Annotated in this window: 198 protein-coding genes, 3 pseudogenes and 1 riboswitch (1 of these 202 only partly in view); of the genes and pseudogenes, 107 read left to right on the top strand and 94 right to left on the bottom strand. The window is 67.2% G+C overall.

The features are described 5' to 3' along the window. The first annotated feature begins 527 nt into the window (after nucleotides 1-527). A complete protein-coding gene (locus tag ACYJP6_RS07295) occupies nucleotides 528-2,207 on the top strand; it encodes an ArnT family glycosyltransferase (protein WP_459474378.1) in 1,680 nt (559 codons plus the stop codon). A gap of 400 nt (nucleotides 2,208-2,607) precedes the next feature. On the opposite strand, the gene ACYJP6_RS07300 is transcribed toward ACYJP6_RS07295, so the two are convergent. The 12 genes from ACYJP6_RS07300 to rutA all read right to left on the bottom strand — a co-directional run bounded on the left by ACYJP6_RS07300 (nucleotide 2,608) and on the right by rutA (nucleotide 13,403). Continuing rightward, nucleotides 2,608-3,300, bottom strand: coding sequence for a cysteine hydrolase family protein (locus tag ACYJP6_RS07300; protein ID WP_459474379.1), 693 nt, complete (start codon nucleotides 3,298-3,300; stop codon nucleotides 2,608-2,610). Further along, nucleotides 3,297-4,223, bottom strand: coding sequence for an ABC transporter permease (locus ACYJP6_RS07305; RefSeq protein ID WP_459474380.1), 927 nt, complete (start codon nucleotides 4,221-4,223; stop codon nucleotides 3,297-3,299). The genes ACYJP6_RS07300 and ACYJP6_RS07305 overlap by 4 nt, the downstream gene beginning before the upstream one ends. Then, nucleotides 4,220-5,344 carry an ABC transporter permease gene (locus tag ACYJP6_RS07310; RefSeq protein ID WP_459474381.1) on the bottom strand — a complete coding sequence of 375 codons (1,125 nt, stop codon included), beginning with the start codon at nucleotides 5,342-5,344 and terminating at the stop codon, nucleotides 4,220-4,222. The genes ACYJP6_RS07305 and ACYJP6_RS07310 overlap by 4 nt, the downstream gene beginning before the upstream one ends. After that, nucleotides 5,337-6,851 carry an ABC transporter ATP-binding protein gene (locus ACYJP6_RS07315; protein ID WP_459474382.1) on the bottom strand — a complete coding sequence of 505 codons (1,515 nt, stop codon included), beginning with the start codon at nucleotides 6,849-6,851 and terminating at the stop codon, nucleotides 5,337-5,339. The genes ACYJP6_RS07310 and ACYJP6_RS07315 overlap by 8 nt, the downstream gene beginning before the upstream one ends. Nucleotides 6,852-6,927: 76 nt before the next feature. Further along, complete coding sequence (locus ACYJP6_RS07320; protein WP_459474383.1) at nucleotides 6,928-8,019, bottom strand: BMP family ABC transporter substrate-binding protein; 1,092 nt, start codon at nucleotides 8,017-8,019, stop codon at nucleotides 6,928-6,930. A 20-nt stretch (nucleotides 8,020-8,039) separates the two neighbouring features. Further along, entirely contained in the window at nucleotides 8,040-8,426 is a 387-nt protein-coding gene (locus ACYJP6_RS07325) for a VOC family protein (protein ID WP_459474384.1), read from the bottom strand. Then, complete coding sequence (locus ACYJP6_RS07330; RefSeq protein WP_459474385.1) at nucleotides 8,426-9,445, bottom strand: isopenicillin N synthase family dioxygenase; 1,020 nt, start codon at nucleotides 9,443-9,445, stop codon at nucleotides 8,426-8,428. Before ACYJP6_RS07330 ends, ACYJP6_RS07325 begins: the two co-directional genes overlap by 1 nt. Nucleotides 9,446-9,798: 353 nt before the next feature. Further along, nucleotides 9,799-10,323: a flavin reductase gene (locus ACYJP6_RS07335; protein WP_459474386.1), complete on the bottom strand. Its 525-nt coding sequence runs from the start codon at nucleotides 10,321-10,323 to the stop codon at nucleotides 9,799-9,801. Nucleotides 10,324-10,326: 3 nt separating this feature from the next. Continuing rightward, nucleotides 10,327-11,112: a pyrimidine utilization protein D gene (gene rutD / locus ACYJP6_RS07340; protein ID WP_459474387.1), complete on the bottom strand. Its 786-nt coding sequence runs from the start codon at nucleotides 11,110-11,112 to the stop codon at nucleotides 10,327-10,329. Between the two features lie 84 nt (nucleotides 11,113-11,196). Beyond that, nucleotides 11,197-11,580 carry a pyrimidine utilization protein C gene (rutC, locus tag ACYJP6_RS07345; RefSeq protein WP_145006548.1) on the bottom strand — a complete coding sequence of 128 codons (384 nt, stop codon included), beginning with the start codon at nucleotides 11,578-11,580 and terminating at the stop codon, nucleotides 11,197-11,199. 6 nt (nucleotides 11,581-11,586) lie between these two features. After that, nucleotides 11,587-12,315, bottom strand: coding sequence for a pyrimidine utilization protein B (gene rutB / locus ACYJP6_RS07350; RefSeq protein WP_459474388.1), 729 nt, complete (start codon nucleotides 12,313-12,315; stop codon nucleotides 11,587-11,589). Beyond that, the gene (gene rutA / locus ACYJP6_RS07355; protein WP_459474389.1) at nucleotides 12,315-13,403 is read right to left on the bottom strand and encodes a pyrimidine utilization protein A; all 1,089 of its coding nucleotides are present in this window, start codon (nucleotides 13,401-13,403) and stop codon (nucleotides 12,315-12,317) included. Before rutA ends, rutB begins: the two co-directional genes overlap by 1 nt. Before the next feature lie 363 nt (nucleotides 13,404-13,766). On the opposite strand from rutA, the gene rutR reads away from it, so the two are divergent. Continuing rightward, nucleotides 13,767-14,447 carry an HTH-type transcriptional regulator RutR gene (gene rutR / locus ACYJP6_RS07360; RefSeq protein ID WP_459474390.1) on the top strand — a complete coding sequence of 227 codons (681 nt, stop codon included), beginning with the start codon at nucleotides 13,767-13,769 and terminating at the stop codon, nucleotides 14,445-14,447. 8 nt (nucleotides 14,448-14,455) lie between these two features. On the opposite strand, the gene ACYJP6_RS07365 is transcribed toward rutR, so the two are convergent. Continuing rightward, nucleotides 14,456-15,361, bottom strand: coding sequence for an alpha/beta fold hydrolase (locus ACYJP6_RS07365; RefSeq protein ID WP_459474391.1), 906 nt, complete (start codon nucleotides 15,359-15,361; stop codon nucleotides 14,456-14,458). Between the two features lie 123 nt (nucleotides 15,362-15,484). On the opposite strand from ACYJP6_RS07365, the gene ACYJP6_RS07370 reads away from it, so the two are divergent. Both ACYJP6_RS07370 and ACYJP6_RS07375 read left to right on the top strand, forming a co-directional pair. Next, nucleotides 15,485-15,913 (top strand): GNAT family N-acetyltransferase, encoded by a 429-nt coding sequence (locus ACYJP6_RS07370; protein WP_459474392.1) that lies wholly within the window; start codon nucleotides 15,485-15,487, stop codon nucleotides 15,911-15,913. Continuing rightward, the gene (locus ACYJP6_RS07375; protein ID WP_459474393.1) at nucleotides 15,910-16,461 is read left to right on the top strand and encodes an ankyrin repeat domain-containing protein; all 552 of its coding nucleotides are present in this window, start codon (nucleotides 15,910-15,912) and stop codon (nucleotides 16,459-16,461) included. The genes ACYJP6_RS07370 and ACYJP6_RS07375 overlap by 4 nt, the downstream gene beginning before the upstream one ends. Before the next feature lie 5 nt (nucleotides 16,462-16,466). On the opposite strand, the gene eutC is transcribed toward ACYJP6_RS07375, so the two are convergent. The 3 genes from eutC to eat all read right to left on the bottom strand — a co-directional run bounded on the left by eutC (nucleotide 16,467) and on the right by eat (nucleotide 20,251). Beyond that, complete coding sequence (eutC, locus tag ACYJP6_RS07380) at nucleotides 16,467-17,282, bottom strand: ethanolamine ammonia-lyase subunit EutC (RefSeq protein ID WP_459474394.1); 816 nt, start codon at nucleotides 17,280-17,282, stop codon at nucleotides 16,467-16,469. Nucleotides 17,283-17,471: 189 nt separating this feature from the next. Next, nucleotides 17,472-18,863, bottom strand: coding sequence for an ethanolamine ammonia-lyase subunit EutB (locus tag ACYJP6_RS07385; protein WP_459474395.1), 1,392 nt, complete (start codon nucleotides 18,861-18,863; stop codon nucleotides 17,472-17,474). Between the two features lie 23 nt (nucleotides 18,864-18,886). Further along, a complete protein-coding gene (eat, locus tag ACYJP6_RS07390; protein WP_459474396.1) occupies nucleotides 18,887-20,251 on the bottom strand; it encodes an ethanolamine permease in 1,365 nt (454 codons plus the stop codon). A 340-nt stretch (nucleotides 20,252-20,591) separates the two neighbouring features. Between eat and qhpR the strand changes: the two genes are divergently transcribed. The 7 genes from qhpR to ACYJP6_RS07425 all read left to right on the top strand — a co-directional run bounded on the left by qhpR (nucleotide 20,592) and on the right by ACYJP6_RS07425 (nucleotide 27,355). Continuing rightward, nucleotides 20,592-21,635, top strand: coding sequence for an AraC-like transcriptional regulator QhpR (qhpR, locus tag ACYJP6_RS07395; protein WP_459474397.1), 1,044 nt, complete (start codon nucleotides 20,592-20,594; stop codon nucleotides 21,633-21,635). A 1,030-nt stretch (nucleotides 21,636-22,665) separates the two neighbouring features. After that, a complete protein-coding gene (locus ACYJP6_RS07400) occupies nucleotides 22,666-23,505 on the top strand; it encodes an urease accessory protein UreD (RefSeq protein WP_459474398.1) in 840 nt (279 codons plus the stop codon). A gap of 84 nt (nucleotides 23,506-23,589) precedes the next feature. Beyond that, the gene (ureA, locus tag ACYJP6_RS07405; RefSeq protein ID WP_007162996.1) at nucleotides 23,590-23,892 is read left to right on the top strand and encodes an urease subunit gamma; all 303 of its coding nucleotides are present in this window, start codon (nucleotides 23,590-23,592) and stop codon (nucleotides 23,890-23,892) included. 10 nt (nucleotides 23,893-23,902) lie between these two features. Then, nucleotides 23,903-24,412: an N-acetyltransferase family protein gene (locus tag ACYJP6_RS07410; protein WP_459474399.1), complete on the top strand. Its 510-nt coding sequence runs from the start codon at nucleotides 23,903-23,905 to the stop codon at nucleotides 24,410-24,412. Further along, a complete protein-coding gene (locus tag ACYJP6_RS07415; RefSeq protein ID WP_137279113.1) occupies nucleotides 24,409-24,714 on the top strand; it encodes an urease subunit beta in 306 nt (101 codons plus the stop codon). The genes ACYJP6_RS07410 and ACYJP6_RS07415 overlap by 4 nt, the downstream gene beginning before the upstream one ends. A 165-nt stretch (nucleotides 24,715-24,879) precedes the next feature. Continuing rightward, a complete protein-coding gene (ureC, locus tag ACYJP6_RS07420; protein WP_459474400.1) occupies nucleotides 24,880-26,580 on the top strand; it encodes an urease subunit alpha in 1,701 nt (566 codons plus the stop codon). Between the two features lie 244 nt (nucleotides 26,581-26,824). Further along, nucleotides 26,825-27,355 (top strand): REP-associated tyrosine transposase, encoded by a 531-nt coding sequence (locus ACYJP6_RS07425; RefSeq protein ID WP_459474809.1) that lies wholly within the window; start codon nucleotides 26,825-26,827, stop codon nucleotides 27,353-27,355. 161 nt (nucleotides 27,356-27,516) lie between these two features. On the opposite strand, the gene ACYJP6_RS07430 is transcribed toward ACYJP6_RS07425, so the two are convergent. After that, entirely contained in the window at nucleotides 27,517-28,923 is a 1,407-nt protein-coding gene (locus ACYJP6_RS07430) for an L-cystine transporter (RefSeq protein WP_459474401.1), read from the bottom strand. Between the two features lie 220 nt (nucleotides 28,924-29,143). Here ACYJP6_RS07430 and ACYJP6_RS07435 point away from each other — a divergent pair, with 220 nt between their 5' ends. Both ACYJP6_RS07435 and ACYJP6_RS07440 read left to right on the top strand, forming a co-directional pair. Beyond that, on the top strand, nucleotides 29,144-29,473 hold the full coding sequence (locus tag ACYJP6_RS07435) for a hypothetical protein (RefSeq protein WP_459474402.1): 330 nt from the start codon (nucleotides 29,144-29,146) through the stop codon (nucleotides 29,471-29,473). A gap of 80 nt (nucleotides 29,474-29,553) precedes the next feature. Next, nucleotides 29,554-30,102, top strand: a complete 549-nt coding sequence (locus tag ACYJP6_RS07440; protein ID WP_459474403.1) for a glutathione peroxidase — start codon at nucleotides 29,554-29,556, stop codon at nucleotides 30,100-30,102. 902 nt (nucleotides 30,103-31,004) lie between these two features. Here ACYJP6_RS07440 and azu read toward each other — a convergent pair. Beyond that, nucleotides 31,005-31,454, bottom strand: a complete 450-nt coding sequence (azu, locus tag ACYJP6_RS07445) for an azurin (RefSeq protein WP_459474404.1) — start codon at nucleotides 31,452-31,454, stop codon at nucleotides 31,005-31,007. A 332-nt stretch (nucleotides 31,455-31,786) separates the two neighbouring features. Here azu and ACYJP6_RS07450 point away from each other — a divergent pair, with 332 nt between their 5' ends. The 4 genes from ACYJP6_RS07450 to ACYJP6_RS07465 all read left to right on the top strand — a co-directional run bounded on the left by ACYJP6_RS07450 (nucleotide 31,787) and on the right by ACYJP6_RS07465 (nucleotide 35,319). Further along, complete coding sequence (locus ACYJP6_RS07450) at nucleotides 31,787-32,374, top strand: LOG family protein (protein ID WP_459474405.1); 588 nt, start codon at nucleotides 31,787-31,789, stop codon at nucleotides 32,372-32,374. Between the two features lie 88 nt (nucleotides 32,375-32,462). Then, nucleotides 32,463-33,320 carry an SDR family oxidoreductase gene (locus tag ACYJP6_RS07455; RefSeq protein WP_459474406.1) on the top strand — a complete coding sequence of 286 codons (858 nt, stop codon included), beginning with the start codon at nucleotides 32,463-32,465 and terminating at the stop codon, nucleotides 33,318-33,320. A gap of 51 nt (nucleotides 33,321-33,371) precedes the next feature. After that, nucleotides 33,372-34,445 (top strand): class I mannose-6-phosphate isomerase, encoded by a 1,074-nt coding sequence (locus ACYJP6_RS07460; protein WP_459474408.1) that lies wholly within the window; start codon nucleotides 33,372-33,374, stop codon nucleotides 34,443-34,445. Between the two features lie 16 nt (nucleotides 34,446-34,461). After that, entirely contained in the window at nucleotides 34,462-35,319 is an 858-nt protein-coding gene (locus tag ACYJP6_RS07465) for a glucose 1-dehydrogenase (RefSeq protein WP_459474409.1), read from the top strand. Nucleotides 35,320-35,632: 313 nt separating this feature from the next. On the opposite strand, the gene ACYJP6_RS07470 is transcribed toward ACYJP6_RS07465, so the two are convergent. Further along, nucleotides 35,633-36,289 carry a TetR family transcriptional regulator gene (locus ACYJP6_RS07470; RefSeq protein ID WP_459474410.1) on the bottom strand — a complete coding sequence of 219 codons (657 nt, stop codon included), beginning with the start codon at nucleotides 36,287-36,289 and terminating at the stop codon, nucleotides 35,633-35,635. Between the two features lie 80 nt (nucleotides 36,290-36,369). Beyond that, nucleotides 36,370-38,271 (bottom strand): 3-dehydroshikimate dehydratase QuiC, encoded by a 1,902-nt coding sequence (gene quiC, locus ACYJP6_RS07475; protein ID WP_459474411.1) that lies wholly within the window; start codon nucleotides 38,269-38,271, stop codon nucleotides 36,370-36,372. Nucleotides 38,272-38,722: 451 nt separating this feature from the next. Between quiC and ACYJP6_RS07480 the strand changes: the two genes are divergently transcribed. The 4 genes from ACYJP6_RS07480 (at nucleotide 38,723) to ACYJP6_RS07495 (ending at nucleotide 45,507) form a co-directional block, all read left to right on the top strand. Further along, the gene (locus tag ACYJP6_RS07480; RefSeq protein ID WP_459474412.1) at nucleotides 38,723-40,120 is read left to right on the top strand and encodes an MFS transporter; all 1,398 of its coding nucleotides are present in this window, start codon (nucleotides 38,723-38,725) and stop codon (nucleotides 40,118-40,120) included. Between the two features lie 255 nt (nucleotides 40,121-40,375). Further along, entirely contained in the window at nucleotides 40,376-41,644 is a 1,269-nt protein-coding gene (locus tag ACYJP6_RS07485) for an OprD family porin (RefSeq protein WP_459474413.1), read from the top strand. A 148-nt stretch (nucleotides 41,645-41,792) separates the two neighbouring features. Continuing rightward, nucleotides 41,793-42,857: a PA0069 family radical SAM protein gene (locus ACYJP6_RS07490; protein WP_459474414.1), complete on the top strand. Its 1,065-nt coding sequence runs from the start codon at nucleotides 41,793-41,795 to the stop codon at nucleotides 42,855-42,857. Between the two features lie 832 nt (nucleotides 42,858-43,689). Further along, entirely contained in the window at nucleotides 43,690-45,507 is a 1,818-nt protein-coding gene (locus tag ACYJP6_RS07495; protein WP_459474415.1) for an alpha/beta hydrolase family protein, read from the top strand. Here the strand turns inward: ACYJP6_RS07495 and aroD are convergent. After that, on the bottom strand, nucleotides 45,502-46,365 hold the full coding sequence (gene aroD, locus ACYJP6_RS07500; protein WP_459474416.1) for a type I 3-dehydroquinate dehydratase: 864 nt from the start codon (nucleotides 46,363-46,365) through the stop codon (nucleotides 45,502-45,504). The two genes, ACYJP6_RS07495 and aroD, sit on opposite strands and share 6 nt — an antisense overlap. A 134-nt stretch (nucleotides 46,366-46,499) precedes the next feature. On the opposite strand from aroD, the gene ACYJP6_RS07505 reads away from it, so the two are divergent. Then, nucleotides 46,500-47,246, top strand: a complete 747-nt coding sequence (locus ACYJP6_RS07505; protein ID WP_459474417.1) for a DUF502 domain-containing protein — start codon at nucleotides 46,500-46,502, stop codon at nucleotides 47,244-47,246. A gap of 168 nt (nucleotides 47,247-47,414) precedes the next feature. Further along, on the top strand, nucleotides 47,415-47,840 hold the full coding sequence (locus ACYJP6_RS07510; protein ID WP_459474418.1) for a VirK family protein: 426 nt from the start codon (nucleotides 47,415-47,417) through the stop codon (nucleotides 47,838-47,840). A gap of 12 nt (nucleotides 47,841-47,852) precedes the next feature. On the opposite strand, the gene ACYJP6_RS07515 is transcribed toward ACYJP6_RS07510, so the two are convergent. Beyond that, nucleotides 47,853-48,650, bottom strand: coding sequence for an SDR family NAD(P)-dependent oxidoreductase (locus ACYJP6_RS07515; RefSeq protein WP_459474419.1), 798 nt, complete (start codon nucleotides 48,648-48,650; stop codon nucleotides 47,853-47,855). 153 nt (nucleotides 48,651-48,803) lie between these two features. Here ACYJP6_RS07515 and ACYJP6_RS07520 point away from each other — a divergent pair, with 153 nt between their 5' ends. After that, the gene (locus ACYJP6_RS07520) at nucleotides 48,804-49,241 is read left to right on the top strand and encodes a thiol-disulfide oxidoreductase DCC family protein (RefSeq protein ID WP_459474420.1); all 438 of its coding nucleotides are present in this window, start codon (nucleotides 48,804-48,806) and stop codon (nucleotides 49,239-49,241) included. 134 nt (nucleotides 49,242-49,375) lie between these two features. Next, nucleotides 49,376-50,638, top strand: coding sequence for an Hsp70 family protein (locus ACYJP6_RS07525; RefSeq protein WP_459474421.1), 1,263 nt, complete (start codon nucleotides 49,376-49,378; stop codon nucleotides 50,636-50,638). 195 nt (nucleotides 50,639-50,833) lie between these two features. Here the strand turns inward: ACYJP6_RS07525 and ACYJP6_RS07530 are convergent, their stop codons facing one another. After that, nucleotides 50,834-51,664 carry an oxidoreductase gene (locus ACYJP6_RS07530; RefSeq protein ID WP_459474422.1) on the bottom strand — a complete coding sequence of 277 codons (831 nt, stop codon included), beginning with the start codon at nucleotides 51,662-51,664 and terminating at the stop codon, nucleotides 50,834-50,836. Nucleotides 51,665-51,695: 31 nt separating this feature from the next. Beyond that, nucleotides 51,696-53,069, bottom strand: coding sequence for an MFS transporter (locus ACYJP6_RS07535; RefSeq protein WP_459474423.1), 1,374 nt, complete (start codon nucleotides 53,067-53,069; stop codon nucleotides 51,696-51,698). A 283-nt stretch (nucleotides 53,070-53,352) separates the two neighbouring features. Between ACYJP6_RS07535 and ACYJP6_RS07540 the strand changes: the two genes are divergently transcribed. Continuing rightward, complete coding sequence (locus tag ACYJP6_RS07540; RefSeq protein ID WP_459474424.1) at nucleotides 53,353-54,216, top strand: LysR family transcriptional regulator; 864 nt, start codon at nucleotides 53,353-53,355, stop codon at nucleotides 54,214-54,216. A 77-nt stretch (nucleotides 54,217-54,293) separates the two neighbouring features. Here the strand turns inward: ACYJP6_RS07540 and bdcA are convergent, their stop codons facing one another. Then, complete coding sequence (gene bdcA, locus ACYJP6_RS07545; RefSeq protein ID WP_459474425.1) at nucleotides 54,294-55,007, bottom strand: SDR family oxidoreductase; 714 nt, start codon at nucleotides 55,005-55,007, stop codon at nucleotides 54,294-54,296. Nucleotides 55,008-55,079: 72 nt separating this feature from the next. Here bdcA and ACYJP6_RS07550 point away from each other — a divergent pair, with 72 nt between their 5' ends. Continuing rightward, a complete protein-coding gene (locus ACYJP6_RS07550; RefSeq protein ID WP_459474426.1) occupies nucleotides 55,080-55,679 on the top strand; it encodes a TetR/AcrR family transcriptional regulator in 600 nt (199 codons plus the stop codon). A 14-nt stretch (nucleotides 55,680-55,693) separates the two neighbouring features. On the opposite strand, the gene fdhE is transcribed toward ACYJP6_RS07550, so the two are convergent. Genes fdhE through fdnG form a run of 4 tightly spaced genes read right to left on the bottom strand, consistent with a single transcriptional unit; the run spans nucleotide 55,694 to nucleotide 61,317 of the window. Further along, nucleotides 55,694-56,617, bottom strand: a complete 924-nt coding sequence (gene fdhE, locus ACYJP6_RS07555; protein ID WP_459474428.1) for a formate dehydrogenase accessory protein FdhE — start codon at nucleotides 56,615-56,617, stop codon at nucleotides 55,694-55,696. Further along, entirely contained in the window at nucleotides 56,617-57,324 is a 708-nt protein-coding gene (locus tag ACYJP6_RS07560) for a formate dehydrogenase subunit gamma (protein ID WP_459474429.1), read from the bottom strand. Before ACYJP6_RS07560 ends, fdhE begins: the two co-directional genes overlap by 1 nt. Continuing rightward, a complete protein-coding gene (gene fdxH, locus ACYJP6_RS07565; protein ID WP_007160996.1) occupies nucleotides 57,321-58,241 on the bottom strand; it encodes a formate dehydrogenase subunit beta in 921 nt (306 codons plus the stop codon). The genes ACYJP6_RS07560 and fdxH overlap by 4 nt, the downstream gene beginning before the upstream one ends. A gap of 10 nt (nucleotides 58,242-58,251) precedes the next feature. Further along, nucleotides 58,252-61,317 carry a formate dehydrogenase-N subunit alpha gene (fdnG, locus tag ACYJP6_RS07570; protein WP_459474810.1) on the bottom strand — a complete coding sequence of 1,022 codons (3,066 nt, stop codon included), beginning with the start codon at nucleotides 61,315-61,317 and terminating at the stop codon, nucleotides 58,252-58,254. Between the two features lie 265 nt (nucleotides 61,318-61,582). Between fdnG and ACYJP6_RS07575 the strand changes: the two genes are divergently transcribed. Further along, on the top strand, nucleotides 61,583-62,032 hold the full coding sequence (locus ACYJP6_RS07575; RefSeq protein ID WP_058784890.1) for a GyrI-like domain-containing protein: 450 nt from the start codon (nucleotides 61,583-61,585) through the stop codon (nucleotides 62,030-62,032). Nucleotides 62,033-62,325: 293 nt separating this feature from the next. After that, a complete protein-coding gene (locus ACYJP6_RS07580; protein WP_459474430.1) occupies nucleotides 62,326-63,231 on the top strand; it encodes an NAD-dependent protein deacetylase in 906 nt (301 codons plus the stop codon). On the opposite strand, the gene ACYJP6_RS07585 is transcribed toward ACYJP6_RS07580, so the two are convergent. From ACYJP6_RS07585 to ACYJP6_RS07595, 3 genes are all read right to left on the bottom strand, one after another. Next, a complete protein-coding gene (locus ACYJP6_RS07585) occupies nucleotides 63,158-64,303 on the bottom strand; it encodes an acyltransferase family protein (RefSeq protein ID WP_459474431.1) in 1,146 nt (381 codons plus the stop codon). The two genes, ACYJP6_RS07580 and ACYJP6_RS07585, sit on opposite strands and share 74 nt — an antisense overlap. A gap of 308 nt (nucleotides 64,304-64,611) precedes the next feature. Continuing rightward, nucleotides 64,612-67,044, bottom strand: a complete 2,433-nt coding sequence (locus ACYJP6_RS07590) for a glucan 1,4-alpha-glucosidase (protein ID WP_459474432.1) — start codon at nucleotides 67,042-67,044, stop codon at nucleotides 64,612-64,614. A gap of 100 nt (nucleotides 67,045-67,144) precedes the next feature. Then, nucleotides 67,145-69,376: an FUSC family protein gene (locus ACYJP6_RS07595; protein ID WP_459474433.1), complete on the bottom strand. Its 2,232-nt coding sequence runs from the start codon at nucleotides 69,374-69,376 to the stop codon at nucleotides 67,145-67,147. Nucleotides 69,377-69,542: 166 nt separating this feature from the next. On the opposite strand from ACYJP6_RS07595, the gene ACYJP6_RS07600 reads away from it, so the two are divergent. From ACYJP6_RS07600 to ACYJP6_RS07610, 3 genes are all read left to right on the top strand, one after another. After that, complete coding sequence (locus ACYJP6_RS07600) at nucleotides 69,543-70,475, top strand: LysR family transcriptional regulator (RefSeq protein WP_459474811.1); 933 nt, start codon at nucleotides 69,543-69,545, stop codon at nucleotides 70,473-70,475. Between the two features lie 430 nt (nucleotides 70,476-70,905). Next, the gene (locus ACYJP6_RS07605) at nucleotides 70,906-71,454 is read left to right on the top strand and encodes a DUF488 domain-containing protein (RefSeq protein WP_459474434.1); all 549 of its coding nucleotides are present in this window, start codon (nucleotides 70,906-70,908) and stop codon (nucleotides 71,452-71,454) included. 8 nt (nucleotides 71,455-71,462) lie between these two features. Beyond that, nucleotides 71,463-72,077, top strand: coding sequence for a dual OB domain-containing protein (locus tag ACYJP6_RS07610; RefSeq protein WP_459474435.1), 615 nt, complete (start codon nucleotides 71,463-71,465; stop codon nucleotides 72,075-72,077). A gap of 1,198 nt (nucleotides 72,078-73,275) precedes the next feature. On the opposite strand, the gene ACYJP6_RS07615 is transcribed toward ACYJP6_RS07610, so the two are convergent. The 7 genes and pseudogenes from ACYJP6_RS07615 to ACYJP6_RS07645 all read right to left on the bottom strand — a co-directional run. Further along, nucleotides 73,276-73,809, bottom strand: coding sequence for a cytochrome b (locus tag ACYJP6_RS07615; protein ID WP_459474436.1), 534 nt, complete (start codon nucleotides 73,807-73,809; stop codon nucleotides 73,276-73,278). Between the two features lie 221 nt (nucleotides 73,810-74,030). Continuing rightward, entirely contained in the window at nucleotides 74,031-75,299 is a 1,269-nt protein-coding gene (locus ACYJP6_RS07620; RefSeq protein ID WP_459474437.1) for an arsenic transporter, read from the bottom strand. A 49-nt stretch (nucleotides 75,300-75,348) separates the two neighbouring features. Continuing rightward, complete coding sequence (locus ACYJP6_RS07625) at nucleotides 75,349-76,452, bottom strand: metallophosphoesterase family protein (RefSeq protein ID WP_459474438.1); 1,104 nt, start codon at nucleotides 76,450-76,452, stop codon at nucleotides 75,349-75,351. Nucleotide 76,453: 1 nt separating this feature from the next. Continuing rightward, the gene (locus ACYJP6_RS07630; RefSeq protein WP_459474440.1) at nucleotides 76,454-77,758 is read right to left on the bottom strand and encodes an MFS transporter; all 1,305 of its coding nucleotides are present in this window, start codon (nucleotides 77,756-77,758) and stop codon (nucleotides 76,454-76,456) included. Nucleotides 77,759-78,018: 260 nt separating this feature from the next. After that, nucleotides 78,019-78,972 carry a bestrophin family protein gene (locus ACYJP6_RS07635; RefSeq protein WP_459474441.1) on the bottom strand — a complete coding sequence of 318 codons (954 nt, stop codon included), beginning with the start codon at nucleotides 78,970-78,972 and terminating at the stop codon, nucleotides 78,019-78,021. Nucleotides 78,973-79,267: 295 nt separating this feature from the next. Further along, nucleotides 79,268-79,981 carry a methyl-accepting chemotaxis protein gene (locus ACYJP6_RS07640; protein WP_459474812.1) on the bottom strand — a complete coding sequence of 238 codons (714 nt, stop codon included), beginning with the start codon at nucleotides 79,979-79,981 and terminating at the stop codon, nucleotides 79,268-79,270. A gap of 204 nt (nucleotides 79,982-80,185) precedes the next feature. After that, nucleotides 80,186-80,890: pseudogene (locus ACYJP6_RS07645) on the bottom strand (methyl-accepting chemotaxis protein); the annotation flags it as partial. Between the two features lie 220 nt (nucleotides 80,891-81,110). On the opposite strand from ACYJP6_RS07645, the gene ACYJP6_RS07650 reads away from it, so the two are divergent. Genes ACYJP6_RS07650 through ACYJP6_RS07660 form a run of 3 tightly spaced genes read left to right on the top strand, consistent with a single transcriptional unit; the run spans nucleotide 81,111 to nucleotide 84,560 of the window. Next, nucleotides 81,111-83,960 carry a DUF748 domain-containing protein gene (locus tag ACYJP6_RS07650; protein ID WP_459474442.1) on the top strand — a complete coding sequence of 950 codons (2,850 nt, stop codon included), beginning with the start codon at nucleotides 81,111-81,113 and terminating at the stop codon, nucleotides 83,958-83,960. Between the two features lie 19 nt (nucleotides 83,961-83,979). Further along, complete coding sequence (locus ACYJP6_RS07655; protein ID WP_145006396.1) at nucleotides 83,980-84,264, top strand: DUF2845 domain-containing protein; 285 nt, start codon at nucleotides 83,980-83,982, stop codon at nucleotides 84,262-84,264. Continuing rightward, nucleotides 84,261-84,560, top strand: a complete 300-nt coding sequence (locus tag ACYJP6_RS07660; protein ID WP_459474443.1) for a DUF2845 domain-containing protein — start codon at nucleotides 84,261-84,263, stop codon at nucleotides 84,558-84,560. The genes ACYJP6_RS07655 and ACYJP6_RS07660 overlap by 4 nt, the downstream gene beginning before the upstream one ends. 507 nt (nucleotides 84,561-85,067) lie before the next feature. Here the strand turns inward: ACYJP6_RS07660 and ACYJP6_RS07665 are convergent. Further along, entirely contained in the window at nucleotides 85,068-85,850 is a 783-nt protein-coding gene (locus ACYJP6_RS07665) for an NAD(P)H-dependent oxidoreductase (RefSeq protein WP_459474444.1), read from the bottom strand. 87 nt (nucleotides 85,851-85,937) lie between these two features. On the opposite strand from ACYJP6_RS07665, the gene ACYJP6_RS07670 reads away from it, so the two are divergent. Continuing rightward, nucleotides 85,938-86,837 carry a LysR family transcriptional regulator gene (locus ACYJP6_RS07670; RefSeq protein ID WP_459474445.1) on the top strand — a complete coding sequence of 300 codons (900 nt, stop codon included), beginning with the start codon at nucleotides 85,938-85,940 and terminating at the stop codon, nucleotides 86,835-86,837. Here ACYJP6_RS07670 and ACYJP6_RS07675 read toward each other — a convergent pair. Continuing rightward, nucleotides 86,830-87,342 (bottom strand): nucleoside 2-deoxyribosyltransferase, encoded by a 513-nt coding sequence (locus tag ACYJP6_RS07675; RefSeq protein WP_459474446.1) that lies wholly within the window; start codon nucleotides 87,340-87,342, stop codon nucleotides 86,830-86,832. The genes ACYJP6_RS07670 and ACYJP6_RS07675 overlap by 8 nt on opposite strands. A gap of 182 nt (nucleotides 87,343-87,524) precedes the next feature. Between ACYJP6_RS07675 and ACYJP6_RS07680 the strand changes: the two genes are divergently transcribed. Further along, entirely contained in the window at nucleotides 87,525-88,226 is a 702-nt protein-coding gene (locus tag ACYJP6_RS07680; RefSeq protein ID WP_459474447.1) for a glutathione S-transferase family protein, read from the top strand. A gap of 27 nt (nucleotides 88,227-88,253) precedes the next feature. Here the strand turns inward: ACYJP6_RS07680 and ACYJP6_RS07685 are convergent, their stop codons facing one another. Further along, on the bottom strand, nucleotides 88,254-89,303 hold the full coding sequence (locus ACYJP6_RS07685) for a glycoside hydrolase family 5 protein (RefSeq protein ID WP_459474448.1): 1,050 nt from the start codon (nucleotides 89,301-89,303) through the stop codon (nucleotides 88,254-88,256). A gap of 610 nt (nucleotides 89,304-89,913) precedes the next feature. Here ACYJP6_RS07685 and ACYJP6_RS07690 point away from each other — a divergent pair. Beyond that, the gene (locus ACYJP6_RS07690; RefSeq protein ID WP_459474449.1) at nucleotides 89,914-91,629 is read left to right on the top strand and encodes a GGDEF domain-containing protein; all 1,716 of its coding nucleotides are present in this window, start codon (nucleotides 89,914-89,916) and stop codon (nucleotides 91,627-91,629) included. Here the strand turns inward: ACYJP6_RS07690 and ACYJP6_RS07695 are convergent. After that, nucleotides 91,626-93,071, bottom strand: coding sequence for an aminotransferase-like domain-containing protein (locus ACYJP6_RS07695; protein ID WP_459474450.1), 1,446 nt, complete (start codon nucleotides 93,069-93,071; stop codon nucleotides 91,626-91,628). The genes ACYJP6_RS07690 and ACYJP6_RS07695 overlap by 4 nt on opposite strands. Nucleotides 93,072-93,238: 167 nt before the next feature. Here ACYJP6_RS07695 and ACYJP6_RS07700 point away from each other — a divergent pair. Further along, nucleotides 93,239-93,361 (top strand): annotated as a pseudogene (locus tag ACYJP6_RS07700) (hypothetical protein); the annotation flags it as partial. Nucleotides 93,362-93,432: 71 nt separating this feature from the next. On the opposite strand, the gene ACYJP6_RS07705 reads toward ACYJP6_RS07700, so the two are convergent. Both ACYJP6_RS07705 and ACYJP6_RS07710 read right to left on the bottom strand, forming a co-directional pair. Beyond that, nucleotides 93,433-94,479: a metal-dependent hydrolase gene (locus ACYJP6_RS07705; protein WP_459474451.1), complete on the bottom strand. Its 1,047-nt coding sequence runs from the start codon at nucleotides 94,477-94,479 to the stop codon at nucleotides 93,433-93,435. Nucleotides 94,480-94,482: 3 nt separating this feature from the next. Then, nucleotides 94,483-95,232: an alpha/beta fold hydrolase gene (locus ACYJP6_RS07710; protein ID WP_459474452.1), complete on the bottom strand. Its 750-nt coding sequence runs from the start codon at nucleotides 95,230-95,232 to the stop codon at nucleotides 94,483-94,485. A 141-nt stretch (nucleotides 95,233-95,373) separates the two neighbouring features. Between ACYJP6_RS07710 and ACYJP6_RS07715 the strand changes: the two genes are divergently transcribed. The 5 genes from ACYJP6_RS07715 (at nucleotide 95,374) to ACYJP6_RS07735 (ending at nucleotide 98,367) form a co-directional block, all read left to right on the top strand. Then, nucleotides 95,374-96,078, top strand: a complete 705-nt coding sequence (locus ACYJP6_RS07715; protein WP_459474453.1) for a glutathione S-transferase N-terminal domain-containing protein — start codon at nucleotides 95,374-95,376, stop codon at nucleotides 96,076-96,078. Continuing rightward, nucleotides 96,078-96,632: a GNAT family N-acetyltransferase gene (locus ACYJP6_RS07720; RefSeq protein ID WP_459474454.1), complete on the top strand. Its 555-nt coding sequence runs from the start codon at nucleotides 96,078-96,080 to the stop codon at nucleotides 96,630-96,632. Before ACYJP6_RS07715 ends, ACYJP6_RS07720 begins: the two co-directional genes overlap by 1 nt. A gap of 32 nt (nucleotides 96,633-96,664) precedes the next feature. Then, nucleotides 96,665-97,150 (top strand): hypothetical protein, encoded by a 486-nt coding sequence (locus ACYJP6_RS07725; protein WP_459474455.1) that lies wholly within the window; start codon nucleotides 96,665-96,667, stop codon nucleotides 97,148-97,150. Between the two features lie 81 nt (nucleotides 97,151-97,231). Further along, nucleotides 97,232-97,930 (top strand): helix-turn-helix transcriptional regulator, encoded by a 699-nt coding sequence (locus tag ACYJP6_RS07730; RefSeq protein WP_459474456.1) that lies wholly within the window; start codon nucleotides 97,232-97,234, stop codon nucleotides 97,928-97,930. Between the two features lie 65 nt (nucleotides 97,931-97,995). Then, entirely contained in the window at nucleotides 97,996-98,367 is a 372-nt protein-coding gene (locus ACYJP6_RS07735) for a VOC family protein (protein ID WP_459474457.1), read from the top strand. A gap of 157 nt (nucleotides 98,368-98,524) precedes the next feature. Here the strand turns inward: ACYJP6_RS07735 and ACYJP6_RS07740 are convergent, their stop codons facing one another. Continuing rightward, nucleotides 98,525-98,791, bottom strand: coding sequence for a DksA/TraR family C4-type zinc finger protein (locus ACYJP6_RS07740; protein WP_459474458.1), 267 nt, complete (start codon nucleotides 98,789-98,791; stop codon nucleotides 98,525-98,527). Nucleotides 98,792-98,837: 46 nt separating this feature from the next. Here ACYJP6_RS07740 and ACYJP6_RS07745 point away from each other — a divergent pair, with 46 nt between their 5' ends. The 5 genes from ACYJP6_RS07745 (at nucleotide 98,838) to ACYJP6_RS07765 (ending at nucleotide 102,444) form a co-directional block, all read left to right on the top strand. After that, nucleotides 98,838-99,626: a CDP-diacylglycerol diphosphatase gene (locus ACYJP6_RS07745; RefSeq protein ID WP_459474459.1), complete on the top strand. Its 789-nt coding sequence runs from the start codon at nucleotides 98,838-98,840 to the stop codon at nucleotides 99,624-99,626. Between the two features lie 22 nt (nucleotides 99,627-99,648). Next, the gene (locus tag ACYJP6_RS07750) at nucleotides 99,649-99,861 is read left to right on the top strand and encodes a hypothetical protein (protein WP_459474460.1); all 213 of its coding nucleotides are present in this window, start codon (nucleotides 99,649-99,651) and stop codon (nucleotides 99,859-99,861) included. 231 nt (nucleotides 99,862-100,092) lie between these two features. Next, nucleotides 100,093-100,734 carry a TIGR04211 family SH3 domain-containing protein gene (locus ACYJP6_RS07755; protein WP_459474461.1) on the top strand — a complete coding sequence of 214 codons (642 nt, stop codon included), beginning with the start codon at nucleotides 100,093-100,095 and terminating at the stop codon, nucleotides 100,732-100,734. Between the two features lie 246 nt (nucleotides 100,735-100,980). Beyond that, on the top strand, nucleotides 100,981-101,568 hold the full coding sequence (locus ACYJP6_RS07760) for an NUDIX domain-containing protein (protein WP_459474462.1): 588 nt from the start codon (nucleotides 100,981-100,983) through the stop codon (nucleotides 101,566-101,568). A 3-nt stretch (nucleotides 101,569-101,571) separates the two neighbouring features. Next, on the top strand, nucleotides 101,572-102,444 hold the full coding sequence (locus ACYJP6_RS07765) for an oxygenase MpaB family protein (protein ID WP_459474463.1): 873 nt from the start codon (nucleotides 101,572-101,574) through the stop codon (nucleotides 102,442-102,444). Nucleotides 102,445-102,754: 310 nt separating this feature from the next. Here ACYJP6_RS07765 and dbpA read toward each other — a convergent pair whose 3' ends face one another. Continuing rightward, nucleotides 102,755-104,128 carry an ATP-dependent RNA helicase DbpA gene (gene dbpA, locus ACYJP6_RS07770; RefSeq protein WP_459474465.1) on the bottom strand — a complete coding sequence of 458 codons (1,374 nt, stop codon included), beginning with the start codon at nucleotides 104,126-104,128 and terminating at the stop codon, nucleotides 102,755-102,757. Between the two features lie 127 nt (nucleotides 104,129-104,255). On the opposite strand from dbpA, the gene ACYJP6_RS07775 reads away from it, so the two are divergent. Further along, complete coding sequence (locus ACYJP6_RS07775; protein ID WP_459474466.1) at nucleotides 104,256-104,888, top strand: glutathione S-transferase family protein; 633 nt, start codon at nucleotides 104,256-104,258, stop codon at nucleotides 104,886-104,888. Nucleotides 104,889-104,895: 7 nt separating this feature from the next. Here ACYJP6_RS07775 and ACYJP6_RS07780 read toward each other — a convergent pair whose 3' ends face one another. Further along, on the bottom strand, nucleotides 104,896-105,996 hold the full coding sequence (locus tag ACYJP6_RS07780; protein ID WP_459474467.1) for a catalase family protein: 1,101 nt from the start codon (nucleotides 105,994-105,996) through the stop codon (nucleotides 104,896-104,898). A 186-nt stretch (nucleotides 105,997-106,182) separates the two neighbouring features. Between ACYJP6_RS07780 and ACYJP6_RS07785 the strand changes: the two genes are divergently transcribed. Together ACYJP6_RS07785 and ACYJP6_RS07790 are read left to right on the top strand one after the other, a co-directional pair. Continuing rightward, the gene (locus tag ACYJP6_RS07785; protein ID WP_459474468.1) at nucleotides 106,183-106,326 is read left to right on the top strand and encodes a hypothetical protein; all 144 of its coding nucleotides are present in this window, start codon (nucleotides 106,183-106,185) and stop codon (nucleotides 106,324-106,326) included. 129 nt (nucleotides 106,327-106,455) lie between these two features. Continuing rightward, nucleotides 106,456-107,295 (top strand): DUF6502 family protein, encoded by an 840-nt coding sequence (locus tag ACYJP6_RS07790; RefSeq protein WP_459474469.1) that lies wholly within the window; start codon nucleotides 106,456-106,458, stop codon nucleotides 107,293-107,295. Here the strand turns inward: ACYJP6_RS07790 and ACYJP6_RS07795 are convergent. From ACYJP6_RS07795 to ACYJP6_RS07820, 6 genes are read right to left on the bottom strand one after another with little or no spacing between them, the layout of a single operon-like run. Next, nucleotides 107,292-107,732 (bottom strand): type IV pilin protein, encoded by a 441-nt coding sequence (locus ACYJP6_RS07795; protein WP_459474470.1) that lies wholly within the window; start codon nucleotides 107,730-107,732, stop codon nucleotides 107,292-107,294. The genes ACYJP6_RS07790 and ACYJP6_RS07795 overlap by 4 nt on opposite strands. 19 nt (nucleotides 107,733-107,751) lie before the next feature. After that, entirely contained in the window at nucleotides 107,752-112,212 is a 4,461-nt protein-coding gene (locus ACYJP6_RS07800; RefSeq protein WP_459474471.1) for a pilus assembly protein, read from the bottom strand. Nucleotides 112,213-112,231: 19 nt separating this feature from the next. Continuing rightward, nucleotides 112,232-112,855, bottom strand: a complete 624-nt coding sequence (locus ACYJP6_RS07805) for a PilX N-terminal domain-containing pilus assembly protein (RefSeq protein WP_459474472.1) — start codon at nucleotides 112,853-112,855, stop codon at nucleotides 112,232-112,234. Then, nucleotides 112,852-113,763, bottom strand: coding sequence for a PilW family protein (locus tag ACYJP6_RS07810; RefSeq protein WP_459474474.1), 912 nt, complete (start codon nucleotides 113,761-113,763; stop codon nucleotides 112,852-112,854). Before ACYJP6_RS07810 ends, ACYJP6_RS07805 begins: the two co-directional genes overlap by 4 nt. Before the next feature lie 9 nt (nucleotides 113,764-113,772). Beyond that, nucleotides 113,773-114,300, bottom strand: coding sequence for a type IV pilus modification protein PilV (gene pilV, locus ACYJP6_RS07815; RefSeq protein ID WP_459474475.1), 528 nt, complete (start codon nucleotides 114,298-114,300; stop codon nucleotides 113,773-113,775). Then, nucleotides 114,297-114,794, bottom strand: coding sequence for a GspH/FimT family pseudopilin (locus ACYJP6_RS07820; protein WP_459474476.1), 498 nt, complete (start codon nucleotides 114,792-114,794; stop codon nucleotides 114,297-114,299). The genes pilV and ACYJP6_RS07820 overlap by 4 nt, the downstream gene beginning before the upstream one ends. 1,216 nt (nucleotides 114,795-116,010) lie before the next feature. On the opposite strand from ACYJP6_RS07820, the gene ACYJP6_RS07825 reads away from it, so the two are divergent. Further along, entirely contained in the window at nucleotides 116,011-116,694 is a 684-nt protein-coding gene (locus ACYJP6_RS07825) for a class I SAM-dependent methyltransferase (RefSeq protein ID WP_459474477.1), read from the top strand. Between the two features lie 13 nt (nucleotides 116,695-116,707). Here the strand turns inward: ACYJP6_RS07825 and ACYJP6_RS07830 are convergent, their stop codons facing one another. Together ACYJP6_RS07830 and ACYJP6_RS07835 are read right to left on the bottom strand one after the other, a co-directional pair. Further along, on the bottom strand, nucleotides 116,708-117,691 hold the full coding sequence (locus ACYJP6_RS07830; RefSeq protein ID WP_459474478.1) for a DUF6515 family protein: 984 nt from the start codon (nucleotides 117,689-117,691) through the stop codon (nucleotides 116,708-116,710). A gap of 78 nt (nucleotides 117,692-117,769) precedes the next feature. Beyond that, the gene (locus ACYJP6_RS07835; RefSeq protein WP_459474479.1) at nucleotides 117,770-118,846 is read right to left on the bottom strand and encodes an aldo/keto reductase; all 1,077 of its coding nucleotides are present in this window, start codon (nucleotides 118,844-118,846) and stop codon (nucleotides 117,770-117,772) included. Nucleotides 118,847-118,973: 127 nt separating this feature from the next. Here ACYJP6_RS07835 and proP point away from each other — a divergent pair, with 127 nt between their 5' ends. Both proP and ACYJP6_RS07845 read left to right on the top strand, forming a co-directional pair. Next, the gene (proP, locus tag ACYJP6_RS07840) at nucleotides 118,974-120,425 is read left to right on the top strand and encodes a glycine betaine/L-proline transporter ProP (RefSeq protein WP_459474480.1); all 1,452 of its coding nucleotides are present in this window, start codon (nucleotides 118,974-118,976) and stop codon (nucleotides 120,423-120,425) included. A gap of 628 nt (nucleotides 120,426-121,053) precedes the next feature. Further along, nucleotides 121,054-121,533 (top strand): Lrp/AsnC family transcriptional regulator, encoded by a 480-nt coding sequence (locus ACYJP6_RS07845; RefSeq protein WP_459474481.1) that lies wholly within the window; start codon nucleotides 121,054-121,056, stop codon nucleotides 121,531-121,533. On the opposite strand, the gene ACYJP6_RS07850 is transcribed toward ACYJP6_RS07845, so the two are convergent. Together ACYJP6_RS07850 and ACYJP6_RS07855 are read right to left on the bottom strand one after the other, a co-directional pair. Beyond that, complete coding sequence (locus ACYJP6_RS07850) at nucleotides 121,507-122,358, bottom strand: Brp/Blh family beta-carotene 15,15'-dioxygenase (RefSeq protein WP_459474482.1); 852 nt, start codon at nucleotides 122,356-122,358, stop codon at nucleotides 121,507-121,509. The two genes, ACYJP6_RS07845 and ACYJP6_RS07850, sit on opposite strands and share 27 nt — an antisense overlap. A 2-nt stretch (nucleotides 122,359-122,360) precedes the next feature. Beyond that, nucleotides 122,361-123,053 carry a bacteriorhodopsin gene (locus tag ACYJP6_RS07855; RefSeq protein ID WP_459474483.1) on the bottom strand — a complete coding sequence of 231 codons (693 nt, stop codon included), beginning with the start codon at nucleotides 123,051-123,053 and terminating at the stop codon, nucleotides 122,361-122,363. 219 nt (nucleotides 123,054-123,272) lie between these two features. Between ACYJP6_RS07855 and ACYJP6_RS07860 the strand changes: the two genes are divergently transcribed. The 3 genes from ACYJP6_RS07860 (at nucleotide 123,273) to ACYJP6_RS07870 (ending at nucleotide 128,045) form a co-directional block, all read left to right on the top strand. Beyond that, the gene (locus tag ACYJP6_RS07860) at nucleotides 123,273-123,665 is read left to right on the top strand and encodes a globin domain-containing protein (RefSeq protein ID WP_459474484.1); all 393 of its coding nucleotides are present in this window, start codon (nucleotides 123,273-123,275) and stop codon (nucleotides 123,663-123,665) included. 653 nt (nucleotides 123,666-124,318) lie between these two features. Beyond that, on the top strand, nucleotides 124,319-126,163 hold the full coding sequence (locus tag ACYJP6_RS07865) for a 3'-5' exonuclease (protein WP_459474486.1): 1,845 nt from the start codon (nucleotides 124,319-124,321) through the stop codon (nucleotides 126,161-126,163). Between the two features lie 28 nt (nucleotides 126,164-126,191). Continuing rightward, the gene (locus ACYJP6_RS07870) at nucleotides 126,192-128,045 is read left to right on the top strand and encodes an AAA family ATPase (protein ID WP_459474487.1); all 1,854 of its coding nucleotides are present in this window, start codon (nucleotides 126,192-126,194) and stop codon (nucleotides 128,043-128,045) included. Between the two features lie 39 nt (nucleotides 128,046-128,084). Here the strand turns inward: ACYJP6_RS07870 and ACYJP6_RS07875 are convergent, their stop codons facing one another. Continuing rightward, nucleotides 128,085-128,975, bottom strand: coding sequence for a LysR substrate-binding domain-containing protein (locus tag ACYJP6_RS07875; RefSeq protein WP_459474488.1), 891 nt, complete (start codon nucleotides 128,973-128,975; stop codon nucleotides 128,085-128,087). Between the two features lie 108 nt (nucleotides 128,976-129,083). On the opposite strand from ACYJP6_RS07875, the gene ACYJP6_RS07880 reads away from it, so the two are divergent. From ACYJP6_RS07880 to ACYJP6_RS07975, 20 genes are all read left to right on the top strand, one after another. After that, nucleotides 129,084-130,361 (top strand): MFS transporter, encoded by a 1,278-nt coding sequence (locus ACYJP6_RS07880; protein ID WP_459474489.1) that lies wholly within the window; start codon nucleotides 129,084-129,086, stop codon nucleotides 130,359-130,361. A gap of 903 nt (nucleotides 130,362-131,264) precedes the next feature. Continuing rightward, nucleotides 131,265-131,987: a beta-ketoacyl synthase chain length factor gene (locus ACYJP6_RS07885; RefSeq protein ID WP_459474490.1), complete on the top strand. Its 723-nt coding sequence runs from the start codon at nucleotides 131,265-131,267 to the stop codon at nucleotides 131,985-131,987. Next, nucleotides 131,984-132,751, top strand: a complete 768-nt coding sequence (locus ACYJP6_RS07890) for a lysophospholipid acyltransferase family protein (protein WP_459474491.1) — start codon at nucleotides 131,984-131,986, stop codon at nucleotides 132,749-132,751. The genes ACYJP6_RS07885 and ACYJP6_RS07890 overlap by 4 nt, the downstream gene beginning before the upstream one ends. Beyond that, nucleotides 132,744-133,004, top strand: coding sequence for a phosphopantetheine-binding protein (locus tag ACYJP6_RS07895; RefSeq protein WP_145006276.1), 261 nt, complete (start codon nucleotides 132,744-132,746; stop codon nucleotides 133,002-133,004). Before ACYJP6_RS07890 ends, ACYJP6_RS07895 begins: the two co-directional genes overlap by 8 nt. 10 nt (nucleotides 133,005-133,014) lie before the next feature. After that, nucleotides 133,015-133,269, top strand: coding sequence for an acyl carrier protein (locus ACYJP6_RS07900; protein WP_145006274.1), 255 nt, complete (start codon nucleotides 133,015-133,017; stop codon nucleotides 133,267-133,269). Nucleotides 133,270-133,279: 10 nt separating this feature from the next. After that, the gene (locus ACYJP6_RS07905; RefSeq protein WP_459474492.1) at nucleotides 133,280-133,852 is read left to right on the top strand and encodes a COG4648 family protein; all 573 of its coding nucleotides are present in this window, start codon (nucleotides 133,280-133,282) and stop codon (nucleotides 133,850-133,852) included. Further along, entirely contained in the window at nucleotides 133,849-135,495 is a 1,647-nt protein-coding gene (locus tag ACYJP6_RS07910) for an AMP-binding protein (RefSeq protein ID WP_459474493.1), read from the top strand. Before ACYJP6_RS07905 ends, ACYJP6_RS07910 begins: the two co-directional genes overlap by 4 nt. Next, nucleotides 135,492-136,229, top strand: coding sequence for a glycosyltransferase family 2 protein (locus ACYJP6_RS07915; RefSeq protein ID WP_459474494.1), 738 nt, complete (start codon nucleotides 135,492-135,494; stop codon nucleotides 136,227-136,229). Before ACYJP6_RS07910 ends, ACYJP6_RS07915 begins: the two co-directional genes overlap by 4 nt. Continuing rightward, on the top strand, nucleotides 136,226-137,146 hold the full coding sequence (locus ACYJP6_RS07920; protein WP_459474495.1) for an LpxL/LpxP family acyltransferase: 921 nt from the start codon (nucleotides 136,226-136,228) through the stop codon (nucleotides 137,144-137,146). Before ACYJP6_RS07915 ends, ACYJP6_RS07920 begins: the two co-directional genes overlap by 4 nt. A 29-nt stretch (nucleotides 137,147-137,175) precedes the next feature. Then, nucleotides 137,176-137,610: an acyl-CoA thioesterase gene (locus ACYJP6_RS07925; RefSeq protein ID WP_459474496.1), complete on the top strand. Its 435-nt coding sequence runs from the start codon at nucleotides 137,176-137,178 to the stop codon at nucleotides 137,608-137,610. After that, on the top strand, nucleotides 137,598-138,182 hold the full coding sequence (locus ACYJP6_RS07930; RefSeq protein ID WP_459474498.1) for an outer membrane lipoprotein carrier protein LolA: 585 nt from the start codon (nucleotides 137,598-137,600) through the stop codon (nucleotides 138,180-138,182). Before ACYJP6_RS07925 ends, ACYJP6_RS07930 begins: the two co-directional genes overlap by 13 nt. After that, a complete protein-coding gene (locus ACYJP6_RS07935) occupies nucleotides 138,179-140,503 on the top strand; it encodes an MMPL family transporter (RefSeq protein ID WP_459474499.1) in 2,325 nt (774 codons plus the stop codon). The genes ACYJP6_RS07930 and ACYJP6_RS07935 overlap by 4 nt, the downstream gene beginning before the upstream one ends. Beyond that, the gene (locus ACYJP6_RS07940; protein ID WP_459474501.1) at nucleotides 140,496-141,743 is read left to right on the top strand and encodes an NAD(P)/FAD-dependent oxidoreductase; all 1,248 of its coding nucleotides are present in this window, start codon (nucleotides 140,496-140,498) and stop codon (nucleotides 141,741-141,743) included. Before ACYJP6_RS07935 ends, ACYJP6_RS07940 begins: the two co-directional genes overlap by 8 nt. Further along, a complete protein-coding gene (locus ACYJP6_RS07945; protein ID WP_459474502.1) occupies nucleotides 141,740-142,240 on the top strand; it encodes a hypothetical protein in 501 nt (166 codons plus the stop codon). The genes ACYJP6_RS07940 and ACYJP6_RS07945 overlap by 4 nt, the downstream gene beginning before the upstream one ends. Further along, complete coding sequence (locus ACYJP6_RS07950; RefSeq protein ID WP_459474503.1) at nucleotides 142,237-143,421, top strand: beta-ketoacyl-[acyl-carrier-protein] synthase family protein; 1,185 nt, start codon at nucleotides 142,237-142,239, stop codon at nucleotides 143,419-143,421. Before ACYJP6_RS07945 ends, ACYJP6_RS07950 begins: the two co-directional genes overlap by 4 nt. After that, on the top strand, nucleotides 143,418-143,867 hold the full coding sequence (locus ACYJP6_RS07955; RefSeq protein ID WP_459474504.1) for an ApeP family dehydratase: 450 nt from the start codon (nucleotides 143,418-143,420) through the stop codon (nucleotides 143,865-143,867). The genes ACYJP6_RS07950 and ACYJP6_RS07955 overlap by 4 nt, the downstream gene beginning before the upstream one ends. Beyond that, nucleotides 143,864-144,601, top strand: a complete 738-nt coding sequence (gene fabG, locus ACYJP6_RS07960) for a 3-oxoacyl-ACP reductase FabG (protein WP_459474505.1) — start codon at nucleotides 143,864-143,866, stop codon at nucleotides 144,599-144,601. The genes ACYJP6_RS07955 and fabG overlap by 4 nt, the downstream gene beginning before the upstream one ends. Beyond that, nucleotides 144,601-145,833, top strand: coding sequence for a beta-ketoacyl-ACP synthase (locus ACYJP6_RS07965; protein WP_459474506.1), 1,233 nt, complete (start codon nucleotides 144,601-144,603; stop codon nucleotides 145,831-145,833). Before fabG ends, ACYJP6_RS07965 begins: the two co-directional genes overlap by 1 nt. Nucleotides 145,834-145,856: 23 nt before the next feature. Next, on the top strand, nucleotides 145,857-146,255 hold the full coding sequence (locus ACYJP6_RS07970) for a hypothetical protein (RefSeq protein ID WP_459474508.1): 399 nt from the start codon (nucleotides 145,857-145,859) through the stop codon (nucleotides 146,253-146,255). Nucleotides 146,256-146,360: 105 nt separating this feature from the next. Continuing rightward, the gene (locus ACYJP6_RS07975) at nucleotides 146,361-146,597 is read left to right on the top strand and encodes a hypothetical protein (protein ID WP_459474509.1); all 237 of its coding nucleotides are present in this window, start codon (nucleotides 146,361-146,363) and stop codon (nucleotides 146,595-146,597) included. A gap of 238 nt (nucleotides 146,598-146,835) precedes the next feature. Here the strand turns inward: ACYJP6_RS07975 and ilvA are convergent, their stop codons facing one another. Next, complete coding sequence (gene ilvA / locus ACYJP6_RS07980) at nucleotides 146,836-148,350, bottom strand: threonine ammonia-lyase, biosynthetic (RefSeq protein WP_459474510.1); 1,515 nt, start codon at nucleotides 148,348-148,350, stop codon at nucleotides 146,836-146,838. Nucleotides 148,351-148,478: 128 nt separating this feature from the next. On the opposite strand from ilvA, the gene rpiA reads away from it, so the two are divergent. Beyond that, the gene (gene rpiA / locus ACYJP6_RS07985) at nucleotides 148,479-149,153 is read left to right on the top strand and encodes a ribose-5-phosphate isomerase RpiA (protein ID WP_459474511.1); all 675 of its coding nucleotides are present in this window, start codon (nucleotides 148,479-148,481) and stop codon (nucleotides 149,151-149,153) included. A gap of 240 nt (nucleotides 149,154-149,393) precedes the next feature. Here rpiA and serA read toward each other — a convergent pair whose 3' ends face one another. Continuing rightward, on the bottom strand, nucleotides 149,394-150,623 hold the full coding sequence (gene serA, locus ACYJP6_RS07990; protein ID WP_459474512.1) for a phosphoglycerate dehydrogenase: 1,230 nt from the start codon (nucleotides 150,621-150,623) through the stop codon (nucleotides 149,394-149,396). A gap of 225 nt (nucleotides 150,624-150,848) precedes the next feature. On the opposite strand from serA, the gene ACYJP6_RS07995 reads away from it, so the two are divergent. From ACYJP6_RS07995 to ACYJP6_RS08005, 3 genes are all read left to right on the top strand, one after another. After that, nucleotides 150,849-151,514, top strand: coding sequence for a fumarylacetoacetate hydrolase family protein (locus ACYJP6_RS07995; RefSeq protein ID WP_459474513.1), 666 nt, complete (start codon nucleotides 150,849-150,851; stop codon nucleotides 151,512-151,514). Nucleotides 151,515-151,603: 89 nt separating this feature from the next. Then, a complete protein-coding gene (locus ACYJP6_RS08000; protein WP_459474514.1) occupies nucleotides 151,604-152,509 on the top strand; it encodes an SdiA-regulated domain-containing protein in 906 nt (301 codons plus the stop codon). A gap of 70 nt (nucleotides 152,510-152,579) precedes the next feature. Further along, nucleotides 152,580-153,503: an SdiA-regulated domain-containing protein gene (locus ACYJP6_RS08005; RefSeq protein WP_459474516.1), complete on the top strand. Its 924-nt coding sequence runs from the start codon at nucleotides 152,580-152,582 to the stop codon at nucleotides 153,501-153,503. Between the two features lie 743 nt (nucleotides 153,504-154,246). Here the strand turns inward: ACYJP6_RS08005 and ACYJP6_RS08010 are convergent. Next, nucleotides 154,247-154,771 (bottom strand): gamma carbonic anhydrase family protein, encoded by a 525-nt coding sequence (locus tag ACYJP6_RS08010; RefSeq protein WP_459474517.1) that lies wholly within the window; start codon nucleotides 154,769-154,771, stop codon nucleotides 154,247-154,249. Between the two features lie 340 nt (nucleotides 154,772-155,111). Between ACYJP6_RS08010 and ACYJP6_RS08015 the strand changes: the two genes are divergently transcribed. The 4 genes from ACYJP6_RS08015 to ACYJP6_RS08030 all read left to right on the top strand — a co-directional run bounded on the left by ACYJP6_RS08015 (nucleotide 155,112) and on the right by ACYJP6_RS08030 (nucleotide 160,713). Further along, nucleotides 155,112-156,563, top strand: coding sequence for an anion permease (locus ACYJP6_RS08015; protein ID WP_459474518.1), 1,452 nt, complete (start codon nucleotides 155,112-155,114; stop codon nucleotides 156,561-156,563). Nucleotides 156,564-157,595: 1,032 nt separating this feature from the next. Continuing rightward, complete coding sequence (locus tag ACYJP6_RS08020; protein WP_459474519.1) at nucleotides 157,596-159,131, top strand: acetyl-CoA hydrolase/transferase family protein; 1,536 nt, start codon at nucleotides 157,596-157,598, stop codon at nucleotides 159,129-159,131. 241 nt (nucleotides 159,132-159,372) lie between these two features. Next, a complete protein-coding gene (gene pbpG / locus ACYJP6_RS08025) occupies nucleotides 159,373-160,284 on the top strand; it encodes a D-alanyl-D-alanine endopeptidase (RefSeq protein ID WP_459474520.1) in 912 nt (303 codons plus the stop codon). A gap of 186 nt (nucleotides 160,285-160,470) precedes the next feature. Further along, nucleotides 160,471-160,713: a hypothetical protein gene (locus ACYJP6_RS08030; RefSeq protein ID WP_459474521.1), complete on the top strand. Its 243-nt coding sequence runs from the start codon at nucleotides 160,471-160,473 to the stop codon at nucleotides 160,711-160,713. On the opposite strand, the gene ACYJP6_RS08035 is transcribed toward ACYJP6_RS08030, so the two are convergent. From ACYJP6_RS08035 to ACYJP6_RS08065, 7 genes and pseudogenes are all read right to left on the bottom strand, one after another. After that, nucleotides 160,707-161,102, bottom strand: a complete 396-nt coding sequence (locus ACYJP6_RS08035) for an N-acetyltransferase family protein (RefSeq protein WP_459474522.1) — start codon at nucleotides 161,100-161,102, stop codon at nucleotides 160,707-160,709. The genes ACYJP6_RS08030 and ACYJP6_RS08035 overlap by 7 nt on opposite strands. Nucleotides 161,103-161,146: 44 nt before the next feature. Then, complete coding sequence (locus ACYJP6_RS08040) at nucleotides 161,147-162,157, bottom strand: AI-2E family transporter (RefSeq protein WP_459474523.1); 1,011 nt, start codon at nucleotides 162,155-162,157, stop codon at nucleotides 161,147-161,149. 118 nt (nucleotides 162,158-162,275) lie between these two features. Further along, nucleotides 162,276-163,217: a GGDEF domain-containing response regulator gene (locus ACYJP6_RS08045; protein WP_459474524.1), complete on the bottom strand. Its 942-nt coding sequence runs from the start codon at nucleotides 163,215-163,217 to the stop codon at nucleotides 162,276-162,278. Further along, a complete protein-coding gene (locus ACYJP6_RS08050) occupies nucleotides 163,214-168,067 on the bottom strand; it encodes a PAS domain S-box protein (protein WP_459474525.1) in 4,854 nt (1,617 codons plus the stop codon). The genes ACYJP6_RS08045 and ACYJP6_RS08050 overlap by 4 nt, the downstream gene beginning before the upstream one ends. Nucleotides 168,068-168,406: 339 nt before the next feature. Then, nucleotides 168,407-169,171: a methyl-accepting chemotaxis protein gene (locus ACYJP6_RS08055; RefSeq protein ID WP_430707824.1), complete on the bottom strand. Its 765-nt coding sequence runs from the start codon at nucleotides 169,169-169,171 to the stop codon at nucleotides 168,407-168,409. Nucleotides 169,172-169,264: 93 nt separating this feature from the next. Further along, nucleotides 169,265-170,299, bottom strand: a pseudogene (locus tag ACYJP6_RS08060) (HAMP domain-containing protein); the annotation flags it as partial. 179 nt (nucleotides 170,300-170,478) lie between these two features. Next, nucleotides 170,479-171,429 (bottom strand): AEC family transporter, encoded by a 951-nt coding sequence (locus ACYJP6_RS08065; RefSeq protein WP_459474527.1) that lies wholly within the window; start codon nucleotides 171,427-171,429, stop codon nucleotides 170,479-170,481. 326 nt (nucleotides 171,430-171,755) lie between these two features. On the opposite strand from ACYJP6_RS08065, the gene ACYJP6_RS08070 reads away from it, so the two are divergent. The 9 genes from ACYJP6_RS08070 to ACYJP6_RS08110 all read left to right on the top strand — a co-directional run bounded on the left by ACYJP6_RS08070 (nucleotide 171,756) and on the right by ACYJP6_RS08110 (nucleotide 182,807). Next, nucleotides 171,756-174,188, top strand: a complete 2,433-nt coding sequence (locus ACYJP6_RS08070) for a glucose/quinate/shikimate family membrane-bound PQQ-dependent dehydrogenase (protein WP_459474528.1) — start codon at nucleotides 171,756-171,758, stop codon at nucleotides 174,186-174,188. Between the two features lie 570 nt (nucleotides 174,189-174,758). After that, nucleotides 174,759-177,146: a pyrroloquinoline quinone biosynthesis protein PqqF gene (gene pqqF / locus ACYJP6_RS08075; RefSeq protein ID WP_459474530.1), complete on the top strand. Its 2,388-nt coding sequence runs from the start codon at nucleotides 174,759-174,761 to the stop codon at nucleotides 177,144-177,146. 181 nt (nucleotides 177,147-177,327) lie between these two features. After that, nucleotides 177,328-177,399 (top strand): pyrroloquinoline quinone precursor peptide PqqA, encoded by a 72-nt coding sequence (gene pqqA / locus ACYJP6_RS08080; RefSeq protein ID WP_003243383.1) that lies wholly within the window; start codon nucleotides 177,328-177,330, stop codon nucleotides 177,397-177,399. A gap of 55 nt (nucleotides 177,400-177,454) precedes the next feature. Beyond that, a complete protein-coding gene (pqqB, locus tag ACYJP6_RS08085; protein ID WP_459474532.1) occupies nucleotides 177,455-178,366 on the top strand; it encodes a pyrroloquinoline quinone biosynthesis protein PqqB in 912 nt (303 codons plus the stop codon). Between the two features lie 5 nt (nucleotides 178,367-178,371). Beyond that, the gene (pqqC, locus tag ACYJP6_RS08090; RefSeq protein ID WP_007161089.1) at nucleotides 178,372-179,121 is read left to right on the top strand and encodes a pyrroloquinoline-quinone synthase PqqC; all 750 of its coding nucleotides are present in this window, start codon (nucleotides 178,372-178,374) and stop codon (nucleotides 179,119-179,121) included. Further along, nucleotides 179,118-179,393, top strand: coding sequence for a pyrroloquinoline quinone biosynthesis peptide chaperone PqqD (gene pqqD, locus ACYJP6_RS08095; protein ID WP_058786443.1), 276 nt, complete (start codon nucleotides 179,118-179,120; stop codon nucleotides 179,391-179,393). The genes pqqC and pqqD overlap by 4 nt, the downstream gene beginning before the upstream one ends. A gap of 22 nt (nucleotides 179,394-179,415) precedes the next feature. Then, on the top strand, nucleotides 179,416-180,567 hold the full coding sequence (gene pqqE, locus ACYJP6_RS08100) for a pyrroloquinoline quinone biosynthesis protein PqqE (protein ID WP_459474814.1): 1,152 nt from the start codon (nucleotides 179,416-179,418) through the stop codon (nucleotides 180,565-180,567). A gap of 190 nt (nucleotides 180,568-180,757) precedes the next feature. After that, on the top strand, nucleotides 180,758-181,282 hold the full coding sequence (locus tag ACYJP6_RS08105) for a GNAT family N-acetyltransferase (RefSeq protein ID WP_459474535.1): 525 nt from the start codon (nucleotides 180,758-180,760) through the stop codon (nucleotides 181,280-181,282). 118 nt (nucleotides 181,283-181,400) lie between these two features. Then, on the top strand, nucleotides 181,401-182,807 hold the full coding sequence (locus ACYJP6_RS08110; protein ID WP_459474537.1) for an ATP-binding protein: 1,407 nt from the start codon (nucleotides 181,401-181,403) through the stop codon (nucleotides 182,805-182,807). A 910-nt stretch (nucleotides 182,808-183,717) separates the two neighbouring features. Here the strand turns inward: ACYJP6_RS08110 and pcaC are convergent. The 7 genes from pcaC to ACYJP6_RS08145 all read right to left on the bottom strand — a co-directional run bounded on the left by pcaC (nucleotide 183,718) and on the right by ACYJP6_RS08145 (nucleotide 190,674). Continuing rightward, on the bottom strand, nucleotides 183,718-184,113 hold the full coding sequence (gene pcaC, locus ACYJP6_RS08115; RefSeq protein WP_459474539.1) for a 4-carboxymuconolactone decarboxylase: 396 nt from the start codon (nucleotides 184,111-184,113) through the stop codon (nucleotides 183,718-183,720). 11 nt (nucleotides 184,114-184,124) lie between these two features. After that, nucleotides 184,125-184,913, bottom strand: a complete 789-nt coding sequence (gene pcaD, locus ACYJP6_RS08120; protein WP_459474540.1) for a 3-oxoadipate enol-lactonase — start codon at nucleotides 184,911-184,913, stop codon at nucleotides 184,125-184,127. Between the two features lie 16 nt (nucleotides 184,914-184,929). Continuing rightward, nucleotides 184,930-186,288: a 3-carboxy-cis,cis-muconate cycloisomerase gene (locus tag ACYJP6_RS08125; RefSeq protein ID WP_459474541.1), complete on the bottom strand. Its 1,359-nt coding sequence runs from the start codon at nucleotides 186,286-186,288 to the stop codon at nucleotides 184,930-184,932. 12 nt (nucleotides 186,289-186,300) lie between these two features. Beyond that, complete coding sequence (locus ACYJP6_RS08130) at nucleotides 186,301-187,593, bottom strand: MFS family transporter (protein WP_459474542.1); 1,293 nt, start codon at nucleotides 187,591-187,593, stop codon at nucleotides 186,301-186,303. A 232-nt stretch (nucleotides 187,594-187,825) separates the two neighbouring features. Next, nucleotides 187,826-189,040, bottom strand: coding sequence for a 3-oxoadipyl-CoA thiolase (pcaF, locus tag ACYJP6_RS08135; protein ID WP_459474544.1), 1,215 nt, complete (start codon nucleotides 189,038-189,040; stop codon nucleotides 187,826-187,828). Beyond that, nucleotides 189,037-189,822: a CoA-transferase subunit beta gene (locus ACYJP6_RS08140; protein ID WP_058784257.1), complete on the bottom strand. Its 786-nt coding sequence runs from the start codon at nucleotides 189,820-189,822 to the stop codon at nucleotides 189,037-189,039. Before ACYJP6_RS08140 ends, pcaF begins: the two co-directional genes overlap by 4 nt. A 3-nt stretch (nucleotides 189,823-189,825) precedes the next feature. Then, nucleotides 189,826-190,674, bottom strand: coding sequence for a CoA transferase subunit A (locus tag ACYJP6_RS08145; RefSeq protein WP_459474545.1), 849 nt, complete (start codon nucleotides 190,672-190,674; stop codon nucleotides 189,826-189,828). 206 nt (nucleotides 190,675-190,880) lie between these two features. Between ACYJP6_RS08145 and ACYJP6_RS08150 the strand changes: the two genes are divergently transcribed. Continuing rightward, complete coding sequence (locus ACYJP6_RS08150) at nucleotides 190,881-191,102, top strand: VF530 family protein (protein ID WP_459474547.1); 222 nt, start codon at nucleotides 190,881-190,883, stop codon at nucleotides 191,100-191,102. A gap of 409 nt (nucleotides 191,103-191,511) precedes the next feature. On the opposite strand, the gene ACYJP6_RS08155 is transcribed toward ACYJP6_RS08150, so the two are convergent. Beyond that, on the bottom strand, nucleotides 191,512-192,459 hold the full coding sequence (locus tag ACYJP6_RS08155; RefSeq protein ID WP_459474548.1) for a class I SAM-dependent methyltransferase: 948 nt from the start codon (nucleotides 192,457-192,459) through the stop codon (nucleotides 191,512-191,514). Nucleotides 192,460-192,676: 217 nt separating this feature from the next. On the opposite strand from ACYJP6_RS08155, the gene ACYJP6_RS08160 reads away from it, so the two are divergent. Next, entirely contained in the window at nucleotides 192,677-194,800 is a 2,124-nt protein-coding gene (locus ACYJP6_RS08160) for a TonB-dependent siderophore receptor (RefSeq protein WP_459474549.1), read from the top strand. Nucleotides 194,801-194,971: 171 nt separating this feature from the next. Here ACYJP6_RS08160 and ACYJP6_RS08165 read toward each other — a convergent pair whose 3' ends face one another. The 5 genes from ACYJP6_RS08165 to ACYJP6_RS08185 form a co-directional block, all read right to left on the bottom strand. Further along, nucleotides 194,972-195,769, bottom strand: a complete 798-nt coding sequence (locus tag ACYJP6_RS08165) for an ABC transporter ATP-binding protein (protein WP_459474551.1) — start codon at nucleotides 195,767-195,769, stop codon at nucleotides 194,972-194,974. Beyond that, the gene (locus ACYJP6_RS08170) at nucleotides 195,766-196,824 is read right to left on the bottom strand and encodes a FecCD family ABC transporter permease (RefSeq protein WP_459474553.1); all 1,059 of its coding nucleotides are present in this window, start codon (nucleotides 196,822-196,824) and stop codon (nucleotides 195,766-195,768) included. Before ACYJP6_RS08170 ends, ACYJP6_RS08165 begins: the two co-directional genes overlap by 4 nt. Then, nucleotides 196,821-197,819, bottom strand: a complete 999-nt coding sequence (locus tag ACYJP6_RS08175) for an ABC transporter substrate-binding protein (RefSeq protein WP_459474554.1) — start codon at nucleotides 197,817-197,819, stop codon at nucleotides 196,821-196,823. The genes ACYJP6_RS08170 and ACYJP6_RS08175 overlap by 4 nt, the downstream gene beginning before the upstream one ends. Before the next feature lie 245 nt (nucleotides 197,820-198,064). After that, nucleotides 198,065-199,444, bottom strand: coding sequence for an aromatic acid/H+ symport family MFS transporter (locus tag ACYJP6_RS08180; protein ID WP_459474555.1), 1,380 nt, complete (start codon nucleotides 199,442-199,444; stop codon nucleotides 198,065-198,067). 118 nt (nucleotides 199,445-199,562) lie between these two features. Further along, on the bottom strand, nucleotides 199,563-200,417 hold the full coding sequence (locus tag ACYJP6_RS08185) for an IclR family transcriptional regulator domain-containing protein (RefSeq protein ID WP_145011823.1): 855 nt from the start codon (nucleotides 200,415-200,417) through the stop codon (nucleotides 199,563-199,565). A 141-nt stretch (nucleotides 200,418-200,558) separates the two neighbouring features. Here ACYJP6_RS08185 and ACYJP6_RS08190 point away from each other — a divergent pair, with 141 nt between their 5' ends. Further along, complete coding sequence (locus tag ACYJP6_RS08190; RefSeq protein WP_459474557.1) at nucleotides 200,559-201,077, top strand: Mpo1 family 2-hydroxy fatty acid dioxygenase; 519 nt, start codon at nucleotides 200,559-200,561, stop codon at nucleotides 201,075-201,077. On the opposite strand, the gene ACYJP6_RS08195 is transcribed toward ACYJP6_RS08190, so the two are convergent. From ACYJP6_RS08195 to cobG, 7 genes are all read right to left on the bottom strand, one after another. After that, nucleotides 201,062-201,826: an ABC transporter ATP-binding protein gene (locus ACYJP6_RS08195; RefSeq protein ID WP_459474558.1), complete on the bottom strand. Its 765-nt coding sequence runs from the start codon at nucleotides 201,824-201,826 to the stop codon at nucleotides 201,062-201,064. The genes ACYJP6_RS08190 and ACYJP6_RS08195 overlap by 16 nt on opposite strands. Then, nucleotides 201,823-202,857 (bottom strand): FecCD family ABC transporter permease, encoded by a 1,035-nt coding sequence (locus ACYJP6_RS08200; protein WP_309759238.1) that lies wholly within the window; start codon nucleotides 202,855-202,857, stop codon nucleotides 201,823-201,825. The genes ACYJP6_RS08195 and ACYJP6_RS08200 overlap by 4 nt, the downstream gene beginning before the upstream one ends. After that, complete coding sequence (locus ACYJP6_RS08205; protein WP_459474559.1) at nucleotides 202,854-203,870, bottom strand: ABC transporter substrate-binding protein; 1,017 nt, start codon at nucleotides 203,868-203,870, stop codon at nucleotides 202,854-202,856. Before ACYJP6_RS08205 ends, ACYJP6_RS08200 begins: the two co-directional genes overlap by 4 nt. A 31-nt stretch (nucleotides 203,871-203,901) precedes the next feature. After that, nucleotides 203,902-204,041: riboswitch (cobalamin riboswitch) on the bottom strand. 68 nt (nucleotides 204,042-204,109) lie between these two features. Next, nucleotides 204,110-205,780: a precorrin-3B C(17)-methyltransferase gene (gene cobJ / locus ACYJP6_RS08210; protein ID WP_459474560.1), complete on the bottom strand. Its 1,671-nt coding sequence runs from the start codon at nucleotides 205,778-205,780 to the stop codon at nucleotides 204,110-204,112. Further along, on the bottom strand, nucleotides 205,768-206,508 hold the full coding sequence (locus ACYJP6_RS08215; RefSeq protein ID WP_459474561.1) for a precorrin-2 C(20)-methyltransferase: 741 nt from the start codon (nucleotides 206,506-206,508) through the stop codon (nucleotides 205,768-205,770). Before ACYJP6_RS08215 ends, cobJ begins: the two co-directional genes overlap by 13 nt. Continuing rightward, nucleotides 206,508-207,134, bottom strand: a complete 627-nt coding sequence (locus tag ACYJP6_RS08220) for a precorrin-8X methylmutase (protein ID WP_459474562.1) — start codon at nucleotides 207,132-207,134, stop codon at nucleotides 206,508-206,510. Before ACYJP6_RS08220 ends, ACYJP6_RS08215 begins: the two co-directional genes overlap by 1 nt. Beyond that, nucleotides 207,127-208,413 (bottom strand): precorrin-3B synthase, encoded by a 1,287-nt coding sequence (cobG, locus tag ACYJP6_RS08225; protein ID WP_459474563.1) that lies wholly within the window; start codon nucleotides 208,411-208,413, stop codon nucleotides 207,127-207,129. The genes ACYJP6_RS08220 and cobG overlap by 8 nt, the downstream gene beginning before the upstream one ends. 97 nt (nucleotides 208,414-208,510) lie before the next feature. On the opposite strand from cobG, the gene cbiE reads away from it, so the two are divergent. The 3 genes from cbiE to cobM all read left to right on the top strand — a co-directional run bounded on the left by cbiE (nucleotide 208,511) and on the right by cobM (nucleotide 211,507). Beyond that, the gene (gene cbiE, locus ACYJP6_RS08230; protein WP_459474564.1) at nucleotides 208,511-209,713 is read left to right on the top strand and encodes a precorrin-6y C5,15-methyltransferase (decarboxylating) subunit CbiE; all 1,203 of its coding nucleotides are present in this window, start codon (nucleotides 208,511-208,513) and stop codon (nucleotides 209,711-209,713) included. A gap of 343 nt (nucleotides 209,714-210,056) precedes the next feature. After that, on the top strand, nucleotides 210,057-210,779 hold the full coding sequence (locus ACYJP6_RS08235) for a cobalt-precorrin-6A reductase (RefSeq protein WP_459474565.1): 723 nt from the start codon (nucleotides 210,057-210,059) through the stop codon (nucleotides 210,777-210,779). Then, nucleotides 210,776-211,507 (top strand): precorrin-4 C(11)-methyltransferase, encoded by a 732-nt coding sequence (gene cobM, locus ACYJP6_RS08240; RefSeq protein WP_459474566.1) that lies wholly within the window; start codon nucleotides 210,776-210,778, stop codon nucleotides 211,505-211,507. Before ACYJP6_RS08235 ends, cobM begins: the two co-directional genes overlap by 4 nt. Before the next feature lie 110 nt (nucleotides 211,508-211,617). Here cobM and deoC read toward each other — a convergent pair whose 3' ends face one another. Then, nucleotides 211,618-212,295, bottom strand: a complete 678-nt coding sequence (gene deoC, locus ACYJP6_RS08245) for a deoxyribose-phosphate aldolase (protein ID WP_459474567.1) — start codon at nucleotides 212,293-212,295, stop codon at nucleotides 211,618-211,620. A gap of 73 nt (nucleotides 212,296-212,368) precedes the next feature. Continuing rightward, nucleotides 212,369-213,694: a DUF3100 domain-containing protein gene (locus ACYJP6_RS08250; RefSeq protein WP_459474568.1), complete on the bottom strand. Its 1,326-nt coding sequence runs from the start codon at nucleotides 213,692-213,694 to the stop codon at nucleotides 212,369-212,371. Nucleotides 213,695-214,021: 327 nt separating this feature from the next. Between ACYJP6_RS08250 and ACYJP6_RS08255 the strand changes: the two genes are divergently transcribed. After that, nucleotides 214,022-214,924: a LysR family transcriptional regulator gene (locus tag ACYJP6_RS08255; protein ID WP_145011860.1), complete on the top strand. Its 903-nt coding sequence runs from the start codon at nucleotides 214,022-214,024 to the stop codon at nucleotides 214,922-214,924. A 97-nt stretch (nucleotides 214,925-215,021) separates the two neighbouring features. Here ACYJP6_RS08255 and ACYJP6_RS08260 read toward each other — a convergent pair whose 3' ends face one another. The 3 genes from ACYJP6_RS08260 to ACYJP6_RS08270 are packed head-to-tail and all read right to left on the bottom strand — an operon-like array spanning nucleotide 215,022 to nucleotide 218,590. Continuing rightward, the gene (locus ACYJP6_RS08260) at nucleotides 215,022-216,176 is read right to left on the bottom strand and encodes a M20 aminoacylase family protein (RefSeq protein WP_459474569.1); all 1,155 of its coding nucleotides are present in this window, start codon (nucleotides 216,174-216,176) and stop codon (nucleotides 215,022-215,024) included. A 3-nt stretch (nucleotides 216,177-216,179) separates the two neighbouring features. Beyond that, complete coding sequence (locus tag ACYJP6_RS08265; protein WP_459474570.1) at nucleotides 216,180-217,697, bottom strand: aldehyde dehydrogenase family protein; 1,518 nt, start codon at nucleotides 217,695-217,697, stop codon at nucleotides 216,180-216,182. Between the two features lie 2 nt (nucleotides 217,698-217,699). Continuing rightward, a complete protein-coding gene (locus ACYJP6_RS08270) occupies nucleotides 217,700-218,590 on the bottom strand; it encodes an NAD(P)-dependent oxidoreductase (protein ID WP_459474571.1) in 891 nt (296 codons plus the stop codon). Between the two features lie 356 nt (nucleotides 218,591-218,946). On the opposite strand from ACYJP6_RS08270, the gene urtA reads away from it, so the two are divergent. From urtA to urtE, 5 genes are all read left to right on the top strand, one after another. Next, nucleotides 218,947-220,221 (top strand): urea ABC transporter substrate-binding protein, encoded by a 1,275-nt coding sequence (gene urtA / locus ACYJP6_RS08275; protein ID WP_459474573.1) that lies wholly within the window; start codon nucleotides 218,947-218,949, stop codon nucleotides 220,219-220,221. Between the two features lie 374 nt (nucleotides 220,222-220,595). Next, the gene (urtB, locus tag ACYJP6_RS08280) at nucleotides 220,596-222,164 is read left to right on the top strand and encodes an urea ABC transporter permease subunit UrtB (protein ID WP_459474576.1); all 1,569 of its coding nucleotides are present in this window, start codon (nucleotides 220,596-220,598) and stop codon (nucleotides 222,162-222,164) included. After that, nucleotides 222,161-223,240: an urea ABC transporter permease subunit UrtC gene (gene urtC, locus ACYJP6_RS08285; protein ID WP_459474577.1), complete on the top strand. Its 1,080-nt coding sequence runs from the start codon at nucleotides 222,161-222,163 to the stop codon at nucleotides 223,238-223,240. The genes urtB and urtC overlap by 4 nt, the downstream gene beginning before the upstream one ends. Continuing rightward, on the top strand, nucleotides 223,237-224,082 hold the full coding sequence (gene urtD / locus ACYJP6_RS08290; RefSeq protein ID WP_459474579.1) for an urea ABC transporter ATP-binding protein UrtD: 846 nt from the start codon (nucleotides 223,237-223,239) through the stop codon (nucleotides 224,080-224,082). The genes urtC and urtD overlap by 4 nt, the downstream gene beginning before the upstream one ends. Nucleotides 224,083-224,222: 140 nt before the next feature. Further along, nucleotides 224,223-224,552 carry the 5' end (the start) of an urea ABC transporter ATP-binding subunit UrtE gene (gene urtE, locus ACYJP6_RS08295; RefSeq protein WP_459474581.1) on the top strand. Its footprint extends 369 nt past the window's final position, so 330 of the gene's 699 nt are visible here — the first part of the coding sequence; it begins with the start codon at nucleotides 224,223-224,225; its stop codon lies beyond the right edge, outside the window.

Genomic DNA, 224,552 nt, shown 5'->3' on the forward strand with positions numbered 1-224,552 from the left:
TCAGGCTGGTGAATCGCCCCGTTCAGCAGGGCGAACGCCAGTGTCGTGGAGTGGGTCGAGCCGCAGGGATGCGGCGAGAGGTCCAGTGGGCCATGGACGGCCCATCTGGACCGACCCCGGAACGGCGCTGGCGTGAACGAAACGTAGCGCAGCGAAGTAACAGCCGCAGGCTGGCCCGAAGGGGGAGCGAAGCGAATCACCCGCAGCGAAGCGGAGGGCCGGATGGTGGGGCAAGCGTTTTTGGTTACTTTTGTTCGGGACGCGTAGTCCGGGGCGCGCAGCCGCGACTGGCAAAAGTGACTCGCCCGGGTGGGCGAAACCAAAACCATCAAAACACTCGATAAGCAGCCAAGGCACCAATACCAGCAATCGCGGCCATGGGCCGCTCCTACAAGCCCAATCCACCCCCGTAGGAGCGGCCGGGCCGACACCGGCCCTGACCCCTGCCAGTCATCCCCCGCTAACCTCTTAAGCCCCCTCTAAGCCAACTCCCGTATACCGGCAGGATTCCGCCAAGAGTCCCTGCCGTGCTCCCCTCTTCTTCCCCTGCCTCCCCAAGAGCCGCACAGCTGGAGCGGGCGCTGCTGTCCTTCTGTCTCGTGGCCTACCTGCTCGCCGGGCTGTTCGGTCGTGGCCTGTGGAAGGCCGATGAGCCCTATTCCTTTGGCATGGTGTGGAATTTCCTCACCACCCCGGACTGGCTGATCCCGCGGGTGGGCGATGCGCCCTTCATGGAAAAGCCGCCGCTGATGTACTGGAGCGGCGCCTTCACCGCCCGGCTGTTTTCCCCCTGGCTAGGCGAGCCGGACGGTGCGCGGCTGGCGGTGCTGGGCTGGATGCTGGTGACCCTCGCCGCCCTGGCCTGGCTCACCCGGCTGCTGCTGCCCGGGCGCGTGCGCCAGGCGCTGCTCGCCCTGCTGGGCATGCTCGGCGTGGTGCAGCACAGCCATCTGCTGATTGCCGACGTCCCCCAGCTGACGGGCGCCACCCTGGGCCTGGCCGGCCTCGCTGCCTATCTGCACGATGGCGAAAAACCCTGGCAGCGTGGGCTGCTGTTCGGCAGCGGCCTGGGTATCGCCTTCATGAGCAAAGGCCTGCTGGTGCCGGGGGTGCTGGGCCTCTGCGGGGGACTCTGCGCGGTCTGCTGGCCACAGCGCCTGGTCGAGCCGGCCACGCGGCGCTGGCTGCTCGCGGCCCTCGTCGCCGCCCTGCCCTGGCTGCTGATCTGGCCCCTGCTACTCTGGCACCAGGCACCCGAGCTCTTCCATACCTGGCTGTGGACCAACAACATCGGCCGCTTCTTCGGCCTGGAAGCGCGCAACAGCGACACCGATGGCCTGGTCTCCAGCCTGGCGGACCTGGCGGCGCTGTCCTTTCCCACCGGGTTGATCCTGCTCGGCGCCACCCTCTGGCAGCTCTATCGCCGTGGCGGTAGCCCGCTGAAGCGGCTGGGCCGGCATCCGGGACTGGCCACGGTGGTGCTTTACGTGATCGTCTGCCTGGGGGTGCTGCTCAAGTCGGCGGTCTTCCGCAGCCTCTATCTGCTGCCGCTGTTTCCCGCCCTGGCGCTGCTGGCGGCGCGGCTGGAGCCACCGCCGGCCATCGCCCGCCTCGGCCGCGATGCCAGCCTGGCGTTCTGGACACCGGTCATCGCCCTGCTGGCCCTGGGCGGTATCGGCCTGGCCTTGGGCTGGCCGCTGCCCTGGCCGCGCCTCGTCACCGACCATCTGCCGATAACGGAACGCCTGCCACTGAGCCCCCTCGCCTGGGCGGTCGCCCTGCTGGCCTTGCTCGGCTGGGGCGTAGCGCTCGGGCGGCGCACGCAGTTAGGCGCCGCCAGTACCTGGTTCGTCGGCCTGACCGTCGGCTGGACCCTGGCCAATACCCTGTGGCTCCCCTGGGTCGACCTGGGCAACAGCTACGCCCGGCCTTTCACCGAGCTGCAGCGGGTACTCCCGGCAGCGGATTGCGTGGCCAGCTACGGCCTGGGCGAATCGGAGCGTTCCATGCTGCACGTCTACAGCGGCTATCCACCCCAGGAACAAGCCAATCTGCGGCAGGTGCCCTGCCAGTTGCTGGTGGTGCAGGACGAATGGCACGAACCGGTGGCGGTGCCCGCGACCTGGCAGGAAATCTGGCGCGGCGCGCGGCCCGGCAACCTCAAGGAACGCTTTCGTGCCTTCCGCGTGGTACAGACAGGACCTTGAGCCGTTGGCTTCGCTGCGCTCAACCCAACCTACCGGAGCCCGTGTAGGTTGGGTTGAGACAGCTCCACCGTCGAAGCCCAACAGGCCGGGGTCGAGCCGGGCAAAGTTGGGCTTCGCTGACGCTCAACCCAACCTACCGGAGCCTACGTAGGTTGGGTTGAGACAGCTCCACCGTCGAAGCCCAACAGGCTGGGGTCGAGCCGGGCGATCTTGGGCTTCGCTGCGCTCAACCCAACCTACTAGAGCCCGCATAGGTTGGGTTGAGACAGCTTCACTGTCGAAGCCCAACAGGCGAGGTCGAGTTGGGCACTGTTGGGCTTCGCTGCGCTCAACCCAACCTACCAGAGCCCGCGTAGGTTGGGTTGAGACGGCTCCACCGTCGAAGCCCAACGAGCCGCCGTCAGGGGGCACCGCTATCGCCCCAAGCTACGAGCAGATCATGGGACTCCATCACCAGCCCCAGGTGCAGGGAGACCATGCTCAGCGCCGCCCCCTCCAGGCCCTCGTCGGTCCCTCGTACCAGGTCGCGCAAGACGATCACCCGGTAGGTGCGGTTGCTGGCGTCGAAGGCGGTGTTGAGCACGCAGCAGTCGGTGAAGCCACCGTCCAGCACCACGGTGGTGATGCGCTGGTTGCGCAGCAGGAAGTCCAGGTCGGTGGGATAGAAGGCCGACAGCCGTCGCTTGTTTTCCACCCGCAGATCCTCCGGCAGGACCTCGGTGAGCAACTCGGTCCAGGGCGAGCCCTCCAGAGCATGGGCGTCGGCGTTGGGGATCGGCCCGACATGCAGCGGAAAGGTCCGCCGCCAGGCCGAGGGAATACCGCCCAGGTCGTCGGCGCCATTGGCGCGCAGCACCGACTTCACGTGGACGATACGCACGCCCAGGGCGCGGGCCTGGCGATGGAAGGCGTCCACCGGTGCCACCAGATCGCGGGCGCGCGGTGCCGGGCAGGGGCAATCCGGCGAGGCGTCCAGATGGCCACGGTGCAGGTCGATGGACAGCACCGCGGTGGTGGCCGGGTCCAGGTAATCGGCGAAGTCCGCCCGCGTCAGCAGCCGGGGTTCCTCGTAGACGAAAGCACGCAGGCTCATCGGCGCTCCTCACGGACAAAGGCTTCGCCCAGGGCGCCGGGCTGGCTCAGGCGATCACGCCCGGCCAGGGCGACCCAGATCATCACGCCAAGGGTGACGGCATAGGGCGCCATCAGGATGAAGTATTGCGACAGCCGCACCCCGGCGGCGGCCAGTTGCGGGATCAGCGCCTCGATGCAGCCGAACAGCAGCGCCCCGGCCAGGGCGCGCCAAGGCGACCAGCGGGCGAAGATCACCAGGGCCACCGCGATCCAGCCGCGGCCGCCGGTCATCTCGGCGATCCACAACTTGGTGCTGAGCACGGCGATGTAGCCACCGGCCAGGCCCACCAGGGCCGCGCCGGCAAGGATCGCCAGCAAGCGGTAGCCGGCCACCGAGAGCCCCGCGGCATCCGCCGCCTGGGGATTCTCGCCCACCGCCCGCAGGCGCAGGCCGGGGGTGGTGCGCTCGAGCCAGGCGATGACGGCAAGAAAGATCAGCGGGGTCAGGTAGACCAGCAGGTTCTGCTGGAACAGCCGCCCCACCAGCGGAAGCTCGGACAGTGGCCAGAGCGCCAGCGCCGGCAGGCCCGCCACCGGCTGGTTGGTCCAGCCCCAGAGGGTACCGAGCAGGCCGGTGAGGCCCTGGCAGAAAAACACCAGGGTCAGGCCGGCGATCACCTGGTTGATGCGCAGCCAGATCACCATGACCGCGAACAGCAGCGAAACCAGCGCCGCCGCGCCCATGGCCGCCAGCAGCGCCAGGCCGGCATTGCCCAAGGCCAGTTGCGCCCCTACGCCGAACAGGGCACCGACCAGCATCAGCCCCTCGGCATGCAGGGCCAGCACCCCGGATCGCTCGGTGAGGATCAGCCCCAGCGCCGCCAGGGCGTAGGGTATGGCGAAGTCGGGGACGTTACCCAGCCAGCTGGCGAACAGGTTCAAGCGGCACCTCCCTGGCTACGTCTGAGCCGATGGCGGATGAAGAAATCCGAGGACGCCACGCAGATGACGATCAGCGCCTGGATCAGCTGCACCATGGCGAAGGGGATTTGGTAGAACACCTGCAGATTGCGTCCGGCGACGAACAGGGTCGCCACCAGGAAGGCCACCACGGCGGCGGCCAGCGGATTGTTGCGCGCCAGGAAGGCGATGAGGATCCCGGAGAAGCCATAGCCCTGGTAGAAGGACTGGGTCAGCCGCCCCTCCTGCCCCGCTGCCACCACGAAGCCGGCCAGCCCGGCCAGGGCGCCGGAGGCCAGCACCGTGGCGAGGATGGTGGCGCGCACCGGCACACCCACGGCGCCGGCCACCCGCGGATTGGCGTCGACGAATCTCAGATAGAGTCCGGCCCGGCTCAGGGCCACGAACCACCAGGCCAGCACCGCCACCAGGAGCGCCAAGGGCACCGCCAGGCTCAGCCCCGGCAGCAACTCGGGCAGCCGCTCGAAGGAGCGGAACAGCGGCGAATAGGGAAAGGCGACGCGCGGGTCCTTCCAGGGGCCGAACACCAGGTGCAGCAGGAAGTTGGCGGCGATGTAGTTGAGCATCAGCGAGGCGATGATCTCGTTCACCCCCAGGCGCAACTTGAGCAGCAAGGGCGCCAGCGCCCAGAGCAGGCCGCCGAGCAGGGCCGCCACCAGCATCAGCGGCAGGCGCAGGGCCTCCGGGCCGATCTCGAACAGCGACACCGCCGTGGCACCGATGGCGCCCCAGATCATCTGGCCTTCCAGGCCCAGGTTCCAGAAGCGCGCACGAAAGGCCAGGCAGCCAGCCAGACCCACCAGGATCACCGGCGCGGCCTGGAACAGGGTGGCCTGCAGGCTCTGGGCATCGAACAGGGTGGCGACCACGAATTCGTTGAGCAACTCGCCGGCGGGGACCCCGGCCAGGACCAGGATGGCGGCTGATAGCCCCAGGCCCAGCAGCAGCGCCAGGCCGAGGATCAGGGCTTGCCAGGGCCAGGCCAGTTGCTGGCGGATCTCCAGGGTGTAGCGGCGGCTGAACAGCGGCTGCCGCGGTCGCGGCTGGACCTCGGGCAGCGGAGCACTCAGGGGTTCAAGCATGATTCACCATGGCATGGCCGATCGCCTGGCGATCGGCGGGTCGCTGGAATTCGGCGACGAGGCGCCCGGCGCTCATCACCCCGATGCGGTCGGCGAGGGCCAGCACCTCGTCGAGGTCCTCGCTGATCAACAACACCGCGGCGCCGGCCTCGCGGGCGGCCAGCAGTCGCGCCTGCACCTCGGCGCCGGCGCGTACGTCCAGGCCACGGCTGGGGCTGTGGGCCAGCACCAGTCGCGGTTCCCGACCGAACTCTCGGGCGATCACCAGCTTCTGGGCGTTACCGCCGGAGAGCAGCGCCGCCTTCTGCCGCACCGAGCGCACGCCCTGGACATCGAACTGGGCGACCGCCGCCTGGGTCGCCACTTCCTGGGCGCTTCTATCCAGGCGGGCGAAACCACCGAAGCGACCGCTGTGTACCGCGCCGATGGCGAAGTTGTCGGCCACCGACAGGGACCCGGCCAGGGCGCTGCCATAGCGGTCGGCGGGAATGGCGGCGATACGCAGGTCGCGGCGTCCGGCGCTGGTGGTGGCGGCCAGGTCGCCGAAGCCCTCCAGTCGCACCTCGCCTTCATAGGGTTGCGGCAAGCCCATCAAGACATCGGCCAGCTCGCCCTGGCCGTTACCGCCGACGCCGGCGATACCGTAGATCTCGCCAGCGTGTAGTTGCAGATCGATGCCGTCCAGCGCGCGCCGACCACCGCGTTCGGGGGTGCGCAGGCCACGCACCGTCAGCAGCGGCGCCCCGGCCGCGCTGCGCGGGGTATCGGCCAGGGGTTGGGCGTCGCCCACGGTGAGGCGCACCAATTCGTCCACCGCTACCTCGGCGGGGTCCAGACTGCGCAGGGTGCGGCCACCGCGCATCACCGTGAGGCGGTCGGCATAGGTCAGGGCGTCCTGCATGCGGTGGGTCACCAGCACCACGGCCGCGCCCTCCGCCGCCAGGGCGCGCAGGGTCTGCAGCAGCCGCTCGCCCTCGCCATCGGTGAGCACCGCGGTGGGTTCGTCGAGGATGAGGATGCGCGCCCCGGCCAACAGCACCTTGAGGATCTCCACCCGTTGCTGTTCGGCGATGGACAGCTCCGCCACCCGCTGCTCCGGGCGGATGGCGAAGCCCAGGGCGGCGGCCTGCTGGCGGATGCGCTCGCTGATCTCGGCCAGACGTTGGCGATGGCTACCCGCCCCCGCTGGCAGGCCGAGCAGCACGTTCTCGGCGACGCTGAACGGCCGCACCAGCTTGAAGTGCTGATGGACCATGCCGATGCGCAACCGCGCGGCGTCCGCCGGACCGCGTAGCCGCACCGGATTGTCGTCCACCAGCAGCTCACCGGTCTCCGGCGCATAGAGGCCGGCGGCGATGTTCATCAGCGTCGACTTGCCCGCGCCGTTCTCGCCGAGCAGCGCATGCACCTCGCCCCAGCGCACCAGGAAATCCGCCTGCTGCAGCGCCTGGAAGCCATCGAAGGTCTTGCCGACGCCGCGCAGGTGCAGGGCGTTGTGTCTTTTCATGCTGGTCGGCCTTTGTTCAAGGATCGCCTCCGTGGAAAACGCTGCGCGGTTTTCCACCCTACGCAGGAGTGAACCGCTACTTCTGCGTCGTCACGCCCTGGACGAACCAGTCCATCTGCCACAGCGCGGGATCGGCCAGCACCTGGCCAGCGGCGACCCGCTCCTTGCCGTCGCGGTCGCTCAGGGGGCCGGCGTAGATCTGCTTGCCCTTGAGGATGGCGTCACGCTCGGCGAGGATCTTTTCCTGGGCCGCCTTGGGCACGCCGTCGCCGAAGCCGGCGATGTCGGTACCGCCGTCGGCCATGGAAACGAAGGCGCCGTAGGGTGCGGGTTTCCAATGGCCGGCGATGACGCGCTTGAGCTCCGGCACCAGGAAGCGATCCCAGACCCATACCGAGGAACAGAGGGTGGCCTTGGGCGCGAACTGGCGCATGTCGCGGTGATGCCCGGTGCCATAGACGCCGCGCTCCTGGGCGACGATCTGCGGCGTGGGGGTATCCACGTGCTGGCCGATGACGTCGGCGCCCTGGTCGATCAGCGCCGCTGCGGCGGCGCGCTCCTTGACCGGATCGTTCCAGCTGCCGGTGTAGATCACCGTCAGGGTGGCGTTGGGATTCATCTGCCGGGCGCCCAGCTCGTAGGCGTTGATGGTCCAGTTCACCACGCCGAAGGGGTTGGCGGCGACGAAGCCCAGCTTGCCGGTCTTGGACGCCGCGCCCGCGGCCATGCCGCAGAGGTACTGGCTCTCGTAGGTGCGGCCGTAGAAGGATTCCAGGTTGCGCCCGTTGGTGGTGCCCGAGGCGTTGAGGAAGGCCACCTCGGGGTACTGCTCGGCGAGTTGCTTGAAGGTGTCGGAATAACCGAAGGCGGTGCCGATGACGATTTTGGCGCCACGCTTGATGAAGCGCTCGGCGGCCGGGCGGATGGCCGAGGCGGTCTCCGGCACGTTCTCCACGAACTGGATCTTCATACCCAGTTCCTTCTCGATCTTCACCCGCGCCTCGTCCATGGCCTGGGTCCAGCCGCCGTCGTTCTTGGCGGTGAAATACAGCATGGCGATCTTCGGCTCGCCCTTGAGGGTGAAGCCCTCGTCATCCGCCCGCGCCACGGCGCCCAATCCCACCAGTGCCAGCACCCATACCGCTCTTCCCAGCCATCTGCTCAGCATCGTCTCGTCCTTAGCCTTGTCTACAACATGTGGTTGATACGGAACACATTGCCTTCCGGGTCCAGCAGCACCGCCTGGTACCAGTGGTAGTAGGTCTCGTAGGGCGCCTTCACCAAGCGGGCACCGGCGGCCTCGGCGACCGGCACCAGCCGGTCCACCTCGGCGCGGCTGTCCACTTCCAGGTTGAGCAGGAAGCGGCAGCCCTCGCTGCCGGCGAAGTCGCCCAGGCCGAGCAGGTCGTAGGCCTCCCGCGAGTTGAAGCCGATGGCGGTCTTGCCGGTGTCCAGGCCACGGAAGATCGGCGAGCGGATCGCCTCGATCTCCGGGAAGCCGAACACCCGCTGGTAGAAGCCGCTCAGGGCGACCACGTCCTGGGCGAAGACGTTGACGTAGGAAAGACTCGGCATCAGGCCACCCGCACGCCGGACTGGGTGCCGCCGAAGGTGGTCTGCTTGACGAACTTGGATCTCAGGTGGTCGCCCGAGGTGATGGGCGCGTGACGCGGCGGCATGCCGGGGGTGGCGCAACCGGGCAGGCACTCGATGAGGGCGTCGTAGTTGGGCTGGTGGAAGAACACCAGGGACTGGCGGCGGGTGTCGCAACCGGCATTCGCCGGCGGATTCACCACCCGGTGCAGGGTGGAGACCCAGCGGTCGTTGGTCCACTGCATCATCAGGTCACCGATGTTGACCACGAAGCCACCTGGCACCTTGGGTACGTCTACCCACTCGCCTTGGGCGTTGCGCACCTGCAGGCCGCCGGGGGCGTCGTCGGGACGAACGATGGTCAGGCTGCCGTAGTCGGTGTGGGCGCCGGCGCGCAACTGGCCGGGCAGCGCCGCTTCCTTCTGGTGGGGATAGCAGAGGGTGCGGAACATGCTGATGTGGCGGTCGATGCGGCTGTCGAAATAGGTCTCCGGCAGCTCCAGCCCCAAGGCGAAGAGCCGCATGAGCGTCCGCGCCAGATCGCTCATGGCGGCGAAGTACTCGGCATAGGCCTCGCGAAAACCGGGAATGGCCGTGGGCCAGACATTGGGCGCGAAGTGCGGCCCGGCTTCGGGGCCACGGTAGTAGGGCTCGTCCGGCACTGCCAGCGGCCCGATGGAGAAGGATTCCTTGAGATCTCCTGGCGCCGCCTCTTCCAGGCTGTAGGCCAGGCTTTCCTCGGCCACCGCGCTGTAGCCGCGCACCTGGTCCGGGCGCGGCCGATCGGCCTTGCGCTTCTCCGCCAAGGGCAATTCGAAGAAGGCTCGCGACAGCTGCGAGACCCGCTCGACCAATTCCTCAGGCACCTGGTGGTGGGTGATGACCAGGAAGCCGATGTCGCGGCAGGCCTGGTCGACAGCCTTGGCCACCGCCTGCTTGCCGGCGACCGTACCAGCGAAATAAGGGGCCAGATCGATGATGGGAACACTGGACAGCGGCATGACGGACCTCGCGAAGGTTGGACGGAAGGGGACAGCGCGACTCACGTTCACCGAGCAGGACGGCAGCAGGGAAAGTGCAACCGTTGTGCCAGCTTTGGACCATTTGGTAAAAACTAAAAAACCTAGCTAGAACAAGGCGTTGACTGAAGAATCCGATACCGGGAAAGGGCACGCTGCACCTTGAGCGGTCAGCGTGCACCGGGGTGGCGCCTAGCCCACGTTCGGTGCTGACAGCGAAGGCTTTGGGGTGTTGGATCGACCTGGCGACGTTGGGCTTCGCTGCGCTCAGCCCAACCTACAGTCGGCGTAGGTTGGGCTGAGACGGCTCCACCGTCGAAGCCCAACAATCCTGACTAACCCAGCTCGTGATAACGCCGGTCGAAGTACAGCAATCCGCCTTCGCCACCCGGCTCGGCCACGTCCAGCACCTCGCAGAGCAGCAGATCGTGGCTGCCCACCGCCTGCACCCCGGCGATCCGGCAATCGCAGGCCACCAGAGCGCCCTCCAGCACCGGCGCGCCGCTGGCCAGGCGCGTCCAGCGCGCCGCGGCGAAGCGCTCGCTCATGGCGGTCTTGCCGCCGAACAGATTGGCCAGCGCCTGCTGGCCAGCGGCCAGGACGTTGACGCAGAGCACCCCGTTGGTACTGAACGCCGGATGCACCGAGGCCCCGCGATTGAGGCAGACCAGCAGGGTCGGCGGGCTGTCGCTGACGCTGCACACCGCGGTGGCGGTGAAGCCGGCGGGCCCGGCCGGGCCGTCGGTGGTGACGATGTTGACCGCGGCGCCCAGGCGCGCCATGGCCCCGCGGAAGAGGTCGCGCTCGACCGGGGCGGCGGGCGTCGCGGTGGGCAGCGGCAAGGCATGGGCAACGGACATGGGCTACTCCTCGGAAGCTTGGCAGAGGTAGTCGAGGACCACCCGGTCGAAGGTGGCAGGATCGGTCACGCTGGAGGCGTGGCCGCCCCACTCCAGCAAGTGGAAGGTGGCCTGGGGCAGGCCTGCGGCCAGGCGCTGGGAAGAGGTCCAGGGCACCAGGACGTCGTCGCGGTTGGCCAGCACCAGGGTCGGCACCTCGATCCGCGCCAGCTCGGCCTCCACGTCGAAGGCCAGCAGGGCACCGATACGGCGCAGGACGTTGGCCTCGCCAGGGAAATGCGCCAGGGCGTGGGCTTCGTCGGCGGCCAGGCGCTCGCTGTGTTCGGCGATCCAGGTGGCCGGATAGAGGAAGATCGCCTGGGCCTGGACATAGGCGGCTGCGCCGCTGTCACGCAGCAGGCGCTGGCGCAGGGCGAAGCAGCGCCCGGTGTGGGGATTGGGTCGGCTCCAGGCATTGACCAGCACCTGGCGGCGGATCAGGCCTGGCCGCAACAGGTTGGCCTGCAGCCCGACCAGGCCGCCCAGGGCATGGCCCATGAACAGACAGTCGCGTAGTTCCAGGCGGTCGGCCAGGGCCAGCAGGTCCTCGGCCATCTGCTGGATGCGATAGTCGGCGGGTAGCTCAGCCGGACTCTTGCCGGTGCCGCTCTGGTCGTAGACCACCACCCGGAAATGTTCGCCCAGGGCCGCCAACTGCGGCGCCCAGAAGGCGCCGGCGCCACCCAGGCCGGAGCTGAGCAACAGGGTCGCGGCCGCCGGGTCCTGGCGGCCATGGAGTTCGAAGTGCATGGGCGGTCCTTAAAGGTTGGGTGGTTGAGGCGGCCCTCACCCCAGCCCTCTCCCAGGGGGAGAGGGAGCTAGACGGAGCGCGGCCTAGCCGATATGGGCGATGCTGGCGATCTCGATCAGGGCGTCGGGTTTCACCAGGCCGCACTGGATGCAGTAGCGCGCCGGCTTCTCGCCGGGGAAGAACTCGGCGTACACCGCGTTGATGGCGGCGTAGTTCGCCCAGTCGGTCAGCATGATCATGTTGAAGGTGACGTCGGCCATGCTGCCGCCCGCCGCCTCCACCACGCCCTGGATGGTGGTGAGCACGTGGCGCGCCTGGGCGGCGGCGTCGCCGACGTGGACCACATTGTTCTGCGCATCGAACGGCAGGGTGCCCGAGACGTAGAGCACCCCGTCGGCCAGGCTGCCGGGGACGAAGGGGGCGATGGGGATGCCGGTACCGGCGGGAATCACGGCTTGCTTGGGCATGGCGGCTCAGTCCTTGGCGAAGGTGGTGTGGAAATCGGCGCAGCTGGCGACCCAGCCGAAGAAGGTCTCGATGTTGAACAGCGCGGCGTCGTGGGCCGAACGGGGACCGGCCTGGTGACAGGCGTCGTGCAGGCAGATGCCGAAGTATTCGAGGAAGAAGCCATCCCTCAAGGTCGACTCCACGCAGACGTTAGTGGCGACGCCGACGAACACCAGGTTGCGGATGCCGCGGGCGCGCAGCAGGCTGTCCAGGTTGGTGTTGTAGAAGCCGCTGTAACGGGTCTTGGGCACCACCAGGTCGGCCGCGGCCGGTTGTAGCTGATCTACCAACGCGTAGTCCCAGCCACCCTTGGCCAGCAGTTGGCCGTGCAGCTCGGGTCGCTTGCGCATGGTCTTGAGCGCGTTGGACTTGTGCCAGTTGGGCGAACCGGGGCCGCCGGCCTCGCGGTACTCCGAGTCCCAGCCATTCTGGAACCAGATCACCTGCATGCCGGCGCCGCGCGCGGTCTCCACCACTCCGGCGATGTTCTCGATCACCGGCCCGGTGGCCGAGACGTCGAAGCCGGCCAGGTCCAGGTAGCCGCCCGGACTGGCATAGGCGTTCTGCATGTCCACCACGATCAACGCCGTCTCGCTGGCCTTGAGCCGCAGCGGCTCGGGCCGTGCCGGCAGGGTCAGGGCCTCGGCGTCGCCCGCAGGCAGGGCATAGCCCGCCAGGGTTTCCACAGCGTTCATCAGGCACTCTCCTTGAGCAGGTCGACATGGCGGCGGCTGTGCATCAGCGGCTGGATGCGCTCGCCGAAATCGGTGACGCCCTGGACGAAGTCGTCGAAGGTCAGCAGCACCCCGCTGGCCCCAGGCACCTCGGCGATCTCGTCGAGCATCCGCGCCACGCTGGCGAAGGAGCCCACCAGGGTGCCCATGTTGATGTTCACCGCCGAGGTCGGATCGGCCATCTGGCGCACGTTGGTGTCGCTGCCGGACTTGGTGTCGGCGGCGGCCTGGGCACCGAGCCAGGCGATGGCCTCCTCGTCGGCGCCAGCCTTGTAGTGCTCCCACTTGGCCCGGGCGGCCTCGTCGGTCTCGGCGGCGATGATCATGAACAGGGCGATGGAGCTGACGTCGCGGCCGGTCTTGGCGGTAGCCGCCTGCAGCCGTTCCACCGCCGGAGCGAAGGCCTTGGGCGTGTTGACCCCCTTGCCGAAGACGAAGCTGTAGTCGGCATGCTCGGCGGCGAAGGCCAGGCCGGCATCGCTCGCCCCGGCGCAGACGATCTCCATGGGCGCCTGGGGTTGGGGGCTCACCCGGCAGTCTTCCATCTGGAAGTGCGCACCCTTGAAGTCCGACTGCCCGGTACCCCAGAGATCGCGCAGCACCTGAGCATATTCACCGAGGTACTGGTAGCGGCTGGCGAAGAACTCATCGCCCGGCCAGAGGCCCATCTGGCTGTACTCGGGCTTCTGCCAGCCGGTGACCAGGTTGACGCCGAAGCGCCCGCCGGAAATGGAGTCGATGGTCGAAGCCATGCGCGCGACGATGGCCGGTGGCAGGGTCAGGGTCGCGGCGGTGGCGAACAGCTTGATGCGCGAGGTCACCGCGGCCAGCCCGGCCATCAGGGTGAAGGATTCCAGGTTGTGGTCCCAGAATTCGGTCTTTCCGCCGAAGCCGCGCAGCTTGATCATCGACAGGGCGAAGTCGAAGCCGTAGTGCTCGGCGCGCTGCACGATCTCGCGATTCAGTTCGAAGGTAGGCCGATACTGGGGCGCGTTTTCCGAGAGCAGCCAGCCGTTGTTGCCGATGGGAATGAAGACACCGATGTTCATCGTTCGAGCTCTCCCGCAGTCAGGATTCGGAGCGCACCCGGAGGCGCCGTGACCGCAGGATCAGAGCAGAAAGCTTGCCAATTCCCGAATATCCAAGCCAATCAATCACTTGGATAAAAGGCAGCAAATAAAACAGACCATTTGGTCCAAATAAGATCACCTGGTTTGGTGCGCCCTGCACGAATTCGGGGCATGCCCGCGTCCGGCGACATGCTAGAGTGGATCACGGGTCGGTGCCGCGGCGCTCGGCCTGCGGTTCGCCGACCAGGACGGTGCGAACCCGAACGACCGTGTCACCGGGGCAGCCTCCTTCCTGACTCCTAGCGCACGCGTCAGACGTTGATAAGGCCCAAGGAGCAGTTCGTGAGTCAGGCCAGCGATTCCCCACCCCGTAAGTCCCGTCAGCCCAGTCTGGCCGCCCAGCAGCGCCGGCTGCGCCAGATCGAAGCCAAGCGCGCCCAGATCCTCAGCGCCGCCCTCGACATCTTTTCCCGTTTCGGCCTGCACGGCGCCAGCCTGGATCAGGTCGCCTTGCAAGCGGACGTCTCCAAGACCAACCTGCTGTACTACTTCAGCAACAAGGAAGAGCTGTACCTGGCCGTCCTGCGCCAGCTGCTCACCACCTGGCTGAGCCCCCTGCGCACCTTCCGCGAAGACCAGGAGCCGCTCGACGCCCTGCGCGGCTACCTGCGGCAGAAGTTGGAGATGTCCCGCGACTATCCGGCCGAGTCCCGGCTGTTCTGCCTGGAAATGGTCCAGGGCGCCCCGCTGCTGCTCCCGGAACTCCAGGGCACCCTGCACGACCTGATGGACGAAAAGGCCCGGGTGATCCGCGCCTGGATCGCGGCGGGCAAGCTGGCCCCGGTGGATCCGCACCACCTGATCTTCAGCATCTGGGCCACCACCCAGCACTACGCGGACTTCCGCGTGCAGGTTCAGGCCGTCTGCGGCCGTAACCTGCTCGACCCGGATTTCTTCGACGAGGTGCTCAGGGGCCTCGAGACCCTGATCATCGAGGGGCTGAGACCCCGTCCCGGCGCCTGACGTCCCGCTCAGGGCGCGAGGAAGAAGTCGGCGAAGGTCGTGCTCAGGCGTGGCCAGAGCGCGGCAGGCAGGTCATGGGCCATCTCCGGTACGAGTTCGAAGCGCGCGCCGCGGATGGCGCGGGCCACGGCGCGACCACAGGCCGGGCGCAGCAGCGGATCGCAGGCGCCATGCACCACCAGGGTCGGCGCCTGGATGCGGCGGGCGAAGGGTCGCAGGTCACCACTGCCGAGCAGGGCGAACAGCTGGCGCTGCACCCCGTCCACGTCCACGCCGCGGGCCAGGATGCGCTGTACCAGGCGGTCGAGATCGGCTTCGCTCTGCCGATAGCAAGGGCTCTCGATAGCGCGCAGCAGCGCCTTCTGCCGGGCGAGCGCCTGGTCCGCCGGCAGGTCGGCCGGTGGCCGGCGCAGCAGGCTGCCGAGCAGCCGGACCGAGGGCAGCGGCAACAGCGGCTGGTTGGTGGACGAGAAGAGGATACCCAGGCGCGCCACTCGCTGCGGCCAGTCGGCGGCGAGGATCTGGGCGATCATGCCGCCCATGGAGCCGCCCAGCACATGGGCGCGTTCGAGGCCCAGGTGGTCGAGCAGACCCACGGCATCGGCGGCCATGGCCTCCAGGCGATAGGGTACCGCGCTGGTCTTGCCCAGGAGCCCCCGGCCCAGCACCGGCCACACTGACGGCGGTCGCCCGCCCGGCCAGCTCAACCGCGAGGATTGGCCGACGTCGCGGTTGTCGAAGCGGATCACCCGTAGTCCACGCCGCACCAGCGCCTCGCAGAAGCCTTCCGGCCAGAGCAGCAACTGGGCGCCGAAGCCCATGATCAGGAGCAGCGCCGGATCGGCGGGATCGCCCCAGTCTTCGTAGGCCAGTTCCAGCGCCCCGACGCGGGGGCGTCCCTCTCGTATGTCCATGCTTCACCACGACCGGGCAAAAGGTCATGCTACTGCAAGGAAGCGGCGGTCGAAGCAGCAGAACCCGGCAGTCACGGGGCAGCCGATCACGCTTTCGTCGATCACCTCGCCAAGAGAACCCCCATGACCCCAGCGCCCCTGGAATACCGGCTCACCGACGAGGCTCGGGAAGACCTGCGCCTCGCCATAGGCGCACCGCTCCGCCGCTATAACGAAGCCCAGGCCGGCCCGAGCGGTTACCGGCCGCTGGTGATCGCCCTGACCCGTGGCGACGAGGCCCTGGGCGGCCTCTGGGGCTACACCGGCTATGGTTGGCTCACCGTGCAACTGCTGGCGGTGGACGAAGGCGTCCGCGGCCAGGGCGCCGGCCGGGAACTGCTGCTGCGTGCCGAAGCCGAGGCGCTCAGCCGCGGTTGCCATGGTGCCTGGCTCGACACCCACGAATTCCAGGCCCGGGGTTTCTACGAGCGCCTGGGCTATGAGCTGTTCGGCGAATTGGCGGACTATCCGCCGGGCTTCGCGCGGTATTTCCTGCGCAAGGCGCTGGCTTGACCCCTCTGGCGGGTCAGCTAGACAATGAATTTCACGACATCCAGGGACGGATCATGGCGATTATCGCGGGCAGAACGCTGGGCACCCTGGCTCTCTGCCTAGGGCTAGGTACCAGCCAGGCTGAGCAGCCAGTGAAGGCCCTGGATGAGCGTGGCTGCCTGCTGAGCGTCAGTAACGGCAAGGAGACGCTGACTCAGTCCACCCTGGATTTCGTTGCCAGTCACTACGATGAGCCCGGCATACGTCGAGACGTGCTACTGCAGATAGCCCAGACCGCCCTAACAGCCGGTTGCCCGGCCGATGCCGACGCGGATGCCGCGGGCATGACGCCGCTCAACGCTGCTATCCTGTTCAACCGGCCAGAGCTGGTAGCGCTCCTGCTGACGTATGGCGCCGATCCAAAACGACCTATCGTCCGCCCTGGCAAGGCGTCGAACGGCTGGAACTCCTATCAACTCCAGGCCTTTCTCAAACGGCAACGCCCCGCTGATCGCAGCGCCATCGACCAGTTGCTGGACGACCATCGCTCGCGCCCCGCGCAGCGCTGAACGGGCTAGAACGCCGTCAGGAAATTCCCCACCCGCGCGTTCGCCTCACCGCCTTCCAGCAGCGGCACCTCGGCCTCGTCCTTGAGTTGCACGCCGGACAGCTTGCGTCGATCCGCTTCGCGCATCAGGTAGAGCAGCTTGTGCGCTGCCAGGCCGTAGGCGAGGCCTTCCAGGCGGACGTTGGAGATGCAGTTGCGATAGGCGTCGTTGAGACCGGGCTTGGGACCGTAGGTGAAGTAGAGGCCGAGGCTGTCGGGCGAACTCAACCCTGGGCGCTCGCCGATCAGCATCACCAGCAGGCGCGCCTTGAGCAGTCCGCCGATCTCGTCGCCGACCGCTACCCGCCCCTGCTCCACCAGGGTCACCGGCGCCCAGCGCCACCCCTCGGCCTGGGCCTGGTCGGCCAGGCGTTCGAGAAACGGCAGGGCATGGCGATGCACCGCCAGGGCGGAAAGACCGTCGGCGATCACCACGGCGACGTCGAAGCCCTCGGGATGCTCGGTGGCGTAGGCCTGGAGCTCACGCGCTGACTCTTCGGACAGCTTGCGGCCCAGGTCCGGGCGCTGCAGATAGGTGTGGCGATCCGGCGCGGCGCTCTTGAGCACCAGGGTCTCGCGGCCCTGGGCGGTCAGCCCTTCGCGCAATGCCTCATGGTCGAAGGCCAGGTGCACGGCATCGCGCGCCTGGGCATGGGCGGCCTGAAAGTCCAGCTGGGCCGCGGTGGGCAGGCTGGTACCGGCACGACCGAGGGCGATGCGCGCCGGGGTCAAACGTCGCAATTCGGCCCAGGGGTCGGGGCGGGCGGTGTCGTTGGGGTTCATGGCAGCAGTCCTCGGTAGGTTGGGCTGAGACGGCTTCATCGTCGAAGCCCAACGGGCACGGGTTGGGTCTGGCACTCGGCCTTTCGTAGGTTGGGTTGAGACAGCTCCACCGTCGAAGCCCAACAGGCACGAATCGGGCTTTGCACCGTTGGGCTTCGCTGACGCTCAACCCAACCTACGAAAAAACATTCAAATCTGCGCCAGCGCCCGCTGGAACGGCGCCGGCAAGCCTTCGCCGAGGCGGAAGCGGCCGTCCTCCAGGCGCAGGATGCCCAGGCGGTCGAGCCAGGCGGCGAATTCCGGTGCCGGCTGCAGGCCCAGCACCTGGCGCGCGTAGAGGGCATCGTGGAAGGAAGTGGTCTGGTAGTTGAGCATCACGTCGTCCGAGCCCGGGATGCCCATGATGAAGTTGATCCCAGCCGCGCCCAGCAGGGTCAGCAGCATGTCCATGTCGTCCTGGTCGGCCTCGGCATGGTTGGTGTAGCAGATATCGCAGCCCATGGGCACGCCGAGCAGCTTGCCGCAGAAGTGATCTTCGAGCCCCGCGCGGATGATCTGCTTGCCGTTGTAGAGGTACTCCGGGCCGATGAAACCGACCACGGTGTTCACCAGCAGCGGCTGGAATTTCCGCGCCACGGCATAGGCGCGCACCTCACAGGTCTGCTGGTCGACCCCGTGGTGGGCACCGGCCGACAGGGCACTGCCCTGCCCCGTCTCGAAGTACATGAGGTTGTCGCCCAGGGTGCCGCGGCGCTGCGACAGGCCGGCCTCGTAACCCTCCTGCAACAGCGCCAGGCTGATGCCGAAGCTTTCGTTGGCGCCCTGGGTACCGGCGATGGACTGGAACACCAGGTCCACCGGCGCGCCGCGCTCGATGGCGGCGATGCTGGTGGTGACATGGGTCAGCACGCAGGCCTGGGTGGGGATCTCGTAGCGCTGGATCACGGCGTCGAGCATCTTGAGCAATTCGCAGATGCCGCTGGTGCTGTCGGTGGCCGGGTTGATGCCGATCACCGCATCGCCGTTGCCGTAGAGCAGCCCATCGAGAACGCTGGCGGCGATGCCGGCCGGATCGTCGGTGGGGTGATTGGGCTGCAGGCGGGTCGACAGCCGCCCGCGCAGGCCGAGGGTGTTGCGGAAGCGGGTCACCACCCGGACCTTCTGGGCCACCAGGATCAGGTCCTGGATACGCATGATCTTGGACACCGCGGCGACCATCTCCGGGGTCAGCCCCGGCGCCAGGGCGGCAAGACTGGTCTCGTCCGCCGCCGGACCCAGCAGCCAGTCGCGAAAGCCACCCACGGTGAGATGGGCGACCGGGGCGAAAGCCTGGGCGTCGTGGCTGTCCAGGATCAGCCGGGTGACCTCGTCGGCTTCATAGGGGATCACCGCCTCGCTGAGGAAGTGCTTGAGCGGCAGCTCCGCCAGGGCCATCTGCGCCGCCACCCGCTCCACGTCGCTGGCGGCGGCGACCCCGGCCAGGACATCTCCGGACCGTGCCGGAGTAGCCTTGGCCAACAGCTCCTTGAGATCGGCGAAGCGCCAGGTCTGACCGCCCACGCTGTGCTGGAAACCGCTCATGCTACCTCCTGGGGGTACGCTGCTCAGGCTTCGCCGAAAGCGGCGTCGGGGGCGATGTCGCTTTGTCTACGGCTGAGACCGCAGACCAGCGCGCCTATTACCATCAGCACCACGAAGACGCTGGCGATCACCGGGTTGTACCAGACCATGGCGATCAGGCAGACCACCGCCAGCACCAGGGCGATGGCTGGCACCACCGGATAACCGGGGGCGCGGAAGGTACGCTCCAGGTTCGGCTCGCTGCGGCGCAGCTTGAACAGGCTGAGCATGCTCATGATGTACATGACGATGGCGCCGAACACGCTCATGGTGATCATGGCGGCGGTCAGGGTCATGCCCTGCAGGCTGATCACGCCGTCGCTGAAGATAGCGGCGATGCCCACTACGCCACCCGCCAGCACTGCCCGGTGCGGGGTCTGGAAGCGCGACAGCTTGGCCAGGCCATGGGGCAGGAAGCCGGCCCGGGCCAGGGCGAAGAACTGCCGCGAGTAGCCGAGGATGATGCCGTGGAAGCTGGCCACCAGGCCGAACAGGCCGATGCCCACCAGCAGGTGCAGCCACATCGAGCCGTCGCCGACCACGCCCTTCATGGCCTGGGGCAGCGGATCGTTGATGTTGGACAGGGCGCGCCAGTCACCGACACCGCCAGCGAAGATCATCACGCCGATGGCCAGGGTCACCAGGGTGAGGATGCCGGCGATGTAGGCCTTGGGAATGGTGCGCTTGGGGTCCTTGGCTTCCTCGGCGGCCATGGCCGCGCCCTCGATGGCGAGGAAGAACCAGATGGCGAAGGGAATGGCGGCGAACATGCCGCCCACCGCCGCCAGGGAGAACTGGTCCTGGCCGGCCCAGCCGCCGCTGGTGAAGTTGGCCAGGCTGAAGCCCGGCGCCACTACCCCCATGAAGATCAGCAGCTCGATCACCGCCAGTACCGTGACCACCAGCTCGAAGGTGGCGGCGATGCTCACCCCGAGGATGTTCAGGGTCATGAAGATGAAGTAGGCCGCCACCGCGCACAGCTTGGGATCCAGGGTGGGAAACTGCACGTTGAGGTAGGCACCGATGGCCATGGCGATGGCCGGCGGGGCGAAGACGAACTCGATCAGCGTGGCGATCCCGGCGACCGTACCGCCGACCGGACCGAAGGCCCGCCGGCTGTAGGCGAAGGGTCCTCCAGCATGGGGAATGGCGGTGGTCAGCTCGGTGAAGCTGAAGATGAAACAGGTGTACATCACCGCCACCACCAGCGCGGTGATCAGAAAGCCCAGGGTCCCGGCGACGCCCCAGCCGTAGCTCCAGCCGAAGTACTCCCCGGAGATCACCAGCCCCACGGCGATGCCCCAGAGGTGCAGGGTGCCGAGGGTCGGCTTGAGTTTCTCGTTGGTCATGACAGGCCACTCCCCTTGTAGCGACGTGATCCGAATGGGCGACCGCGATCCCGCGATGCCCGGCTTTTTCGAGCTTAACCAGCCCGGGTCCCCGCCGACTTGACCCTGCGGCCTGGTCGGCGCGGCCCGCGGTCAAGTCGGCGTTACCCCTCTTCCCAGGGTGCTACCCGAGACCGCACCAGAACGGTGCGACGCCGAGTCCAGCGCTCCACGAAGAGGCACGCCCAGACCCCCGATACCGTGAAGGCCTCGACGTTCCGGCCCCCGTTGCGGGTCGCTTGCAGCCCCGGGGCACAGCCTTTGCTTCATTCGTGCCGATAACCCTTACGGACGCCCCACCATGCTCCCGGCTGCCTCCGGCTTCGCCGCCCTGACCCCCGCGTCACGCAACCTCGGCGTGCTCTCCGCCGCCGCCAGTGGGCTGGATGCCGCCATCACCCGTCATGGCGGCGACGTGGACCGTATCTTCGGCACCGCCGGCATAGATCCCGAGCAATTGCAGCACCCCACCCTCAGCCTGGGTCTGGGCAACTACTGCCGGGTCCTGGAAGAGGCCGCCGCCCAATCCGGCTGCGACAATTTCGGGTTGCACTACGGCCAGCAATTCACCCCCCAGCGGCTCGGCCTGCTCGGTTACGTAGGGCTCTGCTCGCCCACCGCCGAGGCGGCGCTGCACAACTTCGCCGCCGCCTTTCCCTTCCACCAGCACAGCACCCTGATCCAGCTGGTGGACGCCGGTGACTGCTGGCGCTTCGACTATCAGGTGCGTCACGGCGCCATCGTCTCGCGCCGCCAGGACGCCGAGCTGACCCTGGGCATGCTGCTCAACTTGCTGCGCCACGTACTCGGCCCGACCTGGGCACCCCGCGCGGTGCACTTCGAACACCCGCGCCCGGAGGGCTGGCACGAACACCGTCGGCTGTTCGATGCCCCGGTCAGCTTCGGTCACCCCTGCAACGCCATGCTGGTGCCCAAGGCCGACCTGCGCGGCCGCGCCATGCCCGACCACGACCCGCTGCTCCTGTTGGTGGTGCAGGACGCCATCCGCCAACTCGGCCAGCGCCTGCCACAGGTGGAACTGCTCGAAGAAGTCCGCGCCTCGGTACGCCTGGCGCTGCCCCTGGGCGAGCCCAGCCTGGAGACCATCGCCCAGCACCTGGACCTGTCCACCAGCCAGCTGCAACGCCGCCTGCGCGACCAGGGTGCGAGCTTCTCGGCCCTGGTCGAGGGCGTCCGCCGCGATCTGGCGCAGCATTACCTGCGGCAGCGATTGCCGGTCACCGACCTGGCGCCACTGCTGGGATACTCGGAGACCAGCGCCTTTTCGCGCGCCTTTCGGCGGTGGTTTCAGGTGAGTCCGCGGCAATGGCGGCAGCTTTCTTGAAATGGGGTGGGGAAACGAGCCACGAACGTCAGCTGACGTAGGTTGGCGCTGAGCGCAGTGAAGCCCAACGAGCATAGGTTGGCCTATACGCCTTGATTTATCAGTGCTCCAGCTGCTTATCGAGGTCTGTTGATGGTTTTGTTTCGCCCACCCGGGCGACTCACTTTTTTCAATCGCGAAAAAAGTAAGCAAAAACGCTGTCCCCACGCTTCGGCCCTCCGCTGCGCTCCGGGTCCCCTCGCTCCGGTGCCGCTCCAGGGGCACGGCACGAAGGGGCATCCTGCCCCTCACGCCTTGCTCGGCGTCCTGCCTCGCATCCCCCTCCACGACACCTGCACTCGGCCTCACTGACGGGGACGGGGGCGCCAGCCTGAGACTACGGTGTTTACAGGCAAAGCCAGAGCGATTCGTAGCGTGGAAAACCGCGAAGCGTTTTCCACAGATGTACATGATCGCAGAGTGTGGAAAAGGCTCTGCCGTTGTCCACGGCTACGGGCTGTTCATGTCTCTTCAACCAACACTTTCAAGCTGGCGAATCGCCCCGTTCAGCAGGGCGAACGCCAGTGTCGTGGAGTGGGTCGAGCCGCAGGGATGCGGCGAGAGGCCTAACGGGCCACGGACGGCCCGTGTAGGCCGACCCCGGAACGGCGCTGGCGTGAGCGGACCCGCAGCGCAGCGTAGGGCCGGATGGTGGGGCAAGCGTTTTTGGTTACTTTTGCCGCGACTGGCAAAAGTGACTCGCCCGGGTGGGCGAAACAAGAGGTATCAGCAAAGCTCGGTAAACAGCTGAAAAACCAATAAAAGCAATTTTAAGCCATCGCAACATTGGGCTTCGCTCCGCTCAGCACCAACCTACCGAAGCGGTGAAGGTGATGCGCCTGGGTGGGCGAAATATAAGCCTCATCAAAACGCGATAATCAGCCAAACACCCCCACAATACCCAGCCGAAAGCCAACCTCTGTCCAACCGGTCAGATTCTTGCAAGGCCAACCGAAACCGCCCCAACCAGAACAACGAACCCACCCAAACGATGACCTCCGCCCTGCCCCCTGCCCTCTTCACCCCGGCCTGGCCGGCGCGCCTGGAGCTGGCCTATGCCCGCCAGGGCGACTGGACGCGCCCCACCACCCGCCGCCACCTCGGTCCCTTGCGCGTCCAGAAGCACCTCCACGCCGAAGGCCCCGAGGTCTGCCAGCACATCCTGGTGCATCCTCCAGGCGGCATCGCCGGTGGCGATCGGCTGGATATCGAGGTCAGCGTCGGCGAGACCGCCTGGGCCCAGCTCACCAGCCCCGGTGCGGCCAAGTGGTATCGCGCCGACAGCGCCGCGTACCAGCAGATTGACCTGCGCATCGCCGCCGGCGCCACCCTGGAGTGGCTGCCCCAGGAGACCATCGTCTTCTCCGGCGCCCAGGCCCATCTCGCCACCCGCATCGAGCTGGAGGGCGACGCCCGCCTCTGCTACTGGGACATCGTTGCCCTGGGTCGGCCGGCCAGTGCCGAGCGCTTCACCGAGGGCCTGTTCCAGGCGCACCTGGACGTCCGCCGCGATGGCCTCCCGCTGTGGTACGAACGCCAGCGTCTAATCGGTGCGGATCGCCTGCTGGACTCGCCCATCGGTCTGGCCGGCCAACCGGTGTTCGCCACCCTGCTGATCACCGGGACCCTGGACGCCGACACCCTGGAACGCTGCCGCGAGCTCAAGCTGCCGGTGCGGGGCGACCTCACCCAACTGCCCGGCCTGGTGGTCGCCCGCTGCCTGGCCGCTGAATCCTTGCAGGCCCGCGCCTGGCTGATCGAAGTCTGGCGCCTGCTGCGCCCGGCCCTGCTCGGCCGCGCCGCCGTCCCGCCCCGGATCTGGAGCACCTGAGGCCGCCGCGCTCTTGTAGGAGCGGCCCATGGCCGCGATGATCGACCGACTCCCCTTGACCGAACCTGCCAACCGGAACACCCCATGGACCTGACGCCCCGCGAAAAAGACAAGCTGCTCATCTTCACCGCCGGCCTGGTGGCCGAGCGCCGCCTGGCGCGCGGTGTGAAGCTCAACTACCCGGAAGCCATGGCGCTGATCTCCGCGGCCCTGCTCGAAGGCGCCCGCGACGGTCGTACCGTGGCCGAGCTGATGCACTACGGCACCACCCTGCTGACCCGCGACCAGGTCATGGAAGGCGTTCCGGAAATGATCCCGGAAATCCAGGTGGAAGCCACCTTCCCCGACGGCACCAAGCTGGTCACCGTCCACCAACCCATTGCCTAGGGAAGCCAGCATGAGCCTGATCGTCCGCGACGCCACCCCCGCCGACCTGTCGGCGGTCCTGGCCATCTACAACGATGCCGTGGCCAACACCACGGCGATCTGGAACGACAACCTCGTCGACCTGGCCAACCGCCAGGCCTGGTTCGACCTGCGCGCTGACCAGGGCTACCCGATCCTGGTGGCCGAGAACGCCAGCGGCGAGGTGGTCGGCTACTCGTCCTTCGGTGACTGGCGGCCCTTCGATGGCTTCCGCCATACCGTCGAGCACTCGGTCTACGTGCGCAACGACCAGCGCGGCCAGGGCATAGGGCCGCGCCTGATGACGGTGCTCATCGAGCGCGCCCGCGCCTGCGACAAGCACGTGATGGTGGCCGCCATCGAGAGCGGCAACCTGGCGTCCATTCGCCTGCACGAACGCCTGGGCTTCCTCACCACCGGGCAGATGCCCCAGGTCGGCACCAAGTTCGGTCGCTGGCTGGACCTCACCTTCATGCAACTCATGCTGGAGCAACGCCCATGATCCCCGGCGAATACCAGATCCAGGACGGCGAGATCGAACTCAACGCCGGCCGCCGTACCTTGAGTCTCACCGTCGCCAACAGCGGCGACCGGCCGATCCAGGTGGGCTCCCACTACCACTTCCACGAGACCAACGACGCCCTGGTGTTCGACCGCGCCCTGGCCCGCGGCATGCGCCTGAACATCGCCGCCGGCACCGCCGTGCGCTTCGAGCCGGGCCAGAGCCGCGAAGTGGAACTGGTCGAGCTGGCCGGTGCCCGCACCGTCTACGGCTTCGCCGGGCGGGTGATGGGCAAGTTGTAGGGTCGCTCGGGCTTCTCGCTTTTAACGCGCGCCCCTCACCCCAACCCTCTCCCCAGGGGAGAGGGGGCTCAAGAACAGACACCGAGCTCCCCCCTTCCCCCTCTCCCTCCGGGAGAGGGCCGGGGTGAGGGCAAACCGGACCACCTTTATTCGGGATCTACGCCTATGAAAATCTCCCGCCAAGCCTATGCCGACATGTTCGGCCCCACCACCGGCGACCGGGTGCGCCTGGCCGACACCGAGCTCTGGATCGAAGTCGAAGAAGACCACACCATCTATGGCGAAGAAGTGAAATTCGGCGGCGGCAAGGTCATCCGCGACGGCATGGGCCAGAGCCAGCTGCCTGCCGCCGAGGTGGTCGATACCGTCATCACCAACGCCCTGATAGTCGACCATTGGGGCATCGTCAAGGCCGACGTCGGCCTCAAGCACGGCCGCATCCATGCCATCGGCAAGGCCGGCAACCCGGACATCCAGCCCAACGTCACCGTCCCCATCGGCGCCGCCACCGAGGTCATCGCCGGCGAGGGCATGATCCTCACCGCCGGTGGTATCGACTCCCACATCCACTTCATCTGCCCGCAGCAGATCGAAGAGGCGCTCATGAGCGGCACTACCACCATGATCGGTGGCGGCACCGGCCCGGCCACCGGCACCTATGCCACCACCGTGACCCCCGGTCCCTGGCACATGGCGCAGATGCTCAAGGCCGCCGACGCCTTCCCGATGAACATCGGCTTCACCGGCAAGGGCAACGCCAGCCTGCCCGGGCCGCTGGAGGAGCAGGTGCGCGCCGGCGCCATCGGCCTCAAGCTGCACGAGGACTGGGGCACCACTCCCGCCGCCATCGACAACTGCCTGTCAGTGGCCGATCGCTTCGACATCCAGGTGGCCATCCACACCGATACCCTCAACGAGTCCGGCTTCGTCGAAACCACCCTGGGCGCCTTCAAGGGCCGCACCATCCACACCTACCACACCGAGGGCGCCGGTGGCGGCCACGCGCCGGACATCATCAAGGCCTGTGGCTTCCCCAACGTGCTGCCCAGCTCCACCAACCCGACGCGGCCCTTCACCAAGAACACCATCGACGAGCACCTGGACATGCTCATGGTCTGCCACCACCTGGACCCGAGCATCGCCGAGGACGTGGCCTTCGCCGAGAGCCGCATCCGCCGCGAAACCATCGCCGCCGAGGATATCCTCCACGACCTCGGCGCCTTCGCCATGATCAGCTCCGACAGCCAGGCCATGGGCCGCGTCGGCGAGGTCATCACCCGCACCTGGCAGACCGCCGACAAGATGAAGAAGCAGCGTGGCCCGCTGCCCGAGGACGGCGCCGGCAACGACAACTTCCGGGTCAAGCGCTACATCGCCAAGTACACCATCAACCCGGCCATCACCCACGGCATCAGCCACGAAGTGGGATCCATCGAGGTGGGCAAGTTCGCCGACCTGGTGCTCTGGCGTCCGGCCTTCTTTGGCGTGAAGCCGACGCTGATCCTCAAGGGCGGCGCCATCGCCGCGAGCCTGATGGGCGACGCCAACGCCTCCATCCCCACCCCGCAACCGGTGCACTACCGCCCCATGTTCGGCAGCTACGCCGGCATGCTCCACGACACCAGCCTGACCTTCATCAGCCAGGCCGCCTTCGACGCCGGGGTGCCGGAGCAACTGGGGCTGAAGAAGCGCATCGGCGTGGTCAAGGGCTGCCGCACTGCGCAGAAGAGCGACCTCATCCACAACGGCTACCTGCCGACCATCGAGGTCGATCCGCAGAACTACCAGGTCAAGGCCGACGGCCAGCTGCTCTGGTGCGAACCGGCCGAGGTGCTGCCGATGGCGCAGCGCTACTTTTTGTTCTAAAGGGGCCTGTTCTGACTCGGCACGACGCCCGGGCCATGTTGGGCTTCGCTGCGCTCAACCCAACCTACAGGGTGCAGTAGGTTGGGTTGAGACAGTTCCATCGTCGAAGCCCAACGACAAGGCCCGGTCGGGCACCCGTAGGTTGGTGTTGAGGCAGCTCCATCGCCGAAGCCCAACACGCACGAATCATCTACAAGCGCTGAAAAGGCTCTAAACTGCGACTTTCCACTCACCAAGGACGGTGATCTTGGACTATCGACGCAGCCGTGCGGCAGGCGGCACCTTCTTCTTCACGGTCAATCTCAACGACCGCACCGCCACCCTGCTCGTCGATCACATCGGCGCGCTGCGGCAAGCGATACGCCAGGTAAAGGCCCGGCATCCCTTCGACATCCTTGCCATGGTGGTCCTGCCCGATCATCTGCATGCCCTCTGGCGGCTGCCGGAGGACGACGGGAACTACCCGCTGCGCTGGAACCTGATCAAGGCCGGCTTCTCCCACCAGCTACCGCCGCTGGAGACGGTGCAACTGTCCCGCCGATTGAAGCGCGAGCGCGGCGTCTGGCAAAGGCGCTACTGGGAACACCAGATCCGTGACGAGCAGGACCTGCAGCGGCATCTCGACTACATCCACTTCAATCCGGTGAAGCACGGCCATGCGCGTAGCGCGGTGGAGTGGCCTTACTCGTCCATTCATCGCTTTATACGCGCGGGCATTTTGCCGGCGGATTGGACAGGTCAGGGTGACGAGGAATGGGCGGTAGGAGAACGCTGAAGGTAGGTCGTGTTGGGCTTCGCTTTCGCTCAGCACCAACCTACACAGGGCTCTCCCGTAAGTTGGGCTGAGGCGGCTCCATCGCCGAAGCCCAATGATCCGACGCAGGCATGGTCACCGTTGGGCTTCGCTGCGCTCAGCGCCAACCTACGCAAAGCTCCTCAACCGCGCCCCACCGGCGCCGCCGGCGCTTCCGCCCGGTCGTCACGGTCGTAGGCGGCCTTGTCCAACTGGCCCATCCAGCGTGCGGTCAGGGTGCCGGCGGTCATGGAGCCGTTGACGTTGAGAGCGGTGCGGCCCATGTCGATCAGCGGCTCGATGGACACCAGCAGCGCCACCAGGGTGACCGGCAGGCCGAGGGCCGGCAGCACGATCAGGGCGGCGAAGGTGGCACCGCCGCCCACACCGGCCACGCCCGCCGAACTCAGGGTGACGATGCCCACCAGGCTGGCGATCCACAACGGATCGAAGGGGTCGATGCCCAGCGTCGGGGCGACCATCACCGCCAGCATGGCCGGATAGAGGCCAGCGCAGCCATTCTGGCCGATGGTGGCGCCGAAGGAGGCGGCGAAGCTGGCGATGGCCGGCGGCACGCCCAGGCGCTCGGTCTGGGCCTCGATGTTCAGCGGGATGGTCGCGGCGCTGGAGCGGCTGGTGAAGGCGAAGCTCAGCACCGGCCAGACCTTGGGAAAGAAGCGCGCCGGCGACAGGCCGCTCAGGATCAGCAACAGCGCATGCACGCCGAACAGAATGGCCAGGCCCAGGTAGGAGGCGATCAGGAAGGTGCCCAGCTTGAGCACGTCCTGGGGACTGGCGGTGGCGACCATCTTGGTCATCAGCGCCAGCACGCCATAGGGGGTGAGTTGCAGCAGCAGGCGTACCAGCTTCATCACCCAGGCCTGGAGCACGTCGATGCCGGCCAGCACCTTCTCGCCGCGGACCGGATCGTCGCGCTGCAGGCGCAGGGCGGCGACGCCGAGGAAGGCGGCGAAGATCACCACGCTGATGATGGAGGTGGGATTGGCGCCGGAGAGATCGGCGAAGGGATTCTTCGGAATGAAGGACAGCAGCAGCTGCGGCACCGACAGGTCCGCCACCTTGCCGACATAGCTGTTCTGCAGCGCGGTCAGGCGCGCGGTCTCCTGGGCGCCCTGCACCAGCCCCTCGGCGCTGAGGCCGAACAGCCAGGTCACCAGCACCCCGACCAGGGCGGCGATGGCGGTGGTGAACAGCAGGGTGCCCAGGGTCAACAGGCTGATGCGGCCCATGGACGAGGCCTCGCGCAGTCGCGCCACGGCGGCCAGGATGGAAGCGAACACCAGCGGCATGATGCTCATCTGCAGCAGCTGCACATAGCCGTTGCCGACCAGGTTGAACCAGCCGATGGAGGTCTTGAGCACCGGGGCGTCATGCCCGTAGAGGAGTTGCAATACCAGGCCGAAGGCCACTCCCAGGGCGAGGCCGATGAAGACGCGCACGGCCAGGCTCCAGCCGGTGTTGCGAGTACGCGCCAACAGGCCGAGCAGCACGACGAAGGCGACGAGGTTGAGGACGAGGGGCAGATTCACACAGGGTCTCCAGAGCGGCGTCCGACACGGCCGCCGGACGAAAAGGCGGCGATGGTAGCAGCTCGGGCCGTCCGGGCTTAGATCGAGGTGCTATCACCTGATAACGAGAGGAACGGCCCTATCGCCGGGGTGAACGGCAGTCCGGTGCGGGCCTGCGCTGCTACAGTGCGCCCGTCGGGAAACGATGCCCGACGCTGCCAACCAGAAAAGGAGTCACCTCATGCAACGTTTCGCCAAGCTCGCCGCTTCCTTCGCCCTCGCCGCCGCCGTCGCTGGCTGCACCGGTACCGCGATGAAGACGCAGAACCTGGACCCGTCGCAGTACACCGTCGTCGGTCGCGGCGAAGGCAAGGCCACCGGCCTCATGATCCTGGGCTTCATCCCGGTCCAGCAGAATGACCGCTTCGTGCGCGCCCAGAACGCGGCCATCAAGTCCCGCGGTGGCGATGCCCTGATCAACGCCCAGGTGCAGGAAAACTGGTTCTGGGCCTATGTCCTGAACGGCTACACCACCACCGTTTCCGGCGACGTGGTCAAGCTCAAGCGCTAAGCCCGCCCGATCGACAGGCGCCGCCCACCCGGGCGGCGTTTTTGCGCTAGGCTGGTCGCTTCTCCCCGAGGAAGCCGACCATGACCGCGACCCTGATGAAACTGCCGCTACAATCCATCGACGGCGAAACCCTGACCCTGGAACGCTACCTGGGCAAGGTGCTGCTGGTGGTGAACGTCGCCTCCAAGTGCGGCCTGACCAACCAGTACGAAGGCCTGGAACGCCTCTACGAGGCCCAGCGCGAGCGTGGCCTGGAAGTACTCGGCTTTCCCGCCAACAACTTCAAGCAGCAGGAGCCCGGCAGCGACGCCGAGATCAAGGAATTCTGCACCCTCACCTACGGCGTGCAATTCCCGCTGTTCGCCAAGCTCAGCGTGGTGGGCGAAGACAAGCATCCGCTCTACGACGAACTCACCCGCGCCCAGCCCGACGCCACCGGCGACGGCCCCTTCCGCGAGCGCATGCTGAGCCGCGGCGGCAGCCCCAACCCCAAGCCCGAGGTGCTATGGAATTTCGAGAAATTCCTGATTGGGCGCAATGGTGAGGTAGTGGGGCGCTTCGCGCCGGATGTGACGGCGGATGATCCCCGGTTGGTGGAGGCCATCGAGGCGGAGTTGGCGAAGGGTTGAGGTCAGGGTGCCGGTAGGTTGGGTTGAGCGTTAGCGAAGCCCAACGTTTTGAAGCTGGTTGCCCTAGCTGTTTATCGGCCTTGCTGATGCCCCTATTTCGCCTAGCCGGCGACTTACTTTTCTTTGCTTGCGGATCACCGCCCGGTGCAAAGAAAAGTAAGCAAAAGAAAGTACACCCCAACCGTTCGGCCCTTCGCTACGCTACGGGTGATTCGCTTCGATCACCCTTCGGGCCAGCCTGCGGCTGTTACTCCGCTTCGCTACGTATCCCCCGCTCCGGCGCCGCTCCAGGGGCGCGGCACCCTGCCTCGCATCCCCTTCCGCGACACCTGCACTCGGCCTCACTGACGGGGACGGGACGCCAGCCTGAAATTTTGGGAGCGCTTGCAGGGGGCCATCGCGATTCGTAGCGTGGAAAACCGCGTAGCGTTTTCCACTGATGAGCTTGATCGTGAACAGTGGACAAGACTTCGCCGTTGTCCACGCTACGGGCCGTTCGGCTCTTCAATCGAAACTTTCAGGCTTGTGAATCGCCCCGTTCAGGAGGGCGAGCGCCAGTGTCGTGGAGTGGGTCGAGCCGCAGGGATGCGGCGAGAGGCCTAACGGGCCATGGACGGCCCGTGTAGGCCGACCCCGGAACGGCGCTGGCGTGAGCGGACCTGGAGCGAAGCGGAAGGCCGGATGATCGGGGCAAGCGTTTTTGGTTACTTTTTTGGCGAATGCAAAAAGTAACTCGCCCGGGTGGGCGAAACAAAAACTCTCCAAACACTCAATAAGCAGCCATGGCACCTACTAAACCAGCGTGAGGCCTTGCAACGTTGGGCTTCGCTAACGCTCAACCCAACCTACAGGAGTTTCCTGCTCAAAAAGTCGGATTGCCACGGTCGACCGCCACACCCTCCCTACCCCCGCTGCAACACCCCCCGCATAGACCCAAAGTGCCCCGGGAACGAGCAGAAGAAGGTGTATTCCTTACCCGCCTCCAAGGCGCTGGTATCGAAGGTCACCGAATCCTTCTCACCACCGCCTAGCATGCGGGTATGGGCGATGATGCGTTCGTCGCCCTCGGGCAGATAGCCCTTGGCCTCGCCCGCGTTCATGCCGGCGGCGTCGACGGCGGAGGCGTCGGTGGAGCGCGTCAGCACCCAATTGTGGCCCATCACGTTCTTGGGCAGGCTACCGCTGTGGATCAGCTCGACGGTGAAGGTCTTGCACGACGCCGGAACCTGGATGGAGGCGCGGCTGTAGGTCATCTGATCACCGGCTTCGATTTGCGTCGTACAGCTGTCGGCGGCCCAGGCGCCAGTACTTCCCAGTGCGAACAGCGCCGCAGCGAGCAACGTAGATTTCATGAACCCTCCGGATGCGTGAAAGTCGCCAGTCAGACCGATGCGAGGGTGGCGGGTTCCGGCAGACCTGGCAAGCGCGTGGCACGCTTCGCTCTATCGGCGCCATCGAAACCTTTGCCGGGTATTCAGGCCAGACGCCTGCGACCATGGTCTCACCTCCCGCCAGCCAAGGACGCCCGCCATGACCCTCACCGCCCTGCTGCACGAGCTATTCGCCAGCTACGCCCAGGCCGCCAGCGGCAATGCGCCGGAAGAGACTTTCCTCGCGCGATGACGATGCTTTGATCCGGCGGATCGGGCGGCTAGGCTAGGGGTTTGCCTGTCGAGGAGTCCCCATGTCGCTGAAAACCGTCTGCGTCTTCTGTGGTGCCAAGTCCGGTGCCTCGCCCGTTTTCCAAGAGGCGGCCGCGCAACTCGGTCGTACCTTGGCCGAGCGTGGCCTCACCCTGGTCTATGGCGGCGGCAAGGTCGGCCTGATGGGCGTGGTCGCCGATGCGGCCTTGGCGGCCGGGGGCGAGGTGATCGGCATCATTCCCCAAAGCCTCAAGACCGCCGAACTGGGCCACACCGGCTGCACCCGCCTGGAAGTGGTCGACGGCATGCACGCGCGCAAGGCGCGAATGGCGGAACTGGCCGATGCCTTCATCGCCTTGCCCGGTGGACTGGGTACCCTGGAAGAACTCTTCGAGGTCTGGACCTGGGGCCAGCTCGGCTACCACGCCAAGCCCATGGGCCTGCTGGAGGTCGACGGCTTCTATGCCCAGCTGGAAGGCTTCCTCGATCACCTGGTGGCCCAGGGCTTCGTCGCCGCGCCGCACCGCGCCATGCTGCAGGTGGAAGACTCGCCCAATGCCCTGCTAGACGCCCTCGTTGCCTGGCAGCCCACCGTACCGCCGCGCTGGGCGGAATCGGCCCCACGCTAGTTCGGCTGCACCGCCCGTCCCGGATCTAGAACCCTCGCCGCTTGTGGCCTGTCGGTACTGACAGGCACCTAGTTAAGAGGATTCTTTCATGACCGACTTCCCCAAAGCCCCCATGCCCGAACAGCAGCAGGAGGTTCCCGGCCTGCAGTCGCGCATGAATCCGCTGCCGGATTGCGGAGAGCAAAGCTACAAGGGCTCCGGCCGCCTGGCCGGCAAGAAGGCGCTGATCACCGGTGGCGACAGCGGCATCGGTCGCGCCGTGGCCATCGCCTTCGCCCGCGAGGGCGCCGATGTCGCCATCAGCTACCTGAACGAACACGAAGACGCCGAGGACACCGCCCGCCTGGTGCGCGAGGCCGGGCGCGAGGCGCTGCTGCTGCCGGGTTGCCTGTCCCAGCGCGAGCAGTGCCTGGCGGTGGTGGACAAGACCGTGGCCGCCTTCGGCCGCATCGATGTGCTGGTCAACAATGCCGCCTTCCAGATGACCCATGAGACCCTCGACGAGATTCCCGACGACGAGTGGGTCTACACCTTCGATGTGAACATCACCGCCATGTTTCGCATTACCCAGGCGGCGGTGAAGCACATGGGCAAAGGTGGCTCCATCATCAACACCACCTCGGTGAACTCGGACATGCCGCGGCCCACGCTGCTGGCCTATGCCACCACCAAGGGCGCCATCGCCAACTTCACCGCAGGTCTGGCCCAATTGCTCGGCGACAAGGGCATCCGCGCCAACAGCGTCGCCCCCGGCCCCATCTGGACCCCACTGATTCCCGCGACCATGCCGCCCGAGCAGGTCAAGGAATTCGGCGGCAACACCCCGCTGGGCCGCCCTGGTCAGCCGGTGGAGCTGGCGCCGGTGTACGTGATGCTGGCCTCCGACGAATCCAGCTACACCTCGGGCGCACGCATCGCCGTCACCGGCGGCAAGCCGATTCTCTGATGCCCTGGCCCCGGCGCCTGCCGGGGCTTTTTCTGCCGCTGGAGCCCCCTGATGCTCGGTCATCCCCTGCGTCTTTCCACTCGCTTGCGTACCCATGTGTTCGGCGGTCACGAGATCGCCGAGCGCCTCGGCAAACGCGGCCTGCCGCCCGGCCGCATCGCCGAGACCTGGGAGATCAGCGACGTACCGGGCAGCAGCGCCACGGTGCTCGACGGTCCCCTCGCTGGCCAGAGCCTGCACGAGGTCGTGCAGGCCTACCCCGACCAGTTGGTCGCGCCCGGCTGGCAGGGCCCCTGGTTCCCCCTGCTGACCAAGTTCATCGACGGCAGTGGTCGCCTGCCGGTGCACCTGCACGCCGACGACGCCACGGCGCAGCGCCTGGAGTGCCAGCCCAACGGCAAGACCGAGGCCTGGCACATCCTCTGGGCCGAACCGGGCGCCACGGCCCTGGTGGGCCTCAAGCCCGGCCAGACCCGCGACCGCGTGCGCGACGCCCTGCTGCGACAGGATTACGATGCCGTGATGCGACGCCTGCCGGTGCGCGCCGGCGAAACCTTCTTCGTCCCGGGCGGCACCCTGCACAGCTTCGGCCCTGGCACCCTGATCTACGAGATCGAACAGACCTCCGACATCCAGCAACAGGCCATGCCTTGGCGCATGACCGATGGCGAGCCGCTGCCCCACGCCGAGTGGCGCGAGGGTATCGAGGCGCTGCTGGACCAGCTGCACCTGGATGCCGAGCCACGGGTCACCCCTGGTCTGCGCCTGCCCCTGAAAGACGGTCACGACCGTCTGCTGTGCACCGCCTGCCAGCACTTCGCCCTGGAACGCTGGCGCCTGGCCGGCGCCGGAGCGCCGCCGCTGGACTATGGCTTCAGCAGCGCCCGCCTGTTGAGCAACGTCGGCCGACCGGTGCGCCTGGAGGCGCCCGGCTGGAGCGGCATGCTCGGCGCCGCCGAGTCCCTGCTGCTGCCGGCCGATTTGGGCGAGATCCGCCTCAGCGGCCCCGCCGACCTGCTGATCGGCTACGTACCCGACCTGCACCAGGACATCCAGGCGCCCCTGGCCGCCGCCGGCTATGGCCCGGCCGTCATGGCCGACCTGGGTATCGAATGTTCTTCCTGACCTCCAAGGAGTCCCCATGAGCGACTATCCCAAGCCCCCGCTGAAACCCCAACCCCAGACCTTTCCCGGTTCCGAAGCGCGCATGGATCCGCAACCCGACAGCGGCGCCGAGACCTATCGCGGCTCGGGTCGCCTCAAGGGTAAGGCGGCGCTGATCACCGGCGCCGACAGCGGCATCGGCCGCGCCGTGGCCATCGCCTTCGCCCGCGAGGGGGCCGACGTTGCCATCGCCTATCTCGATGAGCACGAGGACGCCCGCGAGACCGCCCGCCTGGTCACCGAGGCCGGGCGCCAGGCCGTCCTGCTGCCGGGTGACCTGTCCGAGCGCCAGACCTGCCTGGACGTGGTGCAGAAGACCGTGGAAGCCTTCGGCCGCATCGATGTGCTGGTCAACAACGCGGCCTTCCAGCAGGTACGCGACAGCCTCGACGAGATACCCGACGAGGAATGGGTCCATACCTTCAATGTGAACATCCACGCCATGTTCCGCATCACCCAGGCGGCGGTGAAGCACATGCCACGTGGCGGTTCCATCATCAACACCGCCTCGATCAACGCCGACATCGCCCCGCCGACCCTGCTGGCCTACTCGGCCACCAAGGGCGCCATCGCCAACTTCACCGCGGGCCTGGCCCAGTTGCTCGGCGACAAGGGCATCCGCGCCAACAGCGTGGCCCCCGGCCCGATCTGGACGCCGCTGATCGTCAGCACCATGAAGCCGGACGAGCCCGAGCAATTCGGCGGCAGCACCCCCCTGGGTCGCCCGGGTCAACCGGTGGAACTGGCACCGGCCTATGTGCTGCTGGCCTCCGATGAGGCGAGCTACATCTCCGGCGCCATGCTGCCGGTGACGGGCGGCATGCCGGTGCTCTGAGGGTTTTGGCTGGGGTGTCGGGGTTCGCCCTCACCCCGGCCCTCTCCCCGAGGGAGAGGGGGTAGATCCGTAGGTTGGTTGAGCGCAGCGAAGCCCAACACGGGGTATCCGGCAGCATTAGGCTTCGACGATGAAGCCGTCTCAACCCAACCTACAAGGCCTGCCCTCCCTCCGAGAGAAGATTGCTCGGGCATCCGCGGGGAAAACGCTGCGCGGTTTTCCACCCTACGAATCCATGCCGACAACCAAAAGCCTCGGTCAGGCGCCCCCCTCTCCCCCTGGGAGAGGGCCGGGGTGAGGGTCGCCCCACACCCTACGGCTGCAGAAAGCGCACCATGGCATCGCCGATCATGGCCTTGTGGCGCTGCAATACGGCCGGATCCTCCATGTCGATGTCGTGGATGCGACCGAAGGTGTGCCGGTTGGAGACGCGGTAGAAACAGAACGAACACATCAGCAGGTGCACGTCCACCACGTCCAGGCCGGCGCGGATCTCGCCGTTGGCTTCGCCCCGGGCCAGGATGCGGCGCAGCGCTTCCAATGCCGAGGAGTTGAGGCTGGAGATGGTCTCGGATTGCGCCAGGTGGCGACCGCGATGGATGTTCTCGATGCTCACCACGCGAATGAAATCGTCGTGGCTACGGTGATGCTCGAAGAGAAATTCCGCCAGGGTGCGGATCGCCTCCAGGGGCGCGAGCCGGTCCAGCGGCAGCTCCGCCTCATCGCCCCGCACATCGCTGTAGAGCTTTTCCAGCACCGTCAGGTAGAGCTGCTCCTTGCTGCCGAAGTAGTAGTAGATCATCCGCTTGGAGGTGTGGGTGCGCTCGGCGATGGCATCCACGCGGGCGCCGCTCAGGCCCACATCGGCGAATTCCGCCACGGCGGCGGCGAGGATGGCCTGGCGGGTCTTCTCGGGATTGTTCTTGCGCGGCGTACGGAGCGTGGGCGCGAGCGCCGGGGTGTCCTGCATCAGGTTTGACTCTTGTCGTAGGGGTGGCACCGGAGCACCACCGCTGGGGAGGTGCGAGTCCCTACAGGGACCCGCTTCGCTCAGAATTCCGCAGGCGCGGGTCGGCCCTGGCGGGCCTGCAGCATGGCCGCCAGGCGCACCGGACTGTTGGCCGCGCCGTAGCCACTGTAATCCTTGCGCTGCAGGATCTCGAAGAAGAATCGGTCGGCGAAGGACTCGGTATAGACGTGGAACAGCTCGCCGCCCTGGGCATCACGGTCGTAGAGCACATTGTAATAGGCCAGGCGACTGAGGAAGTCGTCATCGAAATCGAAGCGCGCCCCCAGGTCGTCGTAATAGTTCATGGGGATCTCCAGCAGCGGGACCCCGGCGGCCTTGGCCTGCTCCACCGCCTGGAAGATGTCCTGGCAGGCGAAGGCGATGTGGTGGACCCCGGACCCCCGGTAGCTGGACAGGGCGCGGGCGATGGCGGTGTTGCGGTTCTCCGAGATGTTCAGCGCCAGGCGCACGTTGCTCTCGCGATTCTTCAGCGCGCGGCTCTTCACCAGCCCATAGGGATCGGGGACCACCACCTCGTCGTCGGCGCTGAAGTCGAACAGGCTCTTGTAGAACAGCACCCAGCTGTCCAGGGCGTCGGCCGGCAGGGCGATGGCCACGTGGTCGACATGGGTCAGCCCGAGGCCGCCACTGGCGCCGGCGCTGACGTCGAAGTCGGTGTCGTAGAGGCTACGACCATCGGCGCCGCGGTCGGCCAGATAGATCAGGCTGCCATCCGGCGCCCGTACCGCCGGGATCTCGCGCTCGTTGGGCCCGACCAGGCCGCGATAGGGCTGCGCCCGGTATTGCTGGGCACGCTCCAGGGCGGCATGGCTGTCCGGCACCCGCAGGGCCATGGCGCACAGCGAGGGGCCGTGGGCTTCGAAGAAGTTGTGACCGAAGGAATAGGGCTCGGCATTGAGCACCAGGTTGATCTCGCCCTGGCGCAACAGCTTGACGTTCTTGGAGCGGTGCCGGCCGGCCTGGGCGAACCCCAGCTTGCCCAGCCAGCGGGCCAGCTCGGCGCCATGCACGTCGTCCACGGCGAACTCGAGGAATTCGGTGCCCTCCAGGCGCGGCGCATGGGGCGGGGCGAACAGCGGCGCCGTCACCGGGGTCTCCTCGCGCTGCAGGCGGGCGGCGGTCTGCTCTTCCAGATACAGCAGCGACCTCAGGCCGTCGGCGGCGGTGGCGCGGGTCTGGGCGGCGCGGAAGCCGTCGTTGAAGATCTCCAGCGACAGCGGGCCCTGGTAGCCGGTCTGCAGGATGGGCGCGAGGAATCCCGCCAGGTCGAATTCGCCCTGTCCCGGGAAGCAGCGGAAATGCCGGCTCCACTCCAGGACATCCATCTGCAGCAAGGGCGCGTCGGCCATCTGCACGAAGAAGATCTTGTCTCCGGGAATCTGCGCGATGCCCGCCGGGTCGCCGCCGATGGACAGGGTATGGAAGCTGTCCAGCAGCACGCCGAGATTGGGATGGTCGACCGCCTTCACCAGGCGCCAGACCTGTTGCCAGGTGTTGACGTGGCGGCCCCAGGCCAGCGCCTCGTAGCCGATGCGCAGGTTGCGTGGCGCGGCGCGTTCGGCCAGCAGTTGCAGGTCGTCGGCGATCAGGCGCTCGTCGCCGAGGCTGTCGGCGGCGGTGTTGCTGCACACCAGAACGAGGTCGGTGCCCAGCTCCTGCATGAGGTCGAACTTGCGCTCGGCGCGGTCGAGGTTGCGCTGCAGGCGCTCGCGGCGGCCGCCCTCGAAATCGCGGAACGGCTGGAACAGCGTGATGGCCAGGCCCAGGTCCTGGGTGCGCTGGCGAATCTCGCGGGGGCTGGCACCGGAATACAGCAGGTCGTTCTCGAAGATCTCCACGCCGTCGAAGCCCGCCGCGGCGATGGCTTCGAGCTTTTCGGTCAGGGTGCCACTGATGGATACGGTAGCGATGGAACGCTGCATGCCGGTGCTCCTGTATTGAACGGTCCTCTCCGTCGGATGACCGCCGCGGAGAAGATCTGGTTCGTCGGGTCTGCGGGCGATTATTCTCGGCCTCCAAGAACCCAACAATGGATTATGTACGAACCGGTTAGTTTCTGTTCGCTGATCGAACACTTGGGCGTTCAGCGAATTGACCAGCCAGGGCGACGCCTCGCACTATTGATTTCAGAGCCTTCTGCGCTCGTCGCTTCTGCCGCGTCGACCATAACAAGACAAACAAGAGTGTGCGCCCATGTCCCAGCTATCCACGCTATCCTTCGCCTCCCGTCTCGCCTGTCGCCCACCCGTGGCCAGTCGCCGACGGCCAGGCTAGTCCCGCATCCCGTTACCCGTTCGGCCCTGCGTCGCTCGATCCCGCTCGTGCGCGCCGCCGAATTTCATCCTGGCCTGACAATAATTCCGGAGACAACACATGGCCAATACCGCCTCCCCCACGACCGGCTCCCAAGCCAAGAAAGCCACCGCTAGCGGCTGGATCGGCTCGGCACTGGAATACTACGACTTCTTCATCTACGCCCAGGCCGCGGCGCTGATCTTCCCACAGATCTTCTTCCCCTCCACCGATCCCAAGATGGCCATCGTCGCCTCCCTCGCCACCTACGGCGTGGGCTACCTGGCGCGCCCGGTCGGTGCCTTCGTGCTCGGCCACTGGGGCGATACCCGTGGTCGCAAGAACGTCCTGCTGCTGTGCATGTTCCTCATGGGCATCGCCACCATGGCCGTGGGCCTGCTTCCCACCTACCACCAGATCGGCATCCTCGCGCCCATCCTGCTGGTGGTGCTGCGGCTGATCCAGGGCTTCGCCGTGGCCGGCGAGATCTCCGGGGCCAGCTCGATGGTGCTCGAACATGCGCCCTTCGGCCGGCGCGGCTATTACGCGAGCTTCACCCTGCAGGGCGTGCAGGCCGGCCAGGTGATGGCCGCCGCGGTGTTCCTGCCACTGGCCTACTTCATGCCCGCCGATGCCTTCAACAGCTGGGGCTGGCGCATTCCCTTCCTGCTCAGCGCCTTCGTGCTGCTGGCCGGCTTCATCATCCGCCGCGAGGTCCATGAGACCCCGGCTTTCGTCAAGGAAGAAGCCAAGGCCGGGACCAGCACCGTGGCCAGACGCTCGCCCATCGGCGAAGCCCTGAGCACCAGCTGGAAGTCCATGATCCTGGTCGCCATGATGGCGTTGATGAACGTGATCCCGGTGGTGGCCACCATCTTCGGCGCCGCCTACGCCGTACAACCCGCCTACGGCATCGGCTTCGACAAGAGCGTCTACCTCTGGATACCGGTGGTGGGCAACATCGTCGCGGTGCTGGTGATCCCCTTCGTCGGCAACCTCTCCGACCGCATCGGCCGGCGGCCGACCATGATCGCCGGTGCCCTGGGTTCGGGCCTGCTGGCCTTCGGTTACCTCTATGCCATCAGCATCCACAACCTGCCGCTGGCCTTCGTCATGTCGCTGGTGATGTGGGGCATGGTCTACCAGGGCTACAACGCGGTCTTCCCCAGTTTCTACCCGGAGCAGTTCCAGACCCGCTACCGCGTCTCGGCCATGGCCATCTCCCAGAACATCGGCACCATGTTCACCGCCATGCTGCCGGCGCTGTTCACCCTGGTCGCCCCTCCCGGTACCGACAACATCTGGCTGGTGGTCGGTGGCCTGGCCTTCGGTGTGACCTGCCTGTCGGCCCTGGCCGCCTATCTGTCGCCGGAAACCTACCGGGTGCCCATGAGCGAACTGGGCAAGCCAGGCGCCGTGCAGATGGACAAGGGCGCCTACGATACGGCCCGTCAGGACAGCCTCAAGGCCAGCGTCTGACCCCGCTGGAGCCTTCGCCCGGCGAAGGCTCCAGCCAGCTACCCTGATAGCCTTGCCGCAAGACATACGTTGTCATATAACTATAAGGCCGAGTCGCTCGGCCGCTGCTTTCCACTAATTCAAATAAGAAAGGAATCTCTCATGTCGCCCTCGCCTTCCTAGCCTCACCTCCGCTGCACCCCTTGCCCCGCCCTTTGCAGATGTCGGCCACCGCGCCGGCAGGGCACCCCTTACCGATAAGAACAAGGACTACCCATGAGCGCTCGACTCGCTTCCGGCCGGCTCGTCCGTGCCTGCGCCGCCTTCGTCACCCTGGCCAGTACCGCTCCCCTGTGGGCCGCCGACAGCGGCTTCATCGACGGCACCAAGGCCAACCTCAACCTGCGCAACTTCTACTTCAATCGCAACTTCGTCGATCCGGCCTACACCGCGCAGAATAAGGCCGAGGAATGGACCCAGAGCTTCATCTTCGGCCTGACCTCCGGCTACACCCAGGGGCCGGTGGGCTTCGGCGTCGACGCCCTCGGCCTCTATTCGGTCAAGCTCGACGGCGGTGCTGGCACCTATGGCACCCAACTGCTGCCGACCCATGCCGGTAACGAGCCGGCCAAGGACTTCGGCCGCCTGGCGGTGGCCGCCAAGGCCAAGGTCTCCAAGACCGATATCAAGGTCGGTGAGTGGTTCGCCGTGCTGCCGATCCTCAGGTCCGACGACGGCCGCTCGCTGCCACAGACCTTCCAGGGTGCGCAGATCCACTCCACCGAGATCCAGAACCTGGAACTCTGGGGCGGCCAGATGCGCCAGAACAGCCCGCGCAACGACGCCAGCATGGAAGACATGTTCATGCAGGGCCGCGCCAACGCCACCTCCGACCGCTTCAACTTCGTCGGCGGCGAATACACCTTCAACGAGAAGCGCACCCGAGTCGGCCTCTGGTACGCCCAGCTCGAAGACATCTACCACCAGAAGTTCATCAACCTGATCCACTACCAGCCCCTGGGCAAGTGGACCCTGGGCGCCAACCTCGGCTACTTCATCGGCGACGACGACGGCGCCGCCCGCGCCGGTGCCCTGGACAACCGTACCGCCTATGCGCTGCTCTCGGCCAAGCAGGGTGGCGGTACCTTCTACATCGGCCTGCAACGGGTCAGCGGCGACAGCGCCTGGATGAGGGTCAACGGCACCAGCGGCGGCACCCTGGCCAACGATAGCTATAACTCCAGCTACGACAACGCCCGGGAACGCTCCTGGCAGGTGCGCTACGACCACAACTTCGCCGCCTTCGGCGTACCGGGCCTGACCCTGATGAACCGCTACCTCAGCGGTGACAACGTGCACACCGGCAGCATCACCGACGGCAAGGAATGGGGCCGCGAATCCGAGGTGCAGTACGAGGTGCAGAGCGGCCCGCTGAAGAAACTGCTGATCCGCTGGCGCAACTCCAGCATGAGACGCGACTACAGTGCCAGCGGCTCCTTCGACGAGAACCGCATCATCCTCAACTACCCGATTTCGGTACTCTGAGGATGACACCCAGCGGCTACCCGGGTAGCCGCTGGGTGCCTTGGCGCGCGTAACCAGGAGTGGCCAAGGGCGGGAGCCAACCACGGCGCCCTTGTCCAGATCGAGCAGGTCTTATACTGTATGGAAATACAGTTTTCGAGATCGGGTCATGACCCAGCCCCAGCGTCCGCCACGCGGCCGTGGCACCGCCAGCAATCCGCACAATCGCTTCGCCGCGACCCGCAGCGAGGTTGAGCACGACGGCTGGTACGAAGAGGCGACGCCGCTGACCTTCACCACCAGCGTCCGCCAGGAAACGGCCAAGACCGTCATCAGCCGCAACCAGTCCCCGGATGTCGGCTTCGACCGTTCGGTGAATCCCTATCGCGGTTGCGAGCACGGCTGCATCTATTGCTTCGCCCGCCCCTCCCATGCCTACTGGGACCTGTCGCCGGGCATCGATTTCGAGACTCAGCTGATTGCCAAGACCAACCTGGCGGAGCGGCTGGAGGCGGAGCTGTGTAAGCCGGGCTATCAGCCGCAGCCCATCGCCTTGGGCATCAATACCGATGGCTACCAGCCCATCGAGCGGCAGTACCAGCTGACCCGCCAGGCGCTGGAGATCCTGCTGCGCTATCGCCATCCGGTCACCCTCATCACCAAGAGCGCGCTGATCCTGCGCGACCTGGATCTCTTCGTGCAGCTGGCCGAACGTAACCTGGTGCGGGTAGCCTTCAGCCTGACGACGCTGGACGACGACCTCAAGCGCATCCTCGAACCCCGCACCGCGGCGCCCCAGGCCCGGCTGCGCGCCATGCGCACCCTGCACGAGCACGGGGTGCCGGTGAGCGCCCTGCTGGCCCCCATGATCCCCATGATCAACGACCACGAACTGGAAGCCCTACTGGAGGCGGCGCGCGACCATGGCGCCCGCTCGGCCGGTTATGCGCTGCTGCGCCTGCCGCTGGAGATCGCCGGGCTGTTCGAGGAATGGCTGCAGACGCATTTTCCCGAGCGTGCCGCCCATGTGATGAGCCTGATCCGGCAATCGCGTGGCGGGAAGAATTACGACAGCCGCTTCGGCATCCGCATGAAGGGCGAAGGCCAGTTCGCCGAGCTGCTGGCCCAGCGCTTTCGCCTAGCCCGCCGCCGCTTCGGACTGGAACGGCGTGAGGGCGAAGGCCTGGACTGCAGTCAGTTCGCCCCGCCGGGGGAGCAATTGGGGTTGTTCTAGGGCAGGCGTCCGTAGGTGGGTGCTGAGCCCAACCACTCGAGCTACCCTCACCCCAACCCTCTCCCAGGGGGAGAGGGGGAAAAGCCTTGCACCCGTAGGTTGGGTTGAGCGCAGCGAAGCCCAACAGCCCATGCTTCCCTCACCCTGGCCCTCTCCCGGAGGGAGAAGGGGAAAAATAGTGCACGCCTTGTAGATTGGGTTGAGCGCAGCGAAGTCCGATAGCCCGAGCCACCTTCTCCTCGGCCCTCTTCCGGTGGGAGAAGGGGAAATAGTGCACGCCTGTAGTTCGGGTCGAGCGCAGCGAAGCCCAACGGCCCGAGCTGCCCTCACCCCGGCCCTCTCCCGGAGGGAGAGTGGGAAAACGGTGCACGCCTTGTAGGTTGGGTTGAGCGCAGCGAAGCCCAACGGCTCGCGCCACCCTCATCCCGGCCGTTTCCCGAAGGGAGGGAGAAAAGCGGTGCACGCCTGTAGGTCGGGTTGAACGCAGCGAAGCCCGACAGCCCGAGCCACCCTCTCCTCGGCCCTCTTCCGGTGGGAGAGGGGAAAATAGTGCACGCCTTGTAGGTTGGGTTGAGCGCAGCGAAGCCCAACGGCCCGAGCCACCCTCACCCCGGCCCTCTCCCGGAGGGAGATGGGAAAAATAGTGCACGCCTGTAGGTTGGGGTGAGCGCAGCGAAGCTCAACAGCACGCCCCCCAGCCTTCTCCCAGAGTGAGAAAGAGGAAAACCATTACCTACTCCCTCCACAGGCTAAGAAGCCGAAAAAGCCCTGTCCGTCTCGCTTCCCGTCACCAGCTGCTAGGCTAACGGCTGTTCTTCCTTCCGGAGTCGCCATGACCGTCCCTACTCCACTCACGCCGGCCCAGGCCGTTGCCGCCGGTATCGACTTCGCCGAACTCAAGGTCGATGCCAGTGGCCTCTACTGGAGTCAGTACGATCCCAGCGACGGCGCGACCCGGCTCTGGGTACGCCAAGGTGACGCCGCGCCGCGCTGCCTGACACCGGCCGGCTTCAGCCTGCGCAGCAAGGTCTATGAATACGGCGGTGGTGCCCTCTGCCTGGCCGACGCAGGACCGCTGTTCGTCAACGAGGCCGACCAGGCGGTCTATCGCCAACCGCGCGATGGCAGCGCGCCCGAACGGCTCGCCGGTGGCCAGCAGTGGCGTTACGGCGACCTCTACTGGGACGGCCACCAGCAGCGCGTGCTGGCGGTCGAGGAAGACCGCAGCGAACAACCACCACGCCATCGCCTGGTCGCCCTGGGCCAGGACGGCGAGCGGCAGGTGCTGGCCGAGGGCGCGGACTTCTATGCCGCGCCCCGTACCAGCGCCGATGGTCGCCGACTGGCCTGGATCGAGTGGGATAGGCCCCACCAGCCCTGGACCCGCACCCGGCTGCTGGCGGCGGAGCTGGACGCCAAGGGGCGCCCCGGCGCCCCCACCGTCGTCGCGGCCGATCCCGAGGAATCGCTGCAGCAGCCGCTCTTCGATGGGCAGCAACGGCTCTGGGCACTGAGCGATCGCCAGGGCTGGTGGCAACCCTGGTGCGAGACCGCGGACGGCTTCGCGCCCCAGGCGGCACCCGCCGCCGATCACGCCGCCGCGCCCTGGCAGCTGGGCGGCGCCAGTTGGCTGCCCACGGCGGAAGGCTGGCTGGCGACCTGGCAGGAGGAAGGCTTCGGCCTGCTCGGCGAACTCCGGGCGGACGGCCAGTTCCGGCGCCTGGCCCCCGACTTCACCCGCTTCCGCGGACTGGCCCTGGACGAGCGATACTGCTACTGCATCGCCGCAGCGCCGACGCGGCCCTCGGCGATCCTGGCCATCGACCGAGCAACCGGCGCGGTGGACATCGTCACCGGCGGCGTGGCGCCCCTGACGGAAGCCGCCATCGTCGCGCCGCAACCCCTGAGCTACCCCAGCGGCGATGGCCAGGCCCAGGGCTTTCTCTATCTGCCGGAACGCCATGGCGAGGGTCCACCGCCGCTGCTGGTCAGCATCCACGGCGGCCCGACCTCCTGTACCTATCCGGTGTTCGAGGCGCGCATCCAGTTCTGGGTACGCCAGGGCTTCGCCGTGGCCGATCTCAACTATCGTGGCAGCAGTGGCCATGGCCGTGCCTACCGCCAGGCGTTGCACCTGCGCTGGGGCGAGGTGGACGTGGAGGATGCCTGTGCGGTGGTCGAACACCTGGGTGCCCAGGGCCTGGTGGATCCGGCACGCGCCTTCATCCGTGGCGGCAGCGCCGGTGGCTACACGGTGCTCTGCGCCCTGGCCTTCCGTGACGTCTTCCGCGCCGGAGCCAGCCTCTATGGGGTCAGCGATCCCCTGGCGCTGGCCAAGGTCACCCACAAGTTCGAGGCCGACTACCTCGACTGGCTGATCGGCGACCCCATAGCCGACCGGGCCCGCTACGAGGCCCGTACCCCGCTGCTGCATGCCGCGGGTATCCAGGCGCCGGTGATCTTCCTCCAGGGCCTCAAGGACGCCGTGGTGGTACCCGCCCAGACCGACGCCATGGCCGCCGCCCTGGAGGCCCGCGGCGTGCCGGTGGTGGTGCGCCGCTACCCCGACGAAGGCCACGGCTTTCGCCAGGCCGCCAACCAGGCGGATGCCCTGGAGCAGGAAGCGGCCTTCTACCGCCGCTGGCTATGAGGAGGGCTGGCGCGCCCGGTGCAGCGCCTCCAGCGCCTGATGCAGGACGTCAGCCTCGATTTGCCCCGGGGCCGACGCCTGGCCCTGGCTGCCAAAGGTGAGGGCGCTGCCGAAGGTTTCGCCCGCCAGGCGGGAGACGCTGCCGGTACCACCCATGGCCATGATGAGCAGTGGCCGGGGGCTGCGCTCGTGCATCTTCCAGGTCACCTGCAGCAGGCGGGCGACGTCGCCGCCGTCGTGGGGCATCACCGCCAGCTTGAGGATGTCGGCGCCCAGTGCCTGCTGGCGTTGCAGGCGCTTCGTCATCTCGGCATTGCTCGGGGTGCCCTGGAAGTCATGGCTGGAGAGGATCACCTTGGCTCCGGTCTTGTGCGCCTCGACCACCAGCGCCTTGACCCTGCGCTCGTCGCGCCGCATTTCCACGTCAATCAGGTCGGCGAAGCCCGCCTGCAGCAACTTGCCGTAGAGCGCCGCGTAGGCCGCGTCATCCAGCTCGCCGGCGCCGCCTTCGCGCCTGGACCTGAAGGTCAGCAGCAGCGGCTTGCCGCCCAGCGCCTGCACCAGTTGCCGCCCCAGGGCGGCGACCTGGTCGGCGTCCGTGGCGAAGCCCAGGAGGTCGAGGCGCAATTCCAGGATGTCGACCGCCGCGGACCCGGCGGCGGCGCGGCCCTGCTCCAGCACCTGCTCGGCGGTCTTGCCGGAGGTGGAGACGATGACCTTGGGGCGCCCTGTGCCGATGGGCAGGTCGCGGACCTGCACCACCTGGGTGGCGGCCTGCGCGGGGGTGGCCAGCGCCCAGCCGGCGCACAGGGCAAGGGGTAGCGCTGCAAGGAGCAGCGGGCGAAGCTTGAGGGGCATGGCAGGACTCCAGAAACGCGAGGGGATTGTCTTCCAGACCAGCGAATCCGCCGCCGAGTGCCCGTCGGCGAGGGTGTGACGGGCGCTGAGCGCACGGCTCGCGTAGACTGGTGCTTTAGCCGTCGAGTCCTTGCATGCCCTTCGTTCGTCGCGGTTTCGAAAGCATCGTGTCCACCTGGCTGGCCGGGCTGCTATTGCTCCTGCCGCTGGTGCTGACCCTGGCCCTGATCGGCTGGATCGTCAGCTTCCTCAATGGGCTGATCGGACCGAACACCACCCTGGGCCAGCTGTTCGTGGCGGTCGGGCACCCCTTCGTCGGTAACTCCCTGGCGGCCTATGGCATCGGCACCCTGGTGCTGCTGGTGCTGCTCTATCCGCTGGGCATCGCGGTCAAGCTGGGCCTGCGCCGGCCGCTGGCCTGGTTCGCCAACCTGACCTTCCGGCGCATACCGGTATTCGGCAAGCTCTATGGCCTGGCCGAACGCTTCGTCGAGTTGCTCGACCGCAAGGAAGGCGGAGCGGACATCCGCGCCATGAGCCCCGTGTGGTGCTTCTTCGGTGGCCAGGGCGTGGCGGTGCTGGCCCTGCTGCCCAATCCGGCGGTGGTGGACATCGACGGTCGCCACTATCACGCCGTGCTGGTGCCCTCGGCGCCCGTGCCGGTGGGCGGTGGCCTGCTCTATGTACCAGTGGACTGGGTGAAACCGGCCGACATGGGCGTCGACATGTTCACCAGCATCTACGTGTCCATGGGCATTACCCTGCCGCCGGTGGTCAAGGATCGCCAGGTGAAGTTCATCCCCTTGGAAGAGGCGGTGCGGCGTCAGCAGAGCGAACCGGACTCGGCACCATCCTCGTCCGACCAAGGGCAACCCGACTAGGTATCCGCATCACGGGGCCGGGGTGCCGCGGCAGCCAGGCGGGCCAGTAGATGAGGCCTGGGGCTGAGGGCTGAAACCCGCGTCCCAGAGCAAAGCGTGACCCGGCGCAGCGATCGCACCGCTACGCCTGACTAAGCTAGAGCGCTCCTGATGCCATGGAGCCTGACCATGACCTCGCGTTTGCTGCCCCTCTTCTCCGGCCTGTTCGTCCTCGGTGCCCAGGCCGCTACTCCCCTGCCAGACCAGCCAGCGCTACGTACCGCGCTGCTGCAGGGCGCCGCGGTCCACCTGGTACTGGACCTCGGCGCCTGCCAACCGGCCCTGCCCTCTGCCAAGCCCAGCCAGGCCCGCGGCGGTTTGCGGCTGGATGCCTTCCGCATCACCCCTGACCAGGTGCTGGCCTTCGCCGACGAACATGTCAGCGTCGCGGCGGATGGCCAGCCGCTGGTACAGATCCTGCGCTACCGGGTGAAACCCGACGACTCCGCCGAGTTCAGCATGGAGGCGTTCGACCTGCCCTCCTACCGCCCGCATGGCGACAAGGTCGCCTATCGTTGCGCGGTCAATCGCGGCCTGACCTTCTACCGCGATTGAGCGGGGGCGAACCTAGTTCTGCACGGCCTGGACCGAACCGCCATCCACGCGCAGGTTGCTGCCGTTGATGAAGGAGGCCCGCTCCGACACCAGCAGGGCGATGGCCGCGGCCACCTCTTCCACCTTGCCGCGGCGCTTCTGCACGATGCCGGGTCGCTCTTCGTCGAGGAAGCTTTCGATGGCTTCCTCGAAGGAGACACCCAGTTCCTTGGCGCGCTTTTCCATCATGCCGTCGGTCATGCCGGTCTCGATGAAGGCCGGCGAGACGGTGTTGCAGAGTACGCCGTGGGCCGCTTCCTTGTAGGAGAGGTTCTTGATGAAGGCCGCCAGGGCCGCCTTGGCCACGTTGTAGACGGCCTCTTCCCAATAGGGCTGGACGGCGTTTTCCGAGGTGATGCAGACGAAGCGGCCCCAGCCACGCTTACGCATGCGCGGAATGGCGGCGCGGGCGACGCGGACGGCGGAGAAGAAATCGGTGGCCCAGGCCTCCTCGTAGTCGGTATCGGCCAGTTCCAGCGGATCGCCCTTGGCGCCCGTGACGCCGGCGGTATGCACCACGATGTCGATCTGGCCGAAACGGGCTTCGCCCTGCTCCACCAGCCTGTTCACAGCCGCCTGGTCGGTCATGTCGGCGGCGATCAGCAGCGGCTCGCCTGGCAGGCTCTTGGCCGCCTCTGCCAGCTTGCCTTGCTCCAGGTCGGACAGCACCAGCTTGACGCCTTCCTCGGCCAACAGCTTGGCCGTGGCCAGCCCCATGCCACCGCTGGCGCCCGTGATGAGGGCGACGCGCCCCTTGATTCCCAGATCCATAGCGACCTCGTTCGTTGTTTAGCTGCAATGCCGTCATCCGGCGTCTCCAATTCCGACTCGCCAAGGCGCGCCGTTGCGCTTACCGTTCGGCGGAAAGCGCAACGGCAGCCCCAACGGTCGGTCCAGATAGGCAAGACCCAGAGGAAGATCCCGATGCACGCCCCCCGCCTGCCCCTGACCCTCTACCACGACGGTGCCTGCCCGCTCTGCGCCCGCGAGATCGCCTGGCTGCGGCGGCACGCCGATCCGAGCCGGCTGCACCTGGTCGACCTGGCCGCGCCGGATTACCAGGCGCCGGCCGATGCCCCGCCGCGCCAGGCCATGCTCGACCTGCTGCATGCCCGGGATGCCGAGGGCCACTGGTTCCGCGGCCTGGATGCCACCTACTGGAGCTGGCGTACCGCCGGCCTCGGCCACTGGGCCCGACCGCTGGCCTGGCGCCCGCTGCGGCCCCTGCTGGAACTGGGTTATCGCCTGTTCCTGAAGCTGCGTCCGGGCCTGACCTGGCTGCCGCATCCGGACGGCGGGCGCCGCTGTCGAGATGACACCTGCAGCCTCGACCAGCGCCGTGAGGAAGGGCCCAGGCCCTAGCCCCGTCGCGCACCACCCGCTATTGCCGAAGCCCCGGCGAGACGTCTGCAACCACCCTGCTGGCATCCGGCCAGGGTTCGTTTGCGCGCCGGTCTGGGCTAAACTGCGCGGCTGTTCGCGTTACGGATCCTGACATGTCTGCGTTACCCGCCCGGGCCCTGGGCCTCGACTTCGGTACCTCCAACTCCACCGCCGGCTGGCTGCGGCCTTCGGGTGAGGTCCTGCTGCCCCTCGAGGAAGGCAAGGCCACCCTGCCCTCGGTGATCTTCTTCAACGCCGAGGAGCGGCGCCCGGCCTATGGTCGCCAGGCGCTGCACGAATACCTGGAAGGCTACGAAGGCCGGCTGCTGAGATCGCTCAAGAGCCTGCTCGGCTCCAGCCTGCTCAAGGGCGAGACCAGCATCCTCGGCAGCGCCCTGCCCTTCACCGAGGTACTCGGCCTGTTCCTCGGCACCCTCAAGCAGCGCGCCGAGGCGCAGGCCGACCGCGCCTTCGACGCCGTGGTGCTGGGTCGTCCGGTGCACTTCGTCGATGACGATCCGCTCGCCGACCAGGAGGCCGAGGACACCCTGGCCGCCGTGGCGCGCCAGGTAGGCTTCAAGGATATTTCTTTCCAATTCGAACCCCTCGCCGCCGCCTTCGACTACGAGCGCAGCATCAAGCGCGAAGAGCTGGTGCTGATCGTCGACATCGGCGGTGGTACCTCGGACTTTTCCCTGGTGCGCCTGGCCCCGGAGCGCCGCGCGCTGGCCGACCGCGCCGGTGACATCCTCGCCACTGGCGGCGTGCACGTCGGCGGCACCGACTTCGACCGCCAGCTGAGCCTGGAAGGGGTGATGCCGCTGCTAGGTTACGGCAGCGCCATGAAGAGCGGCGCCACCATGCCCACCAGCCACTACATCAACCTGGCGACCTGGCACACCATCAACGCCGTCTACGCCAAGAAGAGCGTGCTGGGCCTGCGCGACATGAGATACGACGCCCAGGACACCCGCTGCATGGATCGCCTGTTCAAGCTCATCGAACAGCGTGCCGGCCACTGGCTGGCCATGCAGGTGGAAGACGCCAAGATCGCCCTGACCGATGACTGGCGTCGCACCCTGCGCCTGGATCGCATCGAGACCGGCCTGGCCGCCGATCTGGAACGCCCCTTGTTCGACGCCGCCATCGCCCTGCAACTGGAACGCCTGAGCCGCGGTGTGGATGACCTGCTGGCCCGCGCCGACCTCGACCCGGCGCGGGTCGACAGCCTGTTCTTCACCGGTGGCTCCAGCGGCATCCCGGCCCTGCGCCAGGCCTTGTCCAAGCGCTTCCCCGGCGCCCGCCTGGTGGACGGCGACCGCTTCGGCAACATCGGCAACGGCCTGGCCATCGAGGCGTTCAAGCGCTACGGCTGAGAACCGCGGACGCCCCCGGGACGCCGCCACGCGTGGTGCCCAGGGTGCGCCGATCCTGCTGGATAGCCAGAGCCGCAGCGCCTGCGCAGAGATCGCCGCCGACACCGACCGAATGGAAAAGGGTCGACCGGCAGCCCGGGCCGCACGGCGTGTTCGCTGAACGGGCCAGGGCTCCGCGCCGCTGCTTCGCGCCAGTCAGTCATAGTCGGTATGCAGGGCGATAGCACGCCAGGCGTCCATATCCGCCCGCAGCGAACTCAGCTTGTGTTCGACGATGTCGTAGGCGACCGGTCCCAGCGGCAGATGCAGCGGCGGATTCGCCGCTTCCACCGCCTGCACGATCACCGCGGCAGCCTTTTGCGGATCTCCCGCCTGCCGGCCGTCGTTGCTGTCGCGATAGGCACGACGTCGCCCGGCGGTGTCGGCATAGGCGTCGATCACCTGCTTCGCCAGCGCGATGGAGCGTCCGAGGAAGTCGGTTCTGAAGGGGCCGGGCTCCACGATGATCACCCGCAGGCCAAGGGGTTCGACTTCCCTGGCCAGGGACTCGGAAAAGCCCTCGACGGCGAACTTGCTGGCGCTGTAGTAACCCGAGCCGGGACCTCCCGAGAGCCCGGCCCCGGACGACAGATTGACGATGCGGCCCGCGCCGCTCTCGCGCAGCACGGGCAACGCCAGGCGGGTCATCTCGATCAGGCCGAAGACATTCACCTCGAACAGCGGCCGGTATTCACTGGGCTCGGCCTCTTCGACCGCCCCTATGAAGCCGACCCCGGCATTGTTCACCAAGACATCGAGGCCGCCGAATGCCTGCTGTGCGAGGGCGATAGCGGCGGCTGCGGAGCTGGCGTCCGTGACATCCAGGCGCACTGCCTTGAGGTTATCCGGGAACCTCTGGGTCAGCGATTGCAATACGGCCGGATCGCGGGCGGTGGCCACGACGTTGTCGCCGCGCGCAGCGGCGGCCACGGCGATGTGCTGGCCGAGGCCAGAGGAGCAGCCGGTGATAAGCCAGGTCTTTTTCATGCGGGTTTCCCCTTGATGGTTTTGGGCAAGGTCAGTGGGTACTGGATCCAACGGAGGTCTGGACAGCGCCCGCCGGCGTTCTCCGCCAACTCAATCCCGCCGCCAACGCCAAGGCGCCGGCAATCGCCAGGGACGTCAACGCAAAGGCGAAGCGAACCGTCGCGGCAGGGGCGCCCTCGGGGGCGAGCTGGAAGAACAGGCCACCCATGAGCGCGACCGACAGGGCAGCGCTGATCTGCAAGGTGGCATTCGTCAGGCCGGCCGCCAGACCAGCCAAGCTCGGCGCCACCTGATCCGCGTTCAACCTGACCAGGGCGGGCAGCGCGATACCCTGCCCCAGGCCGATCAATAGCAGCGGAACGGGTAGCCAGGCGGGTGAGCCCGCCAGGGCGGCGACCAGCACCAGCCCTGCTACCTCCAGGGCCATGCCCAGGGAGGCGGTGCGGGCGCCCAGGCGCTGGGCGATGCGCGGACTGCACAGGGGACCGCACAGAAATCCGACTCCCAGGGGCAGAATCGCCCAACCCGCCGCCAGGGCGCCGTGGCCCAGGCCCGCCTGCTGGTAGACGGCGAAGATGAGGAAGAAAGGGGCAAGGGCGTAGAACAGGAAGGTCGCCAGCAGGCTGCGGCGCAGTCTGGCTTCCGCCAGCAGGGAGGGCAGCACCAAGGGCATTTCGCCCGCCCCTTCCTTGCGCTGCTCGTAGCGCCAGAACAGCCGCAGCACCACCCCACTCAAGAGCAGCAGGGGGACGGACCACCAGGGCCACGCGAGTCGCGGCCCCTCGACGAGGGGGACGACCAGCGCCAATAGCCCTGCGGCGAGCAGGCAGGCGCCGATGACGTCCAGCCGCGCTCCCTGATTCGCCCGACTCTCGCGCAGCCAGGCCAACGCGGCAGGCAAGGCGCAGAGGATGACGGGAAGGTTGATGAGAAAGATGCTGCGCCAGCCGAGTCCGAAGGGACTGGCTTCGATCAGCACGCCACCCAGCACCTGGCCGCTGACCGAGGCGAGGCCGAAGGTGGCGCCGTAGAGGCCGAGCGCCCGATTCTTCTCCTCCGCCGGGAAGGTGGCATGGATCAAGGCTAGGGACTGGGGTGCCATGACGGCGGCGGCTATGCCTTGCAGCAGCCGCCCGGCGATGAGTGCCTCGGGCGAGGGCGCCAGTCCGCACAGCGCCGAGGCCAGACCGAAGCCGACCATGCCGCCTAGATAGACGCGCTTGCGACCGTAGAGATCGCCTAGCCGCCCACCCAGGATCAGGGTGACCGCATAGGCGGTCGCATAGACCGACACCACCAGTTGGGCGAGATCCGAAGAGGCCTGGAAGTCGCTACGGATCACCGGCAGCGCCACATTGACGATGAAGAAGTCGAGCGGCGGCAACAGGGTGCCGAGCAACAACACCCCCAGGGCGAACCAGCGGCGGCTGTCGGGTTGTGCCCTGGCACCGTCCGCTGCTCGCGGGTGGGCGACGCCCGCCTCTGGGCCCTTGCAGGCGCCCGTTAACTTAGCTGCCCTCTCTCGCAATCTGCTCATAGCTGATCACCCATGCAGAGCCAGTTCCAACCTCACTGGCAGGGGTCCGACGGACCGGGATTGACGTGAGCCGTCATGGTCTCCCCTACGTTATTGTTTGGGGACTGCCCTTCCTGCATATTGAATGTTCATTTTTGAACGAGAGTTCGCCATGGAATGGGGCGATGTGCGGATCTTCCTGGCGGTTGCCCGCGGCGGGTCCTATGGCTCGGCGGCGCGGGCGCTGGACATCAGCCACCCGACCGTGGGTCGAAGGATCAAGGTGCTCGAGGAAGAAGCCGGGCAAGCGCTGTTCCGCCGCACCGGTGACGGTCTGATCCTCACCAATTCAGGCGATGCGGTCTTCGCCCTGGCCGAGTCCATGGAAGCCTCGGCCCTGGCCATGGAGCGGCGCCTGGCCGGTAACCATGAACGCCTGGAGGGACTCTTGCGGATTTCCTCGGCGGATTGGTTTGCCGGCTATGTGCTGGCGCCGGTCCTGGCCGAGCTGAGCCGTCGCCACCCCGCCGTGGTGCCCGAGGTCATCGCCAGCTATCGCCTGCTGGATCTCTCCCGGCGCGATGCGGACGTGGCCTTTCGCCTGGTGCCCTTCAGCGAACCGGATATCGTGCAGCGGCGTTTCCTGACCCTGCCCTATGGGCTCTATGGCTCGGCCGCCACCGCGCTGGCCCTGCAGGAAGACCCGGCCTCGGTCGGCCTGATCCTGATGAACACCGCGCAAGCGCACTTTCCCGATGTCGCCTGGTTGATCGAGCGGCTACCGGAGTCACGACGCGCTTTCACCAGCACCAGTCGGACGGTCCAGGCGCAGCTGTGCCGGCGCGGCCTGGGAGTCGCCGTCCTGCCCCGCCCGGTCGGCGATGCGACGGCAGGACTGCAACTGATCGAGATCTTCGGCCCGCCGCCGTCGCGGGAAATCTGGGTGGGCTACCACCAGGATCTGCGGCTCATGGATCGGCTGCGCGCGCTGCTGGATATTGCGGAGGAGTTGCTGGGTCCGGCAGGTGACGCCTGATCGACGACTGCTTTGGTCTTCGATCAGGCGTCACCTGGGCTCCTGTCACCTGGACGACAGGAGCAGGCGGGAGGCAATCAGGCGCCGAAGGCCCCGTCGATGGTATGCATGGCGCCCGTGACGAAGCCGGCCTCGGGTCCGGCCAGCCAGGCCACCATGCCGGCCACCTCCTCGACGCGGCCGTGGCGCTTGATCGCCAGGAAGCTGTGCATCATGTCCTTCATCGGCCCCTCGGCGGGGTTCATGTCGGTATCGATCGGCCCCGGTTGCACCACGTTGACGGTGATGCCGCGCGGCCCGAAATCCCGCGCCAGGCCGCGGGCCAGCCCCTGTAGCGCGGATTTGCTCACGGCGTAGGCGGCCAGGCCGGGAACCGGCAGGCGGTCGCCATTCACCGAGCCGATCACGATGATGCGGCCACCGGCCGGCATCTGCCGCGCGGCCTCCACGGCGGCGTGATAGGGCGCGTGCACATTGATGCGCAGCAGCCGGTCGACGGCATCCGGGTCCTGCTCCAGCGCGTCGCCGAAGAGGGCGACGCCGGAATTCACCACCAGCACGTCCAGCGAGCCGCTGTCGCGCACCCGGGCGATGACCGCGTCGCGGTCGGCGCTGTCGGTCGACTGGGCGGTGCTACCGGTTTCCGCAGCCAGCGCCTGGGCGGCCTCCTGGGAACTGGAATAGGTGAAGGTCACCCGGGCCCCCTCGGCGGCGAAGCGCCGCACGATGGCCGCGCCTATCCCGCGGCTGCCACCCAGTACCAGTACCGACTTGCCTGCAAAATTCGCCATGACCCTACCTTCTGATTAATGTAGTGAGTGTTACAATAAACTTCACACGCCACCTGTCAAAGTATTTTTGTAATGAACGCTACAAATAAATCCGCACCCCGTGGCCGTCCGCGCCGTTTCGATCCGGACCAGGCCGTCGCCCGCGCGCAGCGTCTGTTCCATGCACAGGGCTACGACGGGGTGAGCGTCGCCGACCTCACCCAGGCCCTCGGCATCAATCCACCCAGTTTCTATGCGGCCTTCGGCAGCAAGGCCGAGCTGTATCGGAAGGTGCTCGAACGCTACGCCCTGACCGACGCCCTGCCCCTGCGGCAGATCCTGGCCGCCGACCGGCCGCTGGCCATGGCGCTGGCGCAGCTACTGGAAGAGGCGGCGCGCCGCTACGCGGCCGATCCGGTCGCAACGGGCTGTCTGGTGCTGGAGGGTATGCATTGCGATGATCCCCAGGCGCGCGCGGCGGCCAACGTCTATCACCTGGCGGCTCAGGAGCTCATCCGCAGCAGCATCGCCGCGCGCTATCCAGAACAGGCGCAGCTGGTGGCCGATTTCGTCGCCACCAGCATGGCCGGCCTCTCCGCCAGTGCCCGGCACGGCCAGAGCCTGGAGCGCCTGCTGGCCAGCGCCCGCCTGGCCGGCCTGGCGGTGACCCAGACGCTGCCCGAAGACGCCTAAGCCGTCGCTGCGTCCTACTCGCCGGCGATGAATAGCGGATTGAAGCCGCTGCGGGCATAGCGCCCTTCTTCGGCCAGGGCGAAATCCAGCGGCAGGCTGGCGAGGTCGTCGGCGAGGGGATCGGCGCCGAGATTGAAGCTCTTGCTGACCAGCTTGAGGTAGCTGTTGCAGCTGTCGCAGGTCTCGGCCTGGGCGGCCAGGGGCGTTTTGCCGGCTTCGTCCTCAAGGGCCAGGTAGCGCACCTTGGCGCTGGCGTTGCAGCAGCTGCACTTGCTGCGTTCCAGGTGCCATTCGGTGGCGCAGAGACTGCAGTGCAGATAGCGCACATTGTCGCGATCGCGGTCGGCGTGGACGATGCTGGCCAGCGGCGGCGCCGCGCAGGTCGGGCACAGCACCCGGCTGGCGTCGCCCAGGCGCTGGGGCGGTTGCGGCAGATTCAGGGCCAGGCGTACCCAGGCGACCTGCAGGGCGGCGCCCACCAGGGGCAGCAGCGCGCGGGTCTCGGCGGCACCGGAATCCTGGACCAGCAGTTGTTCGGCGAGGCGATGGCGCTCGGCGGCGGGCAGCGCGGCCAGGCGATCGAGCACGGGTCGCTGGCGCTCGGCCACGCGCAGTTCCAGGTTGGCCAGCAGCGCCTGCAGATCGCCCTGCCAGTCCAGATCCCGCAGCAGGGCCTGCCCCTGCAGCGGCGGCATGCCGTGCTCCAAGGCCAGGCTGAAGGCATCCGGCGCCGGTTGCCAGCTGGGCTGGCGTTCCTGCAGGACGGCCTCCTGGGCCTGGACCAGCAGGGCCATGAAGCCGAGGAAATCGCCCAGCTCGGGGCTACGCTCGGCCAGTTCGCGCAGCCGGCGGGCGCGACGGGCGAACAGCTGGCGATCGGGCAGCACCACCGGTGGCGGATTGAGGATGCCGGTGGGCGAGGTGCCGTACTGATGCATCAGGGGGTCCCCTTGTCGGGCATGCGGTGTTCATCCAGGGGGCGCTCGCCCTGCTCGCCGCCTTCGCGGCGTTCCTGCTCGACGATCTCGTCGTACCACAGCCGGTGGTGGTGCTTGGCCCAGGCGCGGCTGACGCGGCCCTGGGTCATCGCGCGGAAGGAGCCCTTTACCCAGATCGCCGAATAGACGTGGATGATCAGGGTGACGATGGCGACGAAGGCGACATAGGCGTGCACCAGGCTGGAAAAGCGCAGCCAGCCGCGCGGCAGGATGTCGGCGAAGTACGGCCGCCAGATGAAGAAGCCGCTGAGCAGCAGCGCCGGCACCGACAGCAGCATCACCCAGTACACCAGCTTCTGCCCCGGGTTGTTGGCGCCGATGGGCGGCGCCAGCTCGTCGCGGTTGGCGAGGACGTCGCCGATGCGCCGCACCCAGGCCACGTCGTGGCGCTTGAACAGGTTGACCTTGAAGAAGCGCACCGCCATGACCACGAAGCCCAGGCTCATGGCCACCCCGATGAAGGGGTGCAGGATGCGCGTCATGGTCGGCCCGCCGAACAGCGCCGTGAGGTCGAAGAAGAACGGGTGGAAGAAGGCCAGGCCGCTCAGGGTCAGGCAGACGAAGGTGAAGGCGATGAACCAGTGGTTCAGCCGGCTGAAGGTGGTGTAGCGCAGGATGCCGCGCTTGTTGTCCGACGGCGTGGTCATGGCCGATCCTCCTCGCGCGCGGCATGGCGCTCTGCCTCGTCCGGGGATTCCTCGGGTTCTTCCTTGGGTCCCTTGGTCAGGTAGTGGGCGATACCGGCGATGGCGGTGACGCCCAGCAGCGCCGACATGATCGGCTTGGTCACGCCCTTCCACAGGCTGACCATGGGGCTGATCTGCGGATCGGCCGGCAGGTGGGTATAGAGTTCCGGCTTGTCGGCATGCTGCAGCACGTACATCACATGGGTGCCGCCCACCCCGGCCGGATCGTAGAGACCGGCGCCGGGAAAGCCACGGTCATGCAGCTGGCCGACGCGCATCTGGGCGTGTTCGGTCATGTCCTCCTTGGTACCGAACATGATCGCCCCGGTTGGGCAGGACTTGACGCAGGCCGGCTCCAGGCCGTGGTAGACGCGGTCGGAACAGAGGGTGCACTTGTAGGCCTTCTGGTCCTTCTTGGAGATGCGCGGCACGTCGAAGGGGCAGCCCGAGACGCAATAGCCGCAGCCGATGCAGTGCTCGGAATTGAAGTCGACGATGCCGTTGGCGTACTGCACGATGGCCCCCGGCGCCGGGCAGGCCTTGAGGCAGCCCGGCTCGGCGCAGTGCATGCAGTTATCCTTGCGGATCAGCCACTCCAGGTTGCCCTTCTCGTTGACGTATTCGTCGAATCTCATCACCTGGAAGGTTTCCGGGGTGAGGTCCGGCGGGTTGTTGTAGGTGCCGTTGCAATGCCCGACCTCGTCGCGCAGGTCGTTCCATTCCGAACAGGCCACCTGGCAGGCCTTGCAACCGATGCAGCGCGACACGTCGATCAGCTTGGCCACCGCCTCCACCCCGCCAATGCGGGTGTGGGGCGACTCCTCGGAGGTGGCCGAGCGTGCGACGATGTTCTGGAAGTTGACTTGATCGCCTCTCATAGAACCTCCCTCAGACCTTTTCCACGTTCACCAGGAACGACTTGAATTCCGGTGTCTGGGTGTTGGCGTCGCCCACGAAGGGGGTCAGGGTGTTGGTGAGGAATCCGGGGCGAGTGACGCCCTTGAAGCCCCAGTGGATGGGGATGCCGACGTGGTGCACGGTGCGCCCCTCCACCTGCAGCCCGTGCATGCGCTTGGTCACCACCGCCACCGCCTTGATGTAGCCGCGCTTGGAGCTGACCTTGACCCAGTCGCCGGCCTTGATGCCGAGCTCCGTCGCCAGGTCCTCGCCGATCTCGACGAACTTCTCCGGCTGGGCGATGGCGTTGAGCCGCGCATGGGTGGTCCAGAAGTGGAAGTGCTCCGTCAGGCGGTAGGTGGTGGCCGCATAGGGGAATTCCTCGCGGGTGCCCAGCCGCGCCCGGTCGCCGGGGAAGATCCGCGCCGCCGGGTTGTTCTTGGCGCGCGGGTTGTCCGGGTGCAGCGGATTGTGGTCCAGCGGCGACTCGAAGGGCTCGTAGTGCTCCGGGAAGGGCCCCTCGGCCAGCAGGCTGCCGCCGAAGAAATGCGCGACGCCCTCCTGGTTGAGGATGAAGGGCCCGGCCTTGGCCGAGGGTGGCGAGGTCCAGGGGAAGTCGGGGATGTCGGCCCCGGCCCAGCGTTCGCCGTTCCACCAGATCAGCCGCTTCTCCGGCGCCCAGGCCGTGCCGTCCGGCCGGGCGCCGGCGCGGTTGTAGAGGATGCGGCGGTTGAGCGGCCAGGACCAGGCCCAGCCCAGGGTCATGCCGATGTTGTAGGGATCGGCGTTGTCGCGCCGGTCCATGTTGTTGCCCTGGCGGTTGTAGGAGCCCGAGTAGATCCAGCAGCCGCAGGTGGTGCTGCCGTCGTCGGCGAGGAAGCCGAAGTCGTCGAGCAGTTCGCCGCGCTTGTGGGAAATGGTCCCGTTCGGCCCGGGCAGGTCGGCCAGGGCGCGACCGTTGTACTCCTGGGCGATGTCCTCGGGATTGGGCTCCTCCGGATTGCTGTAGGGCCAGGTGAGGTTGAGGATGGGATCGGGGAAGGCGCCGCCCTCGTCGCGATACATCCCCTGCAGACGATGGAACAGCCCGGCGAGGATGGCCACGTCCGGCCGCGACTCGCCCGGCGGCGGCGCGGCGCGCCAGTGCCACTGCAGCCAGCGCGAACTGTTGACGATGGCGCCGTTCTCCTCGGCGAAGCAGGTGGTGGGCAGGCGGAACACCTCGGTCTGGATCTGGCTCGGGTCGACGTCGTTGAGTTCGCCGTGGTTCTGCCAGAACTCGGCGGTCTCGATGGCCAGCGGATCCATCACCACCAGGTACTTGAGCTTGCTCAGCGCCTGGCTGACCTTGTTCTTGTCCGGGAAGGAGGCCAGCGGATTGAAGCCCTGGCAGAAGTAGCCAGTGATCTCGCCGTGGTGCATGCGCTCGAAGGTGTGCAGGACGTCGTAGAGCGGCTCGCTGAGCTTGGGCAGCCAGTCATAGCACCAGTCGTTGTCCTTGGTCGCCGCCTCGGAGAACCAGGCCTTCATCAGGCTGACGTGGAAGCGCTCGTAGTACTTCCAGTAGGAGACCTCGCCTTCGCGCAGCGGCTGCTTGGCCCGCCGCTTGATGTAGTCGCGGTACTCCTGCTCCTCGTGGGAGGCCAGGTAGAGATAGCCCGGCAACTGGTTTGAGAGCAGGCCCAGGTCGGTCAGCCCCTGGATGTTGGAGTGGCCGCGCAGGGCGTTGACCCCACCGCCGAGCATGCCGATGTTGCCCAGCAGCAGCTGCACCATGGAGGCGGTACGGATGATCTGGGCACCGACGGAGTGCTGGGTCCAGCCCAGGGCATAGAGGATGCTCATGGTGCGCTCGGGGCGCGCCGTCTCGGCGATCATGTCCCAGGTGGTCTGGATCTGCTCGCGCGGCATGCCGCAGACGCGCTCCACCAGCTCGATGGTGTAGCGGCTGTAGTGCGCCTTCATCAACTGGTAGACGCAGCGCGGGTGCTGCAGGGTCGGGTCTTCCTTCACCATGCCGCGCTCGTCGAACTCGTAGCTCCAGCTGGATTTCTCGTAGGCGCGGCGCTTGTCTTCGCCGAAACCGGAGAAGAGGCCGTCGTGGAAGCCGAAGTCTTCCTTCACGATGAGGGCGACGTCGGTGTAGGCCCTTACGTACTCATGCTGGATCTGGTCCGTGGTGAGCAGGAAATTGATCAAGCCGCCCAGGTAGACGATGTCGGTCCCGGTGCGGATATAGGCGTGGTAGTCCGCCACCGCCGAGGTCCGGGTGAAGCGCGGATCTATGGTGATCAGCTTGGCGTTGTTCTTTTCCTTGGCTTCCACCATCCAGCGAAAGCCCACCGGATGCGCCTCGGCCGAGTTGCCGCCCATGGACAGGATGAGATTGGCGTTGCGGATATCGACCCAGTGATTGGTCATGGCACCGCGGCCGAACGAAGGGGCAAGACCTGCCACCGTCGGTCCGTGTCACACGCGCGCCTGGTTGTCGATCGCCAGCATGCCGAGGCTGCGGATCACCTTCTGGGTAAGATACGCCGTCTCGTTGGAGCAGGCCGAGGCCGCCAGGAAGCCGGTGGTGGTCCAGTGGTTGACCAGATGGCCATCGGCGTCATGGGTGACGAAATTCTTGTCCCTGTCCTCCTTCATGTAGCGGGCGATGCGGTCCAGCGCCTCGTTCCAGCTGATGCGCTTCCACTCGTTGCTACCCGGCTCGCGGACCTCGGGATGGGAGAGGCGCGATTCGCTCTTGATGAAGTCCAGTACCCCGGCGCCCTTGGGGCAAAGGGAACCGCGACTGACCGGATGATCCGGATCGCCTTCGACGTGGTAGATGTCGCTGACGGTGTTGATGCCCCCATCTCCGCGGCTGTAGAGCAGCATGCCGCAACCCACCGAACAGTAGGTGCAGGTGTTGCGCGTCACCTTGGCGGCGGCGAGCTTGTAGTAGCGGATGGACGCCAGCGCGGGTTCCGGGGCGAAGCCGAGCAAAGCCATGCTCGAGGTGGCGACCCCCGCCGTACTGAGTTTGAGGAAGTTGCGGCGCGATACCTTGATCGACATTTTTCTGGGTAACTCCAGGCACATCACGGTAGGACTTCGTCCTGGCCGGGGCCTGGCAGTTCGAGCGAAGCGTCGCCTTTCTTCACCGAAAAACCGCGCAAAATCAGTATTTTAGCGAAGCGGTGGAAGAACTTCGCGGCGTCTGGGGCAGGCCCTGGCGGCAGCTGCGACCTTTCGTCCGACCGCTGCCCCGGCTGACCCCGGGTCGCCGCTGGAGTAAGGTGGCGGCCTTGTCATCATCTTTGAGAGAGCCCGTCCCATGTCGCTGGAAATCGTCGACCATCCCGCCCTGGAAGTGACCGGCCTGCTGTTCGAGCCCGGCCAGGGCGAAGACATCGCCGCCCTCTGGCGGCGCTTCGCCGACCGCGCGGGCGAGATCACCGGCCGCGAAGGCGACGCCGAATGGTACGGCCTGAGCTGGCGCCAGGCCGGCACCATGCACTACCTGGCTGCCGTGGCCACCGCACCGGGCGCCCCGCTGCCCACCGGCATGGTGCGCCAGGAACTGCCGGAAGGTCGCTATGCGCGTTACGTGCACCTGGGCACCGCGCCGAGCGTGGCCAAGAGCCTCGGCCGGCTGTTCGCCGAGCTGCTCCCCGCCCGCGGCCTGCAACCCCGCCCGGGCGCCTGCTTCGAGCACTACACCGAGGCCTTCACCGGGGTGGATGCCCAGGATTCGCAGATCTATATCTACGTGCCGGTCTACTAAGAAGCTGTCCACGATCTGCTGCGCGTCGGCCAAACTGCGTTGAAAATGCCCTGGAAGGCCAGCCCCGTCGGAATGCTCATTTACCACTCGTAAACTCGAGCGCGAGTCCGATCCGCTTCCTCAGGCGTTTTCGCGGGGCCGCCTAGGCCTTGTTTGTCTCTAGCTCGCGAGATCGTGAACAGCTTCTAAGAAAGCGGATGCCGCAGCGCGGACAGGACGTTCGTCAGCTGCGGCTTGCCTCGCGGCATAAGCCTTTCCAAGCTGGGGATATCGCCCGCAACCCCAGGTGCACGATGTCCCTGCCCGAGCTACAGTCCTTTATCGCCCGGCACGAGCGGATCTTTCTGCTCACCGGTGCCGGTTGCAGCACCGATTCCGGCATTCCCGACTACCGCGACCGCGACGGCGCCTGGAAGCGCCCGCAACCGGTCACCCTGCAGGCCTTCGTTGGCGACGAATTGTTGCGCCGCCGCTACTGGGCACGCAGCCTGATCGGCTGGCCGCGCTTCTGCCAGGCGCGACCCAACGCCACCCACCAGGCCCTGGCGGCGCTGGAGCGGCGCGGCCAGGTGGAGATGCTGCTGACGCAGAACGTCGACCGCCTGCACCAGGCCGCCGGTAGCGAGGCGGTGATCGACCTGCACGGGCGCCTCGACCAGATCCGCTGCCTGGGTTGCGAGCTGCGCCTGCCGCGCCAGGAATTCCAGCAGTGGCTGGGCGAGCTCAACGGCGACTGGCTGCAATTGGACGCGGCTACCGCCCCGGATGGCGATGCCGATCTGGAAGGCGTGGATTTCATGAGTTTCCGCGTGCCGGATTGCCCGCGCTGCGGCGCCCTGCTCAAGCCGGACGTGGTGTTCTTTGGCGAACACGTGCCCGGCGCGCGGGTGGAGCGCGCCTTCGCCCACCTGGGCCGCGCCGATGCGCTCTTGGTGGTGGGCTCGTCGCTGATGGTCTATTCGGGCTTTCGCTTCGCCCAGGCGGCCGCCCGCGCCGGCCTGCCCATCGCCGCCCTGGGCTATGGCCGCACCCGCGCGGACGACCTGCTGACACTCAAGGTGGAAGCCTCCTGCGCCGAGGGGCTGGCCTTTCTGCTGGAGCATCCCGGGGCGGTCGCGCCGGCTCTCAGGCGGGTACTTCCTGACGCCGCGGCGCCCGGCCCAGATGCATCAGCGGACGCTCGATCCAGCGGTAGCTGAGCATCGACAGCAGGCAGGCGAGCACCAGCACCGGCGGCAGCAGCGCCATGAAGCCGACCGTGCCCAGGACCTCGACCGAGCCCAGATTGAGCAGGGTGAAGAGGCCATAGAGCAGCAGGCCGTGGGTGAGATAGAGGCTATAGCTGATCTCGCCCAGCACCTTGAGCCCGCGACTGCGCAGCACACCGAAGAGGTCGTTGCCGGCGGCCATGGCGGCGAAGGGCAGCGCCAGCGCCAGCATCTGCTTGAGGCTGTAGTCCGGCTGGACCATGGCGTAAGCCACCAGCGCCAGCGACAGCGCCGCCACCAGGGGCGTGCGCAGCCGTGCCAGCAGCGCTGGCCGATGGGCCTTGAGGAACACCGGCAGGAAGCCCAGCAGGAACAGCAGGCCGAAGCGGGCACCCAGCACGTGATAGTGATAGCCGGCGGCGACCAGGCCACCCACCAGCAGCATCGAGATCAGCAGTGGCAGGCCGAAGCCACGGCGATTGAACAGCGCAGCGATGATCGGCAGCGCCAGGTAGAACAGTGCCTCGTAGCGCAGCGTCCAGTGGGCGCCGGCGGTCATCCAGCCGCTCTCCTCCAGGCCGTTGAGACTGAAGCCGGAAAACAGCTCCCAGCTGAACAGTTCGAGCATGAAGCGCTGACCGTCGGCGATGACGAAGTGGGTGCGGATCAGGGTGAAGAGCACCACCACCGCCACCACGCAGAGATACAGCGGCATCACCCGCAACACCCGCGATCTCAGCAGCTCGCCCCAGTCCGGCGTGCGGCGATAGACCTTTCCGAAGAACAGGTAGCCGGTGATCATGAAGAACAGCGAGACCGGCACCACGCCCAGGTTGTAGAGCAGGTCGCTGTCGGGTTCGCGCCACTGGCCCTCGGCCTTGAGGTGATAGGTCAGCACGAAATGCAGGCAGACCACGGCGGTGGCGAGGATGCCGCGCAGGGCATCCAGCGGCGAGGAACGCGCCAGGGTCTCCTGGGTGAGCAAGGGGCTGCGCCGCAGGGCGAAGGCCAGCAGCACCAGGGTGCTTAGGTAGAGCGCGATGGGGAGAGCGACGTCAGTCATATCCGTGACCTTTTCGACAGGAGCAGGCCGGCATCCGCAACCTGGCGACAGGAGCGGAGACCACAGCGAGCGAGAGAAAACGACGGCAGCCGGGCACGCTACCGCGCGGTACAGGACCGTGGGCAGAAGGACCGGAGCGGAGAGGGAAAGTGGCTAGCGGAAGGATCCGCTTGCCTCAGGAAAGCCTGAGAACGCCCATCAGACAAGTCTTGTTACAGGCGTTCCATAGCGCCAGACGTTTCGTTATAGGGACTCAACCGCCCTGGCACGCGGCCTTGCGACCGCATGCCGTTCGTCAGATTGTGTCCTCAGGGCGCCAATGCCCGCGCCACCACCGGGTAGTGATCCCACACCTGGCCGTCCGCCATGGAGCGCAGCAGCTTGACGTATTCGGCGTGGGACCAGGCCAGGGGCGTGGCGGAATCGGTGCCCTGCCCCTTGGTGTAGCCGTGGCGCCGGTTGTCGCCCACGCCGTCCCAGACCTGTTCGGGCAGCATCAGGCCGGCGTTGGCGAACAGTTCCAGGCCGCGGACATAGGTGTCGCGCAACTTGGCCAGCGCCGCCGGGTCCGGCTTGCCCTGCAGGACCAGGCGCGCCAGCTCGTAGTGGCCGCGTTCGCCGGTGAAGATCGGCCAGACCCGGCCACGCAGCCCCGAGTTGGGCACCGGCTGCTCGGTGGCCGGGAAGTTGCTGCCGGAGCTCTCGCTCTCGCCATAGCCATCGTTGCCGTAGCGCCGCCAGCCGGGGAAGTTGCCGGTCACCCCAGGATACTGGAAGCTGTACTTGACCCGCAGATTCTCCGGCAGGCCTTCGTCGTCCAGCACCGCCAGGCTCTTCTGCACCAGGGGATCGCTGGCGGGGCGCACGCCGTAGCGCACCAGTTCGAGGAAGCCGGCGTCCAGCACCTGGTCTTCCGGCAGGCCCGGACGGCTGTTGTTGTCCACCAGCTTGCCCTTGTCGTTCGGGTCGGGATTCTGGGTGATGCGCAGGTAGTAGTGGCCGGCGCCCAGGCTGCCCTGGGTGGTGGCCAGGGTCTGTTCCACCTGGCTGGAATAGCGGCGCGCGGTGTCACGATAGCGGCTGGCATTGGCCTCGTCGCCGGCATGGCGCGCCAGTTCGCTGGCCGTGGCGAGACCGGCGATCACCGCCGCGGTGGTGGACGGCGAATAGCCCCACTGCTCTTCCCAGCGTTCCTGCTGGGTCTGCGGCGGCTTGACCTGCCAAGTGTTCCAGCCCAGGTTGACCTGGCTGTCACGGGCGAGGAAATCCGCCGCGGGCCGGAGCATGTCGCGATACCAACGATCGATCTCGGCATCGCCCAGCAGGCCGCCCTGCCAGAGACGATAGCCGAGCATGATCGGCATGGCGGTCTGGTCGAGTTGCACCCCGACCCATTCGATGGTGCCGTCGACGTGGGTCTTCTGCAGGAACCAGCCGGTGGCGCCCGGGGCGCGGACCTCGTCGCCCTGCTTCTGCTGGTGGATGAAGGCGGAGCTGTCGGCCGGCTTGCGCGCGGTGTTGGCATCCACCTGCACCTGCTTGAGGTAGCTGAAGGCGACCTTGGGCGTCTGCCGATCGCCCAGCGCCAGCAGCGCCATGGCGCACTGGTAGAAGTCGCGCGGCCAGACCGCCTTGTAGCCGGTGGTGCCCTTGGCCGCCGGCACCGTTTCGCCCCAGGGGTTGGACAGCGAGGCGATCAGGGCGCCGGCGTGGGTCTTGTCCTCCTGGGCCTTGAGCACCAGGGCGCTGGCGTTGACCAGCTTGCCGCCGTCGCCGGCCTGGGCCTGCAGGCGCGGCAGCTGATCGAGGCTGGCGAGGTAGTCCTGCCAGCCGATGGCCTCGCCCTCGCCGTTGTAGTGGGCCAGCACCTTCTGATAGCCGCGGGCCAGGGTGGCATCCGCCGCCGCCTCGGCCTGGCGCGGATTGGCGCCAAAGCCCACCACCACGTCCAGGGTGGTCTCCGCGCCGGTGAGCGGCAGCTTGGCCAGCATGGCGACATTGCCGGCCTGGTCGCCGGTGCTGCTGTAGAGTTGGGTCAGCTTGCCGTTGCGGCGCAGGTCGTCGAGGCCGTCGGAGCTGCCGACGAAACCCACGGTGGGTGTCTGCAGCGGCTGGCTGGCCTTCACCACCAAGGCGTGCTGGCCTTCGCTGGCGTAGAGCACCGCGCCTTTCACCGCCGCGCGATCATGGCTGCCGCTGTTGGCCAGCGCCGGATCGACATAGAGATAGGGCTGGATGCGCGGGTCCTGGCTGCGAAAGATGACGCGCATTACCAGGGTGTCCTGGTCCGGGTCGGTGAAGACGTGCTTCTCGATCTCGTAGCGGCCCTGGCGGTCGCGATTGACGATCCGGTAGGCCAGGGAAGTCGGCCGGCCGGCGCTATCGGTGGCCAGGTATTCGATGCGGCTGTCGGTGTCGTCGCGCTCCAGGTGGGTGAAGTCGGGGCCGCGGATCACTAGTTGCATCTCGCGCAGCTGCGCCTCGTGGATGAGGCCCTGCATGGTCTCGGTGACCACGCCCTGGGCCAGGGAGAACCAGACCCGCGAGACGCGTCCGGTGCTGGCCTGGTCGCTGTAGGCGCCGTCGCGATAGGCCTCGTAGCTGGTGCCGATACCGGTCTTGCCGGAATAGGACCAGAAGGGTGCGGCGCCGGGTGCGCCGGGGGCGTCCAGGGCGAACGCCAAGGGGGTGAGGAAACAGCTAGCGGAACACAGCAGCGGACGGACGAAGCGTACGGGCATGGGCGGTCGGGCCTTGTTCTGGTTATGCCGAAAGGCGCATGGCAGAGGGTGGTTCGCCCTCCCCGTCCGTAAGCCTAGCCGGATTTTTCCAGGGCGCCGTTCAGCCCTCGTCCCGCGCGGGGTCCGGTGTCCGCGGTAGGTAGGTCGCAAGGGGCGAATCCGGTGCCAGCAGCGAGGTGCGGATGAAGTGCAGGTAGCTGGCGATGCGCCGCAGCGGCGAGCGGTCGAAGTCGCCCGGATTGGGCTCCAGGTGGCGCTGGGCCTGGTGCGCCAGCAGGATGGCCTGGTCCACCGCGCTCAGGGCGCGGGCCAGGTTGGCGGCGTTGGGCTGGCGGAACAGCCGCGCCAGCGCCCGGCCCAGGGCACGGATGGCCAGGCGCCAGGCACGCTGCTCGCGATACCAGGGCAAGGGCGGCAAGGCGGCCTGCTCCAGGCGCAGCTCGATGATGGCGTGGCCCAGTTCCAGGCTGAGGAAGGTCCAGCGTAGCAGGCGCCGCTGCACCCGCGGCTGGCCCACGGTCAGCACCTGCACCTGGTTGAGCAGATCGCGCAGGCCGCCATCGAAGCGGCTGCTCAGACCGGGCAGAGGTGCGCCTATGGCATGTACCAGCCGTTCGCGCAGGGCGTCTTCCAGGCGGCGCCAGACCCAGGGCTGGCTGGGCGGCAGCAGCACGCTGACGGCCACCGCAGCCACGCCGCAGGCCACCAGATAGGCCAGATAGGTGTTGCAGAAGACATCGGCATCGTAGCGCGGCAGATTGCCCGGCAGCGCCGCCGAGCAGAACCAGACCATCAAGCCGGTGCCGTAGCCCGCCAGCCGCGGGCGGGTGATCAGCCAGGCGCCGGCGGCGAATACCGGTGCCAGGGTCAGCAGCAACAGGGCGAAGCCGTCCACCCAGGGCAGCACCTGGAATTGCAGCAGGCCCCCGGCCAGGGCACCGACCAGGGTGCCACCGGCGAGTTGTAGGCAATAGCGGCGCGGATCTGCCGAGGTGGAGGCGAGCGCCGAGATCAGCCCCGCCGCCAGGGTGCAGGCCGCCCCGCTCGGCCAGGCGGTCTCGATCCAGAACAGGCCGACGCCGAGCACCACCAGGGCACTGCGCAGCCCGGCCATCCAGGCCACCGCGCGACTGGCCAGGGGCGTGAAGGTCTCGCGCCTCTTGGGCGCGGTGCCGGTCGGTACGTCCAACTCCAGCTGGGTGTTCAGCAGCAGGTGCAGATCCTCGGCGAAGCGATAGAGCAATTCGGCGGCGGTGTCGTAGTCGAGCCGGTCGGCCTCGGCCGCAGGCGCCGTGCGAGCCAGTTGCTGGCGACCGGCGCGGATCGCCGCCATCAAGGTTTCGCGCTCCGCGGCCAGGCGCTCGTTGAGCCGGCGCAGATCGCGCTCTTCCGGTAGCCGGCCCAGGCCTGGCGCCAGGGCGGCGGCGATCAGTTCGAGGGCGGGCGCCAAGGCCTGACGCACCGCCGGCGGCCGCTCGGCCAGGCGCTCCAGCAACTGGTAGAGGGCATGGAAGCGGGTGTTGAGCAGCATGAGCCGATTGCCCAGGGCGGCCAGGCGCCCGCTGCGGCGGCGCAGGTAGGGCTCCTCGAAGACGCTGGCGCTGCGCAGGCTCTCGAAGCCCACGGAATCGGCGGCGAAGCGGGCGCTGAGTGCGGCGAAGCGTTCGGCCTCGAGGCGGCCGAGCAGACCGTCATGGGCCATGGCCAGGAAGTCGCGCAGGCGCTGCGCCAGAGTGCGGCGCAGCACGCCGCGGGTGGTCTGCGGCAGGATGGCCACGCTCACCACGCCGGCGCAGCAGATGCCCAGGGCGATCTCCAGCAGACGCCAGATCGCCTGTAAGAAGGCGCCCTGGGGCTGGGCCACCGCCGGCAGCCCGACCAGGCAGGCGGTGTAGCCGGCGAGCAGGAAGGCATAGCTGCGAAAGTCCCGATAGCGCGCCGCGCCGCGGGTGCAATAGCCGATCCACAGCACCAGGGCGCCGAGCAGCAGGACCCGCTCCTGGGCGAACAGGGCGATGGCGACGACGGTGAAGGTCAGCCCGGCGAGACTGCCCAGGACCCGATAGAAACTCTTGGCCAGCACCTGTCCGCTCTGCGGCTGCAGGACGATGAAGACGGTGACCAGCACGGTGCTCGGTTGCGGCAGCTCCAGGCGATACGCCAGCCACAGCGCCAGGGCGGCGGCGAGCAAGGCCTTGGCGATGAAGGCCCAGGTCTGGCCGTCGGTGCGGGCCCATTCGCGGCCGGCGCGGCGCCAGGCATTCAGGCTGGGCCAGCGTTTGCGTGGAACGGAGCGGAACGGCCGCAGGGGCAACGGCGAAGCGAGGGGCATGCTGGGCAACGACGGGATCGACGGGAGGGGGGCGAGACACAGCGCCTCGGCGGCCATTCTAGGAAGCCGGGTCCACCCCGATTAAGCCGGGTGCGACAGCAAAGAGCGTTAACCAACGGGCGGGTAATGGCCCACAATGACTCTTTACCCGGCCCCGCCCTCGCCCATGGATCACCTCTTCAATCTGCGCGCCTTCGCCTGCGTGGCCCGCACCGGCAGTTTCACCGGTGCCGCCCGCCAGCTGGAACTCACCACCGCCTATGTCTCGCGAGCGGTGAGCCAGTTGGAGCAGCACCTGCAGACCCGGCTGCTGCACCGTACCACCCGTCAGTTGCGCCTGACCGAAGCCGGCGAGCGCTACCTGGTGCGCTGCGAGCGCATCCTCGCCGACCTCGACGAAGCCGACGCCGAGGCCCGTCACGCCCTGGCAGTACCCCGTGGGCGGTTGCGCATCCACACCATGACCGGACTCGGCCAGCACTACCTGATCCAAAGCCTGGCCAGCTATCGCGAGCGCTATCCCGAGGTCGATCTCGATCTGCAACTGACCAACACCTACACCGACATCCTCAAGGAAGGCTACGACCTATCGCTGATCCTGGCAGCGGGTCTCGCCGATTCGGCCTTCTGCTCGGCGCGCCTGGGCAGCACCCATAGCGTGCTCTGTGCGGCGCCCGGCTATCTCGAACGCCAGGGCCACCCGGCCACGCCGGCGGACCTCGCTGGGCACCGCTGCCTGCGCCTGGTCAACCGCGCCATGGCGCCGGATCGCTGGCTGCTGGAAGGCCCGGAAGGTAGCGCCGAGGTGGCGGTGGACCGGCCACCGTTCCAGGTCAACACCGCCGACGCCCTGGCCGAAGCCGTGGCCAGCGGCCTGGGCATAGGCGCCCTGCCGCTCTACGCGGCCGTCGCGGGCCTCGCCAGCGGGCGGTTGCAACGGGTGCTGCCCAGGCATCGTCTCTATGCGCTGGACATCCATGCGCTCTATCCGTCGCGGCCCTTTCTCGATGCCAAGATCCGCACCCTGGTGGATCACCTGCGCGAGACCCTGCCCGGCCTGCTGGAGCGTGATCGGCAGCGGGTAGAAGCTAGCGCCTAGTGCCGCTGCTCAACGCGTGCCAGATGCCGGAAAAGCGCTTGAGCTGCTTGAGCTGTAAGGAATTTAAGAGTCCCGTTCAACTTGGGTCCACGAGCTCCGAATCACTTAATTTATTGAAAGCAATCGATATTTCAGGACATGGTTGATAGATAGCCTATCTGTTGAGCTAAGCCACCTAAAACCGGGGCGCGATAGCAACGGTCAGCTTGGTCAATGGGATAAAAGAAGGATTGAAAAAAAGTATAACCTGACATCATTAGCCACTATGAAACGGCCTCCATGATCAATATGCGTATCGACGGATGTGATAGACTAGGAGAAGTGGTGTATTGAGCCCCAACGGCGGACTACCTTGAAGGCTTCTGCTACGTTTAGGACAGATCATGATTCAAGCGCAGAATTTCTTGGAAAACCACTTATGAAAGACACCATGAGTTACATCTACAGTATCGGTCATGGCAGCCGAAAAATTGAAGACTTCATACACCTTCTTAAAACCTATGAAATCAAATATGTGGTCGATGTTCGCTCTAAACCCAGATCAAGATTTCACCCCCAGTACAATCAAAAAGCATTACAAGAACTTCTGAAAGAAAGCAACATCGGCTATTTATTCCTAGGAAATCAACTAGGCGGACTACCAAACAACACCGCATGCTATGACGAAGAGGGCCGTGTTGTATACAAAAAAGTAGAAGCCATGAACTTCTATAAAGAGGGTTTAGCTAGACTGGTGTCAGCAAACGAGAAAAATATAAAAATAGCTTGTATGTGCAGTGAAATCGATCCATGTGACTGCCATAGAAGCAAGCTTATAGGCGTCTCACTTGAAAACCAAGAAATCCATATGCTTCACATCAACAGAAGCGGCGCTATTGAAACGCAGAGCGATGTAATCAAAGCTGTTATAAACGCGTCAAGTGGCAAAGATCTTTTTTCGGATGATAACTCCTTGAAATCAAGGAATTCTTATAGATAGGGAAAATCATGGCCATACGGAGTAATGTTGTCATTTTAAGTAAGACGCTTATGGCGGAAGGTGTCTGCGTTGGCGCGTGGGACGTTGCTAACGAAAGGATGCTACGTCTTCTAGACGAAAAGGCCCAAAGACTATCTCACGGAGCCCCCTATGAGATAGGTCAATGCTACACGATAAAATATGCTCTACATTACAGAATCACTCCTCCGCACACCGAAGATGCTGCTGTCTATGAGTACGATTACTTGGGCGCCCTGGATGAAGATGACTTTGATGGTCTAATTTCATCTCTTTGCGATGAGGCTATAGATTTAGAAGATCTCTTTGACGGAAAAATTGTCTGGGATGGCAGCGGCTATATGGAACCCGACAACACGACAAACTACAGTGTTCAAATTGCCACGTTGAATTGCAGCTTAAAAAAGAATGGTGACTACTTTGAAAACTCTCGCTTTGGCACTGCAAGCAAAAGAATAAGATATGTAGGCGCCCGCCCTTTAGCCGAACTTCCCAACAGGCTTTCAGCCGGTACTCGCATTAGGTTTTCCCTTGCGCGCTTCTGGGACAAAGACAAAGACGGAAAATTTCGAGCATATTTACAGCTATCAGGAATATATGAGTAAAAATCTTGCAACTCATTAAAATACTTTCAACGTCCATTTTGCAACATGCATAACGTTGAAAAACGTCTAATCTAGCTTTATCAGTCAGATCATAGCTACTGTAAATGTAGGGGTATTTTAGGGGTAGCAGCGCAAGGCAAGCAGAAAAAACCTAGGAATCTTTGATAGTTAACATGCTATTCGACTCCTGGTGCCGCACCAAGCGCTGCAAGACCTTAGGCCGACATTTCGATTGGTCTTCGTCTTTTCTGGACCGAGGCAAACACGCTTTCGACACGCTAGTGCACGAACGCATTCCCTTTGCGCGTCTTAGGTGAGTTGCTGTCCCTCCCACTCCTATCAAGAAATTCCCTGATCAGTTCAAGCGGCCGCCCCTTATTGCCTCGGCCAGCTCAACGGCGTCTATACGCCTATTGCCCTCTCACGTTTGGACACGAAGGTGTGGGTGCTGCCTTGCTCCGCGCAGGACGTCAAGGAAAGTCCGGTAGTCGTCGTTGTGAGTGGAGTTCACCATTGAGCAGTAACCTGAGGTTCACGGCACGACAGAGTCCACATCGAGATAGTCAAAAACGGAATATTTATCAGACACGATCTTCATGGAAGTAGAGCACCGAGCGCCACGTTATAGTCGCACTAGCCACCGTTGTCGCCCTGTCCGCCCACGGGGCAGACGAGCTAACCCGGGGCAAATGTGACTTCGTCACCTACCTCGTCAAAAGCGGGAACGAGCCGAAGGTGAAAGACGCGACCTGGATGGGCAGGTACAACCTCTACGTTGACGTCATTGATGACCGCACGCCGCGCGACGGCTTCGCTGACTACACCTGCTCGGTGGCCGCGGACTGAAACCTCACGCCCAATCCGGTGAAGATTGAGACATCGTCAATATCGTACGTACCGGCAAGTTCGTCGTACTCGGCAAAAGCCGCTGCCGATGAATTTACCAAAACGGGGGTAGTGTAAGCCGTGGTGCTCGGCCGCCCACACCGGCTCGCCCAAGGCTTGCCCGGCACGCTCGTATGCCAGGTGCAACGCGCTCTACCAGCTTGACGCGCTGCCTGATCGACATACCTGCATTGCGCTACAACGGCGTCTCATGCCACGCCGAAGGCGATGCTCTGTTCCCTCTTCTTTTGTAAGGACGGGCGCTACGCCACAGCAGCCTATTATCTGAGTCGTAGCAAGTAGGCTCCCGCGCCTAAAGCCGCTGCTCCGGCAGCATCCGCTCCAGCGTCCCATCCCGGCGGATCGCCACGTGCCAGACCACCGCCGCCACGTGCAGGATCACCAGGCCATAGACGGCGAACTGGCCCGCCACGTGGATGCGATTGGCGAGGATGCCGAGGGCTTCATGGCGGGGAAATCCCGGTAGCGAAAACCAGCCGAACACCGGCACCGGTTGCCCCTGGCCGGCCATCAGGTAGCCGGTCACCGGCATCACCAGCAACACGGCGTAGAGCAGGCCGTGATTGAGGCCGGCGAGCAGCCGCAGCAGGCGCCCGTCCCTGGGGTTGGCCGGCGGCGCCGGATGGCGCCAGCGCCAGGTCAGGCGGATCAGCACCAGCAGGAATACCGTGATGCCGGTGGATTCGTGCAGCAGGTACCAGAGGGTACGCACCGGACCGGGCGGAAAGTTTTCCGCCACCCAGACGAAGGGCAGCAGCAGGCACAGCAGCGCGACGGTCAGCCAGTGCAACGCCTGGGCGAAGCCGGTGTAGCGAGCGACGGCCATGGGCGACTCTCCGTGACGGATGGACCCCGATAGTGCCCCAGGCGCGGCGACAACGCCGCTGCGCCTGGAGACCATCTATCGGAGCGTGCTCAAAGGCTCGCGAGCTAGCGCCAAACAAGGCGAAAATGGCTGAGGAAGCGGAATTTACGAGTGGTAAATGAGCATTCCGAAGCCGTTTTCAACGCCGTCTGGCCGACGCGCAGCAGCCTTTGGGCAGGCTCTCAAAGATGGATGAGCGCGGCCAGGGCCAACAGCAACGCTGGGATCATCACCAGGGTGCCCAGCTTGAGGAATTGCCAGAAGCTTACCGACAGCCCCTCGCGGCGCAGCGCGGCCAACCACAGCAGGGTCGCCAGCGAACCGGTGATGGACAGGTTGGGGCCCAGGTCGATGCCGATCAGCACCGCCCCGGCGATCTTCTCGGAGACATGGGCCGCCTGTACGGCGGCGCCCGCCAGCAAGCCCGCGGGCAGGTTGTTGACCAGGTTGCTGCCGAAGGCCACCAGCAGCCCGGCGCCCCAGGCGGCGCGTTCCGGTGTCGCCTGGGCGGCGGCCTGCAGCTGGTTGGCCAGCGCCTGCAGCACCCCGGTGGTCTCCAGGGCCTCCACCAGCACGAACAGCCCGGCGACCAGGGGCAAGACGCCCCAGGAGATGTGCTTGAGCAACTCCAGGCCGCCGCCGCGCTTGCAGGCCACCACCACCAGGAAGGTGGCGAAGCCGGCGAGAAAGGTCGGCAGGCCCAGTTCCAGATCCAGCGCCGAAGCCCCCAGCAGCACCAGGATGGTCAGGATCAGACCGCAGCCGGCGATGCGTCCGGTAGTGGGCAGGGGATCCACCGCGCCGCCCTCGGCCAGGCGCTCGGCGCGCAGGACCTTGGCCTGGGTCGCCCAGAGCACGAGGAAGGTCGCGCCGATGGCGAGGATCGATGGCAGGGTGAACAGCGCCAGCCAGCGCCCCAGCTCCGGCATGTGCTCGGCGAACACCACTAGGTTGGCCGGGTTGGAGATCGGCAGCACGAAGCTCGCCGCGTTGGCGATGAAGGCGCAGGAGAACAGATAGGGCAGCGGATTCTTCACCTGGGCAGCGCGGGTGGCGTAGTAGACCGCCGGGGTCAGCACCACCGCGCAGGCGTCGTTGGAAAGGAACACCGTGACCAGGATGCCAACCCCGTAGACCAGGGCGAACAGCCGCAGCGCCGAGCCCTTGGCGGCCCCTACCGCATGGCCGGCCACCCAGTCGAACAGCCCTTCCTTGCGGGCGATCTCGGCCAGCAGCATCATGCCGATCAGGAACAGATAGACATCGGTGCCCTTGGCGACGCCGTGCCAGACGCCCTCCAGGGGCAGCAGGCCGAACATGGCCAGTAGCGCCGCGCCGGCGACGGCGAACAGCGCCTCGGGCAGGCCGAAGGGCCGGGTGACCACGCCGAGGGTAGCCAGGGCGGCGATCACCCACGTCAGCATGTGGGGGGTAGTGATGATGGATCCCATCTAAGACATGTTCCTTACAGTCGATCCGCAAGGTGGGCTCTCGCCCACCTCACCATTTGCGGCCGTTGCGATTGGGCCCCAACTGGGTACCCAGGACGCCCTTGGCCTGCCATTCGCCCAGATGGGTGCGATCCGAGCCCCAGTCGCCCGGCGCGGCAGCAGCGCGCGACTGGCTAGCCAGGTCGATCCGATCGCTATCCTCGCCGCCCCGTGCATCCCGTACCCGTACCTGCATGCAGCGGGTGCCCTCGGGCAAGGGGCGATCACCCCGATAGCGGCCCTTGCCGAGAGGCTCCAGTGGCCACCAGGGGCCGTCGTCGCACTGCCACTCGCAGCGCTCCAGCTCGGTCTCGGCCAGCACCAGGACGCGGCACTCGCTGCCCTCGGCATCGGCGATCCCGTTCAGCCGGGCATCGCCCGGCGCGGTGATCTGCACCCAGGGCCCGGCCTGCTCACATTCGCGGAAGCGCCAGCTCACCGCCGGGCCATCCAGGGTGACCAAGGCGAATCCTACACCGCCTTCTTCGATCTGGCCGGTGGATCGGCACGCGGCGTATAGCACACCGCCGTCATGGGCCAGCTCGTTGTAGTGGGTATGACCGATTTCCACCAGCCGTACCGGACCCTCGTGCAGCAGGCGCGCCACCCGCTCCGCTTCGCCATCTCCCTGCAGGTCCGCCGGATAGCTGTGCATGAAGACCACGCACTGGCGCTCCTGCCGGGTCGCTTCCTGCAGCTCTCGCTCCAGCCACTGCAGCTGCTCGGCGCCCAGGCGGAAATCCGGCCCGCCGCTGCCGGGCCCACACATGTCGAGGAACAGGCAACGCACCCCACCCACGTCCTTGGCGTAGGGCAGCCGCGGCACCTGCAGCTCCGTATAGAAGGGACCGAGATCGCCTCCCTCCATGTCGTGATCGCCGGTGATCACCGCGACCGGCAGCGGAAACTCGCTCAGCCACTGGTGCAGCAGCCGGTACTGCTCCGGCGTGCCGTTGTCGGCGTTGTCACCGGGAAGGAAGACGAAATCCAGCTCTTCCCGCGTCCGCAACCGCTGCAGGATGGCCTGCAGGTCCCGGGCGTTGTCCGCCTCGGCGGTGGTCAGGTGCAGATCGCCGATATGGACGAAGGCGAGAAAGTCACGCACGTCGCTCATCTCAACCTCCCATCACGGAGCCGGTTGGCTGGTTGGTCCCGGACACCACCTGCTCGTCGCGGGTTTCCGGCATCAGCAGCAGGTAGAGCACGAAGCCCACCCCGGCGATGGCCGCCAGGGTGGTGAAGGCCGCCGCGTAGCCGAAGCGGACGATGATGATCCCGGCGATGGTGGCGCTGATGGCGGCGCCTAGCCCTTGGGCGGTGGCGATGGCGCCCTGGCTGACATTGAAGCGGCCGCTGCCGCGGGTCAGGTCGGCGACGATCACCGGCATCAGGGCGCCATAGATCCCGGCGCCGACCCCATCGAGCAACTGCACCGCCACCAGGTAGTAAGGGCTGTCGGAGAAGGTGTAGAGCACCCCGCGGATCGCCAGCACGGCGAAGGCGAACAGGAAGATCGGCTTGCGCCCGAAGACGTCGGCCTTGCGCCCGACCAAGATGGCCACTGGCACCATCACGCACTGGGCGGCGACGATGCAGACGGCCACCAGCGAGGTGGCGCTGTCCTTGCCGACGATGTGGGTCAGCTGCTGGCCGACCGAGGTCAGCATGGCGGCATTGGCCAGGTGGAAGATGGCGGCCAGCAGCGCCAGCAGTTGCAGCTTGCGATTGGCCAGCAGCGCCTGCCAGGCCGAGACCGGCTGGGCGTCGCGGGCCCCGCCCTCGTCACCCAGGCCCTGGGCCAGGTCGTCGTCGATCTCGTCCTGGGGCACGCGGATGATGGCGACGATGGAGGCCGCGGCCAGCAAGGCCATCAGCCAGAACACCACGGTGGGCCCGAAGAAATAGGCCAGGCCGCCGGCCAACGCCGCCGAGACGGCATTGCCGGCATGGTTGAAGCCCTCGTTGCGGCCGATGTGCCGGGTGAAGGCCTTAGGACCGACGATGCCCAGGGTGATGGCCGCCAGCGCCGGAGCGAAGATGGCCGCCGCGGCATGGGCCAGCGACTGGGTGGCGGCCACCACATAGAAATTGGAGACGAAGGGCAGCAATACGCTGCAGACCGTCACCACCAGGGCCGCGACCCCGACCATCAGGCGCTTGTGGCGGGTCCGGTCGATCAGCGCGCCGGCCGGGGTCTGGGCGATCAGCCCGGCGATGCCGGCCAAGGTCATGATGAAACCGGCGGTGGCCTCGTTCCAGCCCTCGCCCGGGCCGCGTACGGCGATCAGGTAGATGGCGAGGTAGGGGCCCAAGCCGTCGCGGACGTCGGCCAGGGTGAAGTTGAGGGCATCCAGGGCATGGCGCGCGCGGTGCGAGGGTTCGGCGCGGGCCCCGGCGGCGGGGGAGCGGGTGTCGGACATGAGCGGGCATCCGTAGCGAGGTGAAGGGTCGCGGGGGCATCCCCGCGGCACCTCTCGCCCCGGCCCGCCTGGAACCGCGGGATGACCGAGGATTCCAGCAAACCACCGCTGCCAGGGGAGATTGCAAAATGTGACAGGAACGAAGCGGCGCTAGTGCCGTGGCCTGATGAAAGAAATGCCTCTAACACGGCACTTTCCGCAAATATTCACATTTCGCCGGGCTGGCCGTCACCCCTGCTTGCTGACGGCCACCCCCCGCCTCAGGCGACCTGCCGCGCCGGCGCCCCGTCGACCTCGGCATGGGCCAGGACCACCGCGCTGCCCTCCTCGCTGCGCGGGCGCAGCATCGACAGCAGGTTGGCCTCGATGGTGGCACACAGCTTGTCCATGGTGATCTGGTGCTGGCTGTCGGCGAAGGGCGCCTGCAGATCGCTGCCGATGCGCTCCAGTGCCAGCAGCATGAAACCGACCACGGTGGACACCAGCGGGGTGAACCAGCCCAGGGTCGACACCAGTCCCAGCGGCATGGCGATGCAGAACAGGAAGCTGAACAGCTGGGGGAAGCAGACGTAGGGATAGGGCAAGGGGGTGTTGGCGATGCGCTCCATGCCGCCCTGCCAGTTGGACATGTCCACCAGGGTCTCTTCCAGCCGCGCCAGGCGGATGCTGTCCAGGCGGCCCTGGCGATACTCGCTGGCGATCAGCTCGGCGGTCCCGGCGAGGATGTCGTTGGCGAAGTTGAGGCTGCCCTCGGCCAGCGCCAGCTCGTGGCGGGCGAGATAGGGCGCAGCAGCCTGGGCCGGATCCTGGCGCTTGAGCTGGGCGCGCAGGGCGTGCAGGTAGCCCATGTGCCGGCGCAGCAGCACCGCCTTGACGCGGTTCTGCCCGGCGCCCCGGTCGTCGATCAGGGTCAGCACCTGGCGGCCGAAGCTGCGCGAGCTGTTGACCATGGCGCCCCACAGTGTCCGCGCCTCCCACCAGCGGCCGTAGGCGCTGCTGTTGCGAAAGCTGATCAGTACCACCAGCGCCGAGCACAGCAGGGTCAGGGGCGTAAGCGGCAGGTCGAAGCGGTCGTCGACGAACAGCATGGCGTCCACGGTCACGGCCACGTCCCACAGCAGCAGGCCGAACAGCGACCAGCCGACATAGCTGAAACTGGTACGCAGGAACTCGATCTTCTTGCGGATCGAATGGAGCTGGATCGGACTGGACATGGGGCACTCCCGAACGGCGGCGCGGATGCTGGATTCGCGGTTGCCGGTACCTCCCGTCCCCTCGCCACGGGCTGCTCGACCCGTCGCCGCGCCTCCTCCTGAGCCTGCAACCTGTTCGAGAGACTAGTCGGCGGTCCTTAAGTCAAACTTAATCCAAGGCGACCAGCGGATCATGGCAAAGTGCCGTCGTAGAGCGCTTCGCCCTGCCCCGCAGAGGCTCTGGCCGGGGGCCTGGCGAGCGCTCGACCGCTGATCGGCGTACCTGCTGGCCTTCATCCCCGAAGGCACTCCGGACTCAGTCCCGCAGGCGGGCGGCGAGGCTGGAAAGGTCCTGGGAAACGCCCTGCAGTCGCTCGCTGGCGCTCTGGGTCCGCTGCAGGTCCTCTTCGTTGTGGCGAGCCACGGTGACGATCTCCGCCAGGTTGCGGGCGATGTCCTCGGCCACCGAGGTCTGCTCCTCGGCCGCGGTGGCGATCTGCCGGTTCATGTCGCGGATGGCCTCCACCGCCGTGGTGATGCTGCGCAGGCGCTCGCCGGAAGCCACCACCTGGTCGCGGCCGGCGGTGCTTTCGGCGGCGCCCGCGCGCACCGCTTCGGCGGCTTCGTGGGCCGCGCCCTGTAGCGTGGCGATCAGTTGATGGATCTCGCTGATGGAACTGGCGGTACGCACCGCCAGGCTGCGCACCTCGTCGGCCACCACGGCGAAGCCACGCCCGGCGTCCCCGGCCCGGGCCGCCTCGATGGCGGCGTTGAGCGCCAGCAGGTTGGTCTGGTCGGCGATGCCGCGGATCACCTCCAGCACGCTGCCGATACGGTCGCTGTCGCTTTCCAGGCGGGCGATGACGGCGGCGGTGCGGGAGATCTCCCGGTGCATCCGTTCGATGGTGGCGATGGTCCGGGTCATGCTCGCCTCGCCTTCCTGGGCGGCACGATCCGCCTCGTTGGCGGCCGTGGCGGCGCTGCCGGAATGCCGGGCCACCTCTTCCGCCGTGGCACTCATCTCGTGCATGGCGGTGGCCACCTGATCGGTACGGGAGAACTGGTCGCGGATGCCCTCGCCACTGCGCTGGGCGATGGCGCCCAGCGCCTGGGTAGTGGCGTCCAGTGCCCCGGCGCCCTGGCGCAGCTGCCCGGCCAGGTCGCTGAAGAAATCCCGCAGGCGGTTGGCGGCGCGAGACAACCGCCCCACTTCGTCGCGACGGGTCTCGGCCAGCGGCTGCCCGAAGCGCCCCTCGCTGAGGCGAACCAGCTGCTCGGTGACCTGGGCCAGCGGTCCGACGATGCGCCGGTTGACCAGCCAGGCGCTGAGCAAGGCGATCAGCACGGCGAAGGCCAGCATGGCGCAGACCGCCAGCAGGACGGTCCGGCGTGCCTCGGCGGCCAGGCGCTGGGCCTGGTCGCTGGCGCGCTGGTGCAGGACGGTGACCAGGCCGGACAGCTGCTCGCTGGTGGCCCGGTCGATGCCCTTGACTGCGGTATCGCCCTGGGCAGCAACGAAGTTGGCCGCCACATAGGCCGCCAGTCCGCGGCGATAGGCCTCGCCCAGGTCACGGTGACTCTGGGCCAGCTGCTGCAGGCGCTGGCGCAGCTCGGGGTCATCGGCGCTGCGCTGCAGTTGCGCCAGCAGGTCCTGGACGCGGGCTTCCTCATCCTGGAATTGCTTCCAGTAGCGCTCGCGCTGGTCGGCAGCGCCGCCTCGCAGCAGCACGTTCTTCCATTCCTGCACCTGGGACTTGAAGGCCAGGTTGGTGGCGTCCACCAGGCGCGCCTCTTCCAGGGGGCCTTGGAGCAACCCTTGATAGCCGTCCAGTTGCCGGGACAGCAGGCCGAAACCGGCCAGGGCGAGCACCAGCAACAACACCAGGCCACCGCCGATGAGCAGCAGCAATTGGGCACGCAAGGAACGAGAGAGATTCATGAAGGAGACCGAGAGGATCGAGCGGGAGGCCACTTCACTACAGATTTATTGCAATAAGATTTCAGCTCCTTGAAAGGCAGACTGTTTCCGCGAATGCCCGCCAGACGGTCGCAGAGCGACCACCAGAGGTCGAACCACGCCGCTTTTGGGACGGCGACCGCCCTTGCCGCCTGGGGTCGCATGCCATAATCCGGCCACCTCCGCCGCCCTAGATGCCTGCATGCCCAGAATTGTGAAAGCGAGCCTCGTCCTGCTCGTGCTCTTGGCCCTCTACAGTCTGCTCGGTTTCCTGGTCGGGCCTCGGCTCGCCCTGCACTACCTCAACCAGACGCTCGCGGAGCGCCTCACCCAGCCTGCCAGCCTGCAGGCGCTGAGCTTCAATCCCTTCACCCTGGAGGTGCACGCCGAGCGCCTGCTGATCGGCCCGGCGGAGCGGCCGACCCTGGCCGCCGATGGCTTCTACGCCAACCTGCAGTGGGACAGCCTCTGGCGGCGCACCCTGCACCTGACCGACGTGCGCCTCGACCAGCCCCGGGTCGATCTGCGCATCGCCAAGGGAGGCGCGGTCAACCTGGCGCAGCTCTGGCGCAGCGATCCGGCCACCGCAACCGCCGCGCCCGCCGCAGCCGAACCGAGCCAGCCCTTCCCGCTGCACATCGAGCGCATCGCCCTGGTCGGCGGCCAGTTGCACTTCCTCGATGCCCAGGGCGCCCAGCCGGTGGATGTCACCTTCACCCCGCTGGACGCCCAGCTGCAGGAGTTCCGCACCCGCAGCGGCGACACCCCGGGTCAGCTGGCGTTGACCGCCACCACCGCCCAGGGCGGCCAGCTCACCTGGAAAGGCAGCCTGGATCTGCTGCCGCTGCGCAGCGAGGGTGACCTGACCCTCAAGGGCGTGAGCCTGGCGCCCTGGTGGCCCTATGTGCGCAACCAGCTGCCCCTGGCGCTGGGCAAGGGCCGCCTGGAGGCCAGTGCCCATTACCGACTGGACCTGGCCAAGACCCTGCAATTGCAACTCAGCCAGGGCCGGCTGACGCTGGACGACGTCGCCGTGCAGGCAGTGAACGCCGAACCCAAGGCCAGCTTCAAGCGCCTGGCCGCCGAGGGCATCGCCCTGGACCTGCAAAAACGCGAGGTCGCCATCACCCGCCTGCGTGGCGCGGGCCTGGATGCCTGGGGCAATCGCGAGCAGGACGGCAGCCTGGATTGGCAGAAGCTGTTCCCCCGCAGCGAGGCGCCCAGCAGCGGTCCGGCCTGGCGCGTGAAGCTCGACGACGTCCAGCTCGGCGACAACCAGCTGCACCTGGTGGACCGGGTCCCCCCGGAGCCGGCCAGTCTGTACTTCAGCGGCCTGGACCTGGCCGTGAAGGGCTTCGATACCGCCAGCGACCAGCCCTTCGGCCTGGAGATCAAGACCACCCTGGGCGATCGCGGTCGCATCACCGCCAGCGGCCAGCTGGCGCTCACGCCCCTGCAGGGCCACTTCGACGTCGGCATCGACGAACTCAACCTGCGCCAGGCCCAGCCCTATCTCAGCCCCTATGTCCGCCTGGAGATCCGCAGCGGCCAATTGGCCAGCCGGCTCAAGGTGGCCCTGACGCCCGGCGAGCCCCTCGGCGTCAGCGTCAGCGGCGCGGCCCAGGTCACCCAGGTGCATGTCCTCGACACCCTGCACCAGCAGGACTTCATGCGCTGGCAGTTGCTCGACCTGCAGGGCATCGCCTTCGACCTGGGCAAGCGCCTGGTCATCGACAGGATCGACCTGGAGAAGCCCTATGGCACCCTGGTGATCAACGAAGACCTGAGCAACAACTTCAGCGCCCTGCTCGTCCCCCAGCCCAGGAGCGAGACCAAGGATGCCGCGCCGCCGCTGCAGATCCGGATCGGCGGGGTGAACATCAAGGATGGCAGCGCCGACTTCGCCGACAACAGCCTCAAGCCCGGCTTCGCCACCAATATCCAGTCCCTGGACGGCGGCATCGGCACCCTCGACACCGCCGCCTCGAAACCAGCCGACATCCACCTCGCCGGCAAGGTCGACCGCTTCGCCCCGGTGGAGATCAAGGGCCGGCTCGACCCCCTGGATCCCTGGCAGCAACTGGACGTGACCGCCTACTTCCGCCAGGTCGAACTCACCACCCTGTCGCCCTACACCGGCAAGTTCGCCGGCTACGCGGTGCGCAAGGGGCGCCTCGACCTGGACCTGCAATACCGCATCGACGACGGCAAGCTGCAGGCGCAGAACCACGTGGTGCTCGATCAGCTGGAGCTGGGCGAGCGGGTGGACAGCAAGGACGCCGTCGACCTGCCGGTGCGCCTGGCGGTAGCCCTGCTCAAGGACAGCCACGGTCGCATCGACCTGCGCCTGCCGGTGGCGGGCAATCTCGACGATCCCAACTTCAGTGTCATGCCGGTGGTCTGGCAGACCCTGCGCAACGTGCTCAGTCGCGCCGTCCAGGCGCCCTTCCGCATGCTGGCGGGACTGGTCGGCGGGCACGAGGCGGATCTCAGCGCCATCGATTTCGCCCCCGGGAGTACCAGCCTCTCCGCCCAGGCCCGGGGCGAACTGGACAAGCTGGCGGCGGCCCTGCGCCAGCGGCCGCAGCTGACGGTCGAGGTCAAGGGGCATGCCGGCGCCGCCAGCGACGGTCGCGCCCTGGCTGCCAGCCAGCTGGAAAAGGACTTCCAGACCCAGTACTTCAACCTGCTGCAACGGCGCGGCGACAAGGTGCCGGCCGAACCCAGCCAGCTGCAGGTCCCCGCCGACATGCGCGCGCCCCTGCTGGAAGGCCTGTACCGACTGCGACTGCAAGCGCAACCACCGCAGGAATGGGATAGTCTTGACGATGCCACCCGCACGGCCCGCCTGCGGCAGGCGGTGCTCGAAGCCTGGAGCGGCAACGACGGCCTCCTGCGTAGCCTGGCCCAACAACGCGCGGGCGCCATCAAGACCTATCTGGTGGACACGGCGAAACTGGATGCCCAGCGGGTCTACCTGCTGGACGTCAGCACTCAAGCCCAATCCGGCGAGTCGCCCACGGCCGCGCAGCTGCAGCTGGGGGTGCTCTGACCGGCCAGGAGACCTCTACATGCGTTGCCTGCTCGCCGCCTTCACCCTGCTGGTCGCCACCGGCGCCGCCGCCGATTCCATGCGCTGCGGCAACGCCCTGGTCAGTCGCGGCGATCGCGCCTTCGAAGTGCTGCAGAAATGCGGCGAGCCCGCCCACCGCGACCTGGTGGGTTACGAGCTGGGCCGCAACGAGCGCCGCGAGGCGGTGATCGAGGAATGGGTCTACGGCCCCAGGAACGGTGCCAACTACATCCTCACCTTCGAAGCCAACCGTCTCACTCGCATCGAGTTCCAGCGCCAATGACCGCCCGCGTCCTGCTCCTCTCGCTGCTGCTCGCCACCGGTGCCACCCAGGCCGCCTCCCTGCGCTGTGGCAGCGCCCTGGTCTCCGATGGCGCCACCACCCACGAGGTGCGCGCCAAATGCGGCGACCCGCTGAGCGTCACGCCCCTGGGCGAGCGCCAGACCACCGATGCCTACGGCTATCGCCAGGTCGAATTCGTCGAGGAATGGGCCTACGGACCCTGGAACGGCATGCTCTATTTCGTCACCTTCCGCAGTGGCCGGCTGGACCAGGTGGACAGCAAGAGGGCCGATTGAGGTGTTGCGCCTCGAAAGGTTCGCGTGGACGAGGCGGCGCCGTCGTCCACCCTACAGCCCGTGGCGGAAAACCGCGCAGCGTTTTGCACTGAAGCATCGTAGTCACGTAGGTTGGGTTGAGACGGCTCCATCGTCGAAGCCCAACGGGGATGTTCAATCTTGGGCACCGTTGGGCTTCGCTGCGCTCAACCCAACCTACGGCTCAACCCGGTAGCCTCGCTCCGTAGCGTGGAAAACCGCAGAGCGTTTTCCACTGATAAGGTCAACTTCGCTGCGGTCCATGCACCGTACGGAACCGCCCCCTCTCCCCCTGGGAGAGGGCTGGGGTGAGGGTCGCGTCGTAAATGGGGTCGATCGCCAGCGCAGCCCAACACCACCCAAGGCCCAGCCTCGCTGTTGGGCTTCGCTGCGCTCAGCGCCAACCTAATAAAGCCAGACCTGGGCTAACGGCCTCACCCCAGCCCTCTCCCCTTGGGAGAGGGCTGGGGTGAGGGTATCTCCGCCCCCTCACTCCTCCCGCAGATGGATGCCCAACCCCGTCCGCCCCGGCGCCAGGTCAGGCCGCAGCGTCAGCGCCGGGATCTCGTAGTCGCCGCCATTCTGCCGGCGGAACGCCAGCGGGGTGTCCGTGGCGAGGCCGTCGAGGCGGGCACCATAGGTCTGGCAGAGCCGCTCGAACCCCGCCGCGTCCACCTTGCTGGTGCGATAGACCGCAAAGGGCGGCAGCACGCTGAAGCCGGGATAGAAGAGGATGCCGTGCTGGATGGGGAAGAGGATGTCGTCCAGGCCGCCATTGATGCCGCGCCCACTGTAGTGCGACTCCCAGCCACCGCAGGTCACTACCAGCAGGGCGCGCTTGCCGGCCAGGGTGCCTTCGCCATAGCGGTCGCCCCAGTGATTGTCGCTGTGCTCGCCCACCCCATAGGCGAAGCCGCAGGCATAGACCCGCTCCACCCAACCCTTGAGGATGGCCGGCAGCGAGAACCACCACAGCGGGAATTGCAGGATCAGCGTATCGGCCCACAGCAGCTTGGCCTGCTCGGCCGTGATATCCGCCGGCTGCGCGCCGCGGGCATAGGCCCGCTGGGAGTCGGCGACGGCATCGAAGGGCTCGTCCGGCGCCAGGTGCGGCGCATCCGCCGCGTCCAGGGTGGTTTTCCACCCCATGGCATAGAGGTCCGACACCTGCACCTCGTGGCCGGCGGCCTGCAGATGGGCGACGGCGAAGTCGCGCAGGGCGCCGTTGAGGGAGCGGGGTTCGGGATGGGCATAGACCAGCAGGACCTTCATGGCGGTCACCTCGTAGTGAAGAGGCGACCAGGCTAGGTGACGCCTGAGGTATGCTGGAAATGAATTACCGAAACAGCAGCCATTGCCATGCACAATAGCTTGCGGCGCCTTGACCTCAATCTGCTGGTGACCCTCGACGCCCTGCTTGCCGAGCTCAACGTGACCCGCGCGGCCCGCCGGCTGAATCTCGCGCAACCCACGGTGAGCCTGCAGCTTGGCCGGCTGCGCCAGTTGCTCGACGATCCCCTGCTCCTGCCGGGCCCCCGCGGCATGCGGCCGACAGCACGCGCCGAGACCTTGCGCGAGCCGCTGCGCCAGGCCCTGGCCGCACTGGATGAGGCCCTGGCCCCGGCCGCCCGCTACGATCCGGCGCGCGCCGAACGCACCTGGCGCATCGCCGCCAGCGACCATAGCGCCACCACCCTGCTGACGCCGCTCCTAGCCGATCTGCGCCAGCAGGCTCCCGGCATCCGCCTGGCCCTCCTGGACAAGAAGCCCGACCTGCTCGCCGAGCAACTGGAAGGCGACCGCCTGGACCTCGCCCTGGACGTGGCCGATGCCGCCGCATCCGGTCTGCGCCAGCGCCTGCTGTTCACCGAACGTTATCTGCTGGCGGGCCGCCGTGGTCATCCGGCCTTGCAGGCGCCGGTCTCCCTGGAAGCCTTCTGCGCGCTGGACCAGGCGCTGGTCTCGCCCAGTGGCGGCGGCTTCGCCAGTGCCACCGACCGCCTGCTGGCGGAGCGCGGTCTGCAGCGGCGGGTAGTGCTGTCGGTGCCGCACTTCTCCACCCTGGCCAGCGCCCTGGTCGCCAGCGATCTGGTAGCCCTGCTACCGGCGCAGATAGCCCTCACCCATCCCGGCCTGCAGACCCAGCCACCGCCGCTGGCCATCCCCGGCTTCGACATGCTGCTGCTCTGGCCCGAACGTCTGCACCGCGACCCCGCCCACACCTGGCTGCGCGAACGGATCGTCGCCAGCCTCAGCTAGCGAGCAGCTCGCGCAGCGCGGTCAGTGCCTCGGCCGGGCCGCCCACCACCAAGGTCGCCGGCACGGCCAGCATCAGGTTGAGCGGCAGCCCGAATTCCTCAAGCGTCCACCCCTGGCGATCGAGCTGCCCCGTCCCGACCTGCTCGGGGTGCCGCCGGCGGATGCGCTCGGCCAGGCTGCCGGCCTCCGGTACGTAGCCCACCACCGGCTTGCCCAGCGCCACGGCGTAGCCCACCTCGAAACAGGTGCCGCTGTCGGGCTCGGCGCCGCGAAAGAAGTCCAGGCTGGCCAGCACCCCGTCGGCCTGCTGGATCAGCGCCAGATTCGCCCGGTAGATCCAGGCCGCCTGCTCGCCCGGGTCGGTCAGCTCGGCCGGCAGGGCATTGTCCAGGGGAAAGAGACCCAGGCAGCCCTGGGCGGCGCAGAGCGCCTTGAGGCGTTCGCCATGGGCCACGGCATCCGGCCGAAAGACCTCCGGTCCGGCCAGATAGAGTCGCAGGGGCATAGGGGGAATCTCCGGCAAAAAGGCCGAGTCTAGTGCAGCGGCGTCCAATCGCCTCTCTGTATCGATGACATGCACAGGCTTGGTTTCCGCCGCGCCGCGCGGCCCATAATCCTCGGCGTTCCGGATCGCACGCTGGCTGGCCATCGACCGTCGCCCCCTCGATCATCCCCCTGGAGTTCCTCATGTCCAAGCTACGCCTCTACACCTCGCCGTCGGCCTTTCCCAATCCGCAGCGGCTGCGCCTGTTCATCCACGAGAAGGGCATCGCCGACCAGTTCGAGGAGGTCATCCTGAAGATGGCTCCCGAGGGCGAGCAGCGGCAGTGGCAACACCTCAAGCGCAATCCCTGGGGCGAGACCCCGACCCTGGAACTCGCCGAGGGCGGCTACCTGGCCGAGAGCGCGGCCATCGCCCGCTTTCTGGACAACAGCTATCCCGGTCGCAAGGTGCTGGGCGAGACGCCGCTGGAGCAGGGCCAGGACGCCATGTGGAACGACCGCATCTTCGTCCATGTGCTCTATCGCATCGTGACCATGTTCCACGTGCAATACGAAGGCCTCGGCCAGAAGCTGGAGCTGACCCACAATCCGCAGTGGGGCGAGCATTGCCGCAAGGAGGCGCTGATGCACGCGGCGCTGGTGGATCGCCACCTGGCCGATGGCCGCGAGTGGCTGCTGGGCGGCGCGGCGCCGACCTTCGCCGACATCACCCTCTGCACCGCCATCGCCTTCTCCAAGTTCCCCACCAACCAGACGCCGCTGGACGAGCGCTTCGAACACCTGGCGGGCTTGTGGGCGCGCTGGCAGCAGCGTCCGAGCTTCCAGGCGGCCTATGCCGATGGCAACAGCGGGCTGCCGGAACTGGCGTCGCCGGCGCGCCCCTGAAGCGCCCAGAGGGCTGCGGTCCGGGTTTCAGCTACCCGGCCCGAAGGCGCTGCAGGAGGTGTTGTCCAGGTAGCCCTTGAGCGTCGCCCACTGCGGCCGGGCGGTGACACCATCGGTGGGCTCCACCGACAGCGCGTAGCTGCCCCAGCCGGGGCCGGCCGCCCAATAGGTGGCGGGGATGCACTGGGTCTTGAGGTAAGCCAGCATGTTGGCCAGGGCAGTGTAGTAACCGCTGTTGGTGTCCGGCACCCCGACCTCGCCGATGTAGCCCTTGCGGTTGTTCTTGCGCAGCCAGTCGACGAAGGGCTTGACCCGCTCCACCCCCACCTGGGGATCGACGCTGGTCACCGCGGTGGCGTAGGCGCCGCCACCGTCGGCATCGAAGTAGGTATGGGCCTCGAAGATCAGCTTGTTGGCCGGATCGGTGAGGGCGAGCAGGCTGTCGTTGTAGCGCGGCCAGTAAAAGCTGCTGGCCCAGGCATTGCCCTCGATGAAGATCGGCCGGGTGCTGTCGATCGCCCGTACCCCGTTGATGCCGTATTGCGCCGCGGTGGGCCAATAGGCCAGCGCATCGTGCGGCTCGTTCATGATGTCGTAGCCGTAGAGCGCGGACTGCCCGCTCCAGCGCGTGGCGATGCGGGTCATGACGTTCTGGTAGGCGCTGTAGGGCACGCTGCTGGTACCTATAATGTTGCCGCGGTACCTCATGTAGTTGTGCAGATCCAGCACCATCTTCACGCCGTACTTGGCGGCATAGGCGAAGCTCTGGTCGATCAGCGCCGCATAGGTGCTGTCCAGGTTGCCGTTCAGCGTCGGCTGCAGCCGCTCCCAGATGATCGGGAACCGCACGAAGGTCACCCCGCGCGCCTTCCACTGCTGGAAATGCGCCTCGCTGGGGAAGATGTAGTGAGTACCGTTGACCCCCGGCAGCACCTGGGGGGCAAAACCGGCGCCGGAGAGATTGATGCCGACCAGGTCGACACCCGCCTGCACGGGCGCGGCGAGGGCGAGGGACAGAAGCGCGGCACCGAGCAGGCGCGGCCGGGAAACGGAGAGAGCGGCGGTAGCGGAAGTCATGAGATCACCGATGGCAACGGGAAAACCAAGCGGAATCGATTCATCCCAAGGGATGAGGATTCCCGTTCAGGAGGACTAGGTCCTCGGCTCGACTCGATGTCCTTCCGGTGACACCGACCAGCGTTCTTGCCTGGGAGGGCTGGCGGGCAAATGCCTGTGGATACTACGAACAACGTCCACTGCTCGACGAAGGCGTCCCGTCACCGCCAGGACGCCAGCCAGGTCAATTTAACGTCGTCAAATTTCCCTATATCCAAAGTCTTAGTGCCGCTTGGTCGGGGGAGCAATACTGGCAAATCGCTTTTCGCCCGAACGGCCTATTTCGCCGCCTGAATGCCCTCTTTAGCCTCACGTTTGCCGACGTTGTGCCGGCAAAGGGCCAGTCTTCTTGTCCGCACGGATACCTTGGCCGCAGCCGACGGCCAAGCGGGCGAAAACCGCGCGCGCAACGCCCCGCGCCAGCCGCGACCGTTCGTTCCTCGACGCCCGCCCTTCCGCCGCTTTTCCGTGGTTCATCCGTCATCCCTGCCATTAGAATTCCGCCCACGTTGCGCCTGTCCCGGCCATTCCCTTCGCTGCCCAGTGGGCAAGTTTCGTCCGGTACCGATCGATGTCTGGCCGTTTCCAACTGACCGCTCACCTCACCCGGCTGACCAACGTCCTGCTGGTGCTGACCTCGCTCGCCACTGCCTGCGGCATGGCCCTGATCGTCCATCACGCCTATGAGAGTTCGGCCAACCTGACACTGACCCGCGACCAGCTGCCGGTGTACCAGGAGGCACTGCGCCTGATGGAAGCCGTCTCCGGCGAACGAGGACCGACCAATGCCATGCTCGGCGGACGCGAGGGCGATCCCCAGCAACTGCTCCGCGCACGCGCCCTGAGCGATGAGCGCTTTTCCCGCCTGCAGGCCTTGCTGCAAGACTGCCGGCAGTGCAGCGTGACCCTCGCCCAGACCGAAAGCAGCTATCGCAGCCTGCAGCAGGCCCGCAGCCAGGTGGACCTGGTGCTGCAAGCCGCTGGCAAAGCGGACGAGCGCGCCATCGCCGCCGCCGTCGAGGGCATGTTCCACGCCTTCGATGACAACCTCGTCGCCGCCGACCTGACGCTGCACGATCTGGTCCGGCGCACGCCGGCGATCGCCATCTGCCTGGTGAACGCCAAGCTCGCCGCGCGGCTGCGCGACACCGCGGGACGCCTGGGCTCCCTGCTGACCCCCGCGCTGCAGGCGGGACGACCGCCCAGCGATGCCGAGCAGGTCCAGCTCCAGCAGACCCAGGGGCGCATCAGCCAGCTGGTGGACCTGCTGCGCGGCAACCTGGACCTGGAACCCGGCAGCCCTGAGCGCATCCGCTTCCTGCAGGTGCAGGAAAGCTATCTGGGCGGCGGTCTCGCGGGCTATCGCCAGACGCTCGCGGCGCTGGCCGCCGGCACCGCGCCCAGCGCCGCCGCCTTCGCCAACGGCTACGTGCCGACCATGGCCAGCATCCTCGACCTGCGTGATACCGCACTGCGTCTGTCCAGCGGCGAAGTCGAGCGCCTGGCCGGCGAAGCCCGGCTGCGCCTGCTGCTGACCCTCGCCGCCGCGCTGGGCATCCTGCTGGCGCTGGGTACCGGGCTGCTGCTGCTCAAGCGGCGCCTGCTCACCCCGCTGCTGGCCAACACCCAGCGCCTGCTCAGCCTCAGTCGGCTGCATCGGCCGGCCGAAGCCAGGACCGCGGACGACCCGCGCAGCCTGTTCGCCGCCTTCGAACAGCTGGAACACGAACTGCAACAGGCCGACCAGCTGCGCCAGGAGCGCGATGCGCTCATCGCCGAGCTGGCGACCCGGGCGGAAACCGACTATCTGACCGGCTTGGCCAACCGCCGCGCCTTCGAGCGCCAGTTGGCCCAGGGCATGGCCGAGACCCCGCACTACCTGGCGGCCATCGCCTTCGACATCGATCACTTCAAGCGCATCAACGACACCTACGGCCATGCCACCGGCGATCTGCTGCTGCAACAACTGGCACAGCGCTGCGGCAGCCTGCTGCGCCAGGGCGATCGCCTGGCCCGCATCGGCGGAGAGGAGTTCGCCGTCCTGGCCGACGTCAGGCACCCCGCCGAAGCCCTGGCGCTGGCCGAACGGCTGCGCCAGGGCATCGCCGAGACCCCCTTTGACGCGGGCCCAACGGACGCCCTGCCGGTGACCGCAAGCTTCGGCGTGTCGGTGACGGCACGCCAGGCGCCCGGCACCCAGGTGCGCCTGCTGGCCGAGGCCGACGCCGCGCTCTACCGCGCCAAGCACCGCGGGCGCAATTGCAGCGAGGTCGCCGAACCCAGCTAGACCAGTGCCGGTACCGGAACCGCCAGGGCCTCGCCCAGCAGCCGGCACGCCGTCTCGCCGACCCGTCGCACCCCCTCCTCCATGCCGGGCCGCTGGGCCTGGGCATAGTTCAGGCGCAGGCAGTTGCGATACTTGCCGGACGCGGAAAAGATGCTGCCGCAGGCGATCTGGACGCTCTGCGCCAGCAGCTCGCGGTTGACGCTGTGGCTGTCGCAGCCCTCGGGCAGCTCCACCCAGAGCAGGAAGCTGCCCTGCGGCTGGCTGACCCGGGTGCCGGCGGGGAAGTAGCGCTGCACCCAGGCGCTCATCAGGTCGCGATTGCGCTGGTACTGGGCGCGCATCCGCCGCACATGGGCCGTGTAGTGGCCGGCGGCGATGAACTCGGCGATGGCCAGCTGCGGCTGGGGCGCCGTGCAGCCGGTGCCGATGTACTTGAGGTGCAGGATGCGCTCGGCATAGCGCCCGGGCGCCACCCAGCCGACCCGCAGCCCTGGCGCCAGCGTCTTGGAGAAGGAGCTGCAGAGGATCACCCGGTCGTCTTCGTCGAAGGCCTTGAGCGCCCGTCCCCGGGGATAGCTGTAGAGCAGGTCGCCATAGACATCGTCCTCGATCACCGCCAGGTCGTGCTTGCGCGCCAAGGCCACCAGCTGGCGCTTGTTCGCCTCCGGCATGCAGTATCCCAGCGGGTTGTTGCAACTGGGCGTGAGCTGGATGGCGCGCACCGGCCACTGCTCCAGCGCCAGTTCCAGCGCCGGCAGGCTGATCCCGGTGCGCGGATCGGTGGGGATCTCCAGCGCCTTGAGGCCCTGGCCCTTGAGCGTCTGCATCACCCCATGGAAGGTCGGCGAATCCACCGCGACGATGTCGCCCTCCTGGCAGGTGGCGCGCAGCGCCGTAGCCAGCGCCTCGTGGGCGCCACTGGTGATGACGATGTCGTCGGCGGTGAGCACGCAACCGGCATCCAGTTGCAACCGCGCCACCTGTTCGCGCAGCGCGGCCACGCCCTGGATGCTGTCGTAGGACAGCCCGGCATTGCCTGGCCGCCGGGCCAGGCGCGCCAGGCCGGCGAGCAAGGGCGCCAGGGTCGGCGCCTCGGTATCCGGCAGGCCGCGGCCGAGTTGCACCCGCACCGAATCGGGGGTGGAAGTCATCAGCTCGCGCACCGGCTCCCAGCCGGACACCTCCACCGGCCAGCGCGCTGGCCGGGTGACCTGGGGCAGCTCGATCACCCGCCGCTCCAGGCGGACGAAATAGCCGGACTTGGGCCGCGGCTCCACCAGGCCACGATCCTCCAGCAGGCGATAGGCCTGCTGCACCGTGGCCAGGCTCACCCCGTGCTCCTGGGCCAGGGCGCGCACCGACGGCAGGCGTTCGCCCGGTCGATAGAGGCCCTGTTCGATACGGCGGCCGAGCGCGTCGGCCAACAGCTGGTAGCGATTCATGCCTGGACTATAACGGCCAAGCCAGCCAGGCCGCGCCATACAGATGACCACGAGGAACACCATACAGCCGTCCACTGTATGGCGGCTGTATGGAGCACAACCGCCACGCCTGGGTCTGCCCGTCCGGCGTCCGGCGGCGGAGCATGGAGACAGACAGGAGAGACGCCATGCCCAGACCCACTAGCCTTCATGACCAAACCCGTACCGCCGGTTGCTGGCTGTTGTTCCGGCGCCAACTGACCACCCGCCGCATCCTGCTGGAGCTCACGGAGAAGGAGCTGGCCGATATCGGCCTGGATCGGATCACGGCCCTGCACGAGGCGCAACGCCCCTGGTGGCGAGTACTGATCGACGCCTGGCGTCAGTCCGGCAGGCGCGACAGCCGTGCCGCCCAGTCCGCCACGGGGGCCGGCAGCTCCGGGTGCCAGAGCCTGCGCCAGACCACCGCCAGCTGCTCCCGGCCACCGCGTTCGCGCGGCCATAACGAGGGTTCGGCAACCGGTCGCCAGCCCGTGGCGTCGCGCTGAGCCAGGACGAAGCGGAAGGTGTGATAGCCGGTGGCACCCAGGCGCAGGTCGGTCACCACCAGGTCATTGCCCAGGCGGTCGTAGCGCAGCCAATCGTTGGTGAACCAGCGCAGGCGCTGCTCGGCCGGCGACGTGGCCAGAATGGGCGCCAGCTCGCCACCGCGGGGCAGGGTCACCAGTTCGGGGGGACGTCCGTCGAAGAGGCCTACCCAGGCTTCCCGGTAGCGGTCCGGGCCGTCGTCCACCATGACCCGCCACAGCAGGCTGGTGAAGGGCAGCGGCGCGCTGAACAGCCGGGCGTCCTGCTGCCCCTGGGCCGCCAGTACCGTGCGTACCTGGCGTTCGGCGGAATACTTGGCCACCAGCGTCCAGCCCAGGTAGGTGGTGGAGATCAGCAGCGCCGCCACGGCCAGGCGCGGCGAGCGCCCGCGCGGGCCGAGCAGCAGCCCGGCCAACACCGCCAGCAGCAGCGGCAGGGTATAGAGCGGATCGATGATGAAGATACTGGACCAGGCCACCGGGGTGGTCGGCAGCGGCCAGAACAGCTGGGTGCCGTAGGTGGTGAAGGCATCCAGCAAGGGATGGGTGACGAGCACCAGCCAGAGGGTAAGGAACAGGCGTCGTCGACCGTAGCCCGGGTCGCGCCAGCGGCCGCAGAGCCAGGTCAGCAGCAGGGCCACCCCGGTCAGCACGAACAGCGAGTGGCTGAAGCCACGATGGTAGGTCATCTCGTTGACCGCGTGGCCGTAGTCGATGAACACATCGAGGTCTGGCAGCGTGCCCAGGGCGGCGCCATAGAAAATGGCTCGCCGCCCCTGCCAGCGACCGAGCAAGGCGGTCTGGAGCGTGGCGCCGAGCACGGCCTGGGTCAGCGAATCCACCGGTCAGAGGTCCTTGGCGAAGTCGAGCATCAAGCGCGCCAGGGCCTGGGGCGTCTGCAACGGCATCAGGTGGCCGGCGCCCGAGATCACCTCCAGGCGACTGTTGGGGAAAGGCGCCAGGGTGGTCCGACGTTGCTCCTCCGGCCCCGGCACCTGCTCGTCATCCGCGCCACAGACCAGCAGCACCGGGTAGTCCAGCGTCGGAATCCGTTCGCTCCAGTCTTCACGACTGCCATGATCGACCCAGGCGCGCCAGGCAGCCAGATTCAGCCGCTGGGCATCGGCGATGACCACCTCGCGGATGGCATCGGGTAGGCGATGGGCGCTGGATTCATCGACGAAGGCCTCGGCTTCCGCCCGGCTCTTTCCGTAGGCACGCTGCGCATCACGATCCGCCTCGCTCATGGGCTGCGGACCCGGCGGTGAAGGAGCGACCAGGATCAGCCCGACGAGATACTCAGGTCGCCGCGCCGCCAGTACTACGGCGACCTTGCCGGTCATCGAATGGCCGACCAGGATGCAGCGCTCGAGGCCCAGGGCGCGGATGCTGGCATCCACCCGATCGGCCATCTCCGCCACGCTGTAGCCCTCCACCTCGGCCGCATCGCCAAAGCCCGGCGTATTCAGTGCCACGCACTGATGCTCGCCGTCCAGGTAGGGCACGGTGGGAAACCAGGTGCGGTGGGAGCCGCCGAGGAAGTGCATGAGCACGAAGGTGGGCGAACCGGTGCCCTGCTGGCTGTGGGGGAGCATTGGGAAACCTCGGTGGTGAAAGGCGGACATTAGAGAGATGGAGAGGCCGGCATCGCGCTAAGTTCCGCTTCGCTCGGCACCGGGCAACCCGCCTCGCGCCCAGGGGTCTCATGCTGCACCGCCCTTCCCAAGGAGCCTGCCATGGCCGATCTGTCCTCCTTCCCCATCACCCGCCGCTGGCCCGCCCAGCACCCCGAGCGCCTGCAACTCTATTCGCTACCCACGCCCAATGGCGTCAAGGTGGCCATCCTGCTGGAGGAGCTGGGGCTGCCCTACGAGGTGCATCGGGTCGACTTCGGCCAGGACGACCAGCACACCCCGGAATTCCTGTCACTGAGCCCCAACAACAAGATCCCCGCCATCCTCGATCCCGACGGTCCTGACGGTGAGCCGCTCGGCTTGTTCGAGTCCGGCGCCATCCTGCTCTATCTCGCGGAAAAGACCGGTCGCTTCCTGCCGCAAGACCCGGCCCTGCGCTACCAGGCCATCCAGTGGCTGATGTTCCAGATGGGCGGTATCGGTCCCATGTTTGGCCAGCTCGGCTTCTTCACCACGTTCGCTGGCAAGGACATAGAAGACAAAAGACCCCGCGACCGCTACGTGGCCGAAGCCCGGCGCCTGCTGGGCGTACTGGATGGCCAGTTGAAGGGGCAAGCCTGGATCCTCGGCGACGACTACGGCATCGCCGACATCGCCACCTTTCCCTGGATCCGCGCCCTGGTGGAGGTCTACCAGGCGGACGACCTGGTCGGCTTCCAGGACTTCACCGAGGTCCGCCGCGTACTGGACACCTTCCTTGCCCGCCCGGCGGTACAGCGCGGCCTGGGGATACCGGCGGCGCCCTGATGGTTGCCGACGATGAGCTGCAGCTGCGCCAGTGGTATCCGGAAGATGGCCCCGCCTTCGCCCGGCTCAACGCCAATCCCGAGGTGATGCACCACTTTCCGGCCTGCCTGGACCAAGCGGCCAGTGCTGCCATGCTCGAACGTTGTCGCCAGGGCATCGCTGAACGCGGCTGGGGCTTCTGGGCACTGGAGCGTCGCGCCGATGGCGTCCTGCTCGGCTTGCTGGGTATCAGCCCGGTGGCGCCGGAGTTCCCCTGCGCCCCTGCGGTCGAGATCGGCTGGCGTCTGGATCGCCCCTACTGGGGAGAGGGCTATGCCACTCGTGGCGCCCGTCTGGCCCTGGCCCACGCCTTCGAGGTGCTCGGCCTTGAAGAGGTGGTCGCCTTCACTGCCGTGTCCAACCAGCCGTCTCTAGCCGTGATGCGACGCCTGGGGATGATCGATGCTGGCACCTTTGAGCATCCCCGGCTGCCCACCGGCCACCCACTGCGTCCGCACCGGTTGTTTCGGCTGAGTCGATCACGCTGGCAGGCCGGGCGCAGCACGGCTGAGTAAACTGACTGCCTCTCGGAGATAGAGCAGAGACGATGACCACTGGGCTGGATAGGAACGACGCGACCGCAATAATCGAGAGCGCACACTGGTGCCTTGGTTATCGGCAGGATTCCCGCTATCCCGGCTGCCTGATCCTGAATAGCCAACAGTGCGCGGGAGACTTCAGCGAGCTCGACGCTACCAGTCTGGCTGAGCTGGGTCAGCAACTGAGCTTCGCAGAGAAACTGCTGCAGCGCTGCTATGCGCCTCATAGCGTGGTGGTCTACAAGCTGGGCTTCTCCGCGGGATTCTCTCTGCATTTCCACCTTGCGCCCATCACGCGCGCGCTGTTGAGCGAAATCGCCACCCATCCTGGCTACAGCGACACCCCGGACGGTAACGATGCCATCCTCTTTCTGAGTCGCGAATATGCGGAGCGAGAACTCACGGCAGGGGAACGCCGGGTGCAAGAGTTAGAGATCTCCCGTCTCAGAGAGATGACTAAGGAGCTTTTGCGCCAACCTAATCCCCTGCCGTGAACCAGCTGCCGTACTCCTGAAGCCCATAACCCGCACCGCCCACCGCTAGAGCATCACCCTCCACCCGCTTAAACTGCGCGGATGTCACGCTCAGAACGGTTGTTCGATCTGCTCCAGGCCTTGCGCCGGCACCGCCGCGCCGTGAGTGGCCGCGCCTTGGCGGCGGAAACCGGGGTCAGCCTGAGAACCCTGTACCGCGACATCGCCAGCCTGCAAGCCTTGGGGGCAGCCATCGAGGGCGAACCTGGGGTCGGCTATATCCTCAAGCCAGGCTTCCTGCTGCCACCCCTGATGTTCACACCGGAAGAGCTGGAAGCCCTGGTCCTCGGCTCGCGCTGGGTAGCCGAGCGCACCGATGGCAGCCTGGCCGCAGCCGCCCGGAATGCCCTGGCGCGGATCTCCGCGGTCCTGCCGAGCGAACTGCAAAACGAGTTGGCCATGACCACCCTGCTCATCGGGCCGAGCCGGGAAACACCGCACAACCAGATCGATCCGGCGCTTCTGCGCCAGGCGATACGCCAGGAAACCAAGGTCACCCTGGTCTACCGCGACGCCGCTGATAGCGAGTCCCGGCGCACCATCTGGCCCTTCGCGCTGGCCTACTTCGACGCCGCCCGGGTGCTTCTGGGCTGGTGTGAGCTGCGTGAAGATTTCCGCAGCTTTCGCGCCGACCGCATCCTCGTGGTAGAGCCCAGCGAGCAGCGTTATCCGCGGCGTCGCCAGACCTTGCTCAGGGATTGGCGCAAGCAGATGGAGCGTCAGCGCAATATCCCTGTGTGACTGCTGACAGAAACTGGCAGTGGGGGTCCCTAGACTGGGCGGCATCACCCCAGAGGAGAGACGCCATGCACTACCGCACCAGTCTGATGTTCTATGTTGCCGATGTCCGTACCAGCCGGGATTTCTACGCAAGGCTGCTCGACCTCACCCCGGTCGACGACGGCCCCGGCTTCGCCCTGTTCGTACTCCCGTCCGGTCTCGCCCTGGGCCTGTGGGCGCGGGAGGCAGTGGTCCCGCCAGTGAGCGCGGGCAGGGCGTCAGGTGAATTGGGCTTCAAGGTAGAAAGCCTGGCGGCGGTGGATGAGCTGCATGAACTCTGGCTGGCCCGGGGCGCCGAAGTGGCCTGGCCGCCGACCGATCTGCCATTCGGCCGCAGCTTCGTCGCCCTCGATCCGGACGGCAACCGGCTAAGGGGTTATGCGGTGCATCCCGACTGAGCCCTGCCGGCCGCTACGGGAAGGGTGGCTCAGCAGTTCGCGCAGGTCGCGCCAGCTGCTGGACAAGGGATCGGCATGGTACAAACCTTTCCTATCTTTGGCCTGTGAGCCCTTGCCCTCTAAAGGTCGCCGCACTATGACCTTGCCCGCGTCCGTCCTAACGCAACTGACTGTCCTTGCTGCCCCGCCGGTTGTAGCCGCCGGCGCGCTGGTCCTCGGCGTCCTGCTCGGACTGGCAGCGGATGCACAGGCGCACGCCCGGCACCACCTGGCGGCGCGCCTCGGGGATGGCATCGCCGCACTCCTCGCAGTGCGTCAGGCTCGCGCCACGATGCAGGCGACTGCGGGCACGCTGCACCGCATCATCCACCGTGCTGTCGATCTGTTCCTGAACCGCGCCGTCTCCGGCCCACCCATTGGCCATGGCTGACTCCCCCATGTGCTGCCCTGATACCCATTGGAAAGGAAGTTTGCCCAGATGTTCGCCGCCGTCCAGCGTCCGCTGGTCGTGGTGGCGGCAGCTGTCGTTGCTGGTGCTGGGCATGACGCTGGCGGGCTGCTCCAGCCGCGAGCTGCTGCGCCAGGTCACGACGGGGATGTGCGCACCCAATGCCTGGCTCACCGGGCAACCCGCGCCCTGTCGCCAGGTGGTCGAAAACCCCGGCTTCGCCGTGCTACGCGCGCCCGGCGAACCCCAGCACTTCATCCTGGTGCCCCTGCGCCCACTGCGAGGTCTGGAGAGTCCAGCCCTGTGGCAACCCGGCCAACCCAACTGGTTCGGGCTGGCCTGGCGCCAGCGCTGGTACCTGAGCGCCTGGGGTCCGGCAGCGGTGGCCGACGACCTCGTCGGCCTGGCGCTGAATGCGCCCAGCGGCCGTAGCCAGGATCAACTGCACGTGCACCTCGCCTGCCTGAGGCCCGAGCTGCGCCAGCAGCTCTGGCAACTGGCCCCAGGGATGGATGACCAGTGGCGTGCGCTCCCGGTGGCGCTCGCCGGCAGTCGCTATCAGGTGCGGCGCCTGAGCGAGACCCAGCTGCTGGCCGCGGACTTCTTTCCCGCCCTGGCGGCGGACCCGCCCTACCCCGTGCCGGATCCGCGCCTGTCGCTGGCCTTGGTAGCCCTGCCGAGCCGGGATGCCAGCCGGCACTTCCTGCTGCTGGCCGGGCGCGTCGGCAGCCAGCCCGGCGACCAGGGCTCGGCGGAACGGCTGCTGGCGGCGGATTGCCAGGGAACGACCGTGGCCGCGGCGACTCAATAGCGCCAGCCCGCCAGGAGGCCCCATGCCGCCGGAATTCCACGATCTCTTCGATTTCATCGACCAGCTGCTCGCCTGGTCGGACTTCTATCTCAAGTGCGGCCTGCTGCTCTGTGGCGTGGGCATGGTCGCCGGTGCCCTGGCCTGGAAACGCTGGTGGGGCAAGGCGCTGGCCTTCGGCAGCGCCGGACTGGGCGTCCTGGCCGCCCTTGGCCTGGATCTGCTCAATCGGCTCTGAAGCTCCAAGGCCGCACTCGATGCCTTCCGCTGGCTGCCGTATGGCGGCAAGATGACACTGGCCGTCGCTTTCCCCCGCCAAAGCTTGAACTGTTTCACCGTCTCGCACAGAGAGCGCTACGGGTTGGCGGATAGATCGCGGCAGCTTGCTAGGGTACTGCCCCACAATAATCCGGCCTGGTCACCACGGCCTTCATCTTTTCAGCTCACGCATACAGACCCGATCATGCCCATGTCCCCATCTCGCCTGCTGTCCCGCCTTCCGCATCTCGGCCTCTGCCTGGCCGCTTCCCTCGCCTCCTTCACCGGCACCGCGGCCGCCCAGGAAAACACCACCCGCTGGGTCAGCGACAGCCTGACCACCTATGTCCGCAGCGGCCCCACCGATGGCTACCGTATCGTCGGCACCCTCAAGTCCGGGCAGAAGGTCGAGCTGATCAGCACCCAGGGCGACTACAGCCAGGTGCGCGGCGAAGGCGGCAGCACCGTCTGGATTCCCAGCAGCGACCTGCAGGCCAAGCCTGGCCAGGCCGAGCGCCTGCCGCAGCTGGAGCAGCAGGTCGCCGAACTGAGCGGCCAGCTCAAGACCATCGACGACAGCTGGAAGAATCGCGTCCAGGGCATGCAGGAGACCCTGGACTCGCGCAAGAAGCAGATCGATGAACTGGAAAGCCGCCGCAAGGACCTCGACGCCCAGCTGACCCAGGCCCAGTCGGATCTGCGCAGCACCCAGGCCAAGCTCGGCAACGAGAACAAGCAGGCGCTGATGCAGTACATGGTCTACGGCGGCAGCATTGCCGGCGCGGGCCTGCTGGCCGGCCTGATCCTGCCGTCCATGACCCGCGGCCGGAAGAAGAACGACCGCTGGTTCTAAGAGCCTGTTCATAATCTGCTGCGCGTCGGCCAAACGGCGTTGAAAAGCCCTTCGGAATGCTCATTTACCATCTGTAAACTCCGCTTCCTCAGGGCTTTTCGCCTTGTTTGGCTCTAGCTCGCGAGATTTTGAACAGGCTCTAAACGCCGTTCTAGCGGCTGTGCGGAACCTGCGACGGCGCTCCGTGCCTTAACGAGGCACGACTTCTGCTACCGTGGCCCGACGCCTTCCGCCAAGACGAGTCCCATGCCCGACACCCCCCGCTTCCGTATCCAGCAGGTCGAGACCCTTTCCGCTGACTGGGGCCTGTTGAAGAAGACCACCTTCGATTACCTGCGCCGCGACGGCAGCTGGCAACGCCAGACCCGGGAGACCTACGACCGCGGCAACGGCGCCACCATCCTGCTGTACGACCGCGAGCGGCGTACCGTGCTGCTGATCCGCCAGTTCCGCCTGCCCACCCTGGGCAACGGCCTGGACGACGGCCTGCTGGTGGAAACCCCCGCCGGGCTGCTGGACAAGGCGGCGCCCGAGGCGCGCATCAAGGCCGAGGTGGAGGAAGAGACCGGTTACCGCCTGGACAATGTCCAGCACCTGTTCGACGCCTTCATGAGCCCCGGCTCGGTGACCGAGCTGCTGCACTTCTTCGCCGGTGAATACCGCGCCGACCAGCGCATCGCCGAGGGTGGTGGGCTGCACGAGGAAGGCGAGGACATCGAATTGCTGGAACTGCCCTTCGACGAGGCCCTGGCCATGGCGCGGGACGGTCGGCTGGTGGACGGCAAGACCATCATGCTGCTGCAGTACGCCGCCCTCTATCTGCTGCCGCGCTAGGCCATGGAGGCGATCCGGAACCGCATTGAGCGGCAGGTGATGAGCCTCACCGGGCTGGCGCTGGGCGAAGTCGACTATGAACAGCCAGCGGGTGATCCCGGCCTGTTCGGCCCGGGCAGCGTGCCCTGGCGGGTGCACAGCGACTTCACCTGCATGCTGATCGGCGGCATCGCCGCCCTGCTGATGCAGGCCCTGCACCCACTGGCCCTGGCCGGCGTCTGGGACCACTCGAAGTTTCGCCAGGACATGCTCGGCCGCCTGCGGCGTACCGGGCAGTTCATCGCCGCCACCACCTTCGGCAGCCGTGGCGACGCCGAGCGGCTGATCGCGCGGGTCAAGGCCATCCACAGGCACATCCAGGGCCAGGCTGCCGATGGCCGCCCCTATCGCGCCGAGGACCCCGCCCTGCTGACCTGGGTGCACGTGGCCGAGGTCAGCCATTTCCTCGCCGCCTACCTGCGCTATTTCGATCCGCACCTACCAGGGGCGGAACAGGATCGCTACTACGCCGAGATCGCCCTGGTGGCCGAGCGCCTGGGCGCCATCGACGTCCCCCGCTCACGGGCGGAGATCGCCGCCTACTACCAGGCGATCCGCCCCGAACTGGTGTGTGACGAGCGCAGCCGCGAGGTCTGCCAGGTGCTGGTGCAGGCCCCGGCACCCAGCGCCCTGGCCAAGCCGTTCGGCAAGCTGATGATGAGCGCCGGTATCGACCTGCTGCCCGATTGGGCCAGTGCGGAACTGGGTTTTCACCAGAGTCCGCTGCAACGGCGGCTAATTCGTACCGGTATCGGCGCGACCGCGCCGGTGCTGCGCTGGGCGGTGCGCAATGGCTCGTCGCATCGGGCGCGGCGGCGAATGGGGATCGAGACGTAGCCTACGCTTTATTGCGACCAGGCACCGATGGGCTTCGCTGCGCTCAACCTAACCTACATCACGGATCGAGCCGTAGGTTGGGTTGAGACAGCTCCACCGTAGAAGCCCAACAGCCGGAGGTACGTCGAGGCACTCGGACAACCCCCTCTCCCCTTGGGAGAGGGTTGGGGTGAGGGCGCGCCTCGCGACGATGTCCCAGTCCCGTAGGTTGGGTTGAGACGGCTCCATCGTCGAAGCCCAACAGCGGGAGCCAGGCCTGGGGCCATGTTGGGCTTCGCTGCGCTCAACCCAACCTACACCCTGCCACTCCCTACAGCATCCGCACCTTGATCGACCGCCCCTTGATCTTGCCCTCGCTCAGCCGCTGCAGGGCCTGGCGAGCGATGTCCCTTTCCACGGCGACGAAGGCCTGGTGGTCGAACAGGGTGATCTTGCCGATCTTGGCGCCGGGCAGGCCGGCGTCACCGGTCAGGGCGCCGAGGATGTCGCCGGGGCGCAGCTTGTCCTTCTTCCCCGCCGCCAGGGCCAGGGTATGCATCACGGGCACCAGGGGCTCGACGGTGTCGCGCAGGGCGCCGAGCGGCTGCCAATCCAGCGGGGCACCCTGCTGGGTCTCGATGGCCTGGGCGCGGCTGGCCTCTGCCGGCGCCACCAGCGATAGCGCCAGGCCCTGCTCGCCGGCCCGGCCGCTGCGGCCGATGCGGTGCACGTGCACCGCCGGATCGCGGGACAACTCGACGTTGATCACGGCCTCGAGACCGGCCACGTCGATGCCACGAGCGGCCACGTCGGTGGCCACCAGCACGCAGAGGCTGCGGTTGGCGAACATCGCCAGCACCTGGTCACGCTCGCGCTGCTCCAGGTCGCCATGCAGGGCGGCGGCGGAGATGCGCTGGGCGTGCAAGGCCTCGACTACCTCCTGGCACTGCTGGCGGGTCTGGCAGAAGGCCACGGCACTGGCCGGACGATAGTGACGCAGCAGCCGCACCACGGCGCTCAGGCGGTCCTGGGCGGCGATCTCGTAGAAACGCTGGCGAATCTGGCCCTCGCTGTGCTGGCTCTCGACGCTGATGCGCAAGGGCGCGCGCAGATAGTCCTCGGCCAGCCGCTCGATGCCTTCCGGATAGGTGGCGGAGAACAGCAGCGTCTGCCGGCGCGCGGGAGTCTGCCGCAGGATGTCGGCGATGGCCTCGACGAAGCCCATGTCCAGCATGCGATCGGCCTCGTCGAGCACGGCGACGTTGAGACCGTCCAGCACCAGGGTACCCTTGCGCAGATGCTCCTGTACCCGCCCCGGAGTGCCGACGATCACCTGGGCGCCATGCTCCAGGGAGGCGATCTGCGGCCCCAGCGGCATGCCGCCGCAAAGGGTGAGGATCTTGAGATTGGGCGTGGTCCGCGCCAAGCGTCGCAACTCCCGCGCCACCTGGTCCGCCAGCTCGCGGGTCGGGCACAGCACCAGGGCCTGACAGCCGAAATAGCGCGGATTGAGCCCGGTCAGCAGGCCGATGCCGAAGGCGGCCGTCTTGCCCGACCCGGTCTTGGCCTGGGCGATGAGATCCTGGCCCTTGAGGATGATGGGCAGGCTGGCCGCCTGGATGGGCGTCATGCTCAGGTAGCCGAGCTCGGCCAGATTGGCCTGCATGGCCTCGGCCAGTGGCAGGGAGTCGAAGGATGAAGGCACGGGAGTCCTGTGAAACGGCTCGTAAAGGTTTACCAGTCTAGCAGAAGGGCACCCTTTCTCTTGTACGTGGACGCTGAACGAGCGCCTACCTATGCTAGGGGGTACGCCAACCCAAGGAAGTTTCTCCATGTTCGACCGGCCCGTGCTCTATACCCACCCCATGTCGCGCGGACGCATCGTGCGCTGGTTGCTGGAGGAGCTCGGTCAGCCCTACGAGGTACAGCGGATCGACTACGGGCCGGCGATGAAGTCGGCGGCCTATCGGGCGATCAACCCCATGGGCAAGGTCCCGGCGTTGCGGCATGGCGCGGCGCTGGTGACGGAAACGGCGGCCATCTGCGCCTATCTCGCGGACGCCTTTCCCGCGGCCGGCCTCGCCCCGGCACTCAGCGACCCGGCCCGTGGCAGCTACTACCGCTGGCTGTTCTTCGCCGCCGGCCCCCTGGAGGCCGCGACCACCAACCAGGCCCTGGGCGTCACCCTGCCCGAGGATCCGCAAAGGCGGGGCGCGGTGGGCTATGGCAGCCTCGCCGAGGTCCTCGACACCCTGGACGCCGCCCTGGCCCCGGGTGAGTACTTGGTGGACGATCGCTTCACCGCGGCGGACGTCTATGTCGGCGCCCACCTGGCCTGGGGCATGGCCTTCGGCACCATCGACAAGCGACCGCACTTCGAACGCTATGTCGCCGGCCTGGTAGCCCGGCCGGCGGCCATCCGCGCCCGCGAACTGGACGACGCTGAGCTCGCCACCCTCAATTGAGCCGCGATCAGAGCTCCACTGGTCCGCGTGGATGGTGCAACGGGCAACCGTTGCGCTCGCTGCGAAACTGCGACGACATCTCGTAGGCCGGTTGCCGAGACCTCATGATGCCACCCAGAGGCCGATGCGCCGCCAGGCCATGCCAGGGGCTGAACACCATGCGGTCATCCACCTCGCGCGAGCGCGCCTCGTTCCAGGCCGGCTGTGGCTGGACCTCCAGCCGGGCCACGGTCACATAGGGCGTCAGCTCCTCCGGCCAGACCACCGAAGCGTCCTCGATGGGGGTCTGCTCGATGTCGACGCCCAGTTGCACGCGAATCTCCCAGACGCCGCCCTGCTGGGCGAAGTGGCCATTGACCGCCTCGCGCAGGCCGTCGGGCTTGCCATTGACCTCGACCGGAGCATCGGTCAGGGCGGTCAGCTCCGGTGCGACCGGCACCACGCTGAGCTTGGCGAAATAGGGACCATAGAGAAAGGGCACCATGCTGTAGAAGGTCTCGCCGAGGATATGGGTTTCCGGGTGCCCACCCAGGCTCTTCAGCGTCGGGCTCTCGCCACCGAAGGCCTCCACCACCTTCTCGGTGCCGCGCAGCACCGCCGAGGCCACCTTCTTCAGGCCTTCGCCGCGGTCAGTGGTCTTGGCCAGCAACTTGAGCGTCTTGAGAAAGGTCTTGGGATCCGGCGCGGTGAAGGCCGGGGCGTTCTGCATGACGAAATCCTGGGTCACCTGGCCTTCGCTACCGGGCAGCCGCGCACCGGGCACGTCGATCAGCTTGAGCGCCAGGCCCCGCGGGGTGGACACGCTGTCCGGCAGGATATCGCCCGGATTGGTCGAGAACCTCAGCACCGCCGCATAGCTGGCCGGCGTCGCGAAGACACCCTGGGCATAGGCAGGCGGCAGACCGTCCAGTACGGTCACCCGGCCAGTGAGCAGGCCATGGCTCTTGGCATGGACACTGCGGATGGCATGGCCGCCATTGGCATAGGTGGTTTCGGCAATGGATCTCATCGCCTCGACCATCTCGCGGACGGTCTCGGCTTCGTCGTCCGCTACTTGTTCGAAGGCAGGCTGGAACGGCAGCGGGTGGACAGCGGTGGGCGTGGTCATCACGGGAATCCTCAGGCGCCGTCGTTCGGGAGAGACGGTCAACTCGTAGACAGCTATCGCGCTAAGGACGTTCGGCCAGGCACAGCACCGCCGACGCAAGGTGCGGGCCCGGCGACCGTCCGTAGCCAGGTGGGAACGGCCCCACCCAGACGGGTTCGATATCCCTACCCACCTGAGGAGCACACCATGAGCGACGCTGAGCAGAAGACCTACGACAACCCCAGCAATACCCCGCCGCCCGAGGAATTGCCCTACGCCGACATGGAGCCGGAGGAGTTTCCGGACGATCCGGACGTGGCTGGCGCGACCGAATCGGGTACCCCAGGCTAGGGGCTCCGCCGGCCCCGGCGGGCGGTCGCTCGGCCTGCCGTCCGCCCCGCTCGAGGGCTCGCGGGTTTGACGGCGCCCCCGGGCTCCCGCGAAGATGGCACGGCGTCTGTCGTGTCGAGTCCTTCCTGCATGCTTTCCACCAAGGTCCCTTTGCTCCTGCGCAGCCTGATCGGTCGGCTGGTGCGTATCGCCATCGCCTCCGGGGTGACCTACCAGACCTTCGATCGGCTGTTACGCCAGACCTACTTCGAGGTGGCACGCGACTTCGAGCCGCTGCGTGACAAGCCCAATTCGGACAGCCGCATCTCGGTGCTGACCGGCCTGCCCCGCCGCGAAGTCCGCGCCCTGCGCGAAGCCAGCCCGGAGCGCTCGCAGAGCACCCCCAGCCTGGAATGGCAGGTACTCAGCGCCTGGACCTCACGGCTGGACCTGCTCGACGCCGACGGCAACCTGCGCCCCCTGCCCCGCACCCAACGACTCGGCGGCGAGCAGAGCTTCGACGCCCTGGTCGCCAGCGTCGGCAGCGACGTGCGCGCCCGTACCGTGCTGGACGAATGGTTGCGCAAGGGCTACGCCCGGCTCGACGAGGAAGACCGCGTGGTGCTCACCCCCCGCTCGCTGCTACGCGGCACGGAAAGCCAGGAAGGTGCCGGTCGGCTGCTGGCCCACTTCACCGGCGACCTGCTGGCCGGCTTCGAGCGTCTCTACCTGCAGGATCGCGCCGCTCCCGACTTCACCTTTCACGTGGTCTACGGCCACGGCCTGACCGAGGAATCGGCGCTCAGGCTCTATCTCACCGCCTACGACGAATCCATGCTGCTGCTCAACCGCCTCAATCGCCTGGTCGTCGAACACGAAGCCCAGGACGCCGGCCGGCCCGACGCCACCCAGCGGGTGACGCTGGGCTTCGGCGGCTGCCGCGTCGAACAGGCACGGGATGCGGGCCTGGTACAGGGGCGGGAGGATTAGCGCCAGCAGTTGCTGACGGTCGCCGCGTCCGTGGTCGCCGTCTTGCCCGCCGCACCGCGCAGGCCGGTGGAATCCAGCGTCAGCGTTCCGCAGGTATCCCGGGTCTGGGCATTCTGGGGCGTCACGCTCAGGCTGTAGGTGGTGGCGGTTGGCGTTCCCAGACTCAGGGCGTAGTAGCCGTTCGCCGAATTGACCGTGGTGGCGTTGGCCGTGCTGGTCAGGCCCAGGCGGTTCGGCGTCGCCGTGGCATAGGTGCTGTTCTGCGCGTAATAGCGCTCCATGCGCGCAGCCGCCTCGCTGAGCAGGGCCATCCCCTCCGAGCGATGGCTACGCAGCACGTACTGCTGGTAGCTCGGATAGGCGATGGCGGCCAGGATACCGACGATGGCGACGGTGATCATCACCTCGATCAGGGTGAAGCCTCGCGTACTGGTCATGCTGCTGTGGTCTCCCCACTCATTGCGGTTGCGGTATCACCCGCCAGGTCTGGCGTCCGGACATCTGGCTACCTTTGTTAACGGTAGTCGAGATACCGTCCGTGGTGACCAACTGATTGCTGGCCAAGGTGGTACCGCCTGCGATCGTACCGAAACCCGACACGACGGTACCATTCAGACTATCCAGACTGTTGACCACGCCATCGCCATTCAGGTCGAAGACATTGAAGCTGGTGCGACCTCCGGATGCCGGATCTACCGCATAGGCCCAGCCGGTAACACCCGAAGAACAGACGTCGGCATTGGGCGTCAGGGTATTGAACACCAGCGTCTGGCCACTGGCGGTCATCGGGTCTACCACACGCTCGCCAAGCGCCTGGTTATTGCTCTGCAGATCGAGATACCAGCCGCTGACCGTCGTCCAGTTCACCGCCGTGTTGCTCAGCACTCGCGCGCTCTTGCCGCTCACGGTGCTCTCACTGGTAATGGTCTGGCGTTGCAGATTGCTGCGCTGGAGCGTGGTCAGGCTGGTGACGGTATTGGGCGTCGAGGCAGTCGAGACATTCTTGTCCCAGATGCCATAGACGCTTTGCAGACTCGTCGACGTCTTGTCTTCGGTGGCGAAGTAGCTACCCGTACCGAACATCACGATGAAGCCCGTACCGGATGGATGCTTGACCACCGACGGCGGCGCCGTGATGGGCTGGATCACGCCATTGGTGTCGCTGCTCCGCGCCGTGTACAGCGGTTTGCCACCGAAGGCGACCGTGAAGTTGTCGACCGTCGCCGTGGCGGTGAGGTTGCCATTGTTCAGCAGATCGAAGCGCCAGAGATTGCCCTTCAGATCGCCGCCGTAGACGTAGTCGGCGACACCGTCGGAATTGACGTCCAGCACCTTGAGATTGAACAGCCCGTTGCTCTGGGTAGCGGTTTCGGCGTCCAGCTTCTTGAGCAGCTTGCCGGTGGCGATGTCGAGGATCAGCAGCGAAGCCGTCCCGCCATTGCCGTTGTAGCCATTGCCTGCCAGGACCGCCCACTGCCCCGTGTGCAGGCGTGAGACCAGCGGCGTACCGAAGCTGTAGCCCAGGGTAGGCTCGGTCTGGGTGTTGCCGCCGGCGTTGCTCGCCTCACCGTTGAACTCCCAGAGCAGCTTGATGGCATCCGGATCGGTAATGTCGAGCGCGAAGAGGGAACGGCCGCCGCCACGCAGGGTACCGATGAGCACCTTGTGCCAGGCGCTGCCGAAATAGACGTCGGCGATGACCGGCGAGCCATCCACGTAATAGGTGTGCTGCGAGGCGGTCGCGTTGTTGTAATTCGGCTTGGCCAGCAGGTAGAGGTTGGGGATCACCGCCGTGGGCACGAAGGCGAAGGCCTCCTGACCGGTGGTCGCATTGAAGCCATGCAGCATGCCGTCGTTGGCGCCCACGTAGACCATCGGCGCTTCGGCGGCCTGGTTGGTCTTGAAGGTGCCGTAGTCACCACCGCTTTCCAGGGCATTGGCCGCACTGGTGAGATACTGGGCGCCATTGGCCAGTGCCGGGGCGGAGTTGATGATATCGCCCAGCGGACTCGACCGCTGCCGATAGGTGGAGGTCGCCAGGCTGTTGTCGCCCTTGAGGAAGTTGACCTTGTTGGCATCCAGATTGGACTGCAGGCTGGTGCCCCCATAGGTGCGCCTGGCAAGAGCGGCGTAGGTGAAGTCCTGTAATCCGCTACCGGCGCCGGGAACCGCGGCCATCTTGATGACGCGCGATCCCCAACCGGGCAATTGGGCGCTGGCCTTCCACACCTGGGTAGTGGTCTTGGTGGCCGTGCCGGAGCTGCTCGGGGTGACCTCGATGGTGCTCTTGGTCAGATCGCCGCTCCAATAGCTGGCATTCATGCTGGTGGTATAGGTGTCGTAGCGCGTGGCCGTACCGCTGCTGGTGCTCTGGTAGGGCAGTACCGCCGGGGCCGATACCGAGTTGTTGCTCTGCAGGATCTGGTTGAAGGCATTGGACAACTGGGTCTTGAGGGTGGAGGCGTTGGTGACCAGGAAGTAGTTGTCCGGGGTGCCGGATTTGTTGGAGTCCCAATCGCCGGCGACCGGCAAGGGGCTGTTACTGGAATAGTTGAAGCCGCCCCACTTGGCCGCATACCACAGCGGGTTCTGCAGGTTGGTGACCAAGGAGCTGGAAGACGGAGTGAAGGTGCGCGTGGTGGAAGAACCGCCATTCACCACCACGCTGTTGCTCTTGCGGCCGGGCAGTGACGGGCAGGCATTGGCATTGCTCACGCAGGCACCCGGCAGTCTGCCGGGTGGGGTATCCAGCGGGTTGTGCAGGCTACCGCTGTTGGACGACGTCCCGCCGCCGGTCACCTCCAGGTAGATGCCATCGGCGTTGGTACCCGACATGGTGTAGCCCATGTGGGAGTCGTTGCCCGATACCGAATACTGGGTGTCGCTGGTGACGGTGACGGTACCGTCGGCGTTGGCCGCCAGGGTGTAGAGGACGATGGCGTCCATGTCGTAGTCGCCACCCTGGGCGGCGTCGTCGTAGACCACGCGGAAGCTGATCAGCGGCCGACCGTTGTTCTTGGTGCTATCCACCGCCATGCCGCTGAGGTTGGCCATGGTGTCGACGTAGAAGCCGGTGATCTGCTCGGTCGCCTGGTAGGTGGAGCCCTGGCTGGTAACCTTGCCGAAAGGCACCAGGGTCAGGGTACCCCGGCTGGTGGTCATCTGGATGCGCGGCTGGGTCGAGGACAGGGCGACGGCGAAGGTCTTCAGCCGCTGTCCACTGGTGGTCAGGGCGGTCTTGTTGCCGTAGTAGGCGACACTGGCGATGTTGTAGGTTCCCTGCCGGGTGGGTTCGTCGGGCAGGCCACGGAACAGGCCGAAGCCGTTCACCGCCTTAGCCGTGGGCGCATAGTCGGAGGTACTGCCCGCCACCTCGCCGATGTTGATGCTGCGACTGCCACCCACCTCGTTGTTCCAGATGGTCTGGCCCAGGCTACGGACACTGAAATCCGTCAGGGTTTCGGGTACCGACGTCGCCGTGAAGGCACTGTCCGGCAGATCCGAGTCATAGCTCGGATTCACGTCACTGAGCAGCGTCTGGAAGGGCTTGGAGCACGACGGATAGGTGCTGTAGGGATTGCTCCAGCTGGTCACCGAGGGCAGACCCAGGCCGCTATCCACCGAACCCGCGGCATAGCCGGAAGTAGGGGTGGTGGCACCGCTGAAGTAGCGCAACACCTCGTAGGACATCTCCGCCAGCGGATTGCCGTAGTTATAGCACTTGCCATTGGCCAGGTCGTTGCCAGGCGACCCCCAGCCCGAGCAGGCGTTGTCCTGGGAATACTGGATGCCGTCCAAGGTGGCGATGATGCCCTGCTTGGTGTAGGTCGTGGTTCTGCCGGAGGTGCTGGCGACGCCGAAGATGCCGGTATTGGCATCCACCTCGTTGGCGAAGGAACTGATGGCCTTGCGCAGCACCCCACCCTGAAGATTGTCGTTGTAGGTGCCGGTCAGCAGACCGAAGTACATCTGGTTGCCTTCGCCATAGTCGTGCAGCAGCCCGGTCGGCTTGTACTGGCCATTGGGATAGGCCTTGCAGTTGCTCTCCAGCAGCCCACTGACGCAGGCCTGGACACGGACGTTGAAGCTGTAGACGTTGCGGCCGGAGGCGCTGGTGAGGGTTCCCGAGGGCGTGGTGCCCGACAGTCCCACGTCCCTGAACGCGGTAGTAGTGGCGGTGTCCTGTCCCTGCACCGACTCGCGCGAGACCCAGCCCCAGATACGGATATCGGTGGTGCTGGGGATGACCCTCAGGCTCGGCTGGTTGTTGTAGGTGGTATTGGCGAACAGTGCATAACTACCGGCACCGTCGCTGGGTGTGCTGATCGGTGCGTAGTCGGAGATGTTGTAGCCGTCGCGGGTATTGCTGCGGTACTCCTTGCCCCAGGAGTGCGCATCGGCCGGCACGTTGCCGCGCGCCAGCACGGTGCTGGTCGCGGTATCGGTCGAGCGATAGCCGCCATAGAGCACCTTGCGCAGGGCATCCATCCGCGAGGTGGTCAGGTAGTTGAGGAAGTCACCGCTCCAGGGCGCATCGCTATTACCGGTCCCGCACTTCTTCGGCGTACCGGTCGTGGGGGTGCCGGCAATCGCCGTACCCGCCTCCTGGGGGACGAAATAGCCGTTGGCCGTATCGTAGCTGTAGCACTTACCGGAATCGAAATAGCCGGTGTAGTCGATGACCGCCGGCTTGTAGTAGATGTCCAGCACCCCGTCGCCGTCCAGATCCGCCGCGTCGTTATAGGCCGGGGCATAGAGCTTGTGGTCACGCTCCACCACCAGCATGTTCAGCGGTGGCACCGAGCTGTTGACGAAGAGCGGCGTCTGGGTGGGGAAGTTGGTGGCGGCCTGGGCGCTGAAGGCCAGGGCGAGCAGTTGCAGGGGCAACAGGAAATAGCGGCGACCACGAGCGTTCATGGATAGCGTCTCCGGTCGATCAGAAGGATTTTGCCATGACGGATCTCAGGGTGATCCGTTGGCCGACTTGATTGCTCGCGCAGCCCGCACCGGCGCAGCTATCGACTTCGTAGTAGCGGGTACCGCACCCCGTCAGGGCGCAATTGTTTTCGCTACCGGTGTCGAGCGGACCGAGATCGACCACGTACCAGCGGGCATTGGGCGTTTCCGCCGTGGTGCCGGTACTCAGGATGCTGTAGCCGTCCAGGGCCGCACTGGGGTCGCCATTGCGGAACAGTGGCGTCATGTAGCCCAGGGGCACGCTGCGATTGCTGATCGTCTCGCTGCCCAGGGCGGTGCCCGCGGCATTCAGATAGGCGTTGTTGCGCAGTTGGTAGGGCATGCAGAACGTCAGGCTGCAGGTGCTCGCCAGGTCAGGCGCGACGACGGCCTTGCCGACCACCCCTTCCCCCGCTCTCAGTGCGGTCTCCGCGGCACTCTGCAGATTGTGCTGCTGCTTGATGTTGCCCATGACCCGCGATTCCAGGGTGACGCCACGCAGGCTGGTCAGCGCCAGAATCGTCAGCAACAGCAGTAGGACCAGCGCGATCAACAGGGACGCGCCGCGCTGTCGTTGTCCGGGCAGCCGTCGATAGGGGGTCATGGCATCAGGTTCCTGAGGGTGATGGTGTCCTGGGCGATCTGATAGAGGTAGGCGTTGCCGGTGAAGGTGGTGGCGTAGAGCTGGTTCCACTGGCCCAGGACCGGCGGTGTATCGGCACTGTCCCTCAAGCCCTGACCGGTAGACTGCATCAATGCCGAGTAGCGCACGGCGCGGATCAGGTTGGCCGTACTGGCGGACGGCGCGAGGGTATAGGAGGAAACGTTTTTCTCCGTACCCACACCGTAATCGAAGCGCAGATCCCGGACGCCACCGATCAGCTGCGCCGTACCGGTATCACCGTTGACCCGGGTGCAGATACCGTTACCACAGGCCAGCAGATTGCTGGCGCACACCAGGGCGCCAGGCCGCTCATTGGCCGCGCCCGTGGTGAAGGTGCTATCCGCGGCGAGGGAAAAGCGCTCGACGACCACCGCGTTCTGGCTGGTGGTCGAGTATTCGTAGGGCGCATCGGCATTGTTGGCCAGAGTGGTCGACTGGGCGCTGAGCACCTGGCCGCGACAATCGGTTTCGCGCGCGTCGCGCGCCTGATAGCGGATACAGATACTGGTGGCATCGCCGATCACCGCCGCGCCCGCCGCGAAGTTGCAACCCAGGGCGTTGCCCGCCGTCGTGCTACCGCTGTCGGCCGGGAAATCCTGGGTGACCGCAATGTCCGGCCGGCGTCGATAGCCCGCCTTGGCCAGCTCCTGGCTGAGCAAGGCCAGGGCGAAGCGACCATTTTCCTGGTTGAGCTCCTGGCTCTGCTGGAACAGGTAGGTTTTCTTGTTGTTGATATAGAGCTGAGTGACCCCCAGGATCAGGAAGCTGCTGATCGCCAGGGCCACCATCAGCTCGACGATGGACAGTCCCCGTTGCCGGGCCGGTAAGGTCACGAAGCGGTTGAGCATGGGCGGCCTTCAGAGTCGGGTTCGCAAACGGTAGGTGCAGATGGACCCGGTACCGTTACCGGCCGGGGTCCCGGCATCCAGACAACTATCGACCGGCGCGGTCCAGGCCACCTGGATCTCCAGGTAGTCGCCGCCGCTACAAGACGAGGCCGCGCCCGTGGGACCCGGGGTAGCGTTCTGGCACACATAGAAGGAGTTGGTCAGCAGGTCCGTCGCCCCGGGCAGCACGGCACTGGCCTGGACCGCCCAGCAGGCGAGCTGGTCGGCTGCCGCGGTCGGTGTCGGTCGACAGCTGGCGGGCGCACTGGCAAAGGCGCTGCCGGGCGCCTTGAGGTAGCTGGCGACCGCGCCGGGATTGGCGCGAACGAGTTCGAGGAGATCGTTGGCCAACATCATGGCAGCGTTGCGCTGTACGGAGTCCTGGGTGAAGGGCACCGCTTTGCTCTGCAGCGCGGCAACGCCCAGCAGGCCGACGCAGATCAGCACGACGCTGACCAACACCTCGATCATGCTGAAGCCCTGCGAGCGATGCCTCACGAACACTCCCCCGTCTGCGGTCGATCCGCGGAAGGCAGGGTGATGCGTCCGGTCACGCTGACGCCGACGAAGCGGCATTGCCCTGACTGGTCGCTGGCGCAGAGGGTGAAGCACTGACTGGTCGTGGCCCCACTGGTACCGGTCGCACCGAAGCTTGCCTGAGCGGCGCCGGAGCTCACCGTCACCCCGCTTTGCAGCCCACCGGCGTCGATACGCCTGAGCGTCTGCCCTGCCGCCGAAAGGGTGAAGCCGGCATTCCAGGCGGTGGGACTGCTGGCGGTCAAGGTGACGGTCACGCCGCGGGTGATGGCCTCGCCACGGGCATATTGCAGCACCCCTGCCAGTTCATCGGCAGCGGTCTGGACCCGATTGGAGCGAATCAGACTGGCGAAGTTGGGCGCAGCCATGGCTACGAAGATGCCCAGCAAGGCCACTACCACCAGCATCTCGATCAGGGTGAAGCCTTGGATCGGACGGAACGACGATCTTTTCATGAACGGAGTACCCAAGCGAAAAGCGCAAGCTCGGAATCCCATTCCGCAGCGAGACAGCGCTCAGTCATCGTCCTTGAGCATTCAGACAACAGCGTAACGACCCGCAGCAACGAGCTCGGGCGCGTTCCGCTAACGTAATGCCTCTACCATGCTGCGTCCAAGGCGGACGCAAGTCAGCCAACGCGTGATGGTCGGCCCCTAAACCATGATGATCGGTGTGCTGGCCGCGCCTTGTATCCGGCTGGACAACTCATCCAGCGCTTGGCCCAGCATGGGAGGGCAACACCCGATGTCGGACGGCGACCCCTGCCATGACCATCAGAGCCACGCCGGCAGGTTCACCACCGGGCGCCACCTCCCTCGATCGAGGGCGAAGCTTTGCAGGTCAGCCTCAGACGGCACAGCCTAATTCTTAGTCTTCAGGTAAGAGTGAAGCCTGCAGCCTGCTTCATGCCAGGTCTGCCTTGTGTCCAGCGGAATAGCGGCCATGCTGCGCCAAAATCGGGCAGAAATCAGCCATAGCAGGATATGCGGCCGTCTGGGCGGGATGACTGGACGACCTAGCGGAGCGGTGAGCTAGCCTCATCGGACACCAGGGATTAGCTTGTAAAAGGTAAATAAAGCCAGCTAACCATTGGTCTTCCAACTGCCTCCTCCTGTCCGAACGCAGAGATACGCTGACTGCGCCAAACCCTGCCCTACCGACCCGCTCTCCCTGGCCAGGCCATACGGACGCGTCCTGCCTGCCAGGCGTGTGCTCCACGCCCCGGGGCATCTCGGCTTGCCGTGTGCAATTAATCGCCAACTCCACGGGTGTTGAAAACAAGCCGACCCCTCAGTGCTCGTTATAAAACTTGATTGAACGAGCAAACAACAACATCAATAGTGCTTATTTTTTTATTGAAAGAACGAACAATCAAAAACATCGGCGAGCATCAACTTCTCATTCATGAAAAACCAAAGGCATTACAACTAGCCAAACACTTGGCAATTGTTTTAAAAGAAACCTGCCGTTATGTCCTGCAGCCGCTCCGCCTGGCCGGCAACCCTGAAAAACCTGGGCTGCCGCGGGCTACCAGGCCTGGCTGCACAGCCCCGACGAAATAGCGAAACGGATGCCACCTCGCTGACGGCCTTCACTATTCATTAACGGACACCACGCCGAGTGAAGGCTCTACTGCCTCAGCTTTCATCTACCGATAATGACAAGGCCGCTATGCACGACTCGAAGAAAATCGATTATTCGCTGAATACCGCCGATACGTCCGCGCCTCATTCCGCCCTGGATAATGCCGCCATCATTTCCGCCTACCGGCGCTGGGCCAATGTCTACGATCGGGTGTTCGGTGGCGTCTCGGCGCCTGGGCGCAAGCGAGCGGTAGCGGCGGTCAATGCCCTGGCCGGCACCCGGGTGCTGGAAGTCGGCGTGGGCACGGGCCTCGCCCTGCCGCATTACGGCGCGGACAAGAGGGTCACCGGGATCGATCTGTCACCCGACATGCTGGCCAAGGCCCGGGAGCGCGTCGCCCGCGACGGCATCACCACCGTGGAGGCCCTGCTCGAAGCCAATGCCGAGGATACCGGCCTGCCCACCGGCTCCTTCGATATCGCCGTGGCCATGTTCGTGGCGTCCGTGGTGCCCAATCCACGCAAGTTGATGCAGGAGATGCGGCGCGTGGTGAAACCGGGTGGCCACCTGCTGCTGGTCAATCATTTCCAGGCCGACCAGGGCCTGCGCCTGCTGGCGGAAAAGGCCCTGGCGCCGGCATCGCGCAAGCTGGGCTGGCATCCGGACTTCGCCATGGCCTCCATCCTCTCCCGCGATGACCTGCGCCGGGCCAGCCGCAGCAGCGTGCCGCCCTTTGGGCTCTTCACCCTGGTGCAGCTGACCAACGAGTAGCGCTGTCGCTGCCCTACTCCACTCGATACCCGCGCCCCGCCAGGCAAGAGGCCAGGGCCTGGCGGAAGCGCTGGCTGAGGTAGGGATCGGCGACCGTACCGGGTCGCTCGGGATCGAAGCCCGAGCTGCCGGCGGCGTTGCGGCGACAGTCGTATCTGTCCTGGGCGTAGCGCTCCGGCGGCTGTCCCTGCATCGGGTAGGCGGTGACGTCGTAGGCATCGTAGCCACCGCCGGCGGGCGCGGCGGACGTGCTCGGTACCGCAGCGACCGTGGGATCGGCGACGGTGACGAAGCCACCGCCCGGATCGGTGCGGTAGTAGCTGCCCGCGGCGAAGTAGTAGGTGGTGCCGCCCATCCACAGCGTCTCGGCGAAGGCCGGCAGGACACTGACCCGCACGCCGGTGGGCGGTAGCGTCACCACGTAGCGCGGGCCCTGGGGGCGATACCAGTAGCCATCGGCATAGTAGTACTGGCTATCCCGGTACCAGATGCGCGTGAAGCCGGCCGGCACCCCGGGCACCTCGAAGCCGGGGCGCCATTGCGGATGGGCGCCCCAGCCCGGCCGCGCATTCGACCAGCGCGGATCCTGATCGGGACCCGGCCGCGGATAGCCGCGATCCGGCTGACCCGGCGGCGGCATGCCGTAGCCGGGCCGCGGCGGCGGAACGGGTCGATCCTGCCAGGCCGGCTGGTAGCCGGGCTGAGGCGGGCGATCGTTGCGCTCCCAACGCTCCAGCGCCGGGCCGTTGCCCCGCCCTGGACCCTCGCCGCGACCGGGAGGTCCGCCGTTCCAGCCGCCCTGGCTACCTTGACCACCGCCCTGCCAGCCTCTGCCAGGCGCAGACGGCGGCGTCGGGCCAGGCGGCGGTGCACTGCCGGCCGGCGGTGTCGTGTAGCCGCCGCCGAGGCGAATGTCGCCATCGGCCCAGGCGGGGGTGGTGCTGCCCAGCGAGAGGCCGAGCAGGGCGAGCGCGAACAGGACGGCAGGCGATTTCATCGCGCGGCTCCTCGGGGAAGAGCGACCAGATTACCTCAAGCCGTGGCCGAGCCCAGGCCTCGACCTCCATTCGCCGGGCTACTTGTCGCGGCGCCGTTCCAGGGTCTTGCGCTGCTCGGCCAGGAAGGGCTGCTCGGCCGGGTCCAGGCGATCCATCCCGGCGACGATACGGTGCCAATAGGGATACAGCGGCTCGCGGCGGGTCGCCGCCTCGATCTGCGCGGACTCCTCGGCGGTCAGCACCAGCTCCATGGCCGCCAGGTTGTCGTGCAGCTGGGCTTCGCTGCGGGCGCCGACGATCAGGCCGGTGATGCCTGGCCGGTCCTTGAGCCAGGCCAGGCAGACCTGGGCCACCGAGACGCCATGGGCATCGCCCACCGCGGCCAGGGTCTCGATGATGTCCAGGGCGCGCTCGGGATCGTGCACATAGGGCTCGGGCCAGCCACTGCCCTGCCGGGTGTCCTTGGGCGCCGGCTTGCCGCGGCGGGTCGAGCCGGTCAGCAGGCCTTCGCCCATGGGGCCCCAGACCAGGGTGCCAACGTCCTGGTCGAGCGCCAGCGGCAGCAGCTCGTATTCCGCCTCGCGGGATTCCGGGGTGTAGTAGATCTGCTGGCTGACCGGCTTGCTGAAGCCGTGCAGCTCGGCCTTGCCCAGGGTCTTCATCATCTGCCAGCCGGTGTAGTTGCTGGTGCCGAAGTAACGCACCTTGCCGCTCTGTACCAGCTGCGTCATGGCTTCCAGCGTCTCTTCGATGGGGGTGACGTTGTCCCAGTTGTGCAGCTGGTAGAGATCCAGATGATCGGTGCCCAGGCGACGCAGGCTGTTCTCGCAGGCGCGGATCAGGTGGTAGCGCGAGGCGCCGCTATCGTTGGGATCGTCGCTCATGGCGCTGCGCCCCTTGGACGCCAGCAGGATGCTGTCGCGCTTGTCGCCCAACGCCTGGCCGACGATTTCCTCGGCCAGGCCGTAGGAATAGAGGTCGGCGGTATCCACCAGGTTGACGCCCGCATCGAAGGCGATGTCGAACAGCCGGCGCAGGGTGCGCAGGTCGATGCCGCCGCACTTCTCGAACCCCTCGCGACCGCCCACCTGCAGGGTGCCGAGGGCGAGTTGGGAAACCAGCAGGCCGGAATGGCCGAGCGGACGATACTGCATGGTGCCTCCACGGATTTTTTGCACGTGAAGGGTCGACTCCAGGCGCGGCGGGCAAGTTTCAACCGCACAGGAATCGCACTTACAGCGGGTTGCTCGGGTCTATGGCCCCACGCAAGGAGGAAAACACATGTCGAAACACCATCATCACGTCGGCTGGTTCAAGCGTCGTCACGAGGTTAAGCCGGACGACCTCACCATCGTGGACAATTCCCTGGTCAAGCGCGCCGTCGGCGCCGCTGCCCTGGGCAATGCCATGGAATGGTTCGATTTCGGCGTCTATGGCTACCTCGCCGTGACCCTGGGCAAGGTCTTCTTTCCCGATGGCAACGCCGCGGCCCAGTTGATCGCCACCTTCGCCACCTTTACCGTGGCCTTCCTGGTGCGCCCGCTCGGCGGCATCGTGTTCGGCCCGCTGGGTGATAAATACGGCCGCCAGAAGATCCTGGCGCTCACCATGATCATGATGGCCCTGGGTACCTTCAGCATCGGCCTGATCCCCAGCTACGAGAGCATCGGCATCTGGGCACCGGCCCTGCTGCTGCTCGCCCGGGTGGTGCAAGGCTTCTCCACCGGCGGCGAATACGGCGGGGCGGCGACCTTCATCGCCGAATACGCCACCGACAAGACCCGCGGGCGCATGGGCAGCTGGCTGGAGTTCGGCACCCTGGCCGGCTACATCGCCGGGGCCGGGACGGTCACCGCCCTCACCGCGGCGCTGACCCAGGAACAGCTGCTCGACTGGGGCTGGCGGGTGCCCTTCTTCATCGCCGGCCCGCTCGGCCTGCTCGGTCTCTACATGCGCCTGAAGCTGGAAGAAACGCCGGCGTTCAAGGCCCACGCCGAGGCCAACGAAGGCAAGGCAGCGGACAGCCCGGCGCACAGCCTGCGCGAGCTGTTCACCCTGCACCGCGTGGCCCTGCTCAAGTGCATCGGCCTGGTGCTGGTGTTCAACGTCACCGACTACATGCTGCTGACCTACATGCCCAGCTACCTGGCCGTGACCATGGGTTATGCCGAGACCAAGGGCCTGCTGCTCATCCTCATCGTCATGGTGGTGATGATGCCGCTCAACATCCTGGGCGGTTTCTTCAGCGACCACCTGGGCCGCAAGCCGATGATCATCGGCGCGTGCCTCGCGATCCTGGTCCTGGCGATCCCCTGCCTCAAGCTGATCGGCAGCGGCGAGGACTGGCTGATCTTCCTCGGTCTGATGCTGCTGGGCATCGCCCTGGCCTGCTTCACCAGCACCATGCCCTCCACCCTGCCGGCGCTGTTCTATACCCCGATCCGCTACAGCGCCCTGTCCATCGCCTTCAACATCTCGGTGTCGCTGTTCGGCGGGACCACCCCGCTGGTCACCGCCTGGCTGGTGGAAAAGACCGGCGACCCGCTGGTGCCGGCCTACTACCTGATGGTGGCAGCGGTGATCGGCATCCTGACCATGCTCACCGTGCGCGAGACCGCCGGCAAACCCCTGCGCGGCTCGCCGCCCTCGGTGGCCAGCGAAGAGGAAGCCAAGGAATTCCTCGCCAGCGACGCGCCCCTGACCGTGGACAAGCAACCGCCAGGGCACGCCTGAGCCTCGCGGCTGCTCCACACGGGCGGCCGTAGGTTGGGTTGAGCACAGCGAAGCCCAACAGCGCCCTGGGCGCCAGCAATGTTGGGCTTCGACGATAGAGCCGCCTCAACCCAACCTACGGTCTATCGCCGCCATGGTGGCGATAAGGACGGTTGCCCCTATAGGCACGGATAACGCTGTAGGAGCGGTCACAGCGGCAGACAGCCACGGCCGCGCTGCCCTCCCTCCAACCAAAACCTCCCCCAAACGCCCCCTCTCCCACCGGGAGAGGGCCGGGGTGAGGGCCCGCCCAACGCCACAATCTCCAGCCAAAAGAAAAGGGAAGACCTGGCGGCCTCCCCTTGAATTCGTTGTCCTCTCGCACCGCTCGTGACGGTGGCTGCGATCGACCAGGAATGGTGACCTGGGCGGGCCCGGGCGCGGCGGACGGGATACCGTCGTTGGCGATGCGAAAGGCCCTCCTGGGGCGCTTCCGGTGGACAGCTCTACCGGGCTATCGAAGTTGAGTTCAGCTTACGCCCCTGCCACCGGCAGGGGCTTGCGTTGTGTGCCCTCTTTTTCGACCCTTGCGCAATCGCTAGCCATAAAATTAGCATTGAGCGCAATCGGCTATCGCAAGGCATACAAAATGGACAAACTCGACCGCTTCGATCTGAAAATCCTGGCAGAACTGCAACGCGATGCCCGCCTTTCCAACCAGGAACTGGCCGAACGCATCGGCCTGTCGCCCTCGCCCTGCTCGCGGCGGGTCAAGCAACTGGAGGACGCCGGCTATATCACCCGCCAGGTCGCCCTGCTCGATCGCAAGAAACTCGGCCTGTCGCTGACCGCCTTCGTGCTCATCGGCATGGACAGGCACACCCCGGAGCGCTTCGAGAATTTCCAGGGGATCATCGCCCAGTGCCCCGAGGTGCTGGAGTGCTGCCTGGTCACCGGCATGGATGCGGACTACCAGCTCAAGGTGGTGGTACCCGACATGGAGCACTACCAGCAGTTGCTGCTGGGTACCCTGACGCGCATCGAAGGCGTCTCCAGCGTGCGGTCGAGCTTCGTGCTCAACCAGATCCTGGCCAGCACCGAACTACCGCTCAACCACCTGCGTACCTAGCTGCGGGGCGGCCGCAGTAACAGCTCCGAGAAAGCGCGGCAGCACCAGCATGTGAGGCACGGCGAAGGCCGCCAGGACGGCGAACAGGGCGCGGATGCCGGTGCGCTCCTGCAGTAGGAAGACCAGGCCACCGGCCAGGGTGAAGACCACTGCGCCCAGCAGGATCGGCCAGGTCAGCCAGAGATAGGCCTTGAGGCTGGCTGCTCCCACTAGCCGCTGCCGTACCCCGGTCTGGGGCGCGGCGTGCAGCAGATAGAAGCCGAGGGCGAAGCCCACCAGGGGCGGCGCCAGCACCACGGCGAGCAGCGTCGCGGCGAGCCAGGGACAACGTCGCTGCCAGGCGGCCCAGGACAACAGCGGCAGCGCCAAGGCGCCACCCAAGGCGAGCGATCCGGCCATCCATGCCGCCAGATCGGCAGATCCCGCGGGGCCCATGGCCAGGGCCAGCAGCCGGGCGACGGCCTCGCGGTGCAACAGCGCCGGCCCCCCGATGATGAAGAGTCCCAGCGCCCAGGCCGTCAGCCGACCGGCGAACAGCTCGTCCTCATAGGCGAAGTGCCAGGCCGACAGCACCAGGAACAGCGCCAGCGCCAGCGCACCGGCCAGTTGCCAACAGAGCAGACAGGCCAGGGCCGTCGCCAGATACCAGCCCAGGAAGGCGGGGCGGCGTGCCGGAGAGACCAAGCACAGGTCGCTGGCGCCATGCAGCAGGCCCAAGCCCAGGCCTACCGCCAGGGCGAAGGCCAGTTGCCCCGCCCCACCCGCCAGGCTGGCGAGCCCGGCGGCCAGCAGCAGCGCCAGCCAGCCCCGCCCGGTCAGCGTCATGGCTAGACGCCAGGCCGCGCCAGGGCCGCGCGCAGGTTGCGCTCGGAGGTGAAGGCGTAGACCACCTTGGCGAGCACGTCGAGGATCAGGAAGGCCCAGACCGTGGCCGCATCACTCACCGTCCAGACACCTTCGGGGCCCACGGCGAAGACCACCGGATAGATCAGCCAGAGCACGCTGAGGAAGCCGACGTTCTTACGATAGGCCGCGCCCAGCGCCGCGTTCTGGCCAGCCAGGGCGGCCAGCGGCTTCCACAGCAGATAGAGCACCCCGGCGAAGGCCGCGCAGGACCAGGCGAAGAACACCCACTTGATGGGGCCGTAGGGCGCCAGGGAGGCGACCAGCCCGGTCACGATCATCACCACGTCGAGGGTAACGATGGAAGCCACGAACCCGGCCTGGCCCTCCTGCTCACGGGCGCCCAGGTAGGCCGAACTCACCACCCCAGCCAGCAACAGCGGCGTGGTGAAGGTCCAGTCCAGGTAGCGAGCGACATAGGTGATGCTGCCGTCCGGCTTGATCAGGTTGCCGACGCCCAGGTACATCGCCAGGTAGGCCGTGGCCGCGATGAAGGGTACCGCGGCATGCACCAGGGTATGGCCGCGCAGCGGACCGCGGTGCGCGCCCTTGGCATAGATCGCCAGGGAGGCGAGCGACATGATGATGAAACCTATGAGCAGGGGCGTTTGAGTCATGGCAGTCTCCAGGGGGGCGATGGGAGCGCAGCGACGGGCCAGCCCCTCTGGAGTAGGGGTTTCTCGGCTTCCGCTGCGCTTAGGGTAGAGAATGCGCCCCGTGAATTGGTTCAAAATGTTTCAGGCCACTGAGCGGCGAGCACCACGGCCTTGACCGAGGTCAAGAGCCCACCTTGGCCGTTCCGGCAGGCTGCCTGGTTTCGTGTCCCAGGAATCCGCATGCTGCCGGCCCAGAACGTGATGCTGAGCTACGGACGCTGCTGCGCCAGCCCCGCCTTCTTCGATGACTTCTACCAGCGCTTCCTGGCCAGCTCGCCACGGGTACGGGAGAAATTCGTGCACACCGACATGGCCGCGCAGCAACGCCTGCTGCGCCACGGCATCATGAACCTGCTTCTGGTCGCGCGCGGCATGCCGGCTACCAGGCTGCGCCAGCTGGGCGAAAGCCACTGCCGCGTGCGATTGGACATAGGCCCCGAACTCTACGAAGGCTGGGTCGACTGCTTGCTCGCCACCCTCGCCCAGCACGATCCGGACTTCGACGCGGCCTTGCGCCAGGAATGGCGTGAAGTGCTGGAAGCCGGGATCGCGGTGATGCGCAGTTATTATTGAGCGAGGCTGGGCCCTGTTGGGCTTCGCTGCGCTCAGCCCAACCTACGCCCCCCACTGACCCTACCCGCCCCAAACGCCCTCTCCCCAGGGAGAGGGCCGGGGTGAGGGCAAACCAATCCCGTAGGTTGGGCTGAGACGGTTCCATCGTCGAAGCCCAACAACCCAAAGCACTCCACCTAACCACTCCCTTTCCCTCAGGGAGAGGGCCGGGGTGAGGGCAAACCAATCCCCTAGGTTGGGCTGAGACGGTTCCACCGTCGAAGCCCAACAACCCAAAGCACTCCACCCAACCACCCCCTCTCCCTCAGGGAGAGGGCCGAGGTGAGGGCAAACCAATCCCCTAGGTTGGGCTGAGACGGTTCCACCGTCGAAGCCCAACAACCCAAAGCACTCCACCCAACCACCCCCTTTCCCTCAGGGAGAGGGCCGGGGTGAGGGCAAACCCAACCCAGACAGCTTCATTACCCAACCCAACAGCACCCGATACCGGCCAACTGCCAGCCACCATCGGTCGGCCAACTCGCCCAGTCGCCCACGAACCGCCCTGCCCGGCTTTACCCGCTTCGCTCGCCTGGCTAACGTATGACGAAAGGATTTTTGTGCGCCAGGTCTCGGTTCAAGCCGTCCTGCCCGTACCTCGGAATGGATGACCGATGGCCCGCTTTTTCCCCGCTCGCAGCCAATGCCAGTTCGATACGCCCGGTGAGCGCCGCTTCGCCGAGCGCCTGGAAAAACTGCTCGAAGACGATTACCTCTGCTGGAGCAACGTCCCGGTCGGCCCCAAGGCCCGCTATCCGGACTTTGTCGTGCTCCATCCTCGGCGCGGCATCCTGGTGCTGGAGGTCAAGGACTGGAAGCTGGCCACCCTGGAATCCGTCACTCACGGTAAGGTGCGGCTGCATACCCAGGATGGCCTCAAGACCGTCGCCAATCCCCTGCTGCAAGCCCGCTCCTACATCCTCGAAGTCGACCTGCTGCTGAAGAAGGATCCACTGCTGCGCCAGAGCGCCGGTTCGCCCCATCCGGGCCAGCTGATCATGCCCTGGGGCTGGGGCGTGGTGCTCACCGGCATCACCCGCCGCCAGTTCGAGCAGACCGATCTGGCCGACATCCTCGATCCGCAGCGGGTGCTGTTCCAGGACGAGATGACCGAAGCCGCCGACCCGGAAGCCTTCCAGCAGCGCCTCTGGGACATGTTCCCCCACGTCTTTCCCTGTGCCCTCAGCCTGCCTCAGATCGACCGGGTGCGGTATCACCTCTACCCCGAGGTGCGGGTCAACAGCCAGCCCGGTCAATTCGGCCTGTTCGACGCCACCGACGCGCCGCTGCCCAGCTTGATCAAGGTCATGGACCTGCAGCAGGAACAACTGGCCCGCTCCCTGGGCGACGGCCACCGCGTCATCCACGGCGCCGCCGGCAGCGGCAAGACCATGATCCTCGGCTATCGCTGCGCCCACCTGGCCAAGGTCTCGGTCAAACCCATCCTGGTGCTCTGCTACAACAAATCCCTGGCCGGCCGGCTGCGCCAGGTGATCGAGCAAAAAGGCCTGGGCGAGCGGGTGGTGGTGCAGCACTTCCACGGCTGGTGCTCGGAGATCCTCACGACCTACAACGCCGACAAACCCAAGTGGAGTCCGTCGGCGGATCGCTACGCGACGCAGCTCGTCGAGCACACCATCGATGCCGTCGACCGCGGCCAGATTCCTCGCGGCCAATACAGCGCCGTGCTGATCGACGAAGGCCATGACTTCGCCCCCGAGTGGTTCAAGCTGGTGGTGCAGATGGTCGACCCGAGCACCCAGTCGCTGTTGGTGCTCTATGACGACGCCCAGGCCATCTACCGTGGCAAGGGCGGCAAGAAGGCGCTGGACTTCAGCTTCGCCAGCGTCGGCATCCAGGCCCAGGGCCGCACCACCATCCTCAAGCTCAACTACCGCAACACGGTGGAGATCCTCGCCGTCGCCCGCGCCTTCGCCACCGAGCTGCTCACCAGCCGCGACGCCAGCGAGGACGGCGTGCCCCTGATCGCCCCGGAAAGCGCCGGCCGCCGCGGCCCCTTCCCCGAACTCATCCAGTGCGGCAACGACCGCGAAGAGTGGGACTTGCTCATCGCCCGTATCCGCGACGAACAGGCCAATGGCCGCCCACTCAGCGACATGGCCATCCTCTATCGCAGCAGCAGCCAGGCCTACCAGGCCGAATACGAACTCCAGAAGGTCGCCATCCCCTACCGCTCCGGTGCCAGCAACAAGGGCCGCGGCCAACTATACGACGAAGAAGACAGCGTGAAGATCGTCAGCATGCACTCCAGCAAGGGGCTGGAATTCGGCTTGGTATTGATTCCGGGGCTAGGGGAAATGCCCAAGCAGGGCGAGCCGGAAGCGGATGAGGCGAGGTTGCTGTATGTGGCGATGACGCGGGCGATTGATCGGTTGGTGATGACGTATCAAGAAGCCTCAAAATTTTCAAAAGAGATTAAAAGCATCTTACAAGATTAAAAACCACTAAAGAAAAACTGGAGAAAACATGAGCTTTTTTATAGAACGCATATACTTTGAGAACAGAGCCCCCTTCGATCTACTTGATATCAACCTAGAAAAAAATGATGTCGCCATACTGTCAGCTGCAAATGGAAGGGGGAAAACAACCGTCCTAAGCCACATAGTAGATGCAATTCATGAATTTGCCAAGTCACATTACGATTATGAATTTAAAGACCGCGAGGGCGATTACTATCGACTAGTCTCACAACTTGACAATCTCAACACGAACAAAGCGTCCGTGTTTTATCTAAGAGCCAAAATCAATCAAAAAACAGTAGATCACGTAAATATTATCGGGGAAATGGCAGAAGCCGAATATAACGCCATTCCGATAGAAAACAAAATACCTTATAGCAACTTGCAAGGCGAAATAGAAAGCAGAAAACATTCACGCAAATCAACGACCGAAAAAGATGACATAACAGACATATTTGAGAAAAATCTTTGCACCTATTTCCCAGCTTATCGCTACGAAAGACCAGGATACATAAATGACACATACGACTTCAAACTAAATTTTAAAACCAAAAGCTCAATTAAAGGTAGCATGAAAAACCCCATTGAAGTTATTAGTGGGCTTCCTGCATTTACCAATTGGCTGATGGATATTGTACTAGACATGCAATACGATTCAAAGGACAGCATACTATTCCAAAACATAAACAACCTTCTTACCCTCACCCTAAGTGGGAAATCCAAAGAAAAACTTAGATTTGGTATAGGCCCAAGAGGCTACGGCCGGACTAGAATCCAGGTTTTAGAAGCAGAATCAAGCAAAGGAATTTACCCTACAATATTTAATCTCTCATCAGGCGAATCAGCGTTACTATGTTTGTTTGGAGAAATCCTACGACACGCAGACAACATTGAACAAAATATCCGACTAGAAAAAATAGAAGGAGTCATCCTAATTGATGAAATAGACAAACATTTACACATTAAACTTCAAAGAGAAGCTCTACCTAAGCTAATAACAATCTTCCCAAATGTGCAATTTATACTCAGCTCTCACTCGCCATTCTTTTCAATGGGACTAGCTGAGTACACGCAAAAAAGATCAAAGATTATAGATCTCGAAAACTACGGGATTTATCATGATCCGACCATGAACGAGCTATACTCCGAAGTGTACGAAATGATGCTTGGGGAAAATGAAAAATTCAGATCACTATATCAAGAACTCCAAGAACAAGCAGCATCAAACAACATTCCACTTATAGTAACCGAAGGAAAAACAGACATCCAGCACATAAAAAAAGCCGCATCGGAACTCCAAATAAAAGACGACTTAACCTATTTTGAATCCCCCACCAGCTGGGGAGACTCCAAATTAGAGTCACTTTTAGATCAATTATCTAAAGTCCCTCAAAAAAAACCTGTTATAGGCATATTTGACAGAGACGTTTACAGAATAGTAAAGAAATTTGAAAGCGACACTGGATTTAAAAATTTAGGGAACAATGTTTATGCTTTTTGCCTGCCTATACCCGCAGGAAGAGAAAACTACGAAAATATTTCCATTGAATTCTACTATTCAGACAAAGATTTAAAAAAAGAGCACGATGGCAAGAGGCTATACTTTGACAATGAAATAGCCATACAACACTCTGCTCATGACCGTTCCGAGTCCGAAATAATAAAACTAGAAGCACCGAGGCAGGATATCGAAAAAAAGAAGAAGATTTACGACGCCAATTTGGGCGATACAAACTGGATACACTCAAAGTCAAGATTTGCTTCACTTATTCTTGACAACCCTGATTTCTGTAAAGACATATGCTTTAAAGAGTTTCAACTGATTTTCGACAAAATCAAACTAGTACTAAACAGCCGTTAAAGTTAGTGACATCAACAAGAAAGTGCCAACCAATTAAGACTATGAAACGGATTTCATCAACAACCCCACAAACGCCTCCGCCTGCGGCGATACCTCATCCCGGCGCCTGAGCAACCACACCGCCGAGGTCGCCTCGGGATCGTCCAACTCCCGATACACCAGCCCTTCCATTTGGGTGCGCTGGTAGGTGGCGGGCAGCACGGTGACGCCGAGGCCGGCGGCGACCAGGCCGAGGATGATGAGGACTTCGCTGGCCTCCTGGACGATGCGCGGGACGAAGCCGGCACGGGCGGCGAGGGTGTGGAGCTGTTCGTAAAGGCCGGTGCCGAAGCTGCGCGGGAAGTAGACGAAGGGCTCGGCGGCCAGGGCGGCCAGGGGTAGCGGGGCGCTGCCCTGCTGGGCCAGGGGATGGTCGTGCCGCAACGCCACCACAAGGGGTTCGCGGAAGAGTTCGACCGCCACCAGGCTGTCGGGCAATTCGATGGGGCGGATCAGGCCGATCTGCAGGTTGCCGGCGAGCATGGCGTCGATCTGCTCGCGGCTGCTCATCTCCTGCAGTTGCAGCCGTACCTCGGGATAGGCGCGGCGATAGGCGAACAGCGTCTTGGGGATGGTGGCGACGAAGGGTGAGGAGGCGCTGAAGCCCACCTGCAGCTGTCCGGTCTCGCCCCGCCCGGCGCGGCGGACGCGTTCTGCGGCGCGTTCGCTGGCCGCGAGCAGCTGGCGGGCTTCATCGAGAAACAGCCGGCCGGCCTCGGTCAGGGCGACGCGTCTGTTGGTGCGCTCCAGCAGCCGGGTGCCCAGCTCGGCTTCCAAGGCCTGGATCTGCTGGCTGAGCGGTGGCTGAGAGATGTTCAGGCGCTCGGCGGCGCGGCCGAAATGCAGTTCCTCGGCCACCGCCACGAAGTACCTTAGGTGTCGTAATTCCATGCCGCCCTCATTGAGTCGCAGAACATATCAATCGAGACGGACAATATATTGGATATATGGCAGCCACCAGCCTAGGGTGAAGACGTCAGACCTGTCCCTGAGGTATCCGTGAACACGTCCCGGTCGTCCGCTCCGCCGCCGTCCTCTCCGCTCGAATCCCGGCCTGCCGCCAACGAGGCGCAACACGAGCCGGACGCCTTCATCGAAAAGGGTACGCCGCAATTCCTGCGCACCGCCCTGGCGCTGTTCTGCGGCGGCTTCGCCACCTTCGCCCTGCTCTATTGCGTGCAGCCGCTGATGCCGATCTTTTCCCAGGACTTCGGCCTCACGGCGGCGGCCAGCAGCCTGTCGCTGTCCCTGGCGACCGGGCTGATGGCCTGCGGCCTGCTGGTGACCGGGCCGATTTCCGATGCCATAGGACGCAAGTCGGTGATGGTCTATGCGCTGTTCGCCGCCGGAGCCTTCACCCTGGCCAGCGCCCTGATGCCCACCTGGGACGGCATCCTGGTGACCCGCGCCCTGGTCGGGCTGTCACTGGCGGGCGTGGCGGCGGTGGCCATGACCTATCTGGCCGAGGAGGTGCATCCCGAGCACCTGGGCTATGCCATGGGCCTCTATATCAGTGGCAATGCCCTGGGCGGGATGTCAGGCCGGGTGATCAGCGGGGTCCTGGTGGACTTCGTCTCCTGGCGCATCGCCCTGGGCGCCCTGGGCGTCCTGGCCCTGGTGGCGGCGGTGCTGTTCAAGCGCAGCCTGCCGGCCTCCCGGCGTTTCCAGCCGCGGCCCTTGCGGCCGCGCAGCCTGCTCGCCGGCTATGCCCTGCACTTTCGCGATGCCGGCCTGCCCTGGCTGTTCCTGGAGGCCTTCCTGCTGATGGGGGCCTTCGTCACCCTGTTCAACTACATCGGCTATCGCCTGCTGGGCGAGCCCTACCACCTGAGCCAGGCCTGGATCGGCGTGCTGTCGCTGGTGTACCTCGCCGGCATCTACAGCTCGGCCAAGTTCGGCAGCCTGGCCGACCGCTTCGGCCGGCGGCGGGTGTTCGCGGCGGCCATCGTGCTCAAGCTCGCCGGCCTGCTTCTGACCCTGTTCACCCCCCTGTGGCTGGTGCTGCCGGGCATGCTGCTGTTCACCTTCGGCTTCTTCGGCGCCCATTCGGTGGCCAGCAGCTGGGTCGGCCGCCGCGCCCGCCAGGCCCGTGGCCAAGCCTCGTCGCTCTATCTGTTCAGCTACTACGCCGGCTCCAGCGTGGCCGGCACCCTGGGTGGCTTCTGCTGGCACCTGGGCGGCTGGACCGGCGTCGGCCTGTTCATCGGCGCCCTGCTGCTAGGCGCCCTGGCGGTGGCCGTGCGGCTGTCCAGGTTGCAGCCGCTGCCAGCGGCTTGAAGGCACGGTGTGGCTTAGCGCGACAACGATGGGCCACCGTAGGTTGGGCTGAGCGCCGCGAAGCTCAACAGATCCTGGCTAGGGGTGCCACCCATGTTGGGCTTCGACGATGGAGCTGTCTCAACCCAACCTACGACTCATTGCGGCCATGGTGGGTCATCGTAGGTTGGGCTGAGCGCCGCGAAGCCCAACGGACCCGGTCTAGGGGCGCCGCCCATGTTGGGCTTCGACGATGGAGCTGTCTCAACCCAACCTACGACTCATTGCGGCCATGGTGGGTCATCGTAGGTTGGGCTGAGCGCCGCGAAGCCCAACAGACCTGGCCTAGGGGTGCCGCCCATGTTGGGCTTCGACGATGGAGCCGTCTCAACCCAACCTACGGCCCATTGCGGCCATGGCGGGTCATCGTAGGTTGGGCTGAGCGCCGCGAAGCCCAATAGATCCTGGCTAGGGGTGCCGCCCATGTTGGGCTTCGACGATGGAGCCGTCTCAACCCAATCTACGGCCCATTGCGGCCATGGCGGGTCACCGTAGGTTGGGCTGAGCGCCGCGAAGCCCAACGGACCCGGTCTAGGGGCGCCGCCCATGTTGGGCTTCGACGATGGAGCTGTCTCAGCCCAACCTACTGTTTCATCGCAGCCCCGGCCATCAATTCCCCGCCCAATTGCCGCTCGTCGCGCGGAGCGGCGTTTCACGCCCTTGCCGGGCGCCTTCGCCTACCCATCGCGCTAGCCTGTTTCTGAATCCAGGCGCGCCACCGCCACCCTGTCGCAACAAGCGGACAAATGTTTGCCTAGGGTGGGAGCCGCTTGGATAATGCCCGCCGAATGCTGCAATACCCTGCTCATCAGGGATAGATGAAACGGCAAGCACGCAGGCTCCGGGGTAGATTCAGCCGTGAAGATGCATTTCCAGATTAGCGATTGGCGCGCCTGGGCGCCTGGTCTCGTCGACCAGGCCGCCTGGCAGCAGTGGTGCGCCGCGCCCTGGAGCCCGGCGGACGACGGCAGCCAGCCCGATGCCAGCTTCCTACCCGCCATGCAGCGCCGTCGCCTCAGCCGCCTGGCGCGGATGACCTTCCAGGTGGCCTGGCCGCTGGCGGACGCCCATGGCGCGCCGCTGCCGCTGATCTTCGCCTCGCGCCACGGCGAGACCCCGCGCACCCTGGCCATCCTCCAGGAACTGGCCCGCGGCGAGCCCCTCTCCCCCACCCAGTTCAGCCTCTCGGTGCACAACGCCATCATCGGCCAGTGGTCGATCCTGCGCGGCGATCACAGCGAGATGAATGCCCTGGCGACCGGCCGGGACGGCCTCGAACACGCCGTGCTGGAGGCCTGCACCCTGTTGGCCGAAGGCGCCACTGGCGTCCTGGTGGTGATCGCCGAGGAAGCGCCGCCGGTCCTCTATGCCCCGCAGATCGACGACGTGCCCTTTCCCTATGCGGTCGGCCTGCTGCTCACGCCCGGTAGCGACTGCAGCCTGCAAGGCATGCCGGCGCCCGCGGCAGCCGCGGGCAGCGCCTGGCCCCATGCCCTGCAACTGCTGCGCCTGCTGGAAAGCCGGGGTGCCCTGCACCACGCCCATGCCGGCCGAGGCTGGCAGTGGCAGGCGGAGGCCTGCGGGTGAGCGGCCGGCTCGACCATGGCTACCGGTTGTTGGCCACGGGGCTGAATTTCGTGGTGTTCGGGTGCGGTGCCCTGGTCTTCCGATTGCTGATCCTGCCCGTCCTGCTGGCCCTGCCCGGGGATGCCCTGCGCCGTCGCCAGCGCGCCCGGCGCGCCAACGCCCGGCTGTTCCGCTCCTTCATCGCCTTCATGGTGCTGACCCGGGTGATGAAGCTGAGCATCCAGGGCCGCGAGCGCCTGGGGCGGCCCGGGCAGCTGATCATTGCCAACCACCCCTCGCTGATCGACGTGGTGGTGCTCATCGGCCTGGTGCCCGACGCCAATTGCGTGGTCAAGCAGGGCCTCTGGCAGAATCCCTATCTCAAGCGGCAGATCCAGGCCGCCGGCTACATCAGCAACAACGGCAGCGCCGAGATGCTCGACGAAGCCGCCGACGCCCTGCGCGAAGGCCAGACGCTGATCGTCTTTCCCGAGGGCACCCGCACCACCCCTGGCGAGCCGCCGCGCTTCCACCGCGGCGCCGCGGCCATCGCCCTGCGCGGCGCCCGCTGCATCACCCCGGTGATCATCCGCGTGGTGCCCAGCACCCTGACCAAGGCCACGCCCTGGTATCGCATTCCCGCGCGGCGCTTCGACTTCCAGCTGGAGGTCGGCGCCGACATCGATCCCACCACCTTCGCCGGGCGGCCGTTGCCGCTGGCGTCGCGTGAACTCAACGACCAGCTGCACCAGCTCTACCTGAAGGAAACCGGCAACCATGACTGACCTCAACCTCGAGCTCAAAAGCCTGATCATCGAGGCGCTCGGCCTCGAGGACGTCACCGTCGACGACATCGGCGACGACCAGACCCTGTTCGGCGACGGCCTGGGCCTGGATTCGGTGGATGCCCTGGAACTGGGCCTGGCGATCCAGAAGCGCTATGGCATCCGCATTGACGCCGAAGCCAAGGACACCCGCACCCACTTCGCCAACGTCAACGCCCTCGCGGCCTTCGTCGCCGCCCAGCGCGCCGCCTGAGGAGATCGCCATGCAAACCCGTGACGCCATCTTCGACACCCTGCGCAACGCCCTGGTCGAGCTGTTCGAGCTGGAACCCGAGCGCGTGACCCTGGACGCCAATCTCTACGAGGACCTGGAGATCGACAGCATCGACGCCGTCGACCTGATCGACCACCTGCGCCGCCAGACCGGCCACAAGATCGCCGCCGAGCAGTTCCGCCAGGTGCGCACCGTGGGCGACGTGGTCGAGGCCGTCCATCGCATCAGCCAAGCGGAAGCCTGATCCGCCGCTTATGAGTGCCCTGCCTTCCCGCTCACCCCTGGGCCTGGTCGCCGGTGCCCTGCTGCTCCTGCTCGGCCTGGCCTATCCCTTCGCCGTCTATTTCGGCCTGCAGCACCTCTCGCCACGGCTGTTCGCCGCCGGCCTCGGCGCCCTCTGGGGCTTGCGCCTGCTGCAACCCGGCCTCAATGGCCTGCAGCGCAGCACCGCCCTGGTCGCCCTCGGCTTCTGCCTGCTGCTGGCCCTGAGCGACGCCGCCGTGCTCCTGCGCTGGTATCCGGTGCTGCTCAGCCTGTTCCTGCTGGCGCTGTTCGGCCTGAGCCTGTTGCGCGGCCAGCCGGTGATCGAGCGGCTGGCGCGGCTGCGCGAACCCGAGCTGCCGCCGCGCGCGGTGCGCTACACCCGCCGGGTGACCCAGGTCTGGTGCCTGTTCTTCCTGTTCAATGCCGCGACCGCCGCCGCCCTGGCGCTCTGGGCGCCGCTGGCCTGGTGGACGCTCTATACCGGCGTGATCGCCTACGGGCTGATGGGCCTGCTATTCGCCGGCGAATGGCTGATCCGCCAGCGCGTACGGAGGCAGCCATGAAGTTCACGCCCCTGGCCGACCTGCTCGGCCCCGCGAGCCCCCTGGATGCCGTCCTGCAACAGCGCGCCCTACGCCTGGCAGCGGCCTTCCAGGCGGCTGGACTCCAGCGCCTGGCGCTGCACCTGGACGACGCCGAAGACCTGGCCTGCGCCCTGCTCGGCGCCTGGCGCGCCGGGGTCGAGGTGATCCTGCCGGCCGACGCCCAGCCCGCTACCCGCGCCCGGCTGGCCCCGACCCTGGATGCCTGGCTGGACCATCTCAGCGACTGGGAAGCCACGGCGCCTTTGGCACCGGCCGCGCTCGATCTGCAGGCGCCGCTGCTGACCCTGAGCACCTCGGGCTCCAGCGGTGAACCCAAGCTGATCGCCAAGCAGCTGTTCCAGCTGGCCAACGAGGTGGCGGCCCTGGAGTGGCTGTGGGGTGAGTCCCTCGGCGACGCCACCATCCTCGGCAGCGTCTCCACCCAGCACATCTATGGCCTGCTGTTCCGCGTGCTCTGGCCGCTCTGCGCCGGGCGTCCCTTCGCCCGCCAGGCGCTGCCCTTCACCGAGGAATTGCAGCGCGAGACCGCCGCCCTGCTGCGCGAAGGCCAGCGGGCGGTATGGATCAGCAGTCCGGCGCTGCTCAAGCGCCTGGGTGAGAATCTCGACGACGCCGTCCTCGGCCAGGTGGTGCGGGTATTCTCTTCTGGCGGCGTGCTGCCGGGTGCGGCCGCCAAGGCCTGTCAGCAGCGCTTCGATCGTTATCCCACCGAGGTCTATGGCAGCTCCGAGACCGGCGGCATCGCCTGGCGCCAAGGCCCGCAACCCTGGCAGGCCTTTGCCGACCTCGAGCTGGGCCAGGATGGCGAGGGCGCCCTCTGGCTGACCTCGCCCTATCTGCCCCTAGGCCTGCGCGAGCAGACCATGGATGAGGTGCAACTACTGGGCGACGGGCGCTTCGAGCTGCTCGGGCGCCTGGATCGCATCGTCAAGCTCGAAGAAAAGCGCATCGCCCTGCCGGCCCTGGAAGAGCGCCTGCTCGGCCACCCGGCCATCGCCGACGTACGCCTGGGCGTGGTGCACCAGGGTCGCGCCCTGCTCGGTGCCCTGGTCGCCCTCACCGAGCACGGGCTGCACCAGCTACGCAACGGCGGTCGCCGCGCCCTGGTGGCCGAGCTGCGCGAACACCTGGTCGGCCACTGCGAAGCCATCGCCCTGCCGCGCCGCTGGCGGCTGCTGCTGGCGCTGCCTTATAGCGCCCAGGGCAAGCTGGCCCAGGCCGAGGTGGAGCGGCTGCTGGCCCAGCCACGGCCGGTGGAGATCGAGCCACTGAGCGTCGAACGGACGGCAGACGGCTGGCGCCTGGAATTGGCAGTCGCCCCGGACCTGGCGTTCTTTTCCGGCCACTTCCCTACGGCGCCGGTGGTGCCGGGGGTGGTGCAGGTCGGCTGGGCCCAGCGCCTGGCCCGCCAGCACCTGAAGCTGCCCGCCGACTTCGCCGGCATGGAAGTGCTCAAGTTCCAACAGTTGCTGCGACCTGGTGATCGGGTGACCCTGACCTTTCACTTCGACGCCGCCCGCAGCAAGCTGCACTTCGCCTTTCGCCAGGGCGAGGCAGCCTGTTCCTCCGGGCGCATCCTGCTCAAGGAGGTGCGGTCTTGAGCTTTCGGGCCTGCGCGGTGATCCCGGTGTTCGACCACGAGCACGCCCTGCCGTTGGTGGTCCAGGCGCTGCGCCAGCGCGCCCTGCCCTGCGTGCTGGTGGACGACGCCTCCAGCCCCGCCTGCGCCCAGGTGATGGACGCGCTGGCAGAGCAACCCGACATCCACCTGCTGCGCCTGCCGGTCAACCAGGGCAAGGGCGGCGCGGTGATGGCGGGGCTCGCCGAGGCGCAACGGCTGGGCTTCAGCCATGCCCTGCAGGTGGATGCCGACGGCCAGCACGACCTCGACGACGTGGCCGCCTTCCTCGCCGAGGCCCAGGCGCATCCAGACGCGCTGATCTGCGGCTATCCGCGCTTCGACGACTCGGTACCCAAGGGCCGGCTCTATGCCCGCTACCTCACCCATGTCTGGGTCTGGATCAATAGTCTGTCGCTCAAGATCCGCGACAGCATGTGCGGCTTTCGCGTCTATCCGCTGGCGCCGACCCTGGCGGTGATCCGCGCCGGTGGCCTGGGCAAGCGCATGGATTTCGACCCGGAGATCCTGGTGCGCCTGGCCTGGCGCGACCAGCCGATGCGCTGGCGCCCGACCCGGGTGCACTATCCACTGGATGGCCGCTCGCACTTTCGCCTCTGGCAGGACAACGTGCTGATCTCGCGCATGCACACCCGGCTGTTCTTTGGCATGCTCCTGCGCGCGCCGCGCCTGCTCTGGCGGCGGGTGCGTCGATGAACGGCCACTGGGCGCAACAGCGCGAGCGCGGCAGCCCCTTGCTGATGCGCCTCACCGCCTGGCTGGCGCGCCACCTGGGTCGCCGTGCCATCGCGCCGCTGCTGCGGCTGATCGTGCTGTATTTCTTCCTGTTCGGCGCTCGCGCCCGCCGTGGCATCCGCGAGTACCAGCAGCGCCTGGCAGACTGGAGCGGTCGCTCCGATTTGCAGCCCAGCTGGCGCAGCGGCTATGCCCAGTTCATGGCCTTCGCCGAGGCCCTGCTGGACAAGCTCGACGCCTGGAACGGTCGCCTCGGCCTGGATCAGGTGCGCTTGCACGATGAGGATCAGGTGCACAGCCGCATGCACGGGCCGCGCGGCGAAATCCTGGTCACCGCCCACCTGGGCAACCTGGAGGTCTGCCGTGCCCTGGCCCAGCTGGGGCGGCGGGTACGGCTCAATGTGCTGGTGCACACTCGCCACGCCGAGGCCTTCAATCGCCTGCTGGAAGAAGCCGGCGCCAGCGACCTGCGGCTGATCCAGGTCAGCGAACTGGACCCGGCGGTGATGCTGCAGCTGAGCGAGCGCCTGGAGCGTGGCGAATGGCTGGCCATCGCCGGCGACCGGGTGCCGCTGCACGGCGGGCGCACCGTCACAGTGGATTTCCTCGGCGCCCCGGCGCCCTTTCCCCAGGGCCCCTGGCTGCTGGCCCACCTGTTGCGCTGCCCGACCAACCTGCTGTTCTGCCTGCGCGAAGCCGACGGCTACCACCTCTACCTGGAAGACTTCGCCCCGGCGCCGGCCTGGCGCCGCCAGGAGCGCGCCGCCGGTATCCAGGGCCTGGCCCAGGCCTATGCTGAGCGCCTCGCCGCCCATTGCCTGAAGGCCCCACGGCAGTGGTTCAATTTCTATCCCTTCTGGAGTCGCCATGAAGCTTGAGGCTGGTCGAAACAGTTGCTGGAGGCGCCATGCGTAAGACCGGTGCCCTGCAGGTCGAGGTGGAGATCGACATCCCCTTCTTCGACGTCGACATGATGGAGATCGTCTGGCACGGCCATTATGTGAAGTACCTGGAGGTGGCGCGCTGCGCCCTGCTCGACCGTCTCCAGCACAACTACCTGCAGATGCGCGATTCCGGCTATGGCTGGCCGGTGATCGACCTGCAGATCCGCTACATCCGTCCGCTGCTGTTCCAACAGCGCATCCGCGTGCGGGTCGACCTAGTGGAATGGGAGAACCGCCTCAAGCTCCATTACCTGATCAGCGACGCCGCCACCGGCGAACGCCTGACCCGCGCCAGCACCGTGCAGGTGGCCGTGGACCTGGGCAGCCGCGAGATGCAGCTGGCTTCGCCCCGGGTCTTCGTCGACGCCGTGGAGAGGGCCCTGGCATGCGCAAGCTGATCGCTCTGCTACTCGCGCTGGCCGCGCCCCTGGCCCAGGCCTTCGACCTCGACGACCTGGCCACCCAACTGGCGCGGCCGACGGTGGTCGCGGGCAGCTTCGTCCAGCAACGCTATCTGCGCGCCCTGCCGCAGCCGCTGACCAGCAGCGGCCACTTCACCCTGGCGCGCGGCCTGGGCCTGCTCTGGCGGCTGGAAAAACCCCTGGCGCAGACCTATCGCATCACCCCCGGCGCCATCGCCAAGCAGACGCCGGCCGGCTGGACGCCGTTGCCTGGCAGCGACCTGGCCGCCCGCCAGAGTGCCCTGTTCCTCGCCGTGCTCGGCGGCGATCGCAGCGGCCTGGAGCGCGACTTCGAGCTGGCCCTGAGCGGTGACGCCAGTCACTGGCAACTGCGCCTGACCCCGCGCGGCGCCCTGCTCAAGCAGGTGTTCGATGGCATCCGTATCCAGGGCAGGGCCCTGGTGGAGCAGGTGGAAATCCGCGAGACCCAGGGCGACCGCAGCCTGCTCACCCTCGACGGCCAGGCCAGCGACGCCGTGAGCGCCGATCAGCGCGCGGCCTTCCAGTGATCCGCCTGCAGCGCCCCTTCCTGCTGTTCCTGCTCGCCCTGCTGGCGCTCAGCGCCTGGCAGTGGCGGCATGGCCCGCCGGTGGCAGCCGACCTGCTGGCGCTCCTGCCCCAGGGCGCCGGCGATGCCCTCACCCTGCAAGCCGAGGCGCGCATGGCCGAGCCGCTCAACCGCGAGGTGCTGCTGCTGGTGGGCCATCCCCAGCGCGAGCGACTGCCGGCCCTGGCCGAGCGTCTGGGCCAGGCCTGGTCGCGGGAGCCGCTGTTCGAAAGGGTGCAGTGGCAACTCACCCCTGACCTGCCCGGCCTGCGCCGGCAACTCCTGGCCAGTCGCCTGGCGCTGGCACCGGCGCCAGCGCGCGACGAGTTGCTCAAGACGCCCGACGCCTATCTGCAAGCCCGCGCCGCGGCCCTCTTCGATCCCTTCGCTGGCGCCGGCGCCCTGCCCCTGGAGCAGGATTGGTTCGGCCTCGGCCTGTTGGTGCAGCGCCAGCTCACCCCGGCCAGCAAGGTCGACTTCGACGCCGGCAGCGGTCTGCTGCTGGCCCAGGGCGACGGCCTGACCTGGGCGCTGATCCGCGCCCGCACCCGCGCCGATGCCTTCGACTTCGATGCCCCGCCGCAGGTGGAAGCCCTGATCGAGGCCGCCCGCCGCGAGGTGGTGGCCGACGGCGGTCAGTTGCTGGCCGCCAGCGGCCTGAGATATGCCGCCGCCGGCCAGGCCACCGCCAGTCGCGAGATGTCGCTGATCGGTGGCCTCGCCACCCTGGGCACCCTGGCCCTGCTCTTGGGGCTGTTCCGCCGCTGGCGGGTACTGCTCAGCCTGCTGGCGGTGGGCGTGGCCCTGCTGGCTGGCAGCGCCGCCTGCGTGCTCTTGTTCGGCCAGATCAACGCCCTCACCCTGATCCTTGGCGCCAGCCTGACCGGGGTGGCCGCCGACTATCCGCTGCACTATCTCAGCAAGAGCTGGAAGGGCGGCCCCTGGGACGCCGAGGCCATCCTGCGCGAGACCCTGCCCGGTCTGTCCCTCAGCCTGGCCACCAACCTGCTCGGTTATCTGGCGCTGGCCTGCACGCCCTTTCCGGCGCTGACCCAGGTGGCGGTGTTTTCCGCCGCCGGCCTGATCGGCGCCTACCTCACCACCGTCTGCCTGTTGCCGGCCTGGTGGCGCCGCCTGGACCTGGCGCCCCCGGCCGCGCCGCTGCGCCTCATGCAGCGCCTGCTGGACCTGCGCCTGCGCCTGCTGGCCCGCACCGGCAGCCTGCCGCTGCTCCTGGCGTTGCTGGCCTTTTGCGGTGCCGGTGCCTGGCAGCTACACACCCAGAACGACCTGCGCCTCTGGCTCGGCCAGGACCCGGCGCTGACCCGGGAAGCCCAGGACATCGCCCGCCTCACCGGCCTGCAACCCACCAGCCAGTTCTTCCTGGTTCGCGGCGCGGATGCCGACGAGGTGCTGCAGCGCCAGAGCGCCCTGGGCCAGCGCCTGGAGGGATTGGTCCAGGCGGGTCAGCTACAGGGTTATCGCGCCCTGAGCGGCCTGGTAGCGCCCGCTGCCGCCCAGGCGGAACTGCGTCAGGCCCTGGCCGGCTGGAGCGAGCGCCTGCAACCCCTGCTGGCCGTCGGCATTCCCGCCGAGGCCTTGCAGGCGGAGCTGAAACGACTGCAACAGCTGCCCGACGTGACGCTCGACCAGGCCCTGGCCGGCCCCTTGGGCGAACCCTGGCGCCCGCTCTGGCTGGGCCGCACAAGCGACGGCGGCGCGGCCGGCCTGGTCAGCCTGCAAGGCCTGGGCAACGCCCAGGTGCTGCAACGGGTGGCCGACGGCCTGCCCGGCGTGCAGCTGGTGGACCGCCTGGGCGAATTGAGCGGGCTGTTCGTCCATACCCAGCGCCTGGCAGTGGAACTCAAGCTGCTGGCCTCGGGCGCCATCTTCCTGCTCCTGCTCTGGGCCTTCGGCCGCCGGGCGGCGCTGCGCATCGTCTGCCTGCCGCTGCTGGCCGCCCTGGCGGCCCTGGCCTGCCTGGGCTGGCTGGGCCAGCCGCTGACCCTGTTCAGCCTCTTCGCCCTGCTGCTCATCACCGCCATCGGCGTGGACTACGCCATCCTCATGCACGAGGCCATCGGTGGCGCGGCGGTGAGTCTGCTCGGTGGCCTGCTATCGGGCGTCGGCAGCTGGCTATCCTTTGGTCTGCTGATGCTCAGCAGTACCCCGGCCATCGCCAACTTCGGCCTGGCCATCAGCCTGGGGCTGGTGTTCAGTTTCCTGCTGGCACCCTGGGCCTCGCCGCCCGTCTCCCACGAAAAGGAATTTCGTCATGGTTGAACATCATCCCCTGGTGGTCATTGGCGCCGGGCCGGCCGGTGCCGTGGTCGCCGCCCTGCTCAGGCGTCGCGGCCATCCGGTGCTGGCCTTGGAAGCCCAGCACTTCCCGCGCTTTTCCATCGGCGAGAGTCTGCTGTCCCACAGTCTGGACTTCATCGAGGAAGCCGGGATGCTGCCGGCCGTCGAAGCCGCAGGATTCCAGACCAAGGTCGGCGCGGCCTTCGCCTGGGGCGAGCGCTATACCGATTTCGACTTCCGCGATACCTACAGTGGCGGGCGCAGCACCTTCCAGGTCCAGCGCGGCCCCTTCGACAAGCTCCTCGCCGACGACGCCGCACGCCAGGGCGTGGAGATCCGCTATGGCCAGCGCGTGACCGCGGTGACCCTGGGCGAAGGCGGTGAGAAAACTCGGATCGAGGTACAGGGCGACGACGGCCAGGCCTATCGGCTGACCACCGACTTCCTGCTCGATGCCAGTGGCTACGGCCGGGTGCTGCCACGCCTGCTGGACCTGGAAGCCCCGTCCGACTTCCCCGTGCGCCGCGCGCTCTTCACCCATGTGGAGGATCGCATCGACGATCCCGCCTTCGACCGCCAGCGCATCCTCATCACCACCCACCCGACATGGCGCGACGTCTGGTTCTGGACCATCCCCTTCAGCGACGGCCGCGCCTCGGTCGGGGTGGTCGCCGCCGCCGAGCGCTATGCCGGACGCGCCGCCGATCTCGCCACCGGTCTGCGCGACTGGGTCGCCGAGACCCCGAGTCTGGCCCGGGTGCTGCACAATGCGGTCTGGGATACCCCGGTGCGTGAACTGGGTGGCTACGCCGCCAACGTCAAGCGACTGCACGGCCCCGGCTTCGCCCTGCTGGGCAACGCCGCCGAGTTTCTCGATCCGGTGTTTTCCTCGGGCGTCACCATCGCCCTGCGCTCCGCCAGCCTGGCCGCGCCCCTGGTGGATCGCCAGTTGCGCGGCGAGCCGGTGGACTGGGAGGCCGAATTCGCCCGGCCACTCAAGGCGGGCGTCGATACGTTCCGTGCCTATGTGGAGGGCTGGTACGATGGCAGCTTCCAGGATGTCATCCATTTCGAACACGCCGATCCCGAGATCCGCCGCATGATCTGCGCCATTCTCGCCGGCTACGCCTGGGACGTTCGCAACCCCTTCGTCAAGGAGCCCCGGCGGCGCCTGCGCCTGCTCGTCGAGCTCTGCCAGCTGAATTCGGTCCACCCTGCATGACCCTCCCCCGTCCCTTCGTCTTCGCGCTGGCCTGCCTGCTGCTGCTCGCCGCCTGCGCCAGCCAGCCGCCGCTGCCCAGCACTCCGCCGCCGCTGACGCACGCCCTCGTCTACCAGGTGGAACGCCAGACCGCCGAGGGCAACGACGCCCTGCTGCTGGCCATCCAGCCGGAGGGCGCGGCCCTGCGCTTTTCGCTGTTCGATCCCCTCGGGGTGCCCCAGGCCCGCCAGGTGCTGGTCGACGGTGCCTGGCACGCCGACGGCCTGCTGCCGCCCAATCCCCGGGCACGCACCTTCTTCAGCGTGCTGCTGTTCGCCATGACCCCCGCCGACCAGCTGCCACGGTCCTATGCCGCGGCCGACTGGCACAGGGCCGCCGACGGCAGCCGCACCCTCAAGGACTGGCAGGTGCGCTATCCCGCCGCCGACCGGCTGGAGCTAGAGGCGCCGGACGCCTCGCGCTATCGCCTGACGCTCTTGCCGGAGTCCGCGCCTTGAGCGCCTACCTGAATGCCCTGGGCCTGCTCTGCGCCCTGGGCCAGGGCAAGGCCGAGGTAGCCCGCGGCCTGTTCGCCGGTGACACGACCGGCATGCAGCCGACCCCGGGCTGGATTCCCGAGCGCCAGCCGCCGGTGGGCACCGTCACCACCGCCCTACCGGCCTGGCCCCCGGAGTGGACGCCCTTCTTCAGCCGCAATAACCAGCTGCTGCTGGCGGCCCTGAGCGAGATCGAGCCGCAGGTGCGCCAGGCCATCGACCGCCATGGCCCCGCGCGCATCGGCGTGGTGCTGGGCACCAGCACCTCGGGCATCCACGAGGCCAGCCTGGGTATCGCCGTGCACCAGCGCAGCGGGCAGCTACCCGAGGGCTACCAGTACGCCCAGCAGGAGCTGGTGGCACCCGCCGATTTCCTCGCCCGCTACCTGGGCCTGAGCGGCCCCTGCTACGGCTTGTCCACCGCCTGCACCAGCAGCGCCCGTGCCCTGCTCAGTGCCCGCCGGCTGTTGGTCCAGGGCCATTGCGACGCCGTGCTCTGCGGTGGCGTGGACAGCCTCTGCGGCCTGACCCTGAACGGCTTCGCCGCCCTGGAAGCGGTCAGCGAATCGCTGTGCAATCCCTTCTCGGTCAATCGCTGCGGCATCAACATCGGTGAGGGCGCGGCGCTGTTCCTGCTGACCCGCGAACCCGGCCCCATCGCCCTGCTCGGCGGCGGCGCCAGTTCCGATGCCCACCACATCTCCGCGCCCGATCCCAGCGGGCGCGGCGCCGTCCAGGCCATGCAGGCGGCCCTGCGCGCCAGTGGCCTGCAGGCGGGCGACATCGGCTATCTCAACCTGCACGGCACCGCTACGCCACACAACGACGCCATGGAAAGCCACGCCACCCAGGCGGTGTTCCCGGCCGGGGTGCCCTGCTCCTCGACCAAGCCGCTGACCGGCCACACCCTCGGCGCCGCCGGCGCCCTGGAAGCCGCCTTCGCCTGGCTGACCCTGGACCCGACCTTCAACCCCGCTGGCCAGTTGCCGCCGCAGCGCTGGGACGGCCAGCCCGACCCGGCCCTGCCACGCCTGGCGCTGACGGATGCCGATAGCCGCCTGGACGGTCGCCGCCACGCCATGAGCAACAGCTTCGCCTTTGGCGGCAGCAACGTCAGCCTCATTCTCGGAGCCACGCCATGATCCCCTGGCCCCTCGCCGAGCTGGTGCCCCATGCCGGCGACATGCTGCTGATCGACGAGATCCTCGCCTGCGACGACCAGGGCATCGAGACCCGCCTGGTGGTGCGCCCCGGCCTCTTCACCGATGCCGAGGGTGACCTGCCGGCCTGGATCGGCGTGGAGCTGATGGCCCAGAGCGTGGCCGCCTTCGCCGGCTGCCAGGCCCGCCGGCGCGGCGAGGCCCCGGCCCTGGGCTTCCTGCTCGGCACCCGCCAGTTCACCTGCGACGTGCCGGCCTTTCCCGCCGGCGGCGAATTGCGCATCCGCGCCCAGCCGGCGCTGGAAAACGACGATGGCATGGCCATCTTCGACTGCCACCTGCAGGGCCCTGGCTGCCAGGCCAGCGCCCGCCTGAACGTCTATCGTCCACCCCAGGTGGATCTGTATCTAGAGGAGCCCGCGCCATGAGCGTCGCCCCCGCTCCGGTCCTGGTGACCGGTTCCAGCCGCGGCCTGGGCCGCGCCATCGCTCTGCGCCTGGCCGCCGCCGGCCATGACCTGGTGCTGCACTGCCGCAGCCGCCGCGAGGAAGCCGAGGCCGTGCGCGCCGAGGTCGAGGCCCTGGGCCGCACGGCGCGGGTGCTGCAATTCGACGTCGGCGACCGCGCCGCCTGTGCCGCCATCCTGGAAGCCGACACCGAGGCCCACGGCGGCTACTACGGGGTGGTCTGCAACGCTGGCCTGACCCGCGACGGCGCCTTTCCGGCGCTGACCGGCGAAGACTGGGACGTGGTCCTGCGCACCAACCTCGACGGCTTCTACAACGTGCTGCATCCGGTGGTCATGCCGATGATCCGCCGCCGCGCGCCGGGGCGCATCGTCTGCATCACCTCGGTCTCCGGATTGATCGGCAATCGCGGCCAGGTCAACTACAGCGCCTCCAAGGCCGGCCTGATCGGCGCTGCCAAGGCGCTGGCGGTGGAGCTGGCCAAGCGCAAGATCACCGTCAACTGCGTCGCCCCGGGGCTGATCGACACCGAAATCCTCGACGAACACGTGCCGGTGGAGAAGATCCTCGAGATGATCCCGGCCGGGCGCATGGGCACTCCCGAGGAGGTGGCCCACGCCGTGGCCTTCCTGCTCACCCCGGAGGCCGGCTACATCACCCGCCAGGTACTGGCGGTCAACGGAGGACTGTGCTGATGGGCGGCCGTCGCGTCGTGATCACCGGGATGGCCGGCGTCACCGCCCTGGGCAGTGACTGGCCGACCATCCGCGCCAACTTCCTCGCCGACCGGAGCGGCATCCGCCGCATGGACGCCTGGGACCGCTACAGCGAGATGAACACCCGCCTGGGCGGACCCATCCTCGACTTCCAGGTGCCGGGCCACTGGACCCGCAAGCAACTGCGCAGCATGGGTCGCGTCTCTCAGTTGGCGGTGGCCGCTGGCGAACGCGCGCTGACCGATGCCGGGCTGCTGGATGACCCGCGCATCAGCGACGGCCGCATGGGCGTGGCCTGCGGCTCCTCCACCGGCAGCACCGACGACATCAAGGCGCTAGCCAACATGCTGCTCAGCGACGCCGCGGTGGGCCTCAACGCCAACACCTATGTGCGCATGATGCCGCACACGGCGGCCGCCAACCTGAGTCTGTTCTTTGGCCTCAAGGGCCGGCTGATCCCCACCTCCAGCGCCTGCACCAGCGGCAGCCAGGGCATCGGCTATGCCTACGAGGCGATCAAGTTCGGGCGCCTGCCGCTGATGCTGGCCGGCGGCGCCGAAGAACTCTGCCCCAGCGAGGCCATGGTCTTCGACACCCTCTATGCCACCAGCCTGCGCAACGACGCGCCCCACACCTCGCCGCGGCCCTACGACCGCAGTCGCGACGGCCTGGTGATCGGCGAAGGCGCCGGCATCCTGGTGCTGGAAGAGCTGGAGCACGCCCTGGCCCGCGGCGCCCATATCCACGCCGAGATCGTCGGCTTCGGCAGCAACGCCGACGGCCAGCATTCCACCCGCCCCGAGCAGGCCACCATGCAGCGCGCCATGGAGCTGGCCCTGGAAGATGCCGGGCTGGCGCCGGACGCCATCGGCTACGTCAACGGCCACGGCACCGCCACCGAGCAGGGCGACATCGCCGAGACCCGCGCCACCCAGGCGCTGTTCGGCGCGCGGATGCCCATCAGCTCGCAGAAGAGCTACCTGGGCCACACTCTCGGCGCCTGCGGCGCCCTGGAATCCTGGTTCAGCATCGCCATGATGAACGAGGCGCTGTTCGTGCCCACCCTCAACCTCGACGACCTGGATCCCCAGTGCGGCGAGCTGGACTATCTGCGCGGCGCGCCGCGGCAGCTGAATACCGAGTTCGTGATGAACAACAACTTCGCCTTCGGCGGGGTGAACACCTCGCTGATCTTCCGCCGCTGGTCCTGATACCCACCCCAGGAGGTTCTTCCATGTTGCGTCGCCTGTTTCTCGTCTTCGGCCTGCTGTGCCTGGCCGCCTGCACCCATGCGCCCTTGGTGACGCCGCAGGAAGTCTTCCCCACCGACCAGGTGCATAACGCTGCCGACGTGCGCCGTGCCATCGTCGAGACCCTCGAACGCCGCGGCTGGACAGTAGGTGACGAGAGTCCCGGCCTGGTGGTCGCCAGCATCCTGGTACGCGGCCGCCACCAGGCCTGGGTCGACATCCCCTACAGCACCAAGGGCTACCAGATCCGCTACCGCGACAGCGCCGGCCTCGACTACGACGGCGAGCACATCCATCGCAACTACAACAAATGGGTGCAACTGCTCGACGCCGATATCCGGCGCCAGTTGCAGTTGCCGGCCGCTGCCGCTGCGGCCCAATAACCAGCCCGGCGCGAGAGCGAGAGCGAGAGGGCGAACCGGGCGCGGGCCGGAACGGCGGAGCGCCCGGCTAGGTCTGTCCTAGACATCCCGCCCGAGGCCGCCACCATGCCCCTTTCGCTCATCCACTACCGCAAGGACGGCGAAGCCCGCCAGCTCGAGGTCGAGCACGCCGAAGTCACCCTCGCGCCGCACCAGGCCGCCCTCGAACTGCTGGAACGTCTCCGCGCCGACGCCGAGAACAGCCTGGCCCTGCCCCCCGCCGATGCGCAGCCTGCAGCCATCCTGCGCCAGGCTGAAGTGCATGGATTGACGGCTATCGAGGTCGAGGCCCTGCTCTCGTAGGTTGGGTTGAGCGCAGCGAAGCCCAACAGATTGGCTTCTGGCGTCTAGTCGCCCTCACCCCAGCCCTCTCCCGGAGGGAGAGGGGGCGCTTAGGCTCCGTAGCGTGGAAAACCGCGTAGCGTTTGCCACTGACAGGATCCACTGCCAATGGTGGATAAGGCTTCGCCGTTATCCACCCTACCCGGATACCACCTTAGGTTGGCGCTGAGCACAGCGAAGCCCAACACCCCACCACATCTCACCCCAGGAACAACCGGTACGCCGGATTCTCCGTCTCATCCCAATAGCGATAGCCGATGGCATCCAGGGTCACCAGCAGCTCGGGACGCTCGGCCTGGCTGGCCTCCAGCGCCGCGAACACCCGGCCATCCGCTGCGCCATGGTTGCGGTAGTGGAACATGCTGATGTTCCAGCGCCCGCCCAGGCGTTCGAGGAAATCGAACAGTGCCCCGGGACGCTCGGGGAATTCGAAGCGGAAGACCTGCTCCTGGCCGACCCGCGCCGCGTGGCCACCCACGGTGTGGCGGATATGCAGCTTGGCCAGTTCGTTGTCGGTCAGGTCCAGTACCGGGAAGCCCTGGTCGCGCAGGCCCTGCAGCAAGGCCTCGCGCGGATCGCGCTGGGGATGGGTCTGGACGCCGACGAAGATATGGGCCTCTTCGCCGGTGTGGTAGCGGTAGTTGAATTCGGTGATCTGCCGCCGGCCCAGGGCTTCGCAGAAGGCGCGGAAGCTGCCCGGCCGCTCGGGGATGGTCACGGCGATGATGGCTTCGCGCTGCTCGCCCAGTTCGGCGCGCTCGGCTACGTGCCGCAGCCGGTCGAAGTTGATATTGGCACCCGAATCGATGGCCACCAGCACCTGGCCAGCCGAGCCCGCGCGCTCGGCGTATTTCTTGATCCCGGCCACGCCCAGGGCGCCGGCTGGTTCGGTGATGGAGCGGGTGTCGTCGTAGATGTCCTTGATCGCCGCGCAGATCTCGTCGGAGCTGACGGTGATCACCTCATCGACATGGCGCCGGCAGATCTCGAAGGTGTGGTGACCGATCTGGGCCACGGCCACGCCATCGGCGAACAGCCCTACCCGCGGCAGCACCACACGCTCATCGGCGGCCATGGCCTGTTGCAGACAGTTGGAATCGTCCGGCTCGACACCGATGACCTTGATCTCGGGGCGCAGGTATTTCACGTAGGCCGCGATGCCGGCGATCAGGCCGCCGCCGCCCACGGGGACGAAGATGGCGTCCAGGCGACCGGGATGCTGGCGCAGGATCTCCATGGCCACGGTGCCCTGGCCGGCGATGACGTCGGGATCGTCATAGGGCGGCACGAAGGTATAGCCCTGCTCCTCGACCAGGCGCAAGGCCTCGGCCAGGGCATCGGGAAAGGCGTCGCCATGCAGCACCACCTCGCCACCGCGCGATTGCACGCCGATGACCTTGAGTTCGGGGGTGGTCCGCGGCATGACGATGATCGCCCGCACACCCAGCTCACGGGCCGCCAGGGCCAGGCCCTGGGCGTGGTTGCCGGCGCTGGCGGCGATCACCCCGCGGGCCTTTTCCGCGGTCGAGAGGCTGGCCAGCTTGGTGTAGGCGCCGCGGATCTTGAAGGAGAACACCGGCTGCAGGTCCTCGCGCTTGAGCAGCACCTGGCAACCGAGCCGCTCGGACAGCGCCCGCGCCGGTTGCAGGGGCGTTTCGATCGCCACGTCGTAGACGGGGGCGAGCAGGGTCTTCTTCACGTACTGTTCGAGCATCGGCGGGGCGATCCGGTGGGTGCGGCGGGGGCGAAAAGTCTACTACGGGCACCCCTGGGTAGGTTAGCCAAGCCGTCCGAGCGGCTATAATCGGCGACCCTCCACCCGTTTCTCTGCGGATACCCCCCATGAATCAGGACCAGCTCAAGCAGGCCGTCGCCCAGGCCGCGGTCGACCTCATCCTCCCCCAGCTCTCCCGCGACAGCGTGGTCGGCGTGGGCACCGGCTCGACCGCCAACTTCTTCATCGACCTGCTGGCCAAGCACAAGCTGGAATTCGACGGCGCCGTGGCCAGCTCCCAGGCCACCGCCGACCGGCTGAAGAGCCACGGCATCACCGTCTATGACCTCAATGGCGTGAGCGACCTGGAATTCTACGTGGACGGCGCCGACGAGGCCGACGGCCACCTCAACCTGATCAAGGGCGGCGGCGCGGCCCTGACCCGCGAGAAGATCGTCGCCGCCGTGGCGCGCAAATTCATCTGCATCGCCGACGCCAGCAAGCGCGTCGACGTCCTCGGCGAATTCCCGCTACCGGTGGAAGTCATCCCCATGGCCCGCAGCCACGTGGCCCGCGAGCTGGTGAAGCTGGGCGGCGACCCGGAATACCGCGAGGGCGTGGTGACCGATAACGGCAACGTCATCCTCGACGTGCACAATATGCACATCGTCGACCCGGTGGGCCTGGAAGCCAGGATCAACAACATCGTCGGCGTGGTCGCCAACGGCCTCTTCGCCGCCCGCCCGGCGGACGTCCTGCTGCTGGGCACCGCGCAGGGTGTGGAGCGGTTGGAGCGAAGCTAAGCAAAGCCGTAGCGTGGAAAACCGCGACAGCGTTTTCCACAGGTGAGCTCATGCACGGCCAGTGGATAAGGCTGCGCCGTTATCCACGCTACGGCGTTTATCGCGGCCATGGGCCGCTCCTACAAAAGTATCACCCCTGTAGGAGCGGCCCATGGCCGCGATGAAACCTCAGCCAGCACGAAAGCAAAAAAGCCCCGGTCAGGCGAACCCGACCGGGGCTTTTTCATGCAACCTCGAGGCTTAGAACAGCACGCGGCAGCGGATGGTGCCCTTGACGTTCTGCAGCTTCTCCTGAGCCAGGTCGGAGTACTCGGCGTCGACGTCGATCACCACGTAGCCGACCTTCTCGTCGGTCTGCAGGTACTGGCCGGAGATGTTGATGCCGCTCTCGGAGAAGACGCGGTTGATCTCCGACAGCACGCCCGGCACGTTCTGGTGGATGTGCAGCAGGCGGTGCTTGCCCGGGTGCGACGGCAGGGCCACTTCGGGGAAGTTGACCGAGGACACCGAGGTGCCGTTGTCGCTGTACTTGACCAGCTTCTCCGCCACTTCCAGGCCGATATTGGCCTGCGCCTCGGCGGTGGAGCCGCCGATGTGCGGGGTGAGGATGACGTTGTCCAGGCCACGCAGCGGCGAGACGAATTCGTCGTTGTTGGAGCGCGGCTCCACCGGGAAGACGTCGATGGCGGCGCCGATCAGATGCTCGTCCTTGATAGCCGCGGCCAGGGCGTCGAGATCGACCACGGTGCCGCGGGCGGCGTTGATCAGGATGCCGCCCTTCTTCATGGCGCGGATCTCGCGCTCGCCGATCATCAGCTGGGTGGCGGGGGTTTCCGGCACGTGCAGGGTGACGATGTCGCTCATGCCGAGCAGCTCGGTCAGGGAGCCGACCTGCTGGGCATTGCCCAGGGGCAGCTTGGTGATGACGTCGTAGAAGAACACCTGCATGCCCAGGCCCTCGGCCAGCACCGACAGCTGGGTGCCGATGGAGCCGTAGCCGATGATGCCCAGCTTCTTGCCGCGGATCTCGAAGGAGTTGGCCGCGCTCTTGATCCAGCCGCCGCGGTGGCAGGAGGCGTTCTTGGCCGGGATGCCGCGCAGCAGCAGGATGGCTTCGGCCAGCACCAGCTCGGCCACCGAACGGGTGTTGGAATAGGGCGCGTTGAACACGGCGATGCCGCGCTCGCGGGCCGCTTGCAGGTCGACCTGGTTGGTGCCGATGCAGAAGCAGCCGACGGCGACCAGCTTCTTGGCGCAGTCGAACACCTCTTCGGTGAGCTGGGTACGGGAGCGGATGCCGATGAAGTGGGCGTCGGCGATCTTCTCCTTGAGCTGGGCGTCCGGCAGGGAGCTGACGACGTACTCGATGTTGCTGTAACCCGCGGACTTCAGGATATCCACGGCGGACTGGTGGACGCCTTCCAGGAGAAGGAAGCGGATCTTGCTCTTGTCGAGGGAAGTCTTGCTCATCTGCGTTGAATCCAGAGTTTCCAGGGAGAAGGATGCCGCCGCGCTGCAGGCCAGGGCAGCCAGCGGCGAAAAGGGTCGCCATCTTAACATGCGTCGCCTGTTGCAGGTCCGATTGCGACCTGAAGCTTTCTCAGCGCGACCATGAGCGCCTTGCGACCAGCAACGCCCCGCGACGGCCGCTTTTGGTTAAGATCGCCAGCGGACGCCACTCACCAGGAGCACAAGATGGCCTATCAGCACCAGTACCTCGACGGCACCAAGATCCACTTCCCCCTGGGCAAGGTCGTCTGCATCGGCCGCAACTATGCCGAGCACGCCAAGGAGTTGAACAACCCGGTTCCCACCGAGCCCCTGCTGTTCATTAAGCCGGCCAGCTGCGTGGTGCCGGTGGCGGAGGGTTTCCCCATCCCCACCGACCAGGGCTCGGTGCACTACGAGGCCGAGATCGCCGTGCTGATCGGCAAGCCGCTGTCGAAGAAGCCCTCCGCCGAGGAGGTAAGCGATGCCATCTCCGGCTTCGCCCCGTCCCTCGACCTGACCCTGAGAGACGTACAGAGCCGGCTCAAGGAAAAGGGCTATCCCTGGGAAATCGCCAAGAGCTTCGACGGCGCCTGCGTACTCGCGCCCTTCGTGCCGGGCGATACCTATGCCGACCTGGCCGACATCCCGGTGCGCCTGACCATCAACGGCGAGGTCCGCCAGGACGGCAACAGCCGCGACATGCTCAACCCCATCCTGCCGCTAATCCAGACCATCGCCGGGCACTTCTCCCTGCAACCGGGCGACGTCATCCTCACCGGTACGCCGGTAGGTGTCGGACCGCTCAACGTGGGCGATGACCTGGTGCTGGAGCTTCCCGACGTTAGCCGCTTCGAAACGCGCGTGCTATAAACCCGGCTCCCCACCGTCGCTTGGCAGGTGCCAGGCGACGGTGCGTCTGGTCCGCGGCGACTCTCTAACAAGAAGCCGTCCGAGCCAGCATGTCCAGACTCCCCCGCCTCCTCCTGTTCCGCCTGTTACCCGCCTTCGTCCTGCTGGTACTGGTCGTCCTCAGCGTTCTCTGGCACTGGAACGACCGGGCGCTGCTCTGGTGGCAGGAATCGCGAACCCCGGCGGAGGTGCGCGCCCAGTCCGTCTGGCTGCCGGACTACCAGGCGGTGATCCAGGGCAAGCCGCTGCCGGGCCTGGCCGAGGCCGAGACCTCCGACCTCACCTACGATCCGCGTACCCGCACCCTCTTCACCGTCACCGGCAGCACCCCCTACCTGGTGCAGCTGAGCCTGACCGGCGACATCCTCAGGCGCCTCCCGATCCGTAACGTGTCCAACCTCGAGGGCGTGACCGCCCTGGAAGACGGTCGCCTGGCCATCGTCGACGAGCGCCAGCGGCGGCTGTCGCTGTTCAGGCTCGCGGATGACGCCCAGGAACTCGATGCCGCTACCTTCGAACACCATGACCTGGGCTTTCCCGACGCTGGCAACAAGGGCTTCGAGGGCATCGCCTGGGATCCCGCGCGGAAGCGGCTGATCCTCAGCAAGGAACGCGATCCGGCCGCCCTCTTTACCCTGGCCAGCGACGGCCGCGGCATCACCGGCAAGCTCGAACCCTTCCCGGCCAAACAACTGGTGATCGACTACTCCGCGGTGGCGGTCGACCCGCGCACCGGCCACCTGCTGGCCCTCTCCGACCAGTCCCACACCCTGGTGGAACTGACCGCCGACGGCCAGCCGGTCAGCTTCATCAGCCTCAGGCGCGGCCTGCACGGCCTGGAGGCGACGATGGAACAACCGGAAGGCGTGGCCCTCGACGAGGCCGGCAATCTCTACATGATCGGTGAACCCAATCTCTTCCACGTGTTTCGCAAGGTGTCCAAGCCGGCGCAATGAGCGGCTATTCAGCTTGAATTCAGGGTGGCCCCCTTAGGCTGCGCGGCATTCCTGTCAAAGGATCCTGACGATGCTTCCGCTGTTTCCCCTCCGCCTTATCGGTGCCCTGCTGGGCGCTGCCCTGCTGCTGGCCCTGACGCTGGTGGCCCAGCAGCACCGCCTGTTCGAGCGACTCTGGTTCAACGTCCAGAGCCAGCTGCACGCCGAGACCCGCCAGGCCCGGTCGCTGTGGTTGCCGGCCTATCGGGTCACCATCGAGGCGCGGCCCATCGGCGAGGGCATCACCGATGTCTCGGCGCTGAGCTTCGATCCGGATCGCCGCACCCTGGTCAGCGTAACGAACAAGCCGGCGCGCTTTCTCGAACTGGACCTGGACGGCAAGCTGCTGCGCAAGATCGATCTCAAGGGCTTCAGCGATCCCGAAGCCATCGAGTACATCTCGCCCGGCGTCTACATGATCAGCGAGGAACGACGCCAACGCCTGGTGCGCGTCCGCATCGGCGCCGACACCCGCGAGGTCGACATCGACGACCGCAGCGTCAGCCATCCCTTCAGCCTCAGCGACGTGGAAGGCGACAACCGCGGCAACGAGGGCCTGGCCTACGACGCCGCCCGCCAGCGCTTCTTCGTCGCCAAGGAGAGCGATCCGGTACGCATCTACGAGATCGACGGCCTCGGCAGCGAGGCCTTCGAAGGCCTGCAGGCATTGTCGCTGCGCAGCGATCCCCAGCGCGATCGAAGGCTGTTCGTGCGCGACCTCTCCAGCCTGCAATTCGACCCCGGTACCGGCCACCTGCTGGCCCTTTCCGACCAGTCGCGACTGGTGCTGGAACTGGGCGACGACGGCCAGCCGGTCAGCTCGCTGTCACTGCTGCGCGGCCAGCACGGCCTCACCCGCAGCGTACCCCAGGCCGAAGGCGTGGCCATGGACGACCAGGGCCGCCTCTACGTGGTCAGCGAGCCGAATCTGTTCTATCGCTTCGAGAAGCCGTGAGGTAGATGCTCACTGGTCGCCAATTGGAGCCAAAAGTCTGCTCGGACAGCCCCCTCTCCCTTGGGAGAGGGTCGGGGTGAGGGCGCGCCTGGCACGAATGCCAGGGCGCTACACCTGCCCTGTAGGTTGGGCTGAGCGATAGCGAAGCCCAACAAGCTTGGACCTGAGCGGCTTTACCCTCACCCCAGCCCTCTCCCGGAGGGAGAGGGGGTGTTCCGGCGCAGACGGTGGCGAGGTGCCTCCTGATTGCGAACCCACCTGCGCAAAGGGAGCCAAACGCCTGCTCAAATGGCCCCCTCTCCCCTTGGGAGAGGGTTGGGGCGAGGGCACGCCTGGCACGAAGCCATGGCTCCCCATCTCTCCTGTAGGTTGGGTTGAGCGATAGCGAAGCCCAACAAAACTGAGCCACTGGAGCGGCGTTACCCTCACCCTAGCCCTCTCCCTGAGGAAGAGGGGATGGTCCGGCGCCAGCGGATGGGGGACGACAGCTGATTACGAGCCTGCCCGAGCCACTGGAGTCAAAAGACTGTGCGGACAGCCCCCTCTCCCCTTGGGAGAGGGTTGGGGTGAGGGCACGCCTGGCACGAAGCCACGGCGCCCCATCTCCCCTGTAGGTTGGGCTGAGCACAGCGAAGCCCAACAAACCTGAGCGACCTGAGCAGCTTTACCCTCACCCCAGCCCTCTCCCTGAGGGAGAGGGGGCGTCCCGCTGCCCTTCCTATCACCTCCGCCAAGCGCCCCCCCTACTCCCCCTGCTCGAACAACTCCTCCAGGTAGCGCCGTGCATTGGCCACGTAGACCTGGGCATTGGCCGCCAGCTGCGCCTGCTGGGCCTCGCTCAGGGTGCGGACCACCTTGGCCGGCGAGCCGAGCACCAGGGAGCCGTCGGGAATCACCATGTTCTCGGTGACCAGGGCGTTGGCGCCCACCAGGCAGTGACGGCCGATACGCACGCCATTGAGCACCACGGCGTGGATGCCGATCAGGCTGCCGTCGCCGATCTCGCAGCCGTGCAGCATGGCCTGGTGGCCGACGGTCACCCCGCGGCCCAGGGTCAGCGGCGAACCGGGGTCGGTGTGCAGCACGGCGCCGTCCTGCACGTTGCTGTCCGGGCCGATGTGGATCAGCTCGTTGTCGCCGCGCAGTATCGCGCCGAACCAGACGCTGGCGCCTTCGTCCAGGCGGACCTTGCCGATCACCGCGGCGGTGGGCGCGACCCAGCTTTGGGGATGGGCCTCGACTCGCTGTTCTCCCAGGCGGTATTTCATGCTGCTCGTCCTCGTGTTGTTGTCATTGGCGGAACGCCTGATTGTTCGCCGGGCCGAGCCCCGGGTGCAATCCAAGGCGACGAGAGCCCGCCTGGTTGTTGCAAGTCATTCTCGATAGCGAAAGAATGGCGCGGGAACCTAAGGGCGCCAGGCTGCGACGAATGACCACGGCCAAGGCGCTGGGAAAGCCGTCCGGCCTTTGCAAAGCTTGCTGCCGCTGACGGCGCCAAGGCAGGGAGAGCGACGCGCGAGGCCACGGCTGACAGGGACATCACGCCAGCCGTCATTCGTCCCCGGCCACGGCCGGCGTCCCCAGACCACCGGAATCTGCGAGAGCCCGATGCGTACCACCTGGAAATTCCTGCTACCCCTCGCCGTCACCGGCCTGCTGGCGCTGCTGCCCGCCCCGGACGGCCTGCCCGGCCATGCCTGGCTGTACTTCGCCCTCTTCGCCGGGGTGGTGGTGGGCCTCATCCTCGAACCCCTGCCCGGCGCGGTGATCGGCCTGATCGGCGTGGCCCTCGCGGCGCTGCTGGCGCCCTGGGTGCTGTTCAGCCCGGCGCAACTGGCCACGCCGGGCTTCCGTGCGCCCCAGGAGGCGCTGAAATGGGGGCTGGCAGGCTTTTCCAACAACACCGTCTGGCTGATCTTCAGCGCCTTCATGTTCGCCCTGGGCTACGAGAAGACCGGCCTCGGCCGACGCATCGCCCTGCTGCTGGTCAAGGCCATGGGCCGCCGGACCCTGACCCTGGGCTACGCGGTGATGCTGGCCGATCTGGCCCTGGCGCCCTTCACCCCGTCCAACACCGCACGCAGCGGCGGCACTGTCTACCCGGTGATCCGCAACCTGCCATTGCTTTACGATTCCAAGCCCAACGACCCCAGCGCGCGGCGCATCGGCTCCTACTTGATGTGGGTGGCGATCTCCTCCACCTGCGTGACCAGCACCCTCTTCCTCACCGCCCTGGCGCCCAACCTGCTGGCCGCCGCCCTGATCGAGAAGACCGCCCAGGTGCACATCAGCTGGGGCCAGTGGTTCATCGCCGCCGCGCCCATGGGCATCCTGCTGCTGGCCCTGCTGCCGCTGCTGGCCTACTGGCTGTATCCGCCGGAGATCAAGCGCAACGACCAGGTGCCGCTGTGGGCGGCCAAGGAACTGGCCGAACTCGGTCCGCTGACGCGCAACGAGAAGCTGCTGCTGGCCCTGGTGATCGGCGCCCTGGCACTGTGGATCTTCGGCGCCGCCTGGGCTGACCCGGCGCTGGTAGGCATCCTGGTGATCGTGCTGATGCTCCTGCTGCGGGTCATCACCTGGGATGACGCCTTGGGCAACAAGGCTGCCTGGAACACCTTCGCCTGGTTCGCCACCCTGGTCGCCCTCGCCGACGGCCTGACCCGGGTCGGCTTCGTCGCCTGGTTCGGCCAGTGGGTCGCCGGCCACCTGGGCGGCTTCCATGCCGGTACCGCCATGGTGGTGCTGGTGGTGGTCTTCTATCTCGCCCACTACCTATTCGCCAGCTCCACCGCCCACACCACCGCGCTGCTGCCGGTGATGCTGGCCGCCGGCATGGGCATCCCCGGCATCGACCTGCCGGTGTTCGCCCTGCTGCTGGGCACGTCCCTGGGCCTGATGGGGATCATCACCCCCTACGGCACCGGGCCCAGCCCGGTGTACTACGGCAGCGGCTATCTGCCCAGCGCGGACTACTGGCGGCTGGGGACGATCTTCGGGGCGCTGTTCCTGCTGGTACTGCTGGGGATCGGGGTGCCGTGGATCCTGATGGTGGCGTGAGGGGTAGTTGGGCTTCCGATGCCCAACGCCCGGGTCGTGGTGATCCGGGCGGATCGGCGTAGGTTGGGTTGAGCGATAGCGAGGCCCAACGGATTAGGGTTATGGGTGCCCTAGCTGTTTATCGAGTGCTCTGAGGGCTTTTGTTTCGCCCACCCGGGCGAGTTACTTTTTGCATTCGCCAAAAAAGTAACCAAAAACGCTTGCCCCACGTTTCGGCCCTCCGCTGCGCTCCGGGTCCCCTCGTTCCGGCGCCGCTCCGGGGGCCCGGCACGAAGGGGCCTCCTGCCCCTCGCGCCTTGCTCGGCGTCCTGCCTCGCATACCCCCTCCGCGACACCTGCACTCGGCCTCACTGACGGGGCGGGGCGCAAGCCTGGGAATTACGAGTTCAGAGGTCGTAGCGTGGAAAACCGCGCAGCGTTTTCCACTGGCGCGTAATGCCGATCCCTGTGGACAAGGCTTCGCCGTTGTCCACGCTACGGGTTACGGGTTACGGGTTATTCAACCAACACTTTCAGGCTGGCGAATCGCCCCGTTCAGGAGGGCGAACGCCAGTGTCGTGGAGTGGGTCGAGCCGCAGGGATGCGGCGAGAGGCCTAACGGGCCATGGACGGCCCGTGTAGGCCGACCCCGGAACGGCGCTGGCGTGAGCGAATCTGGAGCGAAGCGGAAGGCCGGATGATTGGGGCAAGCGTTTTTGCTTACTTTTTTCGCGACTGAAAAAAGTGAGTCGCTCGGGAGAGCGAAACAAGAAGTGCCAGCAAAACTCGATAATCATCTGGGACACCGAGAAGATGGTTGGCTTGGGCAATGTTGGGCTTCGCTATCGCTCAACCCAACCTGCAAAACTGGTAATCCGCCTAGGGATTGATAAAAGCCCAAAGCGTTGGGCTTCGCTATCGCGCAACCCAACCTAAGCCCCACTCCCCAAAATTTTTCCCCACCACCCGACCTTTTGCTTAGGGACCTAAGCATCCCTTCGGCGTAGAATCCACATTCTTAGTGTGCTTTCGATAACACCCGCAGAGGTCGTCATGTCCCACCGTATTAGCCACCCCGGCTTCGCTGCCAAACGCCAGAGCGCCGAGCAGGCCGCCCAATTCATCCGTCACGGCATGACCGTGGGCATGAGCGGCTTTACCGGGGCCGGCTATCCCAAGGCCGTGCCCGGCGCCCTGGCCCAGCGCATCACCGCCAGCCACGGCGCCGGCGAGCCCTTTCGCATCAAGGTGCTGACCGGCGCGTCCACCGCACCGGAGCTGGACGGCGCCCTGGCGCGGGTCGATGGCATCGAGTTGCGGGTGCCCTTCCAGTCCGATCCGGAGCTGCGCAGCCGCATCAACGCCGGCGGCCTGGAATACATGGACATCCACCTGGGCCAACTGGCGGAAAAGGTGCGCTACGGCTTCTTCGGCAAGATCGACGTGGCGGTGGTGGAGATCGCTGCCATTCGCGAGGACGGCCGGCTGGTGCCCTCCTCCTCGGTAGGCAACAACAAGACCTGGCTGGACATGGCCGACGCGGTGATCCTCGAGGTCAATCGCTGGCAGCCCGATGCCCTGGACGGCATGCACGACATCTACACCGACGGCGCCTTGCCGCCCCGGCGCACGCCCATCCCGCTGGAACACCCCGGCGACCGCATCGGCTCGCCCTACCTGGAGGTGCCGCTGGACAAGGTGGTGGCCGTGGTGGAAACCGACGCCCCCGACCGCAACAGCCCGTTCAAGGCACCGGACGCCGCCTCCCAGGCTATCGCCGGGCACCTGCTGGATTTCCTCAGGTTCGAGGTGCGCCAGGGCCGCATTCCCGCCAACCTGCTGCCGATCCAGTCGGGCGTCGGTAATATCGCCAACGCCTTCATGCAGGGCCTGGCCGCGAGCGAGTTCGAAGGCCTGACCGCCTTCACCGAGGTCATCCAGGACGGCATGCTGGAGCTGCTCATCAGCGGCAAGATGGAACTGGCCTCGGCCACCTCCTTCTCGCTGAGCCCGGTGGGCATCGAGCGCTTCCTCGAACACGCCGAGTCGCTGCGCACGCGCATCATCCTGCGCCAGCAGGGGGTGAGCAATCATCCGGAACTGGTGCGCCGCCTGGGCTGCATCGCCCTGAACGGCATGCTCGAAGCCGACCTCTATGGCAACGTCAACTCCACCCATCAGATGGGTACCGGGATGATGAACGGCATCGGCGGCTCCGGCGACTTCGCCCGCAATGCCTATCTGTCGGTGTTCATGGCGCCGAGCACGGCCAAGAACGGCCTGATCTCGACCCTGGTGCCCATGGTCAGCCACGTCGACCACACCGAGCACGATGTCGCGGTGATCGTCACCGACCAGGGCCTGGCCGACCTGCGCATGCTCAGTCCCAAGCAGCGCGCCCGGGCCATTCTCGAGCACTGTGTCCACCCGAGTTTCCGCCCGGCGCTGGAGGATTACTTCGAGCGCGCCCTGGCCGGCAGCCACGGCAAGCATACGCCGCACCTGCTGCCCGAAGCCCTGGCCTGGCACGAGCGCTACCTGGTCACCGGCAGCATGCTCGGCCCCGCTGCCCAGGAAGCCCACGACTGAAAACAAGGCGCCCGAGGCCTCTCGGGCGCCCTTTCGCTCCGCCATCCCTGCCGTCCGTCGCCCATCTGCAACTAATTGTGACTTTTTGCCAGCGTGCTGTGTAAAAAGCTGCCTTGTCGGATTCCCAGCCGACAATTCGGGTGATAAAAGACGTGAAATCTCTGCGCAATGTCCTTGATCTGCAAGGCGCATTGCCGTTCGCGGTTGTTCTAACCCCGCCCCTTTCCTGAGAGCTGCCACCGTGAAGATCTGTCATCAACTTGCCGGCCTGTTGCTGGCTGGCTTGGTCGGGCTGAGTCCGGCCGTCCTGGCCCAGACCCCACCGAAGGTCAAGGCCGCGGCCGCCGCCACCGCCCAGCGCCTGGCCTCCAACCACGCCCTGGTCGTCGACCTCAAGACCAACCAGGTGCTGTTCGCCCAGAATCCCGACCAGGTCGCCCCCATCGCTTCGGTGACCAAGCTGATGACCGCCATGGTGGTGCTCGATGCCCGGCTGCCGCTGGAGCAGACCATCGACATCGACATCAGCGAGAACCCGGCCATGCGCGGGATCTTCTCGCGGGTGCGCCTGGGTAGCGAGCTGACCCGCCGTGACATGCTGCAGCTGGCGCTGATGTCTTCCGAGAACCGCGCCGCCACCAGCCTGGCCCATCACTATCCAGGCGGCCAGAAGGCCTTCGTTGCCGCCATGAACGCCAAGGCCCGCGCCCTGGGCATGAAGAACACTCGCTACGCCGAGCCCACCGGCCTGTCGCCGCTCAACGTCTCCACCGCGCGTGATCTGGTCACCCTGCTCAAGGCCACCGAGCACTATCCGCTGCTCGGCCAGCTCAGCACCACCCCGGAAAAGACCCAGGCCTTCCACAATCCCAACTATGTGCTGGGCTTTCGCAACACCAACCACCTGGTCTACAACACCGACTGGAGCGTGCAGCTGACCAAGACCGGCTACACCGACAAGGCCGGTCACTGCCTGGTGATGCGCACCGTGATGGCCGGTCGTCCGGTAGCCTTCGTGGTGATGGACGCCTTCGGCAAGTTCACCCACATGGCCGACGCCACCCGCGTGCGCCGCTGGCTGGAAAGCGGCGAGCTGAGCCCGCTGCCGGGCGCGCCCAAGGGCGCGCGCAGCACGGTGCTGGCGCGCAAGTAAGGCCTGCCCGAACTGGAAAAAGCCGCGTCCCCGACGCGGCTTTTTCATGTCTGGCGATTGCGCGGGCCGAGGGGCGAACGCAAGCGACCCGTGGAAAACCGCCGCAAGAAGGTCTTCGACGTCTAGCCTGGGCACCCCAGGCGCCGCTTGCGGTCTAGCCCTCTAATGACCGCCTGGAATGACCCCATGAACAAAGATGCGATCGCCCATGAGTACTACGAGGTCGTCACCGGTCGCTGCTGGCTGGATGACGTCCGGGAATGGCGCCGGCTGCAGGCGGAGGCCCAGGGCGCGGCCGACCGCTACCTGGCCTGTCCGGAAGACCTTGGTACGCCCGAGCGCGAGCGGCTGGAACAACGCTGGCGTGCCAGCAACGAAGAAGCCGGCGCCTTCTGGCAGCGGATGTGGGCGAATCTGGATCGTCAGTGAGCGCCGGTGGGTGGGCGCTGCAAGGTCAGGCTGAAGGGCGCGAAGCCCAGCGCTGCCCAGAAGGCCCGACCGGTCTGGTTGCCGGCCAGGACGTTGAGCTGCACCGGCAGGTCCGCGGGCCAGAGCCTGTCGCGCAGTTGGCCGAAGAAGGCGCGCCCCAGACCCTGGCGACGCGCCTCGGGCGCCACATAGAGATGGCGCAGATAGATCCTGGCCGTCTCCAGCCGATACAGCGCGTAGCCCAGGGGCTGGCCGTCGCGCTCCACAAGGATGGCCTGGTACTCACCGCGACTCAGCCAGTCCGCCAGACGCTGCCGCAAGGCCGCCTCGCCGAGCGGCTGCGGACTACCCTCATCCCGCTGCAAGCCAGCATTGAAGCCCGTCAGCACGTCCAGATCGGCCAGGCTGGCGGAGCGGTAACGGACCGCCAGCTTCAGACCAGCCCCTCCGCCTTCAACTCGCTCTTGAGATAGGCGTAGTAGACCGGCGCCGCCACCAGGCCCGGCAGGCCAAAGGCCGCCTCGAACACCAGCATGGCCACCAGCAGCTCCCAGGAGCGGGCGCTGATCTGGCCGCCGACGATGCGGGCATTGAGGAAGTATTCCAGCTTGTGGATGGCGATCAGGTAGCCCAGCGCCGCCACCGCGACCCAGATCGACAGCGACAGCCCGGCGATGAAGATCAGGGTGTTGGACATCAGGTTGCCGATCACCGGCAGCAGGCCGAGGATGAAGGTGAGGATCACCAGGGTCTTGGCCAGCGGCAGGTGGACGTCGAACAGCGGCAGCACGCCGAGCAGGAAGATGCCGGTCAGGGTGGTGTTGAGCAGGGAAATCTTGATCTGGGCGAAGACGATGTTGCGAAAGGCCTGGGCGACCAGGCCCAGGCGCACCAGCAGGACACCGCTCAGCGGACGCAGGCGCTCGGGATCGGGGGCCGGCTGCAGGGCGACGATGGCGCCGAGGATCATGCCGATGAGTACGATGACGAAGGTCCGCGCGGCGTCGCGCCCGAACAGCTGCAGTTGGGCCACGTGGGCGCGCACCCATTCCACCAGTTCGCGCTTCATGCTGTCGGCGTTGGCCGGCAGGTAGGCGTCCAGCGACGGCGGCAGCTGGGCCCGGGCGCGTTCGGTGAGCACCATGAACTTGTCCAGCAGGCGCCCGGGATTCTGCACCTCCTGGATGATGAAGCTGGTGAACCAGACGAAGAACAGCGTCAGCAGGCTCACCACCAGAGCGCCGAGCAGGGCCACGGCGAGCCAGCGCGCGCCGCCTCCGGGCAGGTGGCGTTGCAGGCGACCGGCGAGGGTGTTGACCAGTTCGTACACCAGCAGTCCAGCCAGCAGGCTGGGCAGCAGCTTGAGCGGGAGAACCAAATAGAGCGCGGTGAAGACGATGATCCAGCTGGCCAAGATGGCCTGGCGTTGCGTGAAGGCGTACATAGATTACCGGCGGCAGAATCCCTGCCCGCAGTCTGCCAGCCCGCCGCCTCGCCGCCCAGCCTGGGCGACGAAGAAAGCCGCGGCCTCTGTTACCCGGCGTTACCTGAGCGGTCCTCGCTCAGCCGGTGAGTTCCGCCGCGCAGACGCGGGCGCGGCCCTGGTGCTTGGCCGCATAGAGCTGGGCATCGGCGGCGGTGATCAGGGCCGCCGGATCGACGGCGGTCGGCGGGAGCGCGGTGGCCACGCCCAGGCTCAGGGTGACGTAGCCGGTCACCGAGGAGTACGCATGGGTCAGGCGCTGGTCGCGCACCTGCTGCAGCAGCCGCTCGGCGACCTGGGTCGCGCCCTCCAGGTCGGTTCCCGGCAACAGGCAGCCGAATTCCTCACCGCCGTAGCGCGCCAGCAGGTCGTAGGGACGGAACAGCCCCTGGCCGAGGGCCTGGGCCACCTGCCGCAGGCACTGGTCCCCGGCCAGGTGGCCATAGTGATCGTTGTAGGCCTTGAAGTGATCGATATCCATGAGGATCAGCGAAAAAGGCGTACCTTCGCGCTGGCTCTGGCGCCAGCCGCGCAGCAGCGCCTCGTCGAACTGGCGGCGATTGGCGACGCCGGTGAGGCCATCGACCAGGGCGATGCCGCGCAGCACGTCGCGTTGCGCCTTGAGCGTGAGCTGGGTGCGCACCCGGGCGCGGACGATGACCGGATTGATCGGCTTGCTGATGAAGTCCACCGCGCCCAGTTCCAGGCCCGTGACCTCTTCGTCCGGGCCCTCCTGGCCGGTGACGAAGATCACCGGGATGGCGGCGGTGGCCGGCTCGGCCTGCAGGCGCCGCAGCACCTCGTGGCCGTCGAGCTGCGGCATCATCACGTCGAGCAGGATCAGGTCCGGCTGCTGGGCCAGGGCCAGTTGCAGGGCCTGGGCGCCGCTGGTGGCCATCAGGGTCTCGCAATCCTGGCGAAAGAGTTCGTGGAGGATGCGGATGTTCAGCGGTTGGTCGTCGACGATCAGCAGCTTGGGCTTGCTGCGCCGCCCGGCGGCCTCGGCGGTCGGCGGAGTCATAGGGCTTCCTTCAGATCAGGCAGGGTGGAGAGCGCCGCAGCGAAGTCGAGGGTCTCGACCTGGGCGCGAAAGAGGTCATAGCGCACCTGGACTTCGGCGCGGCAGTGCACGGGCAAGGCGGCGATCAGCTCCAGGGCATCGAGGTTGCCCTGGCTGAGCAACTGTTCGAGTTCGTCCAGCCGTGCACGCCAGTCGACCTGGGGGGCGGTGTCGGCTTGAGTTTCCGCTGCGGCAGGCGCGGGTGGCGGCAGGACCTCGGCCAGGGCGCCGCGCAACGCGGCCAGGGCCTCGTCGAGCAGCTGTCGCAGGATCGTCAGTTCCATGGCCACCTCCGGGGGGACACCGGCCCCGGCCTTGCCGGCGCGTTCGCCCTCGGCGGCGCGCGCGGCCAGGCGCTGGGCACCCATGGTGCCGGCGCTGCCCTTGAGCGAGTGTAGTACGGCCACCGCCGCCTCGCTGTCGGCGGCGTGCCAAGCCCGGGCGAGTCCCTCCAGCAGGCTGACGGAATCCTCGGCGAAGCGTTCCAGCAGCGCACCGAACAGCCGGGCGTCGCCGCCGAACCGGCGCAGGACCAGGCTCAGGGGTTCCACCTGACGATCCTCGTCCAGCGGCGCGACCACCGGTGCGGCACTCACCTCCTGGCCGGTCAGGCGCTGCAGGCGGGCGACCAGCAACTCCAGGTCGATGGGCTTGCCGACGTGGTCGTCCATGCCGGCGGCCAGGCAGGCGTCGCGGTCGGTATGGGAGGCGTTGGCGGTCATCGCCAGGATTGGCAGGGTGGCGAAACGGCCATCGGCACGGATGCGGCGGGTAGCCTCCAGGCCGTCGATATCGGGCATCTGCATGTCCATGATGACCACGTCCAGGGGGCCACCGGCGAGCACCCGCTCGACCCCTTCCAGCCCGCCCTCGGCCAGTTCCACCTGGGCGCCCTGGGCCAGCAGCAGCTCGGCGGCCACCTGGCGGTTGAGGGCATTGTCCTCCACCACCAGCAGGCGCAGACCGGCCAGCCGGCGGCTCTCGTCCACCACCGCCGCGGCATGGATCCCGGCCGGGACCTCGGCGCCCAGAGCGCGCTCCACCACCTCGACGATCTGCGCCGGGGTCACCGGCTTGGTCAGGTAGTCGTCGAAGGGCGCCTCGGCGTTCTGCTGGGTCTCGGTGAGGAAGTCGCGGCCGAAGCCGGTGAGCATGATGACCTTGGGTCTACTGGCCTGCGGCTGCTCGTGCAGGCGCCGGGCCGTGACCAGGCCGTCGCCGTCGGGCATGCGCCAGTCCATGAGCACCGCCTCATAGGGCTGCTCCTGCTGCCGGGCCTGGGCGATGCGGTCGAGGGCGGCGCTGCCGCTGGTGACCAGATCGACCTGCCAGCCAAGGGCCGCCAGGGTCTCCACCAGCACCTCGCCGACCAGGGTATTGTCGTCGGCCAGCAGTACCCGACGCCGCACCGGCGCCAGCTGCGTCTCGACCGCGGCGTCCACTGCCAGGGCGGCATCGAACCAGAAGCGGCTACCCACCCCCAGCTCGCTTTCCACCTGCAGCTGGCCGTCCATCAATTCCACCAGGCGCTTGCAGATGGCCAGGCCCAGGCCGGTACCGCCGAAGCGCCGGCTGATCGAGGCCTCGGCCTGGGTGAAGCCCTGGAACAGCTGCTCCTGATGAGCCGGGCTGATGCCGATACCGGTGTCCTGCACCGAGAATTCCAGGCGCAACTGACCGTCCGCCCGGGACAGCTGGCGCACACTGACCAGCACCTGGCCCGCCTCGGTGAACTTGAGGGCATTGCCGGCCAGGTTGATGAGGATCTGCTGCAGCCGCAGGCTGTCGCCGATCAGCGCGGTGGGCAGCCCGGCCTCCAGGTGGTAGTTGATCTCGACGTTCTTCTCGCCGCTGTTGCCGGACAGCACCACGCCCAGGTTGCGCAGCACCTGCTCCAGGCTGAAGGGGTGGACGTCCAGCTGCAGCTTGCCGGCCTCGATCTTGGAGTAGTCGAGGACGTCGTTGAGCAATCCCAGCAGCGAGCGCGCGGCCTGCTGGGCCTTGATCAGGTAGTCGCCCTGGCGCGCATCCAGGGCGGTGCGCTGCAGCAGTTGCAGCATGCCCAGCACGGCATTCATCGGCGTGCGGATCTCGTGGCTCATGTTGGCCAGGAAGGACGACTTGGCCTGGCTGGCGGCGTCGGCGCGGGTGCGCTCCTCGCGCAGGCGATGCTCGAGCTGCAACTGCTCGGTGATGTCCCGGTTGATGCCCACCACCCGCAGCACCCGGCCGCGCGGATCGCGCTCGGTACGGGCGCCGGCGAGGACGTGCCGCAGCGAGCCGTCCTGGCGACGGATGCGGAACACCGGATCGAACACCGCGCGCCCGGCCATCGCCGCACCGAGGCGCTCCTCGGCATCGTCCAGGTCCTCGGGGTGCACGCGGCAGCGCCAGTCGTTGTAGGTGATGCCCGCCTCGCGCTGCGCCTCGGTCCATTCGTAGAGTTCGAACATCCGGTCGTTGCACTGCACCTGGCCGGTGTCGGGTTGCCAGCACCAGATGCCCAGCTCGGCGACATCGGCGGCCATGGTCAGTTGATCGCGGGTCTGCAGCAGCACCTGGCGCTGACGACTCTGCTCGGTGATGTCGGCGATGATGGCCACCGCCAGGCGCTCGCCGTCGGTCCACATCACGCCCAGGCTCAGGGTGATGGGGAAGACGCTGCCGTCCGCGCGGCGGCCTTCGGTTTCCTGGCCCTGCTGGGTCGCCTGCTCGTTGGGGATCTCCTGTGGACAGCTGAACAGCGCCTCGTAGCCGGCCAGGTAGCCGGGAATCAGGCGGCGGATGGGCTGGCCGATCACCTCGTCGGCGCGATAGCCGAAGACGCGCTCGCCCGCCGGGTTGAAGGAGCGCACCAGGCCGGCGCTGTCCACGGTGACGATGGGGCTGACCGCGGTGTCCAGGATCGCCCGGGTCAGCGCCAGGCTGGCCGCCAATTCCTGCTCGGCGGCCTTGCGCTCGGTGACGTCCGAGGCGATGCCCAGGTAGCCGCTGATCTGGCCCGCGGCGTCGCGCATGGTGGTCACCACCAGGCTGACGTCGCGATGCTCGCCGTCGCGGCGCACATAGGTCCATTCCCGGGCCTCGGCACCGGCGCGCTCGGAGCGCTCCACCAGCACGCGGAAGCCCGCGACCGGCGCGCCGTACTCGGCCTCCAGGGCGGCGCCGCGGGTTTCCAACTCTTCCGGCAGATGGAAGTCGCTGGCCTGCCAGAGGCCCACCACTTCCTCGGCGCGGTAGCCCAGCAGCCGCTCGGCGCCGGCGTTGAACAGGGTGATGCAGCCCCGGCGATCAGTAGCGATGATGCCCACCTCGGAGGCCGAGCGCAGCACATCGCCGAGCAGTAGATTGGTCTGGCTGAGCTCGGCGGTGCGCTGGGCCACCTGCTCTTCCAGGCGGGCGTTCAGCGCCAGGATCTCGGCCTGGGCGGCCTTCTGCACCGAGATGTCGCGCACCGTCTTGGACGCGCCGACGACCCGGCCATCGCGGCCACGCATGGGCGAGACGCTGACCAGGACATCGATGAGGTGACCGTCACGGTGCTGGCGGCGGGTCTCGAAGTGCGGCACCGGCTCGCCCTTGCCGATCCGCTCCAGCACCCACCACTCCTCATGCTCCAGCTCGGTGGGCACGACGAGGTCGAGCAGGCGTCGGCCCACGGCTGCGCTGGCGGGATAGCCGAACAGCTCTTCCGCAGCGTGGTTCCAGCTCAGCACCACGCCGTTGAGGTCCTTGCTGATGATGCCGTCGGAGGAGCTTTCCACCACGGCGGTGAGGTTGGCCTGGTCCTGCTGGTACTGCCGGCGCCGCTGGCGCGTGGTGAGCAGCGCGAAGGTGAGTCCGGCGCCCAGCAGGCTGAACAGCTTGCCGAACAGATGCACCAGGGGCACCGATACCAGGTTCTGCGCCGCGACGAAGGTCGGGGTGGCGGTAAAGGCCAGCTGCCATTGCCGCCCATAGACGTCCTGGATCAGGCGCCGCTCGGATACCTCCTGGGCGCCCTCCTCGTCGTCACCCTGGCGATAGAACAGCCGGGACGCCGCGGGCTCGGTCACGTCGCTCACGCGGATGATCAGCCCCGGAATGTTCAGCCGCAGGCTACCGAACATCTCCTCGATGCTCAGGGGGACATAGGACCAGCCCAGGGTGGCGGCCTCCCGCGCGTTGGGATCGGCGGGCGGCCGTCCCCCCTGGTAGATCGGCAGCAGCATCAGGAAGCCGGGCTCCGGCGGTGAGGATGCCTGCAACTGCAGCGGCCCGGTGAGGTGGATGTCGGCGTGCCGCATGGACAGCACCGCGGCCTCGCGGCGCGCCGGATCCGACGCCGCGTCCATGCCGATGGCCTTCAGGTTGCGCCAGCTGGGCTCCAGGTACTGGACGACATAGCGATCACCCGCGTGCGGGGTGAAGGGCTGGATGCTGAATTCCGGCCAGTCGTCGGCGCTGGCTTCGCGCAGGAAGCGGGCTTCGTCGGCCTGGGGTACCCGGCGGATGAAGCCGACCCCCCGGGCACCGCGGAACTCCTGCCCCAAGTCATGGACGCGACCGTAGTTGCCGAGCAGTTGCCGCGACAGGTTGCCACCGGCGACGACCACCACGTCGCGCATGCCGATCAGGCTGTATTCGTAGATGCGTAGCCGGTCCAGCACCTGGTCGCGAACGTCCTCGGCGGCACTGTCCAGGGCGCTGCGGAGCATCTGGTCATTGCGCTGGACCAGATGGCGCATGGTCAGGCTGGTCAGCACCACGCCACAAAGAAAGACGCCGAGACTCCAGCGTACGCGAGAGGATTTGCACAGCCGCTTGAACATGGAGCCCCTGGTGGCAAAGGTGCCACACCGCAGATTGGCGATGCCAGGGACAGGAAGCGCTGGAAAGCACGGGCCTCCACCAGACCTGGCGGTATGGATAGCCCATCGGCGGAGAAAAAGCCTTTCTTTACACCGTAGATCGCCCGCTCTGCTGATGCCTGGCCGCCAAGTCGACCGAAGCGGCATGCCAGAGCATCTTTGTGCGCTAATTAGTTTTACTTTTTCTGACGAGCGGTTGGGTGGTCCAGGCGTCCGAAAAGCGCCATCACAACTTCAACCAATAAAAAGGGAGGTCAGACGTAACGCCTGGCCTCCCCTTCGATTGCCCGGTCGGAGCCGCTAGATCCGGAAACCACCCACCAGCCGTTGCAGCCGCCCGGCTTCGGCTTCCAGCGCGGTACAGGCCGCCAGGGTGGCCTGGAGGTTGTCCACGCCCTGCTGGTTCAGCAGGTTGATCTCGCTGATGTCCATGTTCAGGGTCTCCACCACCGAGGTCTGCTCCTCGGTGGCGGTGGCCACTGACTGGTTCTGGCCATCGATCTCGCCGATGCGCTCGGTCACGCTGCCCAGCCGCTCGCCGGCGCTCTTGGCTACCTGCATGCTATGGGCGCTCTGCCGCTGGCTCTCCTGCATCAGGGCCACGGCATCCCGCGAGCCGGTCTGCAGCTCTTCGATCATCTGCTGGATCTGCTGCGCCGAACTCTGGGTGCGGCTGGCCAGGGAACGTACTTCGTCGGCCACCACGGCAAAACCTCTTCCGGCCTCACCAGCGCGGGCCGCCTCGATGGCGGCGTTGAGCGCCAGCAGGTTGGTCTGCTCGGAGATGCCGCGGATGACTTCGAGGATCTGGCCGATGTTGGCGGTCTTGCCGTTGAGCGCCTCGATATGTTCGCAACTGGTGCCGATCTTGGCCGACAGCGCCTGCATGGCGTGCAGGGCTTCGTCGAGCACCTCGCGGCCTTCCTCACCCTGGGCGCGGGCCGTACTGGCTTCACCCGAGGCATGGGCGGCGTTGCGGGCGATCTCCTGGGCGGCGGCGCCCAGCTCGTTGATCGCCGCGGCGACGCTGGTGGTGCGCTGGGCCTGTACATCCGACTGCTGCATGGAGGACTGCGAAGACTCCAGCACCCGCCGGGTGCTCTGGTTCAGCTCGCCGGTGGTCTGGGCCACGTCGCGGATCGAGGTATGGATGCGCGCCACGAACTTGTTGAAGGCCTGGGCCAGGGCACCGAATTCGTCCCCGGACTGAACCGGCAGCCGGCGGGTCAGGTCGCCCTCGCCTTCGGCGATGTCGTCCATGGCGCGGGTCAGCTCGTGCAGCGGGCGCAGCAGCACGCGGATCAGCAGGCCGAGCAGCAGGATGATGGCGATGACCGCCACCACCGTGGCGACGATGGCCAGGTTGCGCGCCTGGGCGACCGGGGCATAGGCCTTGGCCTGGTCGATGGACAGCGCCAGGTACCACTTCACCGACGGCAAGCCATTGACCGGGGTGAAACTCACCAGGCGCTCGCTGCCGTTCTGCAGGACGTGATGGAAGCCCGGTGCCAGGGACGGGGTCTGCTCGGGGAAGAGGTCCTTGAGCGACTTCAGCACCTGGTCGGCGTGGCTGCTGACCAGGATCTTGCCATCGGCATCCACCAGGAAGGCCTCGCCCAGGCCACCGGCGTCGAGCGAGGTGATCATCTTCATCAGGCTGTCCATCACCAGGTCACCGGCCACCACGCCGACCAGCTTGCCGTTCTGCAGGACCGGCGCGGCGATGGTGATGCACAGGAAGCTCTGCGGCGGGGCGGTGAGATAGGGCTCGGTGAGGATCAGCCCGCCGGCACTGACCGCCGCCTTGTACCAGTCGCGTTGGCGAGCGTCGTAGCCGGCCTCCATGGGTGTATGGGGACGGTCGGTGAAGGTGCCGTCGACCTCGCCCAGGTAGGTGGAGTCGAAGTTGCTCGTGTAGAGCTTCTGTTCCAACAGGCCGGCGATGTTGCCTGGGCTGCTGTCACGGCTGAGCGCCTGGGCCTGGCTGTCGATGAGCTTGATTCGCGCATCCAGCCAGTAGGCGATGTTGCCCGCGGTGATGCGACCGATCTCGCCCAGCGAGGCTTCGAGACTCTGGGTGATGGCCTGGCGCTGCAGGTAGGCGTTGAAGCTGGCGAAGCCGGCCAGGGCGAGGGTCACGACCAGGGCGGCCGCTAGCAGGATCTTGTGGCTGAATTGGAGCGAGCGTTTCATGGGTACCACGCGTGAGGCTTGGATAGCGGCAGCCCGTCTCGTCGCCGTTCTTGATTGCGATAAGCATCAAGGGGTGGCCGGACTGCGGAGGATTGGCCCGGCACTAATACGCTATGGTCTGACTTTTCGCTGGATACAACCGATAGACGTTCTCACAACGCCGACATCCGGGCCAGGCGCTAGAGCAGGCTCAATCCTTTCAGCACGAGCAGGCCGAGGTTGGTAGTCAGCATGCCCCCCAGGGTACTGATGACCACGATGGCCGCCGCCAGCTGGGCGTTGCTGCCGGCGGCGCGGGCCATGACGAAGCTGGAGGCCGCGGTCGGGCAGCCCAGGTAGAGGAAGAGGATGCCCAGCGCCGGCCCCTGGATGCCCAGGGCCAGGGCGCCCAGCACGCCGACCAGCGGGATCCAGACGATCTTCCACAGGCTGGCCCCCAGCGCCAGGCGACTGCTCTCGCGCAGCGTGGCCAGCGACAGGGTGGCGCCGATGCACATCAGCGCCAGCGGCAGGGTGAGGCCGGCGAAGTAGCGCGCCGAGGTGTCCAGCCAGAGCGGCAGCTGCCATCGGCAATAGGCGAAGGGAATGGCCAGGAGGATGCCGATGATCAGCGGATTGCCGAGGATGCTGCGCAGCAGGGTGCGCCAGTTGGCCTCGAGGTGCGGGCTATAGATCGCCAGCACGACGGTCGAGAGCACGTTGTAGAAGAGGATGACCATGCCGGCCATGATCCCGCCCACCGAGAGGCCGTAGTCGCCGTACTGGGTGGCCGCCAGGGCCAGGCCGACGATGCCGCAGTTGCCGCGAAAGGCGCCCTGCACGTACACCCCGCGATCCGCTTGCGGGCAGCGCCAGAGGGCCCAGCCCCAGGCGAGCAGGAAGCTCGCCACCGTCGCCACGGCGAAATAGCCCAGCAGCAGGGGTTGCAGGGCCTCGCCGAGGTCCGCCTTGAGGATGCTGAGAAACAGCAGCGTCGGCATGGTGGCGCGAAACACCAGGGCGGACGCGGTGTTGATGAAGGCCGTGTCGATCCAGCCCAGCCGCTTGAGCAGGCCGCCGAGCAGCACCAGGGCGAAGACCGGCGCGGTGACGTTGAAGGTCGCCTGGACCAGGGCAAGGACGTCGGACATAGGCGGGGCGTGCTGGGGAACGGCTGGCGATGGTAGCAGGGCTGGCGCGGCCTGGGGCTGCTTCCGTCCATCATCGCGAAGTGACATCATCAGTTACTTAGCTTACTATCTACCCGCCCGATACAGACGACGCATTCCGAGCCCTCCCACGCTTCGCCTCAGCGCGACCGCGCTGGTTTCCTGCCAGGGAAGCCGGCGAAGGGGTGGAACAATAAGACAGACAACAGGTTCAGACGTAGCAGACGACAGACCCGCATGCGGTTCCGATTTGCGATGTCGTCGATCGAGTCGAAGTCTCTTTTCACGATTGCATTGCGAGCGCTGCCATGACTGTCACTTCCAACGCGAGACCGGGAGGCCTGCCTGCCAGGTTACTCGGCATCCTGTTCATCCTCCTGGGCGTGGCCCTGCTGGGGCTGGGCATCAAACTGGCCACCCTCGGGGGCTCCCTGTACTACCTTGGCGGTGGCGTGCTGCTCGCCCTGAGCGGTTACCTGCTGTGCATCCGGCGCGCCAGTGGCGTCTGGGTCTACGCCTTCTTCCTGGTGGTCTCCACCGCCTGGGCCGTGCTGGAAGTGCAATTCGACTGGTGGCAGCTGGTCCCGCGCCTGGCGCTCTGGTTCGTCCTCGGCCTGGTGCTGCTGATCCCGGTGTTCCGCCGGCCGCTGGACAGCCGTAGCGGTGGCCTGCCGCTGGTCGGCTCCCTGGTGATCGCCGCGGTCGTCGCCCTGGTCGCCCAGTTCGTCAACTACAACCGTCTGGATGGCGACCTGGGTCGTGACACCGCGGGTGTCGAGAGCGCCGCGCCGACCGCTGCCGATGGCGACTGGCCTTCCTACGGCCGCACCGCCTTCGGTGATCGCTACTCGCCGCTCAAGCAGATCGACGCGGCCAACGTGAAGGACCTGCAACCGGCCTGGACCTTCCGCACCGGCGACATCCCCGGCCCGAACGATCCCCAGGAGACCACCGCGGAAAACACCCCGCTCAAGGTCAACGGCATGCTCTACGTCTGCACGCCGCACAGCCAGGTGATCGCCGTGGATCCCGACAGCGGCAAGGAAATCTGGCGCTTCGATCCCAAGCTGAGCACCCAGCACGCCGCCAGCTTCAAGGGCTGGGCCCACATGACCTGCCGAGGCGTGGCCTACCACGACGACGCCACCTACGCCGGCACCACCACCGCCGGCCAGAGCCCGGCCACCGGCAGTGCCGTCCCGGTCGACGAGCAGAGCACCCCGGCCGCCAACAGCTGCCCGCGGCGCCTGTTCCTGCCCACCGCCGACACCCGCCTGATCGCCATCAACGCCGACACCGGCAAGGTGTGCAGCGACTTCGGCGACAACGGCCAGGTCGACCTGACCGCCAACATGGGCAGCTTCACGCCTGGCGGGTACTACTCCACCTCGCCGCCGGCGGTGACCCGCAACCTGGTGATCATCGGTGGCCACGTCACCGACAACGTCTCCACCGACGAGCCCTCCGGCGTCGTACGGGCCTACGACGTACACAGCGGCAAACTGGTGTGGAACTGGGACAGCGGCAATCCGGACGCCACCGCGCCCATCGCCGCCGACGGCATCTACACCCGCAACTCGCCCAACATGTGGTCGATGATGTCGGTCGACGAAAAGATCGGCATGGTCTACCTGCCCATGGGCAACCAGATGCCCGACCAGTGGGGCGGTGACCGTACCCCGGCCTCCGAGAAGTACAGCGCCGGCGTGGTCGCCCTCGACATCGCCACCGGCAAGGTGCGCTGGAACTATCAGTTCACCCACCATGACCTCTGGGACATGGACGTGGGCGGCCAGCCGACCCTGGTGGACATCAAGACCGACGGCGGCGTGAAACCCGCGCTGATGGCCTCGACCAAGCAGGGCAGCATCTATGTGCTGGACCGCACCAACGGTCAGCCCATCTACCCGATCAAGGAAACCCCGGTACCCCAGGGCGCGGTGGAAGGCGACCATACCTCGCCGACCCAGCCGGTCTCCTCGATCAACCTGGCCGCGCCGACCCTCAAGGAAAGCGACATGTGGGGCGGTACGCCCTTCGACCAGGCGCTGTGCCGCATCGCCTTCCGCGAGCATCGCTACGAGGGCATCTACACCCCGCCGTCCACGCAAGGGTCGATCGTCTACCCGGGTAACTTCGGCGTGTTCGACTGGGGCGGTATCTCGGTCGATCCGGTGCGCCAGATCGCCTTCTTGAACCCCAGCTACATGGCCTTCACCTCCAAGCTGATCCCGCGCGAGGAAATCGCCAACCAGCCGGCGCGCAAGAGCGAGACCGAGGGCATCCAGCCCAACAAGGGCGCGCCCTATGGCGTGATCCTGTCGGCCTTCCTGTCGCCCTTGGGCCTGCCCTGCCAGGCACCTGCCTGGGGTTACGTGGCCGGTCTCGACCTGACCACCGGCAAGCTGGTCTACAAGCACAAGAACGGCACCGTGCGCGACAACTCGCCGGTCCCGCTGCCCCTGCCCATGGGCGTGCCCAGCCTGGGCGGCACCGTCACCACCGCCGGTGGCGTGGCCTTCCTCAGCGGCACCCTGGACCAGTACCTGCGCGCCTATGACGTGAAGAACGGTAAGGAACTGTGGAAAGGCCGCCTGCCGGCCGGTGGCCAGACCACCCCCATGACCTACACCGGCAAGGACGGACGCCAGTACGTGCTGGTCTATGCCGGCGGCCATGGTTCGCTGGGTACCAAGCAGGGTGACTACGTGATGGCCTTCGCCCTGCCCGAGAAGAAGTAAGGGCGCCCGCGCCCGAGCTCCCCTCTCCTCCGGGAGAGGGTCCGGGGCGAGGATGCTTCGAGCATTTTTGACATCCTGTTGGAACCCCCCTCGCCCCACCCAAGAATCCCGGCCCCGCCGGGATTTTTTTCGCCTGGGTCTTTCTTGCCATGAAAAGGGCTTTGCTCCTTCTGGAAGAGAGCGGGACGACAGCCCCCTGGCACCCAAGGCCCCAGCGGAAAAGGCTGCGCCGTTTTCCACGCTACGGTGTCGAGACCGCGCCTTGCCCCTAGGGAAAGGGCAAACCCCGCCACCCAACCGCTCTTCCCCCTCTCCCTCGGGGAGAGGGCCGGAGTGAGGGCAAACCCCGGCACCCCAACCGCTCTTCCCCCCTCTCCCTCAGGGAAAGGGCCGGGGTGAGGGCAAACCCCGCCACCCCAACCGCTCTTCCCCCTCTCCCTCGGGGAGAGGGCTGGGGTGAGGGCAAACCCCGGCACCCCAACCGCTCTTCCCCCTCTCCCTCAGGGAGAGGGCTGGGGTGAGGGCAAACCCCGCTCCATCCTCTCCACCGGACTCGGTTAAGCTACCCCCATGCCCACCTCACCACCTGCCCACCACCGGCTGCGCCTGGCCAATGGCCTGGCCGTCGCCCTGCTGCACGATCCCGAGCTACCCCAGGCGGCCGCCCTGGTGCGCATCGGCGCCGGCAGTCACCAGGCCCCGCAGGGCTATCCAGGTCTGGCCCACTTTCTCGAACACCTGTTCTTTCTCGGCAGCCAGCGCTTTCCGGCGGCGGATGGCCTGATGCCCCTGGTGCAGCGCCTGGGCGGCGAACTCAACGCCAGCACCCGCGAGACCACGACCGACTTCTTCTTCGCCTTGGCCCCCGAGCACCTGGGCGCCGGCCTCGCCCGGCTGCTGGACATGCTCGCCGCGCCCCTGCTGGCACTGGACGCCCAGCACCGCGAGCGCGAGGTGCTGCACGCCGAATTCATCGCCTGGTCGCGTAGTGCCGATACCCACAGGGACCTGGCCCTGGCTGCGGGCCTGCCCGCGACCCACCCAGCCAGGGGCTTCCACGCCGGCAACAGATACAGCCTGCCGCTGCCCAGCGCCGCCTTCCAAACGGCGCTGCACACCTTCCAGCAGCGCCACTACCGCGCGAGCAACGCCCTGCTGGTAGTGGCCGGGCCGCAGCCCCTGGCCGAACTGGAGCGCCTGGCCCGCGAACACGGCGCGGTCCTGCCGCCCGGTCCGCCGCCCAACGCCGCGCAGCCCCCGCCGCTCCCCGCCCTGGGCGAGCGCTGGCAGACCAGCGCCGCCGCCTCTCCAGCCCTGGCCGTGCAATTCGCCCTCGACGACCTGCCCCCCGGCAGTTGGGAAGCCGCGGAATTGCTCGAAGCCCTGCTGCTCGGCGAACAGCCGGGCGGGCTGCTGGCGACCCTGCGCCAGGCGGGCCTGGCCGAGCGCCTGGACCTCGCCTGGACCTATCGCCAGGAGCGCCAGGGCCTGTTGCGCCTGGCTGTCGTACCCGGCCCCCGGGCCACGCCGGTCGGACTGACCACCGCCCTGTTCGCCTGGTTGGCAGCCCTGCGCCAGGTACCCCTCGCCGCCCTGGAGCAGGGCCACGCCGCCAAGGTCCAGCGCCAGTGGGCTACCCTGCCCGCCCTGGCACTGGTGCGCCGCCTCGGCGAGCGACTCTGGCTTGACCGTGGCGGCCTGGCCTGGCCGCAACCGGCACTCTCGGCCGTGGCCCGCACCGCCTGGCCCCGACTGCTCGCCCTGCTGATGCCGCAACGACTCAGCGGCTTCGCTGCCGGCCTGCCGGATGAGCAGCTCGCAGAGGTAGCAATCGCCACCCCCTTCGGCCTGCCACCCGCCAATCCCCTGCTAGCCCCGCTGCCCGGGCTGACGACCCCAGGCATCCAGCCCTGGCCGCTCAGCCAGGCACTCGCACCCCAGCAGCGCGACGGGATGCTGTTCCTGCGCTGGCAGTGGCCAGGGCAGGCGCCCGTGGCGCCGGCGGCCACGGTCCTGGGCGCCCTGCCCCGGCTGGCCGCCGAGGCCGGCGTCACGCTACGTTGGAGTCCGCCGGGAGCCCCTTGGGAACTGCGACTACAGGGCTGGGCCGAGGCCTTGCCGAAGACGCTGCAACAGGCGCTCGACAGCCTGGCCGGCGCATTCGATGGCTCAAGCGCAGCCACCCAATCGCCTCCTGAACCCATGCTCATTCGCCAACTGCTCAAGGTCCTGCCGGAGCGTCTGCCGGCCGGCATTCCACGCAGCGATGACGGCGGCCCCGCCTGGCAGGCCCTGGCCTGCGGCCTGCTACCCCTCGCCCAGGCAGCCTTGGCGACGGTCGCCCCACCGCCCCAACCGCGGGCCGTGACGCTCGGCGAACCGCTACGCTTCAGCGGTCGCCATTGGCAGCTTGAGCCCAGCGCCGACGCCCAGCAGGCGCTGCTGCTGTTTTGCCCGCAACCCGATGCGTTGCCCGCCACCGAAGCCGCCTGGCGCCTGCTGGCGGCGCGACTGCAAGCGCCGCTGTTCCGCCGCCTGCGCAGCGAGCGGCAGTTGGGCTACGCGGTGTTTTCCGCCTATCGCCAGCTGGGCGATCACGCGGGCCTACTGGTCGGCGTACAGTCGCCCCACGCCCGTGCCCAGGACATCCTTGCGGAAATCGAGGCCTGCCTCAGCGACGGTCGCGCGGCCCTGGGCGCCGCTGCCGAGGCACTGCCCGAGAGCATCCGGCAATTGGCTCATGACCTCGGCCCGACCACCGCGCAGCGCGCTGCCCTGGCCGAACGCCTCTGGTGGGGCTTCCAGCGCAGCGGCGCCCTGGACCTCGCACCGCTGAGATCCGCCATCGCCGCGCTGGACGAGCCCGCCCTGCTGCAGGCCTGGAGCCAGCTCACCGCTGCGGACGCCCCGCGTTTCGTCCTGGCCAATGCCGCCGCGCCATCCGGCTGGATGTCATAGCTTTCAACATTTTCCCGGGAGCGTCGGCAGCCGGCAGCGGTCCATCTGTTGCAGGATCGGTAAGACAGTTATGTCGACGCCACCCCACCGATTCGCTATCGGCAAAACCCTTAGCTAAGCAACTTTGTTAAACTTGGCGACCGGATCCATCCGGCTTTCGCAGTCAAAGAGGAGACCTCCCATGTGGACCAAGCCTGCCTACACTGACCTGCGCATCGGCTTCGAAGTCACCATGTACTTCGCCAACCGTTGATGCGCCCCACGCCCCGGTCCGCCGGGGCGTACTTTTTCCAGGTTCGACCTTTCCCATGCATATCCAGATTCTCGGCTCCGCCGCTGGCGGCGGCTTTCCCCAGTGGAACTGCAACTGCGCCAATTGCGACGGTTTCCGCAAGGGCACCCTTAGGGCCCAGGCCCGTACCCAGTCCTCCATCGCCCTGTCCGACGACGGGGTGAACTGGATCCTGTGCAACGCCTCGCCCGACATCCGCGCCCAGCTGGCCGGCTTCGCTCCGCTGCAACCGGCGCGGGCCCTGCGTGACACCGGCATCCGCGCCATCGTTCTGCTGGACAGCCAGATCGACCACACCACCGGCCTGCTCAGCCTGCGCGAAGGCTGCCCCCACGAGGTCTGGTGCACCGAGATGGTCCACCAGGACCTCACCACCGGCTTTCCGCTGTTCAACATGCTCGAACACTGGAACGGCGGGCTCAGTTGGCAGCCCATCGCCCTGAGCGGCAGCTTCACCATCCCGGCCTGTCCGAATCTGGAATTCACGCCCTTCCCACTGCGCAGCGCCGCGCCACCCTACTCGCCCCATCGCCACGATCCGCACCCGGGCGACAACCTGGGCCTGCTGGTCCACGACCGACGCACCGGCGGCAAGCTGTTCTATGCCCCGGGCCTGGGCCAGCCGGACGCCGCCTTGCTGGAGATGATGGGCCAGGCCGATTGCCTGCTGGTGGACGGCACCCTCTGGACCGACGACGAGATGCAGCGTCGCGGCGTGGGCACCCGCACCGGCACCGAGATGGGCCACCTGCCGCAGAGCGGCCCCGGCGGCATGCTGGAGGTGCTGGCCGGCTTCGAGCGCCAGCGCAAAGTGCTGATCCACATCAACAACACCAATCCGATCCTGGACGAAGACTCCCCCGAACGCGCCAGCGTCGCGCGCCAGGGCGTGGAAGTCGCCTGGGACGGGATGGCCATCGAGTTGTGACCGCCATGCCCAATGCCCTGACTCCCGCCGAATTCGAAGCCGCCCTGCGCGCCAAGGGCGAGCTCTACCACATCCACCACCCCTATCACGTGGCCATGTACCAGGGCCGCGCCAGCCGCGAGCAGATCCAGGGCTGGGTGGCCAACCGCTTCTACTACCAGGTCAACATCCCGCTCAAGGACGCCGCCATCCTGGCCAACTGCCCGGATCGCGAGATCCGTCGCGAATGGGTACAGCGCATCCTCGACCACGATGGCGAGCCCGGCAGCGAAGGCGGCATCGAGGCCTGGCTGCGGCTGGCCGAGGCCACCGGCCTGGATCGCGAGCAGGTGCTCTCCCAGGAACTGGTACTGCCCGGGGTGCGCTTCGCGGTGGACGCCTACGTCAACTTCGCCCGCCGCGCCTCCTGGCAGGAAGCCGCCAGCAGCTCCCTGACCGAACTGTTCGCGCCGCAGATCCACCAGTCGCGCCTGGACGCCTGGCCGACCCACTATCCCTGGATCGATCCGGCCGGCTACGAGTACTTCCGCACCCGCCTGGGCCAGGCCCGCCGCGACGTCGAGCACGGTCTGCAGATCACCCTGCAGCACTACACCACCTGGGAGTCCCAGCAGCGCATGCTGGAGATTCTGCAATTCAAGCTCGATATCCTCTGGACCATGCTCGACGCCATGAGCATGGCCTACGAACTGCACCGCCCGCCCTACCACAGCGTCACCGCCGAGCGCCGCTGGCACCGAGGAATCGACCTATGAGCTTCGACCGCACCCAGGTGCCGCGCTGGCGCCCCGGCTATCGCTTCCAGTTCGAGCCAGCGCAGAACGCCCATGTGCTGCTCTACCCCGAAGGCATGATCAAGCTCAACGAGAGCGCCGCCGCCATCGGCGAACTGATCGACGGCCAGCGCGACGTGGCCGCCATCATCCAGGTGCTCGACGAACGTTTCCCCGGCGTGCCCGAGCTGGGCGCCGACGTCGAACAATTCATGGAGGTCGCCCGTGCAGAGCACTGGCTCCTGCTCGGCTAGCACCAGCCTGCCGGGCACGCCCATGCAGTTGCCGCAACCGCCTACCGTTGCTGCGCCCAGCGTCGGCCTGCCGCTGTGGCTGCTGGCCGAGGTCACCTACCGCTGCCCGCTGCAGTGCCCCTATTGCTCCAATCCCCTGGACTTCGCCACCCAGGGTCGCGAGCTGACCACCGCGCAGTGGTTCAAGGTCATGGCCGAGGCACGGGAGATGGGCGCCGCCCAGATCGGCTTCTCCGGCGGCGAGCCTCTGGTGCGCCAGGACCTCGCCGAGCTGATCCGCGAGGCGCGCCGGCTGGGCTACTACACCAACCTCATCACCTCCGGTATCGGCCTCACCGAGGCGCGCATCGCCGAATTCAAGGAAGCCGGCCTGGACCATATCCAGATCAGCTTCCAGGCCAGCGACGAACAGGTGAACAACCTGCTGGCCGGCTCGAAGAAGGCCTTCGCCCAGAAGCTGGCCATGGCCAAGGCGGTCAAGGCCCATGGCTATCCCATGGTGCTCAACTTCGTCACCCACCGGCATAACATCGATCGCATCGGCCAGATCATCGACCTCTGCCTGGCCCTGGAAGCCGACTTCGTCGAACTTGCCACCTGCCAGTTCTATGGCTGGGCCGAACGCAATCGCGCCGGTCTCTTGCCGACCAAGGCCCAGCTGGAGCGCGCCGAAGGCATCACCAACGAGTACCGGGCGCGACTCAAGGCCGAGAACCATCCCTGCAAGCTGATCTTCGTCACCCCGGACTACTACGAAGAGCGCCCCAAGGCCTGCATGGACGGCTGGGGCAAGCTGTTCCTCACCATCACGCCGGACGGTACCGCCCTGCCCTGCCACGGCGCCCGGCAGATGCCCATCGCCTTCCCCAACGTGAAGGAGCAGGACTTAAGGCACATTTGGTACGACTCCTTCGGCTTCAACGTCTACCGCGGCTACGACTGGATGCCCGAGCCCTGCCGCTCCTGCGATGAGAAGGAAAAGGACTACGGCGGCTGCCGCTGCCAGGCCTTCATGCTCACCGGCGATGCGCGCAACGCCGACCCGGTCTGCGCCAAGTCCCCGCACCACGACCTTATCCTCGCGGCGCGCGCCGAAGCCGAGACCGCGACCCAGCGGATCGAGGATCTACAGTTCCGCAACGAGCGCAACTCGCGGCTGATCGCCAAGGCCTGAGCGCCCTGGGCCGCAGGTCTGGCCGAGCCCAGCGGCGGCGCCAGGCACGCCGAGGTCGTCGCAGGCATCCCCTCTTCTGCCGCCTGAGCGCAGGCTTGTCGACGGGACTCACCACCCACGGCTCCGAGGCATTTGCCTCCCGACCGGGCAGTGACCATACTGCCCGGCCGGACCTTTTCCCGCCGCCGTCATGCCCTCGATACGCCCGCTGCGCCCTGCCGATCTTCCTGCCGTCCTTACTATCCAGGCGGCCAACTACCCCGCCGACCTGCTCGAAGACCGGGCCTTCTACGCCAACCGCCTGGAGCTCGCCGCCGAGCATTGCTGGGCGGCCGTCGATGCCGAGGGCCGGCTGCAGGGCTATCTGATCGCCTATCCCTGGGACGACGGCCTGCCCCCGGCGCTCGGCGCCCGTCTGGCACGGCTGCCCAGCCGCGCCTCGACCTGGTTCCTGCACGACTGCGCCGTGCATCCCGCGGCCCAGGGCCAGGGCGTGGCCGGGCGTCTCTACCAGCATGCCAGGAGCCATGCCCGGCGCGCCCGCCTGACCCAGGGGCGGCTGGTCTCGCTGGCGGGCGCCATCGGCTACTGGCAACGCCATCGCTACCAACCGGTCCCGGCCGATGCGGCACTCGCGGCCAAGCTGGCCGGCTATGGACCGGGCGCTTGCCTGATGCACCTCAGCCTCGAAGATCCAAGCAGCGAGCTCGCGTAAAAAACGCAAAGCCAAATGCAAATATTTCTCCTTCGTCTTACCATGGGCTAGCCCTGGAGGGCTTCTCCTGCCCGGCGCTCTGGCGCGGGCATTCCATCGCCGCCACAAGGAATCCTCGATGAACAGCTCTCTCGCGTCCTCGGCCAAGGGCCGCGGCGTCCTGTCCCTCACCCTGCTCGCCGGCCTCTTGGCACTGGGTCTGCAAACCGCCGAGGCGCGCTCCGGCTTCGAAGCGCCGGACCCGGACTACCACGGCGAGATCAAGGCCAGCCCCGTCGCCGGCACCGCCATCCTGGCGGGCAGCGAGGTGTCGCTGGAAGGCCGCGGCTTCACCCCTGGCCAGCGGATCACCCTGTCCCGTGCCGGCGTGGCGCTGAATCCCGATGCCGCCTACGTGGCCGACGCCCAGGGCTCCTTCAAGGCGACCCTCCGCATCCCCGCGGACGCCGCTCCCGGCCAGCACCCCATCGTGGTCAGCACCGCCGAGCCCGCGGGCGCGGCGATTTTCCCCTTCAAGGTCTCGCCGGTGGTACCGCCGAGTGGCGCCGACGCCTACAGCCTGACCGCGGTCAAGCTGGTGCCCGGGCTGTATCAGGTCGACATCAGCGCCAAGTCCGGCGCCCTCTTCGTCACCTCGGCCGTGGGCCGGCCGCCGGTCAAGGTCTCGCAGCTGCTCAAGCTCGATCCCAAGGACCTGTCCATCGAACGCCAGATCACCCCCGCCGCCGCACCGGGCGGGGATGCCGGCGTCTTCGCCGTCTATGGCGTCGGCGTGGACGACCGCAACGGCAACGTCTGGACCACCAACACCCGGCAGAACACCGTGGCGGTCTATCGCCAGCGCGACCTGGGCCTGGTCAAGCAATTCGCCCCTGGCGTCGTACCCCATGCCCATACCGTAGTGATCGACGACAAGCTCGACCGCGCCTTCGCCTCGGCCGCCATGACACCGGAAATCGTCTCCTTCGACGCCAAGACCCCAGCCGTGCGCAAGCACATCAGCATCGAGTCGAGCGTTCGCGGCGAGCAGTTCGCCGTGGTCGGCATGCACCTGGACCCGGCGGTGCACAAGCTCTACGCCGTCAGCCTGAAAACCAACGAAGCCGCGGTGATCGACGCCAAGACCGAGCAGGTCGAGAAGGTCTTCCCGATCCAGGGCGCCAAGACCCCCATGGGCGTGGCCCACGATCCCCAGACCGACCGCCTGTTCATCACCGCCCAGGGCAGCGACAACCTGCTGATCGTCGACGCCAAGACCGGCCAGACCCTGCACGACGTGGCCACCGGCGCCGGCGCGCTGAACGTGGCCTTCGACCCGGTCAAGCGCCTGGCCTACGTCACCAACCGCGGCGCCGGCACCCTGACCGTGGTCGACCCGGACGGCAACATCAAGGCCAACCTGGAGCTGGGCACCTTCCCCAACCACGCGGTGGTGGATGGCAAGGGCGTGGTCTACGCGGTGAACAAAGCCAAGGGGCAGGATGATGCCGAGGGGGATCGGATTACGCGGGTAGTGGCCAAGTAACAAGCCTGCAGCCCCTGGCTTGGGCTGGGGGCGGCTTTCGGCTTTCGTAGGTTGGGTTGAGCGGAGCGAAGCCCAACAAAGCGGAGCTGCCTTAGCTGGTTATCGAGTGCTTTGAAGGTTCTTGTTTCGCCCACCCGGGCGACTCACTTTTCTTTGCTTGTGCAAAGAAAAGTAAGCAAAAGAAAGCACACCCCAACAGTTCGGCCCTCCGCTGCGCTCCGGGTCCCCTCGCTCCGGCGCCGTGGCAGGGGCACGGCACGAAGGGGCATCCTGCCCCTCGCGCCTTGCTCGGCGTCCTGCCTCGCATCCCCCTCCGCGACACCTGCACTCGGCCTCACTGACGGGGACGAGGCGCTAGCCTGGGAGTTCGTGTTTTCAGGGAGAACCCATATCGATTCGTAGCGTGGAAAACCGCGCAGCGTTTTCCACTGATGAGCTTGATCATAAACAGTGGACAAGGCTGCGCCGTTGTCCACGCTACGGGTTACGGGTTATTCAACTAAAACTTTCAGGCTGGCGAATCGCCCCGTTCAGCAGGGCGAACGCCAGCGTTGTGGAGTGGGTCGAGCCGCATGGATGCGGCGAGAGGTCCAGTGGGCCATGGACGGCCCATCTGGACCGACTCCGGAACGACGCTGGTGTGAGCGGACCCGGAGCGAAGCGTAGGGCCGGATGGTCGGGGCAAGCGTTTTTGGTTACTTTTTTGGCGACTGCAAAAAGTAACTCGCCCGGATGGGCGAAACCAAAACCATCAAAGCACTCGATAACCAGCCACGGCGCCCACAAAACAAAAGTGAGACTTTGCACCGTTGGGCTTCGCTAACGCTCAACCCAACCTACGCCCAACAACCAACGCCCGCCAAATCCAACCCGGCGGGCATCATCCAAACAGGGGCCAAAGGGGGGAAACTCACCCCTCCAGCGACTCCACCCCCAACTCATCCCACACCGCCTCCGCCAGATGGAAGGTGGCATTGGCCGCCGGGATGCCGCAGTAGATGGCGCTCTGCATGATCACCTCCTTGATCTCCTCCCGCGTCACCCCGTTGCTGCGGGCGGCGCGCAGGTGCAGGCGCAGTTCACCCTCGCGGTTCATGCCGATCAGCATGGCGATGGTGATCAGGCTGCGGGTGTGCCGCGGCAGCCCCGGGCGGGTCCAGATGTCGCCCCAGGCGTGGCGGGTGATCATCTCCTGGAATTCTTCGTTGAAGGGCGTCAGCTTTTCCAGGCTGCGGTCGACGTGGGCATCGCCCAGGACCGCGCGACGGACCTGCATGCCGGCGGCGTAACGTTCTCTTTCGTCCAAGATCGACTCCTTTAGGCGCTGAGGAAGGTCAGCACGCGCTGGGTGAAGGCGTCGCCCATCTGCACGTTGGACAGGTGGGCAGCGGGAAACTCGACGTACTCGGCGCCGGGAATGCGCTCCTGCAGGAAGCGCCCGTCGGCCGGGGTGGTCACGGCGTCGTGGCTGCCAGCGACGATCAGCGTCGGCGCGCGGATGGCGTCCAGTACCTCCCGGAAGTCGGCATCACGCACCGCCGCGCAGTTGGCCGCGTAGCCCTGGGGCGAGGTGCTGGCGAGCATGGCGACGATGCGGTCGACCTTATCCGGTTCGGCGCTGGCGAAGTCCGGGGTGAACCAGCGGCCGATGGAGGCATCGCGCAGGTCGCGCATGGCCTGCTCGCCGCCGGCTTCCACGGTCTGGATGCGGGTGTTCCACACCTCGGGGGTGCCGATCTTGGCGCCGGTGTTGCACAGCACCAGGCGGGTGACCCGCTCGGGGGCGTTGATGCCCAGCCATTGGCCGATGGAGCCACCCATGGACAGGCCGCAGAAAGCGAATTGCTCGATGCCCAGGGCATCGGCCAGGGCCAGGACGTCACGGCCGTTCTGGTCCATGCGATAGGGGCCGGGCGTCACCAGGGAGGCGCCGTGGCCGCGGGTGTCGTAGCGCAGCAGGCGGAATCTCTCGCTGAAGGCCGCGGCCTGGTCATCCCACATGGCCAGGTTGGTGCCCAGGGAGTTGGACAGGATCAGCACCGGAGCGCCCTCGGGGCCCTCCAGCCGGTAGTTCAAGTCGCCATCGGCGAGACGTACGCTGGGCATCAGGCAGTCCTCTTTTCTAGGGATGGGAAAGCAGGGTCTGGTGTTCGGCCAGGGCGCGAGCCACCCAGGCCCGGGCCTGGCCCTGGTAATGGGCGGGGTCCAGCAATCGATCCAGCTCGGCGCTGGAGAGTTCGGCAGTCACCTCGGGGGTGTCGCCCAGTATCTGGCGCAGGTGACGACCTTCCTGGACGGCGCGCTTGCAGCTCTGCTCCACCAGGTGGTGGGCAGCCTCGCGGCCCAGGCGACCGGCCAGGGCGATGCTCACCGCCTCGGCCAGCACCAGGCCATGGGTCAACTCCAGGTTGACCTGCATGCGTGCGGCATCGACCTCCAGCCCGGCGACGATGGTCTGGGCCTGTTGCAGGGCGCCGGACACCAGGCAGAACAGTTCCGGCAGGGTCTCCCACTCGGCGTGCCAGAGGCCGAGACTGCGCTCGTGCTCCTGGGGCATGGCCGAGAGCAGCGTGCTGACCAGTCCCGGCGCGCGGGTGGCGGCGGCAATCAGCACCGCGGCACCGACCGGATTGCGTTTGTGCGGCATGGTGGACGAGCCGCCCTTGCCCGGCGCCGACGGCTCGAAGACCTCGGCGGCTTCGGTCTGCATCAACAGCGAGAGATCGCGGCCCAGCTTGCCCAGGCTGCCGGCCACCAGGCCGAGCCAGGCGCCGACTTCGGCCAGGCGATCACGCTGGGTGTGCCAGGGTTGCTCCGGGAGTCTCAGTTCCAGTTCGCCAGCCAGCGCCTCGGCCACCGGCAGGGCCTCATCGCCCAGCGCGGCCAGGCTGCCCGAAGCGCCGCCAAACTGCAGGACCAGTACCCGCGGCCGCAACTCGGCCAGGCGCTGGCGATGACGGGTGATGGCGCCCAAGACCCCGGCCAGCTTCATGCCCAGGGTCACCGGGGTGGCGTGTTGCAGCCAGGTACGGCCGGCCAGCACGGTATCGGCATGACGCTCGGCCTGGGCCGCGAGGGCCTCGGCCAGGGCTGCCAGATCGGCATCCAGGAGGTCCAGCGCCTGGCGGACCTGCAGCACCAGCCCGCTGTCCATGGCGTCCTGGCTGGTGGCGCCGCGGTGCACATGGCGCTCGGCCTCGGGGTCCTGGGCGGCGATCTGCCGGCCGAGGGCCTTGACCAGGGGGATGGCCGAATTACCGGCGCTGACCACGGCGCGGGCCAGCTCAGCGGCATCGTACAACTCGGCGCGGCAGGCGGCGGCGATGGGCGCCACCGCCGTCAGGGGGATCACCCCCACCGCGGCCTCGGCTCGGGCGAGGGCCGCCTCGAAGTCCAGCATGCCCTGCAGTCGACCCCGGTCGCAGAACACCGCACGCATGGCGGCGTTGGTGAAGTAGGCGTCGAACAGCAGATTGGACATGGGAACTCCTTTTTAGTGGTCGTGGTGCAGGTAGGCTGCCTGACGTGGTAGACGCAGGCTGACCAGGAAGGCCACCGCCAGCATCACCGAGACGTAGATGTAGAAGATTTCCTCGTGCCCCTGGGTCTTGAAGCTCAGGGCGACGAATTCCGCCGAGCCGCCAAAGACCGCATTGGCCACCGCATAGGACAGGCCCACGCCCAGGGCGCGCACCTCGGGCGGGAACATCTCCGCCTTCACCAGGCCGCTGATGGAGGTGTAGAGGCTGATGATGGCCATCGCCAGGCAGATCAGCAGGAAGGCCACGAAGGGACTCTGGACGCTGGCCAGGGCGGTGAGGATCGGCCAGGTGCAGACCGTGCCCAGGCCACCGAACAGCAGCATGGAAGCGCGCCGGCCGATGCGGTCGGAGAGCATGCCGAACAGCGGCTGCATCAGCATGAACACCAGCAGCGCGCAGGTCATCACGGCGCTGGCGGTCTTGGCGTCCATGCCGCTGGTGTTGACCAGGTACTTCTGCATGTAGGTGGTGAAGGTATAGAAAATCAGCGAACCGCCGGCGGTGTAGCCGAGTACGGTGAAGAAGGCCGCCTTGTGATTCCTGAACAGTCCGCTCAGGGTGCCGGCTTCCTTGTTGGCGCGGGTCTCGGCGGTGGTGGTCTCTTCCAGCGAGCGTCGCAGGAACAGCGAGATCACCGCGGCGACGGCGCCGACCACGAAGGGAATCCGCCAGCCCCAGGCGCGCAGGTCGGCATCGCTCAAGACCTGCTGCAGGATCACCACCACCAGCACCGCCAGCAACTGGCCGCCGATCAGGGTGACGTACTGGAAGGAGGCGAAGAAGCCGCGCTGGCCGCGCAGGGCCACCTCGCTCATGTAGGTGGCGGTGGTGCCGTATTCACCGCCGACCGAGATGCCCTGCAGCAGTCGCGCGAGCAGCAGCAGGGCCGGCGCCGCGACGCCGATGCTGGCGTAGGTGGGCAGGCAGGCGATGGCCAGGGAGCCGGCGCCCATCATCAGGATGGAGATGACCATGGAGGTACGCCGGCCGTACTTGTCGGCGATGCGCCCGAAAATCCAGCCACCCAGGGGCCGCATCAGAAAGCCCGCTGCGAATACCCCGGCGGTGCTCAGCAATTGGACGGTGGGATCGCTCTTGGGAAAGAAGGCCGCGGCGAAGTAGATGGAGCAGAAGGCGTAGACGTAGAAGTCGAACCATTCCACCAGGTTGCCGGACGAGGCGCCAACGATGGCGAAGATGCGCTTCTTGCGCTCCTCGAAGCTGTAGTGCGGGTGAGTGCTCATGGAGATCCTTAATTATAGGTATGGATGGACGGGAGACAGCCTACCGCCATTCGGACCAGCAGAGACACACGGGGTTACAGGGAGGTGTGGGCATGGAGATAGGTGAGATTTGGTGATTTGCTTGAGCATGGGCTCTACGATCGGCTTGGAAGATCGCGGCCATGGGCCGCTCCTACGGTGTCATGCTTTTGTAGGAGCGGCCCATGGCCGCGATGGCCCCAGCGACAAAGCCTCAGATCCCGTCCACCCGCTCCACCGCCAGCGCCAACCCCTGGCCGACACCCACGCACATGGTCGCCAGGCCCAGGCGGCCGCCGGTCTTCTCCAGGTGGTGCACCGCGGTGAGCACCAGGCGGTTGCCACTCATGCCCAGGGGATGGCCCAGGGCGATGGCGCCGCCGTTGGGATTGACCTTGGGGCTGTCGTCGGCCACGCCCAGCTCGCGCAGTACCGCCAGCCCCTGGGCGGCGAAGGCTTCGTTGAGTTCGATGACGTCGAAGGCCTCGATGGGGAGGTCCAGTTGCTTGAGTAGCTTGCGCACCGCCGGGGTCGGGCCGACGCCCATGATGCGTGGCGCGACTCCGCCGCTCGCCATGCCCAGCACCTTGGCGCGCGGCCTGAGCCCGTGCTTCTTCACGGCTTCCGCCGAGGCCAGGATGATCGCCGAGGCGCCGTCGTTGAGGCCCGAGGCGTTGCCGGCGGTGACGGTCTTATCCGGTCCGTTGACCGGCTTGAGCTTGGCCAGGCCGTCAGCGGTGGTGTCCGGACGGGGATGCTCGTCGCGCTCCACCACCACGTCACCCTTCTTGCCCTCGATGGTCACCGGGACGATTTCTTCGGCGTAGTAACCGGATTCCTGGGCTGCGGCGGCGCGTTGCTGGCTGCGCAGGCCGAAGGCGTCCTGGTCGGCGCGGCTGACGCCATAGTCGGCGGCGACGTTGTCCCCGGTGACCGGCATGCTGTCGACACCATAGGCCTCCTTCATCGCCGGATTGACGAAGCGCCAGCCGAGGGTGGTGTCTTCCAGCTTCTGGCCGCGCCCGAAGGCGCTGTCGGCCTTGCCCATGACATAGGGCGCACGGGTCATGGACTCCACCCCGGCGGCGATCACCAGGTCCATCTCACCCAGGGCGATGGCGCGGTAGGCCTGGCCCACCGCCTCCATGCCCGAGGCGCAGAGGCGATTGAGGGTCACGCCCGGTACGGTTTCCGGCAACCCCGACAGCAGCACCGCCATGCGCGCCACGTTGCGATTGTCTTCGCCGGCCTGGTTGGCGCAGCCCATGAACACCTCGTCCACGGCGGACCAGTCCACCTGCGGATTGCGCTCCTGCAGCGCCTTGAGCGGAATGGCTGCCAGGTCGTCGGCACGCACCGCGGAAAGACCGCCGTTGAGCCGGCCGATGGGCGTGCGGACGGCGTCGCAGATGTAGACGGCGCGACTCATTCCTCACCCCCCTTCTGGCCGCCATGGGCGGCAGCAGTACGCGCCTGCAGATCGCGCAGGGCGTCGAGTTCGGTGGCGGTGGGCGCCTCGGTGGTGGCGACCTGGTCGGCGAAGCGGATGGCCCAGCCGGTGGCGGCCACCACCTGCTCGCGGGTCACCCCGGGATGCAGGGCGGTCACCACGAATTCGTGGGTGCCGGCTTCCGGCTCCATGATGCAGAGGTCGGTGATGATGGCGGTCGGGCCCTTGCCCGGCAAGCCCAGTTGCTGGCGATGATCGCCACCCTCGCCGTAACCCACCGAGGTGATGAAGGCTAGCTTGTCGACGAAGCTGCGGTGCGACTGCTTGAGGATGATCAGCACCTCCTTGGCCGAGCCGGCGATCTCCGGCGCACCGCCAGCGCCCGGCAGGCGGACCTTGGGCTGGTTGTAGTCACCGATCACCGTGGTGTTGATGTTGCCGAAGCGGTCGACCTGGGCGGCGCCCAGGAAGCCGACGTCGATGCGTCCGCCCTGCAACCAGTAGCGGAAGATCTCGCCGGTGGGCACCACGGTGTCGGCGGTCTCGGCCAGTTCGCCGTCGCCGATGGACAGCGGCAATACCGTAGGCTTGGCGCCGATGGGGCCGGATTCGTAGATCAGTACCACGTCCGGCGCATGGGTCAGGCGCGCCAGGTTCGCCGCGGTGGACGGCAGGCCGATGCCGACGAAGCAGACGCTGCCATTGCCGAGGCGGCGCGCGGCGGCCACGGTCATCATTTCATTGGTGGTGAAGTCGCTCATGATTCAGGCCTCCGCAGCCAGCTTCGCCTGGAAGGCGGCGAAGTCCGCGGTACCGCGGATGTAGGTGTCGATCCACTGGGTGAAGGTATCGCGATCGCGGGCGATTGGATCCCAGGCCTGGTAGAAGCGGTTGTCGCGCTCGTAGTAGCCGTGGGCATAGGACGGATGCGCCCCGCCGGGCACCACGCAGACGGCGCTCAGGGCCCAGGTCGGCAGCACGCAGGCGTTCATCGGCGCCTGGAGGTCATCGACGATTTCCTCAACAGTGACGATGCAGCGCTGGGCCGCCAGGGCGGCTTCCTTCTGCACGCCGAGGATGCCCTGGATCAGTACGTTGCCCTGGCGGTCGGCCTTCTGGGCATGGATGACGGTGACGTCGGGACGAACGCTGGGCACCGCGGCGAGTTTTTCGCCGGTGAAGGGACAGGCGATGAACTTGATGTCCGGATTGACCTTGGCCAGGTCCGAGCCCTGGTAGCCGCGCAACACGGCGAACGGCAGGTTGGAGGCACCGGCGACATAGGCATTGGCCAGGGCCGCGTGGCTGTGCTCGGAGATGTCGAGCTTGTGCGGCCAGCCCTTCTCCACCGCATCGCGCAGGCGGTGCAGCGAGCCGACGCCGGGGTTGCCCCCCCAGGAGAAGATCAGCCGCTTGGCGCAGCCGGCGCCGATCAGCAGGTCGTAGACCAGGTCGGGGGTCATGCGCACCAGGGTCAGGTCGCGCCGGTTCTGGCGGATCAACTCGTGGGCGGCGGCGGTCGGGATGAGATGGGTGAAGCCTTCGAGGGCGACGGTCTCGCCATCGTGGACGAAGCGCTGGATGGCTTCGCTCAGGGACAGGATCTGGGCCATGGATTGTCGACTCGCGTCTTTGTTATCGGCGCCGCCCGGTGCGGCGGTCTGGGGTCAGACTACAAAGCCCCAGCGTCCCGAACAATCCGATAATCGACTAACAGTTCGATTATCGAACGACATTGCTCAGCAGCCTATCGACCACAGCGGCACGCGACCGCGCGCGGCAGCGGCTACACTGCGCCACCCGTGACAGGAACCGAAAGATGTCCGACAAAGCCCGCCCCGCCCTCGAAGGCGTTACCCTCGAAGCCCTGCTCACCCGCCTGGTGGAACACCACGGCTGGGAAGAACTCGGCCGGCGCATCCCGCTGCGCTGCTTCACCCACGACCCCAGCATCAAATCCAGCCTGACCTTCCTGCGCCGCACGCCCTGGGCGCGGGAAAAGGTCGAGCAGCTCTACCAGCGATTGCCAAAGCAGGGTTGAGGCCGGACGTAGGTTGGGTTGAGACGGCTCTACCGTCGAAGCCCACCGAGCCGGGGTCGAGCCCGGGCACCGTTGGGCTTCGCTGCGCTCAACCCAACCTACGGCGGATTCGTAGGTTGGGTTGAGACGGCTTTATCGTCGAAGCCCAACGAGCCGGGGTCGAGCCCGGGCACCGTTGGGCTTCGCTGCGCTCAACCCAACCTACGGGCGGATTCGTAGGTTGGGTTGAAACGGCCTTGTCGTCGAAGCCCAACAAGCCGGGGTCGAGCCCGGGTACCGTTGGGCTTCGCTGCGCTCAACCCAACCTACGGGCGGATTCGTAGGTTGGGTTGAGACGGCTCTACCGTCGAAGCCCAACGAGCCGGGGTCGAACCCGGGCACCCGTTGGCTTCGCTGCGCTCAACCCGACCTACGACGCTTGTCCCTGCTGGAACACCAGCACCTTGAGGCCACCCTCGGGGTCCTCGTCGGCGAACTCCGGGGGATTGGCCAGGCGTTCGACGAAGGCCAGGCTCGGTGCCTCCTCGGCCATGCCGGCGATGAGGAAATCCGCGCCCACACCGGGGTCGTTGACGCAGGCCAGCACCCGGCCGCCCGGGGTGAGCAGTTCGGGCAGCCGGCGCAGGATGCGGGCGTAGTCCTTGGTCAGGGCGAAGCTGCCCTGCTGGAAACTGGGCGGATCGACGATCACCAGGTCGTAGGGGCCCAGCTTGCGCACCTTGCCCCAGGACTTGAACAACTCGTGGCCGAGAAAGCTGACCTTGCCCAGGTCATGGCCATTGAGTCGGTGATTCTCGCGACCGCGGGTAAGGGGCCCGCGGGCCATGTCCAGGTTGACCACCTGGGCCGCGCCGCCGGCCAGGGCGGCTACCGAGAAGCCGCAGGTGTAGGCGAACAGGTTGAGGATGCGCAGATCGGCGGCCTGCTCGCGCACCCAGCGCCGGCCCAGGCGCATGTCGAGGAACAGCCCCATGTTCTGGTGGCGGGAAAGATCCAGGCCGAATTTCAGCCCGTCCTCGTGGATGACGTGCTCCCCCACCGGAACACCGATCAGCGTCTCGCTGGCGGCGTCCAGGCGATAGCGATGCTGCAGCAGCAGGCTCTGTGCGCCGCTGGCCGCCCAGGCCGGGCTATCGGCCAAGGCCATCAGCGTCGAGCGCAGGGCCGCCAGCTCATCCGCGGGCAACTCACGGAATACGCCCACCCGTACCACGCCCTCCAGCCAGTCGACGGTGAGCTGCTCGAGCCCCGGCAGCAGCCGGCCCCGGCCATGGACGAGGCGCCGCGCCTCGGTCGGCGGCGACGCGAGGGCGGAGGTGAGCAGATCGACGAGCTGGGCAAGGGTGGCGGTATTCATGGACGGTCGCTGGCACAAAGGGATCGGCATGCTACGCCAAATGGCCGGGGCGCGGCGGGACTAGCGGGTGCGAAGGACTCGTCGGGCCTTGCAGGAGTCCACTTCCAGGCATCCGACCAGCAAACCGAAATACCTCTCAAGTGGTAACGAAACGCAGTTGTATCCACTTTGTAAACCGCTCTAGAATCCGCCTCCCCGAACTCCAGGACGATAATAAATGCGCCGGCTGGTCCCTGCTCTGTCCCTGCTTCCCCTTTGCGCCCTGCCCCTCCATGGCTTCGCCCAGACGGCTGACGAGGCGCCCCAGGCGTTGTCCGATCTCACCGTCACCGGGACCGCCGAATCGGCCACCGGACCGGTGCAGGGGTATCGCGCGGAACGCTCCAGCAGTGCCACCCGCACGGACACCCCGCTGCATGAAACGCCGCAATCGGTCAGCGTGGTCTCGCGCGAGGCCCTCGACGACCTCTCCGCCACCCGCCTGCAGCAGGCACTGGACCAGGCCGGTGGCGTGGGCCGCGGCAACAACTTCGGCGGCCAGGGCCTGACCAGCTACACGGTGCGCGGCTTCACCAGCTCCGAGTACTTCCGCAACGGCTTCCCCATGAACCGCGGCTACCCCAACGCACCGGATGCCGCCACCCTGGAGCGGGTCGAGGTCCTGCGTGGTCCGGCGGCGACCCTCTATGGCCGCAGCGATCCGGGCGGTACCTTCAACGTGGTCACCAAGCAGCCCCTGGGCGAGCGCAAGACCACCCTCGGCAGCCAATTCACCGACCAGGGCCTGAGGCGCGGCACCCTGGACACCACCGGCCCGGTGGACGAAGACGGCCGCCTGGCCTATCGCCTCAACCTGATCGCCGAAGGCGGCGACAGCTTCCGCGACGATGTGGAGCACGAGCGCTACGAGGTCGCCCCGGTGCTGAGCTGGCAGGCGACGGATGCCACCCTCATCACCTTCGAAGCCGACATCATCCGCAACAACGCGCCGCTGGATCGGGGCCGGACCAACTACCTGGCCCAGCGCGCCCAGGCCAGCCGCTCCACCAACGCCTGGGAAAAGGGCACCACCAACTTGCTGCACAACGACAACGAGGCCTACCAGCTGCGTTTCGAGCACCAGTTGAACGACGCCTGGACCCTGGCCGGCGGCTTCCAGTACCTCGACGGCAGCCTCAAGGGCAATGCCGTGGAAGCCAACGGCGTGCAGGCCAATGGCGTGGTCCTGGGCCGCAACTTCAACTACCGCAAGCTGGAGTGGAGCGACCGCGACCTGCAGCTGAACCTGACCGGCCACTTCGACACCTTCGGCCTCGGCCATACCCTGGTCACCGGGGTGGAAGTGGAAGACTACGACTACCGCTCCATCATCCGGCGCTCCGCCGGCGGCGCCGGCGTCTATACGGTCAACTTGGTCGACCCGGTGCTCGGCCAGCCGCGCCCGGCGCTGACCCGTACGCCGACCCACGACCACGAGACGCTCAAGACCTGGGCCGCCTTCGTCCAGGACCAACTCGCCGTCACCGACCGACTCAAGCTGCTGGGCGGCCTGCGCCTGGAGCGCTTCGAGCACGACTACGACAACTTCGTCGCCGGCGGCCTGAGCTGGACCAACGACGACACAGCCGTCACCCCGCGCCTGGGCGCCAGCTACGACCTCACCCCGGACCTGGCGCTCTACGCCAGCGCCTCCAAGTCGTTCAAGCCCAACACCGGCGCGGCGCGCCAGGGTGGCGGCTTTGATCCCGAGGAAGGCAAGGCCTACGAGCTGGGCCTGAAGTGGGCGGCGCTGGGCGGTCGCCTCAGCGTCGACGCGGCGATCTTCCACACGGTCAAGGAAAACGTCCTGACCCTGGATCCGGTCGATCCGAACTTCAACGTCGCCGCCGGCGAAGTCCGCAGCCGCGGCTTCGAACTCAACGTCGCCGGCGACCTGACGGCCAACTGGCGCATCCTCGGTGGCTACGCCTTCACCGACGCCGAGGTGACCAAGGACAACAGCCTGCCGCGCGGCACCCGCCTGACCAACATCCCGCGCAACGCCGTCAACCTGCTCAACGTCTACGAATTCCACGACGGTGTGCTACGCGGCCTGGGGCTGGGCGCCAACGTCAAGTACGTGGGTGAGCGCGAAGGCCAGAAGACCGCGGTCAGCGACTACAAGATGGACAGCTACACGGTCACCGACCTGCTGAGCTTCTACAAGATCGACGAGCACCTGCGGCTGAACCTGGACGTGCGCAACGTCTTCAACAAGGGCTACGACGAGAGCTCCTGGAACGCCTACAGCTATCCGGGCGAACCGCGCACCGTGCAGGCCGGCTTCACTTACACCTTCTAACAGCACCCAACGAAACTGCATGCGTCCGCCAGGCGGGCGCGTGCAATGCTCGGTCTCCTCAGGTACTCCCTCCTCCCCCGCGCGCGAGCCTGGTCCGGTTCCTGCGCGCCGCGCACAGCCGCCTGACAGCCACCCGCCTGGTTTCGTTAGCCGCTTCGCGGCTCCCTGCGGTCAGGCCTCGTTGAAGGCCTGACCCGCCAGCGGCTGGACCACCGGGCGGCCCTGGCGGTCGTGGAGGATGTCCACCGCCACGCCGTAGGTGGCCTCCAGCAGGTCGGCGGTGACGATGGCGGCGGGACGTCCGGCGGCCAGCAGCCCCCCGTCGACCAGCACCAGCAGCGAATCGGCGTACTGGCAGGCCAGGTTGAGGTCGTGCAGCACCACCACGGTCACCCGGCCGTGCAAGCGGGTCTCGTGGCGCACTCTATCCAGCAGGTTGATCTGGTGCCGCAGATCAAGGGCGCTGACCGGTTCGTCCAGCAGCATCACCGCGGGCTCGCGCATCAGCACCTGGGCGAAGAACACCAGTTGCCGCTGGCCACCGCTCAGGGCGCCCAGCTGGCGCGAGGCCAGGTGGGCGATGCCCACCTCCTCCAGCTTGCCGAGGGCGCGCCGCAGCAGGTCATCGTCCAGATGCAGGGTCAGCCGCTCCAGGCTGCCCATGGCTACCGTCTCCAGCACCGACAGCGCCGCCTCGGCATGGGAATCCTGTGGCATATAGGCCACGCCCTGGCGCCAGCCGTCCCTTTGGCTGCGGGCCGAGGCGCCGGCCACCAACCGCCGCTCGCCCCGCTCGATCCGGCCGGCGGCCAGCGGCAGGTCACCGGCCAGGGCACGCAGCAGGGTGGTCTTGCCGGTGCCGTTGGGGCCGAGGATCACATGGACCTGGCCGGGGTGCAGTTCGGTGGACAGCCCGGAGATCACGGTACGGTCGCCGCGCTTCAGCGCGAGGTCGTGGAGGCGAATCATAGGCTGGACCTGCGCGGGGCGAAGATGAGCCAGAGCAGGAAGGGCACCCCGACGATGGCGGTGACGATGCCCACGGGAAACAGCGCGCCCGGCAGGATGGACTTGGATAGCACCGAGGCGAAGGACAGCATCAGGGCGCCACAGATGGCCGACAGCGGCAGCAGGAAGCGCTGGTCCTCACCGACCTGCCAGCGGGCGATATGGGGGGCGACCAGGCCGACGAAGCCGATCACCCCGACGAAGCTGGTCGCCGTGGCGGTCATCACCGCCACCAGGATCAGCACCTTGAGGCGCAGGCGGCGGATGTCCACGCCCAGGCTGGCGGCGCGGGCCTCGCCCAAGCGCAGGGCGGCCAGCTTCCAGGCATCGCCCAGCAGCAGGCCACAGCACAGCAGGGTCATCCCGGTGACGATGCCCAGGGTGGTCCAGGTGGCGCGGCCCAGGCTGCCGAACAGCCAGAACAGGATCTGCTGCGACAACTCCGGCGAGGACAGGAACTGCACCAGCGACAACAGCGACTGGAAGAGAAACAGCAGGGCGATGCCACCGAGGATGATGGTGTCGCTGCCGGTGCGCTTGAGCGACGCCAGGGCGAAGAGGAACAGCGCCGCCAGCATGGCGAAGACGAAGGCGCCCAGCGGCACCCCGATCAACGCGCCCAGGCCGAAGCTGTCCAGCGCCAGGCTGAGGGCGGCGCCGCAACCAGCGGCGGCGGCCATGCCCAGGGTGTAGGGGCTGGCCATGGGATTGTTGAGCAGCGTCTGCATCTGCGCCCCGCCGGCGCCGAGGGCGGCGCCCACCGCCAGGGCCATCAGGGCCACCGGCAGGCGCAGGTCGCGGACGATGGCGTCGGTCATCGGCTGGCGCTCACCGAGTCCGGTCAGGGACTTGAGCACCTCCAGCGGCGAAAGCAGCGAAGGGCCGGTGGCGATGTCCAGCACCAGACCCGCCAGGGTCAGCAGCAGAAACACCCCGCAGGCCCGCCAGCGGCGGCGCTCCCGCGCGCGTTGCTCGGCGATGGCGTTCCCGTGGCTGGCGCTCGAGGCCTCGCTCATGGCGTCAGGCCTATGGCAAAGGTGCCCTCGGGCTGGATCGGCATGTAGCGGCGGTAGTACTCACGATAATTAGCCACCGGATCCACGTCCTGGAACAGATCCGGATAGAGCTGCTTGGCGATGAATTGCAGCATGGCGAAGTCTTCCAGGCTGCGCGAGGCGCCCTGGTAGACGCCATAGAGGCGGCCATCGCGGATCGCCGGCAGGTTGGCCCAGCCCGGTCGCTGCATGAAGGCACGCAGGTGGCTGCGAGCGTCGTCGGCGGTGACCCCGGGCCCCATGGGCAGCGCGGTGGGATTGCTGTTGTCCTCGCGGCCGGAGATGAAGATGACCTGCGGCTGGGCCATGAGCACCTGCTCCGGATTCATCACCCCCCACCATCGCACGAAGGGTGCGGCGATGTTGTCGCCACCGGCCAGGGTCACCATGGCGCCCCACATGTTCTGCCCATAGGTGAAGGAGTATTCGGCCGGACCCTTGTTGCCGAATTCGACGTAGACTCGCGGCTTCGGCCTATGGGCCGCCGCGATGCGGGTCTGGATGTCCTGCACCGCCTTGGCATAGAAGTCGGCCAGCTCGGCGGCGCGTGCCTCCTGCCCAGTGATGACGCCGAGCAGGCGGGTGGAAGCCAGGTGGCGCTCCAGGGTCTGGGCGTTGTAGTCGATCGCCACCACCGGAATGCCGAGCTGTTCGAGACGCTTGACCTCGCTGTCCAGCGCCTGGAATTGCCAGGCGGCTAGCACCACCAGATCCGGCTTGAGGGCGAGGACCTTTTCCACGGAAAAGCTGTTGTTTTCCGTCTCGCCCACATCGGGAAGGCTGGCCAGGGAGGGTCGGTGGGCGACATTGAGCGCCCAGTTGGCCGGCACCTTGCGTTCCCAGGCGCCGCGGGAGACACCGACCACGGCGTCGAAGGCCTGCTCGCCCCCCACCGCCAGGTAGTCGCCATAGTGGAAGCCCAGCACCACCCGCTTGGCAGGGACCGAGAGGGTCACCGTGCGACCAAGGACGTCCGTGACCTGGCGGGTGTCGGCGAAGGTCGGTGCAATCAGAAAGCAAGCGATAAGCGTTATCAGCCGTGCAGCCCACCGCCGGCCGTGATGGAAACCTGTCATGGAAGCCCTTGAGACGTCTGCGCCCGCTCTAGAGCGGGCCACTACGAAGCGATCGAAGGGTGCAACTTTACGCGGTGGCAGCGCCCTCGCCTAGCGCTGCCACCCGCAATGGAGCAGGCATGCGTTCAGGTGGCGTCGGCGTGGCTGACCACGCCCTTGATCAGCACGGCCAGGGCGGCGAGGGCCGCGGGCAGCAGCAATGCAGTGAGCACCTGGGTGAAGGTCCAGCCCAGGCCTAGCAGGGTCGCCCCCATCCAGGCACCGGTGATGGCGCCGAAGCGACCGATGCCGAGCATCCAGGACACCCCGGTGGCCCGGCCGTGGGTCGGGTAGTAGCGCGCCGCCAGCGAGGGCATGGCCGATTGGGCGCCGTTGATGCACATGCCGGCCACCAGCACCAGGGTGGCGACCAGGGCGACCTGGCCCAGGCTCTGGCCGACGCAATAGGCGAAGATACCCGCCAGGACATAGAACAGGCCGATGACCCTGTGCGGATTGAACCTGTCCATGGCCCAGCCGACGAAGACCGCGCTGAGCACCCCGCCGAACTGGAACAGCGCCCCGATCAGGGCGGCCTGCTCCAGGCTGGCGCCGGCGTCGCGCATCAGGGTCGGCAGCCAGCTGGTGAGCAGATAGACGATCACCAGGCCCATGAAATAGGTCAGCCACAGCAGTAGGGTGCCGGCGCTGTAGCTGCGGTTGAAGATCACCGCGAAGACGTTGCCGGTCTTTACCGATTTCTGCTCCGGCACCACGAAGTGCCGCGCCTCGGCGGCCTCGCGGCCGATGGGCGCCAGCACCCGGCGGATGCGCTCGGCGCTCTTGCCGTGCACCACCAGATAACGTGCCGACTCCGGCAGCCAGAGCAGCAGCACCACCGCCAGGGCCAGCGGCATTACGCCCCCCAGCACCAGCAGGCTGTGCCAGCCATAGGCCGGAATCATCCAGGCCGAGACGAAACCGCCGCCAGCCATGCCCAGGTTGAAGCCGCAGAACATGCTGGTCACCAAGAGCGACTTGAGCCGTTCGGGGGTGTATTCCGACAGCAGCGTGGTGGCGTTGGGCATGGCCGCGCCGAGGCCCAGGCCGGTGAGGAATCTCAGGATCACCAGTTGCTCGAGGTTGGCACTGAAGGCCGACAGCAGGCTGAAGCCGCCAAAGATGAAGGTGGCCACCACCAGCACGCCCTTGCGGCCGAAGCGGTCGGCCAGCGGCCCGGAGCCGAGGGCGCCGAACACCATGCCGCCCAGGGCGGCGCTCATCACCGGGCCCAGGCTGGCGCGCGGCACCCCCCAGTCCACCGACAACGCCGGGGCGATGAAGCCCATGGCGGCGGTATCCAGGCCGTCGAGGAAGACGATGAGGAAGCACAGGGCGACGATGCGCCACTGGTAGGCCGAGAGGGCCTGGCGATTGATGAACTGCTGGACGTCCAGGGTGCCGGCCACGGCCGTGGCGGGGCGATCGGCCAGGGGCGCGGCGCCCGCGTCGAGGATTTGCGTCATGGTGGTCTGCTCGTGTTGTTGTTATCGGCGTATTGCGCCACTGCGCCGACGTTAAGCCCAACCACAAGAGACTGACAATTCGATTATCGGCGAGGTGGCCGATAATCGACCGGATTCGCTAGTGGAACAGCCGGGTGCTCAATTCCTGGCTGGCCGCCAGCAGCACCGGCAGGAAGCGGGTCTCCAGCTCCTGGCGGCTGACCCGGCTGGCATGGGTGCCGACGTTGAGCGCCGCCAGCACCTGGCCGGCGGCATCCCTCAGGGGCACCGCCAGGGATCGCAGCCCGACCTCCAATTCCTGGTCGACCACCACGTAGCCCTGCTGGCGTACCTGGCCCAGGCAGTCGATCAGCGCTGGCGGCTGGTAGAGGGTGCGGCTGGTCTTGGCCTGCAGATCGGCGTGCTCCAGGTAGTCGTGCAGCGCGGCATCGTCGAGGGCGGCGAGCAGGATGCGGCCCATGGAGGTGCAGTAGGCCGGCAGCCGGCTGCCGACGCTGAGGTCCACCGAGATCAGCCGCTGCGGGGTGGCCGAGCGGGCGATGTAGAGGATCTCGTCGCCTTCCAGGGTGGCCATGGAACAGGCCTCGTGCAGCTGTTCGCTGAGGCGATCGAGCACCGGCTGGGCAGTGACCGCCAGCGGCGTGGACGACAGATAGGCATGCCCCAGGGTCAGCACCTTGGGTAGCAGCGAATAGGTGCGGCCATCGGTGGTGACGTAGCCCAGCTTCATCAGGGTATGCAGGCAGCGCCGCACCGCCGCGCGGGGGATCTCGGTGCGATGGCTGATTTGGGCAATGGTCAGCTGGCGCTTGCGCTCCTGGAAGGCATGGATCACCGCCAGGCCACGGGCCAGGGAGGTCATGAAATTCGGGTCGCCGGCGAAGGCCTCGATGCGTTTGGCCGGTGAGGCGATGATCGGCGGTGCCGCCAGCGGCGGCAGGCCCGTGGCATGAGCGGTGCGGTTATCGTCCATCGACCCTATCCTCGGCAGGCTTTTGGCCGATTATCGAGCGAAGGGGCGATCACCGCAATGCCGACCCTCGCAGGTCAGGCAGACAGCACGACCGTCCAGGCGCATGCTGGACCTCCTACCAGCCGTGTGGGCAGCCTGCCGATGAAGACCCTGGAAGATCATCTCAGCCAGTACGCCAGCTATCATCGCGATCCGCGCAACATCGCCAGCCATTTTCCCGGCATCCTGCTGATCGTCCTGGCGGTGGCCATCCTGCTGTCCCGCCCGACGCTTAGCCTGGCAGGCTGTCCGCTGTCGCCCGCGGTGGCGGTCGCCGGCGCGGTGGCGATCTTCTATCTGCGCCTGGATCGTCCGCTCGGTTTGCTGATGACCGCCCTGCTCGCGCTGGCTCTCTGGCTGGGCGCCCTGCTGGCAGCCCAGAGCACAGCGTTATGGCTGGCCTGGGGCCTGGGCCTGTTCGTGGTGGGCTGGGCCATCCAGTTCGTCGGGCACCACTACGAAGGACGTAAGCCGGCCTTTCTCGACGATCTCGCCGGGCTGGCCATCGGCCCGCTGTTCATCGCGACCGAAGCCGTGTTCCTGCTGGGTGGCCGCCCGGCCCTGCGGCGGACCATCGAGGAACGGGCCGGCCCGGTGCGCCGCCGTCAGCCCAGCCGATAGCGGATCGTCGGCCGGGCCTCGGGACCGTGCGGACTGACCTCGGCTCTCACTCCCCATACCTGCTGGATCAGCTCCGCCGTCAGCACCTCGGCCGGCGTGCCCTCGGCGACCAGGCGACCGTCGCGCAGTACCGCCAGGCGATCGCAGAACAGCGCGGCCAGGTTGAGGTCATGGATGGCCAGCACGCAGGTGGCCGGCAGGCGGCGCACCAGGTCGAGGATCTCCAGTTGGTGCTGGATATCCAGGTGGTTGGTGGGTTCGTCCAGCAAGAGTTCGCTGGGCTCCTGGGCCAGGGCACGGGCGATCTGGGCGCGCTGGCGTTCACCGCCGGAAAGACTGTGCCAGCGGCGCCCGGCCTTGGCAGCCAGCCCCACCTGGGCCAGGGCACGCTGGCAGACCTCGGCGTCGCGGGCGCTCCAGGCATCGAGCAGACCGCGATGGGGCGTGCGGCCCAGGCGCACCACCTCGGCCACCGAGAGGTCGGCCTCGGTGCCGGCCTGCTGCTCCACCAGGGCCACCCGACGGGCCAGGTCGCGGCGGCGCAACTGATTCAGCGGGGTCTCGTCGAGGCTGACGGCACCTTCCTCCGCTCGCCGTAGTCCGGCCAAGAGTCGCAACAGGCTGGACTTGCCCGAGCCATTGGGACCGAGCAGACCGAGCACCCCACCTGGCGGCACCTGCAGGGTCACCCCGCGCAGGATCGGCTGGCCACCGGCACTCCAGGACACGTCGCGGGCGGCCAGGCTCATCGGACTTCCCGCGCGCGATAGAGGATGAAGGCGAAGGCCGGCGCCCCGACCAGGGCGGTAACCACGCCGATGGGCAGGGTCTGCTTGGCCACCAGGGTGCGGGCGACGATATCGGCCAGCACCATGAACAGGGCGCCGATCAGGGCACAGGTGGGCAACAGGCGACCGTGGCCGGGACCGACCAGGAAGCGCGCGACATGGGGAATCACCAGGCCGACGAAGCCCACCGCCCCCACCAGGCTGACCAGGCAGGCGGTGATCAGGCCGGTGACCGCCAGCAGCAGCAGGCGCAGCGGACCCACCGCCACCCCTAGGCTGGCGGCGGCGTCCTCGCCGAAGGCGAAGGCATCCAGCGCCCGGGCGCAAGCGAGGCAGACCAGCAGGCCACCCAGGACCACGGCGCCGGCCAGCCAGACATCCGGCCAGCGCACCCCAGACAGGCTGCCGAGCAGCCAGAACATGACGCTACGCGCCTGCTCGGCGTTGGCCGCGGTGGCGACGATATAGGCGGTCAGGGCATTGAACAGCTGGGAGGCGGCAACCCCGGCGAGGATGATGCGGGTGCTGCCGCCGCTGCCGAGAAAGGGCAGCACCACGGTGAAGGCCAGCATGGCGCCGAGGAAGGCGCCCAGGGACACCCCGAGCACCCCGCCGCCGACGCCCAGCAGCATCACCAGCACCGCGCCGGTGGAGGCGCCGGCCGACAGCCCCAGCACATAGGGTTCGGCCAGGGCGTTGCGCAGCAGCGCCTGGAGGATGGCGCCGGACACCGCCAGGCCCGCGCCGCAGCAGGCCGCTACCAGGGCGCGGCTGAAGCGGTATTCCCAGACGATACCCTGGACGATGCGCTCCACCGGATAGGGGCCCAGACCGAGACCATTGGCGATGGCCTGCAGGCTGGTGAGGGGGGCGATGGGCATCTCGCCGAAGGAGGCCGCGAACACCACGCTGGCGGCCAGCGCCAGCACGGCGGCCAGGCCCAGCAGCCAGCGCCAGGGCCGGGCGCCTTCGGCCGCCAGGGGCAGGCTCATGGTTTGGGCTTGGCCAGGGCGCTGGCCAGGGCCTCGACGCCATCCACCACCCGCAGCGAGGGGTTGAGGGTCGGGGCGTCCACCACCAGCAGGTGGTTCTCGCGCACCGCGCGCAATTCGCGGGTCAGGGGATCGCTGCGCAGGAAGGCCAGTTTCTTGTCGACGTCGTCGGCCGGGTACAGGCGGCGGTCCATGCGCGCCACCACGATATAGTCCGGGTCCAGGGCGGCGACGCGCTCCCAGCTCACTGCCGGCCATTCCTCGGCGCTGTCCACCACGTTGCGCAGCCCCAGGGCGCGCGCGATCCAGGCGGGCGCACCGAGGTTGCCGGCTACCCAGGGATCCCCTTCCAGGCGGGTACTGGAGAACCAGAACAGCACCGAGCGCCCCTGCACCCCGGCAGCCTTGGCTTGCTCGCCAGCGGCGGCGATACGCCGGTCCAACTCAGCCGCCAGGCGGTCGCCGGCCGGCTGCACATCGAGGATGGTCGCCAGCTCGTGCACTTCACGGGTCACCAGCTGCATGTCGAAGGGCGCGCTGCGACTGCCGTCGCTGTTGGAATCGGCGGTCACCGCCTTGCCCTCGCAATCGCTGGGCGCCACGTAGGCGGCGATGCCGAGGTCGGCGAAGCGCGGGAAGTCGCCCACCTCGCCACCGGGGCCGACATGATAGGTGTACTGCGCCGCCACCAGGTCCGGCCGGGTACCGACCACGGCCTCGAAGCTGGGCGCGTTGTCGGCCAGGCGCGGGACGCCCTTGCCCTCTGCCTGCAGATCCACGGGCAAGCCACCGAACCAGACGCCAGTGCCCACCATCCGCGGGGCAACGCCCAGGCGCAACAGCAGCTCGGTGCTGGCCTGGCCGATACTGACCAGACGTTGCGGCGTGTGCTCGAAGACCAGGTCGCGACCGCAGTTGTGCACGGTCAGCGGATAGTGGGTGGCGGCCTGAGCGGTGAAGGACGAAACGGACAGTGCCGCAGCGGCTAGCAGCGGCGAAAGACGGCGAAGCATGGACTCTCCTTGGGATGACGCGTCCCTTGTGGATGGTTGGTGTCCCCTGGCAAGGTCTGGCTCATCTCCCGAAGGAGACTCACAGTGGCGCGACCGCGCCGGATTTGCACCGGCTTCCCGCCAGCGGATCTGAGGTGTCGCCGACGGTGAACCAGCGGCGACCAATCTTCAAGCACCGGTTTCGCCTGGAAAGTGCCCGCGCTCGGCCGGCGACTTCTCAAACGCGCCAGAATGTTACTTTATAACAATTCAGAATCATACCAGCGTGGCGTATAGACCCATTCGCCACCATCGGCCCGCGGGAAACGCCGGGTATGGCTGGAGCCGAGGATCACCAGGGTGCGTGAATCCACCCTATCGCTGCGCAAGGCGCCGAGGCTGGTGTATTCGAGACCGCCACCGGGCCGGCCGACATCGCGGCCGAGAATTACCGGAGTGGTCGCCGGGCGACAGCTGCGCAGGACGTCCAGGGCCCGGTCCAACTGATGCGGACGGGCCTTGGAGATGGGGTTGTAGAAGGCCATCGCCAGGTCCGCCGCGGCGGCCTGGCGCAGCCGCTGCTCGATCACCGCCCAGGGCTTGAGGTTGTCGGACAGGGAGATCAGGCAGAAGTCGTGGCCCAGGGGCGCCCCCGCCAGGGCGGCGCTGGCCATGGCCGCGGTGATGCCCGGCAGGATCTCCAGCTCCACCGCTGCCCAGCGCGGATCCGCAGCGCCTTCCAGCACCTCCAGCACCGCCGCGGCCATGGCGAAGACCCCCGGATCACCGGACGACACCATGACCACGCGCCGACCGCTGGCGGCCAATTCGAAGGCGTGACGGGCGCGCTGCAGCTCCTCGCGGTTGTCGCTGGCATGGGCCAGCTGGTCGGGTCGCAGGGGACCGGCCATGTTCACGTAGGTGGCATAGCCGAGCACGTCCTGGGCCTGGTCCAGGCTGCGGCGCACCACCGGGGCCATGAGTTCGGCCGCGCCGGGGCCGAGGCCCACCACGCTGAGGCGACCACGGCGTTGCCCGAGCCGATCGGCGTCCAGCGGCGTCGGGTGCAGGTGCAGGGCGATGCCACGCTCCTGGGCGCGGTCGACGGTCGCCTGGGCGAAGTCCGGGGTGCCGGCGTCGACGAATCTCAGCGGTACGTCCAGCGCCTGGCTCAGCTCGGCCAGGGCGGGCGTGGCCATGTCTTCCGCCCGCGCCAGGAGCACGGCGACGGCGCCTGGCGCATAGCCGGTACTGGCGAGCAATTCGCTGACGGCAGTCGCGGTGGCATCGGCGCGTACCGCCACCAACACCGCGCGGGGATGGATCAGCAGGGTGTGATCGTCGGTGCTGGCCAGTGGCGAGACCAGGATGCGCTGTCGCGCGGCGGGATCGCGGGCCAGGGGCACCTCGTCCAGCCAGGGCGCCTCGCCCTCGATGCGCACCGGCTCACCGGCCAGCAGATCGGCCACCCGGTGCTTGGCCACGTCGACATCGGCCAAGGCATAGCCGGTAGGCGGATCGAGCAGGCAGGTGCCGAATCTCAGTTCGCCGCTGGTGGTGATGGCCGGGGCCACGCCCAGTAGCGTACCGAGCTGACGGGCCAGGCGATTGGCCCCGGCCAGGCCGCCCAGCAGCGGCACCACGGCGCTGCCGTCCTCGGCCACCGCCAGCACCGGCGGCTCGGCGGTCTTATCGTCCAAGAGCGGCGCCAGGGTACGGATGACGATGCCGGCGGCGCAGAGCACCACCAGCGGCCGCTGCTGCCGATAGAGCTCACGCAGCTGGTCGCCGAAGGCATCGTAGCTGACATCGCCCTCGACCCGTCCGGCGAGGCCGTGCACCTGGCTACCCGGCAAGCCGGCCTGCAGGCGGCGGGCGGTGGCCAGGGCACCGGGGCCGAGGATGACGATGGCCGGGCTCAACCCTTCCATTTCACCCCCGGCACCACCACCAGCGAGAAATACGGCGAGGCCATGGGCTCCACCTCGTCCAGCGGCACGATGCGCTGGTTGCTCATGGTGGCGCGCTCGATATAGCGGGCGCGCGCGTCCAGGCCCAGCTCGCGCAAGACCTGGCGCACCTTCTCGAAGTTACGGCCGAGCTTCATCACCACGGCGGCGTCGGCGCTGGCCAGGCGCGCCTTGAGTTCCTCGGCGGAGAGCACCCCGGAGAGCACCGTGAGGGTCTGGTTGCGATAGACCAGCGGCAGACCGAGCATGGCCACGCCGCCGAGCATGGAGCAGACCCCCGGTACCACCTGGGCTTCGTAGCGCTCGGCCAGGCGATCGTGCAGGTACATGTAGGAGCCGTAGAAGAAGGGATCGCCCTCGCAGATCACCGCCACGTCGCGGCCGGCATCCAGGTGGTCGGCCACCTGGGCGGCGGCGGTGTCGTAGAAATCGGCGATCACCGTCTCGTAGGACAGCGGCGGCGCCAGCTTCTCGGTGGTCACCGGATAGACCAGCGGCAGGCGCTGCTGGCCATCCAGCAGATAGCCCTCGATCACGCCATAGGCATTGCCGCCCTGGCCGACATTGGCCTTGGCCTTGGCGACGAAATAGGCCACCACCGGCGCGCCCTGCAGCAGGCGCAGGGCCTTCACGGTGATGAGTTCCGGATCGCCCGGGCCGACGCCCAGGCCGAGCAGGCGGCCGGCCATCACTCCACCTCCGTGGCCAGGGCGTTGACCGCGGCGGCGGCCATGGCACTGCCACCGCGGCGGCCGCGGACGATGACATAGGGCACGCCGCGACTGTCGGCGGCCAGGGCGTCCTTGGACTCCATCGCCCCGACGAAGCCCACCGGCATGCCGAGGATCAGCGCCGGCTTGGGGGCGCCGGCGTCGAGCATTTCCAACAGGTAGAACAGCGCGGTGGGGGCATTGCCGATCACTACAACGCTGCCGGCCAGGTGTGGCCGCCAGCGCTCCAGGGCCACGGCGGAACGGGTATTGCCCTGCTCGATGGCCAACTCGCGGATGCCGTCGTCGTGCAGGGTGCAAATGACCTGATTGTTCGCTGGCAAGCGAGTGCGAGTGACGCCCTCGGCGACCATGCGCGCATCGCAGAGGATGGGCGCACCGGCCGCCAGGGCCGCGCGACCGGCCGCGCCGGCACCTGGGGAAAAGGCCAGGTCCTGGACCACGTCGACCATGCCGCAGGCGTGGATCACCCGCACGGCGAGCTTTTCCAGGTCGGCGGGAATGGCCGAGAGATCGGCCTCGGCGCGGATGGTGGCGAAGGATTGGCGATAGATCGCCTGGCCGTCGCGTTCGTACTCAAGCATCACTAGGGCTCCGGGCTAGCCAGGCGGCGGCCTCGTCGAGAGAAAGGTGGGTGGCGCGCCGCCGGCCCGGACCGGGCTGGGTGGCGTCGCGCACGAAGAGGTCATAGCGGCCGGGGGCCACGGCCAGCAGCGTATGGGGTGCCTGGCCGGCCAGGGCGCAACTGCGCGGGCAGCCGGAGAGATGCACCGCCACGCCGGCCGGTAGCCGTTCGGCCAGGCGCAGGGCATCGCCCTTGGTATCGGCCTGGCCCTTGGCGCAGCCCACGCTGCCGGTGCAGGCGATCAGCCGGGCCAGGGGCGCGGCGGGATCGGTGGTCAGGTCCAGCGCTGCCAGGGCGGCTAGCAATTCGGGCGCCTGATCGACAGATACATCCGGCAGCAACAGGCCCTGCCAGGGCGTCAGGTGCAGTTCGCCATTGCCCAGGCGCTCGGCCAGGTCGGCGACTGCCACCAGAGTCGTGGCCGGCAGGCGGCCCAGGGCAGGTTGGGCGCCGACCCAACACAGGCCAGGTTGGCGCTGAGGATGGTTACCCAGGCGCCTGGCGATTTCCGCTGGCGCGCGTGGGTGGCTCGGCGTCGGCAGCAGATCCAGACCGGCCAGCAGTTCCTCGACCGGCCGTTGCGCCAGCAGCTGTCGCATGCGGCTCTGCTCGGGGTTAGCCAGATCTAGGAAGCGATGCAGCAGGGTCGCCACCGTGGCAACCTCGCGTCCCGCGGGGATCAGGCCCAGGGGTGCGTCCAGCGGGGTGCCGGCGAGACCGAGCACATAACCCTCGGCACGGGCCGACAGCCAGACATCATGGGGATGGTCGAGCCGCGCCAGGGCCTCGCCACCGTCCAGTTGCAGGGCGAACTTGGCCGACAGCCCATGCAGGCGGCGGTCGCCTTCCAGGAGGGCGAGCAGTTCGGCGGCCAGGGGGCGGACGTCCTGCAGCTGCTGCGGATCGCGGCCGGCAGAGGGGCTGAGCAGCAGATTGCGCACGTCGTCGGCGGCGGGATCGCCAGGGCCGAGGCCGGCGGCCTGCAAGGCAGCCACCAGGGCATCGGCGCCGTCCGGACGCACGCCCCGCAGTTGCAGGTTGGCCCTGTTGGTCAGCTCCAGCACACCGCTCGCCCAGCGCTCGCTGGCGGCAGCGATGGCCCGCGCCTGGTCTGCCGCCAGCCGACCTCCCGGCAACTTCACCCGGCACAGGCCGCCATCGCGCGCGGGCACGATGCGCAGCAGGCCCGGACAGGCCGAAGGCCGCGGGACGGTGGCGGAGGGAAGCGAAGGATTCACGGCGGAAGGTCGGGCTGGACGGGAAAGACGCTATTATGCCCGCTTTGCCCGACCCCTTGAAAACGCCCGGTCGGCCGACGTTCGATGAGGTTTGTTCATGATTCCCTGGCTGACCGTGGTGGGTATCGGCGAAGACGGCTACCCCGGCCTCGGCAAGCAGGCGCGCCGCGCCCTGCTGGAGGCAGGGGTCGTCATCGGTGGCCCGCGCCAGCTGGCGCTGCTGCCACCCTGCATTCGCGCCTCTCGCGAGCCCTGGCCGCAGCCCTTCGCCCTGGCCCCGGTATTGGACCGGCGCGGCACCCCGGTCTGCGTGCTGGCCAGCGGCGATCCCATGCTGTTCGGCGTCGGTGCCAGCCTTGCGCGCCAGCTGTCGGCCGACGAATTGCAGGTATTGCCGGCGCCCTCCTCCTATTCCCTGGCCGCGGCTCGCCTCGGCTGGCCGCTGCAGGACGTCACCCTGCTGTCGGTGGTGGCCCGCCCCCTGGCCGCCGTGGTACGCCATCTGCACCCGGGCGCCCGATTGCTGGTCTTGAGCAACGACGGTAGCAGTCCCGCCGCCCTGGCCGAGCTGCTGGTGGAACAGGGCTTCGGCGCCAGCCAGCTGCAGGTGCTGGAGCACCTGGGCGGCCCGCTGGAACGAAGGGTTGCCGGTCGTGCCCAGGACTGGTCGCTGGTCGAGGCGGCGGCGCTCAACCTGGTCGCCATCGAGGTCCTGAGCGAAAGCGGCGCGGCAGGTCTGCCACTCACCGTCGGTCTGCCAGACAGTGCCTATCGCCACGACGGCCAGTTGACCAAGCGAGACGTGCGCGCCGTGACCCTGGCGCGCCTGGCGCCGCGCCCCGGCGAGTTGCTGTGGGACGTGGGCGCCGGCTGCGGCTCCATCGGCATCGAATGGGCGCGCAGCCATCCCAGTTGCCGGGTGCTGGCCATCGAGGCCGACGCCGGACGCCAGGCGCATATCCTCCACAATCGCGACCAGCTCGGCGCCCCGGCGCTGCAGCTGGTGGCCGGCCAGGCGCCGGAGGCCCTGGCCGGCCTGGCCACGCCGGACGCCATCTTCATCGGTGGCGGCCTTACCGCACCCGGTGTGCTGGACGCCTGCTGGGAGGCCTTGAAACCCGGCGGCCGCCTGGTCGCCAATGCCGTGACCCTGCAGACCGAAGCCGCCCTGGTGGCCTTTCGCGAACGCCACGGCGGCGACCTGACCCGCCTGCAGGTGGCCCAGGCGCAACCACTGGGCGCCTTCGACACCTGGCGCGCGGCGCTGCCCATCACCTTGCTGGAGGTGGTGAAGCCGTGAGTGTTGGACGTGGCCCCCTCACCCCAACCCTCTCCCCGAGGGGAGAGGGGGTGGCTTGGCATGGCCCTTTAATCCGCGGCGGTAAGCAGCGCCTCGCCCCCTCACCTCAGCCCTCTCCCTTTAGGTGCGAGGGGGTCGTTCGGCGGCGGGTCGCAAGTCTGGCATGCGGGCTAACGCCCACTACTTTTTCTGAGCAAGCTGCAATGACCAGCGGGAATGCTGCCTACGGGACCCAGACCCCTGTTCCGCAACTCAACCCAAGGCACCGGCTTTGCTCCCCTCTCCCCCTGGGAGAAGGGCCGGGGGTGAGGGTGCACGCCCACGACAGCGTCGGAGCGATCCCATGAAGATCCTCCTGCTCGGCGGCACTACCGAAGCCCTGGCCATCGCGCATCGACTACCGGCGGACGCCCTCTACAGCCTCGCCGGCCTCGGCCGGGTGCCCCAAGATCTGCCCTGCCAGGTACGGGTCGGCGGCTACGGTGGCGCCGCAGGCCTGGCCGCCTTTCTCCGGGCGGAAGGCATCGAGCTGCTGCTGGACGCCACCCACCCCTATGCGGCGCAGATCAGCCACAACGCTGCCCAGGCGGCGACCAGTGCCGGTATCCCCTGCTGGGCGCTGCGCCGCCCCGGTTGGCAAGCGGGCCCGGAAGACGACTGGCGCGAGGTTGCGGACTGGCGCGAATTGCAGACAGCCCTGGCGCCCTTCGCCCGCCCCTTCTTCACTCTTGGTCGCGAACCCCTGGAGCATCTGGCAGAGATCCCCGCCCACCAGTTCTGGACCCTGCGCCTGCTCGACGCTCAGCCCAGCAACAAACGAGCTCGGATCATCGCCGACCGCGGCCCCTTCGCCCTGGAGGCCGAGCGCACCCTGTTCGCCCAGGGCAACTTCGATGTGCTGATCAGCAAGAATAGCGGCAGCGCCGCCACCCAGCCCAAGTTGCAAGTGGCACGCGAGCGCGGCTTGCCGGTGCTGGTCCTGAGTCGCCCCGCCCTGCCCGCCGTCGACCGCGAATTCGCCAGCGTCGCCGAGCTGCTCGCCGCCCTCGCCGAGGAAATCCCATGACCGTCCACTTCATCGGCGCCGGCCCCGGCGATCCCGACCTCATCACCGTCAAGGGCCAGCGGTTGATCCGCCAGTGCCCGGTGATCCTCTATGCCGGCTCCCTGGTGCCACCCGCGGTATTGGAAGGCCATAGCGCCGAGACGGTGATAGACACCGCCCACCTGGATCTGGATGCCATCGTCGGCCACCTGGCCGCCGCGCACGCCCGCGGCCAGGACGTGGCCCGGGTGCATTCCGGCGACCCCTCGCTGTACGGCGCCATCGGCGAGCAGATCCGCCGCCTGCAGGCGCTGGGCATTCCCTACGAGATCGTCCCCGGCGTGACCGCCACCGCCGCCTGCGCCGCCCTGCTGGGCTGCGAACTGACCCTGCCCGGCGTCAGCCAGACGGTGATCCTCACCCGCTATGCCAGTCGCACCGCCATGCCGGAAGGCGAGGCGCTGGCCGATCTGGCCCGGCACCGCGCCACCCTGGCCATCCACCTGGGCGTCGGCCAGTTGGAGCGCATCGTCGCCGACCTGCTACCGCACTACGGTCCCGCCTGCCCGGTGGCCATCGTCCACCGTGCCAGCTGGCCGGACCAGGACAGCGTCCAGGGCACCCTGGCCGACATCGTCGAACGGGCACGCGACAAGGACTTTCGCCGCACCGCGCTGATCCTGGTCGGCGAGGTGCTGGCGCCGGGGGACTTCAGCGATTCCAAGCTCTATCGGCAGGGGCCGGGCTAACCCCGTAGGTTGGGCTGAGGCGGCCTTATCGCCGAAGCCCAACACACCCAAGGTTCGACGCAGCACCGTTGGGCTTCGCTGCGCTCAACCCAACCTACGTTCGTCCTGCCCTAATACCCCGCCTCACCCTCGCTACCGGTGACGATGGCCACCCCCGAACTGGTCCCCAATCGGGTCGCACCCGCTTCCAGCATGGCCAGAGCGGTGGCGCGGTCGCGTACCCCGCCGGAAGCCTTCACCCCCATCTCCGGCCCCACCTCCTCCCTCATCAGCCGGACGTCTTCCAGGGTCGCGCCGCCGTGACCGAAGCCGGTGGAGGTCTTGACGAAGGCCACCCCCAGTTCACGACAGAGGCGGCAGGCCTGGCGCTTCTGGGCCTCGTCGAGCAGGCCGGTCTCCAGGATTACCTTGAGCGGCACCTCTCCGCAGGCGGCCAACACTTCAGCGATGTCGACAGCGACCTCGTCCAGCAGCCCGTCCTTGAGCCAGCCGATATTGAGCACCATGTCGATTTCTCCCGCCCCGGCGGCGATGGCGCTCTCGGCCTCGAAGGCCTTGGCCGCGCTCAAGCCGGCGCCCAGCGGAAAGCCCACCACGGCGCAGACCTTGACCGGGTTGCCAGCCAGTTGCGCCGCCGCATAGGGGACCTGGGCTGAATTCACGCACACCGAATAGAAGCCGTGGGTCACGGCCTCCGCACAGAGCTGGGCGATACGCGCGCGACTGGCATCGGCGGCGAGCAGGGTGTGATCGATATGGGCTGCGAGCGAAGGGGCATCGGGCTGCATGGAAACCTCCAGGGACGAGAGGCCGCAGTATGGACGCCTGGCCCCGGTACGGCGACCGGAGCCAGGGAGGTCATCAGTGGAACAGCTCGGCGATGCACACCGCCCCGATGAAGGTACCGAAGCCAGCGGTCAGGGACACCACCACGATGCGCCAGCCGAGGCGGCGGAAGGCGGGGATGTCCTTGGCGATGGACAGGCCGGCGAAGGCCAGCATGGGCGTGATCACCGCCAGCACACCGACGCTGTTGGAGGCGGCGGTGATCTGCGGCGCCCAGGGGCACCAGGGCGAGGTGAGGAACATGGCCACCAGCGACACCCAGCACACCGCAGGCACCTTGCGGCGCAGCAGCTGGCAGAGCAGTTCGCCGACGAAGGCCGCGGCGATCATCAGCGCCACCGCGGTGAGAGCGGCGGCCGGCAAGGCCTTGGTGGCGACGAAGGTGCCTAGCAGGGCTAGGGCCGCGGCGGCCAGCCAGGCGCTCAGGCGGCCCGACCAACCCAGCTCCACCGGCTCGTCCACCACCGTCTGGTCCACCGCGCTCTGGGTGAAGGAGGCCTTGGTGGTGCGGCCGATACGCGGCTCCAGTACCCGATAGCCCCAGACCGCCAGCGGCAGGGAAATGAACAGGGTGAAGTAGGTGCCCAGGGTGGTGGTGATCAGGTTGGCCGCGGCGGCCAGCGCCATGACCTCCTTGGCCACCTCGGGGGTCTGCTGGGCGGCCACCGCACCGGCCGCGGCGGCCATGATGCTGCCCGAGCCGATGCCGGCGCCCATGGCCAGGGAATAGGGATGGAAGATGTTCAGGCTGGCGATGAAGCCGGCCACGATGGCCATGAACACCGCGCCGATCAGGGTACCGGTGAGGTATTCGGCGAGTACGCCGCGGCCCTCTGGAGAGTCCATGCCGTAGCGCTCGCCGATAATCGCCAGGCTCGGTTCGCGGCCCACCGAGAAGGTGGCGCCTACGGCCTCGCGCTTGATGCCCAGCAGCAGAGCCACCGGCAGGCCGAGTAGGATGGTGCCGACGAAGTGTCCCAGCTCCTGGAAGGCCAGCGCCCAGCCCGCGGCGATCACCGTGGGCAGCGAGCCCCCCACCACCAGGCCGAGCTTGGCGATGAAGATCAGCAGGGCGTATTGCAGGATGGCCGCCGAGCGCACCTGGGCGCTGCGGCTGACGCTCAGGCCCTGGGGCAGGCGCGGACCGGCGAGACCGATAGCGGCCCCCAGCAGCAATGCCCAGATCATCGGCAGCAGGACCACCTTGCCCGGCCCCAGCGGGATGCTGATGGCGCCGACCAGCTCGGCGATCAGCAGCACCAGGGCTGCCCAGATGTAGAGTTTGACGGTATCGCTGACCGCGCGGTCCTGGCCGACGGCTAGAGTCGGATTGGCACTCATTCTTCCCCCTGCGGCCCACTCGCGGGCTCGGTTGTTGGTATGTTGGCAGACGCGAGCGGCGAGGCTCGCTGGGCAGAAACGAAGGCTCCGCGAGGGAGCGTGACCCGGCTGTTCTAGGAGGGCTGGTCGAGGTCGCACGGATGTCCGGAAGCGGGAGTGCCGGGAAGAACGCTGTTTTCCAGGAGTTGTTCCGCCGCTCCGGCCCTCTGGGTCGCGGGCCTCGGCCAGGCCGGGGCGGCCGTGGTCTTGGGCCGAGTATGGACAGCGCCTTGTTCTCTCTCCAATACTGGAAATGGCCTTTTCCGTTGCCTTTACGAGAACACAAGGATGCGTGGGATTCACGAACAGCGTTTGCATTATTTCGTCGAGGCGGTGCGCCTGGGCAGCGTGCGCGCCGCTGCCGACGCCTTGGACATCGCCCCTTCCGCGGTCAGCCGGCAGATCGCCCAGGTCGAGGCGGAACTGGGCGTCGATCTCATCGAGCGACACCGCCGCGGCATCACTCCGACCGAAGCCGGCCGCCTGGTGCTGGACTATTTCCGCCAGCGCCAGACCCAGCTCGACGGCCTGAGAGATGCCATCGCCGACCTCCAGGGGTTGCGTACCGGCAACGTGGCGCTGGCCATCGGCGAGGGTTTCATCGGCGATCTGTCGCGCAGCCTGGGCGAATTTTCCGCACGGCATCCGGACATCGAGGTCAGGGTCAACGTGGTGGGTACCAACGAGGTGATCCGCCAGGTGATGGAGGACGAGGCGCACCTGGGGCTGGTATTCAATCCGCCGCGCGATCCGCACCTGCGGGTGCATGGCAGCCGGCCGCAGCCGCTCTATGCGCTGGTAGCGCCGGAGCATCCGCTGGCCGCGACCGCGGGTCCCATCGCACTGGCTGAACTGGGCCGGCACCGCCTGGCGCTACCGGACATCTCCTACGGTATCCGCCAGATGCTCGATGCCGTGGAACAGGCCGCCGGCCAGCGCCTGGCGCCGACCCTCACCTGCAACACCTTCACCCTGCTCAAGCACTATGCCCAGCAGGGCGGCGTGACCCTCTTACCGCTGTTCGCCGCGACCCAGGAACTGGACAGCGGCGCCTTGCGCGCCCTGCCCCTGGCCGATCCGGGCTTCGCCCGCGCCCACGTTGAGCTGGTCACCCGCCTGGGGCGCAAGCTCAGCCGTGCGGCGGACGAGTTGCGGGCGAGCCTGGTGCAGCAGATGACCGCCTTTCGCTGAGCACCTGCCCAAAGCCCGCTGCGCGTCGGCCAAATGGCGTTGAAAAGGCCTCGCTTGGCTCTAGCTCGCAAGCCTTTGAACAGACGCTAAAGGCGTCTCAGGCCGGCAACTCCTGCCGCACCAGCTCCGCCCACAGCTGCACCGCCGGTTCGATGATGGCGTCGTTGAAGTCGTAGGCCGGATTGTGCAGCGGCGCCGAGGGCTGGGCGCCATCCACGCCGAGCCAGAGATAGGCCCCCGGACGCGACGCCAGCATGAAGGCGAAATCCTCGGAGGCCATGGACGGCGGTACGCCGTCGCTGACCCGTTCGGCACCAAAGGCCTTAACCGCCGCCTCGCGCACCCGCGCCGCCTGGGCGGGATGGTTCTGGGTCACCGGATAGCCACGGGTGAACTCCAGTTCGCCGCGCACACCCTGGGCCAGCGGCGCCTGGGCGACGATCTCGCCGATCAGCCGCTCCACCTCGGCCCGTACCGCGCCGTCCAGGCAACGCACCGTGCCCCGGAGTCGCGCCACCTCGGGGATGACGTTGATCGCCTCCCCTGCTTCCATCATGGTCACGCTGACCACCGCGGACGCCAGCGGCGAGATGCGGCGGGCGACGATGGTCTGCAACTTGAGGATCAGGTCCGCCGCGGCGACGATGGGATCGCGGCCGCGCTCGGGCATGGCCGCATGGCAGCCCTTGCCGGTCAGGGTGATGGCGAAGGTGTCCAGCGAGGCCATCATGGCCCCCGGATTGACCACCACTTGGCCGGCCGGCAGCCCCGGCCAGTTGTGCAGGCCGTAGATGGCGTCCATCGGGAAGCGCTCGAACAGGCCGTCCTCGATCATCTGCTGGGCGCCGCCGAGATTTTCCTCGGCGGGCTGGAAGACGAAATAGAGGGTGCCACGGAAGTCGCGGTTCTCGCTCAGGTGGCGGGCCGTGGCCAGCAGGATGGCGGTATGGCCGTCATGCCCGCAGGCATGCATGCGCCCGGCCGCGGTGGAACGGTGGGGCAGGTCCCCCACCTCCTGCATCGGCAGGGCGTCCATGTCGGCGCGCAGTCCCAGGCTGGGGCCCTCGCCCTGGCGCAGTACCCCGACCACCCCCGTCCCGCCAAGGCCGCGATGGACCTCCAGGCCGAAGCCCTCCAGCAATTCGGCGACCCGCGCCGCGGTGCGGTGCTCGGCGAAACCCAGTTCGGGATGGGCGTGGAAGTCGCGCCGCCAGGTGCGGGCATCGTCCAACAGGGATTGGTGAATGGTCATCGGTTACTCCAGGCTGGCGCCATAGCCGAAGCCGGCGGCGGGCACCGCGGCGGTCTCCACCCAGACGCTCTTCACCTCGCTGTATTCGCGCAGGGCGTCGAGGCCGGAGGAACGGCCATAGCCGCTCTCGCCATAGCCGCCGAAGGGCGAGCTGACGTGGATGGTCTTGTAGCCGTTGACCCAGAAGGTGCCGGCGCGCACGCCGCGAGCCACCCGGTGGGCTCGACCGACGTCGCGGGTCCAGACCGCCCCGGCCAGGCCGAAGCGGCTGTCGTTGGCGATGCGGATGGCGTCGGCCTCGTCCTTGAAGGGAATGGCCACTACCACCGGCCCGAAGATCTCTTCCTGGGCGCAGGCCAGGCCGTTGTGGCCGGCCAGCACGGTGGGATTGACGTAGTAGCCGGTCCCAGCCGGCAGCGGCTCGACGCCATTGGCCACATGCCGCGCGCCTTCGCCCAGGGCACCCTCTACCATCCGGCGCACGTGGGCGAATTGCTTGGCGTTGTGGATCGGGCCGATCTGGGTCTCGGGATCGCTGGGATCCCCTACCTTGAACTGGCTGGCGGCGCGGGCTACCGCCTGGATGAAGCGCTCGTAGATGGACTCCTGCACCAGCAGCCGCGAACCGGAAACGCAACTCTGGCCGGCGCCGGAGAAGATCGCCGCCTGGGCGCCGCGCACGGCCAGATCCAGGTCGGCGTCCTCGAAGACGATGTTGGCCGACTTGCCACCCAGCTCCAGCACCGCCGGGATGCAGCGCTGGGCCGCGGCGGCGGCGATGTGGCGGCCGGTGGCCGGCGAGCCGACGAAGACCACCTTGCGGATGTCGGCGTGGGCGATCACCTGCTGGCCGACGGTATGGCCCTGGCCGGCGAGGACGTTGACCAGGCCCTTGGGCGCGCCGGCGCGCTCCACCAGTACGCCGAGCAGCAGCGAGGTCACCGGGGTCAGCTCGGAGGGCTTGAGGATCACCGCGTTGCCGGCGGTGATGGCCGGGGCGATCTGCCAGCCGCCGGTGAAGATGGGCGCGTTCCAGGGGGTGATCTGCAGCACCGTGCCCAGGGGTTCGTAGGTCACGTAGTTGAGGTGGCTGGTGGGCACCGGGATGACTTCGCCGTGCAGCTTGTCGGCCCAGCCGGCGTAGTACTCGAACATCTCGGCGACCTTGAGCACCTCGACGCGGGCATCGCGGATCGGCTTGTTGGCGGTCAGGGATTCCAGCTGCGCCAGGGCCTCGGCTTCCTCGCGGATCAGGGCGCCGACGCGATAGATGATACGTCCGCGGGCCTGGGCGGTCAGCGCCCGCCACTCCTCGCGCGCCCGGCGGGCGGCGGCATCGGCGCGCTCGACCACGGCCAGGTCGGCATCGGGGTAGCGGTAGGCGAGGCTGTCGTCATGGGCGTTGCGAACCTCGACCTGCTCGCCGCTGCCATCGATGAATTCGCCGTCCACAAAGCTTGCGACCTGCTGGCGGTCGCCCCAGTAGGGCTTGAGCAATTCCAGAGTCTTGGCGTTCATCATGATCATTCCCCCTTGCCGAACAGGTCTTCGCTGGTGCGTCGCGCGATGGCGCAGAAATCCTCGCCATCGGCCAGGGTCTCGGCACTGGCCGCCCAGGCCTGGGCCGTAGCTGCGGCCAGCGGCAGGTCGAGGCCGAGCTCGGCGATGAGGTCACAGGCCAGGCCCACGTCCTTGCGCATCAGGCCCATGGTGAAGCCGGAGTCGTAGGCCTTGTTCAGCACCCAGGTGGGGAACATGCCCTGGCTGGCGGCGCTGCGCCCGGAGCCGGCGTTGATGCCTTCGATCAGCTTTTCCGGGGCGACCCCGGCACGAGCGGCCATGGTGACGGCTTCCGCGGTGGTGATCAGGTGCGCCGCGGCGAGCAGGTTGTTGGCGATCTTGGCGATGTTGCCGGCGCCCACGGCGCCGATGTGCACCCGGGTCGCGCTCATGGCCTCTAGAGCCGGCAGCGCCTTGGCCAGGGCCGCTTCGCTGCCGCCGATGACCATGGTCATGGTGCCGGCCGCGGCACCGGCCGGACCGCCGGAAACCGGGGCATCGAGGAAGTCAGCGCTGACCTCGGCGAAGGCCGCCGCCACCCGGCGGCTGGTCTCGGGGGTGGAGGTGGTGGTATCGACCACCACGGTGCCCGGTCGCACGCGACCGACCAGCCCCGCCTCGCCCAGGCACACGGCTTCGACATGCTCGGCCTTGGGCAGCGACAGCACGATCACCTCGCTGGCAGCGGCCAGGGCCGCCAGATCGCCGGCGATGGCCACGCCCTGGGCAGCGACCCGCTCGCAGGCGGCGTTGGAGGGGTCCAGCCCAATGACCGGTACGCCCTTGCGCGCCAGGGTGATCGCCATGTTGCCGCCCATGTTGCCGAGTCCGATGACCCCGACCTGCCTGCCCATGCCCTGCTCCTCTGCGTGCGAATGACTGGCGACCGGCCCAGTGGCCAGCCTGTGAGGATCGAGTATGGGAGGCCCCAGGCATCACTACCAATACGGCATTCGGTCTTTCATGTTGCGTAAAAGGCAACGGCAGACGGGCTGGCCTGACGGCGACAGCACCAGCATCGTGCATGCCCTTATTCGCCCGCTCGCGCCCGCCCCATCCTGGTGCAACGGCAGAATCCTGAGCGATCGGTCAAGCGGCCCGAGCCCAGTAACCATGCGGCCCCAGCCCCCCTGGCACAAATCCTGAAATGACGATCGCCGGGCCCAGAGCCCAGCCCAACAACAGCGCACGTTCGCCAGGAGCCATTCGCATGAAGCGCCGCCCTCTTCTCAAGACCACCCTCGCCGCCAGCGCCCTGCTCATGAGCGGCCTGTTCCCCTGGAGCGCCGCCCACGCTGCGGACACCATCAAGGTCGGCATCCTGCATTCGCTCTCCGGCACCATGGCCATCTCCGAGACTTCGCTCAAGGACATGGCGCTGATGACCATCGACGAGATCAACGCCAAGGGCGGGGTACTGGGCAAGAAACTCGAACCCGTGGTGGTCGACCCGGCCTCCAACTGGCCGCTGTTCGCCGAGAAGGGCCGCCAGCTGCTGACCCAGGACAAGGTCGCGGTCACCTTCGGCTGCTGGACCTCGGTGTCGCGCAAGTCGGTGCTGCCGGTCTACGAAGAGCTCAACGGCCTGCTGTTCTACCCGGTGCAGTACGAGGGCGAAGAGATGTCGCCGAACGTCTTCTACACCGGCGCGGCGCCGAACCAGCAGGCCATCCCGGCGGTGGAATACCTGCTGAGCGAGGAAGGCGGCGGCGCCAAGCGTTTCTTCCTGCTGGGTACCGACTACGTCTACCCGCGCACCACCAACAAGATCCTGCGATCCTTCCTGCACAGCAAGGGCATCCAGGACAAGGACATCGAAGAGGTCTACACCCCCTTCGGCCACAGCGACTACCAGACCATCGTCGCCAACATCAAGAAGTTCGCCGCGGGCGGCAAGACCGCGGTGGTCTCCACCATCAACGGCGACTCCAACGTGCCCTTCTACAAGGAACTGGGCAACCAGGGCCTGAAGGCCACCGACGTACCGGTGGTGGCCTTCTCGGTGGGCGAGGAAGAACTGCGCGGCATCGACACCAAGCCGCTGGTGGGCCAGCTCGCCGCCTGGAACTACTTCGAGTCGCTGGATAACCCGGTGAACAAGAAGTTCGTCGAGGCCTGGAAGGCCTACGCCAAGGCCAAGAACCTGCCCAACTACCAGACCGCCGTGACCAACGATCCCATGGAAGCCACCTACGTCGGCATCCACATGTGGGCCCAGGCGGTGGAAAAGGCCGGCAGCACCGACGTCGACAAGGTCCGCAAGGCCATGGCCGGCCAGACCTTCGCCGCACCGGACGGCTACACCGTGAAGATGGACGAGAAGAACCACCACCTGCACAAGCCGGTGATGATCGGCGAGGTCCAGGACAACGGCCAGTTCAACGTCGTCTGGCAGACCGAAGGCCCGGTGCGTGCCCAGCCCTGGAGCCCCTACATCCCTGGCAACGACAAGAAGTCCGACGAGCCGGTGAAGGGTGGCAAATAACAGCTGACCCTCACCCCCGGCCCCTCTCCTGGAGGGAAAGGGGCGCAAAGCGCCAGTCAGCGTGCAGCTCTTACCCCCTCTCCCCTTGGGAGAGGGCTGGGGTGAGGGCAAGAGGCGCGCCGAGGCCAACCGCTCTTCCCCCTGTCCCTTTGCGAGAGGGCCGGGGGTGAGGGCCAAGGCGCCTCCCGCCAACACCGGAAGCGCCGCAGCACCACCGCTCCGCTCTGCCCCCCTCTCCCCCTGGAAGAGGGCCGGGGTGAGGGCCCGCCAGCGCACCTGGCCACACGGCCCGGTGCCCGGCACCAGAAATGAGGCCACGTACGCCCGCTCTCGAGCCGGCGCGCAGGAGCCTTTACCCACCGACGAGGCCGAGCATGTCCCTACGTCTTTTTCTTCTGCCCCTGCTGTCGCTGCTCGCCGGCCTCGCCCAGGCCGGCCCCGCCGCCGACCTGGCCGCCGCCAGCCCCAACGACCAGGCCAAACTGCTGCAGGACTGGGCCGCAGCGCCCGCTCCGGCCCAGCTCCCGGTGCTCCAGGCGCTGCAGGACGGTCGCCTCTACACCGACGACACCAAGCGCCCCTTCTACAAGACCGGCGAGACCTATACCGCGGCCGAGGGTGAAGCCAGCGCTCCCAGCGGCACCCCCAAGCCGATCCGCCTGAACAATCGCCTGCGCATCCTCATCGGCGCCGCCCAGGCCAGCGGCCAGTTGCTCTCCGCCGATGCCGGCGTCCGCCTGGGCGCCGCCCAGGCCCTGCGCCAGGACGCCAAGCCGGAGCAGCGCCCCTTCCTGGAAAAGCGCCTGCAGACCGAGGCGGACAAGGACGTCAAGAGCGCCCTCACCGCCGCCCTGGCCAATCTCCAGCTGACCGACCCCGATCCGGCGGTACGCCTGGCCGCGGTCCGGCTGCTCGGCGAGTCCGGCGAGCCCCAGGCCAAGACTCGCCTGCAGGCCCTGCTCGATCCGGCCGTGGAAGCCAACGAAGAGGTGCGCAAGGCCGCCGCCACCGGGCTCGCCCAGGTGGACCGCAAGCTGCTGCTGGGCGACCTGCTCGGCCAGGCCTTCACCGGCCTGTCGCTGGGCTCCATCCTGCTGCTGGCCGCCCTGGGCCTGGCCATCACCTATGGCCTGCTCGGCGTCATCAACATGGCCCACGGCGAGATGCTGATGCTCGGCGCCTACACCACCTACGTGGTGCAGCTGACCCTGCAACGCCTCGCCCCCGATTGGCTGGCCTGGTATCCGCTGCTGGCCTTGCCGATGGCCTTCCTGGTCACGGCCGCCATCGGCATGGCGTTGGAACGCACCGTGATCCGCCACCTCTATGGCCGGCCGCTGGAAACCCTGCTGGCCACCTGGGGCATCAGCCTGATGCTGATCCAGGCGGTACGGGTGCTGTTCGGCGCCCAGAACGTCGAGGTGGCCAACCCGGCCTGGCTGTCCGGCGGCATCCAGGTGCTGCCCAACCTGCTGCTGCCCTGGAACCGGGTGATCATCCTCGGCTTCGTGGTCTTCGTGCTGATCCTGACCTGGACCCTGCTGAACAAGACCCGCCTGGGCCTCAACGTGCGCGCCGTGACCCAGAACCGCAACATGGCCGCCTGCTGTGGCGTGCCCACCGGCCGCATCGACATGCTCGCCTTCGGCCTCGGTTCCGGCATCGCCGGCCTCGGCGGCGTGGCCCTGTCGCAGATCGGCAACGTCGGCCCCGACCTCGGCCAGAGCTACATCATCGATTCCTTCCTGGTGGTGGTGCTGGGCGGCGTCGGCCAACTGGCCGGCAGCGTGCTGGCCGCCTTCGGCCTGGGCATCGTCAATAAGATCCTCGAGCCGCAGATCGGCGCCGTGCTGGGCAAGATCCTCATCCTCGGCCTGATCATCCTGTTCATCCAGCGCAGGCCCCAGGGCCTGTTCGCCCTCAAGGGGAGGGTCATCGATTGAACCAGCCACTCGCCCTCACCGCCGTGCAGAAAGTCGGTCCGCGCCTGAGCCTGGCCGTGCTCGGCCTGGCCCTCGCCCTGCTGCTCGCGCTGCCGCTGCTGTCCCTGCTGCCGGCCGACAACCCCTTCCAGGTCTCGGCCTATACCCTCACCCTGGTGGGCAAGATCCTCTGCTACGCCATCGTCGCCCTGGCGCTGGACCTGGTCTGGGGCTATGCCGGCATGCTTTCCCTGGGCCACGGGCTGTTCTTCGCCCTCGGCGGCTACGCCATGGGCATGTACCTGATGCGCCAGGCCGCCGGTGACGGCCTGCCGCCCTTCATGAGCTTCCTTTCCTGGAGCAGCTACCCCTGGTTCTGGGCTGGCACCGACCACTTCCTCTGGGCCCTGTGCCTGGCGATACTGGCGCCCGGCTTGCTGGCCCTGGCGTTCGGCTTCTTCGCCTTCCGCTCGAAGATCAAGGGCGTCTACTTCTCGATCATGACCCAGGCCCTGACCTACGCCGGCATGCTGCTGTTCTTCCGCAACGAGACCGGCTTCGGCGGCAACAACGGCTTCACCGGCTTCACCACCCTGCTGGGCTTCCCGGTGGCCGCCCAGGGCACCCGCGCGGTGCTCTTCCTGCTCACCGTGACGCTGCTGGTGGCCAGTCTCTGGCTGGGCTGGCGGCTGGCGCAGAGCAAGTTCGGCCGCATCCTCACGGCGATCCGCGACGCCGAGAACCGGGTGACCTTCTGCGGCTATGATCCGCGCGGCTTCAAGCTGTTCGTCTGGGTGCTCTCGGCGGTGCTCTGCGGCCTGGCCGGCGCCCTCTACGTGCCCCAGGTAGGCATCATCAACCCCAGCGAGATGGCCCCGACCAACTCCATCGAAGCGGCCATCTGGGTCGCCCTCGGCGGACGCGGCAGCCTGATCGGTCCGGTGCTCGGCGCCGGCATCGTCAACGGCGCCAAGAGCTGGTTCACCGTGGCCTTTCCCGAATACTGGCTGTTCTTCCTCGGCGCCCTGTTCATCGTCGTCACCCTCTATCTGCCACGTGGCGTGATCGGCCTCATCAAGAAGGAGCGCGACGTATGAAAGCCGCCCCCGTCCCCCCTCTGGCCGCCGAGGTGCTCGACCCCGGCATCGGCGGCGAAGCCAGCGGCCTCGGCCATCGCGCCAGCAAGGGCCTGGATACCCGCCACGGCACCATCCTCAGCCTGGAAGGCATCGAGGTCAGCTTCGACGGCTTCAAGGCCCTGCGCGACCTCAACCTCTACATCGGCGTCGGCGAATTGCGCTGCATCATCGGCCCCAACGGCGCCGGCAAGACCACCATGATGGACGTCATCACCGGCAAGACCCGTCCCGACCGCGGCACGGCCTGGTTCGGCGAGACCCTCGACCTCACCCGCCTGCAACCGGTGGAGATCGCCCAGGCCGGCATCGGCCGCAAGTTCCAGAAACCCACGGTGTTCGAGGCCCTGACCGTCTGGGAGAACCTGGAGCTGGCGCAGCGCACCGACAAGTCGGTGTGGGCCAGCCTGCGCGCGCGCCTCGCCGGTGAACAGCGCGATCGCTTGGAGGAGGTGCTCACCACCATCCGCCTGCAGGAGTCGCGCGGCCGCACCGCCGGCCTGCTCTCCCACGGCCAGAAGCAATTCCTCGAGATCGGCATGCTGCTGGTGCAGGAGCCCCAGCTGCTGCTGCTCGACGAACCGGTGGCCGGCATGACCGACGCCGAGACCGAGTTCACCGCCGAGCTGTTCAAGTCGCTGGTGCCCCGGCACTCATTGATGGTGGTGGAGCACGACATGGGCTTCGTCGGCAGCATCGCCGATCACGTCACCGTGCTGCACCAGGGCCACGTCCTCGCCGAAGGCTCGCTGGACCAGGTCCAGGCCAACGACCAGGTGATCGAGGTGTATCTGGGGCGCTAGCGCGCGCCGAATTAAATGCACATCGCGGCCATGGGCCGCTCCTACCTGGAGCGGTCACAACGGCAAACCGCCATGGCCGCGAGCGACACCCTATCCGTAGGAGCGGCCCATGGCCGCGATAGAACCCGCCCGAGGCCCCCATGCTCCAGGTCAACGAACTCCATCAATACTATGGCGGCAGCCACATCCTACGTGGCCTGTCCTTCGAGGCGCCCATCGGCGAGGTCACCAGCCTGCTCGGCCGCAACGGCGTCGGCAAGACCACCCTGCTGCGTTGCCTCATGGGCCTGATCCCGGCCAAGCGCGGCAGCGTCACCTGGGAAGGCCAGGACATCACCAGTCGCAAGCCGCACCAGCGGGTGCACGCCGGCATCGCCTACGTCCCCCAGGGCCGCGAGATCTTTCCGCGCCTCACCGTCGAGGAAAACCTGCTCATGGGCCTATCGCGCTTTCCCGCGCGGGAGGCGCGC

This window comes from Pseudomonas sp. No.117 (genome assembly GCF_054558395.1).

Excerpts from the sequence above, each read along its gene's own strand:
- ACYJP6_RS08150 (WP_459474547.1), top strand. The coding sequence starts at position 190,881 with ATGTCCGACAAAGCCCGCCCCGCCCTCGAAGGCGTTACCCTCGAAGCC.
- ACYJP6_RS07415 (WP_137279113.1), top strand. The coding sequence starts at position 24,409 with ATGATCCCCGGCGAATACCAGATCCAGGACGGCGAGATCGAACTCAAC.
- ACYJP6_RS07945 (WP_459474502.1), top strand. The coding sequence starts at position 141,740 with ATGACCCTCCCCCGTCCCTTCGTCTTCGCGCTGGCCTGCCTGCTGCTG.
- ACYJP6_RS07630 (WP_459474440.1), bottom strand. The coding sequence starts at position 77,758 with ATGTCCGACACCCGCTCCCCCGCCGCCGGGGCCCGCGCCGAACCCTCG.
- ACYJP6_RS07860 (WP_459474484.1), top strand. The coding sequence starts at position 123,273 with ATGCTGCCGGCCCAGAACGTGATGCTGAGCTACGGACGCTGCTGCGCC.
- ACYJP6_RS08220 (WP_459474562.1), bottom strand. The coding sequence starts at position 207,134 with ATGCTTGAGTACGAACGCGACGGCCAGGCGATCTATCGCCAATCCTTC.
- ACYJP6_RS07910 (WP_459474493.1), top strand. The coding sequence starts at position 133,849 with ATGAAGTTCACGCCCCTGGCCGACCTGCTCGGCCCCGCGAGCCCCCTG.
- ACYJP6_RS08020 (WP_459474519.1), top strand. The coding sequence starts at position 157,596 with ATGTCCCACCGTATTAGCCACCCCGGCTTCGCTGCCAAACGCCAGAGC.
- ACYJP6_RS07955 (WP_459474504.1), top strand. The coding sequence starts at position 143,418 with ATGATCCCCTGGCCCCTCGCCGAGCTGGTGCCCCATGCCGGCGACATG.
- fdxH (WP_007160996.1), bottom strand. The coding sequence starts at position 58,241 with ATGAGAGGCGATCAAGTCAACTTCCAGAACATCGTCGCACGCTCGGCC.
- ACYJP6_RS07710 (WP_459474452.1), bottom strand. The coding sequence starts at position 95,232 with ATGCTCCCCCACAGCCAGCAGGGCACCGGTTCGCCCACCTTCGTGCTC.
- ACYJP6_RS07975 (WP_459474509.1), top strand. The coding sequence starts at position 146,361 with ATGCCCCTTTCGCTCATCCACTACCGCAAGGACGGCGAAGCCCGCCAG.
- ACYJP6_RS07465 (WP_459474409.1), top strand. The coding sequence starts at position 34,462 with ATGAGCGACTATCCCAAGCCCCCGCTGAAACCCCAACCCCAGACCTTT.
- ACYJP6_RS07715 (WP_459474453.1), top strand. The coding sequence starts at position 95,374 with ATGGCCGATCTGTCCTCCTTCCCCATCACCCGCCGCTGGCCCGCCCAG.
- ACYJP6_RS08000 (WP_459474514.1), top strand. The coding sequence starts at position 151,604 with ATGTCCAGACTCCCCCGCCTCCTCCTGTTCCGCCTGTTACCCGCCTTC.
- ACYJP6_RS07810 (WP_459474474.1), bottom strand. The coding sequence starts at position 113,763 with ATGCTCAACCGCTTCGTGACCTTACCGGCCCGGCAACGGGGACTGTCC.
- ACYJP6_RS07575 (WP_058784890.1), top strand. The coding sequence starts at position 61,583 with ATGTCGCTGGAAATCGTCGACCATCCCGCCCTGGAAGTGACCGGCCTG.
- ACYJP6_RS07525 (WP_459474421.1), top strand. The coding sequence starts at position 49,376 with ATGTCTGCGTTACCCGCCCGGGCCCTGGGCCTCGACTTCGGTACCTCC.
- ACYJP6_RS08045 (WP_459474524.1), bottom strand. The coding sequence starts at position 163,217 with ATGACTCCGCCGACCGCCGAGGCCGCCGGGCGGCGCAGCAAGCCCAAG.
- rutB (WP_459474388.1), bottom strand. The coding sequence starts at position 12,315 with ATGAACGCTGTGGAAACCCTGGCGGGCTATGCCCTGCCTGCGGGCGAC.
- pqqF (WP_459474530.1), top strand. The coding sequence starts at position 174,759 with ATGCCCACCTCACCACCTGCCCACCACCGGCTGCGCCTGGCCAATGGC.
- ACYJP6_RS07605 (WP_459474434.1), top strand. The coding sequence starts at position 70,906 with ATGAGTTACATCTACAGTATCGGTCATGGCAGCCGAAAAATTGAAGAC.
- ACYJP6_RS08160 (WP_459474549.1), top strand. The coding sequence starts at position 192,677 with ATGCGCCGGCTGGTCCCTGCTCTGTCCCTGCTTCCCCTTTGCGCCCTG.
- qhpR (WP_459474397.1), top strand. The coding sequence starts at position 20,592 with ATGCTCCCGGCTGCCTCCGGCTTCGCCGCCCTGACCCCCGCGTCACGC.
- ACYJP6_RS07920 (WP_459474495.1), top strand. The coding sequence starts at position 136,226 with ATGAACGGCCACTGGGCGCAACAGCGCGAGCGCGGCAGCCCCTTGCTG.
- ACYJP6_RS07585 (WP_459474431.1), bottom strand. The coding sequence starts at position 64,303 with ATGACTGACGTCGCTCTCCCCATCGCGCTCTACCTAAGCACCCTGGTG.
- ACYJP6_RS07400 (WP_459474398.1), top strand. The coding sequence starts at position 22,666 with ATGACCTCCGCCCTGCCCCCTGCCCTCTTCACCCCGGCCTGGCCGGCG.
- ACYJP6_RS07865 (WP_459474486.1), top strand. The coding sequence starts at position 124,319 with ATGGCCCGCTTTTTCCCCGCTCGCAGCCAATGCCAGTTCGATACGCCC.
- ACYJP6_RS07670 (WP_459474445.1), top strand. The coding sequence starts at position 85,938 with ATGCACAATAGCTTGCGGCGCCTTGACCTCAATCTGCTGGTGACCCTC.
- ACYJP6_RS07640 (WP_459474812.1), bottom strand. The coding sequence starts at position 79,981 with ATGCACGAGATGAGTGCCACGGCGGAAGAGGTGGCCCGGCATTCCGGC.
- ACYJP6_RS07680 (WP_459474447.1), top strand. The coding sequence starts at position 87,525 with ATGTCCAAGCTACGCCTCTACACCTCGCCGTCGGCCTTTCCCAATCCG.
- ACYJP6_RS07385 (WP_459474395.1), bottom strand. The coding sequence starts at position 18,863 with ATGAGCGGTTTCCAGCACAGCGTGGGCGGTCAGACCTGGCGCTTCGCC.
- urtD (WP_459474579.1), top strand. The coding sequence starts at position 223,237 with ATGAAAGCCGCCCCCGTCCCCCCTCTGGCCGCCGAGGTGCTCGACCCC.
- ACYJP6_RS07900 (WP_145006274.1), top strand. The coding sequence starts at position 133,015 with ATGCAAACCCGTGACGCCATCTTCGACACCCTGCGCAACGCCCTGGTC.
- serA (WP_459474512.1), bottom strand. The coding sequence starts at position 150,623 with ATGAGCAAGACTTCCCTCGACAAGAGCAAGATCCGCTTCCTTCTCCTG.
- ACYJP6_RS08105 (WP_459474535.1), top strand. The coding sequence starts at position 180,758 with ATGCCCTCGATACGCCCGCTGCGCCCTGCCGATCTTCCTGCCGTCCTT.
- ACYJP6_RS07830 (WP_459474478.1), bottom strand. The coding sequence starts at position 117,691 with ATGAAATCGCCTGCCGTCCTGTTCGCGCTCGCCCTGCTCGGCCTCTCG.
- fdhE (WP_459474428.1), bottom strand. The coding sequence starts at position 56,617 with ATGCATCAGTACGGCACCTCGCCCACCGGCATCCTCAATCCGCCACCG.
- ACYJP6_RS07650 (WP_459474442.1), top strand. The coding sequence starts at position 81,111 with ATGCCCAGAATTGTGAAAGCGAGCCTCGTCCTGCTCGTGCTCTTGGCC.
- ACYJP6_RS08170 (WP_459474553.1), bottom strand. The coding sequence starts at position 196,824 with ATGAGCGAGGCCTCGAGCGCCAGCCACGGGAACGCCATCGCCGAGCAA.
- ACYJP6_RS07625 (WP_459474438.1), bottom strand. The coding sequence starts at position 76,452 with ATGAGCGACGTGCGTGACTTTCTCGCCTTCGTCCATATCGGCGATCTG.
- ACYJP6_RS08050 (WP_459474525.1), bottom strand. The coding sequence starts at position 168,067 with ATGTTCAAGCGGCTGTGCAAATCCTCTCGCGTACGCTGGAGTCTCGGC.
- ACYJP6_RS08200 (WP_309759238.1), bottom strand. The coding sequence starts at position 202,857 with ATGAGCCTGCCCCTGGCGGCCGAAGGCGCCCGGCCCTGGCGCTGGCTG.
- ACYJP6_RS07595 (WP_459474433.1), bottom strand. The coding sequence starts at position 69,376 with ATGCCCCTCGCTTCGCCGTTGCCCCTGCGGCCGTTCCGCTCCGTTCCA.
- aroD (WP_459474416.1), bottom strand. The coding sequence starts at position 46,365 with ATGCCCCTCAAGCTTCGCCCGCTGCTCCTTGCAGCGCTACCCCTTGCC.
- eat (WP_459474396.1), bottom strand. The coding sequence starts at position 20,251 with ATGACCAACGAGAAACTCAAGCCGACCCTCGGCACCCTGCACCTCTGG.
- ACYJP6_RS08235 (WP_459474565.1), top strand. The coding sequence starts at position 210,057 with ATGAAGATCCTCCTGCTCGGCGGCACTACCGAAGCCCTGGCCATCGCG.
- quiC (WP_459474411.1), bottom strand. The coding sequence starts at position 38,271 with ATGCAGCGTTCCATCGCTACCGTATCCATCAGTGGCACCCTGACCGAA.
- ACYJP6_RS07765 (WP_459474463.1), top strand. The coding sequence starts at position 101,572 with ATGGAGGCGATCCGGAACCGCATTGAGCGGCAGGTGATGAGCCTCACC.
- ACYJP6_RS08110 (WP_459474537.1), top strand. The coding sequence starts at position 181,401 with ATGAACAGCTCTCTCGCGTCCTCGGCCAAGGGCCGCGGCGTCCTGTCC.
- ACYJP6_RS08195 (WP_459474558.1), bottom strand. The coding sequence starts at position 201,826 with ATGAGCCTGGCCGCCCGCGACGTGTCCTGGAGTGCCGGTGGCCAGCCG.
- ACYJP6_RS08265 (WP_459474570.1), bottom strand. The coding sequence starts at position 217,697 with ATGATGAACGCCAAGACTCTGGAATTGCTCAAGCCCTACTGGGGCGAC.
- deoC (WP_459474567.1), bottom strand. The coding sequence starts at position 212,295 with ATGCAGCCCGATGCCCCTTCGCTCGCAGCCCATATCGATCACACCCTG.
- ACYJP6_RS07855 (WP_459474483.1), bottom strand. The coding sequence starts at position 123,053 with ATGACTCAAACGCCCCTGCTCATAGGTTTCATCATCATGTCGCTCGCC.
- urtB (WP_459474576.1), top strand. The coding sequence starts at position 220,596 with ATGTCCCTACGTCTTTTTCTTCTGCCCCTGCTGTCGCTGCTCGCCGGC.
- cbiE (WP_459474564.1), top strand. The coding sequence starts at position 208,511 with ATGATTCCCTGGCTGACCGTGGTGGGTATCGGCGAAGACGGCTACCCC.
- ACYJP6_RS07490 (WP_459474414.1), top strand. The coding sequence starts at position 41,793 with ATGACCCAGCCCCAGCGTCCGCCACGCGGCCGTGGCACCGCCAGCAAT.
- ACYJP6_RS07510 (WP_459474418.1), top strand. The coding sequence starts at position 47,415 with ATGACCTCGCGTTTGCTGCCCCTCTTCTCCGGCCTGTTCGTCCTCGGT.
- ACYJP6_RS07455 (WP_459474406.1), top strand. The coding sequence starts at position 32,463 with ATGACCGACTTCCCCAAAGCCCCCATGCCCGAACAGCAGCAGGAGGTT.
- ACYJP6_RS08125 (WP_459474541.1), bottom strand. The coding sequence starts at position 186,288 with ATGTCCAATCTGCTGTTCGACGCCTACTTCACCAACGCCGCCATGCGT.
- ACYJP6_RS08030 (WP_459474521.1), top strand. The coding sequence starts at position 160,471 with ATGAACAAAGATGCGATCGCCCATGAGTACTACGAGGTCGTCACCGGT.
- pqqB (WP_459474532.1), top strand. The coding sequence starts at position 177,455 with ATGCATATCCAGATTCTCGGCTCCGCCGCTGGCGGCGGCTTTCCCCAG.
- ACYJP6_RS07660 (WP_459474443.1), top strand. The coding sequence starts at position 84,261 with ATGACCGCCCGCGTCCTGCTCCTCTCGCTGCTGCTCGCCACCGGTGCC.
- ACYJP6_RS07300 (WP_459474379.1), bottom strand. The coding sequence starts at position 3,300 with ATGAGCCTGCGTGCTTTCGTCTACGAGGAACCCCGGCTGCTGACGCGG.
- ACYJP6_RS07730 (WP_459474456.1), top strand. The coding sequence starts at position 97,232 with ATGTCACGCTCAGAACGGTTGTTCGATCTGCTCCAGGCCTTGCGCCGG.
- ACYJP6_RS07905 (WP_459474492.1), top strand. The coding sequence starts at position 133,280 with ATGAGTGCCCTGCCTTCCCGCTCACCCCTGGGCCTGGTCGCCGGTGCC.
- ACYJP6_RS07560 (WP_459474429.1), bottom strand. The coding sequence starts at position 57,324 with ATGACCACGCCGTCGGACAACAAGCGCGGCATCCTGCGCTACACCACC.
- ACYJP6_RS07970 (WP_459474508.1), top strand. The coding sequence starts at position 145,857 with ATGTTGCGTCGCCTGTTTCTCGTCTTCGGCCTGCTGTGCCTGGCCGCC.
- fabG (WP_459474505.1), top strand. The coding sequence starts at position 143,864 with ATGAGCGTCGCCCCCGCTCCGGTCCTGGTGACCGGTTCCAGCCGCGGC.
- ACYJP6_RS07870 (WP_459474487.1), top strand. The coding sequence starts at position 126,192 with ATGAGCTTTTTTATAGAACGCATATACTTTGAGAACAGAGCCCCCTTC.
- ACYJP6_RS08205 (WP_459474559.1), bottom strand. The coding sequence starts at position 203,870 with ATGCTTCGCCGTCTTTCGCCGCTGCTAGCCGCTGCGGCACTGTCCGTT.
- ACYJP6_RS07755 (WP_459474461.1), top strand. The coding sequence starts at position 100,093 with ATGTCCCCATCTCGCCTGCTGTCCCGCCTTCCGCATCTCGGCCTCTGC.
- rpiA (WP_459474511.1), top strand. The coding sequence starts at position 148,479 with ATGAATCAGGACCAGCTCAAGCAGGCCGTCGCCCAGGCCGCGGTCGAC.
- ACYJP6_RS08065 (WP_459474527.1), bottom strand. The coding sequence starts at position 171,429 with ATGTCCGACGTCCTTGCCCTGGTCCAGGCGACCTTCAACGTCACCGCG.
- ACYJP6_RS07825 (WP_459474477.1), top strand. The coding sequence starts at position 116,011 with ATGCACGACTCGAAGAAAATCGATTATTCGCTGAATACCGCCGATACG.
- ACYJP6_RS07460 (WP_459474408.1), top strand. The coding sequence starts at position 33,372 with ATGCTCGGTCATCCCCTGCGTCTTTCCACTCGCTTGCGTACCCATGTG.
- ACYJP6_RS07780 (WP_459474467.1), bottom strand. The coding sequence starts at position 105,996 with ATGACCACGCCCACCGCTGTCCACCCGCTGCCGTTCCAGCCTGCCTTC.
- ACYJP6_RS07805 (WP_459474472.1), bottom strand. The coding sequence starts at position 112,855 with ATGACCCCCTATCGACGGCTGCCCGGACAACGACAGCGCGGCGCGTCC.
- cobJ (WP_459474560.1), bottom strand. The coding sequence starts at position 205,780 with ATGGAAGGGTTGAGCCCGGCCATCGTCATCCTCGGCCCCGGTGCCCTG.
- ACYJP6_RS07850 (WP_459474482.1), bottom strand. The coding sequence starts at position 122,358 with ATGACGCTGACCGGGCGGGGCTGGCTGGCGCTGCTGCTGGCCGCCGGG.
- ACYJP6_RS07995 (WP_459474513.1), top strand. The coding sequence starts at position 150,849 with ATGGCCTATCAGCACCAGTACCTCGACGGCACCAAGATCCACTTCCCC.
- ACYJP6_RS08055 (WP_430707824.1), bottom strand. The coding sequence starts at position 169,171 with ATGCAGCAGTCGGATGTACAGGCCCAGCGCACCACCAGCGTCGCCGCG.
- rutD (WP_459474387.1), bottom strand. The coding sequence starts at position 11,112 with ATGCACTTCGAACTCCATGGCCGCCAGGACCCGGCGGCCGCGACCCTG.
- ACYJP6_RS07845 (WP_459474481.1), top strand. The coding sequence starts at position 121,054 with ATGGACAAACTCGACCGCTTCGATCTGAAAATCCTGGCAGAACTGCAA.
- ACYJP6_RS08040 (WP_459474523.1), bottom strand. The coding sequence starts at position 162,157 with ATGTACGCCTTCACGCAACGCCAGGCCATCTTGGCCAGCTGGATCATC.
- ACYJP6_RS07655 (WP_145006396.1), top strand. The coding sequence starts at position 83,980 with ATGCGTTGCCTGCTCGCCGCCTTCACCCTGCTGGTCGCCACCGGCGCC.
- bdcA (WP_459474425.1), bottom strand. The coding sequence starts at position 55,007 with ATGGCGAATTTTGCAGGCAAGTCGGTACTGGTACTGGGTGGCAGCCGC.
- ACYJP6_RS07310 (WP_459474381.1), bottom strand. The coding sequence starts at position 5,344 with ATGCTTGAACCCCTGAGTGCTCCGCTGCCCGAGGTCCAGCCGCGACCG.
- ACYJP6_RS07620 (WP_459474437.1), bottom strand. The coding sequence starts at position 75,299 with ATGGGATCCATCATCACTACCCCCCACATGCTGACGTGGGTGATCGCC.
- ACYJP6_RS07800 (WP_459474471.1), bottom strand. The coding sequence starts at position 112,212 with ATGAACGCTCGTGGTCGCCGCTATTTCCTGTTGCCCCTGCAACTGCTC.
- ACYJP6_RS07540 (WP_459474424.1), top strand. The coding sequence starts at position 53,353 with ATGGAATGGGGCGATGTGCGGATCTTCCTGGCGGTTGCCCGCGGCGGG.
- pqqD (WP_058786443.1), top strand. The coding sequence starts at position 179,118 with ATGAGCTTCGACCGCACCCAGGTGCCGCGCTGGCGCCCCGGCTATCGC.
- ACYJP6_RS07315 (WP_459474382.1), bottom strand. The coding sequence starts at position 6,851 with ATGAAAAGACACAACGCCCTGCACCTGCGCGGCGTCGGCAAGACCTTC.
- ACYJP6_RS07720 (WP_459474454.1), top strand. The coding sequence starts at position 96,078 with ATGGTTGCCGACGATGAGCTGCAGCTGCGCCAGTGGTATCCGGAAGAT.
- pqqE (WP_459474814.1), top strand. The coding sequence starts at position 179,416 with ATGCAGTTGCCGCAACCGCCTACCGTTGCTGCGCCCAGCGTCGGCCTG.
- ACYJP6_RS07590 (WP_459474432.1), bottom strand. The coding sequence starts at position 67,044 with ATGCCCGTACGCTTCGTCCGTCCGCTGCTGTGTTCCGCTAGCTGTTTC.
- ACYJP6_RS08155 (WP_459474548.1), bottom strand. The coding sequence starts at position 192,459 with ATGAATACCGCCACCCTTGCCCAGCTCGTCGATCTGCTCACCTCCGCC.
- ACYJP6_RS07495 (WP_459474415.1), top strand. The coding sequence starts at position 43,690 with ATGACCGTCCCTACTCCACTCACGCCGGCCCAGGCCGTTGCCGCCGGT.
- ACYJP6_RS07505 (WP_459474417.1), top strand. The coding sequence starts at position 46,500 with ATGCCCTTCGTTCGTCGCGGTTTCGAAAGCATCGTGTCCACCTGGCTG.
- ACYJP6_RS07725 (WP_459474455.1), top strand. The coding sequence starts at position 96,665 with ATGACCACTGGGCTGGATAGGAACGACGCGACCGCAATAATCGAGAGC.
- ACYJP6_RS07930 (WP_459474498.1), top strand. The coding sequence starts at position 137,598 with ATGCGCAAGCTGATCGCTCTGCTACTCGCGCTGGCCGCGCCCCTGGCC.
- ACYJP6_RS07365 (WP_459474391.1), bottom strand. The coding sequence starts at position 15,361 with ATGGACATACGAGAGGGACGCCCCCGCGTCGGGGCGCTGGAACTGGCC.
- ACYJP6_RS07335 (WP_459474386.1), bottom strand. The coding sequence starts at position 10,323 with ATGTCCGTTGCCCATGCCTTGCCGCTGCCCACCGCGACGCCCGCCGCC.
- ACYJP6_RS08140 (WP_058784257.1), bottom strand. The coding sequence starts at position 189,822 with ATGAGCGACTTCACCACCAATGAAATGATGACCGTGGCCGCCGCGCGC.
- ACYJP6_RS07675 (WP_459474446.1), bottom strand. The coding sequence starts at position 87,342 with ATGCCCCTGCGACTCTATCTGGCCGGACCGGAGGTCTTTCGGCCGGAT.
- ACYJP6_RS07785 (WP_459474468.1), top strand. The coding sequence starts at position 106,183 with ATGAGCGACGCTGAGCAGAAGACCTACGACAACCCCAGCAATACCCCG.
- ACYJP6_RS08185 (WP_145011823.1), bottom strand. The coding sequence starts at position 200,417 with ATGGACGATAACCGCACCGCTCATGCCACGGGCCTGCCGCCGCTGGCG.
- ACYJP6_RS07690 (WP_459474449.1), top strand. The coding sequence starts at position 89,914 with ATGTCTGGCCGTTTCCAACTGACCGCTCACCTCACCCGGCTGACCAAC.
- ACYJP6_RS07470 (WP_459474410.1), bottom strand. The coding sequence starts at position 36,289 with ATGCAGGACACCCCGGCGCTCGCGCCCACGCTCCGTACGCCGCGCAAG.
- ACYJP6_RS07820 (WP_459474476.1), bottom strand. The coding sequence starts at position 114,794 with ATGAAAAGATCGTCGTTCCGTCCGATCCAAGGCTTCACCCTGATCGAG.
- rutA (WP_459474389.1), bottom strand. The coding sequence starts at position 13,403 with ATGAACATCGGTGTCTTCATTCCCATCGGCAACAACGGCTGGCTGCTC.
- ureC (WP_459474400.1), top strand. The coding sequence starts at position 24,880 with ATGAAAATCTCCCGCCAAGCCTATGCCGACATGTTCGGCCCCACCACC.
- ACYJP6_RS08145 (WP_459474545.1), bottom strand. The coding sequence starts at position 190,674 with ATGGCCCAGATCCTGTCCCTGAGCGAAGCCATCCAGCGCTTCGTCCAC.
- ilvA (WP_459474510.1), bottom strand. The coding sequence starts at position 148,350 with ATGCTCGAACAGTACGTGAAGAAGACCCTGCTCGCCCCCGTCTACGAC.
- ACYJP6_RS07795 (WP_459474470.1), bottom strand. The coding sequence starts at position 107,732 with ATGACCAGTACGCGAGGCTTCACCCTGATCGAGGTGATGATCACCGTC.
- ACYJP6_RS07615 (WP_459474436.1), bottom strand. The coding sequence starts at position 73,809 with ATGGCCGTCGCTCGCTACACCGGCTTCGCCCAGGCGTTGCACTGGCTG.
- ACYJP6_RS07610 (WP_459474435.1), top strand. The coding sequence starts at position 71,463 with ATGGCCATACGGAGTAATGTTGTCATTTTAAGTAAGACGCTTATGGCG.
- pcaF (WP_459474544.1), bottom strand. The coding sequence starts at position 189,040 with ATGAGTCGCGCCGTCTACATCTGCGACGCCGTCCGCACGCCCATCGGC.
- ACYJP6_RS07885 (WP_459474490.1), top strand. The coding sequence starts at position 131,265 with ATGCATTTCCAGATTAGCGATTGGCGCGCCTGGGCGCCTGGTCTCGTC.
- ACYJP6_RS08270 (WP_459474571.1), bottom strand. The coding sequence starts at position 218,590 with ATGGGCAGGCAGGTCGGGGTCATCGGACTCGGCAACATGGGCGGCAAC.
- proP (WP_459474480.1), top strand. The coding sequence starts at position 118,974 with ATGTCGAAACACCATCATCACGTCGGCTGGTTCAAGCGTCGTCACGAG.
- ACYJP6_RS08180 (WP_459474555.1), bottom strand. The coding sequence starts at position 199,444 with ATGACGCAAATCCTCGACGCGGGCGCCGCGCCCCTGGCCGATCGCCCC.
- ACYJP6_RS08250 (WP_459474568.1), bottom strand. The coding sequence starts at position 213,694 with ATGAGTGCCAATCCGACTCTAGCCGTCGGCCAGGACCGCGCGGTCAGC.
- ACYJP6_RS08260 (WP_459474569.1), bottom strand. The coding sequence starts at position 216,176 with ATGACCATTCACCAATCCCTGTTGGACGATGCCCGCACCTGGCGGCGC.
- ACYJP6_RS07520 (WP_459474420.1), top strand. The coding sequence starts at position 48,804 with ATGCACGCCCCCCGCCTGCCCCTGACCCTCTACCACGACGGTGCCTGC.
- ACYJP6_RS08130 (WP_459474542.1), bottom strand. The coding sequence starts at position 187,593 with ATGAGCACTCACCCGCACTACAGCTTCGAGGAGCGCAAGAAGCGCATC.
- urtA (WP_459474573.1), top strand. The coding sequence starts at position 218,947 with ATGAAGCGCCGCCCTCTTCTCAAGACCACCCTCGCCGCCAGCGCCCTG.
- ACYJP6_RS08165 (WP_459474551.1), bottom strand. The coding sequence starts at position 195,769 with ATGATTCGCCTCCACGACCTCGCGCTGAAGCGCGGCGACCGTACCGTG.
- ACYJP6_RS07665 (WP_459474444.1), bottom strand. The coding sequence starts at position 85,850 with ATGAAGGTCCTGCTGGTCTATGCCCATCCCGAACCCCGCTCCCTCAAC.
- ACYJP6_RS08010 (WP_459474517.1), bottom strand. The coding sequence starts at position 154,771 with ATGAAATACCGCCTGGGAGAACAGCGAGTCGAGGCCCATCCCCAAAGC.
- ACYJP6_RS07485 (WP_459474413.1), top strand. The coding sequence starts at position 40,376 with ATGAGCGCTCGACTCGCTTCCGGCCGGCTCGTCCGTGCCTGCGCCGCC.
- ACYJP6_RS07685 (WP_459474448.1), bottom strand. The coding sequence starts at position 89,303 with ATGACTTCCGCTACCGCCGCTCTCTCCGTTTCCCGGCCGCGCCTGCTC.
- ACYJP6_RS08190 (WP_459474557.1), top strand. The coding sequence starts at position 200,559 with ATGAAGACCCTGGAAGATCATCTCAGCCAGTACGCCAGCTATCATCGC.
- pqqC (WP_007161089.1), top strand. The coding sequence starts at position 178,372 with ATGCCCAATGCCCTGACTCCCGCCGAATTCGAAGCCGCCCTGCGCGCC.
- ACYJP6_RS08015 (WP_459474518.1), top strand. The coding sequence starts at position 155,112 with ATGCGTACCACCTGGAAATTCCTGCTACCCCTCGCCGTCACCGGCCTG.
- ACYJP6_RS07635 (WP_459474441.1), bottom strand. The coding sequence starts at position 78,972 with ATGTCCAGTCCGATCCAGCTCCATTCGATCCGCAAGAAGATCGAGTTC.
- azu (WP_459474404.1), bottom strand. The coding sequence starts at position 31,454 with ATGAAATCTACGTTGCTCGCTGCGGCGCTGTTCGCACTGGGAAGTACT.
- eutC (WP_459474394.1), bottom strand. The coding sequence starts at position 17,282 with ATGAACCCCAACGACACCGCCCGCCCCGACCCCTGGGCCGAATTGCGA.
- ACYJP6_RS07735 (WP_459474457.1), top strand. The coding sequence starts at position 97,996 with ATGCACTACCGCACCAGTCTGATGTTCTATGTTGCCGATGTCCGTACC.
- ACYJP6_RS07410 (WP_459474399.1), top strand. The coding sequence starts at position 23,903 with ATGAGCCTGATCGTCCGCGACGCCACCCCCGCCGACCTGTCGGCGGTC.
- ACYJP6_RS07450 (WP_459474405.1), top strand. The coding sequence starts at position 31,787 with ATGTCGCTGAAAACCGTCTGCGTCTTCTGTGGTGCCAAGTCCGGTGCC.
- ACYJP6_RS07550 (WP_459474426.1), top strand. The coding sequence starts at position 55,080 with ATGAACGCTACAAATAAATCCGCACCCCGTGGCCGTCCGCGCCGTTTC.
- ACYJP6_RS07695 (WP_459474450.1), bottom strand. The coding sequence starts at position 93,071 with ATGAATCGCTACCAGCTGTTGGCCGACGCGCTCGGCCGCCGTATCGAA.
- ACYJP6_RS07440 (WP_459474403.1), top strand. The coding sequence starts at position 29,554 with ATGACCGCGACCCTGATGAAACTGCCGCTACAATCCATCGACGGCGAA.
- ACYJP6_RS08255 (WP_145011860.1), top strand. The coding sequence starts at position 214,022 with ATGCGTGGGATTCACGAACAGCGTTTGCATTATTTCGTCGAGGCGGTG.
- ACYJP6_RS07325 (WP_459474384.1), bottom strand. The coding sequence starts at position 8,426 with ATGCCGAGTCTTTCCTACGTCAACGTCTTCGCCCAGGACGTGGTCGCC.
- ACYJP6_RS07790 (WP_459474469.1), top strand. The coding sequence starts at position 106,456 with ATGCTTTCCACCAAGGTCCCTTTGCTCCTGCGCAGCCTGATCGGTCGG.
- ACYJP6_RS07435 (WP_459474402.1), top strand. The coding sequence starts at position 29,144 with ATGCAACGTTTCGCCAAGCTCGCCGCTTCCTTCGCCCTCGCCGCCGCC.
- ACYJP6_RS07330 (WP_459474385.1), bottom strand. The coding sequence starts at position 9,445 with ATGCCGCTGTCCAGTGTTCCCATCATCGATCTGGCCCCTTATTTCGCT.
- ACYJP6_RS08005 (WP_459474516.1), top strand. The coding sequence starts at position 152,580 with ATGCTTCCGCTGTTTCCCCTCCGCCTTATCGGTGCCCTGCTGGGCGCT.
- ACYJP6_RS07835 (WP_459474479.1), bottom strand. The coding sequence starts at position 118,846 with ATGCAGTATCGTCCGCTCGGCCATTCCGGCCTGCTGGTTTCCCAACTC.
- rutC (WP_145006548.1), bottom strand. The coding sequence starts at position 11,580 with ATGCCCAAGCAAGCCGTGATTCCCGCCGGTACCGGCATCCCCATCGCC.
- ACYJP6_RS08215 (WP_459474561.1), bottom strand. The coding sequence starts at position 206,508 with ATGGCCGGCCGCCTGCTCGGCCTGGGCGTCGGCCCGGGCGATCCGGAA.
- ACYJP6_RS07370 (WP_459474392.1), top strand. The coding sequence starts at position 15,485 with ATGACCCCAGCGCCCCTGGAATACCGGCTCACCGACGAGGCTCGGGAA.
- ACYJP6_RS07940 (WP_459474501.1), top strand. The coding sequence starts at position 140,496 with ATGGTTGAACATCATCCCCTGGTGGTCATTGGCGCCGGGCCGGCCGGT.
- ACYJP6_RS07320 (WP_459474383.1), bottom strand. The coding sequence starts at position 8,019 with ATGCTGAGCAGATGGCTGGGAAGAGCGGTATGGGTGCTGGCACTGGTG.
- ACYJP6_RS08070 (WP_459474528.1), top strand. The coding sequence starts at position 171,756 with ATGACTGTCACTTCCAACGCGAGACCGGGAGGCCTGCCTGCCAGGTTA.
- ACYJP6_RS07875 (WP_459474488.1), bottom strand. The coding sequence starts at position 128,975 with ATGGAATTACGACACCTAAGGTACTTCGTGGCGGTGGCCGAGGAACTG.
- ACYJP6_RS07775 (WP_459474466.1), top strand. The coding sequence starts at position 104,256 with ATGTTCGACCGGCCCGTGCTCTATACCCACCCCATGTCGCGCGGACGC.
- ACYJP6_RS07600 (WP_459474811.1), top strand. The coding sequence starts at position 69,543 with ATGGATCACCTCTTCAATCTGCGCGCCTTCGCCTGCGTGGCCCGCACC.
- ACYJP6_RS07925 (WP_459474496.1), top strand. The coding sequence starts at position 137,176 with ATGCGTAAGACCGGTGCCCTGCAGGTCGAGGTGGAGATCGACATCCCC.
- ACYJP6_RS07515 (WP_459474419.1), bottom strand. The coding sequence starts at position 48,650 with ATGGATCTGGGAATCAAGGGGCGCGTCGCCCTCATCACGGGCGCCAGC.
- ACYJP6_RS07965 (WP_459474506.1), top strand. The coding sequence starts at position 144,601 with ATGGGCGGCCGTCGCGTCGTGATCACCGGGATGGCCGGCGTCACCGCC.
- ACYJP6_RS07895 (WP_145006276.1), top strand. The coding sequence starts at position 132,744 with ATGACTGACCTCAACCTCGAGCTCAAAAGCCTGATCATCGAGGCGCTC.
- ACYJP6_RS07580 (WP_459474430.1), top strand. The coding sequence starts at position 62,326 with ATGTCCCTGCCCGAGCTACAGTCCTTTATCGCCCGGCACGAGCGGATC.
- ACYJP6_RS07530 (WP_459474422.1), bottom strand. The coding sequence starts at position 51,664 with ATGAAAAAGACCTGGCTTATCACCGGCTGCTCCTCTGGCCTCGGCCAG.
- ACYJP6_RS07480 (WP_459474412.1), top strand. The coding sequence starts at position 38,723 with ATGGCCAATACCGCCTCCCCCACGACCGGCTCCCAAGCCAAGAAAGCC.
- ACYJP6_RS07740 (WP_459474458.1), bottom strand. The coding sequence starts at position 98,791 with ATGGCCAATGGGTGGGCCGGAGACGGCGCGGTTCAGGAACAGATCGAC.
- cobM (WP_459474566.1), top strand. The coding sequence starts at position 210,776 with ATGACCGTCCACTTCATCGGCGCCGGCCCCGGCGATCCCGACCTCATC.
- ACYJP6_RS07750 (WP_459474460.1), top strand. The coding sequence starts at position 99,649 with ATGCCGCCGGAATTCCACGATCTCTTCGATTTCATCGACCAGCTGCTC.
- ureA (WP_007162996.1), top strand. The coding sequence starts at position 23,590 with ATGGACCTGACGCCCCGCGAAAAAGACAAGCTGCTCATCTTCACCGCC.
- ACYJP6_RS07760 (WP_459474462.1), top strand. The coding sequence starts at position 100,981 with ATGCCCGACACCCCCCGCTTCCGTATCCAGCAGGTCGAGACCCTTTCC.
- pcaD (WP_459474540.1), bottom strand. The coding sequence starts at position 184,913 with ATGCCCAGCGTACGTCTCGCCGATGGCGACTTGAACTACCGGCTGGAG.